Origin of the sequence: Streptomyces sp. NBC_00224, assembly GCF_041435195.1 — a bacterium.
Classification (GTDB): Bacteria; Actinomycetota; Actinomycetes; order Streptomycetales; family Streptomycetaceae; genus Streptomyces.
In genome coordinates, this window is sequence record NZ_CP108106.1 from 5,873,936 (window position 1) to 6,100,155 (window position 226,220).

The following is a 226,220-nucleotide window of genomic DNA, read 5'->3' on the forward strand; positions in this document are numbered from 1 at the left end:
ATGACGCAGCCACAGACACTCACGGCCGGAGCCCGGCTGACCGGTGCCGTCCTGTGCGCCTTCCTCGCGCTGCTCACGGCCGCCTGGATCGCCCGCGACATCCACGCCGCCCGCAGCCTGCCCGACCTCTGGTGGTTCTGGACCGGCGCGCCCAAGCACCGCGGCGGCACCCCGCTGACCACCGGCGTCCTCGACCCCGTCCTGCTCGTCGTCTACGCGGTGGCGGCCGCGGTCGTGCCCCGCTCACCGGCCGCCGCGGCCGTGCTGAGCTGCGTCGGCGCCGTCACCGCGGCGCTGCGGGTGTCCTCCCTGTGGGTGCTCCACGACGACTGGACGGACTCGACCGCCCTGCACGATCTGCACCGGCGGGCGCTGCTCAGCACCTTCGCGGCGCTGGCGGCCGGGCTCGCCCTGGTGATCACGGCCGCCGCCGGACGCAGACCCGACCCCGCCCCCGGCCCGAGGCCGCAGTCCAGGCCCGGCGCGGGCGCCGGGATCACCGCGTTCCTGCTGCTCGGCGCGGCCGGTCTGGTGGCGGTGGCCTGGGAGATCTACTGGGCCGTGGAACTGTCCGGGGAGCAGTACAAGGCGCGGTTCACCGGCAAGCACCTGCCGCTGCTCTGGATGCCCGGCGGCTGGGTGGCCGTCGTCCTCGTGGTGATCGCGCTGACGGCCGCGGGCGGCGGACTGGCACGGGCCGTTCACGTACGGCCGCTCGGTCTGGTGGCGGCCGCCGTCCTCACCGCCTCCGGCGCCATCGGGCTCGGTCTGTCCGTACGGTTCGAACTGCTCGACCACTTCGGGGACCTGGAGACCGGCGCCCAGCTTCAGGTGCTGACGTGGTTCTTCCAACTGGCCGCCGGTATCGCCCTGATCCCGGTGCTCGCCCGGCGCGGCCCCGAGGACCCGGCGGGCGCGCCCGGGGCGCCGTGGGCAGCGCAGTCACCGCCGTACGCGCCCTACTCGCCCCCGGCGCCGCAGGACGGCCACGGCGGCGGCTTCGGCCCGCCGCCCCCGGGCTACGGGCCGCCCCCGCCGCCCTCCTCGCCGCCGCCGGGCTGGTGAGACCGGCGGGCGGCGGGGAGCGGGGGTCAGATCCCCAACGAGCGCTTCAGGAAGTCCACTTGGAGCAGCAGCAGATTCTCCGCCACCTGCTCCTGCGGGGTCATATGGGTCACGCCCGTGAGCGGCAGCACCTCATGGGGGCGGCCGGCGGCCAGCAGGGCCGAGGAGAGCCGCAGGGTGTGTGCGGCCACCACATTGTCGTCCGCCAGACCGTGGATGATCATCAACGGCCGGTGCTGCTCGGCCGGTTGGGACAGACCGGAGTCGGTGACCAGCGAGTTCGCCTCGTACACCGAGGGGCTGCCCTGCGGGTCGCCGAGATAGCGCTCGGTGTAGTGGGTGTCGTAGAGCCGCCAGTCGGTCACCGGCGCGCCCGCGATCCCCGCGTGGAAGACGTCGGGCCGGCGCAGCACCGCGAGCGCCGACAGGTAGCCGCCGAAGGACCAGCCGCGCATCGCCACCCGGCCCAGATCGAGCGGGAAGGTGCCCGCGAGGCCGTGCAGCGCCTCGATCTGGTCGTCCAGGGTGAGCGTGAAGTCGTCCCGGATCGCCTTCTCCCAGCCGGGGGAGCGGCCGGGGGCGCCGCGCCCGTCGGCCACGATCACCGCGAACCCCTGGTCCGCGAACCACTGCGAGGTGAGATGGGCGTTGTGCGCGGCGTGGACGCGCGCGCCGTGGGGGCCGCCGTAGGGGTCCATCAGCACAGGAAGGGGACCGTCCGATTCCGAGTAATCGGCGGGGAGCAGTACGGCGCATGGGATGCGGCGTGCGCCCCCTTCGGTCAGCCGGACCCTGGCCGTGAGCACCGGAGTCTCCGCGTACGAGTCGACCACCGCGACCGTCTTGCCGTCCCGTTCCACCCGGACCGTGGTGCCCGGGCTGTCCGGACGGGCCGAAGTGAGAACCGTCACCGGTCCGCCCCGGACCGCCGAGTGCACCCCGACACCCTCCGAAACCCGCTCGATACCCAACTCGTTGACCCGGTACACATGGATCTCTCCGGTTTCGGGAGCACGGGCCGCCTCGCCGGCCGACGCCGAGACCAGGATGTCGTCGGCTCCGATGTCGAGCACGGCCCGGATCTGCAACTGCCCTCCGGTCAGCGGACGGTCGCCCGCCGCCAGCACGCGCGCCCCGCCCTCGTCCGCGATCCGCACCAGCCGTCCGTCCGGCGCCCAGGCCGGGACGCCGGGGAAAAGATCGAGCCACACCGCGTCCTCGTCCGCGTGGACCGTCCGGGTCTTCCCGGACGCGGTGTCGACCGTCAAATGCAGCTGCACCCGCTGGTCCCGGGCCTGCACCAGGAGCAGCGGGGCGCCCGCCGCCGACCAGTGCACCCGCGCCAGGTACGGGTAGCGCTCCCGGTCCCAGACGACCTCGGTCCGGGAGCCGTCGAGCCCGTACCGGAACAGCCGCACCTCGGCGTTGGGCGTGCCCGCCGCCGGATACGCGACCCGCTGCGGCTCACGGTCGGGGTGGGCGGGGTCGGAGATCCACCAGCGCCGCACGGGGCTCTCGTCCACCCGCGCCACCAGGAGCGCGTCCCCGTCCGGCGACCACCAGTAACCCCGCGGGCGCTCCATCTCCTCGGCCGCGATGAACTCCGCGAGCCCATAGGTGACCTCGGGCGACTCCGGCTCGGCCAGCGCCCGGTCGCCCTCGCCGTCCGCCCCGGTGACCCGCAGGACGCCCCGCGCCACATAGGCGACGAGCCGTCCGTCGGGCGAGGGCCTCGGGTCGATCACCGGGCCGGGAACGGGCAGTTCACGGGTGGTCCCGGCCCGCAGCTCGGCCGTGAACAGCCGGCCCGAGAGGGCGAACGCGGCCAGCTCCACCGCCGCGTCCGTCGCATAGCCGACGATGCCCGCCGCGCCCTCGCGGCTGCGCTCGCGCCGCGCCTTCTCCTGCTCCGACAGCTCCTCACAGGCTCCGCCGAGGAGCGCCCGGGGGTCGGCCGCGAGCCGTTCGCGCGCGCCGTCCTCCAGATCGAGCACCCAGAGGCTGTTGGCCGGATCCGTACCCCCAGGTGCCCTCAGAAAGGCCACCCGGCTGCCGTCGGGGGCCACCGTGAAGGCGCGGGGCGCACCGAGCGTGAAGCGCTGGGTCCTGGCGTACTGACGGGGAAACGAGGTCTTCCCAGGGGCAATTGAGGTCATGGAGGGAACCTAGCGGCACCCGTCCGCACCTGCTCGTACGTGGGGGGTGTGCGCCCCTTGTGCGCCCGTGCACCGATCAATGCGTTCCGTCGGATAGTTATGATCCATAGTGGGGGGTGGGTATGACTCTGCATGCCCCCTGACACGCTGCTCTGCCCCTACCGACTGGCTCTTCCCGACCGACAGATGGAGGTGAACCGCCGTGGCACTCTCGATTTCGGCGGTGGTGCTGCTGGCGATCATCGTCTTCCTGCTGGTCAGGAAGTCCGGGCTGAAGGCCGGACACGCGGTGGTCTGCACTCTGCTCGGGTTCTACCTCGCCAGCTCGTCCATGGCACCCACCATCAACGACCTCACCACCAACGTCGCGGGCATGATCAGCGACATCAAGTTCTGACGCGCCCCGGCACGGCCGGGGGATCCGGGGCATGCCGCCGTGCGGCATGCCTCGTAGGCTGTCCCGTATGACGGATCTCCCCGCCCGGCGGCTGCTCCTGGTGCACGCCCACCCCGACGACGAGTCGATCAACAACGGCGCCACCATGGCCCGCTACGCCGCCGAAGGCGCGCTGGTCACGCTGGTGACCTGCACCCTCGGTGAGGAGGGCGAGGTCATCCCGGCCGAACTGGCGCACCTCGCCGCCGACCGGGACGACCGCCTCGGCGCCCACCGCGTCGGCGAACTCGCCGCCGCGATGAAGGAGCTCGGGGTCACCGACCACCGCTTCCTCGGCGGCCCCGGCCGCTTCCGCGACTCCGGGATGATGGGTGTGGAGCAGAACCGCCGCGAGGGCGCCTTCTGGAACACCGACGTGGACGACGCGGCCCCCCATCTGGTCGAGGTGATCCGTGAAGTCCGCCCGCAGGTCCTGGTGACGTACGACCCCGACGGCGGCTACGGTCACCCCGACCACATCCAGGCCCACCGGGTGGCGATGCGCGCCGCCGAACTGGCCGCCGAACCCGGTCACCGCCCCGACCTCGGCGAGCCGCACACCATCGCCAAGCTCTACTGGAACCGGGTGCCGCGCTCGGTGGCCGAGGAAGGCTTCGCCCGGCTGCGCGCCGCCGGGGTCTCCTTCACCGGGGTCGCCGACGTCGGCGACATCCCGGGCGTCGTCGAGGACGCCCGGATCACGGCCGAGATCGACGGCGCCGCCCACGCCGAGGCCAAGGCCGCCGCGATGCGCGCACACGTCACCCAGATCTCCGTGGACGGCCCGTTCTTCGCGCTCTCCAACGACCTGGGCCAGCCGCTCTTCTCCGTCGAGTACTACGAGTTGGTCGACGGCGAGTCCGGGGCCCCGGCCGGCGAGCGCGAGCACGACCTGTTCGCCGGGCTGGACGCGTGATGAGCACTTCGTCCCGTACGTCCGGTCCGTCCGTCAACTCCCGTACGGCGGGCGCCCGCCCGGGGCGGATCGCCGCCTTCGCGGCCCTCTTCGTTCTCGGCGCGCTCACCGGGGTCGCGGGCGCGCTCGTCCAAGCCGCCTGGTTCCCCGGCGGGTTGCTGCTCTCGCTGGCCGCCGCGGCCGGACTCTTCTGGGCCGGTACGGCCCTGACGGGCAGCCGGGCCGGGGTCGGGGCGCCCGGCGCCGGATGGCTGGTGGCCGTGCTGTTCCTGACCACCACGCGGCCCGAGGGCGACTTCGTCTTCGGCGTGGGGCTGGGCTCGTACGTCTTCCTGCTCGGCGGGATGGTCGCGGCTGTGATCTGTGCCACGATCGGCGGCCTGGTGCAACCACCCCGTGATTCGGTCCGACTTGGCAAGTGACGTGCGCGGTCGCGGCGGCGCAGTACAGGGTGTGGTGCCCTGCTTTCCCGGGCCGTCCCGTGCTTGTCGACGGCGGCCAGTATGGTGGTGCGCGCCGCCGAGCCACCCGCACAGAGGAAAACGAGACAAGAGCGGGTGGTGGAGCCGATCGGGAGAGAACCTGCCTTGAGTCGTGAAACTGACAGTTCGACCTCCGGCCCCCAGGGGCGCGGCGGAGCTGCGTACCCGTCGGGTACCCCGCCGTACGGAACGCCGCACTCTCCGGCGCACGACGCCCCGGAAGCCGCCGTCGCCCAGCCGGACGAGCCCAAGACCGAGACCACGCTGACGACGCGTATCCGGATCAACATCCCCGGGTCCCGGCCCATCCCGCCGGTCGTGATGAGAACGCCTGTGAGCGACGCCGACAAGGCGTCCGCCGCCGCCGAGAGCGAGCGTGCTCAGGCCGCCGAGGCGGAGGAGGCGGCCGCGGCCGCCGCGCCCGCGGCCGAGGAGAAGCCGGCCAGCGACTGGTTCGCGCCCCGCAAGGCGGGCTCCGGTGCGACCCCGCCGTCCGGCACCCCGCGCCAGAACCTCCCGTACTTCTCGGACGGCCCGCAGGGCGCGCCCGCCGACGGCTCGACCACGGGCGCGTTCGCGCGGCCGGGGAGCAACGGCGGCGGCCCCGACAGCAACGGCGCCAACGGCTTCGCAGCCGGTGGACCCGACGCCATGGGCGACAACGGCTTCCGGCCCGGTACGGCCGCGGCCAACGGCTCGGCCCGCTCCGCCCTCGCCGGGAACGGCGGCCCCGCCGGGCCCACCACCGGCCCGGTCACCGGCACCGCCGCGCTGCCCACCCGCCCGGTCGGCAGCCGCAAGGGCCAGCAGCGGCTCGGCGGCGCGCCGGGCGGCCCGCAGGGCACCCCGAGCCACGGGACCCCGGTCCTGGGCGCGCAGGGCGTGCGGCCCGGGCCCGTGGCGCCGCCCGTGCCCCAGATGTCCGACGACACGGCGATCCTGACCCCGCAGGCCCCGGCCCCGGTGCCGGGCGCCGGGGGCGGTGGGGTGAATCCGCCGCCGCCGAGCCATGTCTCCGGGGACACGCTGACCAGCGGGATCCCGGTCGTACCGACGGACAACCGCTCCCCGTTCGCGCCCGGCGGCGCGGGTCCCGACCTCACGCCGCGGCTGCCGGACGGGCCGCGCCCCGCGGAGGAGCCGCCCGCCCCGGCCCGTACGAGCTCGCCCGCGCCCGCCAAGAAGAAGGGCCGCTCCAAGCTGGTCCTGCTCGGCGTCGCGGCCTTCGCCCTGGCCGGTGTCGCTTACGGCGCGGGTCTGCTGCTCAACCACTCCGAGGTCCCCAAGGGCACCACGGTCCTGGGCGTCGACATCGGCGGCGGCACCAAGGAGCAGGCCGTCGCCAAGCTCGACGCCAAGCTCGGCAAGCGCGCGGCCCAGCCGCTGCGGCTCTCCGTCGACGGCAAGAAGGAGACGCTCGCGCCCGACAAGGCGGGCCTCGCCCTGGACAGCCAGGCGACTGTGCGCAACGCGGCGGGCAGCGACTACAACCCGGTCTCCGTCATCTCCTCCCTCTTCGGCGGCAAGCGCGTCGCCGAGCCGGTCATCCCGGTCGACGAGGAGAAGCTGGGCGTGGCGCTGACCGACCTGGCGGGCGCCTCGGGCTCGGCGGTGGAGGGCACGATCAAGTTCGTCCCGGGCAAGGCCGTGGCCGTACCCGGCAAGGCGGGCAAGAGCCTTGACGTCAACCGCTCGACGATCTCGGTCAAGGACGCGTACCGGGCACAGGTAGAGACGGGCAGGCCCAACGAGGTGCGGCTGCCGGTCACCGGGCGCCAGCCGACCATCACCCAGGCCGAGATCGACCGGGCGATGAACGAGTTCGCCAAGCCCGCGATGTCCGGTCTGATCAGCGTCAAGGCGGGCGGCAAGCGCATCGACTTCGGCCCGGTGAAGTCGCTCCCGAAGATCCTTTCCATGAAGCCGATCGAGGGCAAGCTGGTCGAGGTCTACGACAAGAAGGCGATCGAGCAGCTCATGGGCAGCACCTTCAACGGCGTGATGATCATGAAGGGTGACGGCCAGAAGCATCAGCTGACGTCCGACGACGTGGCCAAGGCGATGCAGGGTGCCCTGCGCGGCAAGACCTCGGCGGAGCGCAGCGTGACGATCGATCTGAACCCGAGCTGACCTGCGCTTCTGTTCACGGCCCCCGTACGCCCTACGCGTACGGGGGCCGTGTCATGCCGTCCGCGTGACATCTGTCATCCGACACTCACGACACCCGGCACTGCCCCCGGCCCGGGCCCGCGGGCGAACCTTGGGCCATGACCACAACGACCTCCACCTCCCCCTCCGTGGTGAGCTTCGAGCACGTGAGCAAGAGCTACGGCGACGTCCACGCCGTCGCCGGACTCTCCCTGGAGCTGCACCCCGGCGAGACGGTCGCGCTCCTCGGGCCGAACGGCGCGGGCAAGTCGTCCACGCTCGACCTGCTGCTCGGGCTGCGCAAGGCCGACTCGGGCGCCGTGCGCCTCTTCGGCACCACGCCCGAGCAGGCCATCAAGGACGGCCGGGTCGGCGCGATGCTCCAGAGCGGCGGTCTGATGGAGGAGGTCAAGGTCCGCGAGCTGGTCCGGCTCGCCTGCGATCTGCACCCGCGGCCGCACCCCGTCGAGGAGGTCCTGGACCGCGCGGGCATCGCGCAGATCGCCGACCGGATGGTCAACAAGCTCTCCGGCGGCCAGGAGCAGCGCGTCCGCTTCGCGCTCGCGACCGCCGGCGCCAACGACCTGATCGTCCTGGACGAGCCGACCACCGGTATGGACGTCACCGCCCGCCAGGCGTTCTGGGCGACGATGCGCGAGCAGGCGCAGCAGGGCCGTACGGTCCTGTTCGCCACCCACTACCTGGAGGAGGCGGACGCGATCGCGGACCGCGTCCTGGTCCTGCACAAGGGCCGGCTGCTAGCCGACGGCACCGCCTCCGAGATCAAGGCGAAGGCCGGCGCCCGCCGGATCGCCTTCGACCTGGAGGGCGTGGTCGACGAGGGCGTCCTGCGCGGGCTGCCCTTCCTGACCTCCTTCGACGTCTCGGGCCGCACGGTCCGCATCCAGTCCACCGATGCCGATGCCACCGTCCACGCGCTGTACGGGCTGAGCCTGTACCCCCGCAACCTCGAAGTCGCGGGCCTCGGCCTGGAGCAGGCCTTCGTCGCCATCACCGAGGCCGAGGAGGCCAAGGCAGCATGCTGAATCAATTTTTTTCCGGGGCCTTGATCAAGCTCGAAATCACCCGCACCCTGCGGAACAAGAAGTTCATGTTCTTCTCGGTGATCTACCCGTCGGCGCTCTATCTGCTGATCTCCGGCTCCCAGAACACCACGGACAGGATCGGCGACACCGATCTGACCTTCCCCGCCTTCTTCATGGTCTCGATGGCCTCGTTCGGCGCGATCACCGCCGTTCTGATGGGCAACAGCGAGAAGATCGCCAAGGAGCGCGAGAAGGGCTGGGTGCGCCAGCTGCGGCTGACCGCGCTGCCCGGCCGCGGCTATGTCCTGGCGAAGATCGCGAGCGCCGCCGTGGTCACCCTGCCCTGCATCGTGGTGGTCTTCCTGGTCGCGGCCACGGTCAAGGACGTACGGTTCGACGCCTGGCAGTGGCTGGCGCTGACCGGCTCCATCTGGGCGGGCTCGCTCTGCTTCGCCGCGCTCGGCGTGGCCATCGGCTACCTCGCCAGCGGTGACGCGGTCCGCCCGATCACGATGATCATCTACTTCGGCCTCTCCATCCTGGGCGGCCTGTGGATGCCCACGACGACGTTCGCGCCCTGGCTCCAGTCGCTCGCCGAGTGGCTGCCCACCCACGCGTACGCTGCGCTCGGGCAGGCCATCGAGGCGGGCAACGCCCCGGACACCAAGGACGTGGCCGTCCTCGCCGCCTACTTCCTGCTCTTCGCGGGCGGCGCGGCCTGGCTGTACCGGAAGGACACCCTGAAGGCGTGACGAGCGTGACGGAAGACCACAAGCCGGTGGCCGCCATCGGCCTCCCGCCGCAGAACCGCCAGGAGGCGGTGCGCAAGCTGCTGTGGATCGGCATCTGGCTGGCGTTCCTCGGCGCCCCGGTGTCCGACCTCCTCAAGCGGGAGCACACGACGTGGGCGACCGCGCTCGGCTGGCTCGCCCTGGTGGCGTTCGTCGCGGTCTATCTGGCCCTGGTCTTCCGTCACACCGCCCGCCCCTTCGCCCGCACCACGGTCGCCTCGATACTGGTCTTCCTGGTCGGCATCGCGGTCGTCACCTCGCTGACCCTGGACGCGCCCTGGCTGGTGCTCTTCGTGTACGTGTCGGTCGGCTGCGGGGCGGTGCTGCCGCTGCCCCTGGCGAGATGGGCGATCCCGGGCGCGACGGCCGCGATGGCCCTGATCGGCCTGACCACCCGGGGCGACTGGGGCGACTTCGTACCGGGCCTGGCGATCCCGGCCCTGCTCGGCGGCTTCGCCATGACGGGTGTGCGCCATCTCGTCCGTACGACCGTGGAACTGCGCCAGGCCAGGGCCACCGTGGCCCAACTGGCGGCCAACGAGGAGCGGCTGCGCCTCGCCCGCGACCTGCACGACCTGCTGGGCCACTCGCTCTCCCTGATCACGCTCAAGAGCGAGCTGGCGGGCCGGATGCTCCCCGACCACCCCGATCAGGCGGCCCAGCAGGTCGCCGACATCGAACAGGTCAGCCGCCAGGCCCTGGTGGACGTACGGGAAGCGGTCACCGGCTACCGCAGGGCGACCCTCACCGGGGAACTGGCGGGCGCCCGCACCGCGTTGACGGCCGCCGGAGTGGCCGCGGACCTGCCGGTGGCGGCCGAACTCCCGCCCGGCCTGCCCCCGGGTGCGGGGGAAGCCCTGGCCTGGGTGGTCCGCGAGGCCGTCACCAACGTGGTCCGCCACAGCGGCGCCCGCACCTGTGCGATCACCCTCGGGGAGTGCCAGACCCTGGACGGCCGCTTCCTGGAACTGAAGATCGCGGACGACGGCCGAGGGGCTTCCGCCGTAACGGCGGGCAATGGCTTGACGGGCTTGGCGGAACGCCTGGCAGAGGTACACGGCAAGCTGGAGCCGACAGCCCACAAGGGGAAGGGCTTCACGCTGACGGCGAGGGTGCCACTGGGCGCCCCATAGGGGCGCGGGGAACTGCGCGACCAGCCCACCACCGGCCCGCAGCCGAAAGACCCGCCTAGAATCCCCGCATGATCCGCCTACTCCTGGCCGAAGACCAGTCCATGGTCCGCGAAGCACTCGCAGCCCTGCTCGGCCTGGAGCCGGACTTCGAAGTGGTCGCCCAAGTGGCCAGGGGCGACGAGGTGTTGGGCGCGGCGCGGGCCCATGAGGTCGACGTGGCGCTCCTGGACATCGAGATGCCCGGCATGACCGGCATCGAGGCGGCGGCCGAACTCCACAAAGAGCTCCCCGCCCTCAAAATCGTGATCCTCACGACGTTCGGCCGCCCCGGCTATCTGCGCAGTGCGATGGAGGCGGGCGCCGACGCCTTCCTGGTGAAGGACGCCCCCGCCGCCCAGCTCGCGGCCGCGGTGCGCAAGGTGCTCGCGGGGGAGCGGGTGATCGACCCGACGCTGGCCGCGGCCGCGCTCGCGGAGGGCGCCAACCCGCTGACCGACCGCGAGCGAGACGTCCTGCGCGCGGCGGCGAACGGCGCCACCAACGCGGAACTCGCCCGCGCCCTCTGCCTCTCCCAGGGCACGGTCCGCAACTACCTCTCCATGGCCATCCAGAAACTGGCGGCCCGCAACAGGGCGGAGGCGGTGGGGATCGCACGGGAGAAGGGCTGGCTGTAGGACTCCTGCCGGCCCGGCGTCAGTTCAGCATCGCCCGGGCCGCCCGCGCCCGCCCCCGGATCGTCTCCGCCGTGCGGGGTTCCACCGGCTCCAGGACGTCCGCGTACAGGTCGAGTTCCGCCGCGCCCGCGAGGAAGTCGCCGCGCTGGACCAGGAGTTGGGCGCGGTCGTAGCGCAGCCGGGCCGGGTGGGTGGGCAGGAGCAGGGAGAGGTCCAGGGCCCACAGGGCGACCGCGCTCTGCTCCGGGCGGGCCGCCGCCCAGGCGCGGATGTTGTTGAGGATGCGCAGCACGATCGCCAGCGGGTCGGCCGGGGTGAGCATCGACGGGTCGAGCGGGGCGCCGGTGGCCCCGGCCACCAGGAGCTCCGCGTCCGCGCCCGTCAGCGGCCGGCCCCCGTCGAACGGATCCGCGAGCACCCGCTCCTCCGGGCGGCCGAAGCCCACCACGAAGTGTCCGGGCAGGGCCACCCCGTACACCGGAGCCCCGGCCCTGCGGGCCACCTCCATCCAGACCACCGAGAGCAGGATCGGCAGGCCCCGGCGGCGGCGCAGGACCTCCGGCAGGAGTGAGGACTCCAGGCGCTGGTACTCGACCGGGGTGCCCCGGAACTCGCAGCCGCCGCCGAGCAGTCCGGCCAGGGCCGCCGCCCAGGGGCGGGCCCCGGAGACGCCGTACGGGAGCAGACCGGCGAGACGGTCCAGCTCCATCTGGGCGTCGTCGAGGCCCCGCTGCCCGAGCCCGGGGTCGGCCACCGCACCGATCAGCAGGCACAGCGTCGCGAGGTCCGGCCGCTCGGACCGGGCCTCCTCGGTGAACTGCCGCCGCCAGTCCTCGGCGCCGGGGCTTTCGGGGTCCATAACCGCTTCGTACCCGTTCGTGAAGATCGGAAATTCGGGCCTAGGGCTTGTGCCGGAAGTGGTGGTAGGTGTGGTGGGTGGCGAAGCCCTGGGCGTCGTAGAGGGCTCGGGCCCCTTCATTCTCCGCCTCGACCTGGAGCCACGCCGCCGACGCCCCCTCGGAGAGGGCCTGGCGGGCCAGCGCGGTCATCACGGCCGTCGCGAGCCCCCGGCGCCGGTGCGCCGGGTCCACCTCGACCGCCATGAACCCCGCCCAGCGGCCGTCGACCACGCACCGGCCGATCGCGGCGGGCGCCCCGCCCCCGTCCCCGGCCACCGTCGCGAACCACGTCGAGGGGCCGCTCTCCAGTACCTTCAGCACATGGGGTCCGGGTGTGCCGGTGCGCTGGTAGCGGCCGAGCCAGGCGGAACCGACAGACCGGGACAGCTCGACCTGTGAGACGTCCGCGTCGAGGTCCCCGATCGGGGCAAGTGCGGCGATCCGCAGTTGGGCGCTTACCTCGCGAATCCACCCAAACTTTTCAAGATCGACACAGAGGCCCTCCTGGGTCCCCTCGGCGCCGGTGGACGTTTGTACGTACGTGGGAAGCTCGCGGGCCGTGTACCAGGCGTGCGCGTGCGCGAGGGCGTCCGCGAGCGGTATCCCGGGGTCGCCGAGCGGCAGCACCGAATTGGCTCGGCGAGTGAATCCGCCGGCCGCCCGCAGCGTCCACTCGCCCAGCGCCTCGCTCTCCACGGGCTGCCACGCACGCGCGCTGACCAGCGCCAACTCCCGGAAGGTGGCGGCCGGGCCGCGGCGTCGGGCGGGTTCGGCCGGGATGACCTTGCCCGCGACCATCTCCCGCTCCGGGACGTGGACCGTCTGCCCGTTCCTGCGTACGATCGAGAGCATCCCGGCATCCCACGATGTGAGAACACCGACCGTGTCGGTGAACTTCTCGCCCCGCTCCCCGGACCTGGCCAGGTGTCTGACTGATACGCGTTTGCCCTGATCTTCAGGCGTGATTCTGACGATCAACCGTCCGCCGGTGGTGAACTCCACAGCTCTCTTCGCCCCTCCTGTTCGGATCGCGCCCCGGAACGGAGATACTAGGTGTGGGCATCGACGACGCCGCGCTCCCGCGCGCCACGTGGACGGAGCCGCAGACCGGCCCGCCGCGCCCTATCGAGGAGGAACGACAGCGTGACCTACGTCATTGCGGAGCCTTGTGTCGACCTTAAGGACAAGGCATGCATCGAAGAGTGCCCGGTCGACTGCATCTATGAGGGCAAGCGGTCCCTCTACATCCACCCGGACGAGTGCGTCGACTGTGGTGCCTGTGAGCCGGTCTGCCCGGTCGAGGCCATCTTCTACGAGGACGACACCCCGGAGGAGTGGAAGGACTACTACAAGGCGAACGTCGAGTTCTTCGACGAGCTCGGTTCGCCCGGTGGTGCCTCCAAGCTCGGCCTGATCGAGCGCGACCACCCCTTCATCACCGCGCTGCCCGCCGATATCAACGCCGACAGCGAGCACTGACACTGACACCACGTGTCCCCCCGGTCCCGTACGGCGCCCACCGCCCTACGGGACCGAGGCGTTTCGTCCGTGCGACGCCGAGCACGGAACCGAGTACGAGAAAGTGAGCACCTTCGTGGGCGCAGTCTCCGCACGCCTGCCCGTCTTCCCCTGGGACAAGCTGGAGCCGTACAAGGCGACGGCCGCCGGCCACCCGGACGGGATCGTGGACCTGTCCGTCGGCACCCCGGTCGACCCGGTCCCGGCGCTGATCCAGAAAGCGCTGATCGAGGCCGCGGACTCGCCGGGCTATCCGACGGTGTGGGGGACCACGGAGCTGCGCGACGCGCTCACCGGATGGGTCGGGCGCCGGCTCGGCGCGGTCGGCGTCGGCCACCGCAACGTGCTGCCGGTGGTCGGGTCCAAGGAGCTGGTGGCCTGGCTGCCGACCCAGCTGGGCCTCGGCGCGGGCGACAAGGTCGCCTACCCCCGGCTCGCGTACCCGACGTACGAGGTGGGCGCCCGGCTCTGCGGCGCGACGCCCGTCGTCTACGACGACCCTACCGAGCTCGACCCTGCCGGGCTGAAGCTCCTCTGGCTGAACTCGCCGTCCAACCCGACCGGCCGGGTCCTCGCCAAGGACGAGCTGGTCCGGATCGTCGCCTGGGCGCGCGAGCACGGCGTCCTCGTCTTCTCCGACGAGTGCTACCTGGAGCTGGGCTGGGAGGCCGAGCCGGTCTCGGTGCTGCACCCGGACGTCTGCGGCGGTACGTACGAGGGCATCGTCGCCGTCCACTCGCTCTCCAAGCGGTCCAACCTCGCGGGCTACCGCGCGGCCTTCCTCGCGGGCGACGAGGCCGTGCTCGGCGAGCTGCTCCAGATCCGCAAGCACGGCGGGATGATGACGGCCGCGCCCGTCCAGGCGGCCACGGTGGCGGCGCTCGGCGACGACGTGCACGTCCAGGAGCAGCGGGCGCGTTACGCGGCCCGCCGCGCCGCCCTGCGCGACGCGCTGGTCAAGCACGGCTTCCGGATCGAGCACAGCGAGGCCAGCCTCTACCTGTGGGCGACCCGCGACGAGGGCTGCTGGGAGACCGTGGAGTACCTCGCCGGTCTCGGCATCCTCGTGGCGCCCGGCGACTTCTACGGCGAGGCGGGCGAGCGGTTCGTGCGGGTGGCCTTCACGGCGACGGACGAGCGCGTCGAGGCGGCCGTCAAGCGGCTGGGCTAGGGGCTCCCGCACGAGCCCGTATGTACGGGAAGGGGCCCCGGGGACAGGATCCCGGGGCCCCTTCGGCCGTGTGCCGTGCGGGGCGCGGCCGCGCGGCTCAGCCGACGGGCAGGCCCTTGAGCGGCAGCTGGTCGGTGGAGGGCAGACCGCCGGTGGGCAGCTGGCCGCCGACCGGAAGGCCGTCCAGGCTGGTCGACTTGGCGGTGGAGCCGAGCAGGTCGCCCGCGTTGCCCGCGGCGTCGCCCGCCGTCTTCTGGGCCGCCGGGGTCGCCGTCTTGCCCGCCTTGCCGACGGCCTTGCCCGCGGCCGGGACCGCCTGCTTGACCGCCTTGCTGCCGGCGTCGCCCGCCAGACCGGTGGCCTTCTGCGCGGCGCCGTCGACGGTGTTGCCGAGGTTCGCGCCGTCGAGTGCGGTCAGGCCGCCCAGGTTCGGGGTCTCCGGAAGGGACGCGGCGCTCGCCGCGCCGGCCGCGCCGACCACGGGAACTGCACCCGCCGCGATGAGCAGCGCGGCACGGGCGATCCGACGGGTCAGGGGGAGGGACATGATGCTCCTTGAGACGGGAGGAACGGCGTTCGGACGCTGTGACAACTCCTCGGGGTGCGGCGGAGGTTGCGGAGGCCCCGGGTAAAGAGTTCGCAATGCGTCGCATTATCGGGTTCGGATAAAAACGGGCAAATGAGCCGTCGCGACAATACGCTGAACGCCGCCGATTCCCTTTGTTCCCAAGGGAATTGACGATTCTTCCGGCGGGCGCGGGGGTGGGTGTACGAAACGGTGTACGCGAAAGCCATCTGTGCCCCGCACGAGTGGCCGTCCGAACGGGTGTCGCGCGCTATTCGGCGAGCTGGATCCGGACCTGGCCGAATGCGCCGGAACTCTCCGCGCCGCCCGTGCCGCCGCCCGCGTCCGGGCTGGTGGCGCCGCTCGCGCCGGCCTCGGTGTCGTCCGTGTGCCAGCCCTTGCGGGAGCCGTCCACACGCCAGGTGCGCCCGGCGTACGAGACCTGCTCCACGCGGAACGCGGCGGCGTGCGCGACCGCCCAGTGGGCCAGCTCCCAGCCGCGCTGCTCGGCGCTGCCCCCGGCGTCGGCACCGGTCCGCGCGGGCGCGCGCACCGGGACCGTGACCGCACGCCCCTCCCCCTTGTCGGGGGCCACCCCCGCGCCGAACGCCCGGGCCAGCTCGGTGCGTACCTTCGCCGGGTCGCCCGGGTGGGCGTCCTTGGCGATCGTGCAGGTCAGCGCGGCGGAGGTGCGGCCGGTGAGCACGGCGGTGAGCAGCGCCGCGTCCGGCTCGTGCTTGGCGTAGGCCTGCGGGAAGCCGCTGCGCTGGACCCGCTGCGCGGCGACGGTGAGCGGCAGCCGCGAGTAGCCGGGCACTTCGGCCAGGCGCTGGTAGAACTTCCCGGCCGAGTAGACCGGGTCCATGATCTGCTGCACGGTGCCCCAGCCCTGCGAGGGCCGCTGCTGGAAGAGGCCGACCGAGTCGCGGTCGCCGTGCGTGATGTTGCGCAGCCCCGACTCCTGGAGCGCGGTGGCCAGCGCGATCGTCACCGCCCGCTCGGGCATCCCGCGCGAGGTGCCGACCGCGGAGATGGTCGCCGCGTTCTCGGCCTGCTCGGGGCTGAGCCGGTAGGTGTCGTCCCCGGACCCCACCGTGCATCTCGGCGCCCCCGGCCCCCCGCTCATGTACTGCACCACCAGATATCCGGCGACGGCGAGCAGCACGACGGCCGCGGCCGCGAAACGGAAGAGGCGGCCGCGCCTTACGGGTCGGTTGGGGGTGACGGGCTGGGACACGGGGACCACCGTACTGGAGGGCAGGACGGCTGCCCTCGGTCGTGCCCTTCCGGACACCCGGGCCCAGCTCGGGACGGCCGCGCTAGGGTCGGGACCATGGCAGACAGCGCACTCGACCTGACCCTGGACGGCCCCGCGCTCACCGCGTGGCTCGTCGACTTCCCGTCGGAGAGCGGAACGGAGAAGCCGCTCGCGGACGCGATCGAGGCGGCGCTGCGGACGCTGCCGCACCTGACCGTGGACCGCCACGGCAACAACGTCGTCGCGCGCACCGCCCTGGGCCGGGCCGAGCGGGTCATCCTCGCCGGGCACATCGACACCGTCCCGATCGCCGACAACGTGCCGTCCCGCCTCGACGAGAACGGCATCCTGTGGGGCTGCGGCACCTCGGACATGAAGTCCGGCGTGGCTCTCCAGCTGCGGATCGCCGCGACCGTCCCCGAGCCCAACCGCGACCTCACCTTCGTCTTCTACGACAACGAAGAGGTCGCCGCACACCTCAACGGTCTCGGCCATGTGGCCGACGCACACCCCGACTGGATCGAGGGCGACTTCGCGGTCCTCCTGGAGCCCTCCGACGCCCAGGTCGAGGGCGGCTGCCAGGGCACCCTGCGGGTCATCCTGCACACGGCGGGGGAGCGGGCCCACTCCGCGCGCAGCTGGATGGGGTCCAACGCCATCCACACGGCCGCCCCGATCCTGGCCAGGCTCGCCGCGTACGAGCCGCGCCGGCCGGTGATCGACGGCCTGGAGTACCACGAGGGCCTGAACGCGGTACGGATCGAGGGCGGCGTCGCCAACAACGTCATCCCCGACGCCTGCGCGGTCACCGTCAACTACCGCTACGCCCCGGACCGCACCGCCGAGGAGGCCCTGGCCCACGTCCGCGAGGTCTTCGCGGACTGCGAGATCGCGGAGTTCACCGTCGACGACCACTCGGGCGCGGCCCTGCCGGGGCTCTCGCACCCGGCCGCCGCGGCCTTCATGGCGGCGGTCGGCGGCACCCCGCAGCCCAAGTTCGGCTGGACCGACGTCTCCCGCTTCGGCGCGCTCGGCGTCCCCGCCGTCAACTACGGACCCGGCGACGCCCTGTACGCGCACAAGCGGGACGAGCACGTCGCCGTCGACCGGATCACCCACTGCGAACGGCGACTTCACGCCTGGCTGACCACCTGAATTTCGTCATTCGTCACGTAAGTCGTCCTACGCTGGCCGGACGCGTCATATGACTCAGTCAGCGGAGGGAGCACGCAATGGCCAACCCCGAGGGAGAGTTTCCGGGCGAGCAGCGGCTGGAGCAGCGGCTCGGGCCGGTGCTGCGCCGCCGCGACCAGGTCCAGGCCGGGACCACCGACCAGCGGCTCCTCGACACCGAGGGCGACTCGGAGTGGGTGCACACCGACCCCTGGCGGGTCATGCGCATCCAGTCCGAGTTCGTGGAGGGCTTCGGCGCGCTCGCCGAACTGCCCAGCGCCATCAGCGTCTTCGGCTCGGCCCGCACACCGGTGGGCTCACCGGAGTACGAGGCGGGCGTGGCCATCGGCCGCGCGCTGGTCGAGGCGGGCTTCGCGGTGATCACCGGCGGCGGCCCGGGTGCGATGGAGGCGGCCAACCGGGGCGCGCGCGAGGCGCGGGGCGTCTCGGTCGGCCTCGGCATCGAGCTCCCCTTCGAGCAGGGGCTCAACCCGCACGTCGACATCGGCGTCAACTTCCGCTACTTCTTCGTCCGCAAGACCATGTTCGTGAAGTACGCGCAGGGCTTCGTCGTCCTGCCCGGCGGCCTCGGCACGCTGGACGAGCTCTTCGAGGCGCTCACCCTCGTCCAGACCGGCAAGGTGACCCGCTTCCCGATCGTCCTGTTCGGCTCGCGGTACTGGGCGGGCCTGGTCGACTGGCTCCGCGACACAGTGGTAGGCGGCGGCAAGGCCTCCGCGCACGACCTGCTCCTCTTCCACGTCACGGACAGCGTGGAGGAGGCGGTGGCGATGGTGACGAAGGAAGTGGGGCGGTAGTTCGTCTGCGGACCGTGGTGGGTTGCTCGCGCAGTTCCCCGCGCCCCTAGGGGATGCCGCGTAGCGGCATTCAAGGGGCGCGGGGAACTGCGCGACCAGCCCACCACCGGGCCTGCAGTCAAAAGCGAAGGGGGCGGGGCGCAGCCCCGTTACGCCAGCCCGCGCCGGGCAACGGCAGGCGGACGGTGGCCCGCGATGGACGCCACCATGTCCAGCACCTGACGGGTCTCGGCGACTTCGTGCACCCGGTACACCCGCGCCCCCAGCCACGCCGACACCGCCGTCGTCGCCAGCGTCCCGATCACCCGCTCCTTGACCGGCCGGTCCAGCGTCTCCCCGACGAAGTCCTTGTTGGACAGGGAGACCAGGACCGGCCACCCCGTCGCCGTCATCTCGCCGAGCCGCCGGGTCGCCTCCAGGCTGTGGCGGGTGTTCTTGCCGAAGTCATGACCGGGATCGATCATGATCCCGTCCCGCCGCACCCCGAGCGCGGCCGCCCGCTCGGCGAGCCCCACCGTGACCCGGAGGATGTCCTCCATCACGTCCTCGTACGCGATCCGGTGCGGCCGGGTGCGCGGTTCCACGCCGCCCGCGTGCGTACACACCAGCCCCGCCCCGTACCGCGCCGCGACCTCCGCCAGCTTCGGGTCGACCCCGCCCCACGCGTCGTTGAGCACGTCCGCGCCCGCCTCGCAGACCGCCTCCCCGACGTCATGGCGCCAGGTGTCGACGCTGATCACCACGTCCGGATGCCGCCGCCGCACCTCGGCCACGAAGCCGACCGTGCGCCGCGCCTCCTCCTCGGCCGTCACCTCCTCGCCGGGGCCCGCCTTGACCCCGCCGATGTCGATGATGGCAGCCCCCTCTGACACCGCCTGCTCCACGCGGGCCAGCGCGGGCTCGTCCCGGAACGTCGCACCCTGGTCGTAGAAGGAGTCCGGGGTCCGGTTGACGATCGCCATGATCACCGGCTCGTGCGCGTCGAACTCGCGCCTTCCCAGCCGCAGCATCCGCTGTTTCCTCCTCGGGTAAGACGCCCGTGACCTCAGGTTCCGTGTCCGGCGGGTCCGGCCTGTGCCGCCCGACAGACCCTAACTCCCAGCTCCGCATGGCACGATCGGACCCGACGGTTTCCGGCTGCCGGGGAGAGGCTTCGCGCGTGTTCTGGTTCTTGCTGATCGCCATGGTCGTGGTGGTCGCCGCGGTCACGCTGGCCGTGGTGGGCGGCGGCGACGGTGCCGTATTGCCCGAGACGGGCCCCGAGCGGCTCTCCGACCCGCTGCCCGCGGGCCGCCCCGTCGAGCGCGCGGACATCGACGCGCTGCGGCTTCCGGTGGCCGCGCGCGGCTACCGGATGGCCGACGTCGACGACGTGCTGAGCCGCCTCGCCGCGGAGCTCGCCGAGCGCGACGCCCGGATCACCGATCTGCGGGAGGCGCTCAGCGCCGCCCACGCCCCCCGCGACGAGGAGCCCCGCAAGTGAGCACCGCCATCCCCGGCCCGGACGGCCGGCTGCGCTGCCCGTGGGGGCTGTCCACCGCGGACTACGTGGCGTACCACGACACCGAGTGGGGCCGCCCGGTCCACGGCGACGACGCCCTCTACGAACGGCTGTGCCTGGAGGCCTTCCAGTCGGGCCTCTCCTGGATCACCATCCTGCGCCGCCGGGAGGGGTTCCGCCGCGCCTTCGCGGACTTCCGGATCGCCAAGGTGGCCGCCTTCACCGACGAGGACGCGGCGCGGCTGCTGACCGACGAATCGATCATCCGCAACCGCGCCAAGATCGAGGCGACCCTCTCCAACGCGCGCGTACTGGCCGACTGGGCCCCCGGCGAGCTGGACGAGCTGATCTGGTCGTACGCCCCGGACCCCGCCTCCCGCCCGGCCCCCCGCACGCTGGCGGACGTCCCCCCGGTCACCGACGAGTCGACGGCGCTCTCCAAGGCCCTCAAGAAGCGCGGCCTCCGCTTCATCGGCCCCACGACCGCGTACGCGCTGATGCAGGCGTGCGGTCTGGTGGACGACCACTTGACCGACTGTGTGGCCCGGGGCGGCAGTACCCCTTAAGGGGTACGGGGCTGTGGTCCCCCGGATGGCTCAGCGGCCCACATATTTCGGCTTCTCCTTGGCCAGGAACGCCGCCACCGCGATCCCGTGGTCCTCGGACGCCCCCGCCAGGGTCTGGAGCTCGTCCTCCTTCTCCAGCGCCTCGGTGAGCGTGTGCCCGGCCCCGTACGCCAGGGACTCCTTGAGCGCCGCGTACGCGAGCGTGGGGCCGTCGGCCAGCGCTCGGGCCACGGCCGCCGCCTCGGCCGCCAGCTCGGCCGCCGGGACCAGCTTGTTGACGATGCCGAGCTCGTACGCCTCCTGCGCGGAGATCGAGCGCGGGAAGAGCAGCAGATCGGCGGCGCGCGAGTGGCCGATCAGGCGGGGGAGCGTCCAGGAGACGCCCGAGTCGGCGGTCAGCGCGACCCCCGCGAACGAGGTGTTGAAGGCTGCCGTGTCCGCCACCACGCGGTAGTCGGCCGCCAGCGCGAAGCCGAAGCCCGCGCCCGCCGCGACCCCGTTCACCCCGGCCACGACCGGCTTGGGCATCTCGGTGAGGGCCTTCACGATCGGGTTGTAGTGCTCGCGGACCGTGCTCATCGTGGAGCCGGTGCCCGCCTCGCGGTCCGCCGCGAGCAGGCTCACGTGCTCCTTGAGGTCCTGGCCCACGCAGAACGCCCGGCCCGTCGCCGTGAGCAGGACCGCCCGTACCGCGGCGTCCGCGGCGGCGGCCAGCGCCGCGTCCCGCAGGGCGACCTTGGCCTCGGTGTTCATGGCGTTCATGGCGTCGGGACGGTTGATCGTGATCGTCGCGAGCCCGTCGGTCACCTCGTAGAGCACGGTGTCGGCCATTGGGTTGGATCCCCTCCGTTGCGGTGTCGTGTCCGCCCAGCATGGCGGAGATCATCGGCGCCGCACATGTGACCTGCGTCAAACATTCCCGGCCACGACCCCGACCGAGGGTGGCGAAGTATCGCAGGCGGATCGCCGAATTGGGTGGTTTTGATAGAGCGCGTTGCGCAAGCGATGCCGACCGATGTTGGTCATCGGGTCCTGCGATGCGGGATAATGACCTGGAAGCAATGTGTTCGATGCCGGTAACACGGTGCCTGTCATGGGGCCGCCGGCTGCGATGAGCTGGTTTCAGGAAGGGGAAACAGCATGGCGGCCATGAAGCCGCGGACGGGCGACGGCCCGCTCGAGGTGACCAAGGAGGGGCGGGGCATCGTCATGCGCGTTCCGCTCGAAGGCGGTGGACGGCTTGTGGTCGAGCTGACCCCGGACGAGGCCGAGGCGCTCGGTGACGCTCTTAAGAAGGTCGTCGGCTGATTCAGCGGGCTTGACCCCCAATCTGCCACCGCCCCGGGCCGGTACTCACGTACCGGCCCGGGGCGGAGTAGTTTTCGGACCCGCGTTTCCGGACCCGCGCACGCGGCCGGAAGGAAACTTCGGTGGGCGCCCTCGGTGAGGCGTTACGCCCGCTTCACGGCGCAGAGCAGCCCGTCGCCCACCGGCAGCAGCGACCCGACGAGCTCCTGGCTCTCGCGTACGGTCCGCAGCAGGTCGCGCAGCCGCAGCACCTCGGCGGGCTGGACGCCGGAGTCGACCGTACGGCCGTCGGCGAAGACCCCCTCGAAGCAGACGATTCCGCCGGGCCGCAGCAGGCGCAACGATTCAGCGAGGTAGTCCAGGGACTCCGTCCGGTCGCCGTCGCAGAACACCAGGTCGTATCCGCCGTCGGCCAGCCGCGGCAGTACGTCCAGGGCGCGCCCGGGGATGAAGCGCGCCCGGTTCCCGGCGAAGCCCGCCGCGCGGAACGCCTGCTTGGCGAACTGCTGGCGGTCCGCCTCGGGGTCGACGGTGGTCAGCACGCCGTCCGGCCGCAGGCCCTGCAGCAGATAGATCCCGGAGACGCCGGTTCCGGTGCCGATCTCGGCGACCGCCTTCGCGTCGGCGGTGGCAGCGAGCAGGCGCAGCGCGGCGCCGGTTCCCGGGGACACCGAAGGCAGCCCTGCCTCCCGGGACCGCTCGCGGGCCCAGCGCAGCGCGTCGTCCTCGGCGACAAAGGCGTCGGCGAACGCCCAGCTCGTCTGCCGGTTGGCGGTAATGGCCCTCTCCTGTCCCCGTAGTTGGCGCGCACGGGTGACTGTATCCGCTGCACCCGGGAACCCGCAGATGGGACCGGGCGTTATGAAGGGCGGGGGGATACATGGACGAGACGGCCGAGTACGGAATCCCGGTCCCCGAGCGGTCCGGGAAGCAGCGTGGTTCGAGGGACACGAAGCCAGTCCCAAATGCGCGTAAAGATTCTTATCCGGAGCTAACGGGCGAGGTGGTTATGGTAGGGGCTCCGCTGGACACCACCAGAGCCGACAGGGGAGGTGCGGCTGCGCCTGTGGATCGGGGAGGAGTGCTCCGGCGCTTTCTCAGGTCGGCGGGTGAGCCGAAATCCGTGACCTACACCGCTGACCGTTCCAACGCCGCAGACTCCGCAGCCACCGCGACCTTCGCCGACGCGGATTCCCCGGCGTGGACCCCTCCCACCTGGGAGGAGATCGTCAGCACGCACAGCGGCCGCGTCTACCGCCTCGCCTACCGCCTGACGGGCAACCAGCACGACGCCGAGGACCTCACCCAAGAAGTCTTCGTCCGCGTCTTCCGCTCGCTGTCGACCTACACACCGGGCACGTTCGAGGGCTGGCTGCACCGGATCACCACCAACCTCTTCCTGGACATGGTCCGCCGCCGCCAGCGCATCCGCTTCGACGCCCTGGGCGACGACGCGGCCGAGCGCCTCCCCAGCCGCGACCCGTCCCCCCAGCAGGTCTTCAACGACGCGCACTTCGACGCCGACGTCCAGCAGGCGCTGGACACGCTCGCGCCCGAGTTCCGCGCCGCCGTCGTGCTCTGCGACATCGAGGGACTGTCGTACGAGGAGATCGCCGCCACCCTCGGCGTGAAGCTCGGCACCGTGCGCAGCCGGATCCACCGCGGCCGCTCGCATCTGCGCAAGGCCCTCCAGCACCGCTCGCCCGAAGCTCGCGCCGAGCAGCAGCGTGCCCTCGCGGGGGTGGCGCACGGCGCCCCGGGGGCGGTCGGAGAGGGGACCGCGTGACCGGCACCAGTCCCACCCCCGCCGAGCAGCATCTGGGGGACCGCCTCGCCGCCCTGGTCGACGGCGAGCTCAGCCATGACGCGCGCGAGCGCGTCCTGTCGCATCTGGCCACCTGTCCCAAGTGCAAGGCCGAGGCCGACGCGCAGCGCCGCGTCAAGAGCGTCTTCGCGCAGACGGCACCGCCCGCCCCCTCCGAGGGCCTGCTGGCCCGGCTCCAGGGGCTGCCCGGGGGACCCGGAGGTGACGACGACGGTCGGGGACCATTCGGCGGGGGCCGCCTTGCCGACGGGGTCTTCTCGCCCGGAGCCCTGAGCGATCCGCGCGACCCGGTCGGGGGCTTCGGCTATGTACCCGGCGGGGCCCATGCGGCCGTCCTCGGCGGAGGGCTGCCCGGTCGGGGCTTCCGGATCCACGAAGTGGCCCGCCCCGAGGAGCGTTCGGGCTCGCCGTGGCGCGGGCGCAGGATCGCCTTCGCCGCCGCCAGCGCGGTCTCCCTCGCGGCGATCGCGCTCGGCGGCGCGGTCCCGTCGGACTCGGGGGCGGAAACCTCGGCCCGGGGCGAGGGCTCGGGCAGCAATGTCACCCCGCTGCGGGACCAGCGTCCGTCGGCCGGTCCGTCCTCGGGGACACCCCTGTCCGTGAATTCGGAGCGCAGACGGGGCGGCGCGGCGAGCGCACCGGTGGCCCCCGAGTCCACGGCGCCGGTCCCGATGGGTCTGGCCGGGTTGAACGGAGTCCCGTCCCAGCCGTCCTCTCAGCAGTTCGGCAACTCGTTCCGTGCCGCTCTGCTGAGCAGTTCGTCCTTGCCTCCGCTGATACGTCCGGCGGTCGCCACCCTGGCAGTGCGGCCGGTCTCACCGCTGTCCGCGCTCTCCGGCGCGACCCCGTCCGCTCCGCCGACGCATCTGGCGGCTCCCCGGCACTGACCGTGCCCTGCGCTCCTCCCGGCAAACCTGGTTGAATCCCTGGGAGGGGTGCCCCTGGGGGCACGCAGGACAGTTGCGGGGAGAGCATGAACGACGGGAAACCCACCGGGCCCAAGGCGAGATGGTGGAGCCGTCCCACCCCGCGCGGGGACGGCTCCGCGGCAGAGGAGACATACGACTTGGCTCCGCCGGAGGCGCCTGTGGCTTCGGTCCCGGGTGCGCCGGTGGCGCCGGGTGCGCAGGATGTACCGGTTGCCGGGGTGCCGGAAGGTTCCGGCGACGGGGAGGTGCCGTACTCGCTCGCTCCTGGGGAGCCCGTCGAGGACGAGTCCGCGTATCGGCTCGCGCCGCCCGCGCCGGCCGAGCCCGCCCAAGAGCCCGCTTCGGCCGGTGGGCCCGCCCACGACCCCGCCCGGCCCGAGGGCCCCGTGCCGCCTCGGCAGCCCTTGCACGCTCCCGACCCGTACGGGACGCCGCCGTACGGCGGGCCGGGCCCGTGGGCGCCCGCGCCGCCCGTCCAGCGTCCCGCGCCGGCCGCAGGGGCTGTCCCGCCCCAGGGGGCGTACCCGGCACCGGAGGCCCCGGCCCCGTACCCGGCACCGGAGGCCCCTGCCTCGTACCCCGTACCGGAAAGCGTGCCGCCGGTGCCGCCTTCGTCCCAGTGGGTGCAGTACGACCCCTGGGGCGCGGCCGGGCAGCCGCTGAGCACGGCCGGGGTGCCGGAGAAGCGGAAGCCGCGGCGTGGGGCGCTCGTCCTCGGGGCCGTCGCCCTCGCGCTGGTCGCGGGCGGCATCGGCGGCGGGGTCGGCGCGTACATCGAGCGCACCGGTGCCACGCACGTCGATCTGCCGCAGGCCGGCAAAGGCCCCACCGGGCGGGCGCCCGACAGCGTCGCCGGGATCGCCGCGAGCGCCCTGCCGGGCGTGGTCACGCTGCACGTCAGCGGGGAGAGCGAGTCCGGCACCGGCACCGGCTTCGTGCTGGACAACGCCGGGCACATCCTCACCAACAACCACGTCGTGGAGCCCGCGGGCGCGTCCGGCGACATCAGCGTGACGTTCAGCGGCGGCGAGACCGCCCGCGCCACGGTGGTCGGCCGGGACTCCGGGTACGACCTCGCCGTGGTCCGCGTCACCGGCGTCTCCGGGCTGAAGCCGCTGCCGCTCGGCAACTCCGACAACGTCCAGGTCGGTGACCCGGTGGTGGCCATCGGCGCCCCGTTCGACCTCTCCAACACCGTCACCTCGGGCATCATCAGCGCCAAGGAGCGCCCGATCACCGCGGGCGGCGAGAAGGGCGACGGCAGCGACGTCAGCTATGTCGACGCGCTCCAGACCGACGCCCCGATAAACCCGGGCAACTCGGGCGGCCCCCTGCTCGACTCGCGGGCCCACGTCGTCGGCATCAACAGCGCGATCCGCGCCGCGGGCAAGAGCGACGGCGGCGGCCAGGGCGGCTCCATCGGCCTGGGCTTCGCGATCCCGGTCAACCAGGGCAGGCGGGTCGCCGAGGAGCTGATCAACACCGGCAAGGCCACCCACCCGGTCATCGGCGTGACCCTCGACATGAAGTTCACCGGCGACGGCGCCCGGGTCGGTGCCAAAGCCGCCGACGGCAAGCCGTCCGTGACCCCCGGCGGCCCCGGCGCCACCGCGGGCATCAAGCCCGAGGACGTGATCACCAAGGTCGACGGCCAGCGGGTGCACAGCGCCGAGGAGCTGATCGTCAAGATCCGCTCGCACCGCCCCGGCGACCGCCTGGAGCTGACGCTCAAGCGCGGCGGCGGGGAGCAGCGGCTGACCCTCACGCTCGGCTCCGCCACGTCCTGACCTGCTCCTCCTCTGCGCCTGACGCGCGCCTGGCGTTCCCCTCGGCCGCCCGCCACGGCCCGCCACGGTTCGCCCCTCTGGTCACCTATCGGTCACCAGAGGGGCAAGCGGCGGCCAAAGGTCACCGGGTAGGTACCGTTTCGACAGTTTCGGCGGGTACCGTGGAGCGGTCCATGACTGGACCGGGAGCAGAGCCACGAGGAGCAGCTAGGTGTTCAACGACATAGGGCCCATGGAGCTCGTCACCCTCGTGGTTCTCGCTGTGCTCGTCTTCGGCCCGGACAAGCTGCCCAAGCTGATCCAGGACGTCTCGGGGTTCATCCGCAAGATCCGCAGCTTCTCGGAGAGCGCCAAGGCGGACATCCGTTCCGAACTCGGCCCGGAGTTCAAGGACTTCGAGTTCGAGGACCTGAACCCGAAGACGTTCGTACGCAAGCAGCTCATGGACAACGACGACCTGGGTCTCAAGGAGATCCGCAACAGCTTCGACCTGCGCAAGGACATGGAAGAGGTCGCGGACGCGGTGCACGGCCGCGAGAGCGCGCCCACCGGGTCCGGCACGCCCACGACGGCCGCCAACGGCTCGGCCGCGGGTGTGTCGGGTACGCCCGACCTGCTCAAGAAGCGCGAGAAGCTCGACCCCGGCGAGCGCCCCCCGTACGACGCCGACGCGACCTGACACAACCCCCCGGGTTTCGTACAGGACGTCAATCTGAGCCACGTCCGCACCGTCATTCCCGGTGGGCGGGACCGGGGTGGCTATCCTCCATAGGTCCGGCAGCCAGGACGCCCGAGGGGGGCGGGCCGCTCCGGACACCTACGGATCGAGGAGGCGGCCGGGCAGTGGAGACGACGAGTCGGGTAGCGGCACAGGGGTCCACCGAGGACACCCCGTCCACACCGGAAGGGGTGCCGGCGGCCCGGCGTGCGGTCGACGGCTATCTGCGGGCGCCGTTCGCCTGGTACGGCCTGGACGAGGCCTTCAGCGGGCCGCGCTGGCTGATGCAGGTGGCCACGGCGGCCGACGGCACCGTGCAGCACGGGTCCACCGGCCACGGCGACGAGCCGTCGATACGGCCCGACGCGGCCGACCGCTCCGCCGCCGACCGCGAGCGCTTCGCGGTGGTTGTGAGCGTGCCCGCCAACCCCACGCGCCGCAGCGGCGACGGTACGGGAGTGCTGGAGGCCACCTCGGTCTCCTCCGCGGCCTGGCTGGCCGGGTCCGGGCTGCTCGCCTTCACCTGGCCCGCCCAGATGGACCACGTGCTGCGCGGCGACTGGCTGGACCAGCAGACCGAGGCGGCGTGGGAGCTGGCGGACGATCTGGCCGGGCCGGACTGGACGACGCTGTCGTTGCCGGTCGACGGGGTCGCCACGCCGTTCCACTACCGGGAGTCCGAGTTCGGGTGGGTGCTGGCCGGCTCCGCCGGAGGTGGGGTGCATCTGGGTGCGTACGGGCGTGGGTTGAGCGCGTATGGGCTCGGGTTCGCCGTGGTCAAGGACATCACGTCGTACGCGTAGCGCTCCGCTGGGGTGGCCAGGTGTTCGTCTGCGGACCGTGGTGGGCTGGTCGTGCCCACGCGGCGGAGCCGCAAATGTCACAGCCCCGCGCCCCTTGGTAGTCCGGGCCCAGGCATACGTAAGGGGCGCCCGGCAACTGTGGGCGCCCCTTACGCGTGTCCGCTGCCTAGAACTTATTGCGCGGCGTGATCCCCAGCGACATGCCCGACAGGCCACGCTGGCGGCCGCCGAGCTTGCCCGCGATCGCTCGCAGCGCGGCGCCCGCCGGGGAGTCGGGGTCGGAGAGGACGACCGGCTTGCCGTCGTCGCCGCCCTCGCGCAGGCGGACGTCGATCGGGATCGAGCCGAGCACCGGCACGTTCGTGCCGGTCGTCTTGGTCAGGCCCTCCGCGACCTTCTCGCCGCCGCCCGTACCGAACACGTCGACCATCTCGTCGCAGTGCGGGCAGGGCAGGCCCGCCATGTTCTCGACGACGCCGACGATCTTCTGGTGGGTCTGGACCGCGATCGAGCCTGCCCGCTCGGCCACCTCGGCGGCCGCCTGCTGGGGGGTCGTGACGACCAGGATCTCCGCGTTCGGGACCAGCTGGGCCACCGAGATGGCGATGTCGCCGGTGCCCGGGGGCAGGTCGAGCAGGAGGACGTCCAGGTCGCCCCAGTAGACGTCGGCCAGGAACTGCTGGAGGGCGCGGTGGAGCATCGGTCCGCGCCATACGACCGGGGCGTTGCCGGGGGTGAACATACCGATGGAGATGACCTTCACACCGTTCGCCGACGGCGGCATGATCATGTTCTCGACCTGGGTGGGACGGCCGTCCACGCCCAGCATGCGGGGCACCGAGTGCCCGTAGATGTCGGCGTCGACGACACCGACCTTCAGCCCGTCCGCCGCCATCGCCGCGGCGAGGTTCACCGTCACCGAGGACTTGCCGACGCCGCCCTTGCCGGACGCCACCGCGTAGACCCGGGTCAGCGAGCCGGGCTTGGCGAAGGGCACCTCGCGCTCGGCGGTGCCGCCGCGCAGCGATGTCGCGAGCTCCTTGCGCTGTTCGTCGCTCATCACGTCGAGCGTGACGTCGACGCGCGTGACGCCTTCGACCCGCTCGACTGCCTCGGTCACGTTCTTCGTGATCGTGTCGCGCATCGGGCAGCCGGAGACGGTCAGGTACACCGTGACCGCGACCGCCCCGTCCGTCCCGATCTCGACCGTCTTGACCATGCCGAGCTCAGTGATCGGTCGGTGGATCTCTGGGTCGTTCACTGTCGCCAGTGCCTCGCGCACCGCGTCATCCGTAACCATATGGAGATGGTACGGCGCCGGGTCCCGCCCGCGGAAAGCCCTAACGGCGGTCTGATTCGTCACTTCCGTGAGGGGCCTCCAGCGGGAATACGACCCGCCGGTCCTCCATCTCCTTGATCATGTCCTGCAGTTCCGAGCGGATCCAGTCCCGGGTGGCGACCTCGCCGAGGCCCATCCGCAGGGCCGCGATCTCCCGCGTCAGGTACTCGGTGTCCGCGATGGAGCGCTCGTTGGACTTGCGGTCCTGCTCCAGGTTGACCCGGTCGCGGTCGTCCTGCCGGTTCTGCGCGAGCAGGATCAGCGGGGCCGCGTACGAGGCCTGGAGGGACAGGGCGAGGGTCAGGAAGATGAACGGGTACTCGTCGAAGCGCACCGACGCCGGCGCGAAGATGTTCCAGACCACCCACAGGATGATGACCAGGGTCATCCAGACGATGAACCGCCCGGTCCCCAGGAAGCGGGCGATCTTCTCGGAGAAGCGGCCGAACGCCTCCGGGTCGTACTCGGGCAGCAGCCGCGGCCGCGGGGCGCGCGGCTGGTCGAGGCGGCCGCGCGGGCCACGCGCCACGGCGCTCGCCCCCGCCGCGCGCGTGCGCTCGCGCTCCTCGGTGCGGTCAGCCATGCGAGCCCCCCTCGGCGGCGTGGAACTCCGCCTCGCGCCAGTCCTCGGGCAGCAGGTGGTCCAGGACGTCGTCGACGGTGACCGCGCCGAGCAGCGAGCCGCTGTCGTCGACGACGGGCGCGGCGACCATGTTGTACGCGGCGAGGAACGCGGTCACGGCGGGCAGCGGGGTCTGCGGGGACAGCGGCGGCAGGTCGTTGTCCACGATCGAGGAGACCAGGGTGAACGGCGGGTCCCGCAGCAGCCGCTGGAAGTGCACCGTGCCCAGGTACTTGCCGGTCGGCGTCTCGTCGGGCGGCCGGCACACGTACACCTGCGCGGCCAGCGCGGGCGAGAGGTCCTGCTGGCGTACGCGCGCGAGGGCGTCCGCGACCGTGGCGTCCGGGCGCAGCACGATCGGCTCGGTGGTCATCAGACCGCCCGCGGTGCGCTCCTCGTAACTGAGCAGCCGGCGCACGTCCGCCGCGTCGTCCGGCTGCATCAGGGTCAGCAGCCGCTCCTTGTCCTCCTCGGGCAGCTCGGAGAGGAGGTCGGCGGCGTCGTCCGGGTCCATCGCCTCCAGGACGTCGGCGGCCCGCTCGTCCTTCAGCTTGCCGAGGATCTCCACCTGGTCGTCGTCCGGCAGCTCCTCCATCACGTCCGCGAGCCGGTCGTCGTCGAGGGCCGCGGCCACTTCGCCGCGGCGCTTGGGGGAGAGGTGGTGCAGCACGTTGGCGAGGTCGGCGGGGCGCAGCTGCTCGAAGGTGGCGAGCAGGCTCTCGGCGCCCTGGCCGTGCTCCTCCAGGGAGAAGCCGGTGACCGCGGACCACTCGACGGTCAGGGTCTCGCCCTTGCGCCGCAGGGCGCCGCCCTTGCCGCGCCGCACGAAGACCTTGTCGATCTCCCAGTCGCGGCGGGCGGGCAGCTGCTGGACGGCCACGTCCAGGACCGTCACCTCCTCGCCGCTCTCGACGAGAGTGACCCGGCGGTCCAGGAGCTCGCCCAGGACCAGCCGCTCGGTGGGGCGCTGCTCGAAGCGGCGCAGGTTGACGACGCCGGTGGTGATGACCTGGCCGGACTCGACGCCGGTGACCCGGGTCATCGGCAGGAAGATCAGCCGGCGGCCGGCCACCTCGACGACGACGCCGAGCAGCCGGGGCGGGCGGCGGCCGACCCGGAGTATGGCCACCAGGTCGCGTACCCGGCCCACCTGGTCGCCGTTGGGGTCGAAGACGGCGACGCCGGAGAGGTGCGAAACGAAGATCCGGGGGGCGCCTGCCGCCATGCTGAGCGCCTCCTCTTGGGCGTGATCCGACCTTTTCGTGGCCTGAAATGGCGCTGAATATCTGATTCAGGCTAGCCGGTGACCATCCGGTGCGCCTTTGAGGGGCGTCCGTACGGCTCTCTGCCGGGCAGCGTAGACGGCCCGGGTAGGGTGCGGTCTGCCGACCCCGACTTCGCGCCCCCCACCTCGCGCGCCCCGACGAAAGGCCGTGTGCCGGTGACCACTCGCTCCCTGTCCGTACGGGCCCGCCGGGCCGCGCTCCCCGTCGCGCTCTGCGCGGGGCTCGCCACGGCCGTCACGGCGTGCTCCTCGGACCCGGACGAGGGCACCAACGGCGTCGGCAAGCTCTCCGCCACCGATATCGAGGGCAAGGCGCGCACGGCCGCGGACGGCGCCGACGCGGTGCACCTCAGCGGCACGCTGGTCAGCAAGGGCGGCTCGTACAAGATCGACATGCGGCTGAAGGGGACCGGCGCCACCGGCACGGTCAGCTCGAAGAGCACCACGTTCGCGCTGCTGCGGGTGGGCGACGAGCTCTATCTGAAGGCCGATGCCGGGTTCTGGTCGCACCGGGACGACAAGGGCTCCGACGACTCGGGGAGCGCGGCGGCGGCGGGCAAGCTCGACGACAAGTACGTCAAGGTGCCCTCGGGCGACCCCTCGTACCAGGAACTGCGCGGCTTCACCGACAAGAGCGCGCTCCTGAAGGGCCTGCTCGGGCTCCAGGGCGAGCTCTCCAAGGGCGACCGGTCCAAGGTCGGCGAGGTGGGCACCATCCGCGTCAAGGCGGGCAAGGACGGCGAGGGCGGCACGCTCGACGTCTCGCTCCAAGGCACCCCGTACCCCCTGCGCTTCGAGCGCGCGGGCGGTGCGGGCGTGCTCGAACTCGGCGACTGGAACCAGGACTTCGCCCTCGCGGCCCCGTCGAAGGACGCGACGGTCGACTACGGGAGCCGGCTCCCGAAGAGGTAGGGCCTGTCCGCTCAGCCGCGCTTGCGCTTCCGCTTCAGCAGCAGCCTCGGCAGTGCCGCCGGGATCGGGTGGCGGGTGGTGGCCGGGGTCTCGACGGGGCGGGCCGCCAGCGAGCCTTCGGGCATCTCGGTGTGGACCTCGACCGGCGCCAGGCACAACACCCGACACTCCCGCGCCCAGCGGCCCGTCACCGCCTCGCCGTCCGGCGCGTTCAGCCGCTTGGCCTTCAGCTCGGCGGCCACCGTCTCCCACAGCTCGCCGTGATGGGAGTCCCCCCTGTCCGAGCGCAGTCGAGAACTTGGGGGAGCGACCTCGCTCACCGCGGCCGTCCAGGTCACCAGGCGGCCGCCCTTGTCCTTGCTGCGGACGGTCACCTCGGCGGTGCCGCCGTCGGCCAGGCCCTCCAGTGGCTGTTCGCCCGGCCCGCCGCCCACGACATAGGCGGCGCCGTCGTGCCAGACGTGCCACAGCGCGCGGTCGGCGGTCCCGGTGCCCCGCACCCAGATCAGCCCGGACTTCTTGGTGGCCTCCTCGACGAGGGCCCGGTCGAGCAGCGCAGGTGTCATGGGGCCACTTTATGGGACGGCCGGGACGCGGTCGGCGGTGTTGTCCACAGCATGGACCGACAGTTCCGTAAATATGTTTAGCGCCTTACGCTCTTGCCGTGCCCACCACCACCGCGCCCGCCACCCCGGCCCTGACGACCGCTCCGGCCGTCCCCCGGGTGGACTTCGCGCTGCTCGCCGTCGCCATCGCCAGTGTGTCGCTCTCCGCGCCGCTCATCGCCGCGACGGCGGCCCCCGCGCTTGCCATCGCGTTCTGGCGCAACGCCATGGCCGTCGGGGCGCTCACCCCGCTGGCCGCGCTCAAGTACCGGGCGCAGCTGCGCGGGCTGACCCGGCGCGAGGTGGGCCTCGCGGTCGCCGCCGGGGCGCTGCTCGCGCTGCACTTCGGGCTGTGGCTGCCGAGCCTGCGGATGACGTCGGTGGCGTCCTCGACCGCGCTGTGCACCACCACACCGATCTGGACCACCATCGCGCTGCGCCTGCGCGGCCACCGCCCGCCCGCCATGGTGTGGGCCGGGACGCTGGTCGCCTGCGCGGGCGTGGTGATGCTCACCGGCGTCGACATGACCACCTCGCCGCGCGCCCTCGCCGGTGACGCGCTCGCGCTCGGCGGCGGCATCGCGGCCGCCGGGTACGTGCTGCTCGGCGCCGAGGTCCGGCGGACCGTGGACACGGTCCCGTACACGTACCTCTGTTACGGGACGGCCGCCGCCGGGCTGCTCGCCGCCTGTCTGGCGAGCGGCGCGGACCTCACCTCGTACTCGGGAGTGACCTGGGCCAAGCTGGCCGCGCTCACCGTCGCCGCCCAGCTGCTCGGCCACTCCCTGCTCAACCGGGTGGTGCGGGGCCTGGGGGCGTCCGTGACGTCCACGGCGATCCTCCTGGAGACGCCGGGCGCCGCCCTCATCGCGGCGCTCTGGCTGGGCCAGCAGCCGCCCGCGCTCGCCTGGCCCGCCCTTGTGGTGATCCTCGCCGGGCTCGCGCTCGTCGTCAGAGCCAACCGTTCCGCTTGAGCGTGCGGTGGATGACGAGGCAGCTTCCGGCGATGGCGGCCAGCACGAGCGGGTAGCCGTACTTCCAGTGCAGCTCCGGCATGTGGTCGAAGTTCATGCCGTACACCCCGCACACCATCGTCGGTACGGCGATGATCGCCGCCCATGAGGTGATCTTGCGCATGTCCTCGTTCTGCGCGAACGACGCCTGCGCCAGATTGGCCTGGAGGATCGAGTTCAGGAGCTCGTCGAAGCCGACGACGTGCTCCTGCACGCGCGCGAGGTGGTCGGCGACGTCGCGGAAGTACTTCTGGATGTCCGGGTCGACCAGCCGCATCGGCCGCTCGCTGAGCAGCTGCATCGGCCGCAGCAGCGGCGAGACCGCCCGCTTGAACTCCAGGACCTCGCGCTTGAGTTGGTAGATCCGCCCGGCGTCCGTGCCGCGCGGGCTGCCCTTGGACGGGGCCGAGAAGACATCGATCTCGACCTCGTCGATGTCGTCCTGCATCGCGTCCACGACCGCCAGATACCCGTCGACCACCTGGTCCGCGATGGCGTGCAGCACGGCCGAGGGGCCCTTGGCGAGCAGTTCGGGGTCGTCCTGGAGGCGCTTGCGCAGCGCCCGCAGCGAACCCTGGCCGCCGTGCCGGACGGTGATCACGAAGTCCCGCCCGGTGAAGCACATGACCTCGCCGGTCTCCACGACCTCGCTGGTCGCGGTGAGTTCGGCGTGCTCCACGTAGTGGACCGTCTTGAAGACGGTGAAGAGCGTGTCGTCGTACCGCTCCAGCTTGGGCCGCTGGTGGGCGTGGACCGCGTCCTCCACGGCCAGCGGGTGCAGCCCGAACTCGGCCGCGATACCGGCGAATTCGGCCTCGGTCGGCTCGTGCAGCCCGATCCAGGCGAACCCGCCGTCCTCCCGGACGCGCCGCATCGCCTCGCGCGGCGACAGGCACGAGTCGGCCTGGGTGCGCAGCCCGTCGCGGTAGACCGCGCAGTCGACGACCGCGCTGCTCGCGGAGGGGTCACGGGTGGGGTCGTACGAGTTGTACGGGGCGGTGCTCTTGCGCAGCGACGGACGCAGGGAGGGGCGGACCGCGGCGCGCAGGTCACGAATCATGGACATGGCAGGACTCCTTCACGGAGGGGCCGCCGGGCGGGCGTGGCACTGCCCGGAATGGGGACGTGACGCGACGACTTCGACATCTGCGTACGTCCGCAAAGCGGGCGGCACCGCGAGTGCGGTGACGGCGTTCGCTACTGAAACGGACTGGGCGAGGCGATGTGCTCTTCCGTCGTGCGAAATGCCATGAGACTCAGAGGTTTCCCGGTGAGGCGTCCGGGTAGGGAGGTCTCGATCACAGGGAACAACGAAGGCGCACGGAAGAGCGGTTGGTACTGCCAGGCCGACTTCGATCCATCGCAGCCCCACCTCCTCCGGCCGGTCCCCCGTGAGGGACTTCCTGCTGCCCTGAACAGCGGCCAAGACTATCAGCCGACGCAAGTGTCAAGTCCGTACTTTGCTCGTTCGATACGGCTTCTATGCTCAACTCATGGTTGATGTTCTTGCTCTCGTCGAGGCCAGGCTGCGCACCGCCCTCGGTGAACCGGACGCGCGCGCCGCGGTGACCTTCCTCGGTACGGAACGCATCGAGGTGCTGCGCTTCGCCGACGGGGACATCGTCCGCTACGCCACGCTCGGCATGTCGGCCCAGCCCATGACCGACCCGGCCGCCGCCCTCGCCGACCCGGTCAAGGGCCCGCGCGCCGAGCTGGTCCTGTCCGTACGGGCCGGGCTCGCCGACACCGACCAGGTGCTGCGGCCGCTCGCCGTCCTCGCCTCGACCCCGCAGGTCGAGGGCGTGATCGTGGCCCCCGGCGCCTCGCTCGACATCGGGGAACCGCTGTGGCCCGGGGCGCCGTTCAGCTCGGTCCTGGTCGCGGAGCCGGGCGGGCTCGTCGAGGACCTGGAGCTCGACGACCCGATGGACCCGGTCCGCTTCCTGCCGCTGCTGCCGATGACGACCAACGAGGCCGCCTGGAAGCGGGTGCGCGGGGCGCAGGAGCTGGAGGAGCGCTGGCTGGCGAACGGGACGGACCTGCGGGATCCGCTGCGCGGCTCTGTGCGGCTGGATTGAGCGTTCCGCCGCAGTCGGTCGGCTGCGGGCCGGTGGGGGCCGGTCGCGCAGTTCCCCGCGCCCCTATAAGGGCGCGATCGCCTCGTCGCCACACGCCGGACGGGTGATCGTCCTTGACGCGGCGCGGGACGGGGAGGACCGTGGGCATTTATGAGGGGCGAACCCAGTTGCCCGAAGTGCGGAGGCCGGGTCAGGGCGCCCGGTCTCTTTGCCGACTCCTGGCAGTGCGATGTGCACGGGACGGTGCATCCGCTGCAGCCGGTGGTTCCCCCGAGCGTCGAGGCGCTCGGCGTCGTGGTGCACCGGGCGAAGGTGCCCATCTGGATGCCGTGGCCGCTGCCGATCGGCTGGCTGTTCACGGGCGTGGCGTGCGCGGGCGACGACCGCAGCGGCGGGCGTGCGACCGCCGTGGCCTGCTCCGGCCCCGGCCCGCTGGGCGGCATCGGTGAGCTGCTGCTCGTCGCGGAGGAGCTGGGCGTCGGCCTCGGCGCGCGGTACGCGGGCATCGACGGCCCCGACCCCGGCCCGTACATGAGCGTAGACAAGCCGCCGCAGGCCAAGGTCCTCGCCGCCGGGCGCCCCACCCCCCTGTGGCACGTGACCGGTACGCCCGACGACCGCGCGGTCTTCGCGGGCGAGGCGCGCGGGCTGTGGCTGTGGGCGATCCTCTGGCCCGAGCAGTCGGGTCTGCTGCTCTACGACGAGCTGGTCCTCACCGATCTGCGCGACGCGGGCGCCGAGGTCGAGCTGGTGCCGTGCGGGGCGCTGTCGCCGCGGATCCTGTCGTGACGGGCGCGGGGCGACGCGCCCCGAGTGCGGTGACCGCCACACCCGTTGCGGGCGGGACAGGGGCTACGCGCAGTTATCCTTGATTGTCCCCCCTGCCGGTTCTACGCCCTGGAGTCACGCGTGCGCATCGATCTGCACACCCACTCCACGGCCTCCGACGGTACGGACACCCCGGCCGAGCTGGTCCACCATGCGGCCGCCGCCGGTCTCGACGTCATCGCGCTCACCGACCACGACACCACCCGCGGCCACGCCGAGGCGGCCGTCGCGCTCCCCGCGGGCCTGACCCTGGTGACCGGCGCCGAGCTCTCCTGCCGTGTCGACGGCATCGGGCTGCACATGCTGGCGTACCTCTTCGACCCCGAGGAGCCGGAGCTGGCGCGCGAGCGCGAGCTGGTCCGCGACGACCGGGTGCCGCGCGCCCGGGCGATGGTCGCCAAGCTCCAGGAGCTGGGCGTCCCGGTCACCTGGGAGCAGGTGGCGCGGATCGCGGGCGACGGCTCGGTCGGCCGCCCGCACGTCGCCGAGGCGATGGTCGAACTGGGCGTCGTCGGCTCGGTGTCGGAGGCGTTCGTACCGGAGTGGCTGGCGGACGGCGGACGCGCGTACGCCGGCAAGCACGAGCTCGACCCGTTCGACGCGATCCGGCTGGTCAAGGCCGCCGGCGGGGTCACCGTCTTCGCGCACCCGCTCGCCCTCAAGCGCGGCCGGGTCGTGCCCGAGCCGGTCATAGCCGAGCTCGCCTCGGCCGGCCTCGACGGCATCGAGGTCGACCACACGGACCACGACGCGCCCACGCGCGCGAGGCTGCGGGGACTGGCCGCCGAGCTCGGTCTGCTGACCACCGGCTCCAGCGACTACCACGGCAGCCGCAAGGCCGTGCGGCTCGGGGAGTGCACCACCGACCCCGAGATCTACGGCGAGATCACCCGCCGTGCGACGGGCGCGTTCCCCGTCCCGGGCGCGGGCGGAACCGGCCGCTGAGCGCTCCGCGAGGAGGGCGGTTCATTCGGCTGCGGGTTGTCTGTGGCTGGTCGCGCAGTTCTCCGCGCCCCTTGAGGGGCGCCGGTACCGCACCGGCCTTCCACAAGTCCGCCAAGCCCCGGCCCCTTCGCTTTTCCTCCCCAGAGGACTCCGCCATGCGGGGTCCCCCCTTCCCCGTACACCCCTCCTCCTGCAAGGCACCACCGTGTTCGACGCTGCCGTCTTCGGCTCCCTGTTCCTCACTCTTTTCGTCATCATGGATCCCCCCGGGATCACACCGATCTTCCTCGCGCTCACCTCCGGCCGCCCCGCCAAGGTGCAGCGCAAGATGGCGTGGCAAGCCGCGGCCGTGGCCCTCGGTGTGATCACCGTGTTCGGTCTGGTGGGCCACCAGATCCTGGAGTATCTGCACATCGACGTCCCCGCGCTGATGATCGCGGGTGGTCTGCTGCTCCTGCTCATCGCGCTCGACCTGCTCACCGGCAAGATGGAGGAGCCGAAGCAGACCAAGGACGTCAACGTGGCGCTGGTGCCGCTCGGCATGCCGCTGCTCGCCGGGCCCGGCGCGATCGTCCAGGTGATCCTCGCGGTCCAGAACCACGACACGTTCTCCGGGCAGGTCGCCGTGTGGACCGCGATCCTCGCGATGCACATCGTGCTCTGGCTGGTCATGCGGTACTCGCTGCTGATCATCCGGGTGATCAAGGACGGCGGTGTGGTCCTGGTGACGCGGCTCGCGGGCATGATGCTCTCCGCGCTCGCGGTGCAGCAGATCATCAACGGCATCACCCAGGTGATCCACAGCACCTGACCTGCCTCGGGGCGTGAGCCCGAGCCCGTCCGCCGCAGCAAAAAGCGCCCCCGTGCACCGTCGATCGGTGCGGGGGCGCTTCGGCTTGCCGCGTAGAAGATCCTTACGCGTTACGAAGCCGAGCTTTCGAGCGGGCGGATGTAGATGCGCTGGCCGATTGCGGCGGCCTGCTGCACGATCCGGTTGACGGAGGCGGCGTCCACGACGGTGCTGTCCACGGCGGAGCCGTCGACGTCGTTGAGGCGCATGATTTCGAAGCGCATGGCTTCTCCCTTCGTCTGATCCTCCTGAAGGAGAACTACTGGTGCGGGGTGGCGCGGCTTCAGCCTGCACCCTCACGGAGTCCGGACGGTTGCCCGCCCGTTACGACTGTTCAACGGGTTGCCCTTGGCAAACATTCCCTACGCTAAGGAAATTTTTTCACGAGCTAAATACTGGCAGGTAAGGCACCGGTTGTGTGGGATCGCTCACGCCACGGAGAATGGGGGGCAATGAGCGAAGCAGGCGACATCCCAGGCATCCCCGACGGCCCGAGCGCGGGCAACCCCCGCGACCCGGGCAGGTCCGTCGCGTCCGACATCGGGGCGCAACTGGAGCACACCAACCAGCTGCTGCGGCGGATGCTGGCCGAGGTGGCCAAGACGCCCTCCACGCACGCGATCTTCGTGGACGCGGGCTATGTGTACGCGGCGGCGGGCCTCCTGGTCGCCGGGACGGAGGACCGCCGGTCCTTCGACCTCGACGCCGAGGGGCTGATCGAGGCCTTCATCGACAAGGCGCGCACGATCTTCGCGGACAGCCGGCTGCTCCGCGTGTACTGGTACGACGGCGCACGCCGGCGCATCCACACCTCCGAGCAGCAGTCGATCGCCGAGCTGCCGGACGTGAAGGTCCGCCTCGGCAACCTCAACGCCAACAACCAGCAGAAGGGCGTCGACTCACTGATCCGCTCCGACCTGGAGTCCCTCGCCCGGCACCGCGCCATCAGCGACGCGGCGCTCATCGGCGGCGACGAGGACCTGGTCTCGGCGGTCGAGGCGGCGCAGGGGTACGGCGCCCGGGTCCACCTCTGGGGCATCGAGGCGGCGGAGGGGCGCAACCAGGCGGAGCCGCTGCTGTGGGAGGTCGACAGCCAGCGCACCTTCGACCTGGACTTCTGCAAGCCGTACGTCACACGGCGGCCGGTGACGATGTACGAGGACAGCGGGCCGACGCCGACGCGGGACGACGTGCGGTTCGTGGGCGCGCAGATCGCCGCGACCTGGCTCTCCGAGCGAGGCAGGGCGGCCCTGGCGCAGCTGCTGCCGGGCCACCCGTATCTGCCCGGCCCGGTCGACCAGGACCTCCTGGTCGAGGCGGAACGGCTGCTCCAGCGGTCGCTGCGCGGGCACGCGGATCTGCGGCGGGCGCTGCGGGACGGGTTCTGGCAGCACTTGCAGTCGCAGTACTAGGCGCTCCGCGAGGAGGGCGGTCCATCCGTCTGCGGGCAGCCCCCACCGGGCCGCAGCCGAACAATCAACGCCGCCAGAACTCCGTCAGGGCCGTCGCCAGCTCCTCGGGGTGCGTGACATTGGGGGAGTGGTCCGCGCCCGCGATCACCGTGTGGCGGGCGTCGGTGTCGCGGGCCAGTGCCGCCAGTTCCTCGACCGTCCACACCGACTCCCCGTCCCCGTACGCGATGTGCAGCGGCAGGGGGAGCGCGGCGATGTTCTCGGTCCGGTCCGGTTCCGTCCTCAACTGCCGCCCGGCGGCGATGAGTTGGCCCGGCCGGGTGTTGAACCACCGCTGCCGCAGGAACGCGGCGATGTCCGGGGTGTCCGGCTCGTACGCGGGATCGCGGCTGTCCAGCCACCGCGTCGCCGCCCACACCGCCGCCGGGGGCAGCACGGGCAGGGCGGCCCGCAGCAGCCGGATCTTGGCCCGCTGCTCCGGACCGACATGGCCCGGCCCCGACGACAGCAGCGTCAGCGACCGGAAGGACCGCGGGGCGACGCGGGCGGCCGAGCGGGCCACCAGACCGCCGAAGGAGTGGCCGACGAGGTGCACGGGCCCGTCGCCGAGCGCCGCCGCCTGCGCGATCACGTCCTCGGCGAGGGTGCGGGGCGTGTACCCGGCCGCGCCGCGCGGCCCGGGGCTCTCGTGCTGGCCCCGCCCGTCGACCGCCACCGCCCGGTACCCGGCCCGGCCGAGCGGCTCCAGGAGCGCGAGGAAGTCCTCCTTGCTCCCGGTGAAGCCGGGCAGCAGCAGCGCGGTGCCGAGCGCGGGCCCGACGGGTTCGGCGTCGAGCACGGCGAAGCTGCCGCGGGGCGTTCGCAGCGGGTACGCGCGCGTGCCCGAAGGCAGGACCAGGGAGCGGGGCTTGCTCATATGCCGAGCGTAACGGGGGTGTGCGGGGTCCGGAGCGCCGGGCCGCACGGGGCGGCCCGGACGCACTTCGGCCCGGCACCCCCGTAGGGATGCCGGGCCGAAGTGCGGTGTGCTTACGCCTCGGGCGCCGCGACCTTGCGGGCGCGCGTGCGGCGGGGCTTAGGCTCGGCCTCGGCCTCGGTCGCCTCGGGGGCGGCCTCCGCCGTCTTCTTGGCGCGCGTACGACGCGGCTTGGGCTCGGCGGGGACCGACGCGTCGGCCTCGACGGCGACTGCCTTCTTGCGCGTACGAGCCGGCTTCGTGGCGGCCTCCGCCGCCTTCGCCGCGGCGATCTCCAGCGCGGCCGACTCCGGGGTCATAAAGCCGACCTCGGCCGACTCGGCCACCTTGCGGGTGCGCCGACGCGGCTTCGCGGGCGCCTCGACGACGGCCTCGACGACCGGCGCCGCGACCTTGCGGGTGCGGCGACGCGGGGCCGCCACCGGCTCGGCGACGGGCTCGGCCACCGCGACCGGCTCGGCCGGGGCCGGGACGACGGGCGCCTCGACGACGGCCGCGACGGCCTTGCGGGCCCGGGTGCGGCGCGGCTTGGGCTCGGCCTCCACCACGGTCTCCACCACGGCCTCGGCGACCGGCACGGCGACCGGCTCGGCCACGGCCACCGCGGCGGCGACGGTCTCGGTGGCCGGGGCCGCCTCCACCGGGGCCACCCGGGTGCGGCGGCGACGGCGCGGGGTGCGCGGCTCGGTGTCCGCGGCGGCCGGCTCGGCCGGCTCCGTGGCCACCGGCGCCGGAGCGTCCGCCTCGACCGTCGAGCCGTTACGGGTGCGGCGGCGCTGGCGGGGGGTGCGGGTGCGCTCGGGGCGCTCCTCGGTCACGACCGGGGCCGCGGACTTGCGGCCGCGGCCGCCCGTCTCGCCCAGGTCTTCGAGCTGCTCGGCCGCGAGACCGGCGCGGGTGCGCTCGCCACGCGGCAGGACACCCTTGGTGCCCGCCGGGATGTTCAGCTCCTCGAACAGGTGCGGGGACGTGGAGTACGTCTCGACCGGGTCGGGGAACTTCAGGTCCAGCGCCTTGTTGATCAGCTGCCAGCGCGGGATGTCGTCCCAGTCGACCAGCGTGATCGCGATGCCCTTCTTGCCCGCGCGGCCGGTGCGGCCGATGCGGTGGAGGTAGGTCTTCTCTTCCTCCGGCGACTGGTAGTTGATGACGTGCGTCACGCCCTCGACGTCGATGCCGCGGGCGGCGACGTCGGTGCAGACCAGCACGTCGACCTTGCCGTTGCGGAAGGCGCGCAGCGCCTGCTCACGGGCGCCCTGGCCGAGGTCGCCGTGGACCGCGCCGGAGGCGAAGCCGCGCTTGGCGAGCTGCTCGGCGATGTCGGCGGCCGTCCGCTTCGTACGGCAGAAGATCATCGCGAGTCCGCGGCCCTCGGCCTGCAGGATGCGCGCGACCATCTCCGGCTTGTCCATGGAGTGGGCGCGGTAGACGAACTGCGCCGTGTTGGCGACGGTCGTGCCCTCGTCGTCCGGCGAGGTGGCGCTGATGTGCGTGGGCTGCGACATATAGCGACGGGCGAGACCGATGACGGCGCCCGGCATGGTCGCCGAGAACAGCATGGTCTGGCGCTTCGCCGGAAGCATGTTGATGATCTTCTCGACGTCGGGCAGGAAGCCCAGGTCGAGCATCTCGTCGGCCTCGTCGAGCACCAGCACGCGCACGTGGGAGAGGTCCAGCTTGCGCTGGCCCGCCAGGTCGAGCAGTCGGCCCGGGGTGCCGACGATGACGTCGACGCCCTTCTTGAGCGCCTCGACCTGCGGCTCGTACGCCCGGCCGCCGTAGATGGCGAGCACGCGGACGTTACGGACCTTGCCGGCGGTGAGCAGGTCGTTGGTGACCTGGGTGCACAGCTCGCGGGTGGGGACGACGACGAGCGCCTGCGGGGCGTCGGTGAGCTGCTCGGGCTTGGCCCGGCCCGCCTCGACGTCCGCGGGGACGGTGACGCGCTCCAGGATCGGCAGACCGAAGCCGAGCGTCTTGCCGGTGCCGGTCTTGGCCTGGCCGATCACGTCGGATCCGGAGAGCGCGACGGGGAGCGTCATCTCCTGGATGGGGAAGGGGGACACGATGCCGACGGCTTCGAGGGCCTCGGCGGTCTCGGGAAGGATCCCGAGCTCTCGGAACGTAGTCAGGGTGCTGCCTCTTCTGTGAGACGCGGTACGCAGGCGAACGCGGCGGGTCGTACCGTGCCGGGTACATCCGGCCGGAGTCGGGATATCGACCGGGTCGGGTGGCGCGGGACCACTGCCGTCGCTCAAGCGCTCGTGCCGCTGAGGGTCCCTCATCTGCGGTTACGCACTGTCACGTGCCGCACTGGAGGGCTGTCGGGTCGGAGCCGACCGGGCGACCGACCGGGCATCCTCATTCATCAAGCCGCCCGCCGAATACATGATCCTCGGCAGGCTCATTACCACTGTACCCCGGATTCGCGCATGTGTGTTGGGCGAATTCCCGGGAACCGGTCGGACGCTCTGGCTGACCAGGCCCTTCCCCCTTGCCGTGAGCGGGCTATTGTGCGCTCCATGGAGACGCCTGACAACGCCAACGCGGCCGGAACCGAAGCCGACGCGCCCACCGCCGAAAACGCCGAGAACGCCGAAAACACAGTGGAACCCACCGGGATCGCCGCCCAGGACTGGGCGACGGCCTCCGCCGAGCCGCAGTACCGGGCCGCCGTGGTGGATCTGCTCGGCGCGCTCGCGTACGGCGAGCTGGCGGCCTTCGAGCGCCTCGCCGACGACGCCAAGCTGGCGCCCTCGCTCGCCGACAAGGCGGAGCTGGCGAAGATGGCCTCGGCCGAGTTCCACCATTTCGAGCGGCTGCGCGACCGCCTCGCGGAGATCGACGCGGAGCCGACGGCCGCGATGGAGCCGTTCGCCAAGGCGCTGGACGACTTCCACCACCAGACCGCGCCGTCGGACTGGCTGGAGGGCCTGGTCAAGGCGTACGTGGGCGACTCGATCGCCAGTGACTTCTACCGCGAGGTGGCGGCCCGGCTCGACTCGGACACGCGCGGCCTGGTGCTCGCGGTCCTCGACGACACCGGGCACGGCAACTTCGCGGTGGAGAAGGTGCGCGCCGCGATCGAGGCCGACCCGCGGGTGGGCGGCCGCCTCGCGCTGTGGGCGCGCCGGCTGATGGGCGAGGCGCTCTCGCAGGCCCAGCGCGTGGTCGCGGAGCGTGACGCGTTGTCGACGATGCTGGTCGGCGGCATGGCGGACGGCTTCGACCTGGCCGCGGTCGGCGAGATGTTCACCCGGATCACCAAGGCCCACACCAAGCGCATGGCCGCGCTGGGCCTGGCGGCCTAGGGCTTCTGTCCGGCGGGGTGCCGCCTACGCCGCTGAGCGGCGCAGGCGGCCCGCCGGGCGCAACAGCAGGGACAGTGCGACCACCGCGATGAATGTGGCGCCCACGACCGTCGTCACCGCGTGGCCCGGGCCGACCGCCGAGTGGGTCAGGAAGGCACCGAACAGGGCGCCGAGCGTGCCCACCGCGAAAACGGTCCGGCGCTCGGGCAGGCGGTGTGGCAGACGGGACGCGGCAGTCCAGGCGAGGGCGATTCCGAGAGTTACGGAGCCGAGCGCTTCCAGGAGCATGTGCGTCCCTCCCGCGGTGTGACCGGGCGATTCAAGGTCACAGCCGTCCTACCCGACGCTCGCGGAGCGCAACCCTCCCCTCACCGTGTGGAGCACAGCGAAGGCACAGCCCGGACACAGCGGAGCGGCCCGGCGGTCGATGACCGCCGGGCCGCTCCCCTGCCACGTGCTCTACGGGCTACAGCTGGCCGAAGCCCACCCGGCGAACCGTCGGCTCGCCGATCTCCACGTACGCGATCTTGTCGGCCGGCACCAGGACCTTGCGGCCCTTGTCGTCCTGGAGGCTGAGCAGCTGCGCCTTGCCGGCGAGGGCGTCGGCTACCGCGCTCTCGACCTCCTCGGCGGACTGCCCGCTCTCCAGAACGATCTCCCGGGGCGCGTGCTGCACGCCGATCTTGACCTCCACGGCTATGTCCCTCCGACGGTCTGCGGTGCGCGGTCAGCCGCGCCGTACCCCGCACACATTAGCCCGGAGAGGGGACCCGGACGGGCGCGGCGCCGCACGCTACGAGCGAACACCCGCACCCCGCAAGCGCTGTTCAGTGGCCCTCGGAGCCGTGCAGCGGGAAGCCCGCGATGCCGCGCCAGGCCAGCGAGGTGAGCAGCTGCACCGCCTTCTCGCGGGGGATCGTCGACTCGCTGGAGAGCCAGTAGCGGGCGACCACCTGGGAGACCCCGCCGAGGCCGACGGCCAGCAGCATCGACTCGTCCTTGGAGAGGCCGGTGTCCCCGGCGATCACGGCCGAGATGGCCTCGGCGCACTGGAGGCTGACCCGCTCGACGCGCTCGCGCACGGCGGGCTCGTTGGTCAGGTCGGACTCGAAGACGAGGCGGAACGCGCCGCCCTCGTCCTCCACGTACGCGAAGTAGGCGTCCATCGTCGCGGCGACGCGCAGCTTGTTGTCGCTGGTGGAGGCGAGCGCCGTGCGCACCGCCAGGAGCAGTGCCTCGCAGTGCTGGTCGAGCAGCGCGAGGTACAGGTCCAGCTTTCCGGGGAAGTGCTGGTAGAGGACCGGCTTGGAGACGCCGGCCCGCTCCGCGATGTCGTCCATCGCGGCCGAGTGGTACCCCTGTGCGACGAAGACTTCCTGGGCCGCGCCCAGAAGCTGATTGCGGCGGGCCCGGCGGGGCAGGCGCGTGCCTCGCGGGCGCGCTGCCTCGGTCTGCTCGATGGCTGTCACGCCGCCTCCCAAAAATTGATGCTCGTGCGCGATGTACGCGCGCCGCCATCGTACTTTTGGGTAACCCGGCTGTGCGCGGTGCGCACGCAGAATTTCACGGACCGGACGCACTGGGTAGCCGGAGATACGCCTGGTTATCCGAACAAATCAGCGGTAGTCGTCCTCGTCGATGGTGACCACGCGGGCCTGCTCGGCCACGTCGGCCACGTTTGCCGCGTCCGTGTCGGCATCGGCGAACGTGTCGTCGTGCTCCTGCCGTACATCGGTGCGCTGCTCGGCCGCGTCCGCTTCGGGTGTCTCCTCGGCGAGCTCCACGGCGTCGTCTTCTTCCTCGAACACTTCGGGATCACTGGGGTCGACGGGCATGATTGCTCCCTTTTGGAGGGCTTGATTACGAGCCTATGGGCTAGCTCTGCGCACCGCTATGCGGTCTGTGACGGCGAACACATGAACCACGGTGTGATCGTCTCGTAACATTGCCCGCATGTCTTCGACCGAGCTGCCGGAAACCCTCGCCGCCGCTGTCGCTCCGGTTCCCCGGGTGGGCGCGGTCCGGGTGGCGCCCGGTGAGGAGCTGCGCTCGGTGAGTCTGCCCGGGCTGACGCTGAACATCCGCGCCCGTCCGAGTGCGAGATCCGGTCTCGACCCCGCCCTGTTCGTGCACGGGCTCGGCGGCTCCTCGCAGAACTGGTCCGCCCTGATGCCGCTGCTGGCCGACACGGTGGACTGCGAGGCCGTGGACCTGCCCGGCTTCGGGGACTCCGCGCCGCCGGACGACGGCGACTACTCGGTCACCGGCCACGCGCGCGCGGTGATCCGGCTGCTCGACTCGGCCGGGCGCGGCCCCGTCCACCTCTTCGGGAACTCGCTGGGCGGCGCCGTCACCACCCGGGTCGCCGCGGTCCGCCCGGACCTCGTCCGCACCCTCACCCTGATCTCGCCCGCGCTCCCCGAGCTCCGCGCCCAGCGCACCGCCTGGCCGACGGCCCTGCTCGCGGTACCGGGCGTTGCCTCGCTGTTCACGCGGATGACCAGGGACTGGACGGCCGAGGACCGTACGCGTGGGGTGATGGCCCTCTGCTACGGCGACCCGGGCCGGGTGAGCCCCGAAGCGTTCCGGGCGGCGGTCGAGGAGATGGAGCGCCGCCTTGAGCTGCCGTACTTCTGGGACGCGATGGTCCGCTCGGCGCGGGGCGTCGTCGACGCGTACACCCTGAGCGGGCAGCACGGGCTCTGGCGGCAGGCCGAGCGGGTGCTCGCCCCGACGCTGCTGGTCTACGGCGGCCGGGACCAGCTGGTCGGCTTCCGGATGGCCCGCAGAGCTGCCGCGGCGTTCCGCGGGTCGAGACTGCTGACCCTGCCCGATGCCGGGCACGTGGCGATGATGGAGTACCCGGAGGTGGTCGCGCAGGCCTTCCGGGACCTGGTCGACGACTGCGGAAACAGGAGCTGATCCGGGGCGTGGGACGACACAGCCGACCCAAGGGCGCCACGGGCACTCCCGAGCCCACCCGTACCGCCGACACCACCGGGCCCGTGCCGGTCGTGGAGGAGGTGCGGACGGCGGGCGGACGACGCCGCGCCGACGGCCCGCCGACCGGCCCGATGCCGCGGATCCGCCCGGTTCAGGGCGACCCCGTCTCCCAGCACCAGGGCGTCGGCACCCCGGCGCACGGCGTGCCCCAGGTGCGCGGCGGCCACCCCGAGCACCACGAGGGCGGGGGCGGCTGGGGCGAGCCCGCCGCGCCGCGCCCCGGCGACTGGCACGGCGCTCCGGCCCAGGCCGGTTCCGGGCCGGGTGTCCGAATACCGGGACCCCGACGCGAGTACATGGACGCCTTCGACGGCGCCGAGTGGACGGACACGGGCTCCCACCGCCGGATGGTCGTGGCCGACACGGGTGCGCAGCGCAGGATCGTTCCCGCGCCCGCCGTGTCGCGGCCGGTGCCCGTGCCCGTGCCCGAGCGGGCCGAACCGGAACCCGAGCAGAAGACCGCCAAGAAGGGGAAGTCCGCCAAGGGCCGCACCCTCACCGGGATCGCGGCGGCCGCCGTCACCACCGTGCTCGCGGTCGTGGTGGCCGGTCAGGTCACCTCCGACGGCGGCCACGAGACCGGCGCCCGGTCGGCCGACGACAACGGCCGCGCCGGCGACGGGCCCGCCTCCCGCTCCAAGGACCGGGCGACGCCCGAGCAGGCGGCCCCGGCCAAGCCCGTCTCGTACGAGCAGAAGATGGCCCTGCGGTACCCGATCGACCCGAAGCTGAAAGGTTCCGGCGCGTTCGAGGTGGTGCCCGGGTCCGCGGCGGCGCCGGGCAAGGGGCGCAAGTACCGCTACCGGGTGGACATCGAGAAGGGGCTCGACCTGGACGGCGCCCTCTTCGCCGAGGCCGTGCAGAAGACCCTCAACGACGACCGCAGCTGGGCGCACGACGGGGCGAAGACCTTCGAGCGGGTCTCCTCCGGGAAGCCCGACTTCGTCATCACCCTGGCGAGTCCCGGCACCACGGCGGCCTGGTGCGCCAAGTCGGAGCTGGACACCGCCGAGGAGAACGTCTCGTGCGACTCGGCCGCGACCGAGCGCGTGATGATCAACGCGTTCCGCTGGGCGCAGGGCTCCGAGACCTTCGGCGCCCAGGCGATGTACGCGTACCGGCAGATGCTCATCAACCACGAAGTGGGACACCGGCTCGGCCACGGTCATGTGAGCTGTCGCACTCCCGGGGCGCTCGCTCCGGTGATGCAGCAGCAGACCAAGTCCTTGGACATAGACGGGATCAAGTGCCGTCCCAACGCCTGGGTCTACCCGACTGGTTGAGACCAGTCCGGCCCTGCTGTCCACAGTGTGGGACAACTGTCTCAATCTCGGTTGACAGTGGACAGCGGGGCTTTGCATAGTTCTCGGCATGCCGCACCGCCCCTTCACCCCCGCACGCGCCGCCATCGAGCTGGCGCTGATCGGCGTGACCGGGCTCTGCGTAGCCGACATTCACTGTTGCTGACGCCCGCTCGCGCGCAGTTTTCTTTCACTTGCGCCCGGGTACTTCCGTCTTTGCTCATCCGCGCGGGCGCAGCACTCCCTCTTGTTCGAAGACCATGACGTCGTCATGGGCCGAGACGGGCGCCCGTGTCCCCTTTGCCCTGTACGTGCAGTCACCGAGAGGTCTTCATTCCGATGCGTCAGATGTCCGGAAACGTCGCAAGAGCGGCAGCGATAGCCGTGGTTCTCGCCGTGGGCGCCGTCGCCTGCGGCCCCGATGACAGTGGCGCCAAGAACGCCGGCGGCAGCTCGGACGCCAAGCCCCAGAAGGGCGGCACGCTCTCCGTCCTCAACAACGAGCCGCAGACCGACTTCGACCCGGCGCGGCTCTACACCTCCGGCGGCGGAAACGTTCCGTCCCTGGTCTTCCGTACGCTCACCACGCGCAACCGCGAGGCCGGCGCCGAGGGCACCAAGGTCGTCCCCGACCTCGCCACCGACACGGGCAAGCCCAACGCCGACGCCACGGTGTGGACGTACACCCTCAAGGACGGCCTCAAGTACGAGGACGGCACGCCGATCACGACGGCCGACATCAAGTACGGCATCGAGCGGTCCTTCGCGGCCGAGCTCTCCGGCGGCGCGCCCTACCTGCGCGACTGGCTGGTCGGCGGCGCCGACTACCAGGGTCCCTACAAGGACGGCGGCAAGGGCCTCGCCTCGATCGAGACGCCCGACGCCAAGACCATCGTCTTCCACCTGAACAAGCCCGAGGGCGAGTTCCCGTACCTGGCGACCCAGACCCAGTTCGCGCCGGTCCCCAAGGCCAAGGACAAGGGCACCAAGTACGAGGAGCACCCGGTCTCGTCCGGCCCGTACAAGGTCGTCAAGAACGAGAACGACGGCGAGCACCTCGTCCTGGAGCGCAACCCCAACTGGTCCGAGGCCACCGACGCCGAGCGCAAGGCGTACCCGGACAGCATCGACGTGCGCTCCGGCCTCGACGCCTCCGTCATCAACCAGCGGCTCTCCGCCTCCCAGGGGCCGGACTCGGCCGCCGTCACCACCGACACCAACCTCGGCCCGGCCGAGCTCTCCAAGGTCGGCGGTGACAAGGCGCTCGCCGCGCGCGTGGGCACCGGCCACTTCGGCTACACCAACTACATCGGCTTCAACCCCAAGGTGAAGCCGTTCGACGACCCGAAGGTGCGCCAGGCCATCGCGTACGCGGTCGACCGCAGCTCGGCCGTCAACGCGGTCGGCGGCTCCTCGCTCGCCGAGCCCGCCACCACCTTCCTGCCCAACCAGAAGGCGTTCGGCTACACCCAGTTCGACCACTTCCCGGCCGGTGACTCGGGCAACGCCGCCAAGGCCAAGGAGCTCCTGAAGGAGGCGGGCCACGCGGACGGCCTCACCGTCACGCTCACCCACTCCAACGCCAAGGGCGGCCCCAAGGGCCCCGAGGTCGCCACCGCGCTCCAGGACGCCCTGAAGAAGGCCGGGTTCACGGTCAAGCTCCAGGGCCTGGAGGCCAACGACTACAACGACACCATCCAGAGCGTCAGCAAGGAGCCCGGCTTCTTCCTGCGCGGCTGGGGTGCCGACTGGCCGTCCGGCGGCCCGTTCCTCGCGCCGATCTTCGACGGCCGCCAGATCGTCAAGGACGGCGCCAACTTCAACACCGGCTTCCTGGACGACCCGTCGGTCAACAAGGAGGTCGACGAGATCAACAAGCTGACCGACCTGGCGGCGGCCGCGCCGCGCTGGGGCGCCCTCGACAAGAAGATCGGTGAGCAGGCCGTCGTGGTCCCGCTCTTCCACCCGGTCTACAAGCGACTGGTCGGCAAGGACATCAAGAACGTCGTCATCAGCGACTGGACCGGTGTGCTCGACATCTCCCAGGTCGCGGTCAAGTAGCCATGAGTGAGGCCTTGTTGGCCTCGGAGACGGGAGCGGCCCGGGTGGCCGCTCCCGCTTCGGGGGCCCGTCAGTTCTGGCAACGGCTGCGCGCCCAGCGCGCGGTGACCGTCGCCGCCGTCGTCTTCGCGCTGCTCGTGCTCGTCGCGCTCACCGCGCCGCTGCTCACCGCCCTGGAGGGGCAGGACCCCAACACCTTCCACCCGGGCCTGGTGGACTCGGCGGCCGGCGGGGTGCCCAAGGGCTCCTTCGGCGGGATCAGCGGCGACCACTGGCTCGGCGTGGAGCCCCAGACCGGCCGCGACCTGTTCGCACGGCTCGTCTACGGGGCCCGGGTGTCGCTCGGCGTCGCCTTCATCGCCACCCTGGTGCAGGTGTTCATCGGGGTCGCCCTCGGGCTGTCCGCCGCGCTCGGCGGGCGCTGGGCCGACCAGGTCATCAGCCGGTTCACCGATGTGGTGGTGGCGCTGCCGCTGCTCGTCATCAGCCTCGGCCTGATCGCGATCGTGCCCGACTCCGTGCCGCGCCCGGTGCTGATCACCTTCGTCATCGCGGTGGTCGGCTGGTCCGGCACGTCCAAGATCGTGCGGTCCTCCGCGCTCAGCCTCAAGTCCCTCGACTACGTGTCGGCGGCCCGGCTCAGCGGCTGGGGCAGGCTCGCGGTCGCCCGGCGCGAGCTGCTGCCCGCGCTGGCCGCGCCCGTCATCACGTACGGCGTGCTCCTCGTCCCCGCCAACGTCTCCATCGAGGCGGCGCTCTCGTTCCTCGGCGTCGGCATCAAGCCGCCCACCCCGTCGTGGGGGCAGATGCTCACCGAGGCCAACACCTGGTACCAGTCGGCGCCCACCTATCTGCTGCTGCCCGCGGGCTTCCTGTTCGTGACGGTCCTCTCCCTCACCGTCGTCGGCGAGGGAGTGCGCACCGCGCTCGACCCCCGCGCCGCCTCCCGGCTCAAGGTCGGCGTCAAGTCCCGCAAGGACGCCAAGTCCCGTAAGGAGGCCTCGAAGTGACGGGCTTTCTGCTGCGGCGGCTCGGCGGCGCGGTCTTCGTGCTGCTCGCCCTCTCCGTCGTCGTCTACCTCGTCTTCTACGCCGCTCCCGGCAACGTCGCCCAGATCGTCTGCGGCGAGCGCTGCTCCCCGGCCCAGGTGGCCCAGGTGCACGACCGCCTCCAGCTCGGCGACCCGATCCACGTCCAGTACTGGCACTTCCTCCAGGGGCTCTTCGCCGGCCGCGACTTCTCCTCCGGCATCGGCGTCGTCCACTGCGACGCGCCCTGCCTGGGCCTGTCCTACCGCCAGGACTCGCCGGTCACCGACATCCTCCTGAACAAGCTGCCCGTCACCGGCTCGCTGGTGATCGGCGCGTTCGTGCTGTGGATCCTGCTCGGCGTCGGCACCGGGCTGCTCTCCGCGTGGAAGCGCGGCGGCGCGATCGAGCGGACGCTGACCGGGCTCACCCTGATCGGCTTCTCCACCCCGGTCTTCGTGATCGGCCTGGTGCTGATCATCGTCTTCTGCTCGACGCTCGGCTGGCTGCCGTTCCCGCAGTACACGCCGTTCTCGGACAACCCCGAGCAGTGGCTCTGGGGGCTGCTGCTGCCGTGGATCTCGCTGGCGCTGATCGAGAGCGCCAAGTACGCGCGCCTGGTGCGCAGCTCGATGCTGGAGACCCTCGCCGAGGACCATGTGCGCACCTTCCGGGCGTACGGACTCACCGAGCGGGCCATCGTCGGCAAGCACGCCCTGCGCGGCGCGGTCGCCCCGGTCATCGCGCTGAGCGCGCTGGACGCGGGCTCCATGTTCGGCGGCGCCGTGCTCACCGAGTCGCTCTTCGGTATCCAGGGCATCGGCAAGCTCCTGGTGGACTCGGTCCGCCAGGTCGACCTGCCCGTCGTGGTCGGCGTCGTCATGACGACCGGTTTCTTCGTCGTACTGGCCAATGCCCTCGCGGACGCGCTGTACGCGGTGGCGGACCGACGGGTGGTGCTGCAGTGACCGAGGTTACGACTGAGGCTCTGGTGGAGGTCGCCGACCTGGGCATCTCCTTCGGCGAGACCCGGGCCGTGGACGGGCTCTCCTTCACCCTGGCGCCCGGCGCCGCGCTCGGCGTGGTCGGCGAGTCCGGCTCCGGCAAGAGCGCGTCCGCGTACGCCCTGCTCGGCCTGCACCGGGGCACCGGCGCGCTGGTCGAGGGGACCGTCCGGGTCGCGGGCACCGATGTGCAGCAGGCGTCCGACGCCGAACTGCGGCGGCTGCGCGGGGGAGTGGCGGCGATGGTCTTCCAGGACCCGCTCTCCTCCCTCGACCCGTACTACGCCATCGGCGACCAGATCGCCGAGGTCTACCGGGTGCACCGGGGCGGCTCCAAGCGGGCGGCACGCGCGCGTGCCGTCGAGGTGCTCGACCGCGTCGGCATCCCGGACGCGGCCCGCAAGGCGCGCTCGCGCCCGCACGAGTTCTCCGGCGGCATGCGCCAGCGCGCGCTCATCGCGATGGCGCTGGCCTGCGAGCCGAAGCTCCTCATCGCGGACGAGCCGACCACCGCCCTCGACGTCACCGTCCAGGCCCAGATCCTCGACCTGCTGCACGGGCTGCGCCAGGAGACCGGGATGGGGCTGCTGCTCGTCACCCACGACGTGGGCGTCGCGGCGGAGAGCGTCGACGACGTCCTGGTGATGCGCCAGGGGCGCGCGGTGGAGCGCGGGCCCGTACGGGACGTGCTCGGGGCGCCGAAGGCCGCGTACACCAAGGAGCTGCTGTCGGCGGTGCCTCGGCTGGACACGGCGAAGCCGGGCGCCCAGGCCACCGGCGAGCCGCTGCTCGAAGCCCGTGACCTGCGCAAGGTCTTCGGGCGCGGCAAGTCCTCGTTCACCGCCGTGGACGGCGTCTCGCTCACCGTGCGGCGCGGCGAGACGCTCGGCGTCGTCGGCGAGAGCGGCAGCGGCAAGACGACGCTGGGCCGGATGCTGGTGGGCCTGCTCGACACCACGTCCGGCACGATCCGCCGCGACGGCACAGCCGTCCAGATGGTCTTCCAGGACCCGGTCGCCTCCCTCAACCCGAGGCGCTCGATCGGCGAGTCGGTGGCGGACCCGCTGCGGGCCTCCGGCGTACGGGACGAGAAGCGCATCCGCGCGCGCGTGGGTGAACTCCTGGAGCGGGTCGGCCTCGACCCGGACCGCTACGACCGCTACCCGCACGAGTTCAGCGGCGGCCAGCGCCAGCGCGTCGGCATCGCCCGCGCGCTCGCCGCCGAGCCGCAGCTGATCGTCTGCGACGAGCCGGTGTCCGCGCTCGACGTGACCACCCAGGCCCACGTCACCGCACTCCTCGCGGAGCTGCAGCGCGAGCTCGGCCTCGGGCTCGTCTTCATCGCGCACGACCTCGCCGTCGTACGGCAGGTCAGCGACCGGGTCGCGGTGATGCGCCGGGGCCGGATCGTGGAGGAGGGCGCGGTGGACGAGGTGTACGGATCGCCCAAGGACCCGTACACCCGGCAGCTGCTCGCCGCCGTGCCGACCGTGGACCCGGTGCTCGCCGCGGTGCGTCGCGCCGCCCGCAAGGAGCTGCGCGAGCAGCTCCGGGAGCAGGCGCACGGGGCCGACCGTGATGAGGTGGCCGCAGCCTGACGCTCCGTTACTCTCCCGCCCCGTAGCGCGACGGAACGCGACCGGGGAGGGAAAGTTACGTGCATTCACCCCTTCCGGTGGCGCGATGGACAACCGTCCATCGCGCCACCGTCGTATCCGCTTACGTTCATCCCGCTGCGAGTCGCCGTTGCAACGGCGGCCGCCCACCAGGGAGATCGGGGGTGCGTACATGCGGATCGGACTGCTCACCGACGGCGGGTATCCGTACACGACCGGCGAGTCCAGGCTGTGGTGCGACCGGCTCGTGCGCGGGCTCGCGCGGCACGAGTTCGACATATACGCCCTGAGCCGCACAGCGGCCCAGGAAGAGCGCGGCTGGGTGGCCCTGCCGCCGCAGGTCCGCCGGGTGCGCACGGCCCCGCTGTGGGCCCCGCAGGAGTGGGCGCACTCCCGCACGAGCGCGCAGCCGCCCCGCCGTCTCGGCCGCCGCGAGCGGCACCGCTTCGCCACCTGCTTCCGCGAACTGGCCGGAGCGATCTGCATGGCGGGGCCGGGCGGCGCGGACGGCGGGAGCGCGTCTTCGGGACCGGACGCGGTGGGGCGCGCGCGGAACGGGGCGCCCGGCAGGGAAGGGCTGTTGAGAGGGGTGCCCGGGCAGCGGCCGGGCGGGAGCGCAGGCCGCGCCTCGGACCCGGACGGCCTGACCATCACCGACCTGACCGTCTCCTTCGACGCCCTCGCCCTGGGCGCGAAGGTGGTCGTCGGCACGGGTACCATGGGCGGGGCGCCGGTTGTCGGTGCCGCTGCCACCGGCGGGTCGTCGCGGTTCGCGGAGGCGCTGTACGGGCTGGCCGACCTCGCCCACGAGTGCGGCGGGGTGTCCGCCGCGCTGCGCTCCGAGACGGCCGTGCGCGTACTGGAGGCCGCCTGCCGCACCCCCGGCGCGAGCCGCGCGGTGCAGGCCGCGCGCGTCCCCGACTACCTGGCCTTCGCCGACCTGCTGGAGCGCGCCCTGCGCCCCCTCTCGCTCGACTGGTACGACGCGGCGGGCCTCGGCGACGTCGACCTCTGCCATGCGGCCGGAGGCGGCTCCGCCGCCCTCCCGGGACTGCTGGCCAAACGCTTCTTCGGAGTTCCGCTGCTCGTCACCGAGTACGGGGTGCAGCTGCGCGCGCAGTACCTCGCGGCGGGCGGCGCACGCGTCCCGGTGCGGGCGCTGATGGCCGCGTTCCACCGGCGGCTCGCCGCCGAGGTGTACGAGCGGGCCGCGCTCATCACCCCCGGCAACACCCACACCCGCCGCTGGCAGGAGAAGTGCGGCGCCGACCGCGCCAAGCTGCGCACGGTGTACCCGGGCATGGCCGCCGACCGCTTCCAGACGGTCGGCGAGGACACGAGCGCGGGCGACCCCACCACGCTGGTCTGGGTCGGCCGCATCGACCCGACCAAGGACCTCATCGCCCTGCTCCACGCCTTCGCGGAGGTCCGCCGCGCGGAGCCGGACGCCCGGCTGCGGATCTTCTACGCGGGCCAGGCATCCGGGGCCGCACCGGGCACGCAGTCCCACGGGCCGGGACCGGGCCTGTACGGCGACGCGCCGGACGGGGGGCGCGGCGGGGGTGCGGTCGGCGGGTACGGGGCCGGGCGGGCCCGGCGGGCCGGGCGGGACTTCGTGGGTGACGGTGGCGGATCCGGGCACGGCGGTGGCGCTCGCGGGTGCGGCTCGGCGGGGGGCGGCTCGGCCGGGTTCGGTGGGACGGTTTTCGGCGGTGCTTTCGGCGGCGGTGCCTACGGGTTCGGCGCGGCCGGGCGGGGCTCGGCCGGGTATGACGGCGCGGGCCACGGGGTCGGCGCGGGCCGTTCCGGCGGGTCGGGCGGTTCGGACTACGGGTCCGGGTCGGGCCTCGGGGCCGGTTCGGGGTACGGAGAGGGATCGTCCTACGGGGTCGGACCGTCGTACGGCGCCGGATCCGCGTACGGGGTCGACGGCCCGGCATACGGGGTCGGCCAGGGGTATGAGACCGGCCCGGCGTATGGGGCCGGGCCTGGTCACGGGGCCGGCCCGGGATACGCGGGCGGCTCCGGCCACGGGGGCGGGGCCCACGGATTCGGCGCTCCCGCCTCCCCCCTGTCGCCCGAGTCCGCCGCCTACCTCGCCCACTGCCGCGGCCTCGCGGCCCAGCTCTTCCCCGACGAGGCCGTGGACGCGCACGCGGTCGGGGACAACCCGGTCTCCTTCGAGGAGATCGGCGGCCCCGGCGCGCCGGAGCTGGCCGACGCGTACGCCAGCGGCAGCGTCGTCGTGCTCTCCAGCGTCGTCGAGGGCTTCCCGGTCAGCCTCGTCGAGGCGATGTTCTGCGGCCGGGCCACGGTCTCCACGGACGCGGGCGCGGTGGTCGAGGTCATCGGCGGCACGGGGCTCGTGGTGCCGCCGCGCAACCCGCGCGCCCTGGCCGACGCGTGCGTGGCGCTGCTGCGCGACCCCGAACGCCGCGAACGGCTCGGCGCCGCCGCCCGTGCCCGCGCGCTCGAACTCTTCACGGTCGAGCAGAACCTCGCGGCATTTCGCGGCATTTACCTGGAGCTGATGTCCCACTGCCCGGTGCGCCGGGAGACCGTGGACGAGAGCGGCGCCCCGGTGCCGTTCGCCCACCCGGCCGAGGCTCACGTCCCGGGCAGCTGGGCGGCCCTGGCCGCCCCGTCCAAGGCCGCCGGGTACGCCCCGAGCTGGGCGGACGTGGGTGCGCACGGCGGCGGGGCGAGGAGTACGGGGACGGCCCGCGCGACCGGCCGGGCCACGGATCCGGACCCGGTCGGCGCGACAGGGGCCGACCCCGGTGTCGCCGCCGGTTCCGGCCACTCCACAACTGGGCACTCCGGCCCCTCCCGTACCGCGCCCGGACACTCGTCCCCGACCCCCTCGGACCCGAGCGGCCCCGGCCCGACCCCGCCCGACATCGGCCGCTCCGGCTCCGCCCACTCCGAGGAGGCGACACGATGACCCGCCCCCCGACGACCCGGCCGACGGACGGCCCCGCCGACAACGACGTCCCGCGCGCCCCCGAGAGCGCGGGCGCCTGGGACATCCGCTCGGAGGCCCTACTGGCCGACCCGACCCCCAAGCGCCCCACAGGCGTACGAGGCCAGCGCCTCCCGGCCCCGAGGGTCAACTCGACCCCGCTGGGGGGCGGTTCGGCGGGCGCGGCGAGTGCAACGGGCGCGGCGGCCACGACGGGCGCGGCGAGCGCAATGGGAGCGGCGGGCACCGCACGTACGGGGGCCGACGCCGCTAACTCCCCCCGCCCTGCGACCGGTTCGCCCTGGGAGACCCCGGCGTCCGGGGAGGGCCGGGCACGTCAAGGTGGCCCGACCACCCAGGACGACTCGCAGCCCCTCGCGGCCCAAGAGCCCCCCGCGGCCCAAGAGCCCACCGAGGCCGAGGAGTCCGCCGCACCCCGGAGGTCCGCGGCCCCGGACCAACCTCCCGCGTCCGCCCCCCGCCCCCGCCCCCGTCGAGGCCCCGCGGACCCGGTCAAGGCGCTCATGCACCGGCACCGGGAACTGTGCGAGCGGGCCGTCGACCCGCTGGAGATCGCCGCCGGGCTCGAAGCGCACGGGGTGACCGACCGGACCGCCGCCCGCTTCCGGCACCGGGACGTGTTCTCGCTCGCCGAGGAGCTCTACGCGCGCGTGCCGCGTGGCACCGAACCGCCGCGCCACGACCTGGGGCCCGCACCCGAGCCGGCCGGGCGGGTGTTCCGGGTGCTGCGCGCGCTGCTGCCGGGCGCGCTGTGCGCCCTCACCGTGACGGCGAGCCGGCTCACCGTCGGCGGGGCGCGGCTCGCCGTGATCGCCGCCGGGGCCGCCGCCGTCGGCGCCGCCCTCGCGTACGCCGTCCGGCGCGGCCCCCTGCGGACCGGCCGCGGCGCCGGGGTGCCGTGGGCGCTCTGGCTCGCCGCCTACGCCGTGGCGGGCAACGGCCTCCTGGACGCGCTGGTCGCGGGCGGCCCGGACGGCGGCCCCGGTGGCCCCGGCGGCTGGGGCGCCGACCCGGCGGCCGCGGTCGGCCTCACCCTGGCCGTCGCCCCCGCCACCTGGTGCGCCCGCCTCTTCGCCGTACGTGCCCGGCGCGGCCTCGCCACCAGCCGCGGCCTGGAGGAGTTCGCCGGCCGCTCCCGCCCGCTCCTGCTCGGCGCGGTCGCCCTGTTCCTGGCCGTCCTCGCCGCGGTCCTGCTGACCGGCCGACTCGCGTACGGGCACGGCTCGTTCGCGTCCGCCGCCGCACCCGGCGCGCTGCTCTTCCTGGCGCGGCTGCTGGCCCTGCACGGCTTCGCACCGGCCGCCGCCGCCGGGCTGCGAGCGGCGGCCTGCGCCGAGGCGGCCGCCCTCGCCCTGGTGCTCGCCGGCCGCCTGCCGGGCTGCGGCGTCCTCGCCCGCCCGGTGACCACCGTCGTCGAGGCGGGCGGCGCGGGCGCCGTCCCGGCCGCCGTCTGCGGCGCCGTCGCCCTCGCCCTGCTCGCCCGGGCCACCGCGGTCCTTGCCCGCGCCTCGGCCCACTCCGCACGCCCATCGACCCCCGAACAGCACTACACGCATTGACGCGCACTGATGCCCGAAGGAGAACGAGACACATGACCGCCCTGCCCCCGGCCTCCTGCCGACCGCACGGAAAGGCCGTGCGATGAGGGTGCTACTGCTCGGTGCCAACGGATATCTGGGCCGTTTCGTCGCCGACCGCCTGCTCGCCGACCCGGCAGTCCAGCTCACCGCGCTCGGGCGCGGCGACGACGCCGACGTACGGTTCGACCTCGCCTCCGGCAGCCCGGGAGCCCTGACCCGCTTCCTGGACGCCGTCCACCCCGGGGTCGTCATCAACTGCGCCGGCGCCACCCGCGGCGGCGCCCGCGAACTGACCCGGCACAACACGGTCGCCGTCGCCACCGTCTGCGAGGCCCTGCGCCGCAGCGGCTGCGGGGCCCGCCTGGTCCAGCTCGGCTGCGCCTCCGAATACGGGCCCTCCCAGCCGGGGTCCTCCACCGCCGAGGACGCCGTGCCGCGCCCCGGCGGCCCGTACGGCGTGAGCAAGCTCGCCGGGACCGAACTGGTCCTCGGCTCGGGCCTGGACGCCATCGTGCTGCGGGTCTTCTCGCCGGTCGGGCCGGGCACTCCCGCCGGATCCCCGCTCGGCCGTCTCGCCGAGGCGATGCGCCGGGCCATGCAGTCCGGCGACGGCGAACTCAAACTCGCCGGGCTCGGGGTGCAGCGCGACTTCGTGGACGTCCGCGACGTGGCCCGCGCCGTGCACGCCGCCTCCCTCTCGGCCGCCCAGGGCGTCGTCAACATCGGGACGGGCCGCTCGGTGAAGCTGCGTGACGCGGCCGCCGTCCTCGCCCGGGTCGCCGGGTACGGCGGCGCGCTGCACGAACTGGACGCCGGGCCGGGCCTGCGGCCGGGAGTCATCGGCGCCCCCCGCCCGTCCGCCGACGCCGTCCTGGAGCATCTGTCAGCCCCCCAGGCCCCGTACCCCGACGGCTGTGGCAGCTGGCAGCAGGCCGACGTCCGCACCGCGCGCGACCGGCTCGGCTGGCGGCCCCGGATCAACCTGGAGGAGTCCCTGGCCGACATCTGGATGGAGGCGGCGTGCCGCATCTGACCACCACCGGCGCCCCGCGCGCGGCGACCTCGGGACGGCTCGGGTTCGGCGTCCCCGGCTGCGCGCACCCCCTGGTCGCCCCGGTCGAGTGGGCCGAGCTGACCCGCCCCGGCACCCCGCTGCACTGGGCGGTCCTGAACGTCGCCGACGGCCCGGGCACCCGGCCCGACCCGCACTGCCTGGAGGCCGCCGGAAAGCTGCGCAACGCGGGCATCCGCGTCCTGGGCCACCTCGACACCGCGTACGGGACCCGCTCCTTCGGCGAGCAGATCTCCGACGCGCACCGGTTCCTCGACTGGTACCGCGTCGACGGCTTCCTCCTGGACCGATGTCCCACGGACCGGGACGCGCTGCCGGAGGTGCGGCGCACGGTGTCGACCCTGCGGGCCCTGCGCGAGGGCGCCCACCTGGTCCTCGGCCAGGGCGCCCACCCGTACCCGGGCTACGCGGAGGCCGCCGACCAACTGGTCACCTTCACCGGCCCGTGGAGCGAGTACCGGTGGTCGCAAGTGGCCGAGTGGACCGCCGACTACCCGGAGGAGCGCTTCTGCCACTTCGTCCACGGGGTGCCCCGCGCCCACCTCGACGAGGCCCTGCGGATCGCCCGCTGGCAGGGCGCGGGCACGATCTACTTCACCGATCGCGGCGACGACGGGGGACAAATGAACCCATTCGAGACACTGCCCGGCTACTGGGACGAAATCGTCTCGCGTATCGGACCGGGTATCTCGGAATGAGAAGCGGCGTGGCAGTGTTGCGGAGAGAACAACCGTACTGACATACCGACCGACTGCGTAATAGAGGTTCACGTGTCGCTGCCACCCTTGGTAGAGCCGGCTGCCGAGCTCACCGTCGACGAGGTCCGCAGGTACTCGCGCCACCTGATCATTCCCGATGTCGGGATGGACGGGCAGAAGCGGCTGAAGAACGCCAAGGTGCTCTGTGTGGGCGCCGGCGGCCTCGGCTCGCCGGCCCTGATGTACCTGGCCGCCGCCGGTGTCGGCACGCTCGGCATCGTCGAGTTCGACGAGGTCGACGAGTCGAACCTGCAGCGCCAGATCATCCACAGCCAGGCCGACATCGGCCGCTCCAAGGCCGAGTCCGCCAAGGACTCGGTCCTGGGGATCAACCCGTACGTGAACGTGGTCCTGCACGAAGAGCGGCTCGAAGCCGAGAACGTGATGGACATCTTCAGCCAGTACGACCTGATCGTCGACGGCACGGACAACTTCGCCACCCGGTACCTCGTCAACGACGCGTGCGTGCTGCTCGACAAGCCGTACGTGTGGGGCTCGATCTACCGGTTCGACGGCCAGGCCTCGGTCTTCTGGTCCGAGTACGGGCCCTGCTACCGCTGCCTCTACCCGGAGCCCCCGCCGCCGGGCATGGTCCCCTCCTGCGCCGAGGGCGGCGTCCTGGGCGTGCTCTGCGCGTCCATCGGCTCCATCCAGGTCACCGAGGCGATCAAGGTCCTCGCGGGCGTCGGCGAACCGCTGGTCGGCCGTCTGATGATCTACGACGCCCTGGAGATGCAGTACCGCCAGGTGAAGGTCCGCAAGGACCCGAACTGCGCGATCTGCGGCGAGAACCCGACCGTCACCGAGCTCATCGACTACGAGGCCTTCTGCGGCGTCGTGTCCGAGGAGGCCCAGGAGGCGGCGCTCGGCTCGACGATCACTCCCCGCCAGCTCAAGGAGTGGATCGACGCCGACGAGAAGATCGAGATCATCGACGTCCGCGAGCCGAACGAGTACGAGATCGTCTCCATCCCGGGCGCCAAGCTGATCCCGAAGAACGAGTTCCTGATGGGCAACGCCCTCCAGGACCTGCCGCAGGACAAGCGCATCGTGCTGCACTGCAAGACGGGCGTCCGCTCGGCCGAGGTGCTCGCGGTCCTGAAGTCCGCGGGCTTCGCGGACGCGGTCCACGTCGGCGGCGGCGTGATCGGCTGGGTCCACCAGATCGAGCCGGAGAAGCCCGTCTACTGATACCGGTTCCGGGCCGTAGGACATTTGTCCTGCGGGACCCGGGACGGTCATCTCTGCCGTGGTCGGTGCCCCCTGAGCGAAGCTCTCTCTTGTCAGCGAGAGAGCGCACGCGAAGGGGGCACTGTGATGAGCACGGTGGCAATCGAGAACCAGGTCCGCACCGCCGCAACCGGGACCACGGCGCAGGACGGAGCCACGGCGCAGGACGGGACCACGGCGCAGCCGGAGATCAAGGGCCTGCCCAACTGGTACTTCCCGCTGGTCGGTTGCTTCGCCGGGGTCTTCGACATCGCCCGCGCGTACCCGGTGGTCTACTGGCTGATCCCGGTCGTGGCCGCGCTGAACATCGCCCTCACGCTCACCGTCCTCCGCGCCCGGATGCGCTACATGAGGGCGCTCTGGAAGAACAAGCGCACCCGGCTGCTCGCCCTCGGCCTGCTCGGCATCCGCTTCGCGGTCCGCTTCGGCCTGAGCTTCGCGGGTCTCGCGATGGGCGCGGCGGGCGGCAGCCTCGTCGTCGGAATCGTGATGGCGGTCCTTGCCACGGCGATGGCCTGGGGCGACCAGTGGCTGATCCTGCGCACCCTCAAGCGCGCCCACGCCTGACGGCCGCCCGGCCGGACCGCGGCCCGGCCGCGCCCGGTCCGCTAGGACGAGCAGACGGTCCCGTTCGCCGGGACCTTGCCCTCCAGCAGATACGCGTCGACGGTCCGCATCACACAGGTGTTGCCCTTGGTGTACGCGCCGTGTCCCTCGCCCTTGTTGGTCAGCAGCACCCCCACTCCCGCGCCCAGCTTGTCCGCCATCCTCCTCGCGCCCTCGTACGGGGTCGCCGGGTCGCCGGTGGTGCCCACCACCAGCACCGGGCCCGCCCCCGGGGCGCTCGCCTCCGGCACGTCCCGCTCGCCCGGCACCGGCCAGTTCGCACACCAGCCGGCCGTGTCCCAGGCCAGGAACTCCCCGAAGACCGGCGATATCTTCCGGAACTCCGGCAGCAGCGCCTTCGCCTGTGCGGCGGTCGGCCGGGCCTTGCTGTCGTCGCAGGAGATCGCCCGCTGAGAGTGGCTCTGCGTCCCGTAACGGCCGCTCTTGGAGCGGTCGTTGTAGGAGTCGGCCATCGCGAGCAGCAGATTGCCGGTGCCGCGCTCCTGAGCCTCCGTGAGCGCCTGGGTGAGGTAGGGCCAGCTCTCCTTCGAGTACAGCGGCATGACGATGCCGGTCAGTGCGAGGCTCTGGTTGAGCCCCCGCCCGCCCGCCGTGGGCAGCGGCCGCTCGTCGAGCCGCGACAGGAGTTTCGCGATCCGCTCGGTGCCCGTCTTCGGGTCCTGGCCGGTCGACTTCAAGTAGTCGTCGAGCGCCCGCTGGAAGCCGGTGGCCTGGTTCCGGGCGTGGCCCACCGTGTCGGCGGTCGGGTCGACCACCGCGTCCAGGACGGTCCGCCCCACGTTGTGCGGGAACAAGTGGGCGTAGGTGCCGCCCAGTTCGGTTCCGTACGATATTCCGAAGTAGTTGAGCTTCGCGTCGCCGAGGACCTGGCGGAGCAGGTCCATGTCCCGGGCCGCGTTGCTCGTCCCCACATACGGCAGGACCTTCTTGGAGCGGCGTTCGCAGCCCGCGCCGAAGTCGGCGCCGTCCTTGAGGAAGGCCGCCTCCTCGGCCGGGGTGTCCGGGGTGGCGTCGATCCGCCGCTCGGCGTCCGCCTGTTCCTTGTCGTCGCGGCACACCACGCCGGAGCTCTTGGCGACGCCGCGCGGGTCGAAACCGACGAGGTCGTAGCGGGAGTTGAGGGAGCGGAAGGTGTCCGCGGCCCGCGGCAGGATCTCGACGCCCGAGCCGCCGGGGCCGCCGAAGTTGAAGAGCAGCGAGCCGATCCGCTTGTCCTTGTCGCGTGCCTGCTTGCGCACGAGCGCGACGGAGATGGTGTCACCGGCCGGTTTCGCGTAGTCCAGCGGCACCTTGACCTCGGCGCACTGCCACCCCGAGCTCTGGCACGAACTCCAGCGCGGCCGCTGCCCGGTGAGCGCGTCCGGAAGCGCCCGCGCCTTGTCGTCCGTGCTCCGCGTCGGCGCGGCCGAGGCCGTGCTCTTCGGCGGGGCGGTGGCGCCCGAGGCCTCCCCGCCGGAGTCGCAGCCCGCGAGCAACCCGCCCGCCAGCACGGCGACGACGGCCAGCGCCCCCGCCCGTACACGTACAAGACCGTTCATGGACGCCCCCCGCAGGCCGAGTCAATCAAGTCCAGTCATCGTAGGCGGGCCCACTGACAACGCCCCGCGAGCCCGCCCCGGCACCGGCCCCGAGCCCCGCCCGGCGCGGGTCCGGGAGCTCGCCCGGGCTACTGGCAGACCGTCCCGGCCGCCGGGGCCCTGCCGTCCAGCAGATACGTGTTCACCGCGTCCTGCACGCACTTGCTGCCGCTGTTGTACGCCCCGTGCCCCTGCCCCTTGTACGTCAGCTCCACCCCCACGCCCGGCCCGAGCTTCTCCGCCATGTGCCTGGCGCCCTCGTACGGCGTGGCCGGGTCGCCGGTGTTGCCGACGACCACGATCGGCGCCGCGCCCGGTGCGCTCACGTCGGGGGTGCTCCACTGGCCGGGCACGGACCAGGCGGTGCAGCCCAGCAGACCCCAGCCGAGGAAGTCGCCGAAAACGGGGGACGCCTTGCGGAACTCGGGCAGCTTGGCCTTCGTTTGGTCCAGTGAGTAACGATCCTTGAAATCAGCACAGTTGATGGCGGTGTTGGCCGCCTGGATGTTGCTGTAAGTACCATCCTTGGCCCGGCCGTTCATCGCGTCGGACAGGGCGAGCAGGAGGGCGCCGCTCCCGCCCTCCGCCTCGTCCACGCCCTGCTCAAGGAGCTGCCAGTACTCCTTGGAGTACAGGGCCTGGGCGATGCCGTTGGTCGCCTCGGTCTGCGTCAGCATGCGGGTGCCGCTGCCGGGGATGGGCTGCTTGTCGAGGCCGGTGAGGAGCTTGACGATGCCGGCCTCGACCTCCTTCGGGTTCGATCCGGCCAGCTGGCACCGGTCGCCCCGGTCCACGCAGTCCTGGGCGAAGTTGTCGAGGGCGAGCTGGAAGCCCTTGGCCTGCCCGAGCGCGCCCTGCTCGGCGGTGCTGGTGGGGTCGACGACGGCGTCGAAGACGGCCCGGCCGACGTTCTTGGGGAACAAGTGGGCGTATACCCCGCCCAGTTCGGTCCCGTAGGAGATGCCGAAGTAGTACAGCTTGTCGTCGCCCAGGACCTGGCGCATCAGGTCCATGTCGCGCGCGGCGCTGGTGGTGCCGACATGGGGAAGGACCCGCCCCGAGTTGGACTGGCAGGTCGCGGCGAACGACTTCATGTTGTCGGTGAGGGATTTCTCCTCGGCCGCGCCGTCCGGCGTGAAGTCCTGCGCGAAGTAGCGGTCGAGCTGGCTGTCGCTCTCGCACTCCACGGGTGCGCTGGAGCCGACCCCGCGCGGGTCGAAGCTCACCAGGTCGTAGCGGGCCCTGAGTTTCTCGTAGTCGCCCGCGGCGGCGGGCAGGGTGGTCACTCCGGAGCCGCCCGGGCCGCCGAAGTTGAAGATCAGCGACCCGATGCGCTTGTCCTTCTCGCGGGCCTCGGCCCGGATGAGCGCGAGCTCGACAGACCCGGCGTCGGGCTTGTCGTAGTCGAGGGGCACGCGCATGGTGGCGCACTTCCACTCGCCCCCGCCGGGCGGCGGCGAGGGCGCGTCCCCGCTCCCCTCCGCCGGGGAGGGCGCGCCGCACTTCTTCCAGTTCAGCTTCTGGGAGGCGAGCGCCGACGCCTTGGCCGGGGACGACTCCTTGGTCCCGCTGTCGGAGCACCCAGTGGCGGCGAGCAGTACGGCGGCGGTGACGGTGGCGAGAGAGGCGGCACGCAGGGCGGCGGAGTTCTCCATGCTCCCCATCGTGGGCCCGTCAGCCGGGACCCGCGCGAAACCGCAGGCCATGCGGGTGGCCGGGGCCTCCGCACGGGTCCGTCAGAGCTCGCCCCTGCGGGTCAGGTAGTTGAAGCACAGCCAGCCCGGCAGCACCGGAAGCCAGAAGGTGAGCAGCCGGTAGAGCAGCACGGCGGAGGCCGCCGTCTCGGCGGGCAGGCCCGCGATGGTCAGGGCCGTGGAGAGCGCCAGCTCGACCGCGCCGACACCGCCCGGCGTCGGGGCGGCCGATCCCAGTGCGTTGGCGGTGAGGAAGACCACCGCGACGCTCGCGTAGCTGAGGGTGTTGTCACCGGAGCCGAACGCCCGGATGGACGCGTCCAGACACATCACGAAGGTGCCCGTGATCAGCAGTATTCCGCCGAGGCCGGTGAGCAGCTTCTGGGGCCGCTGGAGCACGTCCAGCATGCGCGGCACCACTCCGGCGAACAGCGACCGGACCCGGGTGACCACGAACTTCCGCAGGAAGGGGATGGCGGTGACCACCAGGATCAGCACCGCCGCCGTGAGCAGACCCGCGATCACGGTCCGGGACGGCGACAGGTCCGGGGTCTTCTCGGTGCCCGTCACATAGCCGAAGACCAGCAGCAGCGAGATGTGCGAGGCGAGTCCGAAGAGCTGTGAGGCGCCCACACTCGCCACCGCGAGGCCGGGGCGGACCCCCGCGCGCTGGAGGAACCGGGTGTTCAGGGCGACACCGCCGACCGCCGCCGGGGCGACCAGCTTCACGAACGAGCCCGCGACCTGCGCGATCACGGCCCGTCCGAACGGCACCTTCTCCGGTACGAAGCCCAGCAGGCTCGCCGCCGCCGCCGGGTAGGAGAGCGCCGAGAAGAGCACGGCCGCCGCCACCCAGCCCCACTGCGCGTTCGCGACGAGATCGCCGAACTTGATGTGGGTGATCTGCACCAGCAGGTAGTACGCGGCGATGGCACCGGCGACGAACGTCAGCAGGGTCTTCACCTTGATGCGTTCCAGGCGCACCGGCTCCACCGGCGCCTGCGGGCGGATCAGCAGCACCTGGGCGCGGATCTGGGTGAGCAGATCGTCCTCGCGCGCGTTCTCCAGGGCCTCGTCGATGGCCTCCTTCTCGGCCTTCTTCTCGGCGCGCACGGCCTTGCTCTCGGCCCGTACGGCCTTGCGCTCCTCCCCGGCGGCAGACGGCTGCTCGGGGGCGCTCAGAACCTGTGTCTCGCGCTGTCTGGCCTCCGCCGCCTCGGCGGCCCGTGCCTCCTTGGCCGCGAGCGACGCCTCGATGACGGCCTCGCGCTCGCGCTGCGCCTGCTCGCGCGCCATGCGGCGCAGCGTCGCGCGCGTGGAGCGGCTCAGCGCGATCGGCTGGAGCAGCGGCAGGCTGTCGGCGACGGTGTCCGGGCCGAGCACGTCCACGGCGGCGGCCACCGCCCGTTCGGCGCCGACCCGCAGCCCCAGGGTGACCAGGAGCTGCGCGATGTCCATACGCAGGACCACATCGCCGGCCGCGATCTCGCCGCCGCGCAGATCCGTGAGGATGACCGTGCCGGAACGATCCACCAGGATCGCGTCCCCCGCGAGCCTGCGGTGGGCGATGCGCCGCGACTGGAGCGCGCGCACCTGCCGCCAGGCGCTGCGCATCAGATCGTCGGTGATCTCCTCGTCGGCCAGCGAGTCCAGGGAGCGCCCGCCGGTGTGCTCGTACACCAGCATCACGGCGTCAGGGCCGAGCTCGGAGGTGGCGATGAGCTTCGGCGCGTGCGCCCCGGCCGCGATCGCCGCGTACGCCAGCAGCGCCTCCTGCTCCAGGGCCTGGCGCAGCGACTGGATGGAGCGGCGGGTGGTGATGGAGCGCAGGGTCAGCCGCCGCCACACCCGGTAGAAGAAGCCCTGGGCCTGCTGTTCGCGGTCGACGACGGTGACGTCGAGCGGCGGCGCGTCCTCCAGGGTCACGAAGTAGCGGCGGCCCCGGTCGCCCTGCTCCATGGAGTCCGGGACGTCCTCGGCGCGCATCGCGGTGAGCGGCCGGAAGCCCACGTTGCGCAGCCCGGCGAGGAGGGTCTGGCCGGTGGGCCGGACGTTGGGCGACCCCACCGCGTACAGCGTCCCGTAGGCGACCGTCCAGCCGATCAGGACCGTGACGAGGATCGAGAAGGCGGTCGTCTGGCCGCCGACGAGCACGGCGAACGAGTTGAGCAGCAGGACCGCCCACAGGGCGACCCGCCAGCGCGGTCTGCGGGCCATGCCGACGGCCGTCATATAGGCGATGACCGGGGCGAGATAGCCGTGTACGGGGTCGGTGAGACCGCCCGTGCCGGACTGCTGGGTGAGCGCGCTGGTGATCGACTCGGGCGCCGACTTGGCCACCCAGAGATCGGTGGCGAGGGCGGCGCCGTGGGCGAGCACGGCCGCGAGCACACCGTCCGCGATGCGCAGCCCGTCGCGTTTGATCAGCCGCTCGATGGCGAAGGCGACCGGCAGGATCAGTACGGCGATGGAGGAGACCAGACCGGCCAGCCGGATCAGTACGTCCGGCGCCTGGTCCGAGCCCTTGCTGATGTCCTGCTCAAGGCCGGACGTGGTGTGGTGGGCGATGGCGGCGATGGTGAGCACGATCGCGATGGCCAGTACGCCGCTGATCAGCCGTACGAGGTCGGAGGGGCGGTGCACGCGCGCGGGGAGCAGCGGTTCGTCCACGGAGACGCGCTCGATGGCCCCCGAACCCTCACAGGCCTCGAAGCCGGACCCGCACTCCTTCTCCGCCGCCCCGCGCAGCGCGGAGGTGGCCGTGGCGCCGGAGGGGGGCACGGAGGAGGCTCTGGCGCCGGGCGCGGGGGAGCCGGACGGGGCCTCGGGCGCGGAGACGGCCTTCGCGCCGGAGGCGGGTACGTCGGACCGCGCCCCCGTCTCCGGGGTGCTGCCGGCCGCCGCTTCGGGTGGCTGCACGCCCCGCTCCTTCGCCGTCTGGTCCGCTGTCTCGCCGGTCTGGTCTTCGGTCTGGTCTTCGTGCTCTCGTATCACCGGTCACCGCCCGCATGATGGTGGCATGACCGGGCTCCGCAAGGGGGCATCAGGGTGTGTCGATACGGCGTACGCCGTGCGGTGCGCGCCCTGTGGCCATGGTGCGCGCGGTCAACGGGAGCCTGCTCCCCGCTCCACTGTCGGTGGCGTACGGCAGGATGGACAGGGTGAGCGATGAGCTTCCGGAACTCCCGGAGTATGCCGAACGGGTGCTGGACGTCGCCGAGCACATCCCGCCGGGCCGGGTGATGACCTACGGGGACGTCGCCGAATGGCTGGGCGAGGGCGGGCCCCGCCAGGTCGGACGCGTCATGGCGCTGTACGGCGCCGCCGCGCCCTGGTGGCGCGTGGTGCGCTCGGACGGGGCGCTGCTGCCGGGCCACGAGCTGCGCGCCCTCGGCCACTACCGGGAGGAGTCCACGCCGCTGCGCGAGGCGAGCCGCGCCGCCGAGGGGCATCTGCCGCGCCTCGACATGCGCCGTGCGCGCTGGGACGGCGGCGCGGAAGGCGCCGATGGTGCGGGGAGCCGTTCCGGGCGCGCCGAGGAGACAACGGTCACCGCGCGGGCGGCGGGCGCGGAGCACGAGGTCGGCGGCGGGGCGGCTCATATCTGACAGCTTCGGCCATCGGGCGTCGCCGGGGGCGGCCGCAGGCCCGTACGGATGACTCGCTGCGTGCCGGCCGCGCTTCGGCGTACCGTCGACAGTCGGCACGGCCCCCGTCCGCACCCTCATCACCAGCACACCCACCAGGACCGGCGATCCACGTGAGCTCCTCCTCCTTCACCGGGCGTACGACGTACCCCCAGGTACGACGGCGGTCCGCCGGCGCGTACCGACTGGTACGTACCCCGCTGAGGCCGGTGGACCCCCCTTTGCTGGACGCACGGCAGCGGGCGGTGGTTGACCACGGCCGTGGGCCGCTGCTCGTCCTCGCCGGACCGGGCACCGGCAAGACCACGACGCTCGTCGAGGCGGTCGCGGCCAGGGTGGCCGCCGGGACCGACCCCGAGCGCATCCTCGTCCTCACCTTCAGCCGCAAGGCGGCGGTGGAGCTCCGCGACCGGATGGCGCTGCGCCTGGGCGGCACCCGGGGCCCGCAGGCCACCACCTTCCACTCCTACTGCTACGCCCTGGTCCGCGCCCACCAGGACGCCGACCTGTTCGCCGAGCCGCTGCGACTGCTGTCCGGCCCCGAGCAGGACGTGGCCGTGCGCGATCTGCTGGCCGGCCAGCTCGGCCTGGAGCGCGAGGGGCTCGCCCCCGTCCGCTGGCCCGACGAACTGCGCGCCTGTCTGACCACGCGCGGCTTCGCCGACGAGGTGCGCGCGGTGCTCGCCCGCAGCCGGGAGCTGGGCCTGGGGCCGGACGCACTGGCCGACTTCGCCCGGCGCACCGGCCGCCCCGACTGGCGTGCGGCGGCCGCGTTCTTGGCCGAATATCTCGACGTCCTCGACCTCCAGGGCGTACTGGACTACGCGGAACTGGTCCACCGGGCGGTGCTGCTCGCCGAGCGCGCCCCGCACTCCGGCACGTCGTCCCACGTCTCCTCCTCCGCCCCGTCGTACGGGCCCGCTCTGGCCGATGCGTACGACGCGGTGTTCGTGGACGAGTACCAGGACACCGACCCGGCTCAGGTCCGCCTGCTGCGGGCCCTCGCGGGCGGGGGGCGCACGCTGGTCGCCTTCGGCGACCCGGACCAGTCGATCTACGCGTTCCGGGGCGCCGACGTCAACGGGATCCTCGACTTTCCGGACACGTTTCCGCGCGCCGACGGCACTCCGGCGCCGGTCGAGGTGCTGACGACGTCGCGCCGCTCGGGCGAGGCGCTCCTCACGGCGACCCGGCTGCTGACCCGGCGGATGCCGATGCCGCGGCTGCCGTCCGAGAAGGTACGGGCGCACCGCGAGCTGGCGGCGGTACGCGCGGGCGGGCGCGTCGAGTCGTACACCTACCCGACGGCCTCCACGGAGCTGGAGAACATCGCGGACATCGTCCGGCGCGCCCATCTGGAAGAGGGCGTTCCGTGGCATGACATGGCGGTCCTGACCCGCGCTGGCACCCGCGCCCTGTCGGCCCTGCGACGCGCCCTGACCTCGGCGGGCGTCCCGGTGGAGGTGGACGGCACGGACATCCCCCTGCGCCACGAGCCCGCGGTGACGCCCCTGCTGACGGCCCTGCGGGCGGTGGCGACCGCGGCGCTGCCGGGTCCGGCGGAGGCGGGCGACGAGAGCGGTGGCGCGGCCGCCGACGGCGAGGCGGCCGATGACACCCCGCCCACCTGGCTCGACCCCGAAACCGCCCTCGACCTGCTCACCTCGCCCCTCGGCGGCATGGACAGCGCCGACATCCGCCGCCTCGGCCGCGCCCTGCGCGACGAGGAGCGGGCGGCGGGCAATCGCGTGCCGCCGCCCTCCGACCTCCTCCTCGCGCGCGTGCTCGCCGAGCCGGAGCGGCTCGTCGCGCACGACCCCGCGTACGCCCGGGGCGCCCAGCGTCTGAGCGCGCTGCTGCGCAAGGCCCGCGAGCTCCTGGAGGGCGGCGGTACCGCGGCCGAGGCCCTGTGGGAGCTGTGGAGCGGCACCCCGTGGCCCCAGCGCCTCGAACGCGCCGCGCTGCGCGGCGGCACGGCCGGACGCAACGCCGACCGCGACCTGGACGCGGTGTGCGCGCTGTTCGACACCGCGGCGCGCGCCGAGGAGCGCACCGGCGGCCGGGGCGCGCTCAACTTCCTTGAGGAGGTCGACGCCCAGGACATCGCCGCCGACACCCTCACCCGCCGCGCCGTGCGCCCCGACGCCGTACGCCTCATGACCGCCCACCGCTCCAAGGGCCTGGAGTGGAGCCTGGTCGTCGTCGCGGGCGTCCAGGAAGGCCTCTGGCCCGATCTGCGCCGCCGAGGCTCGCTCCTGGAGGCCGACCGCATCGGCCGCGACGGCCTCGCCGAACCGCTCACCCCCGGCGCCCTCCTGGCCGAGGAGCGCCGCCTCTTCTACGTCGCCGCCACCCGCGCGCGCGACCGTCTCGTAGTGACGGCGGTCAAGGCCCCGGCCGACGACGGCGATCAGCCCTCCCGCTTCCTCGCCGAGCTCGGCGAGGAGCCGAAGGACGTCACCGGCCGGCCCCGCCGCCCGCTGGCCGTCGCCGCGCTGGTGGCGGAGCTGCGCGCCACCACCGTCGACCCGGAGGCGTCCGAGGCGCTGCGGGACGCCGCCGCCCGCCGCCTCGCCCGCCTCGCGGCCCTCACCGACGACGAGGGCCAGCCGCTCGTCCCCGCGGCCCACCCGGACCGCTGGTGGGGGTTGAACGAGCCGACGCGCTCCGCGGTTCCCCTGCGCGACCGCGATCACCCGGTCGTGCTCTCCGGCAGCGCGCTCGACCAGCTCGCCAACACCTGCGCGCTGCAGTGGTTCCTGGGCCGCGAGGTGAAGGCCGACGCGCCCGCGACCGCCGCGCAGGGCTTCGGCAACGTGGTGCACGTGCTGGCGGACGAGGTCGCCTCCGGGCGTACGCCCGCCGATCTGGCCGTGCTGATGGAACGGCTGGACTCGGTGTGGGACGCGCTGGCCTTCGACGCGCCCTGGAAGTCGGCCCAGGAGAAGAACAACGCGCGCGTGGCGCTGGAGCGGTTCCTGCGCTGGCACACGCTCGACCGGACGGGCCGCACCCCCGTCGCCACCGAGCACGACTTCGACGTGACGCTGGAGGCCGGCGAGTACGAGGTCCGCATCCGCGGCTCCATGGACCGGGTGGAGCAGGACGAGGCGGGCCGCGCCTATGTCGTCGACTTCAAGACCGGCAAGCAGGCACCCACCGCGAACGAGGTGGCCGCGCATCCGCAGCTGGCGGTCTATCAGCTGGCGGTCGAGCGGGGCGCGGTCGACGAGGCGTTCGCGGGCGAGCGCCCCGCGTCCGGCGGCGCCGAGCTGGTCCATCTGCGTCAGCCCGCCCCCAAGAAGGAGGGCGGCGAGGCGTACCCGAAGGTCCAGGCGCAGGAGCCGCTGGCGGGGGAGTGGGTCGGCGACCTCCTGGCCACGGCCGCGGGCCGGGTCCTGGACGAGCACTTCACCCCGAACCCGGGCCAGCACTGCACGAACTGCACTTTCCGTACGTCGTGCTCGGCCCAGCCGGAGGGGCGGCAGGTGCTGGAGTGACGGATGTGGGGGTGGGGGCGCTGTATTGATGGGGCCACGACAGTCGCCCATGTCGCGGGTTCATCAGTCTGTGAGGAGAGACGCATGCGGGTCAGTCGGAAGGTTCTGGTCGTCGCGGTGGTCTGTACGACCGCCGTCGCCGGTCTTGCGGGTTGCGGCAAGGACGGTGACACCAAGGCCAAGGGCGTTTCCGAGGCCAAGAAGCCGTCCGCAACGGCTTCCCCCACGCCCGTGGACCCGTTCGCGGGGATGACAGCCGACGCGATCGCCGAGAAGGCGGTCGGGGTGACGAAGGCGGCGAACACCGTCAAGGTGTCCGGCGCGGGCATCTCCGACGGTGAGCACATGGCCATCGAGGTCACGGTCACCAGCAAGGGCCACTGCTCCGGCAGGGCGACCGTCAAGGGCGGCACGGCCCACATAGTCAAGGCCGACCTCAAGTCCTTCTACATGAAGGGCGACGAGAAGTTCTACCGGGCCGTCGCCAAGGAGGACGGCACCCCCAAGCGGCAGGCCGACGCCATGATCGAGGTGCTCAAGGGCCGCTGGATGAAGATGCCGGCGGACGCTCCGAAGAAGTCCAAGAAGCGCCACGGCAAGGCGTCCGGCGACGGCATGGGCGAGTTCTGCGTGCTCTCCGAGCTCGTCGCGGGCATGGACGACGACAAGAGCGACCGCACCGGGATGACCAAGGGCGCCGACACTGTCGTCGCCGGTGTGCCCGCGGTCACGCTCAGAGGCAAGAAGCAGCGCGACGGATCCGCCGTCACGATGTACGTCGCCAAGCAAGGGCCGGCCCACCTGCTGAAGGTCGTCGAGACGGGCGGCGACGAGCCGGGCACCGTCACCTTCAGTGACTACGACAAGCCGGTGACGATCACTCCGCCGCCCGCCGACCAGATCATGGACCTGGAGAAGCTGGGCATGAAGCCCGGCGGCAGCTCCGGATCCGGCTCCGGCGGGACCGGTGAGCTGAAGGCCTGACGCCCGGGCGCGCCCCGGCGGGAGGTGCGGGGAGCGTCACACCGGCGTCGACGGGGACCACGGTTGTCAGTGAGCCCCGTTAGCCTCTCTGGGGTGCCCATCCTCACCGACCCCGAAGAGCTCAAGGAGCTCCTCGGCATCCCGTTCACCCCGGAGCAGACGGCGTGCATCACGGCCCCGCCCGCCCCGCAGGTCGTCGTGGCCGGCGCCGGGTCCGGGAAGACCACCGTCATGGCGGCCCGGGTGGTCTGGCTGGTCGGCACCGGGCAGGTCGCCCCCGAGCAGGTCCTCGGCCTGACCTTCACCAACAAGGCCGCGGGCGAGCTCGCCGAGCGGGTCCGGACGGCGCTGGTCCGCGCGGGCATCACCGACCCGGACGCGATCGACCCCGACAACCCCCCGGGCGAGCCGCGGATCTCGACGTACCACGCGTTCGCCGGACAGCTCCTGACCGATCACGGTCTGCGGATAGGTCTTGAGCCCACCTCCCGGCTGCTCGCGGACGCCACCCGCTACCAGCTCGCGGCCCGTGTGCTGCGCGAGGCGCCCGGCCCCTACCCCGCGCTGACCAAGTCCTTCGCCTCCCTTGTCAGCGACCTGCTGGCGCTGGATGCGGAGCTCGCCGAGCACCTCGTACGACCGGAGGAGCTGTGGGCGTACGACCAGGAGCTGCTCCGGGCGCTGGAGGGCGCCAGGCTCAGCAACGCGGATCTGCGCAAGGTGCCCGAAGCGGCCGAGGGTCGGCTGGAACTCCTCGACCTCACCGTCCGTTACCGGGATGCCAAGAAGTCCCGTGACCTGCTCGACTTCGGTGACCAGATCGCGCTCTCCGCCGAGCTCGCCCTCACCCGCCCCGAGGTCGGCCGGATCCTGCGCGACGAGTTCCGCGTCGTGCTGCTCGACGAGTACCAGGACACATCGGTCGCCCAGCGCCGGCTGCTCGCGGCCCTGTTCGGCGAGGGGACCGGACACGCCGTGACGGCCGTCGGCGACCCCTGCCAGGCCATCTACGGCTGGCGCGGCGCCTCGGTGGCCAACCTCGACGACTTCCCGCGCCACTTCCCGTACGCGGACGGCCGCCCGGCCACCCGCCACTCGCTGAGCGAGAACCGCCGCAGCGGCGGCCGTCTGCTCGACCTCGCCAACTCGCTGGCCGCGCCGCTGCGCGCGATGCACGCGGGCGTGGAGGCGCTGCGCCCCGCCCCCGGCGCCGAGCGCGACGGCACGGTCCGCATCGCCCTGCTCGACACCCACCAGGAAGAGATCGACTGGCTCGCGGACTCCCTCGCGCACCTCGTCCGCACCGGCAAGGAGCCCGGCGAGATCGCCGTCCTGTGCCGGACGGCGGGCGACTTCCCGCAGATCCAGGGCGCGCTCGTCGCGCGCGACATCCCGGTCGAGGTCGTCGGCCTCTCCGGGCTGCTCCACCTTCCCGAGGTCGCCGACCTCGTGGCGGTCTGCGAAGTCCTCCAGGACCCGGGCGCCAACGCCTCGCTCGTCCGCGTCCTGACCGGCCCGCGCTGGCGCACCGGCCCTCGCGACCTCGCCCTGCTCGGCCGCCGCGCCCGCCATCTCGTACGGCGCGAGAGGGCCGGGTCCGACGACCCGGACCAGCGGCTCGCGGACGCCGTGGAAGGCGTCGACCCGGCCGAGGTGATCTCCCTCGCGGACGCGCTCGACACCTTCCTGGAGTCGGGCGACGGCGAGGACGACGGGCTGCCGTTCTCGGCCGAGGCGCGGGTCCGCTTCGCCCGGCTCGCCGCCGAGCTGCGCGATCTGCGCCGCTCGCTCGCCGACCCGCTCATGGACGTGCTCCACCGCGTGCTCACCACCACCGGCCTGGAGGTCGAGCTCTCGGCCTCGCCGCACGCCCTGGCCGCCCGGCGCCGCGAGACCCTCGGCAACTTCCTGGACATAGCGGCGGGGTTCGCGGCCCTCGACGGCGAGGCCTCGCTGCTGGCCTTCCTCGGCTTCCTGCGCACCGCCGCCCAGTACGAGAAGGGCCTGGACAACGCCCTGCCCGGCGGCGAGAACACGGTGAAGGTGCTCACCGCCCACAAGTCCAAAGGACTTGAGTGGGACGTGGTCGCCGTCCCCGGCCTGGTCAACGGAACCTTCCCCTCCACCCAGTCGCGGGACGCCTGGACGGCCCAGGCCAAGGTCCTCCCGCACGCGCTGCGCGGCGACGCCCCGACCCTCCCGGCCACTCCGGAGTGGGACGCCAAGGGCCTCAAGGCCTTCAAGGAGGAGCTGAAGGAGCACCAGCACACCGAGGAACTGCGCCTGGGCTACGTCACGTTCACGCGCCCCCGCTCGCTGCTCCTCGGCTCGGGCCACTGGTGGGGCCCGAGCCAGAAGAAGCCGCGCGGCCCGTCCGACTTCCTGGAGGCGCTGTACGCCCACTGCGAGGCGGGCCACGGCGAGATCGAGGCCTGGGCCGACGTGCCGGCCGAGGACGCCGAGAACCCGGCCCTGAGCGAGTCGGCCGCCACGCACGCGTGGCCGCTCCCGCTCGACCCCACGTCCCTGGCGCGCCGACGGAAGGCGGCCGAGACGGTCCTGGCGTACCTGGACGCGGAGGGGGCGGCCGGCGTCGAGCCGCACTACGCGCGGGAGGACTCGGTTCACGCGCGCGTGGAGGCCGACTTCCCCTCCGGGGAAGCGTTCTACGAGGACGGCTCCTACGAGGACGACCCGCTGCCGCCCGACGACTTCGACGCCTTCGGTAACGCGGACGACCTGGATGCCCTCTCCGCGCTGGAGGACGGCTGGGAGAGCCTGCCGACTCAGCGTCCGGCACCGACTCAGCGCCCGGCACCGGCGGAGCCCCCGGCACCGGCCGACGGCCACGCGCGCGCCGACGTGCCCGCCCAGCCCTCCCGCCCCCATACCGACTCCGCTCCGCAGCGCGTCCTCACTCCCGAGGAGCGCCGCGCCATGGCCTCCTGGGACCGCGACCTGGAGGCCCTCACCACTGAGCTCCGCCGCGCCCGCGCCACCAGCCGCGAGGTCCAGGTGCCGCCATCGCTCACGGCCTCCGACCTGCTGCGGCTCGCCGCGGACCCGGACGGCTTCGCCCAGGACCTGGCCCGCCCGATGCCGAAGCCGCCGCAGCCCGCAGCCCGCCGCGGCACCCGGTTCCACGCCTGGGTGGAGTCCCGCTTCGAGGAGCTGCCGCTGCCCATGCTCGGCCCCGACGAGCTCCCCGGCGGCGACGAGAGCGACGCCGACATCGCGGACGAGCGCGACCTGGCGGCCCTCAAGGAGGCGTTCGAGCGCTCCCCGTACGCCCGGCGCACCCCGCTCCGCATCGAAGCGCCGGTCCAGGTCACGCTGGCGGGCCGGGTGATCCGCGGCCGTATCGACGCGGTGTACCCGGGCGAGCGGCCGGGCACGTACGAGATCGTCGACTGGAAGACCGGCCGCGGTGCCACCGGCGACCCGCTCCAGCTCGCCGTCTACCGCCTCGCCTGGGCCGAGCAGCACGGCGTCCCGCTGGAATCCGTCACGGCCGCCTTCCTGTACGTACGTACAGGGGACACGGTCCGCCCCGCCCGCCTGCCGGGCCGCGCCGAGCTGGAGCGGATCCTGCTGGGCGGGACGAGCGGCACCGGCGCACCGGGCGGCGAGCACGGGCACGCGCGCGAGGAGGCCGCCCTCGCGCCCTCACCAGGCCCGGCCGGGACACCGGCGGACATGCCACCACCACCAGCCGGATAGGCTCAATGGCATGAGCGAGACCCCGGACAACGCCGTCCAGACCGCAGTCGACGACACCGTGCGCGCGTACATCGAGCAGCACCGCGCCGCCTTCCTCGACGACCTCGCGCAGTGGCTGCGGATCCCGTCCGTGTCGGCCCAGCCCGAGCACGACGGCGACGTACGGCGCAGCGCCGACTGGCTGGCCGCCAAGCTCAAGGAGACCGGCTTCCCGGTCACCGAGGTCCTCCCGACCCCGGGCGCCCCGGCCGTCTACGCGGAGTGGCCCTCCGGCGACCCCGAGGCCCCCACCGTGCTCGTCTACGGCCACCACGACGTGCAGCCCGCCGCACGCGAGGACGGCTGGCACACCGAGCCCTTCGAGCCGGAGCTGCGCGACGGCCGGCTGTACGGGCGGGGCGCGGCCGACGACAAGGGCCAGGTGTTCTTCCACACCCTGGGCGTGCGGGCGCACCTCGCCGCCACCGGCCGCACCGCCCCCGCCGTCAACCTCAAGCTCCTGGTCGAGGGCGAGGAGGAGTCCGGCTCGCCGAACTTCCGCGCTCTCGTCGAGGCGCACGCGGACCGCTTCGCCGCCGACGCCGTGATCGTCTCCGACACCGGCATGTGGTCGGAGAACACACCTACGGTGTGCACGGGCATGCGCGGCCTCGCCGAGTGCGAGATCCGGCTGTACGGACCGGACCAGGACATCCACTCCGGCTCCTTCGGCGGCGCCGTGCCCAACCCGGCCACCGCCGCCGCCCGCCTGGTCGCGGCGCTGCACGATGCCGACGAGCGGGTCGCCGTGCCCGGCTTCTACGACGGCATCGCCGAGCTGACGGACGCCGAGCGCGAGCTCGTCGCCGAGCTGCCCTTCGACGAGGCCGAGTGGCTGCGTACCGCCAAGTCCCGCGCCCCCCACGGCGAAGCCGGCTACTCGACGCTTGAGCGCGTCTGGGCCCGGCCGACCGCCGAGGTCAACGGCATCGGCGGCGGCTACCAGGGCCCCGGCGGCAAGACGATCATCCCCTCGTCGGCGATGGTGAAGCTGTCGTTCCGGCTGGTCGCCGGGCAGGATCCGGAACGGGTCGAGAAGCTGGTCACCGAGTGGGTCGCCGCCCAGGTCCCGGCCGGCATCCGGCACGAGATCGCCTTCAGCGCGGGCACCCGCCCCTGTCTGACGCCGCTGGACCACCCGGCCCTGCAGTCCGTCGTACGGGCCATGGGCCGCGCCTTCGGCCAGAAGATCCGCTTCACGCGCGAGGGCGGCTCCGGCCCGGCCGCCGACCTCCAGGACGTGCTCGGCGCGCCGGTGCTCTTCCTGGGGATCTCCGTCCCGTCCGACGGCTGGCACGCGCCCAACGAGAAGGTCGAGGTCGACCTCCTCCTCAAGGGCGTCGAGACGACCGCCCACCTGTGGGGCGACCTCGCCGCCACACGGCGGTGAAGGGCCGCGGGGCCGCGCGGCCCTGAAGCACCACCGCTGAACGAACACCGCTGAACCCATCCACCCGGGGGAGTTGGAAGCACCTGTGAGCACCACCAGCACCACCAGCAGTGACGCCGCCGCGGACCGGCCGATCGGCCTCGCCGCACCCATCAGCCTCACCGAGGCGAGCGGCATCGACCGAGCGGCCCACCACCGCCTGGACGAGGCCTGGCTGGCGGCCGCCTGGAGCCACCCGACGACCAGGGTCTTCGTGGTCTCCGGCGGACAGGTCCTGATCGACGACACCGCCGACGGCCGTACGGAACTGGTGATGACCCCGGCCTTCGAGGCCCCGGTCACCGAGACCCACCGCTACTTCCTGGGCACCGACGACGACGGCGTCAGCTACTTCGCGCTCCAGAAGGACTCCCTGCCGGGCCGTATGGACCAGTCCGCGCGCGCGGCGGGCCTGCGCGAGGCCGGGCTGCTCCTGTCGCCCCGGGACACGGGCCTGATGGTCCACGCGGTCGCCCTGGAGAACTGGCAGCGGCTGCACCGCTTCTGCTCCCGCTGCGGCGAGCGCACGGTCATCGCGGCCGCCGGCCACATCCGCCGCTGCCAGGCGTGCGGCGCCGAGCACTACCCGCGCACCGACCCGGCCGTGATCATGCTGGTCACGGACGAGGAGGACCGCGCGCTGCTGGGCCGCCAGGTGCACTGGCCGGAGGGCCGCTTCTCGACCCTGGCCGGCTTCGTCGAGCCCGGCGAGTCCATCGAGCAGTCGGTGCGCCGCGAGGTCTTCGAGGAGGCGGGCGTCACGGTCGGCGAGGTCGAGTACGTCGCCAGCCAGCCCTGGCCCTTCCCGTCCAGCCTGATGCTCGGCTTCATGGCGCACGCCACGTCGTCCGAGATCAACGTGGACGGCGAGGAGATCCACGAGGCCCGCTGGTTCTCCCGCGAGGACCTGCGCGCCGCCTTCGAGTCGGGCGAGGTCCTGCCGCCGTACGGCATCTCGATCGCGGCCCGCCTCATCGAGCTCTGGTACGGCAAGCCGCTCCCCAAGCCCACGCACTGAGCCCGGCGGCCACCGGCCCCGGCACACGGAGGGCCCCCACCGACGTGGTGGGGGCCCTCTACGCGCGCGTGGAGCGGAGGCTCAGACGCCTATCTTCTGCTTGACCTGCGCGAGCGACGGGTTCGTCAGCGTCGAGCCGTCGGCGAAGAGCACGGTCGGCACCGTCTGGTTGCCCCCGTTGGCCTTCTCGACGAAGGCCGCCGACTCCGGGTCCTGCTCGATGTTGATCTCGTTGTACGTGATGCCCTCGCGGTCCATCTGGCTCTTCAGCCGACGGCAGTAGCCGCACCACGTGGTGCTGTACATCGTCACAGTGCCCGGCATGCTCTCGCACTCCTCATGTTCGGCTCGGTGGGTGGATCTTGGTGGGTGGAACTCAGCGGGTGAGCGCCAAGGGGAGAACGTACGCGACCGGGCCTCCATTCCCGCATTAGTACGACCAATCCCGCCCCCTGTGGACAACGCGTCCCTTCCGCCTCCGCCGACCTGGCAGCATGGCGGGGTGACATCAGCAACGCACTCCTCGCTCTTCCCACAGGTCCCCGAGTCGGCGGACGCGGTGCTCGACGGCCTCGACCCCGAGCAGCGCGAGGTCGCGACGGCCCTGCACGGACCGGTGTGCGTGCTGGCCGGCGCCGGGACGGGCAAGACCCGCGCGATCACCCACCGGATCGCGTACGGGGTACGGGCCGGGATCCTGCAGCCGAGCAGTGTGCTGGCCGTCACGTTCACCAACCGCGCGGCGGGCGAGATGCGCGGCCGGCTGCGCCAGCTCGGCGCGGGCGGCGTCCAGGCCCGCACCTTCCACTCGGCCGCCCTGCGCCAGCTCCAGTACTTCTGGCCCAAGGCGGTCGGCGGTGAGCTGCCCCGGCTGGTCGAGCGCAAGGTCCAGCTGGTCGCGGAGGCGGGCGCCCGCTGCCGCGTCCGGCTCGACCGGGGCGAGCTGCGGGACGTCACGGGCGAGATCGAGTGGGCGAAGGTCACCCAGACCGTCCCCGCCGACTACCCGGCGGCGGTCGCCAAGTCGCTGCGCGATGCCCCGCGCGACCCCGCCGAGATCTCCCAGATCTACGGGGCGTACGAAGAGCTCAAGCGCGACCGGGGGATGATCGACTTCGAGGACGTGCTCCTGCTCACCGTCGGCGTCCTCCAGGACCGGCACGACATCGCCGAGCAGATCCGCGGCCAGTACCAGCACTTCGTGGTCGACGAGTACCAGGACGTCAGCCCCCTCCAGCAGCGCCTCCTGGAGCTGTGGCTCGGCGAGCGGGACAGCCTGTGCGTCGTCGGCGACGCCAGCCAGACGATCTACTCGTTCACCGGCGCCACCCCCGACCACCTGCTGAACTTCCGCACCCGCCATCCGAACGCGACGGTGGTGAAGCTGGTGCGGGACTACCGCTCGACCCCTCAGGTGGTGCACCTCGCCAACGGCCTGCTCGGCCAGGCGCGCGGCCGCGCCGCCGAGCACCGCCTCGAACTCGTCTCCCAGCGCGAGGCGGGCCCCGAGCCCCTCTACACGGAGTACGGGGACGAGCCCGCCGAGGCCGAGGGCGTCGCCCGGCGCATCCGCGACCTGATCGCCTCCGGGATCTCGGCCGGCGAGATCGCCGTGCTCTACCGGATCAACGCGCAGTCGGAAATCTACGAGCAGGCCCTCGCCGACGCGGGCGTGGCCTACCAGCTGCGCGGCGCCGAGCGGTTCTTCGAGCGGCCCGAGGTCAGGGAAGCGGGCGTCGCCCTGCGCGGCGCGGCCCGGGCGGGGGGCAACGACTCGCTGCTCGACGACGCCGTGGACCTGCCGTCCCAGGTGCGGGCCGTCCTCGGAACCAAGGGCTGGACGTCCGCGCCCCCGGCGGGCTCCGGCGCGGTCCGCGACCGCTGGGAGTCACTGGCCGCGCTGGTCCGGCTGGCGGAGGACTTCGCGCGTGCCAAGGCGGGCGCGACGCTCTCCGACCTGGTGGCCGAGCTCGACGAGCGCGCGGCCGCGCAGCACGCGCCGACGGTCGAGGGCGTCACCCTGGCCTCGCTGCACGCCGCGAAGGGTCTGGAGTGGGACGCGGTCTTCCTGGTCGGTCTCGCCGAGGGCATGATGCCGATCACATATGCGAAGACCGACGAGCAGGTCGAGGAGGAGCGCCGGCTGCTGTACGTGGGGGTCACCCGGGCCCGCGTGCACCTGGCCCTGTCCTGGTCGCTCTCGCGCTCTCCCGGCGGACGGCCGTCGCGGCGCCCCAGCCGCTTCCTGAACGGCCTGCGGCCGGGGTCCGCGGGCCTCGGCGCCCGCTCCTCGTCGGCGGGCTCCACGGGCGGGATCGAGCGCGGCGTCGCCCGCAGACGGACCCGGCGCGGCCCGGTGCTGTGCCGGGTGTGCGGCAAGACGCTCACCGAAGCCGGTGAGATGAAGCTGATGCGCTGCGAGGACTGCCCCTCCGACATGGACGAGGGTCTGTACGAGCGGCTGCGCGACTGGCGGGCGGGGCAGGCGAGCCTGCTGGGGCAGCCGCCGTACTGCGTGTTCACCGACAAGACCCTGATGGCGATCGCGGAGGCCGTGCCGTCCAGCGGCGGGGAGCTCGCGGTGATCTCAGGTGTCGGCGCCCGCAAGCTGGACCGCTTCGGCACCGATGTCCTGGCCATCTGCGCAGGTGAGGAGGTTGGCGGAAGCGACGAGGAGACCTCTTGAAAACTCGTCGCAAAAATAGTTTGCGCCCGCCCCAGGAATCCCCATAGGTTCTTAACCACGGAAACAGCGGCTTCTCAGAGGCCCTGCGGCCGTGCTCTACTTGCTGTACTTATCCGAATACGCATGGGACAAGGCCCCCGGGCCCCAGCTCCCCGAGACGCCGAGAGGAGGCGAGACCAGTGACCAGCTTCATGAACTTCACCAGCATCAGCACCGCCAAACTGACCGATCGCTCGGTCGTCGCCACCTGCCCGCTCGGCTCCTCGCTCCAGGGCACCGGTATGTCCACCGGTGTCTCCGGTCTGCTCGGCCTCTCGGTCGTCATTCCGTCCTCCCTGGCGAGCTTCCCCGTGCGGAACCGCAATGAGCGACCGACCCAGGCACCGGAAGCAGCAGTAGTGAAGGGACAGGCCCAGGCCTATGCCTTTGCGGCCACCGGTGCCGGAGCCGAGAAGCAGACGACGCAGCACCACACGATGTGGGCCTTCCGTGGGCTCGAACCCTGGAGTGATCCAGCCTGATCCAGGATCAGGCAGGCGCCTTCAGGGCCGCGGAACCCCACCAGGGATCCGCGGCCCTTCTGTTTGTCCCCGAACGGGGACGACAGCGCGAAGGGGCCTCGGTACCAGCCGAAACCCGGCCGACCGGCCGGAACGACAACAAGACGAGGAAGAAAAACACCGTGCAACTCGAAGCGCACGCCCCGTCCGTACCGCCCGCCCAGACGATCCCCCCGCCCGGTCTCACGGAGGACCCCGCCTTGACTCCCCTCACCACGCTCACCGCGCTCGACGACGCCATCGAGAACCTCGGCGTACCCGTCCCCTGCCGCTCGTACGACCCGGAGGTCTTCTTCGCCGAGTCCCCGGCAGACGTCGAGTACGCCAAGTCCCTCTGCCGCACCTGCCCGCTGGTCGAGGCCTGCCTCGCCGGGGCCAAGGAGCGGCGCGAGCCCTGGGGTGTCTGGGGCGGCGAGCTCTTTGTCCAGGGCGTGGTCGTTGCCCGCAAGCGGCCGCGTGGCCGCCCGCGCAAGAACCCGGTTGCTGCATGAACCGCCCGGGAACCATCGACCGCCCCCTGACGAACGACCCCCAGAAGCAGGCCCCTATGACGACGTCCGCCAGCGAGCTCATGGGCTCCGCGACCCCAGACTTCACCACCACCGGCGCGAACGCCTCGCGTCAGAACAGGACCCTCGAAATGCAACTCATGCCAGAAGCCCTCGCCCGTGCCCATATGCACGAGCGCATGCGGGAAGCCGAGGCCGAGCGGCAGGCCATGCGCCTGATCGCCGCCCGGCGGATGCAGCGCCGCGCCGAGCGCGTGTCGATGCGTGCCCGCCGCGCCCTGGCCATGGCCGTCATGCAGTAACGGTCGGCACCGCCAGACAGAGCGCGAAGTGACGAATGAGCCCGCGGGGGCCGGTCCGAACGGACCGGCCCCCGCGGTGCGTTGTGCCCGCAACCACCGCGCGCGGCGGTATCGTCACGAAATGGACGACCCGACTCAGCCGGCTGCCGAGACCGTGGTGTGCTCGCGCTGCGGCACCCCCGCCGAGAGCACTCCGCCGACCTGGACCTACTCCGTCGAGAACGGCGAGCGTCTCTACTTCTGCGACGCCTGCGCGCGCGCCAACCTCCGGGCGATCGAGAGCAGACTCGACTCCGTGTGGTGGTGACCCGCGCGGGGCCCCGCCCCGCCGGGCCCGCCGGACCTCACGCCCCGGCGGGCTGCTCGTCCTCCTCGTCGTCCGGCTCCCCGGCCTCAAGGACCGTCAGGTTCTCCAGCTCGGCCGGCTCCTCCACATCCGCGGGCAGGAACCCGGGCACCCACTCCTCCAGCTCGTCCCGCAGCCGGACCGTCGCGTCCAGCTGGCACAGCACCCCGATGGTGGAGAGCGTCACCCGGTGTATCAGCAGATACGCGGGCGGCAGGTTGAGCTGCTTGCCCAACTGGTGCGCGGGGGAGCGCGGGTCGGCGATCCGGGCAGCCTGCCCGCGCATCCAGGCACGGGTGAAGGTGAACTCGTCCGCCTGCGCGGGCTCGATGATGGGCAGCAGATAGTCCAGGACCGCGTCCGGGTCGAGGTCTATGGACTCCTTCACGAAGCCGCCCTCGCACAGCAGCGCGTAGACGCCCTCGGCGTCGCCTTCGAGCGTCATCCGCAGTGAGTCGCCGATCGTCCGGGGCAGCCCGCCCGGTAGCCGGTCCACCGTCCCGAAGTCCAGCACGCCCAGCCGCCACGCGCCGCCCTCCTTCTCCGGCGGCAGCAGCCGGAAGTTGCCCGGATGCGGGTCCGCGTGCAGCAGCCCGGTCCGCGCCGGGCCCGAGAAGAGGAACCTCGCCAGCAGCTGACCCGCCCGGTCGCGCTGCTCCTCCGTACCGTCCGCGATCACTTCGGACAGCGGGGTCCCGTCGATCCACTCGGTCACCAGGACCTGGTCGCGCTGGTGCACCACATCGGGCACCACCACGTCCGGGTCGTCCGCGAACTCCGCCGCGTGCTCCCGCTGAGCCTGTGCCTCCAGCTCGTAGTCAAGCTCCTCCGAGACCCGGTCGCGCAGCTCTGAGATGAGCGGCTTGATGTCCATGCCCGGGATCAGCGGCCCGAGCAGCCGGGCGAACCGGCTCAGCTGCGTCAGGTCCGAGAGCAGCGCCTCACCGGCGCCCGGGTACTGCACCTTGACCGCGACCTCGCGCCCGTCGTGCCAGACCGCCCGGTGCACCTGCCCTATCGAGGCCGCCGCGGCGGGCTTCTCCTCGAACTCCAGGAACAGCTCGCGCCACTCCTGACCGAGCCGCTCCGCGAGCACCGCGTGCACGGTGCGGGTCGGCATGGGCGGCGCCGCCTCCTGCAACTTGGTCAGCGCGGCCCGGTAGGGACCGGCGACCTCCTCGGGCAGCGCCGACTCGAAGACGGACATGGCCTGCCCGAACTTCATCGCCCCGCCCTTGAGTTCGCCCAGGACCTTGAAGAGCTGCTCGGCGGTGCGCTGCTGGAGCTCGCGGCCGACTATCTCCGCGGACTTGCCTCCGATCCGTTTGCCCAGGCCCCAGGTGGCACGCCCGGCGAAACCAAGTGGCAGCGCGGCCAACTTGGCGGTCCGGGTGACCGCCTTCCGGGGAAGATCAGACATGCGCCCCTCCAAATCCCAGCCGGCCGTGCCGCGCGCCTCGCGGCAGTGCGTCGTCTACAGCGGTTACCGGGCCATTGTGTCCTGCGGCCGTACGCCACCCGAGGCGTCCTCCCCTTCACTGTTCCCACCAGCGCCGCAGGGACAGTCGAGCCGGGCCCCGAGGCGCCGCGGCCGCCAGCCGAGCATGGGCAGCGACGCCTCCCACCGCGTGCCCGTACTCGCCGGGAGGTCGCCGTCCAGAAAGGCCAGTGCGTGCGCCGCGGCCAGCCCCGCCACGGCGGTCGCGAGCGCCAGGTCGCAGGCCGGCACGGCTCCCTGGCGACGGCCGGAGCGCCACTGCGCCAGCATCCGGGGCCAGCCGGGATCGCGCTCGGCCCGCTCCAGCGCCAGACAGCCCGCGCACCCGGTGCCACCGGGCAGGACCAGCGGCCCCACGAGCCCGGTCGTCTCCACAACTCCCGCGTACAGATGGGGGATGCCCGCCGCCACCCACTCCGCGCCGGTCACCGGATCCGGTGCGTACACATCAAGACCGTCCCTGGGGGCCACCACGATCAGTGACAGCCCGGTCGGCTCGTCGCCCTCACCGGCCCGGGGCGGACGGCCCGGCGCCGCGCCCCGCACGAGCTGCTGGGCCGCCGGGACCCTGCGCTCGCCGACCGCCTGCTCGGGCAGCCCGCCGGGCGCCACGTCCCACGGCTGCACGGTCCCGCCGTCGAGCACCTCCACCCGCCCCACCCCCGACGCGGCGAGGACCGAGGCGATCGTCGCCCCCACCCGCCCCGCGCCCCGCACCTGCACCTTCAGGGACCGGCGGGCCGCCAACCGCCGCCCCCCGCCGCCCGGTTCGGGATGGACCAGGCAGAGCGAGGCCAGATCGGATCTGGTCCGGTCGAACGCCTCGGCCCGCCCGCGCAGCGCCTCAGCCGCCGGGCCGCCCGCCGTCGGGTCGTCGACCACCCCGGCCTCGGTCAACCGCTCCACCAGCGCGTCCACTTGGCCGGGCGACAGGTCCAGGGCTCTGGCCTCCTCGTACAGCCGCGGCAGGCCGCGGGTGCCGTCCAGGAGCTCCAGGAAGCTCCCCGTCGCCGTGTCCACGGGCGAGACCACCACCGCCCGCGCCGGTGTCACCCCGAATTGCACGGTCTGCCGGTCGCGCCACGCCCGGCGCAGTGCCGGTTTCAGCATCGGATGCATGTCAACCCCCGTTGTTCCGCGCGTCCGCCGCCGGGCGCGAGCCACCGTCCGATCACGAGCAGGTCATGAGCCGTCCGCCATGAGCCGTCCGTCATGAGTCGTCCGGTCACGGTGCGTCCGGTCACGATCCGTCGTGCGATCCGTTGCCAGAATGCCGGGTGCGGCGAACTCGTGCGGAAAGTTGTCCACAGGCGGGGGCATTAGTCATTCAAATGGTGCACGTCCGGAATGGATCATGGGTGAACCCTCCCGGAGGCGGGACTTCCCCCACTGACAGCGGGTAACGTCGGGGCGTGCCCGCCGACCCACTGCAGAGTGCCGGAAGCCCGCCCCGCAGTCCGACAAGTCCGCCGCCCCGCGGTCATGCGACGAGCGCGGTCGAGGTGCGCAGGAGCGCCCGGCGCAACAGGACGGTCTCCGCGTACCGCGAGGGCGACCGCACCATCGTGCTGATCCCGGCCCGGATGTCCGAGGCCGAGGAGCAGCGCTGGGTGAACGTGATGCTCGACAAGCTCGCCGCCCAGGAGAGCAAGCGGATGCTGGGCGACGCGGAACTGACCGAGCGCGCCGAGCGGTTGTCCGACCTGTACTTCGAGGGTCGCGCGCGTCCCGCCTCGGTGCGCTGGGTGACCAACCAGAACACCCGCTGGGGCTCGTGCACCCCGGCGGAGGGCAGCATCCGCCTCTCGCACCGGCTTCAGGGCATGCCCGAGTACGTCGTCGACTATGTCCTCGTCCACGAGCTGGCCCATCTCCTGGTGCCGGGCCACGGGCCGCGCTTCTGGCGGCTGCTCGACGCCTATCCCCGTACGGAACGCGCGCGTGGATACCTCGAAGGGGTGGTGGCGGCCGAGCGGCTGCCCCATCTGCCCGCCGCTCGCGGAGAGTGATCTCGCCGATCGTGTACCGAATGCGTACCGGCGTGCCACCGGCTTGGCCGATTGTCGTGGGCAGCCGTTAGCCTGGCGCGACCAATCACACTCGGGAGTGGGGGACGGTCGTTACGCATGGCCAGGGAATTCCAGCGCGGCCACAAGGCCAAGATCAGTGACCTGACAGCGGGAACGGATCTGTATGTAGGCGTGCAGATCGGCGCCCCCGGGCTGTCCTTCGACATCAGCTGCTTCGGCCTCGACGCGAACGAGCAGCTGTCCGACGACCGGTATTTCATCTTCTTCAACCAGCCCAAGTCGCCCGAGGAGTCCATTCAGCTCCTGGGTGCCCAGGCCGGTGACACCGAGTCGTTCCGCATCACCCTGGACCGCGTCCCGGCCCACGTCCACAAGCTCGCGTTCACCGCGACGCTGGACGGCGCGGGCCAGATGTCGCAGGTCGGCCCCGGGTACATCAGAGTCGTCGCCGGCGGCGAAGAGGTCGTCAGATACGCGTTCACGGGCGCCGAGTTCAGCACCGAGCGCGCGGTGATGCTGGGCGACTTCTACCTCAAGGACGTCTGGCGCTTCGCGGCCGTCGGCCAGGGCTTCGACGGCGGCCTGGAGGCGCTGCTGAAGAACTTCGGCGGCGAGGTCGCCGAGGAGGAGCCCGCGGCGCCGCAGCAGCCGCAGGGCGCCTCGCCGGGCTTCGCCCCGCCCGCCCAGACCGCCCCCGCGCCCCAGTTCGGCGCCCCGGCCGCACCGCAGCAGCCCCAGCCCCCGCAGCCGGCCCCGCAGTTCGGCAGCCCCGCGCCCGCCCCGGCCCCGGCTCCCGCGCAGCACTACGCACCGCCGCCGCCCGGTTCCACGCCGCCCCCGGCGCCCGCGCCCAGCCCGCAGATCCACGCGGCGCCGACCATCGCCGCGCCCATGACCCTGCCGCCGGGCACCGTTCCGCCCCCGGCCGCCCCGGCCCCGTACGGACAGCCGCCCCAGCAGCCTTCGTACGGCCAGGTCCCGGGCCAGTACCCCGGCCAGGCCCCGCCGCTCGGCGCGCCCGCCCCGTACGGTCAGCCCGCGCCCTACGGCCAGCCCGCTCCGTACGGTCAGCAGCCCGGTGTCCCGCAAGGGATGCCGCAGCACGGCGGCGGCCTCGCGGGCGCCATCCAGCAGTACAAGGAGCTGCCCACCGGACAGCGCTGGACCCCGCAGAACAAGCAGCTCGTCCGGGTGGACCTCGGCACCGGCGGCTCCTCGGTGCTCGCCCGCCAGGGCAGCATGGTGATGTACCAGGGCAAGGTCGACTTCGGCTACAAGGGCGCCGGATTCGCCGGCCGGATCGTCGGCAACGCGACCGGCCAGGAGATGCAGCTGATGCGCTGCAGCGGCCGCGGCCAGGTCTTCCTCGCCGAGAACAGCGCCCATCTGCACCCCATCGAACTCCAGGGCGACGGCATCTGCGTCTCCGCCGAGCACGTCCTGGCCTTCGACGAGTCCCTTCAGTACGAGGTCCGCCGTATCGAGGGCCACGGCATCCCTGGCGGCGCGCTGTTCACCATGCAGTTCCAGGGCACCGGCACGCTCGTGGTGATGACCCACGGCACCCCGGTGGTGCTCCCGGTCACCCCGACCACGTTCGCGGACAGCGACGCGATCGTGGCCTGGTCGTCCGCCTCGCAGGTGATCGTCTCCAGCCAGGTCCGGCTGCGCCGCAACGCCTACCCCGGCCACAGCGGCGAGTCCGTCAACCTGCAGTTCCGCGGCGCGCCCGGGAACTTCATCGTCGTCCAGCCGTACGAGGTCTGAGGGAGCCCGGACAATGAACCAGCAGCTCGCGGGCTATGCCCCCACCCCCGTCGCCGCCCGGATGGAGAATCACGGCAGCGCCATGCTCAAGGTGGCCATGGCCACCGGACAGGACCTCTTCGCGCGCGTGGGCTCGATGGTCGCCTACGAAGGCTTCATCCAGTACGAGCCGAACCCGCCGGCCGTGCGCCAGATCGCCCGCGACTGGATCACCGGTGAGGGCGCCCCGCTGATGAAGTGCACCGGCGACGGACTGCTCTACCTCGCCGACTACGGCGCCAATGTGGTCGTCGTCCAGCTCAACAACGACGCGCTGTCCGTCAACGGCACCAATGTGCTCGCCTTCGACGCGAGCCTCCAGTGGGGCGTCGAGCGGGTCAAGGGCCTCGCCAAGTTCGCGGGGCAGGGCCTGTTCAACGTGAAGATCTCCGGCACCGGCTGGGTCGCCCTGACCTCACGCGGCACGCCGGTCGTCGTCGACTGCGGAAGCGGCGAGGACGAGACGTACGTCGACCCGGACGCCCTCGTGGCCTGGTCCCCGAACCTCAAGGTGAAGGGCAAGCGCAGCTTCAAGGCGTCCTCGCTGATCGGCCGGGGCAGCGGAGAGGCGTACCAGATGGCCTTCTCGGGCCAGGGGATCGTCGTCGTACAGCCGAGTGAGGACAGCACCGACCGCCTGCGGGCCCGGGGCTGAGGGGAGCGAGAACACCATGCAGAGCCCGCTTTTCAGCTACACCGAGCAGCAGTCCCAGGAGCGCTACAGCGCGCACCACTCGCAGATGCTGCGGGTGGTGCTCACCGGCCACGACGACATCCTCGCCCGCAAGGGCTCGATGGTCGCCTACCAGGGGCTGATGGAGTTCGACGGCGAGTACCAGTCGAACGGCAACCAGCGCGCCCGCGCCCACACCGGCGAGGGCCTGGACCTGATGCGCGTCTCCGGTCAGGGCACCGTCTACCTCGCCAACCTCGCGCAGTACGTCCACGTAGTGGACGTGGACCGGGACGGGCTGACCGTGGACAGCGGCTACGTCCTGGCCATGGACTCCTCGCTGCACTACGAGGTCATCGCCGTGGACAGCCAGTACGGCATCTCCGGCACCGGCAAGTTCCAGCTCAACATCACCGGCACCGGCAAGGTCGTCCTGATGACCTCGGGCCAGCCGCTGATGCTCCAGGTCACCCCGGACAAGTACGTCAACGCCGACGCCGACGCGATCGTGGCCTGGTCCACCTCGCTGCGGGTGCAGATGCAGGCGCAGACGCACTCCACGGGCGTGTGGCGGCGCCGTGGCAACACGGGGGAGGGCTGGGAGCTCAGCTTCCTCGGACAGGGCTTCGCGCTCGTCCAGCCCAGCGAGGTGCTGCCGCCGCAGAACGCGGTGATCGGCCAGGGCATGCGGGCCCAGTACGGCGTGGGCCAGCAGGGCGCCCACGCCCAGAACCAGGGCAACGCCTGGAGCTGACCGGGCATCGGTAATCGGTAATCGGTAATCGGTAAGGGGCGGTCGCCATGGACGACCGCCCCTTACCCGTTCACCCGTTACTGCCGGTCAATCCGTCAGCCCGTCCGTCCGTCACAGACGGGCCCGCGCGGCCTCCATCAGCCGCACCACCGAGTCGTCGGCGACCCCGGCCACCTCGTCGTAGCCGAACCAGCGCAGGTCCAGCGACTCGTCGCTGATCGCCTCGACCGCGCCGGCCGGGGCCAGCGCCGCGTACTGGACGTCCAGGTGCCAGTTGCAGGGCGAGGGGATCGGGTGCCGGTCGAGCCGGACGGGTCCGCCCGGCAGCAGTGTGAGACCGGACACACCGGACTCCTCGGTCGCCTCGCGCAGGGCGGCGGCCGTCAGCGAGATGTCCTCCGGCTCGCAGTGGCCGCCCATCTGCAGCCACATGTTCAGCTTGCGGTGCAGCGTCAGCAGCACCTGCCCGCGCTCCGGGGCGATCACCAGCGCGCTCGCCGTGAGGTGGCCGGCCGTGCAGGCCTTCCACATCCCGTCCGGGTGCGCCGACAGATGGTCGAGGTACGTCCGGCGCAGCTCGGGCTGGTCCTCGTACTCCTTCAGGACGAGGACCGCGTCTTCGTGCAGGCTCACTTGCCGTCGTCGCCCTTGCTGTCGTCCTTGGCCCCGGGGCCGTCCTTGGGCTCGTCCTTGCGGGAAGCCGCCTCGCCGAGCATCTTGTCGAGCTCCGAGAAGTCCAGCTGCTCGCGGTGGACGAAGCCGTCCGGGTCGTCCAGGTCGGAGGCGGTCGGCAGCATGTCCGGGTGCTCCCACAGGTCGTCGCGACCGTCGACCCCGCGCGCGTCCGTGAGCGAGGCCCACAGGCGCGAGGCGTCCCGCAGACGGCGCGGGCGCAGCTGGAGACCGATCAGGGTGGCGAAGGTCTGCTCGGCGGGACCGCCGGTCGCCCGGCGCCTGCGCAGTGTCTCGCGCAGGGCGTCGGCCGAGGTGAGGCGCGGCTTGGCGGCCTCGTGGACCACCGCGTCCACCCAGCCCTCGACCAGGGCCAGAGCCGTCTCCAGACGGGCCAGGGCGGCCTTCTGCTCCGGGGTGTCCTCCGGCTGGAACATGCCCTGCTGAAGGGCTTCCTGAAGCTGCTCGGGGTTGGACACGTCGAGCTGGCCGACCGCGTCCTCCAGCTTCGCCGTGTCGACCTTGATCCCGCGCGCGTAGCCCTCGACCGCGCCGAACAGGTGCGAGCGCAGCCACGGCACATGGGCGAAGAGGCGCTGGTGAGCCGCCTCGCGCAGGGCGAGGTAGAGCCGGACCTCGTCCTTCGGGACGCCCAGGTCCTTGCCGAACGTCTCGATGTTCAGCGGCAGCAGCGCGGCCTTGCCTGCCGGGCCGAGCGGCAGGCCGATGTCGGTCGAGCCGACGACCTCGCCCGCGAGGACGCCCACGGCCTGCCCGATCTGCTGGCCGAACATGGCGCCGCCCATGGAGCGCATCATGCCGATCAGCGGGCCCGCCATGGCCTGCATCTCCTCGGGCAGCACGCCGCCCATGGCCGCACCGACGCGCTCGGCGACCGGGTCGACGAGCTCCTTCCAGGCCGGCTGGGTCGCCTCGACCCACTCGGCGCGGCTCCACGCCACGGCCGTCGACGCGCCCGAGGGCAGCGAGGTCACCCCGTCCAGCCACAGGTCGGCCAGTCGGACAGCCTCCTCGACGGCGGCGCGCTCGGCCGGGCCGACACTTTCGTCCTTGGTGCCGTCGGCGGTGCCCTGGGCCACCGTCTGGCGCGCGATCTGCTTGGCCATGTCCCAGTTCACGGGACCGCCCTCGTAGCTGAGCATCTGGCCGAGCTGCTGGAAGGCGGCTCCCAGGTCGTTCGGGTTCAGCGAACCGAACATCGCCGCGAACGGATTGTCCGCGCCGCCGGCCCCGGAACCGAACCCGAACGGATTCGCCGGGCCGCCCTGGTTGCCCTTGCCCTTCTCCTTGCCCTCGTCGCCGTTCTCCGGCTCCTCCGGCGGAAGGCCGAATCCGAATGGGTTGTCACTCACGGGTTTCCTCGGCTCCTAGGGCCGCCGGCTCCTGCCGACGGCGACTGCCCACCAACACCACCAGCGTAGACATCCGGGCCGGATAAGGGCTCGGTGCTCCGCCGACTCTTGGCCTGCGGCAGGATGGACGTCACCTGGTCCGTACGCGTCATTCGTGTACGTACTGAAGACAACCGCTGGAGACGCCCGGTGAGTTCCCCAGATCCGCAGGTTCGCGCAGCGCGAAACCCTTCCCCCTCAGCAGCGCGGGGTCCCGTCGTCGCGGTCACCGGTGCCGCGGCCGGAATCGGCGCGCTGCTCACCGCGCGGCTCGCCGCATCCGAGGAGATCAAGCAGGTCATCGCCATCGACGAGCGCCGGGGCGAGGTGACCGAGGCCACCTGGCACATCCTGGACGTGCGCGACCCGGCGATCGCCGAGAAGCTGCGCGGCGCCGATGTCGTCGTCCACCTGGCGCTCGACCTCGACCTGGAGACCGACGCGGCCGCCCGTACGGCGTACAACGTACGCGGTACCCAGACCGTGCTGACCGCGGCCGCGGCGGCCGGGGTCCACCGGGTCGTGCTGTGCACCTCGGCCATGGTCTACGGGGCGCTGCCCGACAACGACATCCCGCTGTCCGAGGACGCCGAGCTGCGGGCCACCGCCGAGGCGACCGGCGTCGGCGACCTGCTGGAGATCGAGCGCCTGGGCCGCCGCGCCCCGCGCGCCCACCCCGGCCTCAACGTCACGGTGGTCCGGCCCGCCGTCCTGGTCGGCGGCACCGACACCGCGCTCACCCGGTACTTCGAGTCGCCGCGCCTCCTGGTGGTCGCCGGATCCCGTCCGACCTGGCAGTTCTGCCACGTCGAGGACCTGTGCAGCGCTCTGGAGTACGCGGCTCTGGAGAAGGTCGACGGGGAGTTCGCGGTCGGCTGCGACGGGTGGCTCGAACAGGAAGAGGTCGAGGAGCTCAGTGGCATCCGGCGGATGGAGCTGCCCTCGGCGGTCGCGCTCGGCGCCGCGGCCCGGCTGCACCGGATCGGGCTCACCCCGTCCCCGGCGGGCGACCTGGCGTACACGATGCACCCCTGGGTGGTGAGCGTCGGGCGGCTGCACGACGCGGGCTGGCGGCCGCAGTGGACCAACGAGGAGGTTCTGGCGGAGCTTCTGGAGGAGGCCGCGGGACGACACACCGTGGCGGGGCGCCGGCTGGGCCGGAAGGACGCCACCGCCGCCGGGGCCGCCGGAGCGACGGTCGCCCTGCTGGGAGCGGCCGCGGTGGTCCGCAGGGCCCGCAAGCGCCGGGGGCTGTAGGACCCTCCTACGGAGGGTGTGGGTGACGGGGTGAAAGAGCTATACCGCGATGTCAGTGCGGTACGGCACGATGGATCCATGGCACAGACGTACTCCGATCACCCCGGCGAGCAGGCGGCGGACGACCCGATCCGGCTGCTTGAGATCCGTGACACCCCGCTCTCCCTGGACGAGGTGTTCCGCGCCGTGGGCGACCCCTCGGCGGGCGGCACGGCGCTGTTCGTCGGCACCGTGCGCGACCACGACGGCGGCGCGGACGTGGCAGCGCTGGGGTACTCGTGCCATCCGACGGCCGAGGCGGAGATGCGCCGAGTGGCCGACAAGGTCGTTGCCGAGTTCCCGGTCCGCGCGCTGGCGGCCGTCCACCGGGTGGGCGAACTGGCCGTGGGTGATCTGGCGGTCGTCGTGGCGGTCTCCTGTCCGCACCGCGGGGAGGCGTTCGCGGCGTGCCGCAAGCTGATCGACGACCTGAAGCACGAGGTCCCGATCTGGAAGAACCAGAAGTTCGCGGATGGAACCGAGGAGTGGGTCGGCGCCTGCTGACCTCCGGGGGTGCCCCCAACGGGTGAACGGGCCGCCCGTTCGGGGTGTCTGAAACCCTGTCGGGGGGATCCGCCCCGATTTGCGTAACCGCACCCCTGCCCCGAGCGTTGATCTCGCAGATGGTTAATCTGCTGATCTGTCAGTTGTGGACGCTCATTTGGGGACGGGAGGACGGAATGGCTGCACTCACCTGGCTGCTGATTCCGCTTTTCGCTGCTGTCGGCGCGGCGATATGGGCGAGCTGGGCCGCCCGCAATCGCACGACCGGCGACATCGCGGAACTCGCCGGCTACAGCCGGTTCCGAGAGGCGATGGAGAAATCCCACGCCGGAACCGAGCCCGCCTGACCCCCTTCTGCGCGCTCCTCGCGCCCCGGCCAGTACGCGGATGCCGACCCTCCCCGTACGGACCGGCCCCGGCGGTGCACTGACAGGCACGTCCCGTACTGTCGTTCCATGCCACGCCGCACCGCGACGATGCTCGCCTCCACCTTGATCCTGATCGCGCTGCTCTGCGCAGGCGTCCTCATCAAAGTGCCGTACTCGGAGATGTCGCCCGGCCCCACGGTGAACACTCTCGGCGAGGCGCGTGGCGAGCCCGTGCTGCAGATCTCCGGGCACAAGACCTACCCGACGACCGGCCACCTCAACATGACGACGGTCAGGGTCACCGGTGCGGACTACAACATGAACCTGGTCGAGGCCGTCTACGGCTGGCTGGCCCATGACAACAAGGTCGTGCCGCACGACACGCTCTACCCCGACGGCAAGACCGAGGAGCAGTCCTCGCAGGAGAACGCCGAGGAGTTCAGTCAGTCCCAGGAGAGCGCCAAGGTAGCCGCGCTCAACGAGCTGAAGATCCCGGTGAAGTCCTGGGTCATCGTGGCGTCCGTGGTCAAGGGCAGCCCGGCCGAGAACAAGCTGCACGCGGGCGATGTGATCAAGTCCGTCGACGGCTCGCCCGTCAAGGAGCCGGCCGACGTGGCGAAGCTGGTCACCAAGCACCGCCCGGGCCAGAACGTGGTCTTCGCGGTCGTCCCGGCCAAGGAGGCGGCCGCGGCGGAGAAGGCGGGCAAGGAGCCCGAGGGCACCGAGAACGTCACGATCACCACGGAGAAGGCCAAGGAAGGCGACCGGGCGATCGTGGGGATCCAGGCCGGGACCGACCACACCTTCCCGTTCAACATCGACATCAAGCTCGCGGACGTCGGCGGCCCGAGCGCGGGGCTGATGTTCGCCCTCGGCATCGTCGACAAGCTGACGCCCGGCGATCTGACCGGCGGCAAGTTCATCGCCGGTACGGGGACGATCGACGACGCGGGCAAGGTCGGCCCGATCGGCGGCATCGAGATGAAGCTGATCGGCGCGCGCGGCGCGGGCGCCCGCTACTTCCTGACGCCCGCCGAGAACTGCGCGGCGGCCGCCTCGGACACGCCCAGTGGGCTGACCCTGGTGAAGGTCTCCACCATCGACGACGCGACCAAGGCGCTGGAGAAGCTCCGCAAGGGCGACACGGCCGGTCTGCCGAGCTGCTCGGCGAAGTGACCGGCCGCGCCCACGCGCGCGTGGAGGTGTCGCGAGAGTGCGTCCCGCACCACGCGCGCGCAGGCGCACCCGTCTCGTAGCGTCAGTACCGCGTGTTACTCGGCGAAGGTCGCGACCAGCGCCTCGGCGAGGCCCGGGACCAGACCGGCGCCGGTGAGCACCTCGGTCGGCGAGTCCTTCTCGCGCAGCCGTACGGCCGACTCGCGGGCGCCGTCGCGCAGCACCGCCACGGTCATCCGGACCTCCTGGCGGTCCGGGTGCTTGGCCACCCACTTCGCCAGCTGCTTGTCGTTCATGCCCTCGGGCACGGACGTCTCGGCCGACGGCGGAAGCATCAGGCGCTCCACGGTCAGCGCGCAGCCGACCACCGCGGCCGGCCAGGCGATGGTGCCGAGGAAGTCGTCGAGGGCCCGGCCGGCCGGGATCTCGTCCTGCTCGATCGGGGTCAGCGGGGCGGCGGCGTCGCCCTGGTCGAGGCCGAGCTGGGAGGCGAGTCCCGGCTCCTGGGTACGGAGCTTGGCCGTGTCGACGAGGGCGAACAGGCGGGCCGGCTGGTCCCAGCCGAGACCGGACGCGTACTCGTCGATTTCCAGCACTGCGCGGGTGAGGGGGCTCGCGGCCATCGGGGGGCCGGAGGGGGAAACGTTGGACATGAGCAACATCCTGCCCTCTTTCACCCCGGGATCGGGAACTGAGTAAAGCCTCAGTAAGTTGCATGAGTGGGCTCTACGATCGCGGGGCCTGCTCAATCGACAGCTAACTTCGAGGTGCGCACCTTGGCTTTCCAGATGCCGGACCGCGGCGGAGGCCCGTCCGGGCCACGGATCAGAGTCGGCCGGCCGTCCCGCCGGGTCCGGACCCTGCTCATGACACTGGGCATCCTGGCCGTGCTGGCCATGGTGTTCGTCATGTTCGCCGGGTTCTGGACGGACTGGCTCTGGTACCGATCGGTGCACTATTCGTCCGTATTCACCACCACCCTGTGGACCAAGATCGGCCTGTTCTCGGTCTTCGGCCTCCTGATGGCCGTGGCCGTCGGCCTCAATATCTGGCTGGCGCACCGGCTGCGTCCGCCGCTCAGCGCGATGTCGCTGGAGCAGCAGAGCCTGGACCGCTACCGGATGGGCATCGCCCCGTTCAAGAAGTGGCTGCTCCTGGGCATCACCGCGCTCGTCGGCCTGATCGCCGGAGCCTCCGCCTCCGGGCAGTGGCGCACCTGGCTGCTGTGGGTCAACGGGGTGCCGTTCGGGCAGAAGGACCCCCAGTTCCACCTGGACGTGTCCTTCTACGCCTTCGACCTGCCCTGGTACCGGTTCCTGGTCGGCTTCGGCTTCGCGGCCACCGTGCTGTCCCTGATCGCCGCCGCCCTCACGCACTACCTGTACGGCGGGCTGCGGATCACCAGCCCCGGCGCACGCGCCACCGGCGCGGCCACCGGGCACCTGTCGGTGCTGCTCGGCGTCTTCGTCGCCCTGAAGGCCGTGGCGTACTGGCTCGACCGGTACGGGCTGGCGGTGAAGTCCAGCGACTTCAAGGCCAGCAGCAACTGGACCGGCCTGCGGTACGTGGACGCCAACGCCTATCTGCCGGCGAAGACGATCCTCTTCTGCATCGCCGTCATCTGCGCGCTGCTCTTCTTCGCGACGCTGTGGCGCCGCACCTGGCAGCTTCCGGTGATCGGCTTCGGCCTGATGGTCCTCTCGGCGATCCTGATCGGCGGGCTCTACCCGGCGATCGTCCAGAAGTTCCAGGTCCAGCCGAACGAGCAGGCCAAGGAAGCGCCGTACATCCAGAAGAACATCGACGCCACGCGCAAGGCGTACGGCATCGATGCCACCGAGGTGAAGGACTACAAGGGGACGACCGCGGCGGAGGACAACGCCAAGCTGCGCGCGGACGCCGACACGGCCGCCAGCTACCGGCTGATCGACCCCAATGTCGTCACCCCGGCCTTCCAACAGCTCCAGCAGGAGCGCAAGTACTACCAGTTCGCCGTACCGCTGGACGTGGACCGCTACACGGACAAGGACGGCAAGGAGCAGGACACGGTCGTCGGTCTGCGTGAGCTGAACCTCAACGGCATCGACAAGCGCAACTGGATCAACGACCACTTCACCTACACCCACGGCTACGGCGTGATCGCGGCCAAGGGCACCAGCGTGGACTCCACGGGCTCCCCGGACTTCACCCAGTCCGGACTGCCCACCACCGGCCAGCTCGGCGACTACGAGCAGCGGATCTACTACGGCGAGAAGACCGAGCAGTACTCGATCGTCGGCGGTCCGCAGAAGGAGCTCGACTACGAGGCCGAGGGCAAGGGCCAGGAGACGACGAGCTTCAAGGGCAAGGGCGGGGTCAACCTCTCCAACCCCTTCAACCGCGCCGCGTACGCGGTGGCCTTCAGCGAGCCGCAGATCCTGTACTCGGGAGCCATAGGAGAAGGCTCGAAGATCCTCTACAACCGCACCCCGAAGCAGCGCGTGGAGGCGGTCGCCCCGTGGCTGACCATCGACGGCGACCCCTACCCGGCCAAGATCGGCAAGCGGATCCAGTGGGTCGTCGACGCGTACACCACGACCAACGGCTATCCCTACGCTTCGCGTACGACGCTCGGTGAGACGACGGCGGATTCGCTGACCACCCGCCAGCGCGCGGTGGTGGCCCAGCAGAACCAGGTCAACTACATCCGCAACTCGGTGAAGGCCACCGTCGACGCGTACGACGGCACGGTCACGCTGTACCAGTGGGACACCAAGGACCCGGTCCTGAAGACCTGGATGAAGGCGTTCCCGGGCACGGTGAAGCCGAAGACCGACATCTCTCCGGAGCTGCTGGCCCATCTGCGGTACCCGCAGGACATGTTCAAGGTCCAGCGCGAGCTGCTCACCCGCTATCACGTCACCAACCCCGCGCAGTTCTACAGCGGCAGTGACGCCTGGCAGGTGCCGGACGACCCGACCAACAAGGACGGCGTCGCGGTTCCGCCGTACTACCTGTCGATGAAGATGCCGGGCGCCGAGGCGCAGGGGAAGAAGTTCTCCCTGACCACGACGTTCACGCCGAACGGACGGCCCAACCTGGGCGGGTTCATGGCGATCGACGCGGACGCGGCGAGCAAGGACTTCGGCACGATCAGACTGCTCAGAGTCACGGACAACGTCCAGGGCCCGCAACAGGTGCAGAGCAAGCTGAACGGTCTGCCGGAGGTCGCCGAGTTCGTACGGAACCTGCGCGGCAGCGACTCCGAGATCGACTACGGCAATCTGCTGACCGTGCCACTGGGCGGCGGGTTCCTGTACATCGAGCCGGTGTACGCGCGCGGTGGCTCCGCCAACTACCCGCTCCTGAAGAAGGTCGGCGTCTCCTACGGGGACAAGACCGTCTTCAAGGACACCCTGGCGCAGGCGCTGAACGCGGTGTTCGGCGTGGACGGCTCCGAGCCGCCCGCGACCAAGCCGCCGACGGACACCACCAAGCCACCGTCCACCGGGACGAACGCCACGGTGGAGCAGGCCATCAAGGACGCCCAGAAGGCATGGGACGACGGCCAGAAGGCGCTGCAGAAGGGCGACTTCGCGGCGTACGGCAAGGCTCAGCAGGAGCTCCAGGCGGCGCTGCAGCGGGCCGCCGAAGCCGAGTCCAAGGCCAAGGGGTCCACCGGCGGAACCACCGGCGGCGGGTAAACCGGTCAAGGCTCCGTTCCGCGTCGTGATACGTTGTATTCACCGACGCGGGGTGGAGCAGCTCGGTAGCTCGCTGGGCTCATAACCCAGAGGTCGCAGGTTCAAATCCTGTCCCCGCTACTCACGGACGAGGGCCCGGATCCATCAGGATCCGGGCCCTCGTCGATTTGTGCGTCCGGATGTGCCTCTGCTGCGTTTGGCTTATCTCTCTGTGGGCATGTCGACAAAACGCTGAAGTGACCTCACTGGCTGCGGTATACCAGGTGTACGGCGGTTGCGGGTGGTGCGACGATGGTATTTATGGGGGACAGGGCAACTCTGTTGGAGACAGGGCGGTTTGCGCGGATGCGCTCCGATGACGCCGCCGATGCCGAGACCGAGGCACGGCACCGGCGTGCTGCCGACAGCGGCGACGCCGCGTCCATGAGCGTTCTCGGATCCCTGCTGCTGCGCCGCGGCGACCTCGACAGCGCCGAGCCCTATCTGCGCGGCGCCACCGCCGAGGGAGACCGCGCCGCGGCCAACAACCTGGGCGTGCTGCTGCACCAGCGCGGATACGCCGACGAGGCGGCCGGATGGTGGCGCATCGCCGCCGTCGCGGGCTCCGCCGCCGCGGCGCACGCGCTGGGCCGGCACTACCGCGAGCGCGGTGACGAGCCGGCGGCCGAGTACTGGCTGCGCCAGTCCGCCGAGCAGGGCCATGCGCTGGGGGCGTACGCCCTCGCGGACCTGCTGGAACACCGCAGTGACGTGGGCGCCGAGCGCTGGCTGCGCGCCGCCGCCGAGCAGGGCCACCGGGAGGCCGCGTACCGCCTCGCCCGGCTCATCGACCAGCGGGCCGAGCACGACGGCGGCGAGCCTGACATCGCTGTCGAGGCGGAGCCGGATGCCGAGGGCAGGGCGGCCGAGGCCGAGCAGTGGTACCGCCAGGCGGCCGCGCGCGGCCACCGGCGGGCCGCGCTGCACCTCGGCGCGATCCTGGAGAAGCGCGGCGAGCTGAAGGAGGCCGGGCGCTGGTATCTGACCTCGGCCAAGGATGGCGAGGCCAAGGCGGCCTGCGCGCTCGGGTTCCTGCTGCGGGACGCGGGCGACGAGGAGAGCGCGGCCGTGTGGTGGCTGCGGGCCGCCCAGGACGGCGACGGCAACGCCGCCAACGCGCTGGGCGCGCTGCACGCCGCCCGGGGCGAGCCGCAGACCGCCGAGCGCTGGTACCGGGCGGCGATGGACGCCGGGGACGACAACGGGGCGTACAACCTGGCGCTGCTCTGCGCCGCCCAGGAGCGGACCGCGCAGGCCGAGCAGTGGTACCGGCGGGCCGCGTACGCGGGGCACCGCGAGGCGGCCAACGCGCTCGCCGTACTGCTGCTCCAGGCCGGCGACGCGACCGGCGCCGAGCCGTGGTTCTCCAAGGCGGCCGAGGCGGGCAGCGTGGATGCGGCCTTCAACCTGGGCATCCTCTTCGCCAGCCGCGACGACGACCACGCCGCCCTCAAGTGGTACGAGCGGGCGGCGGCGGCCGGGCACACCGAGGCGGCCCTCCAGGTCGGTATGGCGCTGCTCAGGGACGGCGAGGAGGCGGCAGCCGAGCGGCATCTGCGGTGCGCCGCCGGCGGCGGCAGTGCGGAGGCGGCGTTCCGGCTCGCCACCGTGCTCGACGCGCGCCAGCCGCCGCCGGGCGCGCCGGTGCTCGGCGAGCCGGTGGCCGAGAAGACGGAGTGCGAGGAGTGGTACGAGCGGGCGGCCGGGCAGGGGCACCGGCGTGCCCAGGTCCGCGTCGGCATGCTCGCGGCGGCCCGGGGCGACCAGGACGGCGCCGCGCGCTGGTACCGGGAGGCGGCCGAGGCGGGCAGCCGCAACGGCGCCTTCAACCTCGGACTGCTGCTCGCCCGCGAGGGGCGGGAGCGGGAGGCCGCGCTGTGGTGGACCCGGGCCGCCAACGCGGGGCACGGGCGCGCGGCGCTGCGCCTCGCGCTGCTCGCCGCGCGGTGCGGGGAGCTGGCCGAGGGGCAGCGGTGGTGCGCCCGAGCCGTGGAGCTGGGGCCTGCGGAGGTGGCGGAGCGGGCGGCGCGGCTGCGGGAGGCGCTGCACCAGGAGCTGACGGCGTAGGCGCCCGACGGCTCGGGCGCCGCGCAAGCGGGGTTGCGCCAATCGGGTTTGCGCTGGTCGGCGGGGTGACGTACTGTTGGGTTCACCGACGCGGGGTGGAGCAGCTCGGTAGCTCGCTGGGCTCATAACCCAGAGGTCGCAGGTTCAAATCCTGTCCCCGCTACCAAGTATTCAGGGCCCGGATCCAATGGATCCGGGCCCTGTTTCGTATGTTCCCGCAGGGGGCGCGGTGGCAGGGAAGCGCGGCGCGGAGCGCCGCCCCCCGTCGGCCGCTCTAGGCCGTCGCGCAGTTCGGGCAGATCCCCCGGTAGGTGACCTCTACGTCCGAGATCGTGAAGCCGAAGCGTTCCGTCGCGGGGAGGTCGGAGAGCGGGTTGCCCGTGGGGTGGACGTCGCGGATCGCGCCGCACCGTGCGCAGACCAGGTGCTGGTGGGGCTGGTGCGCGTTCGGGTCGTACCGCTTGGCGCGGCGGTCCGTGGAGACCTCGATGACCTCACCCAGCGTCACCATCTCGCCCAGCGTGTTGTAGACGGTCGCGCGGGAGATCTCGGGGAGCTTGGCCACAGCGCGCGCGTGGACCTCGTCCGCCGTCAGGTGCATGTGATCGCCGTCGAGGACCTCGGCCACGACGCGCCGCTGTGCGGTCATACGCCAGCCGCGTCCGCGAAGTCGTTCCAACAGGTCACTCATAAGGGCCAGCCTAACAGCCGGGGGAGCGGTATCCCGAACGGGTGTGACTTTGGATGGTCACTTGACTTAGACAATGTCCATTGTAGGATCGGAAACGGCAAACGCCAAGGGACAGGACTTGCAGGTAATGACGCAGGAGGCGCACGTGACGCAGGGACCGCTCACCACGGAGGCCGGCGCGCCGGTGGCCGACAACCAGAACAGCGAGACCGCTGGCGTCGGCGGTCCGGTGCTTCTCCAGGACCAGCTGCTCCTGGAGAAGCTCGCGCACTTCAACCGGGAGCGCATCCCGGAGCGCATAGTCCACGCGCGCGGCGCGGGTGCGTACGGCACGTTCACGCTGACCCGTGACGTCTCGCAGTGGACGCGCGCGAAGTTCCTCTCCGAGGTCGGCAAGCAGACCGAGACGTTCCTGCGCTTCTCCACCGTCGCGGGCAACCTCGGCTCGGCCGACGCCGTGCGCGACCCGCGCGGCTTCGCGCTGAAGTTCTACACGGAGGAGGGGAACTACGACCTGGTCGGGAACAACACCCCCGTCTTCTTCATCAAGGACGCCATCAAGTTCCCCGACTTCATCCACACCCAGAAGCGCGACCCGTACACGGGCTCCCAGGAGGCCGACAACGTCTGGGACTTCTGGGGTCTGAGCCCCGAGTCGACGCACCAGGTCACCTGGCTCTTCGGTGACCGCGGCATCCCGGCCACGCTGCGCCACATGAACGGGTACGGCTCGCACACGTACCAGTGGAACAACGAGGCGGGCGAGGTCTTCTGGGTCAAGTACCACTTCAAGACCGACCAGGGCATCAAGAACCTCACCCAGGCCGAGGCCAACAAGCTCGCCGGTGAGGACCCGGACAGCCACCAGCGGGACCTGCGCGAGGCCATCGAGCGCGGCGAGTTCCCGAGCTGGACGGTGCAGGTGCAGATCATGCCCGCCGCCGACGCCGCGGGCTACCGCTTCAACCCGTTCGACCTCACCAAGGTGTGGCCGCACGAGGACTACCCGCCGATCGAGATCGGCAAGCTGGAGCTCAACCGCAACCCGGAGAACATCTTCGCCGAGGTCGAGCAGTCCATCTTCAGCCCGGCGCACTTCGTGCCCGGCATCGGCCCGTCCCCGGACAAGATGCTCCAGGGCCGCCTCTTCGCGTACGGCGACGCGCACCGCTACCGCGTCGGCATCAACGCCGACCACCTGCCGGTGAACCGCCCGCACGCCACCGAGGCGCGCACCAACTCCCGCGACGGCTATCTCTACGACGGCCGCCACAAGGGCGCGAAGAACTACGAGCCGAACAGCTTCGGCGGCCCGCGGCAGACGGACCGTCCGCTGTGGCAGCCGGTTGCGGTCACCGACGCGACGGGCAACCACGCGGCCCCGGTCCACGCCGAGGACGACGACTTCGTCCAGGCGGGCAACCTCTACCGGATGTACTCCGAGGACGAGAAGGCCCGGCTGATCGAGAACCTCTCCGGCTTCATCGCCAAGGTCTCGCGCGACGACATCGCCGAGCGCGCGATCGACAACTTCCGCAAGGCGGACGCAGACTTCGGCAAGCGGCTGGAGGCCGCGGTCCAGGCCCTGCGCGGCTGAACAGCACTGGATCGCTTGTCGTAGGCAGTCAGAGGGCCGGATCCCCGCGGGGGCCCGGCCCTCTGCGCGTGCGCGCTCAGCCGACCAGCTCAGCCGACCAGCTCGGCCGGGTGGCGGCGGCCGGGGGCCCAGCAGCGGATGATGTCCCGGACCGAGACCACGCCGACCGGACCGTCCCCGTCGAGGACGATCAGATGCCGGAAGCCGCCGTGCGACATCGCGTCGGCCGCCTCGTCCAGGGTCCAGCCCGGCGCCGCGAAGACGACGTCGGTGGTGGTGTGCGTGCTCGCGGTCTCGCGGTCCGGGTCCTGGCCCTGGCCCAGGGAGTTGAGGATGTCGCGCTCGGTGAGGATGCCGAGCCCGCTGGTGTCGGTGTCGAGGACGACGGCCGCTCCGACACGGCGCGCGGCCATCAGCCGGGCCGCCTGGCGGAGGGTGTGCGCGGGTCCGATGGTGAGGACCACCGTGCTCATGGCGTCACGGACGAGCATGGATGGAGCCACCTCCTTGGTGAACCCCCGTGCCCCGTACGGAAGTACGGGGTAACGAGAACGGATTCACAAGTTCACAAGTGGGGGGACTCCTAGAGTTGCATCAGGCTTGCGCGTCAACAAGAGGGTGGTAGAGGTCAGTTGAGGGGCGCGTAAAAGTACGACCCACGCCCCTCTCGCGCCTCAGCCGCGCGACCGCGCCGGGGACGCGCCTCAGTCCGCCGTGCCCACGTGGTTCAGCAGCTCGTCGTGGAGCAGGCCGTTGGAGGCCGCCGCGTTGCCGCTGTGCGGGCCCTCCCGGCCGTCCAGACCGGTGAAGACGCCGCCCGCCTCCTGCACCACGATCACGTTCGCCGCCATGTCCCACAGCGACAGCTCCGGCTCGGCGCAGATGTCCAACGACCCCTCGGCGACCATCATGTACGGCCAGAAGTCGCCGTACGCGCGCGTGCGCCAGCACGCCCGGGTCAGATCCAGGAAGTCGTCGAGCTTGCCGCGCTCCTCCCAGCCGCTCAGCGAGGAGTACGCGAACGACGCGTCCGCCAGCCGCGACACGCTGGAGACCCGCAGCCGGGTCGCCTGCGACAGACTGCGGCCGGTGTACGCGCCGTGCCCCTTCGCGGCCCACCAGCGCCGGTTCAGGGCGGGCGCCGACACCACGCCGACCACCGGCCGGTAGCCGCCCTCGCCCGCCTCCATCAGCGAGATCAGCGTCGCCCAGACCGGCACCCCGCGCACGTAGTTCTTGGTGCCGTCGATCGGGTCGATCACCCAGCGGCGCGGACCCGTGCCCTCCAGGCCGTACTCCTCGCCCAGGACCGCGTCCCGTGGCCGTGCCCGCTGGAGATGGCCGCGGATCAGCTCCTCGGCGGCCTTGTCGGCCTCGCTCACCGGCGTCATGTCCGGCTTGGTCTCGACCTTCAGGTCGAGCGCCTTGAACCGGTCCATCGTGGCGGCGTCGGCGGCGTCCGCGAGGACGTGGGCGAGACGCAGATCATCGTGGTAGTCGGGCATGGCCACCACCGTATAGACCAGCACCTCCGGCGACCACATGGCCCGGGATGCGGACACCGGCCGGTGTACCCGTACCGCCCGACCCGGCTATTGACAGTGCCGGGGCACGCGTCAACCCTGAGGACAGCCTCCCCCAAGCTCTCACGGCGCAGGGGGGACCCCCATCGGCCCGGGGAGGCGCGATGCCCACAGCGCGAGAAGCCTTACTGGACGCGACTCTCTCCGCGCTCTCCACACGGCCCTGGTCGGCGGTGCGGATGGTGGACGTGGCCTCCGCCGCGGGGGTGTCCCGGCAGACGCTCTACAACGAGTTCGGCAGCAAGGAGGGCCTCGCCCGCGCCCTGGTGCGGCGCGAGGCCGACGTCTATCTGCGCGGGGTCGACCGCGTCCTCGCCGAACGGGCGGTCCCGGCCGACCGGCTGGTCGCGCTCGCCGAGTGGACCGTGCGCTCGGCCCGCACCAGCGCGCTGATCCGGGCGCTGCTCACCGGCTGCTGGGGCGAGCGGCTGCCCGCCCCGCGCGCACACCGCACATTCGGCGCGCACTCGCCCATGCCGGCGCAACGGCGTGCGGACGCCGGGGTTCCGGGTCCGTCCGAGCTGGTGGCGACGGTACGGGACCGCTCGCTCGCGGCGCTGGAGAAGGAACTGCCCGCGGTGGAGCCGGTGGAGCTGGCGCGCTGCTGCGAGACGGTGGTGCGGCTCGCCCTGTCGTACGTCATGGCGCCGGATCCGGGCCCGCCCGGGGCGCACGGCGGGGGCGGGCACGCGGCCCAGGTCCGCGCGATGCTGGCCCGCACGCCGATGCGGCCGGTGCCGTGAGTCTCCGCTGGAAACGGGTTCGTCGGCCGCGGGCTGTCTGTGGCTGGTCGCGCCCACGCGGCGGAGCCGCACATGTCACAGCCCCGCGCCCCTGAAGGGGCCCGCGGTCCGCTCAGGTACCCGTCAGTGCGCCGAGCCCGAGATCTGGAGGCCGATCACGCCCACGATCACCAGCGAGATCGACACCAGCTTCAGCGTGGAGACCACGTCGTCGAGGAAGACCATGCCGTAGATCGCGGTGCCCGCCGCGCCGATGCCGGTCCACACCGCGTACGCCGGACCCACGTCCAGCTTCTTCAGGGAGAGGGTCAGCAGACCGAACGAGCCGAGCGCGAAGGCCGCGAAGGCGATGGTCGGGCCGAGCCGGGTGAAGCCGTGCGACAGTTTGAGACAGACGGCGAACCCGGTCTCCAGGATTCCGGCGACCACCACCAGCAGCCACGCCATGTCCAGTGCCTCCCGCAACGCATAGGTGACTGCTCGTCAATGCTGGATGCGATTATGCACGGGGCGCCCGTCAGTCGCCCTCGTGGCGCTCCCGGCTGGCGAGCAGCCGGCGCAGCGAGTACAGCCGGGCCGGGTCGGCGTGCCCCTCCGCCACCCAGGCGTCGAGCGCGCACTCCGCCTCGTCGTGGCTGCACGCGCGCGGGCAGTTCTCGGTGCCGGGCACCAGATCCGGGAAGGCGAGGATGACCCGGGACGGGTCGACGTGGTGCAGGCCGAACGACCGTACGCCCGGAGTGTCGATCACCCAGCCGCCGTGCTCGCTGGCCAGCGGCAGCGCGAGCGCGGAGGTGGTGGTGTGGCGGCCGCGGCCGGTGACCGCGTTGACGTGGCCGGTGATCCGGCGGCGGTCCTCCGGGACCAGTGCGTTGACCAACGTCGTCTTGCCGACGCCGGAGTGGCCGACGAAGGCGGTGACCTTGCCGTCGAGCTGCTCGCGCACCCGGCCCGCCGCGTCGCCGTTGTAGAGCTCCTCGCGGGAGGTGACGACATGGGGGACGCCCAGCGTCCCGTACATCTCCAGGAGTTCGTCCGGCGGGGCGAGGTCCGACTTGGTGAGCACGAGCAGCGGTGAGAGACCCGCGTCGTACGCCGCGACCAGACAGCGGTCGATCATGCGCGGGCGCGGCTCGGGGTCGGCGAGCGCGGTGACGATGGCCAGTTGATCGGCGTTGGCGACGATCACCCGCTCGAACGGGTCGTCGTCGTCGGCCGTGCGGCGCAGCACCGAGCTGCGCTCCGAGATGCGCACGATGCGCGCCAGGGTGTCCTTGTCGCCGGACAGATCGCCGACGATCATGACCCGGTCGCCCACCACCGCCGCCTTCCGGCCCAGCTCACGGGCCTTCATGGCGTGGATCGTGCGGTCCCCGACGAGGCAGGTCAGCCGACCCCGGTCGACGGTGAGGACCATGCCCTCCGAGGCGTCCTCGTGCTTGGGGCGGATGTTGGTGCGGGGACGGTTGCCCTTGCGGTTGGGGCGGACCCGGATGTCGTCCTCGTCGGGGTTCTTGCCGTAACGGCGCATCTGCTCAGGCCCCGCTCAGTTTCCGGCCCCGGTCAGCATCCCGGTCCACATCCGCGGGAAGTCCGGCAGGGTCTTCGCGGTCGTCGCCACGTTCTCGATCTGGACGCCCTCGACGGCGAGGCCGATGATCGACCCGGCCGTGGCCATCCGGTGGTCGTCGTACGTGTGGAAGATGCCGCCGTGCAGCCGGCGCGGGCGGATGTGCAGACCGTCGGCGGTCTCGGTGACGTCGCCGCCGAGCTCGTTGATCTCCTTGGTGAGGGCCGCCAGGCGGTCCGTCTCGTGCAGCCGCAGATGGGCCACGCCGCGCAGCGTCGAGGGCGAGTCGGCGAGCGCCGCGACGGCCGCGATGCCCGGGGTGAGCTCGCCGACCTCGCTCAGGTCCACGTCGATGCCGTGGATCGAGCCGGAGCCGCTGAACACCAGGCCCCGGTCGGTGAGCTCGCAGGAACCGCCCATCTCGGTGAAGATCCGGCGCAGCTGGTCGCCCGGCTGGGTGGTGCGCTCCGGCCAGTCCGGAATGGTCACCTTGCCGCCGGTGATCAGGGCGGCCGCCAGGAACGGCTGGGCGTTGGAGAGGTCCGGCTCGACGGTGAGATCGCGGCCGAGCAGCGCGGACGGCGAGACCCGCCACACGTTCGGCTCGCCGCCGGTCTCCGGCTCGTCCACCTGCGCGCCGACCGAGCGCAGCATGTCGACGGTCATCCGGATGTGCGGCATGGACGGCAGCGAGGCGCCGGTGTGCCGCACCTCCACGCCCTGGTTGAAGCGGGGCGCGGAGAGCAGCAGGGCGGAGACGAACTGGGACGAGGAGGACGCGTCGATCCGGACCCGGCCGCCGTCGAGGGCGCCGCCGCCGTGCACGGTCAGCGGGAGCGCGCCCCTGCCGTCGTCGTCGATGCGGGCGCCGAGCGCGCGCAGCGCGTCGATCACACCGTTGAGGGGGCGTTCGTACGAGCGGGGGTCGCCGTCGAAGCGGATGGGGCCGTCGGCGAGGGCGGCGACGGGGGGCAGGAAGCGCATGACGGTACCGGCGTTGCCGACGTCGATCGTGGCGGGGCCGTGCAGACCGGCCGGGATCACGCGCCAGGCCTCGCCGGAGCCGTCGGGGCCGACGCCTTCCTCGATGCCGACGCCGAGGGCGCGCAGCGCCTCGGCCATCAGCAGGGTGTCGCGGGATCGCAGGGGGCGGCGCAGCCAGCCGGGCTCGGCGGCCAGCGAAGCCAGCACCAGGGCACGGTTGGTGACCGATTTCGATCCGGGCACGGTGACCGTCGCGTCGACGGCTCCGCTAGCGACGGGGGCGGGCCAGAGGGCGGGGTGCACGGGCGTTTCGGTCATGGCCCTCACTTTAGTGGGGGGAGAACCTAGAGTCCGAGCAGCCACCGTCCACCGCCGATGAGCGAGCAGATCGATACGGCGTGGAAGAGGAACAGCCAGAGCGCCGGTGGTACGTGGGTGAGCCGCCCGAGCTGGTCCGCGTCCGACTCGCCGCTGTTGTGCCGGCGCCGCTTGGCCTGGAGCTCGAAGGCCGGCCGTACGCCTCCGAGCAGCAGGAACCACACCACCGCGTACGCGAAGGCCGACTGCACATCGGGCGAGGTCAGCCAGGACACCAGCAGGAAGGCGGCGCCGCTGAGGACAACGGTGAGCACGCCGTACGCGTTGCGGATCATGACCAGCATCACCAGCAGCAGGGCGGTGGCGAGCCAGAGCAGCAGGGTGACGTGGTGGGCGGCGAGCAGCCAGGCGCCGCCGAGGCCGAGCAGCGGGGGAGCGGTGTAGCCGGCGGCGGCGGTCAGGATCATGCCGAGGCCGGTCGGGCGGCCCCGGCTCACCGTGAGGCCGCTGGTGTCGGAGTGCAGCCGGATGCCGTCCAGGCGGCGGCCCGTGAGCAGCGCGACCAGGCCGTGGCCGCCCTCGTGGGCGATGGTGATCGCGTTGCGCGAGACCCGCCAGACGCCGTGCGGGAGGACGACGGCGAGGGCGGCTATCCCGGTGACGATTACCAGCCAGTGGGCGGGTGCGGCCTGGGTGCCGAAGATGTGCAGGTCGGGCATTTCGTCGGCCATTTCCGGGACGGCTCCTCTTGATCGGCTGCCGCGTGGCAGTGTGACTGTCATGTGTGGGAGGTATGCAGCGAGTCGTGGTCCCGAGGATCTCGCGGAAATCTTTGAAATAGAGAAGTGGGACCCGGATCCGCAGGAGACGCTGGCGCCCGACTGGAACGTGGCCCCGACCAAAGAGGTCTACGCGGTCCTTGAGCGTCCACTGAAAGACGCGGACGACCGCCGTCCGGTTCGTCAGCTGCGCAAGCTGAAGTGGGGGCTCGTGCCGTCCTGGGCGAGCTCGCCCGAGGGGGCGGCGCGGATGATCAACGCGCGGGCGGAGACGGTGCACGAGAAGCCGTCGTACCGCCGGCCCTTCGCGGCCCGCCGCTGCATCATCCCGGCGGACGGCTACTACGAGTGGGTCACCGGGGCGGACGAGCGGGAGCTGGAGGTCGAGGGCAAGAAGAAGCGGGCGCGCAAGCAGCCGTACTTCATCTCGCCCGCGGACGGGTCGGTGCTCGCCATGGCCGGGCTGTACGAGTTCTGGCGCGACCGTTCGCTGCCGGACGACCATCCCGGGGCCTGGTGGGCGACGTGCTCGGTGATCACGACCGAGGCGGAGACGGGGCCGCTGGGTGTCGCTCCGTCCCCGGGGCCGTCGTCGCTGGCGGCGATCCATCCCCGGATGCCGCTGATGCTGCCGTCGGCGCGGTGGTCGGCTTGGCTGGATCCGTCCCTTACGGGTGTGGAGGAGCTTCGGGGGCTGCTTTCGGCGCCGCCGGAGGGGTTGATGCGGGCGTACGCGGTTTCGACGGCGGTCAGCAATGTGCGGAACAACGGGCCGGAGCTGGTGGAGGAACGGGAGGCTCCGGAGGAGCCGACGCTGTTCTAGGAGGTGGTTCTCCCGGGGGCTGCGCCCCGGACCCCCTGTTCGTCTGCGGGTCGGCTTGGGCTGGTCGCGCAGTTCCCCGCGCCCCTGAAGGGCGGGGCCTGCGGCCCCTGCCCCGCTCCCGGAGGGGCTGCGACGTGGCCGGACCCCTTCTGCCTTCAGGGGCGCGGGGAACTGCGCGACCAGCCCCCACCGGCCCGCGGAGAAGGAACACGCCCCCGGACGGGCAGCCCCGTAGACGCGGCTCCGCCCGGCAGGATGGGAGCCGTGACCCAGACCCAGCTCATCGAGACGCCCGCCGGGGACGCCCGGATCACCTGGTATCGCGGCGCGGGCGCCCGGCTCGTTCTCGCTCTTGGGCACGGCGCCGGTGGAGGCGTCGAAGCGCGGGATCTTCAAGCCATCGCCGCCGCGCTGCCCGCGCACCGCGTCAGCGTCGCCCTCGTCGAGCAGCCCTGGCGCGTCGCCGGGAAGAAAGTGGCGCCCGCGCCCAAGACGCTCGACGTGGGGTGGCGGGGCGTGTGGCCCGCCCTCGCGGCGCCGGGGCTGCCCGTCGTCGCCGGGGGGCGCAGCGCCGGGGCCCGGGTCGCCTGCCGGACCGCCGGTGAGCTCGGCGCGCACGCCGTGCTCGCGCTGAGCTTCCCGCTGCACCCGCCCGGCCGCCCCGAGAAGTCCCGCGCGGACGAGCTGCTCGGCGCCGGGGTGCCCACCCTCGTCGTACAGGGCGGGAACGATCCGTTCGGGCGGCCCGAGGAGTTTCCGGAGGGGGAGGAGCACACGTACGAGCTCGTGGAAGTGCCTTTTGGGGACCATGGGTTCGCCGTCCCCAAGCGCGCCTCCCTCGGCCAGGACGAGGCCTTGGGGATCATCACCGACGCGGTGGGGCGGTGGGCCGCCGCGCTTCCGGGAATGCCGGGTACCGGACCGCTGTTGTGACGGACGTAAACAACGGACGTAAACATCCGTAGGCCTGGTATTTCGTGGAGAGGGAGTCCGTCGCATGGGTTCGACCATCTGCCCCAGCCGCTCGCGCGCCTCCGACCTGGAGTGGACGGTGCTGTCGGCGGCGAAGACCGCTCCTATTCGAGCGGCGGGCGGACCGGATCGTCGTCTATCCTCCGATTCGAGTGGGTCCAGCTTCGGACTCGCCACACCGTTCGAGGAGGTGGGTCCGGTCACAGGGACCGACGACGACCACGCGGAAGAGTCGACCGCCCAGCGAAACGCGCGCTTCGAGCGGGATGCCCTCGGCTACCTCGACCAGATGTACTCGGCCGCGCTGCGCATGACGCGCAACCCCGCCGATGCCGAGGACCTGGTGCAGGAGACCTACGCGAAGGCGTACGGATCCTTCCACCAGTTCCGGGAGGGCACCAACCTCAAGGCTTGGCTCTACCGGATTCTCACCAACACCTTCATCAACTCGTACCGGAAGAAGCAGCGCGAACCCCAGCGCAGCGCCGCCGAGGAGATCGAGGACTGGCAGCTCGCGCGCGCGGAGTCGCACATGTCGACCGGACTGCGGTCGGCCGAGTCGCAGGCGCTGGACCACCTGCCCGACTCCGATGTGAAGGAAGCGCTCCAGGCGATCCCCGAGGAGTTCCGTATCGCCGTGTATCTGGCGGACGTAGAGGGCTTTGCGTACAAGGAGATCGCGGACATCATGGGTACACCCATCGGTACGGTGATGTCCCGGCTGCACCGGGGCCGCCGCCAACTGCGCGGAATGCTGGAGGACTACGCCCGTGACCGCGGGCTCGTCCCGGCCGGCGCCGGCGAGTCGGACGAAGCGAAAGGCTCGGGCTCATGAGCTGCGGAGAGCCGCACGAGACGGACTGCTCTGAGGTCCTGGACCATCTCTACGAGTTCCTCGACCACGAGATGCCCGACAGCGACTGCAACAAGTTCGAGGTGCACTTCGAGGAATGCTCGCCGTGCTTGGAGAAGTACGGGCTTGAGCAGGCCGTGAAGAAGCTGGTCAAGCGGTGCTGCGGGTCGGACGACGTCCCCGCCGATCTGCGGTCCAAGGTCATGGGCCGGATCGACCTGATCAGGTCCGGGCAGGCCGTGCCGGACCAGGACATCGTCACCGAGAGCTGACGCGGGGACAGAGCCACGCACGGAAGGGCCGCGACCGAGGTCGCGGTCCTTTTTCCGTTCCCCGGGCGTCACTCGAAGGTGCTAATCCGGCGGGACCGAAACGGTTCAATCCGACAATGCGCCTACTTGCCGTCCCGCGCGGGCCTATCCTCCCGATCCGGAGCAGGAGGGAGGCGTGCCATGGACGGACCGCAGCGGCGGACCCTGCCCTGGGGGGCGCGTGCCGTTCTGCTGGGCGCCGTGGTGGCCGCCGGGGCGTGCGCGTTACCCGTGGCGCGTGGAAGCGTCCCCTGGGGCGCGTTCGGGCTGCTCGCCGGTCTGTACGCGCTCTGCGAATGGCCCGCGCGCTGCCCCTTCCTTGTCGGCCGGGTCACCGTCCCGACCGGCTCCGGCTCCTTCTTCCCTGTCCTGCTCGCCGCCGCGTTCCTGCTGCCGCCCGCCGCCGCCGCGCTGGCCGCCGTCCCCGGCGCGCTCCTCGGCCGGGTCGAGCAGCCGCCCCGGGCCCCACGCCGCGTCTGGCGCGCCGCCCAGCTGGCGCTCGCCGTGGGCGCCGCCGCCGAGGTGCACGAACGGCTCGGCGGACGCGCGTCGCTCGGCGGCACCCCGGCGGCCCTCGCCCCCGACTTCCCGTACGTCCTGCTGCCCGCCGGGGCCGCCGCGCTGGTCTTCTGCGCGGTCCTGGCCGCGCTGGACGGGCTGATCCTGTGGACCGCCGAGCGGCTGCCCGCCCGCACCGCCTGGCGCGGGCTGCTGCTGCGCTCGCTGGCCCCGTACTGCGTCCACGGGCTCGCCGGGCTGATGATGGCCGTGCTCTGGCGCAGCCCGTACGGCCCGCCCGCCGCCCTCCTGGTGCTGCTGCCGATGTACATCTCGTGCTGGGTCTTCGCCCAGTACCACCGCGAGCACGCCGCCCACCAGGCCACCATCCGGGCCCTGGTGCAGGCCGTCGACATCAAGGACACCTACACGCGCGGCCACAGCGAGCGCGTCGGCCTCGCCTCCGTGCTGATCGCCCGCGAACTCGGCATGGAGGAGGGCCGGTTGGAGGTGCTGCGGTTCGCCGGGATCCTGCACGACGTGGGCAAGCTGGGGGTGCCGACCCGGCTGCTGCGCAAGGACGGGCCGCTCACCCCGCAGGAGCGCGCGGTGATCGAGCTGCACCCCGAGTACGGCCACGAGATGGTGCGCGGGATCGGTTTCCTCGGCGAGGCGCGCGCCGCGATCCTGCACCACCACGAGCGGCTCGACGGCAGCGGCTATCCGTACGGCCTGGCAGGTCCGCAGATCCCCGAGTTCGCCCGGGTGGTCGCCGTCGCCGACGCCTTCGACGCGATGACCTCGACCCGCTCGTACAGCCGCGCCCGGCCGGTCGGGGCGGCGGTCGAGGAACTGGAGCGGTGCGCGGGCCGCCAGTTCGACCCCGCGATCGTGCGGGCGCTGGTGCGCGCGCTCGACCGGCACGGCTGGCACCCCGCGGTGACGGCGGACGAGCCGGACCGGGGCGGGGGCACCGGACGAGGAAACGTCCCGGCCTGCGACGCCGCCCCGGCCGGGCACGCATGAGCCCCGCCGAGGCGCGTCCGCTGCCGGTCACCGTCGCCGGGGTGTACGGGGCCGCCGCCGCGCTCACCGTCTGGGCGCTGGCCTGGACCCTCTGGTACGGGGTCGTCGAGCCCGGGGTCGCGCTCGCCTTCGGGGGCCTCGTCGCCGTCGGGGAGCTGGCCCGCTGGGGGGACCGGGCCGGCGAGGGCACGGCGCGGGAGTCCGCGCCGCTCGGCTCGGCGGGCGCCCTCGCGTACGCCCTGCTCGGCCAGAACGCCGGGCACGCCACCCACCACGGCGTCCTCCAGGCCGTCGCCGTCGTCCTCGCCGCCGCCCTGGTCGGCGCCGTCCCGCACGTGGCCCTCGGCCGGGGCCCGACCCTGGACCAGGTGGCCCGGCGGGTGCTGACCGTCGCCTTCGCCGCCGCCTGCTTCCAGCCGCTCTACAACTCCGGCACGCTGGAGCTGTGGGTCGGGCACGGCCCGTACTACGCGCTCTTCCTGCTCCTCGTCCTCGTGCTCACCGCGCTGTGCGACGCGGTCGTCGCCGCCGCGCTGCTGCGCGCCCGCACCTCCTTCCCGTACGGCCCGCTGCTCCGCGACGAGCTGCGCGCGCTGCTCGGCGTCGGCTCGGCGGTCTGCGCAACCGGGGCCGTCATCGCGCTCGCGGTCGCCGTGGCGGGGCTGTGGGCGCTGCCGCTGTTCTGTGTGCCGCTGCTCCTCACCCAGCTGGCCTTCCGGCGGTACGCGGCGGTGCGCACCACCTATCGGCAGACCATCACCTCGCTCGCCCGGGCCACCGAGATCGCCGGGTACACCCAGCCGGGCCACGCCCGCCGGGTCGCGGTGCTCAGCCGGGCCGTGGGGCGCGAGCTGGGGCTCTCCGAGCCCGAGCTGACCGTCCTTGAGTACGCGGCCCTGATGCACGACATCGGGCAGCTCTCGCTGGTGGACCCGGTGCCCGCCGGGGCCACCGCGCCGCTGCCCGCCGCCGAGCAGCGCCGGATAGCCCTGCTCGGCGGGGCCGTGGTGCGCCAGACCGGGGTGCCCGCCGAGGTCGCGGTGATCGTGGAGCGGCAGGCCGACCCGTACCGCGAGCAGCCGCTGCCCGCCCGGATCGTGCGAACCGTCAACGCCTACGACGATCTGGCGGGCTCCCCGGGCGGCCCAGGGAGCTCCCTGAGCGCCCTGGAACAGCTGCGGCTCGGCACCGGCCGGGACTACCAGCCCGAGGTCGTCGAATCACTCGCACGCGTCCTGGCCAGGGGCTGTCTGACCCTGGTGTCACCTGGGTAACCCAGGAGTAATGAGCGGCCTTCCGGCCGGGCATGGTTGGATGCGAAAGAACCCAGAAAACTGGGAGACCGTAAGACCGGCTCGGAGGCAGGTCGGTCTGGGCAGGCGGGAATCGTGAGGATCTTCGGCAAGGGACGGCACCGGCCCTCCGCCTCGTGGCGGCAGGCCACGGACCGTGCGTTCACGCTGATCGGCGACGGCAGGTACGAGGACGCCGGCGCGCTGCTGACGCGCGCCGCGGACCTGGAACCGTGGCTCTCCGAGTCCTGGTTCAACCTGGCGCTGCTCCACAAGTTCCGGCACGACTGGGAACAGGCGCGGGCCGCGGGCCTGCGGGCCGTAGCGCTGCTCGACAAGGAGACCGGGGCCCCCGACTGGTGGAACGTGGGGATCGCCGCCACCGCGCTCCAGGACTGGCCGCTGGCCCGCCGCGCCTGGCAGGCGTACGGCCTCAAGGTGCGCGGCTACCAGGAGACCGCCACCGGCACCGCCGAGCCGTCCGGGATGGAGCTGGGCAGCGCGGCCGTGCGGCTCTCGCCCGAGGGCGAGGCCGAGGTGGTGTGGGGCCGCAGGCTGGACCCGGCGCGGATCGAGGTCCTGTCGATCCCGCTGCCGTCCTCCGGGCGGCGCTGGGGCGAGGTGGTCCTGCACGACGGGGTGCCGCACGGCGAGCGGACGGTCGCGGCCGGGCCCTCCTTCCCGGTCTTCGACGAGATCGAGCTCTGGGCGCCCTCGCCGGTGCCCACCTGGGTGGTGCTCCTGGAGGCCGCCACCGAGGCCGACCGGGACGCCCTTGAGCGGCTCGCGGCCGACGCGGGCTTCGCCGCCGAGGACTGGTCCTCGTCGGTGCGGCTGCTGTGCCGGGCCTGCTCGGAGTCGCGGATGCCCAGCGACGAGGGCGACGGCGAGCACCTGGACCCGCACGACCACAGCGAGCCGGGCCACCCGGGCCCGCTGGGCCACCGCACGGCCGGGGACCTGTGGGTGCCGGAGCGCGAATGCGGCATCGCGGCGCCGCCCGGCCTGGTGCGCGGACTGCTCGACGGCTGGGTCGCGGACAGCCCGGACAGCCGCGAGTGGCGGGATCTCGAAGAAGTCTGCTGACCGTGCCCTCAGGGCCTGTCCGGCGGATCTGGTCGGCACGCGGGGGTCTGGCACGCCCATCTGCGGCGTTGTCGTCGGTTGCCGACGCTCCGCGTCGACGCCCTCCTCCGCCTTGCAGCTGGACGCGCCAGACCCCCGCTCACCAGCACCGAAAGCCCACCCAGGGCCGAAGCCGACCAGATCCGCCGGACAGGCCCTAGGCTGTACGGGTTCGGAATCGGGTTTTCAGGAAGGCGTACGGCGGACATGTCGCAGCAGGAGACGGACCAGCAGGTCGCGAACGACGGGTTCGTCGTCGACACGGAGGACTGCGAGGAGCGCGAGGAGGCGTACCGCGCGCGTGGCACCGCCCGGCCGATCACGGTCGTCGGCAACCCGGTGCTCCACAAGGAGTGCAAGGACGTCACCGCGTTCGACGGCGAGCTCGCGCAGCTGATCGACGACATGTTCGCCAGCCAGCGCGCCGCCGAGGGCGTGGGCCTGGCCGCCAACCAGATCGGCGTCGACCTCAAGGTCTTCGTCTACGACTGCATGGACGACGAGGGCGTGCGCCACGTCGGCGTCGTGTGCAACCCGGTCCTTCAGGAGCTGCCGGCCGACCGCCGGGTCCTGGACGAGTCCAACGAGGGCTGCCTGTCCGTCCCGACGGCCTACGCCGAGCTGGCCCGCCCCGACTACGCCGAGGTCAGCGGCCAGGACGCCGAGGGCAACCCGATCAAGGTGCGCGGCACCGGCTACTTCGCCCGCTGCCTCCAGCACGAGACGGACCACCTGTACGGGTACCTGTACATCGACCGCCTCTCCAAGCGCGACCGCAAGGACGCGCTGAAGCAGATGGCCGAGGGCACCCCGCGCTACGAGGTCGTCCCGAACGCCTGACGCTCACCCCGACGTACGCGAAGGGGCCCCGCACCACACCGGTGCGGGGCCCCTTCGCGTACGTACGGCTTAGAACTCCTCGTCGAAGCCCACCGAGCCCTCGACCGCGACCTGGTACGCGGACGGGCGGCGCTCGAAGAAGTTCGTGAGCTCCTGGACGCCCTGGAGCTCCATGAACGAGAACGGGTTCGACGAGCCGTACACCGGGGCGAAGCCGAGGCGCTGGAGGCGCTGGTCGGCGACGCACTGGAGGTACTCGCGCATCGACTCGGTGTTCATGCCCGGCAGGCCCTCGCCGCACAGGTCGCGGCCGAACTGGAGCTCGGCCTCCACCGCTTCCCTCATCATGTCGGCGACCTGCTGCTGGAGCTGGTCGTCGAAGAGCTCCGGCTCCTCCTTGCGGACGGTGTCCACGACCTCGAAGGCGAAGTTCATGTGCATCGTCTCGTCGCGGAACACCCAGTTGGTGCCGGTGGCGAGGCCGTGCAGCAGACCGCGGCTGCGGAACCAGTACACGTACGCGAAGGCGCCGTAGAAGAACAGGCCCTCGATGCACGCGGCGAAGCAGATCAGGTTGAGCAGGAAGCGGCGGCGGTCGGCCTTCGTCTCCAGGCGCTCCAGCTTCTCGACCTCGTTGATCCACTTGAAGCAGAACTGCGCCTTCTCGCGGATGGAGGGGATCTCCTCGACCGCGTCGAACGCCGCGGCGCGGTCGTCCGGGTCGGGCAGATACGTGTCGAGCAGCGTCAGATAGAACTGGACGTGCACGGCCTCCTCGAAGAGCTGACGGCTCAGGTAGAGCCGCGCCTCGGGGGAGTTGATGTGCTTGTAGAGCGTCAGGACGAGGTTGTTCGACACGATCGAGTCGCCCGTCGCGAAGAACGCGACCAGACGGCCGATCATGTGCTGCTCGCCCGGCGTGAGCTTGGCGAGGTCGGCGACGTCGGAGTGGAGGTCGACCTCCTCCACCGTCCAGGTGTTCTTGATGGCGTCCCGGTAGCGCTCGTAGAAGTCCGGGTAGCGCATCGGGCGCAGGGTCAGCTCGAAGCCCGGGTCGAGAAGGTTCTTCTCGGAGTTGGTGGTCATTACTGGCAGGCCTCGCAGGACTCGGGGTTCTCAAGGGAGCAGGCGATCGCGTCGGCGTCGGGGGCCGCCTGCTGGACGGGGATCGGGGCGGCGGCCTGGGCGGCGCGGGCGATCCGGGTCGCCGGGCGCGAGCGCAGGTAGTACGTGGTCTTCAGACCCTGCTTCCAGGCGTACGCGTACATCGACGACAGCTTGCCGATGGTGGGCGTCTCCAGGAACAGGTTCAGCGACTGCGACTGGTCCAGGAACGGGGTGCGGGCCGCCGCCATGTCGATCAGGCCGCGCTGCGGGAGCTCCCACGCCGTGCGGTAGAGCGCGCGCACATCGGCGGGGATCCAGCTGAAGTCCTGGACCGAGCCGCTGGCGTCGCGCAGCGCCTCGCGGGACTGCGCGTCCCACACACCGAGCTTCTTCAGGTCCTCCACCAGGTAGCCGTTGACCTGGAGGAACTCACCCGAGAGCGTCTCGCGCTTGAACAGGTTGGAGACCTGCGGCTCGATGCACTCGTAGACACCGGCGATGGACGCGATGGTCGCGGTCGGGGCGATCGCGAGCAGCAGCGAGTTGCGCATGCCGACCGAGGCGATCCGCTCGCGCAGCGCCGTCCAGCGCTCCGGCCAATTCAGCTCGACGTCGTAGTGGTCGGGGTGCAGCACGCCGCGCGCCGTACGGGTCTTGTCCCACGCGGGCAGCGGGCCCGAGCGCTCGGCGAGGTCGCAGGACGCCTCGTACGCCGTGAGCATGATGCGCTCGGCCAGCTTGGTGGAGAGCGCCTTCGCCTCGGGGGAGTCGAACGGCAGGCGCAGCTTGAAGAAGACGTCCTGGAGGCCCATCGCGCCCAGGCCCACCGGACGCCACTTGGCGTTGGAGCGGCCGGCCTGCTCGGTCGGGTAGAAGTTGATGTCGACGACCCGGTCCAGGAAGGTCACGGCCGTACGGACGGTCTCGTCCAGGCGCTTCCAGTCGATCTCGCCGGAAGCGAGCACGAAGGAGCCGAGGTTGACCGAGCCGAGGTTGCAGACGGCCGTCTCGCCGTCGTCCGTGACCTCCAGGATCTCGGTGCAGAGGTTGGAGGAGTGGACCGTGTGGCCGGGCTCCGCCGTCTGGTTGGCGGTGCGGTTGGAGGCGTCCTTGAAGGTCATCCAGCCGTTGCCGGTCTGCGCCAGGGTGCGCATCATCCGGCCGTACAGGTCCCGGGCCGGCATCGTCTTCTGGGCGAGACCGGCCGCCTCGGCCTTGCGGTAGGCGGCGTCGAACTCGTCGCCCCACAGGTCGACCAGCTCCGGCACGTCGGCGGGGGAGAACAGCGACCAGGTGCCGTCCGCGTCCACCCGGCGCATGAACTCGTCCGGGATCCAGTGCGCCAGGTTCAGGTTGTGCGTGCGCCGGGCGTCCTCACCCGTGTTGTCGCGCAGCTCCAGGAACTCCTCGATGTCGGAGTGCCAGGTCTCCAGGTAGACCGCGGCCGCGCCCTTGCGCCGCCCGCCCTGGTTGACGGCCGCGACCGAGGCGTCCAGCGTCTTCAGGAACGGGACGATGCCGTTGGAGTGGCCGTTGGTGCCCCGGATGAGCGAGCCGCGCGAGCGGATGCGGGAGTACGAGAGGCCGATGCCGCCCGCGTGCTTCGACAGGCGTGCCACCTGGTGGTAGCGGTCGTAGATCGAGTCCAACTCGTCCTGCGGGGAGTCCAGCAGGTAGCAGCTGGACATCTGGGGGTGGCGGGTGCCGGAGTTGAAGAGCGTCGGCGAGGACGGCAGGTAGTCGAGCCGGCTCATGAGGCCGTACAGCGAGGCGACCTCGTCGAGCGCGCGCACCGAGTCGTCCTCGGCCAGGCCCGCCGCGACCCGGAGCATGAAGTGCTGCGGGGTCTCGATGACCTGGCGGGTGATCGGGTGCCGCAGCAGGTAGCGGGAGTAGAGCGTGCGCAGGCCGAAGTAGCCGAAGCGGTCGTCGGCGCCGTCCGCGAGGGAGGCGGTGACCAGCGCGTCCAGACGGTCCGCGTGCAGCCGTACGAAGTCGGCGGTGCGGTCCGCGATCAGGCCCTCGCGGTGGCCGACCTCGACCGAGTCGGAGAACGAGACCGAGCCCTGGGTCGCGGCCTCGTCGGCGATCGTGAGCGTCAGCAGCCGGGCGGCGAGGCGGGAGTACGCCGGGTCCTCGGAGATCAGACCGGCGGCGGCCTCGGTGGCGAGCCCACGCAGCTCCGCCTCGTCCGAGCGCGCGTTGCGGCCGCGCAGCGCGGCGGCGGCGACACGGCCGGGGTCGGTGTCCGGCAGATCGGCGGTGAGGTCGGTCAGGGTCCGCAGCAGGGCGGTCCCGGGGGCATCGGCCGGCTCTTCGGCGATCGCTGAGGCGGGATCCGCAGGGGCGATGGTCACGTGGGGGCACTCCTCGCTCGGCACGGGGCCTTGGGGAAGTGCGCGGGCACACGGACACACCCCCTCGGGGGTACGCCGCGTCCACATGCCCATTCCGCGAGGCCCGGACGTCTGGCACCCGGACCGGACGGCCAGGGCGCGCTGTCGGCAGGTCCTCGGACTGAACAGGTACGCAAATGCATACGAGTACACCGTTGCGGGACAGTTCCGGATTTGCACCGGATTCCCCTGCGGCGACAGCGAGCACGAGCATACATCTTGTGCCGCGCTGTGTTGGCACCCCCACATGTTGTGTCGCATCCGTACCGGAGCGTGTTTGTTGGGTAGTTGCTCGACTGCGGGCCGTCTTGGGCTGGTCGCGCAGTTCCCCGCGCCCCTAGACGCTTGCCGTACGCCGCAACCTGCGGGCGGTACGGGGCATTCCCCGGGCACGAAAACGGGCCGCCGGGGTTTCCCGGCGGCCCGATTTCCTGTTGCTCGTGTCAGTGCGTCGCGGCCGGGAGTTCCGTCTTGACGCCCGGGTCGCCCGCGTCCGCCGTGTAGTCCTCCGGGGACGTCTCGTCGACGCCGTCGGGGGCCTTCAGGGCTCGCAGGACCACCGTGAGGACGACGGTGACGGCGACGTTCAGGAGGAACGCGGTGAGGCCGATGTAGCCGATCTCACCGATGCCGGGGATGTTCTTGGAGCTGCCGCCGAAGTGCTTCTGGGTGGGCGAGGCGACCCCGTACGCGGCGAGCGTGCCGTACGCCATGCCCACCGCCCAGCCCGCCAGCAGCGCCCAGCGGTGGAACCAGCGGGTGAACAGACCGCCCACCAGGGCCGGGAAGGTCTGCAGGATCCAGATGCCGCCGAGCAGCTGGAAGTTGATCGCGACCGTCTTGTCCATGGTGAGGACGAAGACCAGCGCGCCGACCTTCACCAGGAGCGAGACCAGCTTGGAGACCTTGGTCTCCTGCGCCGGCGTGGCGTCCGGCTTGAGGAAGTCCTTGTAGATGTTGCGGGTGAAGAGGTTCGCGGCCGCGATCGACATGATCGCCGCCGGGACGAGCGCGCCGATGCCGATGGCCGCGAAGGCCACGCCCGCGAACCAGTCGGGGAACATGTCCTCGAAGAGCTGCGGGATCGCCAGCTGGCCGTTCTTGACCTTGACCCCGGCCGCGATCGCCATGAAGCCGAGCAGCGCGAGCAGGCCCAGCATCAGCGAGTACAGGGGCAGGATCGTGGTGTTGCGGCGGATGACGTTGCGGCTGCGGGAGGAGAGGGTCGCCGTGATCGAGTGCGGGTACATGAAGAGCGCCAGCGCCGAGCCGAGGGCGAGTGTGGCGTAGGTCCACTGCCCGGCCTCGGGGGGCACCAGGGCGCCCGTGGGCTTCCCGGCCGCGTTGGGCGTCTCGAACTTGTGCCGGGCCGCCGCGAAGATGTCGTCGAAGCCGCCGAGCTTGATCGGGATGTAGATGATCGCCACCAGGATGACGAGGTAGATCAGGCCGTCCTTCACGAACGCGATCAGCGCGGGCGCGCGCAGGCCCGAGGAGTAGGTGTACGCGGCGAGCACCGCGAACGCGATCAGCAGCGGCAGGTCCTTGAGGAACCAGTTGCCGGACCCGCCGATGCCCATCACGTCGAGCACCGCCTGGATGCCGACCAGCTGGAGCGCGATGTACGGCATCGTGGCGAGGATGCCGGTGACCGCGACCGCCAGCGAGAGGCCCTTGGAGCCGAACCGGCCGCGTACGAAGTCCGATGTGGTCACGTAGCCGTGCTTGTGCGAGACCGACCAGAGCCGGGGCAGGAACGTGAAGATCAGCGGATAGACGAGGATCGTGTACGGCACCGCGAAGAACCCGGCCGCGCCCGCCGCGTACACCGCCGCCGGAACCGCGACGAACGTGTACGCCGTGTAGAGGTCGCCGCCGAGCAGGAACCAGGTGACCCAGGTGCCGAACGAGCGGCCGCCGAGCCCCCATTCGTCGAGGCTCTGCTCGTTCTCGGCGCGGCGCCAGCGGGCGGCCATGAAGCCGATGACCGTGACGGCCAGGAAGAAGAAGATGAAGACGCCGAGCGCGACGCCGTTCACACCGTCGTTGGCTGCGAGAGTCACTTGCCCTCACCCGCCTTGCGGCCCTGCTGGTCGCGCTGCCACAGCTTGTACGCGAGCATCGTGAGCGCGGTCGAGATGACCACCCACAGCATCTGGTACCAGTAGAAGAACGGGATCCCGGCGAGCGCCGGGTCGGCCTTCGCGTACGAACCGACCCAGAGCATCGCCACGAAGGGCGCGATCAGGCAGAAGGCGATGACCACGCGCGCGGGCGTGATCACCGGTCTCCGCTCTTGCGTTGATTCCGGCATACGTTGGCTCCGTCCCCTCACTTCACCTGTGTAATGCGCAGGAAATCTAGGGGACGGATAACCGTCGCGAAAGCCCCGTCCGGATAGCGGACGTGGTGAAAGAGTGCGGAGTCGGTGCAGGCCGGAGGCTATTTCCGGCTATGTCAGTCGGTGGGTCGCTTCAGCCTCGCCACGAACTTGTACCGGTCGCCCCGGTAGACCGAGCGCACCCACTCCACCGGCTCGCCGTCGCCGTCCAGGGAGTGGCGGGAGAGCATCAGCATCGGCAGGCCCACGTCCGTGCCGAGCAGCCCGGCCTCGCGCGGGGTGGCCAGGGACGTCTCGATCGTCTCCTCGGCCTCGGCGAGCCGTACCCCGTAGACCTCCGCGAGGGCGGTGTAGAGAGAGGTGTACTTGACCAGGGAGCGGCGCAGCGCGGGGAAGCGCTTGGCGGACAGATGGGTCGTCTCGATCGCCATCGGCTCGCCGCTGGCGAGCCGCAGCCGCTCGATGCGCAGCACCCTGCCGCCCGCCGCGATGTCGAGCAGTCCCGCCAGCGTGTCGTCGGCGGTGACATAGCCGATGTCCAGGAGCTGAGAGGTCGGCTCCAGGCCCTGGGCGCGCATGTCCTCGGTGTACGAGGTGAGTTGCAGCGCCTGGGAGACCTTGGGCTTGGCGACGAAGGTGCCCTTGCCCTGGATGCGCTCAAGGCGCCCCTCGACCACCAGCTCCTGGAGGGCTTGGCGCACGGTGGTGCGGGAGGTGTCGAACTCGGCGGCCAGGGTGCGCTCGGGCGGCACCGGGGTGCCCGGCGGAAGGGTCTCCGTCATGTCGAGGAGATGCTTCTTGAGGCGGTAGTACTTGGGCACGCGAGCGGTACGGGCGCCGGCGCCCGCCTCTGTCTCCGTACCGCTCCCGTCGGTGGCCATGGCCCGCCTTCCCGAGTGCTGCGCTGCTGCCGTCACCGGCTCCTCCGTCTGTCGCGGCTCACATGGTGGCACGGACCGGTCACGGGTCGTCGCCCTCCCTCAGGTGTCGGTCCGATAACGGACGCGACAGCCCTTCTTATACACCCTTGACACCCCTAAAGGTCTAGGCCAAGCTCCCGGTACTGGTCTAAACCATTAAAGACCAGGTCCCAGCCCCACAGGCAGTACACGTCGTATGTCTTCGCGGTGGGTGGGGGGTTGCAGCATCCCTGAGGAGGGTGGCGTGAAGCGCAAGCTCATCGCGGCGATCGGCGTCGCGGGCATGTTGGTCAGCATCGCGGCGTGCGGCGACGACGACAAGAAGGACGACGGCGCCAAGGGCGGCGACGCCAAGTCGCTCACGGTCTGGCTGACCGTCGACGCCCAGAAGAACTGGCCGGACCTGGTCAAGGCCGCGGACGACGCGATCGTCGCCAAGCACCCGGGCCTGAAGATCAGCCACGAGTACTACGGCTGGCCGGACAAGAACGCCAAGCTCGACGCGGTGCTCGCCACCGACAAGGCCCCCGACGTGGTCGAGATGGGCAACACCGAGATGCTCGCCTACTCGGTCAAGGGCGCCTTCGCCGAGATCGACCCGTCGAAGTTCGACAACTCCTCCGCGTGGCTCGACGGCCTCAAGGCCTCGGTCTCGTACGGCGGCAAGACCTACGGCGTCCCCTACTACGCCGGTGGCCGCGTGGCGACCTGGCGCAAGGACATCGCCGCCGACGCGGGCGTGAGCGCCGCCCCGAAGACGTACACCGAGCTGACCGCCGACCTGGACAAGATCCAGGAGAAGAAGGGCGACAAGTTCAGCGCCTGGTACCAGCCGTCCCGCGACTGGTACGCGGCCATGTCGTACGTGTACGACGCCAGCGGCTCCATCGCCAAGGAGGACGGCGGCAAGTTCAAGGCGAACCTGTCCTCGCCGGAGTCCCTCAAGGGCCTGAACGAGTACAAGAACATCCTCGGCAAGTACATGCACGGCGACAAGACCAAGGACGAGGCCGACCGTCCGATCGTCTACGGCCAGGGCAAGTCCGCGCTGATCTTCGGTGCGGGCTGGGAGGGCGGCACCGCCGCCACCCCGGAGAACGACAAGGTCGGCAAGCTCGCCGACAAGCTGGAGAACTTCGTGATGCCCGGCCCGTCGGGCAAGGCCATGCCGGTCTTCCTCGGCGGCTCCGACCTGGCCGTGCCGGTCAAGTCCAAGGCGCAGGCGCTCGCCGCCGAGTGGATCAACGCGTTCACCGGCACCCAGGGCCAGAAGGGCCTGATCGCCAAGCAGAACCTGCCCAACAACAAGACGGACCTCGCTCCGCTGAAGGCGGACCCGAAGACGGCCGTCCCGGCCACCGCGGCCGAGTCCAGCTGGTTCGTGCCCATGGCCCCGGGCTGGGGCCAGGTCGAGAAGGCCAAGGTCCTCCAGGACATGCTGCAGGCCATCGGCACCGGCAAGAAGTCGGTCGAGCAGGCCGCGAAGGACGCGGACACCGCGATCGACAAGGTCATCAACACCAAGTGACCTGTGGGCGAGGGCCCCGTCGGAGAGCGACGGGGCCCTCGCCCGGCCAGTACCGGAGAGGGACCGCTAGGAGCGCGCGATGAGTGCCGCAGAGACAACCACCGCCAAGGTGCCGCCGGCGCGGCGCGACCCACTACCGGGTGGGGGATCCGGGAAGCCCCCCAAGGGGCCGGGCAGAAAGCGCAGTGCGGGACAGGCGGCGGTGCCCTGGGCGCTGCTCGCCCCCTGCCTCCTGGCGCTCGCCCTCGTACTGGGCTATCCGCTGGTACGCCTGGTCACCCTGTCCTTCCAGAAGTTCGGCCAGCCGGAGCTGTGGGGTTTCAAGGACCCCGAGTCGGTCGGCTTCGACAACTTCACCAACGTCCTGAGCGACAGCGAGTTCTGGACCGTCGTCGTCCGTACGGTCCTGTTCGCCTTCACCGCGGTCGTGCTGACCATGGTGCTCGGCATGCTGATCGCCCTGCTGCTCCAGCGGGTCTCCGGCTGGGTGAAGACCCTGGTCAACATCGCCCTGGTGGCGAGCTGGGGCATGCCGATCGTCGTCGCCATCACCATCTTCAAGTGGATGTTCGACAGTGACTTCGGCGTACTGAACTGGCTGCTCAGCCAGTTGCCGGGGGTCGACATGATCGGCCACAACTGGTTCGCCAGCGGCACCCAGGGCCTCGCCGTCATCATGCTGCTCGTGGTCTGGGGCGCGGTGCCGTTCGTCGTCATCACGCTCAGCGCGGGCCTCACCCAGGTCCCCAAGGAGCTCGAAGAGGCCGCCCGGCTCGACGGCGCCGGCTCCTGGGGCGTCTTCCGGCACGTCACCATGCCGATCCTCAAGCCCATCGTCGTGATGCTGGCGACCCTCTCGGTCATCTGGGACATGGGCGTCTTCCCGCAGGTCTTCGTGATGCGCGGCAACCACCCCGAGCCCGAGTTCCAGCTCCTCACCACGTACTCGTACGACAAGGCGTTCGTGGTCAACGACTACTCGCAGGGCTCCGCGATCGCGCTGCTCACCGTGCTTCTGCTGCTCGGTGTGATCGCCGTGTACATGCGCCAGATGCTGAAGATCGGGGACGTCGAGTGAGCGTGGCGAACGGAAAAGAGGGCGTAGCGATGGCTACCTCGAACCCGGCGCTCGCGCGCCCCCGCAAGAAGAAGTCCAAGCTCGGCTGGAACCTGCTCGGCCTGCTGGTCTTCGCCACCGCGGGCTTCCCGGTCTACTGGATGCTCAACACGGCGCTCAAGCCCGCCAAGGACGCGATCGACCCGAGCCCGCACTTCTTCCCCCGGTCCCTGACCCTGGAGAACTTCCGCCGGGCGCTGGACATCGGCGACTTCTGGGGTGCGATCGGCCGCTCGCTGATCGTCTCCGTCGTCGTCGTGGCGATCGGCATCGCGGTCGGCCTGCTCGCGGCGCTCGCCATCTCGCGGTTCGCCTTCCGCGGCCGCAAGATCGTGATCGTCGGCATCCTGGCGGTCCAGATGGTCCCGCTGGTCGCGATGATCATTCCGGTCTTCCTGCTCCTCAACGACCTCGGCCAGTACGACAAGCTGGCCGGTCTGGTCCTCACCTACCTCACCTTCATCCTCCCCTTCACGGTCTGGACGCTGCGCGGCTTCATCGTCAACGTCCCCAAGGAGTTGGAGGAGGCGGCGATGGTCGACGGGTGCAGCCGCACCGGCGCCTTCATCCGCGTGGTCTTCCCGCTGCTGGCCCCGGGCATGGTGGCCACCTCGGTTTACGGCTTCATCCAGGCGTGGAACGAATACCTCTACGCGCTCATGCTGATGAGCCAGAACCACCAGACCGCCACCGTCTGGCTGTCCAACTTCACCACCCAGCACGGCACCGAGTTCGCCCCCATGATGGCCGGCTCCACCATGATGGCCGTCCCCATCGTGGCTCTGTTCCTCCTCGTCCAGCGCAAGATGGCCGCGGGTCTGACGGCCGGCGCAGTGAAGGGATGACGCCGCCCATGACGACGATCGCACGCAGCACAGACACACTCACGCGCGACGCCCTGACCGTCCTGCAGCCCGGTTTCGTCGGCACCACCGCCCCCGACTGGCTGCTGCGCCGGATCGGCGAAGGCCTCACCTCGGTGGGCCTGTTCGGCCGCAACATCGCCACGGCCGCCCAACTGGCCGCCCTGACCGCCCAGTTGCGGTCCGAGCGGGACGACGTCCTGGTGGCCATCGACGAGGAGGGCGGGGACGTCACCCGCCTGGAGGTCCGTACGGGCTCGTCGTTCCCCGGCAACCTGGCGCTGGGCTCGGTGGACGACACGGACCTGACCCGCGCGGTGGCCCACGAGCTGGGCCGCCGCCTGGCGGCCTGCGGGGTCGACCTGAACTGGGCCCCGTCGGCGGACGTGAATTCGAATCCCGACAACCCGGTCATCGGAGTACGGTCCTTCGGCGCCGACCCGTACCTCGTGGCGCGGCACACCGCCGCGTACATCGAGGGGCTGCAGTCCGCCGGAGTCGCCGCCTGTACCAAGCACTTCCCGGGCCACGGCGACACGGCGGTCGACTCGCACCACGCGCTCCCGCGCATCGACGTGGACCTCGACACGCTCCACGCCCGTGAACTGGTGCCCTTCCGCGCCGCGATCGCCGCGGGCTCCAAGTCCGTCATGAGCGCGCACATCCTTCTCCCCGCGCTCGACCCGACCAGCCCGGCGACGCTGAGCCCGCGTGTCCTGACCGGACTGCTCCGCGAGGAACTCGGCTACGACGGGCTGATCGTCACCGACGCCGTGGAGATGCAGGCCATCGCCTCGACGTACGGGATCGAGCGCGGCTCGGTCCTCGCGATCGCGGCCGGGGCCGACGCGCTGTGCGTCGGCGGCGGCCTGGCGGACGAGGACACCGTGCTGCGGCTGCGGAACGCGCTGGTCGCGGCGGTACGGGCGGGTGAACTGCCCGAGTCGCGCCTCGCCGACGCGGCGGCCCGGGTACGCGCCCTCGCGTCCTGGACCCGGCAGGCCAGGGGGAACGTGGCGGGGCCGGGTGCGGAGAAGCAGGAGGGGACCGCGCCCGGCACCGACATCGGCCTGGTGGCGGCGCGACGCGCCCTGCGGGTGACGGGGACCGTGGACCCCCTGTCGTCACCGCCCTACGTGGCGGCGTTCACCCCCGTCGCGAACATCGCGGTCGGGGACGAGACGCCGTGGGGGGTTGCGGCGGAGCTGGCGGCGCTGCTGCCGGGGACGACGACGGGGACGTACGGGCCGTCCGCGGACCCGGCGTCGGTGCTGGCCGCGGCTGGGGACCGCCGGATCGTCGCGGTGGTCCGCGACGAGCACCGCCACCCGTGGATGTCCTCGGCCCTGGACGCGCTGCTGTCGGCGCGCCCCGACACGGCGGTGATCGAGATGGGGGTGCCGCAGGCTGTGGCGCGGGGTGCGGTGCATGTCGCCACGCATGGGGCGGCGAGGGTGTGCGGCCGTGCGGCAGCAGAACTCCTGTCCCCCACCCCACCCGCTTCCTGAAGCCCTGGGCGGGCGGCCGGGTGGGGGTTGAGCGGTGTTGTTGCCGGGGGCTGCGCCCCCGCACCCCCGAACGGGGCTTCGCCCCGGGCCCCGTGTTTGTCTGCGGGTTCGGTGGGGGCTGGTCGCGCAGTTCCCCGCGCCCCTAAAGGGGCACGGCAAAATTCAGCCCCTCCGGCGTTGAGGAGTGGGGTGCCCTAAGGGGCGCGGGGAACTGCGCGACCAGCCACGGACAGCCCGCAGACGAACGAGGTCCGGGGCGCAGCCCCAGCGGGGGTACCGGGGGCGAAGCCCCCGTGAGCGGGGTCCGGGGGCGTAGCCCCCGGGAAACCCACCTCACCCCCCACCCACCCCCGGAGGGTTTAGGGAACGGGCGGGGTGGGGTGCCCTACAAGCCCTGCCACGTCGGCTTGTTCGTGTATGTGTGGCGGAAATAGTGCGCGAGCTTCAGCTTCGACGCCGCCGCCTCATCCACGACCACCGTCGCATGCGCATGCAACTGCAGCGCGGACGCGGGGACGACGGACGCCACCGGCCCCTCCACGGTCTGGGCGACCGCCTCCGCCTTGCCCTCGCCCGTCGCGAGCAGCACCAGATGCCGCGCTTCCAGGATCGTGCCGATCCCCTGCGTGATCACGTGGTGCGGCACCTGCTCGATGTCGTCGTCGAAGAAGCGCGCGTTGTCGACCCGCGTCTGCTCCGTCAGCGTCTTGATCCGGGTGCGGGACGCGAGCGACGAGCACGGCTCGTTGAAGCCGATGTGCCCGTCGGTGCCGATCCCCAGGATCTGGAGGTCCACACCTCCGGCCGAGGCCAGCGCCAGGTCGTACGCCTCGCACGCCGCCTGGACGTCCGCCGCCGACCCGTCCGGCCCGATGAACGAGTCCGCGCCGAGCCCGAGCGGCTCGACGACCTGGCGGATCACCGTCGCGCGGTAGGACTCGGGGTGCCCCACCGGCAGTCCGACGTATTCGTCGAGCTGGCAGACCCGGGCCCGCGACACGTCCACCGCACCCGCCGCGACCTTGGCCGTCAGCGCGTCGTAGATGGGCAGCGGGGTCGAGCCGGTGGCCACGCCGAGAAGGGCGTCGGGCTTGCGGCGCCACAGTGCCGCGATGGACTCCGCGATGAGCTCGCCGCCCGCCTTGGCGTCCGGGACGATGACAACTTCCACGTGGGCCTGCCGATCTGGAGACGTAAAACTAACCAGGGTGGTATAGACCAATCTAGCAGAGCGGGCGGCCCTCCCGCTGGCGGTCGCGCCTTCTCCCATGGTCGACTGGAGGGGTTTCGGCAACGCGTACGGAGACCGCCATTTGGAGGCATTGCGCATGTCGTCGACGCAGAGCGAGAGACACAGCGAGCAGCCCGGCCGGATCATGCGCGGCGAGATGGCGGAGCAGCCCGCCGTACTGCGGCGGATCCTCGCCGACGGCGCGCCCCGCATCCGCGAGGTCGCGGCCGCGATCGCGGCGCGCAGGCCCCGCTTCGTCCTGCTGACCGCACGCGGCACCTCCGACAACGCCGCTCTGTACGCGAAGTACCTGATGGAGATCCGGCTCGGGATGCCGTGCGGGCTCACCTCGATGTCGACGATCACCGCGTACGGCGCCCGGCCCGACCTCAGCGACGTACTCGTCATCACCGTCAGTCAGTCCGGCGGCTCGCCCGACCTCGTCGACTCCGCCCGGGCGGCGCGCGGCGCGGGCGCGATCACGCTGGCCGTCACCAACAACGCCGACTCGCCGCTCGCGGCCGTCTCCGAGCACCACATCGACATCCTGGCCGGGCCGGAGAAGGCGCTGCCCGCGACCAAGACGTACACCGCCTCGCTGCTCGCCCTCTATCTCTTCGTCGAGGGCCTGCGCGGCGGCGACGTCTCGGCCGCCGAGGCGCTGCCCGAGCTCGCGGACCGGATCCTGGCCCGGCAGGACGAGGTGAGACAGCTGGCCTCCCGCTACCGGTTCGCCGAACGGATGGTCATCACCTCGCGGGGGTACGGCTATCCCACGGCCAAGGAAGCCGCCCTCAAGCTGATGGAGACGAGCTACATCCCCGCCCTCTCCTACTCCGGCGCCGACCTGCTGCACGGCCCGCTGGCCATGGTCGACAACATCTCGCCGGTGATCGCGGTGGTCACCGACGGCCGCGGCGGCCAGGCGCTCCAGCCGGTGCTCGACCGGCTGCGCGGCCGGGGCGCCGACCTCTTCGTCGTCGGGCCCAAGCCGCAGGTGGACGCGGCCTCGGCGGGATTCGTCCTGCCGGTCGAGGGCGTCCCCGAGGAGCTCCAGCCGATCCTGGAGATCCTCCCGCTCCAACTCCTCGCGTACGAGGTGACCATCGCGCGCGGCCAGGACCCCGACGCGCCCCGCGCCCTGGCGAAGGTGACCGAGACGCACTGATCGGGGCAGCGGCCGGCCCCCGGTACCCCCTACGGCAGCGACCCGCCCGTCGCGTCCACCCACTGCCCCGTCACCCAGCGCCCGTCCTCGGAGGCCAGGAACGCCACCACGTCCGCGATGTCGGCGGGGGTGCCGACGCGGCCCAGTGCCGACATCGCCGCCGCGCCCGCCCACGCCTCGTCGCTCGCGCGCAGCCACTCCGCGTTGACGTCGGTGTCGACGATGCCCGGGGCCACAGAGTTCACCGTGATGCCCCGGCTGCCCACGACCCTGGCCAGATCGCGGGTGAACACGTCAAGCGCGGCCTTGGTCATGGCGTACGCCATCAGGTCCGGCAGCAGCGCGGACCGCGAGGCGCCCGAGGAGATGCTGACGATCCGGCCGCCGTCCCGCATCCGCTCCAGGCCGAACCGGGCCAGGAAGAACGGGGCCTTGGTGTTCACCGCGAACAGCCGCTCGTACTCCGCCTCCTCGATCTCCCCGAACGCGCGGGCCGTGCCGATGCCCGCGTTGTTGACCAGGATGTCCACCCCGTCGGCGTGCCGGTCGAAGGCCGCCCACAGCGCCTCGGCGTCGCCGGGGACGCCGAGTTCCTGGCCGAGGGCGAAGGCCGAGCCGCCGGCCGCCTCGATCGCGGCGACCGTCTCCTTGGCGGCCGCCTCGTTGCTGCCGTAGTGGACGGCGACCCGCGCCCCGTCCCGGCCGAGCCGCTCCGCGATGCCCCGGCCGATGCCCCGGCTGCCGCCCGTGACCAGCGCCGTCCTGCCCGTGAGTGCGCCCATTGCGTACGTCCTCCCCGTGAATACAATTCTGTAGCGGTCGCTACAAAAAGAGAACGTAGCACATTATTTAGCGGTCGTTATAGAATTCGTCCATGACCACCGGACAGCGCGGCCGCCCCCGCTCCTTCGACCGGACCCGTGCGCTCGAACAGGCCACCCTCGCCTTCTGGGAACACGGCTACGAGGCGACGTCCGTCGCCGACCTGACCCGGGCCATGGGGATCGGCGCGCCCAGCCTGTACGCGGCCTTCGGCGACAAGAAGGCCCTCTTCGACGAGGTCGTACGGAGCTATGGGCAGACGTACGGGGCCTACATGGTCCGCGCGCTCGCCGAGGAGCCGACCGCGCGTGGGGCCATCGGGCGGATCCTGCGCGAGGCGGCGACCGAGTTCACCCGCCCCGGTCGGCCGCACGGGTGTCTGGCCGTCAGCGCCGCCGTCAACTGCAGCACCCGCGAGGTCGAAGAGGGCCTGCGCGAGCGGCGCGAAGCCAACATCGCGGAGTTCGAGCGCCGGATCGCCGCCGATGTCGCGGCCGGGAAGCTGCCCTCGGGGACCGACGCCCGCGCGCTCGCCCGATACACCGCCGCCGTGTTCCAGGGCATGTCCGCGCAGGCCAGGGACGGGGTGGGCGAGGCGGATCTGAGGGCGGTCGCCGAGTGCGCCATGCGCGGCTGGCCGGGCGGAGAGCCCTAGCCCCGAAGCCCCGCTCGTGGCAGGCTCGGCACTGGCCGGAGCAGGGCCCGTAAACGGATGGACATGAGGAATGGTCTAGTCCACAATGGCCCGAGCAGGCCTCCGGCCTCCCCGCACAGGAGGCCGGACCGAGGTACGCGGCGCTCTCTGCCCTGACAGCGCCGGGGACCTCCCGTAAGGCCGAGGGGCACCGCACACCCGTCGGCCGGCAGTTCCGGGCTGCGGTGCCGGACGGGCCGAGGGTCCCGACCCGGCGCCGTAGCCCGCGCGGGTACCCTCGCTGACGTGCCCTCCATGAACGATCTCGTACGTCAGCACACCGCTCTCAGTGAATCCGACCTGGAGTGGCTCCATCTGCTGGTCTCGGAGTGGCAGCTGCTCTCCGACCTCTCGTTCGCCGACCTCGTGCTGTGGGTGCCCACCCTGGACGGCAGCCGGTACGTCTCCGTCGCGCAGATGCGGCCCAACACCGGCCCCACCTCCTACCAGGACGACATGGTCGGCCACCTCGTCCCGCGCGGCCGCCGCCCGCTGCTCGACGCCGCGCTCGACGAGGGCCGCATCGTGCGCGAGGGCGACCCGGAGTGGCGCGAGGAGGTGCCGGTGCGGGTCGAGTCCATCCCCGTGCGCAGGGAGGGCCGCGTCCTCGGCGTGATCGCGCGCAACACCAATCTGCTCACTGTGCGTACGCCCTCCCGGCTGGAGCTCACCTATCTCCAGTCCGCCTCCGACCTGGCGCAGATGATCGCCGCCGGGTCCTTCCCCTTCCCGGGGCAGCAGGTCGACATGGACGCGTCGCCGCGCGCCGGCGACGGGCTGATCAGGCTGGACGCGGACGGCATCGTCCAGTACGCCTCGCCCAACGCCCTCTCCGCGTACCACCACCTGGGGCTCGCCTCCGACCTGGTCGGCCAGCACCTCGGTGAGCTCACCGCCCAACTCGCGCCCTCGCGCGGCCCGGTGGACGAGGCCATCGCCAAGCTGGCCAGTGGCTACGCCCCGCGCGAGACCGAGGTCGAGGGCAGCGGCGGGGTGATCCAGCTGCGGGCCATCCCGCTCAAGCCCAAGGGCACCCGCATCGGTTCGCTGGTCCTGCTGCGGGACGTCACCGAACTGCGCCGCCGCGAGCGCGAGTTGATCACCAAGGACGCCACCATCCGGGAGATCCACCACCGGGTGAAGAACAACCTCCAGACGGTCGCGGCCCTGCTGCGCCTGCAGGCCCGGCGGATCGACTCCGAGGAGGGGCGCGAGGCGCTGAACGAGGCGGTGCGGCGGGTCGGCTCGATCGCGATCGTGCACGAGACGCTCTCGCAGAACCTGGACGAGCGCGTCGAGTTCGACGAGATCGCGGACCGGGTGCTCGCGATGGTGGCGGAGATCTCCCCGGGCAAGGTCAGCTGCCGCCGTACGGGCCGGTTCGGCATCCTGGACGCCGAGGTCGCCACCCCGCTGGCGATGGTGCTGACCGAGGTGCTGCAGAACGCCCTCGAACACGCCTTCGTCCAGGGGGAGCAGGGCACGGTGGAGGTCTCGGCGGTGCGCGGCGGCACTCGCGACGACGCCCGGCTGCTGATCACCGTGCGCGACGACGGCCGGGGGCTGCCCGAGGGGTTCGACCCGCAGAAGGCCGGGAACCTCGGCCTCCAGATCGTCCGCACCCTGGTCGAGGGCGAGCTGGGCGGCGCCTTCGACATGGTGGCGGCTCCGGAGCGGGGCACCCAGGTGATGCTCGACGTGCCGGTGCGGGCGGACAAGTAACCCGTACGCCTACAGAACAGGCACAAACAGCAGCGAGCCCCGGACCGTTCACGGTCCGGGGCTCGAATGCTGTGGGTTACTACTGCGCGCTGCGGCTCGGGGGCGGTGAGTGCGTACTCGCTGTACGCGCCGCGCGGGCCTAGGCAGGAGGGGGGATCAGGCGGTCGCGTTGCGCGCCCGGTTGCGAGCGGCACGGCGCTTCATCGCGCGGCGCTCGTCCTCGCTGAGGCCACCCCAGACGCCGGAGTCCTGGCCGGACTCAAGCGCCCACTGCAGGCACTGCTCCATGACGGGGCAGCGGCGGCAGACGGCCTTGGCTTCCTCGATCTGCAGCAGCGCAGGACCGGTGTTGCCGATGGGGAAGAACAGCTCGGGGTCTTCCTCACGACAAACGGCGTTGTGACGCCAGTCCATGGCTGCTACCTCTCTTGGTGATGCGTATGGGTGCTTGTGAATGTGAACGCTTTCACGAATCCCCCCGCAAGGGAAGGGCCGACTTCCAGTTGGACTGGTTGTGGTCCTGAGTTGAGGAGGGGTTCTGGCTCTCACGGAGGCCGGTGTTGCGGGCCGTCCCGATCGCCATGTAGAGATTCGCAAACCTCGGCGGCGGATACAACCCCTTCAGGAAAGTTTTTTTTGATTCCTCGGTGTCGACTGGGTCACAGTCGTACTTCTATGGGGTGGGGCCTGGCCCAAACGTTCGAGTTAAAGGACTTTCGGCCCTTCCACTCACACAATCACACGCAGTGCACGGCGTACGCCTGTGAACGTCACGCTGGTACGCAGACCCAGGTGGTCGCCGTCCATCTGGAAGGGCAGCGGGGCCTTGGAATGCAAGGTGAAGTCCGTGAGGTCATGCAGTGAAACCGCGTGCTTGCCGTGTGGACCCTTCTCGGGGGTCGAGGTCAGCAGCTGGGTCGCATAACGGGCCGCCGCCGGGGTCGAGAGCCTGGAGAGCGAGAGCACGTCCAGGGCCGTCTCGAAGGATGCCTCCGGGGCCGCGTACACCGGGCGATTGCCCAGGTAGGTCCACGGGGAGGTGTTGCAGACTATCGACATCACCTGGTCCTCGACCGGGTCATGGCCGGGCCGCTCCAGGGTGATCGTGCCGTGCCGCCGGTGCTGCTCGGCGAAGAACTGGCGGGCCACCTGGCGGATGTAGAGGCTGTGTGTGGAGCGTCTGCCGCGTTCCCGCTGCTGTTCGACCCGGCCGACGACCCCGGCGTCGAACCCGAGTCCGGCGCAGAACGTGAACCAGCGGTCCGGGACGCCCTCGTCCTCGCTGCCCGGGGTGCCGGCCGCCAGGCCCAGGCTCACCGTGCGGCCGCGGCCCTCGCGCAGGGCGTCGAGCAGTATGCCGGTCGCCTCGACGGGCTCGTTGGGCAGTCCGACCGCGCGTGCGAAGACATTGGTGGAGCCGCCGGGGACCACCGCGAAGCTCGGCAGGTTCTCCGGGTCGGGGCCGTTGTGCAGCAGACCGTTGACGACCTCGTTGACCGTGCCGTCACCGCCGAGCGCCACGACCAGGTCGATGTCGCTGCTCTCCGCCGCCCGCCGCCCGAGGTCGCGGGCGTGCCCCCGGTACTCCGTGGTCACGGCCTCCAGCTTCATCTCGCTGGCCAGCGCATGGATGAGGACATCACGGGTGCGGGCACTGGTGGTGGTAGCCGCCGGGTTGACCACGAGAAGTGCACGCATGGGCGCCAGAGTACCTACCGGGCGGTACCGGGCACAGTCCAGCCCCCTCTCCCCGCTCCCGGAAGGGGCCCCGCCGAGGGCTACCCTGCTGGGGTGAGTACTGAGCAGCACCCTGACAGCGAGAGCGGCGCCGGCACCCTTGAGGGGCCGCGCCCCGTCCGGCTGACCCAGGCCGCCGCGATCGCCGCGATCGAGGGCCTCGCCCTGGTCGGCGGCGGCCTCTTCATGCTCGTGATGGGCCTGATGGGCAAGCCCGACCAGCCGCGGCAGGCCGAGACGGGCGGCGTGACGCTGATCGTCCTCGGCATCATCCCGCTGGTCGCGGCGCGCGGCCTGCTGCTGCGGCGCCGCTGGAGCCGGGGGCCCGCGCTGATCACCCAGATCCTGGCGCTGCCGGTCGCCTGGATGTTCCTGCACGCGGACGGGCCGGCGATGCCGGTGGGCATCGCCACGGCCGTGGTCGCGGTGACCGGCCTGGTCCTGCTGGTCAACCCGGCCACCGCGGAGGCGCTCGACGTACACGGTGCCCGCGGGACGCGTACGCCGTAGTCCGGCGGGGCACCCGGCGCCCGTGGGCTTGTGGCCCGGGCGCCCGCCCTCGGAGCATGTGGCGCGTCCTACTCCTCCACCAGCAGCTTCTCCCGCAGCTGGGCCAGGGTCCTGGCCAGCAGACGGGAGACGTGCATCTGGGAGATGCCGACCTCCTGCGCGATCTGCGACTGGGTCATGTTCCCGAAGAAGCGCAGCAGCAGGATCCGCTTCTCGCGCGGCGGCAGGTCCTCCAGGAGCGGCTTGAGCGACTCCCGGTACTCGACGCCCTCCAGCGCCTCGTCCTCCGCGCCGAGGGTGTCGGCGACCGCCGGGGACTCGTCGTCGGTGTCCGGGACGTCCAGCGACAGCGTGGAGTACGCGTTCGCCGACTCCAGGCCCTCCAGGACCTCCTCCTCGGAGATGCCCAGGCGCTCCGCCAGCTCGTGCACCGTCGGCGAGCGGCCGTGCTGCTGGGAGAGCTCCGCCGTGGCCGTGGTGAGGGCCAGGCGCAGCTCCTGGAGGCGGCGCGGCACCCGGACCGCCCAGCCCTTGTCGCGGAAGTGCCGCTTGATCTCGCCGACGACCGTCGGGGTCGCGTACGTCGAGAACTCGACGCCGCGCTCCGGGTCGAACCGGTCCACCGACTTGATCAGGCCGATGGTGGCGACCTGGGTCAGGTCGTCCAGCGGCTCGCCGCGGTTGCGGAACCGCCGGGCCAGATGCTCCACCAGCGGCAGGTGCATCCGGACCAGCTTGTTGCGCAGCTCGGCCTTCTCCGGCGAGCCGTCCGGAAGTTTGCGCAGCTCGATGAACATCGCCCGCGCCCCGCTGCGGTCCTGCGGATGGTGCTGCTGCGTGTGCTCGATGTGCTCGCTCATGTGGGCCGCCCGCTCTGCCTGCCGCGTCTGCTCCGCCACGGCCTCTAGGCCGTCAAGTCCGTCCACCGGGTGCGGCCGGGCCTGCTGCTCCGGAATACCGACGGAGCGCGGCACCTCCGGGTGCGTCTCGGGGATGCGCCTGTCGTCCCGCACCGGACCGTCCCCGCTCACGCCGGTCCGGGTCCCGCGCCGCGCTGTTTGTACAGGCTGATGGAGACCGTACGGTCGTCGGCGACGGTGGAGTCGACCTTGCCGGCGAGCGCGGAGAGCACCGTCCAGGCGAAGGTGTCGCGCTCGGGCGCCCGGCCGTCCGTGGTCGGGGCCGAGACCGTGACCTCCAGGGAGTCGTCGACGAGACGGAAGACGCAGCTCAGTACGGAGCCGGGAACGGCCTGCTGAAGCAGGATCGCGCAGGCCTCGTCGACCGCGATGCGCAGATCCTCGATCTCGTCGAGAGTGAAGTCCAAACGTGCCGCGAGACCGGCCGTGGCCGTACGCAGCACTGACAGGTAGGCACCCGCGGCCGGCAGCCGGACTTCCACGAAGTCCTGATTCCCGGGCTCGCCTGCGATCTGGGACACCCTCACCTCCAAGGTGGCACAAGCTCTCTCGGGCCCCGGCGGAGGGGACGCCTCCGGGGCCATGCGGTACGTAATGCGGTGATCGTCCGTCGTCCACGCGATCGTGGTGCTCGGGAGGGCGACGCTATCGCGATCCATGGTGCCGTGTCGCCGGGACCCCTCCCGGCAGCTGTCACTCATGGTAAGCATATGAGCACGGACAGTGGCTAGAGGTGTGCGGTGCCCAATTGCTGTGAACCGACGTCGGGTTGACGTACCCAGGCCGGAGACCGTCGAACCGTCCGGATCCTCCCGACCTCCCGCGTCACACCAGTACGTTGTCCACAAAGCACCAGCGCCAGTCCTCGCCCGCCTCCAGGGTGCGCATCACCGGGTGCCCGGTCTCCTGGTGGTGGGCGGTCGCGTGCCGCATCGGCGAGGAGTCGCAGCAGCCCACATAGCCGCAGACCAGGCACTGCCGTAGCTGTACGTAATGGGTCCCGGCGGCCAGGCACTGCGGGCAGGTCTCCGTCAGCGGCGCGGGCTCGGGGCGCGGCAGATCGGCAACGTGCGGGCACTCGCTCATGATTGCCAGGTTACGACGGTCCGGGTGTGAGGTGGCTGGGATGGACGCGTTGCCGCTGGTGGCACTGGTCGCGGCGAGCGCGGTGGTGGCCGGTGCCGCCCGCCGCACCCCGGTCCCGGCCCCGCTGCTCCTGGTCGCGGCGGGCCTCGCCGCCGCCTATGTGCCGGGCGTCCCGGACTACACGCTCGACCCGCACATCGTGCTGCCCCTGTTGCTGCCGCCGCTGCTGTACACGGCCGCCGTCGACAGCTCGTACCTCGATCTGCGGGCCAATCTGCGGCCCGTCGCGCTGCTCTCGGTCGGTTACGTTCTGTTCGCGACCGTGGCCGTGGGCTGGCTCGCCTATCTCGTGGTGCCCGATCTGCCGCTCACCGCCGCGCTGGTGCTCGGCGCGGTGGTCGCGCCGCCGGACGCGGTCGCGGCCACCGCCATCGCCCGCCGCCTCGGACTGCCGAGCCGGATCACCACGATCCTCCAGGGCGAGTCGCTGGTGAACGACGCGACCGCGATCACCGCGTACAAGGTGGCGCTGGCGGCCGCGGTCGGGGAGGGGGCCACCTGGGCGGGCGGGGCCGGGGAGTTCGCCCTCGCCTCCGTCGGCGGGATCGGGGTCGGGCTCGTCCTGATGGTGCCGATCCAGTGGCTGCGCACGCATCTGACGGAGGCGCTGCTCCAGAACACCCTCTCGCTGCTCATCCCGTTCGTGGCGTACGCGGCGGCCGAGCAGGTGGGGGCGTCCGGGGTGCTCGCGGTGGTGGTCGTCGCGCTGCATCTGGGCCACCGCTCCTGGCAGGTGGACTTCGCGACCCGGCTCCAGGAGGCGGCGGTCTGGAAGATGGTCGCCTTCGTCCTGGAGTCGTCGGTGTTCGCGCTGATCGGGCTCCAGCTGCCGGTGGTCCTCAAGGGGCTCGGCGAGTACCGGGTGGCGGAGGCGGTGCTGTACGCGACCGGGGTCTTCGCCGCGGTCGTCGCGATGCGGTTCGTCTGGGTCTTCCCCGCGACCTATCTGCCGAGGGCGCTCTCGGAGCGGATCCGCACGCGCGAGCCGGACACCGACTGGACGGCGCCGGTGATCGTGGGGTGGGCGGGGATGCGCGGGGTGGTCTCGCTCGCCATCGCCTTCTCGATCCCGCTGACCATGCACGACGGCAGCCCCTTCCCGGCCCGGAACCTGGTGCTCTTCCTGACCTTCACCACGGTCATCGCCACCCTGGTGGTGCAGGGGCTGACGCTGCCGCCGCTGATCCGGGCGCTCAAGCTGCCCGGGCGGGACGCGCGGGCCGAGACGCTGGCCGAGGCGCAGGCCCAGAACGAGGCCTCGCTGGCCGCCGAACGCCGTCTGGACGAGCTTCTGGCGGACGAGGCCAACGCGCTGCCGCCGCCACTGGCCGACCGGCTCCGCACGGTCCTGGAGCGGCGCCGCAACTCCGTGTGGGAGCGGCTCGGCGGGGTGAACGCGGTGACCGGCGAGTCGGCCGACACCACTTACCGCAGGCTGTCGCGGGAGATGATCGGCGCCGAGCGCGAGGTGTTCGTACAGCTGCGGGACGCACGCCGGATCGACGACGAGATGCTGCGGACGCTGCTGCGCAGGCTCGACCTGGAGGAGGCGGCGGCGTACCGGGAGAGCGAGTCGTGAGGACAGGCCCTAGAGCGGCTGCCCGGTGACGACGGCCGCGACCGCCGCCCCCTCGGGGAACGCGCCCTCCTCGGTGAGGGTCAGCAGTCCGTACAGCATTTTGGCGACATAGAGACGTTCCACGGGCAGCCGGTGGCGGGACTCGAAGTCGTCCGCGAAGGCGTCGAGTTCGGGGGTCGTACGGGCGTATCCGCCGCAGTGGAAGCGCTCGTCCAGCGACCAGTTGTCCCCGGCCGCCCCGAAGGTCTCGTGCTGCAACTCCCGTATCTCGCGCGCGAGGAACCCGCCCCGCAGCACCGGGAACCCGAGGGCCCGCTGCCCCGGGGCGAGCCCGGCGGCGAGGCCGGCGAGGGTGCCGCCGGTGCCGCAGGCCACCGCCACCATGTCGGCGAGGCCGTGCAGTTCGCGCCCGAGGTCCGTGCACCCGCGCACGGCGAGGGAGTTGCTGCCGCCCTCCGGGACGACGTACGCGGCCCGGCCGAACCGCTCGCGCAGCGCGGCCAGCACCTCCGGCTCGGCCTTGCGCCGATAGGTCGCGCGGTCCACGAAGTGCAGCCGCATGCCATCCGCAGCGCACCGGGCGAGCGACGGGTTGAGGGGCCGGTCGGCGAGCTCGTCGCCCCGGACCACGCCGACGGTGGGGAAGCCGAGGAGGCGGCCCGCGGCGGCGGTGGCGCGCAGATGGTTGGAGTAGGCGCCGCCGAAGGTCAGCACCGGCCGCCCGGCCGCCTCGCGCAGGTTCAGGGCGAGCTTGCGCCACTTGTTGCCGGGCAGGGCCGGGTGGATGAGATCGTCGCGCTTGAGCAGCAGACGGACGCCGTGGCGGGTGAAGCGCTCGTCCTCGACCGGTTGCAGAGGCGAAGGGATGCGCGGCTGCAAGGCGGCGGTGAGGTCGAGCGCTTCTTCGGTCATCTGCCCATTGTGACCGGCGCCCTCACTTCAGGCGCTCCTGGACCCGCTCGCGCAGCCAGTCCATGCCGAAGCCGCGCGGGTCGACCTTGCCGGGCTGCCACTCCTTGTGGCCGATCACCGACCGCTCGCTCCAGCCGTAGTGGCGGCAGACGGCCGCCGCGGCCTTCTCGATCGCCTGGAGCTGGGCCTCCGGCCAGGGGTCTTCGCCGTCGCCGAGGTTCTCGCACTCGAATCCGTAGAAGCGCGCGTTGCCGTCGGTGTCGGCCTGGTCGCAGGCCGGCGTGCGTTTCTCGGCGATCACCGCGCGCAGCACGTCGCCGTCACCCGCGCCGGCGTGGTTGGCGCGGCCGTTGCCGACCAGGTGGACCGTGCCGTCCTTGGTGATCACGCCGTGGCAGAGCGGGCCGGGCAGACTGTCGTAGCCGTCGTAGCAGATGCGAACGGTGGCGGCGGATCCCTGGGTGACGGTGTGGTGGATCATCACGCCGTTGAGCGGCCCCCAGGCGCCGTGCCCGGCCCGGTTGTGGGTGCGCCAGCCGTCGACCTCGACGACCCGGAGGCCTTCGGCGCGCAGGGCGGAGAGGAACTGGTCAGCCGACATGGGTGGGGCCATGGTCGACTCCTTCGGTGAGCGGTACCCCGGATTGCGGTACCTGGTGCGGTTCGGGCGGAATATCCCGTACCGCTTGTACCGGAACTTCCGTACCGGGGCGATCTGTTCGGACGGCGTGCGAGTCGATCCGGACAGATCGCCCGATTACGGTCAGTTGTGTGCGAGCCAGAGGTCGGGGCCGAACACTTCGTAGTGGATGTCGGCGGCCGCGACCCCTTTGTCGAGGAGCTGGGTGCGCACCGCCCGCATGAAGGGCAGCGGACCGCACAGGTACGCGCGCGTGCCGGACGGCACCGCGACCGAGGAGAGGTCCACCAGGCCCGTACGGTCGGCGGGGTGGTCGGATCCGGGCCGCTCGTACCAGAAGTGCGCCGCGGAGTTCGGGAGTTTGGCCGTCAGCGCCGCGTGGTCCTCGCGCAGGGCGTGGTCGGCGGGGGAGCGGTCGCCGTGCACCACGGTCACCGGGGCGCGGTGACCGGCGTCGGCCAGGTGCTCCAGCATCGACAGCATCGGGGTGCAGCCGATCCCCGCCGAGGCGAGCAGCAGCGGCGCCCCGCCGTCGTCGAGGACGAGATCGCCGTACGGGGCCGAGACGCGCAGCCGGTCGCCCACCTGCACGCGCGCGTGCAGGTGGCGGGAGACCTCTCCGTCCGGGGCCCGGTCCTCGCCCCGGACCCGCTTGACCGTGATCGAGCGGGTGGCGGAGCCGGGGGCGGAGCTGAGGCTGTACTGGCGTATCTGGCGGGCGCCGTCGGGGAGTTCGACCTGGACGGAGACGTACTGGCCGGGGCGGAAGCCGGGCGCCGGCGTGCCGTCGGCGGGGCGCAGCAGGAACGTGGCCACGTCGGCCGTCTCCTCGACGCGGCCCTCGACGGCCCACTCGCGCCACACGTCCCCGGCGGCCACGCCCCGCGCGGCGTAGAGCCGGGCCTCGATGGCGATCAGGGCGTTCGCCATCAGCCAGTACACCTCGTCCCAGGCGGCGGCGACCTCGGGCGTCACGGCCTCGCCGAGCACCTCGGCGATGGCGGCGAAGAGGTGCTCGTGGACCACGTCGTACTGCTCGGCCGTGATGCCCAGCGAGGCGTGCTTGTGGGCGATGCGGCCCAGCATCACGTCGGGGCGCTCGTCCGGGTGGTCCAGGAGGTGGACCGCGAAGGCCGCGATGGATCCGGCGAGCGCCTGCCGCTGGACTCCGGCGGCCTGGTTGCCCCGGTTGAACAGGTCGCGGAGCAGCTCGGGATGGGCCGCGAACAGCCGTGCGTAGAACCGCTCGGTGATGGCGGGGAGGGCCGCGCCGACGGCGGGCAGGGTGGCGCGTACGGTCGCGGCCGACTTCTCGGACAGCAAGGGGACTCCTCTTTAATTGGAATCTAATACTCGTATTTTTGCTGTGGAGCGGGACCCGGGACGGGACCCGGGACGGGACCCGGGACGGGACCCGGGACGGGACCCGGGGGCGGGGCGACGGTGCCTCAGTCGTCCGTCCGGCGCCCGCCCGTGAGCCCGATGAGCAGCGGGCCGGTGGGCGAGGTGACGAGGTCGGCGACGGTGATCGGGTCCAGGGAGGCGCAGAACGCCTCCTGGGCGCGGCGCAGCGCCCCGCGCAGCCGGCACGCCGAGTTGAGCGGGCACGGGACGGCCCCCTCGCACTCGACCACGTCCCCGGGTCCCTCCAGTTCGCGGACCAGGCCGCCGACCGACGCCCGGCGGCCCGCCGGGGTGAGTGCGAGCCCGCCGCCGCGGCCGCGCCGTGCCTCGATCAGGCCGAGGTGCTGGAGCCTGGCGACCACCTTCGCGGTGTGCGTATAGGGCACCCGCATGGTCTCGGCCACCTCGCGGGTGGTGGGCGGGGTCTCCCGGTCGCCCTCGTCGGCGACGGCCAGCCGCATCAATACGCGAAGCGCCAGGTCCGTGAATCTCGTCAGCCGCATGGCAGCAGCGTAGATAACTTGCATATGCCGTGCAAATTTGTGGCCGGAACCGCGGGGGTGCCCCGCCGGGAGAGCGCAACCTGCCCCGCCGAACACCGTTCTAGTCCCACTCATTTGTGTAATGGCGCCCGCACGGTCCGTGCTGGAAGGCTTCTCGCGCAGGTCAGCTCATGATCGGAAGATCGAGAGGGAAACACATGTCGGTCGAGGCAGGGCCCGAGAACCGCGCGCAGCAGAGTCTTGGTACCGCAGCCGCGCGGAATCTGGCGACCACCACCAAGTCCGCCCCACAGATGCAGGAGATCACCTCCCGGTGGCTGCTGCGGATGCTGCCATGGGTGCAGGTCCAGGGCGGTACGTACCGGGTCAACCGGCGACTGAGCTACTCGGTGGGTGACGGGAAGATCACCTTTGTGCAGACCGGCGAACGGGTGGCCGTCATCCCGGCCGAGCTGGGCGAACTGCCCGCGCTGCGCGGGTTCGAGGACGAGTCCGTGCTGTCCGAGCTGGCGAACCGGTGCGTGCAGCGCGACTTCGCCGCCGGGGAGGTCCTGGCCACCGAGGGCGACCCGGTGGACACCGTCTACCTGCTGGCCCACGGCCGCGTGGAGCAGATCGGCACGGGGCCGTACGGGGACGAGGCGGTGCTCGGGGTCCTGGCGGACGGGGCGCACCTGGGCGAGCAGGCCCTGATCTCCGGCGAGGCGACCTGGGACGCCACGGCCCGCGCCGCCACGGCGTGTACGGTCCTGGCGCTGAGCCGGTCGGACGTGCTCAACCTCGCGGAGCGGGCGAGCTCGCTCGGCGAGCACCTCGCGGCGCTCGCGCTCGTGCCCCGCCAGCACACCAACAAGTACGGCGAGGCGGCGATCGACCTGGCGTCCGGCCACGTCGGCGAGCCGGTCATCCCGCACACGTACGTGGACTACGAGGGCGCGCCCCGTGAGTACGAACTGTCCGTCGCGCAGACGGTCCTGAAGGTCCACAGCAGGGTCGCGGACCTCTACAACCAGCCGATGAACCAGACCGAGCAGCAGTTGCGGCTCACCGTGGAGGCGCTGCGCGAGCGCCAGGAGGACGAACTCATCAACAACCGTGAGTTCGGCCTGCTCAGCAACTGCGACTACGGGCAGCGGCTCCAGCCGCACGACGGCGTGCCCGGCCCCGACGACATGGACGAGCTCCTCTCCCGGCGGCGCGGCAACAAGTTGTTCCTCGCCCACCCGCGCGCCATCGCCGCGTTCGGGCGCGAGTGCAACAAGCGCGGCCTGGTCCCGGAGAGCGTGGAGATCAGCGGCAACCGCATCCCGACCTGGCGCGGTGTGCCGATCTTCCCGTGCAACAAGATCCCGGTCAGCGACGCCCGTACGACCTCGATCATCTGCATGCGTACCGGCGAGGCCGAGCAGGGAGTCATCGGGCTCCAGCAGAGCGGCATCCCGGACGAGATCGAGCCGAGCCTGTCGGTGCGGTTCATGGGCATCGACGAGCAGGCGATCATCTCGTACCTCGTCACCGCCTACTACTCGGCCGCGATCCTGGTGCCGGACGCCCTCGGCGTCCTGGAGAACGTGGAAGTGAGCCGCTGGCGCTGATCCGCAGGACCCCGCGCGGGCGGCCGGCGGCACGGGAGGTCCGCCGGCCGTCCGCCCGGAGACCGCGTACCGCACGCGGCGCGTGAACGCGCGTACCGGCCACGGCGTAGGAACACCACGTATCGAACACGGCGAGAGGAATGTCGAGTTGGTCATGGGGGAAGCCGTCGAGGGGCGCGAGGCCGTGGACCTGCTGGAGCGGACCCGGGTGGTGGTCAATCCACGGCTGCGGGACACCGTGGAGTCGCTGCCCGGCTCGATACGGCGGGTGGCGATGTACCACTTCGGATGGGAGCACGCGGACGGCACGCCGGCCGCCGGGCAGGCGGGCAAGGCGATCCGGCCCGCGCTCGTGCTCGCGGCCACCGGGGCGCTCGGCGGCGACCCCGAGGACGCGCTGCGGGCGGCGGCCGCCGTGGAGCTCGTCCACAACTTCACGCTGCTGCACGACGACGTGATCGACGAGGACGCCACCCGGCGCCACCGGCCCACCGCCTGGACCGTGTTCGGCACCCCCGACGCGATCATCGTCGGGGACGCGATGCTGGCGCTGGCACTGCGGCTGCTCGCCGAGGACGGCCACCCGGCGGCCCCGGCCGCCTCGGCCCGGCTCGCCGCCTGTGTGATCGAGCTCTGTGCCGGGCAGCAGGCCGACTGCGCCTTCGAGCAGCGCGGCCCCCAGGAGGTGTCCCTGGACGAGTGCCTGGACATGGCGATGGCCAAGACCGGGGCGCTGCTCGGGTGCGCCTGCTCGCTGGGGGCGCTGTACGCGGGGGCGGGGCCCGAGGAGGTGGCCGCGCTCGACGCGTTCGGCCGCGAGGCCGGGCTCGCCTTCCAGCTCATCGACGATCTGATCGGCATCTGGGGCGACCCCGGCCGTACCGGCAAACCCGCCGGCGCCGATCTCGCCTCGCACAAGAAGTCGCTGCCGGTGGTGGCCGCCCTGACATCGGGCACCCCGGCGGCGGCCGAACTCGCCGAGCTGTACCGGGGCCCGATGGGGGCGGCCGCGGTGCGGAGGGCGGCGGGGGCGGTGGACCGGGCGGGCGGCCGCGACTGGGCGCAGATCCACGCGGCCGACCGGATGGCCCGGGCGGTGGACCAGCTGTCCCGGGCGGTCCCGGACCTCGCGGCGGCGGGCGACCTGCTGGCCCTGGCGGAGTTCGTGACCCGGCGCTCCCGCTGACGGGGCCCGAGGGGGGTCCGCCCGAGGGGGGGACGGGCCGAGGAGCCCCGGGGCTGCCTCCGGGGCCCTCGTGCCCTGACTCGGGGAGAGCCAACTCTAGGATCGTTCCGATCAGTTGAGGATGAACGGAACGCGACAAGGGCGGCCGACATGGGTCAGGGACCGGGCACGGGCATACGGCGGGTCGAGCGGGACGACGAGAAGGCCGTGGAGACGGCGGTGCGCCTCCTCGACCAGGCGTTCCAGAACGACCCGGTGAGCAGTTGGGTCTTCCCGGACCCGGCGCACCGCCGTGAGGTGCACCGCCACCTCATGCGCGCCTTCCTGGAGATCTCGCTCGCCGAGGGCCACGCCGACCTCGCCGAGGACGGCACGGCGACGGCGCTGTGGATCGACGTCCCGGCCGAGCCGGAGGAGGGCGGCGAGGACGGGGAGGAGGACGGCCCGGCGCAGCTGCGGGCCGCCGTCGACCCGGAGAACGAGCGCGTCGAGCTGATCGGACGGCTCACCGGGTCCGTCCATCCGCACGGCCGGGCGCACGCGTATCTGCTGCTGATCGCGGTCGCCCCGGACCGCCAGGGCCAGGGGGCGGGGGAAGCGCTGATCGCGCCCGTCCTGGAGCGGTGCGACCGGGAGGGCCTGCCCGCCTATCTGGAGGCGAGCAGCGCACGCAGCTCGCGGCTGTACGAGCGGCTCGGCTTCGCGCACCTCGGTGAGCCGCTGCGGCTGCCGGACGGGCCGCTGATGTACCCGATGTGGCGCGAGCCGGGAGCTTGAGCGCTCGGCAGGACAGTTCATTCGGCCTTCGTGTTCGGCTGCGGACCGCCTGTGGCTGGTCGCGCAGTTCCCCGCGCCCCTCAAGGGGCCACCACCCTGGCCACGATCATCTCCACCAGGCGGTCCGTCTGGTCCGGACCCAGTACGTCCGGCAGGGTGAGGGTGTCGATCAGCAGACCGGTCATGGCGAAGTAGAGCAGCCGTACCGTGTCCGCGTCGCCCGGCAGCCCGGCGTCCAGATGGAACGCGATGTTCGCGTCCAGGTCGGCGTGGATGGCCCCGGTCAGCGCCTCCCGGAGCTCCGGCCTGCGAGTGGCCTCAAGGCGGAGCTCCAGCATCGCGAGATAGCTGGTGCGCTCCTTGACGATCCGCCGCAGCAGCCAGTGCATCAGCGAGGCGACCAGCTCCCGCGACGGCTCGGGCCGCATCGCCTCGCTCACCTCGGCCGGATCCGGTGTCATCCGTACGTGGATGTGCCGCCCGGCCTGGGTGAACAGGTCGTCCCTGCTGGTGAAGTAGTTGGAGGCGGTGCCGGGCGGCACCTTGGCCTCGGCGTCGACGGCGCGAAAGGTCAGCCCGCGCGCTCCCTCGCGCGCCAGCACCTCGATCGCCGCGTCCACGAGAGCGGTTCTGCGTTCCGGGTTCCTGACCATGTCTTCGAGCTCCTCACATCCGCTGCCGAAAGGGCCTTGCGCAACCACTACACACGAAGTACTTTACGTGAAGTGGTTGATCGACCGACCACCCCCCGAGTCAAAGAGGCCAGCTTGCGCAAGCTTTCGTACTACATCGCCCTCACCATCGACGGCTTCATCGCCGCCCCGGACGGGTCGTACGACTTCTATCCCCTGAGTGACGAGCTCTTCGGCTTCATGGGCACCGACTTCCCCGAGGCCCTGCCGACCCCCGCCCGCCGGGCCCTGGGCGTCGACGAGGCGCCCAACCGGCGGTACGACACGGTGCTGATGGGCCGGGGGACGTACGAACCCGGCCTCAAGGAGGGCTTCGCCAGCCCCTACGCGCATCTGCGCCAGATCGTCTTCTCGCGCAGCCTCGGCGAGTCCCCGGACCCGGCCGTCGAGGTCGTCAGCGGCGACCCGGTGCCGTTCGTCCGTGCGCTCAAGCAGGAGGAGGGCGCCGACATCTATCTGTGCGGCGGTGCCGACCTCGCCGGGCAGCTCGTCGACGAGATCGACGAGCTCGTGATCAAGAGCTATCCGGTCGTCGCGGGCTCCGGAATCCCCTTGTTCCGGGCGGAGTTCGCCCCCCGCTCCTTCGTGCCGACGGACAGCCGTTCCTTCGAAAACGGTACAGTCGTGACCACTTACACAAGGAAGCGCTAACTCCCATTTCGGTCACGCCCTGTGACGAACGGCAGGTTGCGCCGCTAATCTCCCGCCCATGACCACACAGTCCTGGGCGGGCTGGTACCGAGACCGCCATGGATCCGAAGCGCTGACGATCACCGCCGACGGGACCCAACTGCACACCCGTATCAGGGGGGTCGACTTCGCCGGGGCCGGGTTCGACTCGCTCGGCCCGGTGCCCGGCATACCGCCGGAGGGCTCGTTCGCGCTCGACGGCGGCACCCTGCGCGACTTCGTCCTGGAATGGGACATGCCGGTACCGGTCGCCTCCGACGACGGCGCGGTCCACCACGCCACCCTGAGCTGCCTGCTCTCCCTCAAGCCGCCCGAGCCCGATCTGGGGCTCGCACTGCACCTGGGGGGAGCGGTGTACGCGTCGGGGCGCGCCGAGGTCGACTTCGGGTCGGTCCTCGACGACATCCGCCGCCAACTCCCGTACGGGGCACACCTCCAGCCGTCCGTCCTCGAAAGCATCTGACCCGGGCGCGGCCGTCCGTACCGAGACCAGGTACGGGCGGCCGCCTTCTTTTTCGTGTTTCCGTCAGAAAGACGTCAAGGAACGGAAGTTGGAGTCTCTCGGCCTCATTGTTCTACTACTGTGCGAACAATGAAGGTTTCGATGAACCGTGCCCGGTACCGCCTGGTGGCCGTCGCCGTGCTGCCGTTCCTGCTGGCGCTCGCCGTCGACCTGCTCCTCTTCGCCGCCCTGCGCGACCGGCTGCCGACGCGCCTGGCCACCCACTTCAGCGGCGGCGGCACCGCCGACGGCTATGCGGACCGGGGCGCGTACGTGGTGGTGAACATCGGCCTCGCGGGCGGGCTCGCCGCCGTCTGGGCGGTCCTCGCGGCCACCGCCGACTTCGCGCCGCGCGGGGCGCGCCGGCTGATCGGCGCCGGGTACGCGACCGCGGGCCTGACCGGCTATCTGATGGCGGCCGCGCTGTACGCGAACCTCGACGCCGCCGACGGCAGCGAGGTCCGGCTGCCGCTGTGGCAGCTCGCGGCGGGCCTCGCGGTGGCCGCGCTCGCCGGGGCGGCCGGGGCGCAGCTGCTGCGACTCCTCGCCCTCCCCGAGGTCGTGCCGCCCCCCGGCCCCGGCGCGGTCGAGCGGCTCGACCTCGCGGAGGGCGAGGTGGCGGGCTGGGCCAGACGCGCCCCGTCGCGGACGCTGTGCGCGGTCGGCGTGGCGCTGCTCGTCGTCGGCGGTGCGCTGACATACGTGTACGGCTGGGGGCGCGCCGCCGCGCCGCTGGCGTGCGGGCTGCTCATCCTCGCCTGCTCCTGCCCGTACGTGACGGTCGACCGGCACGGACTGACCACCCGCCCGACGGTGCTGCCCTGGCCCCGGGTGCGGATACCGCTGGCGGACGTGGACCGGGCGGTCAGCCGAGAGGTGAAGGCGCTCTCGGAGTACGGCGGTTGGGGCTACCGGGTGCGCCCCGGGCGCTCGGGCCTGATCCTGCGCTCGGGCGAGGCGATCGTGGTGCGGCGCGCGGGCGGGCGGGAGTTCGCCGTGACGGTGGCCGACTCCGCGACCGCCGCGGCCCTGCTCAACACACTGGCCGAGCGGGCGGCGGTGCGCTGATGCTGTTCCGGGTGGACCCGGCGTCCGCGGTGGCGCTGGGCGACCAGATCGCCGCGTCGGTGCGCCGCGCCATCGCCGAGGGCAAGGTGGAGCCGGGCGAGCGCCTGCCCGCCGCCCGCGTCCTTGCCGACTCGCTGGGCGTCAACGTCCACACGGTCCTGCGCGGCTACCAGCGCCTGCGCGAGGAGGGCTTGATCGAACTGCGGCGGGGCCGGGGCGCGGTGGTGGTCGAGGCGACCTCGTCCCGCGCCCGGGCCGGACTGCTTGTGCGGGTACGCGAACTGGTGGAGGAGGCGAGGCGGTTGGGCCTGACGGAGGACGAGCTGGTCGACCTGGTCCGCACGGGCCTCCACTGACGCGTCTCAGTACGTCTGGAGCTCCACCAGATTGCCGTCGGGGTCGTGCAGATGGGCGGCCCGCATGGTCGGCCCCCACTGCGGCCGGTCCTGCGCCGGGGCGACCACGGTGGCGCCGGCCGAGGTGCAGAGCTCGACCCCGGCGTCCAGCGCCCCGGGCCCGTCCACGCGAATGACGACGGACGCCCCGACGGGCACGTTCTCCTCCCCGACGGCCGCGGCCATCGCGGCCCGGGAGAACAGCGCGAACGTCGTACGACCCTCGCAGTCGTCCCAACTCGCATACCCCGACCCCTCGGTACCGCGCGCCAGCGAGCACCCGCTCAGCTTGGGCAACACGGCGGCGTAGAAGCGGAAAGTGGGCTCGTAGTGCTCCACGAGGAGCCGGGTGTACGGAGGTTCAAGAGGTGCCATGGCCCGAATTTACCCCGTCCGGCGGACCGAGGCGCCGGTGATCTCGCCGCCCCGCACGGTGTACGTACCCGTGTAGGTGCGCGTACTGCCGTCCCGCTGACGGGCGTTGATGTCGACGTAGACGGTGTCGTCCTGGACGGACAGGACGGTGACGTCGGCCCGCCGGGTGTCGGCGAAGCCCGCCGTGTAGTCGGAGTAGTCGGTGGTGAGGTTCCTGCCGCCGAGGCTCCACGCGGTCTCGTAGTCACCGCTGTTGAGAGCGTCGTAGTAGGCCGTGATCGTGCGCTGGGGGCCCGGGGTGGTGGGCGGGTCGGTGGTGGCGGTGGTCGGCTCGGCGGCCGTGGTGGGTTCGTCCGTGGTCGTCGGGAACACGTCCGCGTACCCGGGGGTCGCCGTCGCCGTGTCCGTCGCGATGCCCGGGGCCGGGAGGTAGCGCGGCGACGCGGGGCCGGCGCCTGAGGTGTCGCGCGCCAGCGCCCAGATGCCGGTGCCCGCCGCCGCGCACAGCAGCACCGCCACGAACACCACGATCAGCATGCGCCGCAGACCGTCGTCCGGGGGCGGCTGCCCGGGCCCCCCGTCGCCCGCGGTGGCCGTCGGGCCCTGTATCCAGCGCTGTGCGTCCGCGTCCCAGTAGCTCATGTCACCCGCACTTCTCAGCCAGTCAGTTGGACGATGGTCTCGACGACGGCCGCGGCCGAGGCGAGCCCCGCGGCGGTCGTCGCGCCGAGGGTCAGCCGGTCGCGCAGCCACTGGAGCCGGTCGCGCCGCACCTGGCCGGTACCGGCCATCGCCTCGTCCAGCTCGCTCAGCCCGGCGTCCAGCTCGGCGATCTCCGGTGTCCGCCCGAGCATGCCGAGGTGCTCGCGCAACGTCCGTACGGCAAGGGCCAGTTCGGGAGGCGCGTCGAGGAGCGGGGCCGAGGCGTCCACGGCCCGGGCACCCTCGCCCGCCGCGGCCGCGCCGCCCGTCATCACCCCGATGCCGATGCCGCCGGGGCCGCCGGTGGGCGGGGCCGCACCCGCGTACGGGGGCGGCGTCGTCGCCGCCCGCCGCGAGCGGTCCTCGGCGGACGCGCGGTGCCCGGCCGCCGCCGCGCCGCCGGTCATCACCCCGATGGAGATGCCGCCGGGGGCCGAACCCCCGCCGTCCCTCTGTGCGTCCGGCGTGTCCTGGTCTTCTTCCTCCACCGCCATCACTTCCCGCCTTCCGTGTGCGACGCCGACGACCGTTCCCCCGTCGCGACGGCGCCCCCGCTCATCGCCCCGATGAACACCCCGCCCCCGCTCACGGTGACGATCTGCTGCTCGAAGTCGCCCGTCTCGTAGTCCTTCGCCCGCAAGGCCTCGCGCACCCCGCCGGCGATCCGGTCCTGCACCGTCCGTACGTACCGCTTGACGTCCATGTCCTGGAACACCGACAGGTCGTCCGTGCTCCCCAACTCCCGCACCGAAGTGGCCGGTCCGTCCGGCAGGGCGTGCCGGGGGTTCGCCAGCCAGGTGCGGAACTCGGCGACGGCCGTGCTGATCAGGGACGTCGCCGCGGCGAAGTTCGCGGTCGGCGCCGCGAGCAGACCGCGGACCGTGTCCCGCAGGACATCGCCCTCGCCGCGCGCCTCGATCACGTCGACGGCCCGGAACTCCAGCCGTACGGGGCTGAGGACGTGCGGCACCACCTCCAGGACCAGCATCCCGCCCTGGGTGTGGACGCGCACCAGCACCGAGACCACGACCTGCTCGTCCCACGTCCCGATCCGGATGCGCAGGAAGTGCCGGCGCGCCTCGCCGCCCTCGCCCACGGCCTCGTCCAGGTGCCGCCGGACCGTCGACCGGTCGTAGGCGACCTTCCAGCGGGCCACCCCGGTCGGCAGATAGACGAACTCGTCCACTTCGAGCGCGCGCAGCCGGTCGCGGCTGGTGGCCGCGGCCGAGGTGCGCAGGGACTCCAGCTGCGGCTTGATGAGGTCGATGACCTCGCGCCCGGTGAGCGGCCCGGCCTCGGGCGCCGCGCCCCTGCGCCGCTTCAGCTCCATCACCAGCGACCACTGCTCGTCGTACGGCCGTCCGGCGCCGATGAACGGCCGGAACGGGTCGTAGATCGTGAGCGAGGCGTGCTGCTCGCGGTCGATGGCCTCGCCGATCCGCCGATAGCGGTACGGCAGCGCGGGGCGGGGGGACCGGGCGAACGACTGGGCGCCCAGCTCCTTGCGCATGACGGTGGTGACATCGGCGCGGTACGCCCACACCGGAAGCACGAGCAGCAGCGGGAACACCACACCCGTCCAGCCGTCGGCGCCGCTGAAGAGCGTGTACAGCGCGCCCGCCCAGTAGAGGGCCGCCACCACGAACGGCACCAGCGGCAGCAGCATCCGCAGCCGTCCGCGGGTGGCCTGCTTGACCATGGTGCGGTCGAGGGTGAACACCGCGAGGCCGAGCCCGGACCCGGCGCGCACGCTCCCGAAGACGAAGCAGACGACGGCGTACGCCAGCCAGCCGGGGACGGGAAACACCGTCTCCGAACCGACCCCGGCCACCCCGAGCCCGATGAACACGCCCCACAGGCCCAGCAGTGCGAGCGCGGTCTCGGCCTCCCGACGGCGTGCGCGCAGCGCGTGCGCGAGTACGGGCAGCGCGTCGATGCCGAGCGAGAGGGCGATCGGGCGCTCCTCGTGCTGGACGAGCTCCTCGATCACCCGGCGCCGGAAGTCGCTGTCGAAGTAGACGCCCGCGCACAGCAGCCGGGTGGCCTCCCCGTCGCCGTGCTCCGGTCCCGTCGCTGTCATAGGGGCCCCCTGCCCGAGTCGACATCAGCGAGCGTGGACCATACAGGCGGCGGCCGCCGCCTGCCTTGGACAAAATTCACCCTGCCCTTACGGGGCTTACAGGCCTTGCAGGACTCCGAGGGCTCCGAGGGCTTCTGGGGCTCACAGGGTGAGGGCCCCTTCCACCCGGCGGGCCGACAGCATCCGGCCGGGTGTGGTGTCGGCCAGGGCGCGGAACTCGCGGTTGAGGTGGGCCTGGTCGTAGAAGCCGCAGACGGCGGAGGTCTCGGCCAGCGTGGCATCGCCGCGGGCGAGCATCCGTACGGCGCGGTCGAAGCGCAGCACCCGGCCGTACGTCTTCGGGGTGAGCCCGATCTGCTCGGTGAACCGGCGGATCAAGTACCCCTTGCTCCAGCCGACTTCGTCGCCCAGCCGGGCGACCGGGATCGTCCCGGCGGTACGGGCGAGCAGCCGGTAGGCGTGGCCGACCTCCGGCGCGGGGTCCGGGCCGCGGCCGAGCCGGTCCAGCAGTACGCCGTCCAGCAGGTCGAACCGTTCGGCCCAGTCGTGGGTGGTCGCCAGCCGCTCCACCAGCAACTCGGCCCCCGGGCCCAGGATGTGATGCAGCTCGACCACATGCTGGGCCAACTTGCCCATGGGCAAGGCGAACAGCCGATAGGCACCCAGCGGCGTCAACTCCAGCCGAATGGCCTCCTGCCCTCCGCGGTGTGCGCACAGCGTGGGACTGTCCTCAAGCCCCACGACCATCGACCCGATCCGCCCGCTGCCCGTGCCCGGCGCCCCGATCCGGCGCACCTGGGCGAACGGCTCGGCGAGGTTGATCACGAGGACGGCCCGCCCGGTCGGGACGACCCGCACCTCGTACGGCGAGAGCCCCGAGTCCCAGTACCCGGCGTAACTGCGCAGAAAGGGCCGCAACCCCGGATGCCAGGGGCGGGTGACCCGCCACAGCCCTCCGGCCCGGGCGATGTCGACCTCGGCCCGGGCAACGGTCCCCCCACGTACGACGCGGAGCCCCAAGAGTCCTCCCCCTGTCCGGCCCGTACCTCCCATACCTCCCGTGGTTCCCTGGGAGCGGGGCCGTCGGATTCTGCATGGCCACTCCTTCATACCCGGCAGCTGACGCGCACTACCGACGCCGCCCTGCGCTAGCCGCGTGCCTCGGCCTCGTCCAGCAGGAGGTAGAGCAGGCCGACCAGGCTGCCGCTGCTGACGATCTCCCGGCGGTCGATCATTCCCCGGATCCGCGAGATCGGGATCCACTCGATCCGGTCCGATTCGTTCACCTCTGTCGGCGGGCCCGCGTACGTGGCGCCGTCGGCGCGGAAGACGTGGTGCTCGGAGTCGGTGATGCCGTTCGCGGGCTGCGCGTACACCAGCGGCTTCATGGCCTCGACCCGCCAGCCGGTCTCCTCTTCGACCTCTCGGGCCGCGGCCTGCTCCGGAGTCTCGTCGGACTCGATGAGCCCCATGGGCAGTTCCCAGCCCCAGGTGTCCGTGATGAACCGGTGCCGCCACATCATCAGTACGCGCTTGCCGTCATCGACCACAGCAGCCACCGCAAGGTGCCGCATGCGTACGACGTGGTGCTCCCAGCGGCGCCCGTCGGGCTGCTGGACGTCCACGAGCCACAGGTTGACCCACGGGTTGCTGTAGATCTGCCGCTCACCATGGACGGTCCACCGCATGGGCCCAACTCCCTCTCACCGACGCGGCTTCCAGCATGTCAGTCGCACGAGAAAAGGTCGGCAGCACGCGGCTCCGGGCGGATGCCGGGTGCTGTTGTGTGTTGCTGCCGGAAGAGCGAAGGGGGCGTTACGCCTTGTGGCGGTGGTCCTCCCCCTGGGGCGGGGCGCTGGTCCAGAAGGAGTGGGCCTTCCTCAGAAGTTCCTCGGCGGCGTCGCCGTACGATGCCGCGCTGCTCAGGGCGGCGAAGGCTTTGCCGTAGAGGTCGAGCTCACTCTGTTCCGTGACGTCCACAGAGGATGAGACGAGCTCGACGTGGACCCGGTCGCCCTCGCCGTAGACGCTGAACCCGTGAACGGGGAACAAGTCCACCCGCGCGGTGGTGGGAAGGATCCCGAGCGTCAGCGAGTCCAGACCGAGCTCGCGCAGAAGGCGCTCGATCTGTGGCCGCATGACGTCGGCCCCGCCGATGTTCGTGTAGAGAGCCTGCTCCCCGAGGACGACGTCGTAGTGGTGCTCTCCGTCGTACAGGACTTGCTGTCGCTGCATGCGCTTGGCGACGCCGGCCGGCACGTCGTTCGGGACCCCCAGGAAGTCGACGACCTGGCCGAGGATCACGGTGGCGTATGCCTCGGTCTGAAGGGTGCCCCAGATCATCGTGGGCACGTAGGCCTTACCCTCTCGCGTGTTCTGGTACCAGCGGACCACGTCGTCCTGGATCGCTTCCGTACCGGTGGACAGGCGCTCCGTCCAGGGAACTGAACTGGTCACCGCATTCCCTCCTGAAGCGTGCCGCCGGGGCGGCTTCGATGGGCATTGCCGTCCCGGTCGAGGATGGCGTCAACCGGCCGATCTTGTAAGGCCGGGAATCGGTCAGGCCGCACGCTCGATCTTGATGTGTCGGCCCTCGCTCGGCGCGCGGCCGACGCACTGTCCGAGGAGATGGGGCCCCGACGTGATCGAAGCCTGATGAGGACTCGCTATCCCCAGCCGTCGAGGGATACCTGGGGCCCTCCGGCAAGGTACCGATGCAGCGCGCTGGCTGTGGTGTCCACGAACTCTTCGGGGATGACATCGACGTCGACCCAGCGGACCTGGGTGTGCTTGCGCGGTTCGCGGTTTTCGGGCTCGCCGGCCCACTCATGGGCGGCAAAGACGACGGTGAGGAAGCCGTTGGGCGCTTCGACACCCCAGGCGCCGTGGATTACGTGGGCAACCTTCAGGGACTCCGGCTTCACTGTCAGGCCGGTCTCTTCGTACAACTCGCGGACGGCTGTCTCGGTGATGGGCTCGCCGGGTTCGCTCTTGCCGACCGGCAGGTCCCACATGCCCTGGGCGAACTTGGCGTTCTGGCTGCGCTGGAGAAGGACGACTCGGTTCGAGGCCTTGTCGTGAACGATGACAGCGGCGACCAGGAGGGTCTTGGATTCGAGGGCGGGCTTGAGGGCTTTGGGCTGGGCGTCGGTTGTCCGCTGAGCCACGGTTGGTGTCCCTTCGTCGGCCGGTTGGTGGGCAGCTTGGGCCAGTGTTTCGCCTGCACGGCGGGCGAGCGGAACGGGCATGGGGCGTGCCCTGGACGCCTTCAGGCGTGGAATGCGGTGCGGTCGCTCTACTCGGTGACCGCGCTGTCCCACGAGCCCACCCGCGCTGCCGTTGAGGAACTCGTAGAGGCCGGAGCCGACATACGGTGGGCGGTTCATCGGGATGCGGGCTCCTTGTACAGCGGGTTGCCCGGGGCGGGGGTGACCCGGGCGAACGAGGTCATCAGTGCCCGGAAGCCGCCGTGGTCGTGATGCCGGGTGGTGTGTTTGATCGCCCAGTCCTCCGGTTCCGCCTTTTCGCCGGAGGGCGGGGAGGCGTCGAGGCACTTCGTGCACTCCATCACGTAGACCGGCCCGGACGCTCCCGGGGCGGTGTCCGCGCCGAGGATCCAGTCCGCGTACCGGATCACTGAGTGGAGGCTCACAGCGTCCGCTCCGGCGTCGGCGCCTGTCGCAGCCTGGCCTGCCCGAGCGCCACCAGGTCGGCCACGGCCCGCGTCGCGCACACGGAGCCCACCGCGCTCGGCGGCAGGGTCCAGTACGGGCCGGGCCGTGCGGTCAGGTCGATGCGGGGCATGCCCAGCCAGGTTCCCGGGCGTAGGCACTCGACGCGCGGCACTCGCCAGGCAGCGTGCGTGCCCGGTGGAACGAGTGCGTAGTACCAGACGCCGACGCCGTACGCGTCATGGATGACCGCTCCGTCCTCCAGGGCCTCAGCGAGGAACGAGGCGACGGTGTCCGGGTCCTCGCCGCCCGCCGCCGCGTGGACGATGTCGGCGGGCAGACGGATTGCGTCGAACTTCTCGCCGGTCGGCACGAGTGCGACACCCACGGCGAACTCCCGGCGGGCCTGCGCCGGCACGTCGTGGGCCGAGGCGAGCCAGTCGGTGATGGCTTTGCTGGCTTGGTTCATCACGGCGCGCTCACTTCGTTGGGCTGGACGTAGCTGATGAATGAACCGGCGGCGAGCTCCCGGAACGGGGCGGCGACGGCCAGATGCGCCGCCGTGAGCGTCACGAGGCCCTGGATCCGCCCGTCCTCCAGCAATCGCAGCGCGCGGGTGAGGCCCGGCCGTTTGTCCTTCGGGCGGTCCAGCGGCCCGACGTCATACAGCGCCGCCGTCACGATCCAGCCCTGGGCCGAGGCGTAGGTGCGGAGTGCGTCGAGCATCGTGTCCGGGTCGCGGCTGTCGGAGATGCAGGCGTACAGGCCGACGCAGCAGCCGCCCGTGGCCGGGCCGGCGGGGGCGAGCTGCCCCGGCTCCCAGGTCTGGCCCTCCAGGACCACAGCGGTCCCGGCCGCCTCGGCGCAGCCACGGTGCGCATAGCTCGTGTGGTCGCCACCGAAGTCGGCGATGAGCATGCGGGTGATGACGTCGGCGCCCGACTCCTTGCATACCTCACAGCGCCGGTAGTGCGCCGGGTTGCTGGTCTGTGTGTCGTTGGCGTCCGCGTGCTGGGGGTTGCGCGTCTTGGGGGCCATGACGAGCACCGTAGGGACGCTTGTTTCAGCAGTGCGCGCGGATTGCACGTGATTGTGTGCAACGCCCGATCGAGTGGCAGGGATTGCTTACGGGAGTCCCAGGGAAGTGCGCGCGCGTCCGATCAGCAGCCGCGCTTGAGGGCCGTACGCTGCGGCTTCGTTGAGGCGATCCCATACCCGCCCGTACAGAGCCAGGTCGTCGGGAGAGTCGAACTGCAACTCAGTGTTGATCGTCTCCACGATGACCCGCTCTTCATCGAAGATCCAGAACCCGTGCTTCGGGGTCAGCTTCAGGCGGGCGCCGAACGGGATGATCCCGAGTTCCACCGTGCTCATACCGATCAGCCCCACCAGCCGGTCGAGCTGCCCGGCCATCACCTCGCGAGGGCAGATCAGCGCGTGCAGCGCGCCCTCCCACACGAGCACCCGGAACAGCTTTCCCGCCTGGTACAGCACCTCTTGGCGCCGCATGCGAGCGTGTACAGCGTCGTCCGTGTCGCGCGGGGTCTGCATTACGTCAGCGTTGTGGACCATGAGCGCCCGAGCGTAGTCAGGGGTCTGGAACAGGCCGGGAATCACGGTGGCTTCGTAACCGCGCATCGTGGCCGTGCGCTGGTACTCCACGACGTAGCGGTCCTGAACGGGGCGCTGGCCCGCCGCCACTTGGCGGCGCCACGAGCGTTGCTGCGACTCCAGCCCGCGCAGCCGGCTCTTGAGGTCCGCGTTCTGGTCTGATGCGTCGGCTGCGGCCGCCCAGGCGGCGAGGTCGTCGGCGGTCGCGGTCTGCTTGCCGTTCTCCAGCCGTGACACCTTCGAGCGCTGCCAGCCCAGTCGGGCCGCGAAGTCCTTGCCGTTCAGGCCGGTCTCGGCACGCAGTTCCCGTAGCCGCGCGCCGAGAGCGACCCGTGCGCTCTGGAAGTCCGTCACACAGAGGAACGTACCCTCGGCCAGACCACGGCGGCAGGCACCGCGAGCGGCCAAGCGGCATCCCGCACGCGACTGGCCTCCAGCACCTGAGCAGGGTCGGAGCTGACCTCAACGCCAATGGTCGTGTCGGACTCGTCGATGTGCATCAGCACCAGAGTGCTGGAGTCGAAGAGCCAGAAGTCGTAGCCCGGGAGTTCCAGTTGCCCGGCCAGCGACCGAGACAACACGCGGACGTCCTCACCCGCCGTGTTCGCCGCTGCTGAGGCCATGAGGAACCGCTGCCCGTCCGTCGGCGGCTCGTCGACGATACGGATCCGCGAGAAGCGCGCGCCCTGCGCGGTCATCGCCCTCACGTTGACGTTCCATGGGTGATCGGGTTCGGGCTGCGGCTCCACGCCTTGCATGAACGCCTGGAAGCGGGCGCCCTGTCGATCGGAGGCGTAGGAGCGGCGGGTCTCCAGCCGGAATGCGGTGTGCTGGAACTCCGAGAACAGGTGAGTGATCTCCTCGAACGGGATCAGCGACGGCAACGTCACTCCTTCGGCGCGAAGCGGGTCAGCAGCTCGCGGGGGATGATGACGGCGGTCTCGTCAGCACCGAGGTCTCGGAGTGCGGCGATGTCTGCCGGATCAGTCATCTTGGCGCCCTGGACGACGATGTCTCCGGTCTCGGTGATCTCGTACAGGGTGGGGCAGTTGCCGTACTCGGACGTGGTGCCGATGAACCGGAGCGTCATGGTGCCCTCCATCTGCGCTGGGTGGAGGACCAGGATGCGATGGATGGCCAGAGAGCGGGTGGGGATTGCCGCAGATTGCGAATCTCGGCCGAGATGACTGTGTCGCACGCAACGACGGAAGCGCCCCTGTCCCGTCCTCACGCAGAGTGGCGCGCCGCATCGTCGGCAGGAGTGAACTCGAACATGGCGACCAGGCCGGTTCCGGCACCGGCCGGCCCGGCCCGGGAGACAGCGAAGAGGTTCGGCCGGAAACCCGGTCGAACCTCTTCCCCATAGGTGCTGAGCTGCGAGTTTCCGCTCGCGGTGATCGGCACCAACCAGGCCCGGATCAGGCCTTCTTCGTCTCCCAGAAGATGCGGTCGATCTCAGCGATGAGTTCGAGCGCCTTCTCGCCGGTCTTCGGGTCCGTCGACGCCTTGGCGGCCGAGAGGGCCTTCAGGGTGTCGTTGACCAGCTGGTGGAGCTGCGGGTACTTCTCGAAGTGCGGGGGCTTGAAGTAGTCGCTCCAGAGCACCGAGACGTGGTGCTTGGCGAGCTCCGCGCGCTGCTCCTTGATGACCACGGCACGCGCACGGAAGTGCGGGTCCTCGTTGGCCTGGAACTTCTCCTGGACGGCCTTGACCGACTCGGCCTCGATACGGGCCTGGGCCGGGTCGTACACGCCGCAGGGCAGGTCGCAGTGGGCGCTGACCTTCACCTTGGGGGCAAACAGGCGGGAAAGCATTGAGCTGTCCTTCCTCGTGATCGTCTTCTCAGGTGGGACATTACTCGGTGAGAGACCCCTTTTCGCGAGTGCCCCCGGGGGCTTAGGACAAAAGTCCAGGGTCACCATGGGACTCGTGGCGGAACGTACCGTGGGTGTGGACCGGGTACCGGGAGGTGGGTGGCGATGACGGATCAGGGGCGGGAGCCGAAGGTGCCGTTGGGGATCGCGGAGGTGACGGGGACCTCCATGGTGCCGACGCTGCTCCACGGCGATCAGCTGCTGGTGCACTACGGGACCGAGCTCCGGGCGGGTGACGTCGCGGTGCTGCGGCATCCGCTCCAGCAGGATCTGCTCATCGTCAAGCGGCTGATCGAGCTGAGGGAGGGGGGGTGGTGGGTGCTGGGGGACAACCCGGACGACGAGGTCGTCGACAGCCGGGCCTTCGGGACCGTGCCGTGCGAGCTGGTGCTCGGGCGGGTGCGCGGCCGCTACCGGCCGCTGACCCGCGGGCGTCAGCGCTCGGTGGGGGTGCTGCTGTCCTGGCTGGTCTCGGCGGTCAGGCCCGTGTTCGCCGACCGGTCGGTCTCCAGGCGCTTGCGCGCCCGGTAGGCGGCCACGTTCGCCCGGGTCGCGCAGCGGTCCGAGCAGTAGCGCCGGGAGCGGTTGGTGGAGGTGTCGAGGTACGCGTTGCGGCACGGCGCCGCCTGGCAGAGGCCGAGGCGGTCGACGCCGTACTCGGTGAGATGGAAGGCCAGGCCCATCGAGGCGAGCGCCGCGTAGCCCGCGGTCGCGTTCGAGGTGTGGTCGGCCAGGTGCATGTGCCACAGCGGGCTGTCGTCCTCGTCCCGGTGGTCGTGCCCGGAGATCTGCGGGCTGACCGGGAACTCCAGGAGAAGGGAATTCAGCAGGTCCACCGCCTGGACCTGCTCGCCCTCGTCCGCCGCCTCGAACACCGCCCGCAGCCGCGCCCGGACCGCCCGCAGGCGCGGTACGTCCGCCTCCGTCGCCCGGCGGGCCGTGGTCGACTCGGAGCCGAAGAGCTCCCGGATCACCTCGACCGTCGTGAGGGCATCCTTGTTACGGGCCGGCTCCTCGGTGTTGACCAGGCGCACGGCATAGTCCGAGTAATAGGCCAGTTCCACGTGTGATCCTTACGGCGGCGGTAGCGGCGTCAGTAACGGCTGTATGCCATCCGAGGGTATTACGTGAGCGCCCTCGACGGGGACGGAACCCCGGTACGCCGAAAGGGGCGGTACGGGCTCCTCGGCCCGTACCGCCCCTGTCCGTACTCCTGCCGCCGCGGCGCCTACAGCACCTTCGACAGGAACGACTTCGTCCGGTCGTGCTGCGGGTTGGTCAGGACGTCGCGCGGGTGGCCGGACTCGACCACCACACCGCCGTCCATGAAGACCAGCGAGTCGCCGACCTCGCGCGCGAAGCCCATCTCGTGGGTGACCACGATCATGGTCATGCCGTCCTCGGCGAGGCCGCGCATGACGTCCAGGACGTCACCGACCAGCTCCGGGTCGAGCGCCGACGTCGGCTCGTCGAAGAGCATCAGCTTCGGCTCCATGGCCAGCGCGCGGGCGATCGCCACACGCTGCTGCTGGCCGCCGGAGAGCTGCGAGGGGTAGTTCTTCGCCTTGTCGGCCAGGCCGACCCGGTCGAGCAGCTTCTGCGCGCGCTCGCGCACCACCGCCTTGGACTCGCCCCTGACCTGGATCGGCGCCTCCATGACGTTCTCTATGGCCGTCATGTGCGGGAACAGGTTGAAGCGCTGGAAGACCATGCCGATGTCGCGGCGCTTGACCGCGACCTCGCTGTCCTTCAGCTCGTAGAGCTTGTCGCCCTTCTGGCGGTAGCCGACGAGCTCGCCGTCCACGTACAGCCGGCCGGCGTTGATCTTCTCCAGGTGGTTGATGCACCGCAGGAAGGTCGACTTGCCGGAGCCGGACGGGCCGATCAGGCAGAACACCTCGCCCTCGGCCACCTCCAGGTCGATGCCCTTGAGGACCTCGGTCGCGCCGAAGGACTTGTGCACGCCTTCGGACTTCACCATGGCGGTCATCGGGTCACCACCTTGGGGGTACGACGGAGCAGGGCCAGATTGGCCTTGATCCGCTGGAACGGGGTGGGCGGGAGCGCACGGCTGGAGCCGCGGGCGTAGTAGCGCTCCAGGTAGTACTGGCCGATCGAGAAGATCGTCGTCAGGATCAGGTACCAGGTGGCCGCGAGGAACAGCATCTCCACCGAGGCACCGGACGTCTGGCCGATGTCCTGGGCCTCGCGCAGCAGCTCGTAGAACTGCACCGCCGAGACCAGCGAGGTGGTCTTCAGCATGTTGATGACCTCGTTGCCCGTGGGCGGCACGATCACGCGCATCGCCTGCGGGATCACGATCCGGCGCAGCGTCTTGGCGTGGCTCATGCCGAGCGCGTGGGACGCCTCGGTCTGGCCCTCGTCGACCGCCAGCAGACCGGCCCGGCAGATCTCCGCCATGTACGCGGCCTCGTTGAGGCCGAGCCCGAGCAGCGCCGTGAGCAGCGGCGTCATGAACGAGGACCAGTAGTCCTTGTAGATCGGGCCGAGGTTGATGTACTCGAAGACCAGGCCCAGGTTGAACCAGACCATCAGCTGGACCAGGACCGGGGTGCCCCGGAAGAACCAGATGTAGAACCAGGCGATGGACGAGGTCACCGGGTTCTTCGACAGCCGCATCACGGCGAGCATGATGCCGCCCGCGATGCCGATCGCCATGGAAAGGACGGTCAGCAGCAGGGTCTGGCCGACGCCGTGGATGATCCGGTCGTCGAAGAAGTAGTCGGGGATCGCACCCCAGTTGATCTTGCCCTGGCTGAACGCGTAGATGATCGCGACGAGCAGGCCGATCGCGATCACGGCGGAGACGTACCGGCCGTAGTGGCGGACCGGGATCGCTTTGATGCTCTCCGGAGCGGCGGGGGGCGGGGTGTCCGCCGGCTCCGTCTTGTTGACGTCAACAGTCACGGGTGTTGCCTTTCAGAAGCCTTCAGGCCCTCCGCCCGGGGACGGGGCGGAGGGAGCCTGGAGCGGGGAGGATCAGACGCCGCCGTTGACCTTGGCTTCCTTCACGGCGCCGGCCTCGACGCCCCACTTCGCGATGATCTTGTCGTAGTCACCGCTCTTGATGATCGCGTCGAGCGCCTCCTTGAGGGCGTCGCGCAGCCGGGTGTTGTCCTTGGAGACCGCGATGCCGTACGGAGCGGCCTCGACCTGCTCGCCGACGATCTGGAAGTCCTTGCCGCCGCCCGAGGTCTTCACCGCGTACGCGGCGACCGGGAAGTCCGAGGAGCCGGCGTCGGCGCCGCCGGAGCGCAGTCGGGTCTGGGCCTGCTGGTCGGTGTCGAAGGCCTCGATCGAGATCTTGCCCTTGTCACCGCACTTCTCGGACTGCTTCTTGGCGAGGTCCTCGGAGACCGTGCCGCGCTGCACCACGATCTTCTTGCCGCAGAGGTCGTCCCAGGTCTTGATGCCCTGGTCCTTGCCCTTGGCGGTGTAGATCGAGACACCGGCGGTGAAGTAGTCCACGAAGTCGGCGCCCTCGCCGACCTTCTTCTTGGTCTCCGAGTCGATGCCGTTCTGGCGGTCCTTGGTGTCCGTCATGGCCGACATGGCCATGTCGTAGCGCTTGGCGCGGAGGCCGGTGACCAGGGTGTCGAAGGTGCCGTTCTCGAACTGGAACTTCACGCCCAGCTGCTTGCCCAGGGCATCGGCCAGATCCGGGTCGATACCGGCGGTCTTGCCGTCCTTGTCCTTGAATTCGACCGGGGCGTACGCGATGTCCGAGCCGACCTTGATGACGCCCTTGTCCTGGATGTTCTTGGGCAGCTTCGAGAAGAGCGGGGCGTTGCTGGTGCCGGCCGAGCTGGCACCGCTGTCCTTGTCCTTGCTCTTCGTCTGGTCTCCGCAGCCGGTCAGCAGGAGGGCACCGGCGACCGCGATCGCGCCGACCGCGGCAATCCGGGACGAGGCGGCGGTCGTACGACGGGTGGTGCTTGCGGTCATGGTCGGGTTCCTCCGGCGGGTGATGGAGTGGCCAGTGAGTGAACAGTGGGTCGTGGTGCCCATGCTTGGGCGACACGACCGTGTTGTGTCGGCATCTTGCCATTCGGACCTGCGGAATCAGGGGGGCACGCATGTCAAAATCGGATAACGGGTCACCCCCCAACCCCAACGGGCCGGTACATCAAGGCCGGACCATGTGCGGGTTTTACCTTTTCCGGCGGGAAAATCTGCGGTTCATCTCGCGTTGTGGACGCGTTTCGCGCCGCATAGCTCACTTGTCCCGACATGCCGCTATGAGTCGTGTCACCACGGCGTTCCGCAGTCGAAATGGACTACTCGGCGCACCCCTCCGTCCGGTAAGAAGGATCCTTACACCCCTCATCCGGGGCTCAGGGCGCGTTGTGCGGCGTGCCCGCGCGTACGTACCTCCTCCTCGCGGGGCGGGCCAACCGCTCCTCGCGGGGAACGTGCGTGGTGCCCACCCACCCCTCCTCAACAAGGAGTGGCCACCCTCAACTGATGAAGACTTAAGGGGTCAAATCAAATGGCAGCGGAGATCGTCAATCCTCGCAGCGACAGCAGTACTGACCAAGGCTCCCCGGAGGAGCCCTTCGATCCGGCCTTCGCCCTGCACCGGGGCGGCAAGATGGCCGTGCAGGCCACCGTGCCCATCCGGGACCGGGACGACCTGTCCCTGGCCTACACGCCGGGTGTGGCGAAGGTGTGCACCGCGATCGCGGAGAACCCCGACCTGGTCCACGACTACACCTGGAAGTCCCAGGTCGTCGCCGTGGTCACGGACGGTACGGCCGTGCTCGGGCTGGGTGACATCGGCCCCGAGGCGTCCCTTCCCGTGATGGAGGGGAAGGCCATCCTCTTCAAGCAGTTCGGCGGGGTCGACGCGGTGCCCATCGCGCTCGCGACCACCGACACGGACGAGATCATCGAGACCGTGGTGCGCCTGGCGCCGTCCTTCGGCGGAGTGAACCTGGAAGACATCTCCGCGCCGCGCTGCTTCGAGATCGAGCGGCGTCTGCAGGAGGCCCTGGACATTCCGGTCTTCCACGACGACCAGCACGGCACCGCCGTGGTCACCCTCGCGGCGCTGCGCAACGCGGCGAAGCTCACCGGGCGCACGCTCGGCGACCTGCGGGCCGTGATCTCCGGTGCGGGCGCGGCCGGCGTGGCCATCGCCAAGTTCCTCCTGGAGGCGGGCCTGGGCGACGTGGCGGTCGCCGACCGCAAGGGCATCGTCAGCCGGGACCGCCAGGACCTGACCGACGTCAAGCGCGAGCTGGCGGAGATCACCAACAAGGCGGGCCTCTCCGGCTCCCTGGAGACCGCCCTGGCCGGCGCGGACGTCTTCATCGGCGTCTCCGGCGGTACGGTCCCGGAGCCCGCGGTGGCCTCGATGGCGCCCGGCGCGTTCGTGTTCGCCATGGCCAACCCGAACCCGGAGGTCCACCCGGACATCGCGCACAAGTACGCGTCGGTGGTCGCCACGGGCCGTTCGGACTACCCGAACCAGATCAACAACGTGCTGGCGTTCCCGGGCATCTTCGCGGGCGCCCTCCAGGTCCGGGCCTCCCGGATCACCGAGGGCATGAAGATCGCCGCGGCGAACGCGTTGGCCGACGTGGTCGGCGATGACCTGGCCGCGGAGTATGTGATCCCGTCCCCGTTCGACGAGCGGGTCGCCCCTGCGGTGACTGCGGCGGTTGCCGCTGCGGCGCGGGCGGAGGGCGTGGCGCGCCGGTAACGCCTGCGGTCACGACGTTCCGTACGGGACGCGGCTCACACCTCGATGAGGTTCCGCCGCGTCCCGTACGCGTTCTAGGGTCAGGGCCATGTTCGCCGCCTATGCCGCACGCATCGACCGTGACCAGCCGCTCTCCGGTCTGGAGTTGGGGGAGCGGCCCGCCCCCGAGGTACGCCCGGGCTGGTCCCTCATCGACGTCCGGGCGGCCTCGCTCAACCACCACGACCTGTGGTCGCTGCGCGGGGTCGGCCTCGGCGAGGACAAGCTGCCGATGATCCTGGGCTGCGACGCGGCCGGGGTCGACCAGGACGGCAACGAGGTCGTCCTGCACTCCGTGATCGGCCAGACGGGCCACGGGGTGGGCCCGGGCGAGGGCCGCTCCATCCTCACCGAGAAGTACCAGGGCACCTTCGCCGAGCAGGTCGCCGTGCCGACCTGGAACGTGCTGCCCAAGCCCAAGGAGCTCAGCTTCGCCGAGGCCGCCTGTCTGCCGACCGCCTGGCTCACCGCGTACCGGATGCTCTTCACCAACGCGGGTGTGCGGCCCGGCGACTCCGTCCTCGTGCAGGGCGCGGGCGGCGGGGTCGCGACCGCGGCCATCGTGCTGGGCAGGGCGGCCGGGCTGCGGGTCTTCGCCACCAGCCGCGACGAGGCCAAGCGGAAGCGGGCGGTCGAGCTGGGCGCCCTGGAGGCGTACGAGCCGGGCGCGCGGCTGCCGCGGCGGGTGGACGCGGTGATCGAGACGGTCGGCGCGGCCACCTGGTCGCACTCGGTCAAGTCGCTCAAGCCCGGCGGCACGCTGGTCATCTCGGGCGCCACCAGCGGCGACCGGCCCGCGCACGCCGAGCTCACCCGGATCTTCTTCCTGGAGCTGAAGGTGGTCGGCTCGACCATGGGCACCAAGGAGGAGCTGGAGGACCTGCTGGCGTTCTGCGCGGCGGCGGGGGTGCGGCCGGTCATCGACGAGGTGCTGCCGCTGGAGCGGGCCCGCGAGGGGTTCGAGAAGATCGAGTCGGGCGACGTCTTCGGGAAGATCGTGCTGACGACCTCTTGATGGTTCGTCAGAATCCCTGATCTGATCTCCGGCACGCACACCTGTCGACGTGCCGGAGGTGTCTTGTGCGTATGAACAAGTTCCTTGCAGCTGTGGGTTGTTGTGCGGTCCTCGCGGCGGGCATGGCGGCTCCTGCCGCCCACGCCCGGGAGGCGGGCGTCGTCCCCCGGCTCACCGACGAGCGGGGGCGCGTGCTCACGCTCCGGGGCTGGAACGTGGAGGACAAGAACCACCGGGGCGATCAGGCGCTCTCCGCGATCACCGAGCGGACCTTCCGCGACCTGCGGGCGAACGGCTTCGGCCTCGCCCGGCTGCTGGTCTTCTGGGACGACCTGGAGCCGGTGCGGGGTCAGTACAGCCAGGCGTACCTCCGCAAGATCGAACGGGTCCTGGACTGGGCGCACCGCTATGGCATCCGGGTGCTGATCGACGCCCACCAGGACGTCTTCGGCCCGGCGTTCGGGCACCGGGGCATTCCGGAGTGGGCGACGCGGACGGACGGGCTGCCGTTCACCCCGCACCCGGACGACTGGTTCTCCGAGTACTACGAGCCCGCCGTGCAGCGGGCGTTCACGCATCTGTACGGGGACGAGGACCTGCGGCGGGCGCAGGCGGACATGTGGCGGGTGCTCGCCGGGCGGTTCGCGCACCACCCGGCGGTTTTCGGCTACGACCTGATCAACGAGCCGATGGGGGAGTTCCGGGCGGGCGAGGACCCGGCGACGGCGGCGCGCCGGATCGAGGCCGAGCAGCTCACCCCGATGTACAACCGCCTGGCGCGGGCGGTGCGTTCGGCGGACCGGCGGCACTGGGTCTTCGTGGAGCCCACCCCCGCGGTGGGGGAGGGCGTGCCGACGGGCCTGGGCAGGATCAAGGACCCGAAGGCGGTGTACGCGCCGCACTTCTACAACACCGCGATGGAGGCGGGCGCGGACTACGACCCGTCGGCGGGGTGGATCGAGTCGTACGAGTCGGCGGTCACGGCCTATCCGAAGAAGTACGGGGTGCCGGTGGTGGTGGGCGAGTGGGGCCCGCTCAACAGCGAACTCCCGCACATGGCCCGCTTCTACACCGAAGCGCTCGCCTCACTGGCGCGCTACACCTCCGGGTGGGCGGGCTATGTGTGGTGCTACGGGGGCGGCTACTGCGCGGCCGACGCGGGGGGTGCGCTGCGGCCCAACAAGGCGCTGACCGCGACGCCGTACGCGCGGGCGGTCGCGGGGCGGGTGCGGTCGGAGGCGTACGACCCGTCGACGCGGACGTACCGCCTGGTGTACGTGGCGGGGCGCGGCGCCACGGAGCTGTCCGTGCCGTCGGCCCTGCGGGGGTGGCGGGTCCGGGTCGCCGGGCCGGGGTCGGTCCGGGGCCTGGACGTGCGGGCGGTGGCGGGGGCGACGGTGACCGTGACGGTCACGCCCCGCGCCTGACCTCGTTTCCCTCAGCCCCGGTGCACGAGGATGAAGTCCCCGTACGGGTGGGAGCCCGGGCGGCCGTCGGTCTCGGCGAGCGCGCGGCGCAGGGTGTCCAGGTGCGCGGCGGTGAGCTCCAGCGGCGGCTCGTCCGGCTGGTAGGTGGTGCCCCGGGGGTAGTCCTCGTCCGGGGTGGTGGTCATCTCGATGTGGCAGCCCAGGACGTGGGTGACGGGCCGGGTGGCGCAGAAGTCGACGAGCCGGTCGGCGGTCTCGGCGTACGCGGCGGCGTCGTCGACGTACAGCCGCCCCGGGTACAGCGAGTCGCCGGTCAGCAGGGCCCGGGTGTGCCGGTCGTAGAAGACGACGGCGGCGGGGTGGTGGCCGGGGCCGGGGATCAGGTCGAGCACGCGGCCGCCGAGGTCGAGCTCGACGGCCTTGTGCGGCCAGTCGGTGAACCCGAAGTGACCGACCACGTCGTCGAGTCCGGGCGCCACGACGGTGGTGCGGGGGCGGTCCGCGAACTGCGCGTCGGCGGCGATGTGGTCGCCGTGGCCGTGGGTGTGGGCGACGAGCAGCTCGTACCCGGTGCGGGGGTGGCGGGTCAGCCACTCGTCGATCAGGGCGTCGACGGTGGCGCGCAGCGGGAAGTGGGCGGGGTCGGCGCTGGCGCCGGTGTCCAGCAGGAGGGCGCGCTCATTGCCGAAGAGGAGGAAGAGGAAGGGCGCCTCGAAGTGGACGGACTTGTTCTGGCGGAGGAGGACGGTGTGTTCGGTGTACCGGTGGATCTGGATCTCGGGGGCGGGGTCGTGCTTGGGGGAGGGGTGGCCCGCGTGCCAGGTGGTGGGGAGGGTGATGGGGGTGGGGCCTTGGCCCAGGAAATCGATCACGTGATCAGTTTGACGGGTGCGGCGCGGGGTGGTGGCGTTTTTCCGGCCCCACCCCGCCCCTTCCCGCAAGCCCTGGGCGGGCGGCCTGGTGGTTCGTCCGCAGACCGTCTGTGGCTGGTCGCGCAGTTCCCCGCGCCCCTGACCACCTAGGGGCGCGGGGAACTGCGCGACCAGCCCACCACCCACCCGCAGACGAACACCGGGCCCCTCAGCCCCCGCCCCGCAGGATCGCCCCGATGTGGGCCGCCGCCGTCGACAAGTGGTGGCGGGTTTCGCGGAGTTGGGGTTCCGTCACGCCGTGGTCGCGGGCCGCGTCGCGGATGTCGTCGCGGAAGCGGTCCAGGAGGCGGTCCAGGTCCCGGGCCGGGTTGCCGGTGGCCGGGTCGTCGGCCCAGGTGGGGGGTGCGGGCTCGGTCACCGGGGGGCGGGTGAAGCGGCCGAGTTCCTTGGTGATCTCGGCCAGGCCCTCCCGTACGCCCGTCGGCCAGTCGCCCCGCGCGAAGTGGTCCTGCACCTGCTCCGCCACCCGCTGCATCTGCTCGCGCGCGGTGTCCTGGGCCTCCTTCGCCTGGCGGCGGGCCTGCTGGGCGTCCTCGCGGGCCCGGCGCGACTCGTCCTTCGCGCGGCGTGCCTGCTCCTTCCACTCCTGCTTGGCGCGCTTGAACTCCTCCTTGGCCTGCTGCCAGGACTCGCCGTCCGCCGTGCCGGACGCCCGCGCCTCGCGCGCCTGGCGGCGCACGTCGTCGCGCAGGTCGCCCGCCGCGCCCCGGACGTCCGCGCGGATCTCGGCGGCGAGCTCGGAGACCGACTCGCGGATCTCCAGCTCCAGGTCGGCCAACTCGCCGCTGCGGCCCGCGAGTTCGGCGCGGCCCGCGTCGGTGATCGAGTACACTTTGCGGCCGCCCTCGGTGGTGTGGGTGACCAGGCCCTCCGTCTCCAGCTTGGCCAGGCGGGGGTAGACCGTGCCGGCGCTCGGCGCGTACAGGCCCTGGAACCGCTCCTCCAGGAGGCGGATCACCTCGTACCCGTGGCGCGGGGCCTCTTCGAGCAGCTTGAGGAGGTAGAGGCGCAGACGGCCGTGGGCGAAGACGGGGGCCATGTCAGAGCACCTTCTTTGTCGTGGCGGCGGCCGGGTCCGCCGTGTCGTGCGGCTCGGGGCGGCGCAGCAGGGCGATCGAGCCCGAGACGGTGTTCGCCCGCAGCGTGCCCGTGCCCGCCCCGAGCGTCCCGGTGATCCTCTTTGCCCCCCACTGCCCGCTGACCCGCAGGTCGTCGAAGGCGTTGGAGACCGCGCCGCTGGTGGTGTTCGCCTCGACCTTCGCGTCCGCGGCCGGGTGCTCCAGGCGGATGGCGATCTCGCCGGACACCGTGGTCAGCTTGACGTCGGCGGGCTTGCCCGACGGGTCCAGGTCGAGCACCATGTCGCCGCTGACCGACTCCGCCCGTACGGACGTGGCCGCGCCCTCGATCACCGTCAGATCGCCGGAGACCGACTGGAAGCGGAGGTCGCCGGTGACGGCCTGGGCCTCCACGTTCCCGGAGACGGTGTCGGCGCGGACCGAGCCGGACAGGCCCACGAGCGTGGTGTCGCCGGTGACGCCGCGTACGTCCGTACGCCCCCGGATCCCGGAGACCACGGCGCCCGCGCCGACCACGCCCACCTCGACCCCGCACCCGGACGGCACCGTGAGCGAGACGACCGCGCTGCGCCGCCAGCCCTTGCGGTCGAACCACTTCAGGAAGCCCTTCCAGGGCAGGTCCTCGTAGGCGACGGTGAGCGTCGGGCCCTCCTGGGTGACGATCAGCGGCGGTCCGTCGAGGGCGGACACCTCCAGGCGCGCGGAACCTTCCTCGGTCCCCACGACGTTCACCGTTCCGTTGACGATCCGCACGTTGAGCGCGGTCACCGGAGCGTCGAAGGTGAGTGTGCGCGGCTCCGAAACGGTCCACGTCGACTCGGCCATGGCTCTGCCCTCCCTGGGCGGGTCATACGCAACATATCGCGTCTGCTTGATAGACACGATATATCGCGGATACGGGAAGTCAAGCAGGGGAGCGGGGCGAAAAGGGCCGTTAGTGGGTGGGAAGTAGGGAATTGCCCTAGCGTATGGATCATGTCCAGCGTCTCGGGCGCCGCCCCCGCTCCCGCCCCCGGAGCCCTGCTCCTCTGCCGCGCCGAGCCCGCGGCGGTCCGCCCGGCCGCGCATCTGCTGCGCGAGCGGATGCTGCTCGCCCCGGCCGGGGACGGCTGGAGCGTGCTGGTCCCGCAGACCAAGCCGTGGCAGGGCGGCGACGACCCGGTCGACCAGGTGCTCGGCGGCTGGGCGGCCGCGCTCGCCGTCGGCGCGAGCTGGCCCGTGGTCGCGCTGTGGTGGGACGAGGGCCGGGCCGGGTACACGCTGGCCGCCGGGTTCCGCCGCACGGTCGGCTATGTGTGGCTGGCCGACGGGACGGCGGCGGGGGAGGACGAGGCGATGCGTACGTTCGCGGCGCGGCTCGGCCTCGACCCCGTGCTCGACCTGGAGGAGCTCGACCGGCTCACCCGGCCCGACTCGGCGGCGGACGCACGGGCCCGGCTGCTCGGGCTCACCGCCGTGCTCGCCCGCGCGGGCGTCGAGCTGCCCGCCGGACTCTCCCCGGGCGAGCCCGCCGACCGGCTGCGGTCGGTCGCGGCGGCGACCGGAGCGGAGGCGGTGGAGTGGTCGGGCTGGCGGGACGCGGTCCGCGCGGAGCTCGACGTGGTCGAGGGCGGACGGCTGGGGCCGTGGCTGGTCGGGCCCCGCGCCCGGATCCTCGGCGCGGCCCAGCTGGCGGCGGGGCTGCCGCTGACCGCCTGGGGCCTGGCCCGCCGCAACGGGGGGTGGACGGTCGCGGGCGTGGTCCTGCTCGCCAACGGGGCGCTGGGGCTGGCGTACGACCGGGTGCGCGGTCAGGCCTGACCGCGCGGCTCAGGACCTGCTCGTCACCTACTCGTCGTCGTCGTCCTCGTCGTCCAGGCGTGCCAGCCACGTGGCGAGGCGTTCGACCGGGACCTCGAAGTCCGGGTTCAGGTCGACGAACGTGCGCAGCTGGTCGGCAAGCCACTCGAAGGTGACCTCCTCCTCGCCGCGCCGCTTCGCCAGCTCCTCGATACCGCGGTCGGTGAAGTACACAACGTGCTCCTGAAGTGCTCCGGGATGTTCCCCTCCAGGGTATCCGGCGCTGTGAAGGGGTCCCGTGCAACCGTTCGGCCGATTACCCTCGTCATCTCAAGTCAGGTGAATATGCGACTGGTTGGGGGGCGGCCATGGCGCACGTACGGGAGATCGAGCTGCCGGGTGGGGCCGTGGTGCTCGCCCGGGTGTCCACCGCCGGGGGGTACGCGGCGGACGACGACGACGTCGGGGTGATCGAGAACGCCGTCGCCAAGGTGGAGCGGCTGGGGGAGCTGATCGCCGGGGTCGGGCGGTCCGTGCTCGACGCGGCCGCCGCCGTACGGCCCGACGAGGCGAGCATCAGCTTCGGCATCGAGCTGTCCGCCAAGGCCGGGGCGGCCGTCGCCATCCTCGCCGACGGGGAGGCCAAGTCGTCCATCCAGGTCACGCTGACCTGGCGGCTGGAGGACCAGCCCGCGCCCCCGGTGCCCCCGCCGCCGCCGAACCCGCCGATCGCGCCCCCGGCCCCCGGCGGCTCGCCCGATGCCTGAGCACGCCCACGATCCCTTCATCGACGACCTGGCGCGCTCGGCCACCGTCCACCTGCTCCCGGCCGGTGGCGGCACGATGTGGGGCAGCGGCTTCTTCGTCGCCCCCGGCTGGCTGCTGACCTGCGCGCACGTCCTGCGGCCGCATCTGGGCCGGGACCGGGAGCAGGTCTTCCACGTCGGCAGCGACCGGCTCGGCGGCGACCCGCTGCCCGCCCGGCTCGCGGCGTGGCTGGTCGACGACGACCTGCGCGGCGACGACGTGCCCGTCGAACAGGACCTGGCGCTCGTCCGGCTCCTCGACGAGGACGTGGAGCACGAGTGCGTCTGGCTCAGCGACTGCGCCGAGCCGCCCGGCGCGAGCGGCGCGGTGGTCTACGGATTCCGGCCCGAGGGGCGCCCGCTGAGCTGGCACAGCACCGTCGACATCCGTACGTACGACGGGAGTTACGGGCTCCGGTTCAGCGAGGTCGAGTTCCCCAAAGGGGTTTCCGGCGGGCCGGTGCTCGATCCGCAGACCGGCGCCGTGGTCGCCGTGATGAAGTCGCGCCGGGTCGAGCGCGACGGCGGCCGGGCCATCGCGCTCCCGGCGCTGCGCCGGTTCGGCGACCTCTACCGGACCGTGCTCGCCGAGCACGACCGGTGGCACGGCGGCGGGCCCAGGCTCAACGGCTACAACACCTGGGTCGACCGGCAGCAGAAGTTACCCGCCGCCGGGCTGCACCACACGCCCGAGCAGTGGAGCCCGTACGACCGGCGGGCCGCTCTGCACCTGCTCGCCTCCGTCCCCGGGCCCGGCGGGGTGCCGCCGGTCGCGAAGCTGGCGCGCAAGGCGCGCGGCGGGATCGCGCCGCCGGGCAGCCTCCCCGACCCGCGCACCTGGCGCGACGGCCACGGCCTGCTCTACGAGGCGCACCGGCCGATGCCCGCCATCGCCTTCCTGCACTACCTCAAGCTCGTCGTGGAGTACGAGCGCGGGCGCGGCGGCGACCCGGCGCGGCTGGACACCTGGGTGAGCGAGCGGCTGCGCGGGGTCCCGCCGGTGGTGCACACCGTGGTCACCGAGGCACGGCTGCCCGAGGGGCTGCTGCCGGTGCTCGGGCCCGGCGCGCCCGAGGAGATCCTGGCCGTACTGCCCTATCCCACCGTCGAGCGCGGCGGCGCCGTCGTCACCGTCGAGCTGGAGCCGCTCTCCGACGCGCCCGACCGGTTCTACTGGCGCATCCGGGTGCACGACGGCGACCGGGAGGGCTCCAGACCGGTGGCCGAGGAGTGCAGCGGCGACGGGGTGGCCCCCGGCGAGCTGATCCGGCGGCTGCGCCGGCCCCTGGTCACCGCGTTCCAGAGCGTCGACACCGACGACTGCCCCGCACCCCTCGAAGTCGCCCTGCCCGCCGACCAGTTCGACACCGCGGTGCACCGCTGGCAGCTCACCGAGATCGGGCGCCTCTACCGGCCGCCCTACCTCGGGGTGCAGCGCCGTGTGGTGCTGCGCGACCTCGACCGGCGCGGCGAGGTGGACCCCGAGTGGCGCGAGCGCTGGGACGGCCTGATGGCCGCCGAGGAGCTCGCCGCGGTGCCGGCGCCGCTCCCGGGCAAGGCGCCCCGGCTGCGCCACTTCACCGAGCTGGAGCCGGGCGCGGTGCCCGTGCTGTGCCGGCCCGCCGGGCGCGGGGTGGGCGGCGCGGCCATGCGGATGGCCCTGGACGCCGGCCACCCAGTGGCGCTCTGGCACACCGACGGCCACCCCGAACAGGGCTGCCACGACCTCTGCGTGGCGCTGCGCGCCGGGGCGGCCGATCTGCTCGGGCAGGCGAAGGACCCCACTGAACTCCCGGACCGGCTGCGCCGTATCAGGGAGGAGATCAGCGATTCCAAGGATGCCCAGCACTGGGCGGAGGGTGTGGCGATGCTCTACGACGACCCGGGACGGCCGCTGCCGGACTTCCAGCGGCTGGACGCGCCGTGACCCGCCCCCGCGCGGGCACGCCGTGCGCCGCCGTGCGCCCGGACAAGCGCCGCTGTGACCTCCTGTGCGTCCGCTCGCCCAGGTCCTGTCCGGAAAACGCATTTCGGCGGCCCGGGAGTGGGTACCTTCCGACTGGACCTCGACTCGCAACGAGACTCGCAACGACACGTGGCGCAACGACACGTGGTCAACAAGTGGTGCCCCGCCGACCGTCGACGAGGAGCGAGCGATGGACGACTGGCTGATCTACCGAGGCTTCGGGGCACCGGATCCGGAGCGGATCCGTGCGCTGCCCCCGCCGCCCCGCTGGCGCACCTTCGGCGGCGAGCCGCGCCCGTACACGGTGCCGGACATCGACATCGCGTCCAAGCGCAGGCTCGGTGACCGCGTCTCCGAGCTGTCCGCGCACGACGCCGAGACCCTCCAGCTGATCAACGCCGCGCTGTATCTGCGCCGCCCGCTGCTGATCACCGGCGAGCCGGGTTCCGGCAAGTCGACCCTGGCGCACTCCATCGCGTACGAACTCGGTCTCGGCCGGGTCCTTCAGTGGCCCATCATCAGCCGCACCGAGCTCAAGGACGGGCTCTACACCTACGACGCCATCGGGCGGCTGCACGACGCACAGCTCGCGGACGGCCAGGCCGACGACATCGGCCGCTACATCCGGCTCGGCCCGCTCGGCACCGCGCTGCTGCCCGCCACACGGCCGCGCGTACTGCTCATCGACGAGCTCGACAAGAGCGACATCGACCTGCCCAACGACCTGCTGAACGTGCTGGAGGAGGGCGAGTTCCCGCTCCCCGAGCTGGAGCGGATCGCCGACCGGCCGGGCCGCGACGTGGTCGAGGTCCTCACCGACGACGGCCACCGGGTCGCGGTGCCGAACGGCAGGATCAGCTGCCAGGCCTTCCCCGTCACCGTCCTGACCAGCAACGGAGAGCGCGACTTCCCGGCGCCGCTGCTGCGCCGCTGTATCCATCTGCACCTGGAGCCGCCGCGCGAGGAACGCCTCGCGGCCTTCGTCCAGGCCCACTTCGGACCCGGCGCCGACGAGCGCAACGTCGATCTGCTCAACCGCTTCACCCGCGACGACGGCGACGGCGAACTGCGCCCCACCGACCAGCTCCTGAACGCCATCTTCCTCACCCAGCAGGTGAGCGAGGAGGGGCCGGAGCGGCGCGAGGAGATAGCCGAGCTGCTGCTGCGGCCGCTGGACACCAGGCAGCGGTGACCCCGATGACCGCCGCCCGGGACCCGCGCCCCGCCGAGAGCGCCGTGAGCACCACCCTCACGGCACTGGTGGCGCGCCTTCGGGAGGCGGAGATCCAGCCGACCGCCCAGGAGCTGGCGGACGCGCTGTGGCTGGCGGGCTTCGCCGGGCCGCTCGCCCGGCCCCGGCCCCAGGGCCCGGACGCGGTGCGGCCCGTCACCGGCGGCCCCGGCGTCAAGCCGCCGGACCCCGTCGACGGCGCGGGCCCCGCCCCCGCCGAGCGCGTGCGCGAACACACCCCCGGCGGGCCCGTGGTCCGTACGTACCAGGGCCAGGCCGATCTGTTCACCCCCGGACCCGGCACCGGACCCGGCCCGGGCGGCGGCGCCGGGGGCGCGCCCGGCGGCTCCGACGGGGTGCGGGTGGCCGCGCCCGCCGCCGCGACCCTGCCCGAACCCCTCGCCCTGCAAAGGGCGTTGCGCCCCCTCCAGCACTACCGCCCGCCCGCCCGCACCGCTGCCCGCCGCCTCGACGAGCAGGCCACCGCCGACCGGGCCGCCGACACCGGTCTGATCCTGCCGGTGCTGCGGCCCGACCGCCGCCGCCAGGCCAGGCTCGCCCTGCTGATGGACGTGTCCTCCTCGACCGTGGTGTGGGAGCAGACCCTCGACGAGCTGCGCCAGGTCTGCGAGCGGGCCGGGGCCTTCCGCGAGGTGCAGCTGCACTATCTGCACGAGGGCACGGACGGCCGGCCGCGCGTCGCCGCCGGCGTCGCCGCGGGCGGGCACCTCGCCGACCCGTCCCAGTTCTGGGACCCGGCCGGACGACAGCTGACCCTGCTGCTCAGCGACTGCGCGGGCCCCATGTGGCGCAGCGGGCAGCTGCACCGGCTGCTGTACGGCTGGGCGCGGACCGCCCCGCTCGCCGTGGTCCAGCCGCTGCCCCAGCGGATGTGGCGCTCCACCCATCTGCCCACCCGGCAAGGGGTGCTGCGGCGCCGCGAAGGCCCGGCCGGGCGCCTGGAGTTCCGGCCGCGCAGGCCGGAGCGGGGGCGCGAGGCCCGGGGGATACCGGTGCCGGTGCTCGCCCTGCGCCAGTCCTCGTTCGGCGCCTGGGCGCGGCTGGTGAGCGGCTCCACCGAGCAGACCATGGAGGCGGCCGTCGGCCGGGTCCGCGCCGACCACGGCCCGGCCGCCGGAAGCACCCGCGCCGAGCAGGCGCTCGCGCCCGCCGAGCGGGTCGCCGCGTTCCGCGCCACCGCCTCGCCCGACGCGGCCCAGCTCGCCGCCTGTCTGTCGGCGGCGCCGCTGGTGCTGCCCGTGATGCAGCTGGTCCAGCGGGCGATGCTGGTCGACAGCGGGCCCGAGGTGCTGGCCGAGGTGCTGCTCAGCGGGCTGCTGCGGGTCTGCGACGAGGAGAGCGGCGGCGGGCTGCCCGGCTATGTCTTCCTGGACGGGGTGCGCGAGGAACTGCTCGAACACCTCGGCGCCGGAAGCGCGATCCTCGTCCTCAAGCACTGCTCGGAGTACGTGGAGCGGCGCTACGGGCGGACCGTGCGCAACTTTCCCGCGCTCGCCGCGGCCGTCCTGGCCGGGTCGGTCGACCCCGGGGGCAGCGCGCCCGCCGGTCCGTCCGACGACTCCCGGCTGCGGATCTTCGCCCGGGTCTCGGCGCAGGTGCTGCGGCGCTTCGGCCGGCCCGACCAGTTCGTCCGGCCGGGCGGCGCCGACGGCGCGGGCCCGCGCGAGCTGTCCGACCGGGCACGCGACTGCCTCGACCGGTTCCGCTCGTACGGCACGGTCCGCGACCTCGACATGGGCGTCCAACTGCTCAGCGCCGCCGTGCGGGGCGAGCGCCGGGTCGCCGAACGGGCATACCTGTACGGCGAGTTGGCGCAGGCGCTGCTGCTTCGCTGGGAGCTGCGCCGCCTCGGCGAGGACCTGGGCGAGGCCCTGTCCGCCGTGGAGAACGCGCTGCCGCACGAGCGCCGGGCCCATCTGACCCTCGCCCGGATCCTGGAGGCGATGGCGGACGAGGCGGAGTCGGGCCGGGCGGGCGCGGACGAGGCGTGGTGGCTGAGGGCGCTGACGGGGGCGGCGCGCGAGTCCGGCTTTGGGGGGCCGGCCAGGGCCGAGCTCGGAGAGGCCTTCCTCAGCGCGTCGGGAGCCGCTTCCAACTGGCTCCACGGCATCCCCGGCCGGGCTCGCGCCGCCGAGGTGCGCACCACCCGCCAGGTCGCCGTGTACCTCCTGAACCGCGCCCACAGCAGCCTCGCGCTGATCGGCGGAATCCCCCCGGCCTCCGCCACCCAGCGCGCCGACTGGCGGGCCGCCTCGCTGGCCCGGGTCCGGGTGCTGCGGCGGCTCGCGGAGCTGGAGCCGAAGTGGGCGGGCGGCTGCCTGGACAGCGCGGTCCAGGTGGCCGACGCGCTCCTGAAGGAGGACCGCACCGCCGACGTCCTGCTGCTGCGCGGCGCGCTGCTGCTCGCCCTCGCCCGCCACGCGGCCGCGGGTCCCGGCGAGGAGGCGCCGCTCACCGCCCGCGCCTACGCCGAGCGCGCCGCCAGGGACCTCTACGCCGGGTTCGAGACGCCCGCGCCTGGCTCGCTGAGCGACGACGAGGTCAGCCGGGCCTGGCTCGACGTCGCCGACGCCGTGGAGCTCTCCCAGGCCGAGACCGACGACTCCACCCGGCTGACCGTGCTGCAGGCCCTCGACCAGGCCCGCCGGTACGCGGGCGCCGACCGCGAGGCCCAGGCCGTGTGCCTGCTGCGGATGGCGAAGGTGCTGCGCGAGCGGTACGAGTCGACCCGCAGCCGCACCCACCTCGACTCGGCGGTGGTGGCCTGGTCGGAGGCGCTGGAGCTGATGGGCCCCGACGACCCGCGCCGCGCCGCCGCCTTCACCGAGCTCGGCGACGCGCTCACCGCGCGGGCCCTGGCCAAGGAGTCCGTCGACGACGCCCGGGGCGCGGTGCGCGCGCTGCGCCGGGCACTGGACGAGACCTCCGAGTCCGACCCCGAACTCGCCCGCCGGCGCTATCTGCTGGGCGCCGCGCACGTACGGCGCTTCCACGCCGAGGAGGTCCTCTCCGACCTGCACGAGGCCCACTGGATACTCGGCGCGGCCGCCCGGGCCACCGACCGCAGCACGGTCCTCGCCCGGATCTGGCTGCTGCGCGCCGAGGTGCTGCGGCTCCTGTCGGAGCGCACCGGCTCGCCGTCCCGGCTGGGCGAGGCGGCCGACCACGCGCTGCGGGCCGCCGAGGAGAGCAGAGCGGCCGGGGAGCCGCTGACGGAGGCCCGGGCGCGCCAGCTGAGGGCGCTGCTGATGGAACGGACGGCGGGCCCGGCACGGGCACGGGAGGAGCACCTTGAGGTACTGCGCATCCTTTCGGCCGCGGCGGCGGCGGGACAGCCGGACGCCGAGGCGGAGGCCCTGAGCCGGGCGGAGACCGACCGGCTCGACGGCGAGCTGGGAGCGTCGTGACGGCGACCGCGACCGACGGGGGAAGGGCGCTGCCGGACCCCGCGGCGTTACCGGACCTGCGCCCCCTGGCGGCCCGCTCCCCGCACGAGTGCGCCCACCCCGTACTGGCCGCGGTCCTCGCGGACCTGTGCCACCGGCCCGCGTCCGAGGGGCGCGCCGGGGCGTACTTCAGCGACGCGCCCGCGGCGGCGCCGACGGATACAGCGGGGGCGTACTTCGCGGACACGCCGTCGGCCCGTCCCGGCGACGCGAGCCACGAGGACGTGCCGTGACCACCGCCGAGGAGCCCCGCTGGCCGCACCGCGAACTCGATCCGGGCGCCGTGCGGCCCGTACCGCTGCGGCAGTTCGTCCTGAAGGTGCACAGCCGGTGCAACCTCGCCTGCGACTACTGCTACATCTACCGCGGCCAGGACGCGAGTTGGCGCGAGCGCCCGGCCCGGGTCCCCGAGGCGACCGTGCGCCGCACCGCCCGGCGCATCGCCGAGCACGCCGCCGCCCACCGGCTCACCGCGCTCCGCATCGACCTGCACGGCGGCGAGCCGCTGCTCGGCGGGGCCGGGCCCGTCGTGGCGTACGCGGCCGAGGTGCGGCGCGCGGTGCGCGAGGCGGTCCGGGGTGTGGTGCCCGGCGGCTGCGAGGTCACCGCGACCGTGCAGACCAACGGCACCCTGCTGACCCCGCGCACCCTCGACCGGCTCGCCGCCGCCCGCGTCCGCGTCGGGCTCAGCCTGGACGGGGGCGCGGCCCGGCTCAACACCCGCCGCACCGACCGCCGGGGCCGCTCCTCCTGGCCCGCCGTCGCCGCGGCCGCGCGGCTGCTCGCCCGGCGCCCCGCCGCGTACGCGGGCATCCTGTGCACCGTCGACCTCGCCGCCGACCCCGAGGACGTCTACCGCTCGCTGCTCGCGCTCGGCCCGCCCGGCATCGACCTGCTCCTGCCGCACGGCAGCTGGGCCGCGCCGCCGCCCGGGATCGCCCCGGCCCCGGTGCCGGGGCGGCGCGCGCGCCCCACCCCGTACGGGGACTGGCTGGTGCGGGTCTTCGACCTGTGGTGGGACGCCGACCGGATGCGGACCGGGGTGCGGCTCTTCCAGGAGATCGTGGCGCTGCTCCTCGGCGTGCCGAGCTCGGTCGAGTCCGTGGGGCTCTCCCCGATGGTGGCCGTCGTGGTGGACACGGACGGCGCGATCGAGCAGACGGGCGCGCTGCGCTCGGCGTACGAGGGCGCCTCCGCGACCGGGCTCGACGTCTTCCGCCACTCCTTCGATCGGGCGCTGCGCCATCCCGGCGTCGCCGCCCGCCAGTTGGGCGCGGCGGGCCTGTCGCGGGACTGCGTGGAGTGCCCGGTACGGGAGGTGTGCGGGGGCGGCAACTACGCGCACCGGTACGCTCCGTACAGCGGATTCCTCCACCCCAGCGTGTACTGCGCCGACCTGGAGCGGCTCATCCGCCACATCGCGGCCCGGCTGGCCGCCGCCGACGGGCCGCAGCGGGGCGGCCCGTGACACCCAACTCCTCTTCACTGCCAGCCTTGTGACGCACAATGGAAAGCCGTGCGCACATCCAGCAGCTTCCGGCCCGAGCCGAGGGAGTCCGCCGCATGTCCGACCACGAGGGCGCCGTGGAGCCCACGCCGCCCGAGTCCGCCGAGGATTCCCCCCGCGTCACCGTGCTCTTCGCCGGGCAGAGCCAGGCCTGGGCCGACTGGATCGGGCAGCAGCTGGAGCGGGCGGGCCACCCCGCCGTCCTCATAAGGTGGGACCCGCTGCACCTCAAGCCCGCCGACTCGGCCCTCGCCGACCTGCTGGAGCCGCCCGGGCACATCCTGGTGGTCCTGGACGACTGGTATCTGCGCTTCGACTCGGAGAAGTACCAGGGCTGGGCCCGGCTGCTGCGCGACACGCTGCCGCAGCACCGCGACCGCGTCGCCGCCGTCAGCGTCACCGCCAAACCGCTGCCGCCCGCCGCGGCCACCCTGCGCCCCATCGGGCTGCGCGGGGTCGGCCCCGACGAGGCACGCCGCCGGGTCCTGGAGTGCGCCGGGTCGCCGGGGCGCCCCGGCGGGGTCGTCCTGGAGCGGCCCATCCGCTTCCCCGACGACCGTCCAGGGGTCTGGAACGCACCGCGCCGCAACCGCCAGTTCACCGGCCGCGAGGACGCCTTCGAGCGGGTCCACGACATCCTGGCCGCCTCCGGCGAGGAGGGCGGCCGGGTGGTGGTGCACGGTCTGAGCGGCGTCGGAAAGACACAGGCCGCGATGGAGTACGTGCACCGGTTCGCGGGTGAGTACGACATCGTCTGGTGGGTCGGCGCCTCCGCCAAGGCCAGCGCCCGCGAGGGGTTCGCGGCGCTCGCCCCGGCCCTGGGCCTGCCGCAGGGCAGTCGGCTCGGCGAGGTCATCACGGCCGTGCGCGGCGCCCTGGAGACGACCGGCCGGCGCTGGTTGGTCGTCTTCGACGGCGCGGAGAGCCCGGAGGCGGTCGGCGAGCTGATCCCGGAGGGCCCCGGGCACGTCCTGGTCACCGCCAACTCGCCCGAGTGGCCCGGCCTCGGCGCCCAGCTGGTGCAGCTGCCGCCGTTCGACCGGGAGGAGAGCGTCGCCTTCGCCCGGCGCCGCGCCGAGCGGCTCGGCGAGCACGACGCGGACCGGCTCGCCGAGGCCGTCCAGGACCTGCCGCTGCTGCTCGACCAGACCGCCACCTGGATCGCCAACAACCCGGCCGCCTCCATCGCCGACTATGTGCGCGGCATCAGCCAGGGCGACCCGCACACCGTCTCCACCATGCCGTCCCGCGAGTACCCGGCCAGCTTCCAGGCCGCCTGGTCCAAGACGCTCAACAGCCTGCACGAGACCTCCGCCGAGGCCTGGGAGCTGCTGAAGCTCCTCGCCCACTTCTCGCCGGACTCCGTGCCGCTGCGGCTCCTCCAGAACGCCCGGGTCAGCGATCTGCCGCCGCATCTCGCCGCCCTGGTCACCGACCCCAGCAGCTGGAACTCGGCGCTGCGCACGCTCTCCCGGGTGACCTCGACGCCGCTGGAGTACGACGACCCCGGCCGGCTCGGCACCCGTACCGTCGGCTCCCTGCGCATCCACCGGCTGCTGCACCGCTTCGTCCGCGGCAGCCTGCCCGAGCAGGAGCACGAGCGGGCCACCGCCACCGCCTGCCGGGTGCTGGTCGCCGCCGATCCGCGCGACCCGTCGGGCTCGCACAACTGGCCGCGCTACGCGGAGCTCATCCCGCACCTGGAGCCGTCCGGCGCGCTCACCTCCACCGACCCGGACGTGCGCCGCCTCGTCCTCAACTGCATCGAGTACCTGCGGGTGCGCGGCGAGTTCCGCGAGGGGCGCCGGCTCAGCGGCCTCGCCGTGGAGTCCTGGCGGCCCCTGTCGGGCCCCACCGACGGCCTCGTCCTGGTCGCCACCCACCAACTCGCGCACATGCTCCGTCAGTTGGGTGAGTACGGACGCGCCGAGGAGCTGGGCCGCGGCACCCTGCGGCGGCTGATGGCCGAGGGCCGCGGCGGCATCGAGGTGGTCCGCGCCAAGAACGGCCTGGGCGGCACGCTGATGGTGCTCGGCAAGTACGCCGAGGCGCGCGCCCTGTTCGAGGAGGCGGCGGGCGAGACCGCGGCCCTGCTCGGCGACTGGAAGGTGCCCCGGCTGCTCGGGATCCGCCACAACCTGGCGGTCACCCTCGCCCTCCAGGGCCACTACGCCAAGTCGCTCTCGCGCCACGACGAGGTCCTGGAGGAGTGCATCTCCGTCCTGGGCGGCAAGGACCACCTGACCCTCCAGGCCGGGCTCTACAAGGCCCAGATGCTGCGCCTGATGGGCCGGTACGGGGAGGCGCTGACCATCCAGGAGTACAACCACCGCCTGCACCGTCAGATCCTGGGCGACGACCACCCCCAGACGCTCACCGCCCAGCACAACCTGGCCCTGTGCCTGCGCCGCGACGGCGAGCCCGAGCGGGCCAGAGGGCTGCTGCACGAAGCCCGCGAGGCGATGCTGCGGCGCGCCGACGCGACCGCGTTCACCTGCGACTACGCCATGCTGCTGCGGGAGTTGGGCCGCCACGACGAGGCGCACGAGCTGGCCTCCGAGGCGGCCGCCGGATACGCGGAGCTGCTCGGCGCGGAACACCCGTACACGATCGGCGCGTACGACAACGTGGCCCTGGTGCTGCGCGAGACGGGCGAGCACCGCGCCGCCCGCGACCTCTCCGAGCGCAACCTCAGGGCCTTCACCCGGGTCCTCGGCCACGTCCACCCCTGGACGCTGGGGAGTGCCATGAACACCGCCTCGGCCCGGGCGGCCGACGGCGATCTGCCGGGTGCGGCGGAGCTCGGCCGCTCCGCGCTGGTGCGGTCGGTCACCTCGGTCGGCCAGGCGCACGTCCTCTCGGTCAACCTCCAGGCGGGCCTGGCCCAGGACCTGCGGGCGCTCGGCCGCCGGGCCCAGGCCGCCGAGCTGCTCCGGGACGCGGTGACGACCCTGACCGTCGCCCTCGGCGAGAACCACCGCCAGACCGCGTACATGAGGAGCGGGGCGCGGCCGTACTGGGACTTCGAGCCGATGCCGGTGTGAGGCGGCTGTGAGCAACGCCACGTATGGCTGGAATTTGACACTTCTCTGACGTTCTTCTGACCTGGAGCTGTCAATTCCCGTATGTGGATGTGCTGTTCCTGTGGTTCGTGGCCGAACTCCGCGCAGTCCTGAATCCCTCCGTCTTGAAGCGGAGCGCGATCTTCAAGATCCTTGGTGGGACCCGGGGCACCGCTCAAGGGCCGCTCCCTTGCGGTGGGCGACGATGACGTGCCGAGAACCTCTCTCCCCTCGCGGTGAGAGGCCAACTCCCCATGTTTTCAGGAGGGTTAGCCATGACTCAAGGCGACACGATCGGCGCCGGGCCGCCGACCGCGGCGGCCGATTCGTCGCGCGGGCCACGGTCCGCGCGACTGGGGAAGGTGACCGGGTTACGCACGGTCGCCACCCGGGACGGCTGGCTGCGCCCGGAGGCCACCCGGCTGCCGTCGCTGACGGGACTGCGTTTCCCCGCGGCCCTCCTGGTCTTCCTCAACCACACCGGACTGCCGTTCCCGTTCCTGCGCCTGGTCAAGGACGACGACGCGGCGATGGACTGGTTCGACGTCACCCGGAACGCGGGCGCCCTCGGCGTCACGTTCTTCTTCGTCCTCAGCGGATTCGTGCTCACCTGGGCCGTCCGCGAAACGGACACCGTACGCGCCTTCTGGCGCCGCAGGATCGTGAAGATCTACCCGAACTACGCGATCACCTGGGGCCTGGCGATGGTCCTCTTCGCCTCCGCCTATACGCCGACCAGGACCGCCATACTGAACCTGCTCATGGTGCACGTATGGGTTCCGAAGTTCGACGTGTTCTCCAGCGTGAACCAGCCCAGCTGGTCGCTGGGCTGCGAATTGCTTTTCTATCTTTCCTTCCCGCTGCTGCACAAGGTATTCCGCCGCATCAAGGCCGGGCACCTCAAGTACTGGATATCCGGTGTGACGGCGGCCATCATCGCGACGCCGTTCTTCACCTACCTGCTGCTGCCGGACGACCCCAACTTCCCCGGCGGCCTCGCACTCGGCGCCCGCGCCTCCACGAACCAGTACTGGTTCGCGTACAACTTCCCGCCGATGCGGCTGCTCGACTTCGCGCTCGGCATGCTGGTCGCTCAGGCGGTGCTCAACGGCCGCTGGTGGAACATCGGCATGATCTGGTCGAGCGTCATGCTGGCCGGCACCTATGTGTGGGCCTCCCACGTGCCGTTCCTCTACTCGCAGCGGTCCATGACCATCGTCCCGATCATCTTCCTGATCGCGGCCGCCGCCACCGCCGACGCGAGGAACCAGTTCACGCTCTTCCGCAATCGCGCGATGATCTGGCTCGGCGAAGTCTCCTTCGCCTTCTACCTCGTCCACTTCGTCGTGCTCGCCTATGGGCGCAAGTGGCTCGGCCACACCATGTACTCGGTGCCGCAGACCATCGGCATCGTGCTGGTGGAATTCACCATCGCCCTGCTCGTCTCCTGGGCGCTGTACGCACTGATCGAGCGCCCCATCACGCGCAACTGGTCAAAGCCCCGGCGCCCCCGAGCCGCGGCGAGCTGATCCGCACCGAACCACTTGCATTCAAGTGGAGTTCAAGATTCGACTGTAAGGATTCCCCCCATGAAGACCATCGCCCTCATTACAGGTGCCAACAAAGGAATCGGTTTCGAGATCGCGCGCCAGCTCGGCGAGCTGGGTATCACCGCGATAGTGGGCGCGCGCGACGAGGAGCTCGGCAAAGCCGCCGCCGAGAAGCTCGGCCAGCCCTTCGTGCAGATCGACGTGACGGACCCGGAGAGCATCAAGAAGGCCGCCACCTACATCGACCTCGCCTACGGCAAGCTCGACATCCTGGTGAACAACGCCGGTATCACCGTCTCGCACGAGGACGGCAAGCCCAGCGCCACCTCGCTGGAGACCCTCCGCTCGCTCTACGAGACCAATGTGTTCGGTGTGGTCGCGGTGACCAACGCGTTCCTGCCGCTGCTGCGCAAGTCGCCGGCGGGCCGGATCGTCAACCAGTCCAGCGAGATGGGCTCGCTCACCAACGTGCTCAACCAGGACCACCCGATCTGGCACGTGAACAACCTGCCGTACAACTCCTCCAAGACCGCGCTCAACATGGTCACGGTGTCCTACGCCAAGGAGCTGTGGGACACCCCGATCAAGGTCAACGCGGTCGACCCGGGCTGGTGCCGCACCGACATCACCGGGGGCGAGGGCTACAAGTCGGCCGAGCAGGGCGCCGCGATCGCCGTGAAGCTCGCCACCCTGGACGCGGACGGCCCCACCGCCACGTTCGTGCAGGACCAGGGCGCACTGCCCTGGTAGCGACATCTCTTATCCGCAACGCCCGTTCCACTGAAGGAAGATGAAGGAAGTCATGTCCACTCCCCGGATGAACAACCCGGCGCAGGTGCTGCCCGACTCCATGACGGCCATCCTCGGCCTGATCAAGTCGATCCGTAAGGCCGGTGTCGAGGACGCCACCCTCGAACTGGTCCACCTGCGGGCCAGCCAGATCAACGGCTGCGGCCCCTGCCTCGACGCGTCGGCCAAGGCCGCGCAGAAGGCGGGCGTCTCCGAGGAGCGCATCTTCTCGGTGGGCGCCTGGCGCGAGACGCCGTTCTACAGCGACGCCGAGCGCGCGGCGCTGGCGCTCGCCGAGCACGTCACCCGGCTCGCGGACCGCGAGGACGCCGTGCCGGACGCCGTGTGGAACGAGGCCGCCAAGCACTACGACGAGCAGCAGCTGGCCGCCCTGGTCCTCCAGATCGGCGTGGTCAACCTGTTCAACCGCCTCAACGCCGCCACCAAGCAGCAGGCCGGCCAGGCCTGGTAGCCGCGGCCGCACACCGCCGGGGACCCGGGTCGGGTCCCCGGCGGTGTGCGACAGTTGGCCGGCCGGGGGACCGGCGAACGAGCCCACCGTCGGCGGACGTTGTCACATTTGCCGGGGCCGGTTCGTCATGGGATTGACGGAACGCGAACCAAAAGGGATGTGACCGATGGACGAGCGCGAGTGGCTGGCGCAGCGATTCGAGGAGAACCGGAGCCATCTGAGAGCGGTGGCCTACCGGATGCTCGGCTCGCTGAGCGAGGCCGACGACGCCGTTCAGGAGTCCTGGCTGAGGCTCAGCCGCTCCGACACGGACGACATCGAGAACCTGGTCGGCTGGCTGACGACGATCGTGGGCCGGGTCTGTCTGGACATGCTGCGCTCCCGCCGGGCCCGCCGTGAGGACCCGCTGGAGGCCCAGGTCACCGAGCCCGCCCTGGAGCCGGAGGACGGCGCCGACCCCGAACACCAGGCGCTCCTCGCCGACTCGGTGGGCCTCGCCCTGCTGGTCGTCCTGGAGACGCTCGACCCCGCCGAGCGGCTGGCGTTCGTGCTGCACGACATGTTCGCGGTGCCCTTCGAGGAGATCGCGCCCATCGTGGACCGCAGCCCCGCGGCCGCCCGGCAGTTGGCCAGCCGCGCCCGCCGCCGCGTCCAGGGTGTGAACACCCCGCCCGCCCCCGACCTCACCCGCCAGCGCGAGGTCGTCGAGGCGTTCCTCAGCGCGGCCCGCGGCGGCGACTTCGACGCCCTGGTCGCCGTGCTCGACCCCGACGTCGTGGCCCGCTCGTACGCGGGCGACCGCCCCGGGGCCTCCACCGTGCTGCGCGGTGCCGCGGCCGTGGCCCGGCAGGCGCTCACCTTCGCCCAGTTCGCCAAGTCCGCCGAGCCCGCGCTGGTGGACGGCTCGCCGGGTGTGGTGGCGGACCGCGGCAAGCCGGGCTACCGCGTGATGAGCTTCGGCTTCTCCGACCACGTGATCACCGAGATCGAGGTCATCACCGACCCGGCGCGCCTGGGCGCGCTCGAACTGGTGCTGCTCGAAGCGTGAAAGAGGCTTGAGGTTGGCCCCGAGAGTGGGCCGCACAAGGGTGGAAAACGGCCCGGGATCGCTTCGGCGGTCCCGGGCCGTCGCGCGTTTCGGGTGCATCGCCGCAGGTCAGATGCCGTTCTAAAACTATTTTTCGTCCAGCGGTCACATTCGCCGTGCGGGATCCGTCATATCAGTGACGGACGAGTCCGGGCCGGCGAGCCGAAGGGGGCAGCGCCGGTGGAGCGTCCGTCGCCCTCGTTCGGGGGCGCCCGCTCGACAAGCCCCCGATGGAGAGCAGCCTTTGACACGTTCGTCCCGCGTCCGGAACAGAACTCTCGGGCGGCGTTCCGTACCGACCGCGGTTGTGTCCGGCAGCCACCCGGCATCGCCGGGGGCGCTCTCACCTACTCGATCCTGCATACTTTAGGAGTCTCGTAATGGCTGCCGCCGACTCACTCGCGCGGTCGGGACCCGGGGCTGGTTTCAAGCCCGGTGCGATCCTGGCGTTTGTCTGCCTGGGCCAGTTCATGGTCTTCATCGACGTGTCGATCGTGAACCTCGCCCTGCCGTCCATTCAGGACGGCCTCGACATGTCCGATGTCAGTCTGAACTACATCGTCACCGCCTACTCGACCGTGCTCGGCGGCTTCCTGCTGCTCGGCGGACGGCTCGCCGACACCTTCGGTCGGCGGAAGTTCCTGATGGGCGGCTTCCTGGTCTTCGCCCTCGCCTCGCTCACCTCGGGTCTGGCGCAGAACGCCGCCATGCTGATCACCTCCCGCGGCTTCCAGGGCCTCGGCGCCTCGATGATCGCCCCCGCGGCGCTCTCGATCCTGACCAACACCTTCCCGGAGGGCCCGGAGCGCAACAAGGCCCTCGGTGTGTGGGGTTCGCTCGCCGGTATCGCCTCCATCCTCGGTGTGATCCTCGGCGGTGTCCTCGCCGACGGCCCCGGCTGGGAGTGGATCTTCTGGATCAACGTGCCGATCGGCATCGTGCTGGCCGTGCTCGCGCCGAAGATCGTCCCCGAGTCGAAGTCCGACGCCCCGCGCCAGCGCTTCGACTTCGCCGGCGCCGGGACCCTCACCGCCGGTCTGCTGCTCCTCATCTTCACCCTCGGTGAAGCCATCAACGTCGGCTGGGGCACCGCGCGTACGATCGGCAGCCTCATCGGTGTCGTCGTCCTGCTGACCGCCTTCCTCGTCATCGAGACCAAGGTCGAGGCGCCGATGATGCCGCTGCGCATCTTCCGCCTCAAGACGATGCGCGTCGCCAACATCTCCGCGATCCTCGTCTTCGGTACGTTCGGCGCGCTGTTCTTCTTCGCCAGCCTCTTCATGCAGCAGGCGTTCGGTTACTCCCCGATGAAGGCCGGCTTCGCCTATGTGCCGCTCGCCCTCTCGGTGGCCATCGGCGCCGGTGCCGCCTCCGGCATCATCGCCAAGGTGGCGGCCCGCCCGGTGCTCGCCGTCGGTCTGACCCTCACCACCAGCGGCCTGCTGCTCCTGTGGCGCGCCCCGGCCGACGGCTCGTACGTGGTCGACCTGCTCCCCGCGTTCATCCTGCTCGGCCTCGGCTGCGGCATGGTCTTCGTGACCCTGCAGATCGCCGCGTTCATCGGTATCTCGGACGAGGAGGCGGGCGTCGGCGCCGGTCTCATCAACACCAGCCAGGAGGCCGGTGGCGCCCTCGGTCTCGCCGTGATCGCGACCATCGCGTACAACGGCCTGGAGGACAAGCTCGCCAAGACCGGTGGCAACCCCACCAAGATCCACGACATCCAGGCGACGGCCAACCACCACGCCTTCCTCGCCGCCGCGATCCTCAGCTTCGGCGCTCTCCTGGTGGCCCTGTTCTTCATGCCGAAGGGCGCGCAGTCGATGAGCTCGGCGCACGCGCACGGCACCGGGGAAGCGGAGGCCGCGGGCACGCCCGAGGCCGCCGGCGTCGAGAAGTGACCTCTGTGAACCGCCCGCTCGCCGCATAGGGCTGGGCAGGCCGTGGCGCTCCTCCGACACCTGGCGGAGGAGCGCCACCGGCCGTTGGACGGGGGCCGGGCCGTCGTGGCCGCGGCCCCCTGGGAACGCCTGGAAGGACGTATCCGCATGTCACTGCCCCGAGGGCGGACGAGCGCTCCGGAGGTCTCCGCCTCGGTGGAGGCGTTCCTCACCGAACCGCTCGTCGCCACGCTGACCACCCTGCGGCCCGACGGCTCGCCCCATGTGGCGCCCGTACGGTTCACCTGGGACGCGGCGTCGGGGCTCGCCCGGGTCATGACGGTCGCCACCTCGCGCAAGGCGCGCAACGTGCTGGCGAACCCGGGTAGCCGGGCCGTCCTGTGTCAGGTGGAGGGCTTCGCCTGGGTCACCCTGGAAGGCACCGGCACGGTGTCGGACGACCCGGCGCGGGTGGCCGAGGGCGCGCGGCGCTATGCCAAGCGCTATTGGTCGGCGCCGCCGAATCCGCCGGGCCGGGTGGTTCTGGAGATCGCGGTCGACCGGGTGATGAACCTCAATACGTAATTCACCCTCAGTCCGCCGCAGGACTTAATCGGCGCGGCACCACCGGATGCATGGACATTCGGCGGTGCCGCGCCTTTTTGTATTCCATACACACAACTTCCGTACACGATCGATGACTTGAGTCGTACTCAGGCGCCCGCTGCAACGATCGGCCATATCGGCTGATCCATGTCATCCATCTGCACGAGGAGTGCGAATATGACCCAGGGCGCAATTGTTGTCGGGGCGGGTCCGGTCGGACTCATGCTCGCCGGTGAACTCCGCCTTGCCGGTGTGGAGGTCGCCCTCTACGACAAGCTTCCGGCTCCCAGCGGAGAATCGCGCGGTCTCGGATTCACCGGCCGTACGGCCGAAGTCCTCGACCAGCGTGGCCTGTTGTCGAAGCTCGGTGAGTTCCGCTGGGGCAAGCAGGGCCACTTCGGCGGCGTCCGCATCAATTTCGACGAGCTCGACGAGAGCCACTACGGCATCATGGGCCTGGCCCAGTCCCGCACCGAGGAGACCCTCGGCAAGTGGGTCGAGGAGCTCGGCGTCACCGTGCGCCGCGGATACGAGGTCACCGGCTACCGCGAGACCGAGAGCGGCGTCGTCGTCGAGTACGAGGGCCCCGACGGCCGCGGCGAGGAGGAGGCCCAGTACCTCGTCGGCACCGACGGCGGCCGCTCCACCATCCGCCGCCTCGCCGGCATCGACTTCCCGGGCGAGCCCGCCACCCGCGGCATGTACCTGGCCGACGTGGTCGGCGCCGGACTGCGGATGCGCCCCATCGGCGAGCGCATCGAGGGCGGCGGCATGGTCCTCTCCGTCACCCTGGAGCCGGGCATCGACCGCATCGTCATCCACGAGCCGGGTGTGCGCCCGCACCACGGCGAGGGCGAGCTGAAGTTCTCCGAGCTCGCGGACGCCTGGGAGCGCATGACCGGCGAGGACATCCACGGCGCGAGCGCCCGCTGGATGTGCGCGCTGACCAACTACACCGGCCAGGCCACCGACTACCGCAAGGGCCGGGTCTTCCTCGCCGGCGACTCCGCCCACGACCACGCCCCGCTCGGCGCGCAGGGCGTCAGCGTCGGCCTCCAGGACGCCGTCAACCTCGGCTGGAAGCTGGCCGCCGCCATCAAGGGGCAGGCCCCCGACGGGCTGCTCGACACCTACCACTCCGAACGGCACCCGATCGGCGAGCAGTTGCTGCGCAACACGCTCGCCCAGTCGCTGATCTACCTCAGCGGCGAGGAGATGGAGCCGCTGCGCGCCGTGCTGCGCGAGCTCGTGCAGATCCCGGACGCCGCCCGCCACCTCGCGGGCCTGGTCAGCGGTCTCGACGTACGGTACGACGTCGACACCGACGAGAGCGGCCACCCGCTGCTCGGACTGCGCCTGGCCCCGGGCCGCGAGGTCGCGCTCACCGACGGCGGGCAGAAGCGCGTCGCCGAGCTGCTGCACTCCGCGCGCGGCGTGCTGATCACCACCGGCGACTCGCACGAGGCCGCCGAGCTCGCCGAGGGCTGGGCGGACCGCGTCGACGTGGTCGCCGGCAGCTGGGTCCCCTCGGACACCGCCGCCGGCGAGGACCCGGAGGCCGTGCTCGTACGCCCCGACGGACACGTCGTGTGGGTCTCGCCCGACGGCGGCAAGCTCCGTGACGCGCTTGAGCGGTGGTTCGGCGCGGCTCAAGTGGCCGGTTAGAAGCTGAATCCGCAGTACCAGCCGCCACCCTGCCCAGGGGCCTGTCCGGCGCCTACCCGCCGGACAGGCCCCGGCCGTACCCCCCACACAGCCACATCCGAAAGGGAATCCACCATGACCGTCCTCGTCACCGGCAGCAGCGGCAAAGTCGGCTCGCACCTCGTGCGTCTCCTGCACGCGAGGGGCGTCACCTTACGCGCCGGCTCGCGCAGCCCCGAGAAGCTGACGCTGCCCGAGGGCGTCGAGTCCGTGAAGCTGGCGCTCGACGAGCCCGCCGACTTCCCGGCCGCGCTCGCCGGGGTGACCTCGGTCTTCCTGTACTGCGAGGCCGCAGCCGTAGGCGAGTTCGTCGAGCGGGCCGAGGAGGCCGGTGTCGAGCACGTCGTCGTCATGTCGGCCGACGCGGTGCTGCGCCCCGACGCCGCCGTCAACCCGATCGCCGCGCCCCACCTCGCGGTGGAGCAGGCGCTCGCCGCCTCCTCGATCACCTCGACCGCGCTGAACTGCGGCGCCCTCGCCAGCAACGCCATGCCGTGGGCCTGGCAGCTCAAGGCGCGCGGCACGGTCGGCCTGCCGTACCCGAACAGCTACGCCGACCCGGTCAACGAGCGGGACGTCGCCGAGGCCGCGCTCGCGGTGCTCACCGACCCGTCCCTGCGCGGCCGTTCGTACCACCTCACCGGCCCCGAGGCGCTCACCTTCACCCAGCACATCGCGGCCATCGAGGCCGCCGCGGGCCGGTCCATCCCGGTCATCGAGGTCCCCCCGGCCGTGTGGCGGGCGAACAAGCCCGACTTCATGCCGGGCGACATCGCGGACGCGCTGCTCGACCTCTGGGCGGCCAGCTCCTCCCCGGTCCCGCTCACCGGCGACGTCGAGCAGCTGACCGGCCACCCCGCCCGGCCCTTCTCCGAGTGGGCCCAGGAGTACGCGGGCCCGTTCCGCGGCTGACGCCCGCCCCGATACCGCCACCCCCCACAGGCATTGGTAAGTCCCCCCATGTAGGCACACGTATGACAGGTAGGACTGAGCATGTTGCTGGACCGCAGAAAGATGATCAGCCTGGGCGCTGGATCGACCGCCCTGGCGATGGCCGGCGGTGTCGCCTTGGCCGAGCCCGCCTCGGCAACCCCGCGGCGCCGCGTCCCGAGCGACGCCGCGCTGGCCAGGTCCCTCTCCGGCGGTTTCCGCAGCCGCTACGCGCACGCCAACGGCGTACGGCTGCACTACGTCACCGGTGGCTCCGGTGAACCGGTGGTCCTGCTCGCGGGCTGGCCGCAGACCTGGTGGGCCTGGCGCCACGTCATGCCGGAGCTGGCCCGGCGCCATCACGTCATCGCGGTCGACATCCGGGGCATGGGCGGCTCGGACAAGCCGCAGGGCGGCTACGACAAGAAGAACATGGCCCGCGACGTGCACGAGCTGGTGCGCTCGCTCGGCTACAGCCGGGTCAACATCGTCGGCCACGACATGGGCGCGATGGTGGCGTTCAGCTTCGCCGCCAACCACCCGGCGGCCACCCGCAGGCTCAGCGTCGTCGACACCCTGCACGTCGACGAGACCCAGTACGACCTTCCGCTGCTGCCCCGGCCCGGCAAGGGCTTCAACCTCTGGTGGTGGGCGTTCAACCAGGTGCAGGGCCTGCCCGCGGAGCTGGCGGCCGGCCGGATGCGGCACATCGTCGACTGGCTCTTCGCCAACTCCCTGCCCGACCAGAGCCTCGTCCCCGACTTCGACCGCGAGGTGTACGCGCACGCGTACGACTCGCCCGACGCCGTCCGGGCGGGCACCGCCTGGTACCAGGCCGCCCACCAGGACATCGCGGACCTGAAGACCTACGGCAAGGTGACCGCGCCCGTGCTCGGCGTCGGCTCCCAGCTCACGTACGACCAGTTCCGGCAGGTGCTGCCGACGCTGGCGACGGACGTCCGCGTGGTGCACGCGGACCGGTCGATCCACTACATCCCCGAGGAGCAGCCCGAGCTGCTCAGCCGCGAACTGCTGAAGTTCCTCGCCTGACCGGCCCGACCCGGGGCGGGCCCGTCAACGGCACTTATCCCATGGCCTGTTCAACATCTGCACGAGGAGAGTGACATGACCCAGGGCGCAATCATCGTCGGGGCCGGTCCGGTTGGGTTGATGCTCGCCGGTGAGCTGAAGCTGGGTGGTGTGGAGGTGGCGGTCTATGACCGGTTGCCCGCGCCGAGTGGTGAGTCGCGTGGTGTGGGTTTCACCCGGCGTGCCGCGGAGGTTTTCGATCAGCGGGGGCTGCTGGCCCGGTTCGGTGACGTCGAGTGGGCGCAGGGCCACTTCGGCGGGGTGCGGATCGACTTCTCCAAGCTGGAGGACAACCACTTCAGTGTGCGGGGTGTGCCCCAGTTCCGTACCGAGGAGATCCTGGAGGCCTGGCTGGGCGAGCTCGGTGTGCGGGTCCACCGCAACCACGAGGTGACCGGCTTTACGGAGAGCGAGGACGGTGTCGTCGTCTCCTTTACGGGCCCCGACGGGCCGGGCGAGGCCGAGGCCCGCTACGTGGTGGGCTGTGACGGTGCCCGCTCCATCGTCCGCAAGAGTGCGGGGATCGACTTCCCGGGCTGGGATGCCACCCGGGGTATGTACATGGCCGACCTGGTCGGTGCCGGGGTGCGTCAGCGGCCGATCGGGGAGCAGGTGCCCGGGGGCATGGTGATGGCGTTCAATCTGGAGAACGGTGTCGACCGGATCGTCATCCACGACGAGAAGCTGCGCCCGCATGAGGACAAGAGCCAGCTGACCTTCGAGGTCGTCGCGGATGCCTGGCAGCGGATGACGGGGGAGTCGCTGCATCATGCGGAGGTGCGGTGGATCAGTGCGTTCACCGACACCACCCGCCAGGCCTCCGAGTACCGCAAGGGCCGCGTCTTCCTGGTCGGGGACGCCACGCACATTCATATGCCGGCCGGTGCGCAGGGTATGAGTGTGGGGGTGCAGGACGCGGTGAACCTGGGCTGGAAGCTGGCCGCGGCCATCAACGGCTGGGCGCCCGAGGGCCTGCTGGACACCTTCCAGTCCGAGCGGCACCCGGTCGGCGAGAAGCTGATGCGCAACACCCGCGCCCAGACCCGCCTCTACCTCACCGGTGACGAGATGGAGCCGCTGCGCGCGGTGATGCGCGAGCTCGTCGAGTCCCCCGACGTCGCCCGCCACCTGGCCGGGCAGGTCAGCGGTCTGGATGTGCAGTACGACATGGGCGCCACCGGCCACCCCCTGCTGGGCTTCCGCCTCTCGCCGGACCGCGAGCTGACGCTCGCCGACGGCACCCGCACCCGCATCGCCGAACTCCTCCACACCGCCCGCGGCGTGCTGATCACCACCGGCGACTCACGCGAAGCGGCCGAACTCGCCGAAGGCTGGGCCGACCGCGTCGACGTCGTCAGCGGCAGCTGGGTCCCCGCGGACAACGCGGCGGGCGACGACCCCGAGGCCGTACTGCTGCGCCCCGACGGACACGTCGCCTGGGCCGCACCCGACGGCGGCAAACTCCGCGACGCCCTGGAGCGCTGGTTCGGCACGGAGGGCTAGCCGGGCGCCTGGACAGACGAAGGCGCCCCCTGTCGGCGGGGGGCGTCTTCCGTCCAGTGCGATCAGGTGCGATCAGTCGATCCCCCGGATGATGTTCAGCTCGACGTCGTCCTCCTCCGCCCCGGCGAGCCGGAGCGGAGGAGCGGCGGCGACGAGGTCACCCGGCCGAAGCTCGTGATCTTCCCGGTCTTCCCTCTTCTCGTACATCTGCTCCCCCTTCGCATGGATACGAGCACGGGCTTTTCGAGCATGGCCGTGCGGTGGCGGCACGGCGAGCCGCCGGGTTGCACACGGCTCGGATCAGGCCGCGTACAGATCGAAGGTGGAGGTGCGGCGGGGGCCCGCGACGACGTCGAGCTGGGGGTCGACGGCGAGGATCGCCTGGTGCAGCCGCTGGAGCTGCGGCGAGGGCTCCACACCGAGGTCCTCGATGAGCCGGCCGCGCAGCCTGCGGTACACATCGAGCGCGGTGGCCTGCCGTCCGGAGCGGTAGAGAGCCACCATGGCCTGCGAGTGCAGCCCCTCGTGCTGCGGGTTGCGGGCGATCAGATCGGTGAGCTCGGCGGTGAGTTCGGCGTGCCGGCCCAGGCGTAGGTCGGCGTCGATCCGGCGCTCCTTGACCACCAGCCGGCTCTCCTCCAGGCGCATCACCTCGATGTCGAGGATCGGCCCGACCCGCACGTCCACCAGCGCGGGCCCGTCCCACAGGTCGAGCGCACGCCGGAAGCAGTCCGCCGCCCGCTCGTTGTGGCCCTCGTCGAACGCCAACTGGCCCTCCGCCGCCAGCTGTTCGTACGTGTGGACGTCGACCGCCTCGGACGGGATCTGGAGCAGATAGCCGCCGTAGCGGGTGGCCAGAACATCCTTGGCCGAAACTTGCGCATCGGGACCCATCGCACCGGCGAGCCGGCGCCGCAGCTGAAGGATGTACGTCTGCAGGGTGGTCAGCGCGCTCTGCGGCAGATCGGTGCCCCAGATCTCCTCCATCAGCGTCGGTACGGGGATGACGCGCCCCGGGTACAGGGCGAGCAGCGCGAGGATCTGACGGGGCTTGCCCGCCGTGGGGACGACGGAGACTCTGTTCACTTCGGCACTCAAAGGGCCCAGGACCTGAATTTTCACGGCTTCCTCTCGGATAAAAGGCGGGGGTGCGCCGGGACATCGTTGTCTCCCCCCGGGGCCGAGCCGCCGGGGGATCGTGCGTACGCGTACGGGTCAGCTCGCGCGGGCGACGAACTGCTCGGTGGCGGGAGCGCCGTCGGACACCGGCGAGCCGGGCCGGGCCGCGAGGATGGCCATCTGGAGTCGGCCGAGCGCGGCCGAGGGCTCCAGACCTGCCTGTGCGACGAGGGTCGCGCGCAGCCGCTGGTAGGCGCCGAGCGCCTCGCTGCGCCGCCCGGAGCGGTGCAGCGCCAGCATGAACTGGCCGTGCAGCGCCTCGTGCATGGGGTACCGGCTGACCAGGACGGTCAGCTCGGAGAGCAGTTCGCGGTGGCGGCCGAGGTGCAGATCGGCCTCGATGCGCCGGTCGAGCGCGGCGAGCCGGGCCTCTTCCAGCCGCTCGGCCTCGGGGCGCAGCCGGCTGCCCTGGTGGACGCCGGTGAGCGCGGGCCCGGTCCACAGGGCGAGCGCCTCGCGGAGCAGCCGGGCGGCACCGGTGTGGTCGCCGGCGTCCATGGCCCGGTGGCCGACCGTGGCGCGCCGCTCGAACTCGCGGAAGTCCACGGTCCCTTCGGCGTCCTCGGCGTCGCCGCCCTCGGTCTCCAGGCGGTAGCCGCCGGGCAGGGTGACGAGGACGTCCTTGGCGGTGCGCCGCTCGCCGTCCCGGCGGGCCAGCGCCTCGCCGATGAGCTCGCGGAGCTGCATCACATACGTCTGCACGGTGGTGCGGGCACTGCGCGGCGGGGTGTCGTCCCAGAGTTCTTCTGCCAGCGTCGCCAGCGGCACCACCTGATCGGAGTGGAGCGCGAGGAGTGCCAGCACCTGCCGCGGCTTCGGGGCAGTGGGCGCGATCGATAACCCGTTCTTCCGCACCGACAGTGCACCCAGCACTTCGATGTCCATGTTTCTCCCCAGAGTCGGGAAATACGGGGGGTAAGGGTATTCGGGTCGGAAGTGTCCGCTCGGCTGGCAGGCCCTCGGCGGCAACCCGCTTTGATCATGCGCTCGAACCCACCCGCCGCGGCAACCCCGTCTGTGGCTGATTTGACGTACCTGTCAAAGTCCTGACCGCGTTGTCAAAATCCTGTAGCAGTCGCGAATTCTGCTCGGATTGAAGCCGCTCGACTCTGGGTAAAGAACGGCCGGATGTGGCGGATTTCTCGGGCCGTGCGCCCTGCCCCCGTCCGGATCCCGCTCCCCCTTCGGCCCCGCTCCCGTGGTGCTCGGGGATCCCGATCTTACGCCGTCTTTAGGTAAGCGCCCAGCATACGGACACCCCTCGCGTCCTGATGTGGCGTGGGTCACACCTGACTCCCGTCACATTCACGAGCCACGTTTCGTCATAGGTGTGACGGAGGAAGCCGACCGGTGTGGATGTTCTGGCAGGGCCGGTCGGCATCCGGCGTCGCAGTTCCCGCGTTTTTCTGTGTGAAGTGTTCGGCGTTTACGTGAGATCTTTTGAGGAGAGCAAATCATGACTGCTCGGGCGAAGCACCCTGCTTTTGTCGTTCCCGGTGCCATTGACGCTTTGGTGGCCCTCGGAAAGGCCAGCAAGGAAGTTCCCGGCGTCGATGTGAAGCTGCTTGAGCTGCTGCATCTGCGCGCGAGCCAGATCAACGGCGACGGCGCCAACGCGGACCGTCACCCGCGTCTGGCGAAGGCCGCGGGCGAGACCTCGGACGAGCGCCTGTTCGCCGTGGCCGCCTGGCGCAACACCCCGTACTTCACGGACGCCGAGCGTGCCGCCCTGGCGCTCGCCGAGGCCGTGACCCGCCTCTCGGACCGTGAGGACGCGGTCTCGGACGAGGTGTGGAACGACGCGGCCAAGCACTTCAACGAGCAGCAGCTCGCGGCGATCGTCCTCTCGGTCGCCACCGCGAACCTGTGGAACCGTCTGCACGTGGCCATCGGCCAGGTTGCCGACCCCAACAGCTGATCACCCCCGTACAGCTGCTGGTGCCGGCCGACACCCCCGACGGCCGGCAGGTCGGGCGGACGGCTCGACGGCGGGCGGCCCGGTCATCGCAAGGACGTTGCGGTGACCGGGCCGCTTTTGTACGTGACCTTTTGGACGCGACCTACGTGACCTTTTGTGCGTGACGGGGCGCGGGGGGTGCGGTTCCCCGGGGAACCGCACCCCCCGCACTGTCACCCCTCCCGCTGCTGCTTCCGCGCGGCCTCGATGAACGCCTCGAAGAGGGGGAGCGTGTCGCTGCCCAGTTCGGCGTGCGCCTGGAGGCCGGCGAGGAACGGGGCCGACGGGTCCTCGACCTCGGCGCCCTCGATGACCCCGTCGTCCGACCAGGCGGTGGCCACCAGACCGGCGCCGAGCTTGTCGATGCCCTGGTGGTGGTGGCAGTAGACGGTGGCGGTCGGCCCGAGGGCGCTGCCGAGCAGCGAATCCGGCTTCACCTGGATCTCGCGCGGCTCGTACTTCCCGGGGACGGCGGGGGAGTGCTCGGGAAGGTGCTGGTTGAGGGTGCCACCGCGAATGATGGATATCAGCTGGAGGCCGCGGCAGATGCCGAGCACCGGAATCCGGCGCCGCTCGGCGATCGCGAGGGCGGCGAGCTCGGCGGTGTCCCGGGCCTTGTGCGGGGGAAACGTGAACTTCTCCCGTTCGGCGCCGTAAAGAGCGGGCTCGATATCGGCGCCGCCGCTCATCATCAGCGCGTCGGCCTTCTCCATCACGGCGTCCACCGTCTCGGGAATCGGCGGCACCAGAATCGGCGCTCCACCCGCCTGGTGCACCTTCTCCATGTACTCCCAGGGGAGCATGGCGACCGAAAGGTCTCCCCAAATGTTCCAGTTCACCGTAGTCAGATCGGCGGTCACCGCCACGACGGGGCGAGTCATAGAATGTCGTCCTTCCCAATTCCAGCGAAATCGAGTTTCACTAGAGCGTCACTAGTGCGCTTCTCGGGTGCGCTCCACTTGTCCGCAGCGGGTACGGATGCTTGGATCAAGAATTACATAGAGCACGCCTCTTTGGAAGAAATCCCAATATAGGTATCGTGGAAACATCGCCGCCTTTCAGAAGAAAGCGGCCCGCTACTGCGCGCGTTCAACTGCGAGGCGATCGCAGTCGAACACCTCTATGGGGCGTGCGGAGGCTCTGCGTACCCTCACGACAGTGATCGTTCCATCGATCCATCGGTCCAATAAAAGGGGGAGACAAGCATGACGGCCGCGACAGAGAACCCCGGCGCCCGTATGTACCAGGAGTTTCTCGGCGTCCACGCGATCCTTCGCCGGGGCACGGAACTGGTGGTGAAAGCATTCGAGCGACTCGGCGAGGGCGACGAGGTCAGCGTCAAGGAACTCATCGACACCACGCAGTGGCTCATCGACTTCACGCACCACCACCACGAGTCGGAGGACGAGCTCTTCTGGCCCGTACTGCACGGGCTCTTCCCCGAGTCGGTGGCGTCCTTCGACACCCTCAACGAGGAGCACGCGGAGCTGGACCGGGAACTGGGCGGTCTGAGCCGGGCGGTGGAGCTCCTGACGGCGGCCAACGAGGCCGGCGAGCAGATCGGCGACGCCGCGGTGACCGAGGCGGCCCAGGTCGGCACGGCGGCGGCCCGCAAGGTCCGCGACATCCTGGCGAGCCACCTCGACACGGAGGAGCCGGTCGTACGCGACCTCTTCCCCGGCGTCCCCGGCGCGGAGATCGACCGCCTCCGCACCGCGATCACCGCGGGCAACCCCAAGTCCGGCGGCCACCTGGTCTACGGCCTCCTGGAGGACCCGGACCTGGCCGAGGGCTACGACGAACTCACCGCCAGCTTCCCCCCGCCCTTCCGCGCCCACCGCCTCCAGCTGCTCCAGATGTACGTGGACAGCAAGAAGGCCCTGGGCCTGGCCGCGCGCTGACACCCCAATCCCCATGATCGGGATCGCACAGCGCCCCCTCAGCGTTGTACGGGCAGGAGACCCCACGCGGAGGTGACCGCTCGTGTTCGGTAGTGCGCTCAATGAGCTGTTCGCGCCTGGAAGGCGGCATGCCGAGGAGGAGAAGCGGCGGCTGGAGATCACCCTGGACGAGGTGGGCGACGCCGATCCCGGGCGGGGGCCGATAGACCTGGGGAGCGGGACCGTCGTCATACGGGTTCCGCCGCCCGCGGGGGACGACGACAACGACGACCAGTAGCGCTTACGCCCAAGGGCCCGGCACCCCGTCCGAAAACGGGGTGCCGGGCCCTTGGGCGTACAGCCGACCGCTACGCGTCGAAGACCTCCGACACCAGCTGCTCCTGCTCCTGCTCGTGCCGCTTCTTCGAGCCCACCGCCGGGGACGAGCCATGCGGGCGCGAGATACGGCGCAGGCGCTCGCCGTGCGGGATGTCCGCGCCGACCGCCAGGTCCAGGTGGTCGATCAGGTTGAGCGCGATGAACGGCCAGGCACCCTGGTTCGCCGGCTCCTCCTGGGCCCACAGGTACTTCTCGGCGTTCGGGAACTTGGCGATCTCGGCCTGGAGCTCGGCACCCGGCAGGGGGTACAGACGCTCCAGACGGATCAGCGCCGTGTCCGTCGCGCCGCGCTTGTCGCGCTCCGCCTTCAGGTCGTAGTAGACCTTGCCGGCGCAGAAGACGACCTTGCGGACCGCGTTCGGGTCGACGAACTCGTCACCGATCACCGGGCGGAAGCCGCCGGTGGTGAACTCCTCCGCCTTCGACGCCGCGGCCTTCAGACGCAGCATCGACTTCGGGGTGAAGACGATGAGCGGCTTGTGGTGCGGGTTGTGCACCTGCCAGCGCAGGAGGTGGAAGTAGTTCGACGGGAGCGTCGGCATGGCGACCGTCATGTTGTTCTGCGCGCACATCTGGAGGAAGCGCTCGGGGCGCGCGGACGAGTGGTCCGGGCCCTGGCCCTCGTAGCCGTGCGGGAGGAGCAGCGTGACGCCGGACGTCTGCGACCACTTCTGCTCCGCCGACGAGATGAACTCGTCCACGACCGTCTGCGCGCCGTTGACGAAGTCGCCGAACTGCGCTTCCCACATGACGAGGGATTCCGGGCGGGCCAGCGAGTACCCGTACTCGAAGCCCATCGCCGCGTACTCGGAGAGCAGCGAGTCGTAGACGTTGTACCGCGCCTGCTCCTCGGTGAGGTACATCAGCGGGGTGTAGTCCTCGCCCGTCTCTTGGTCGACCAGGACCGCGTGGCGCTGGCCGAAGGTGCCGCGGCGGGTGTCCTGGCCGGAGAGGCGGACCGGGGTGCCCTCCATCAGCAGCGAGCCGATGGCCAGGGTCTCGCCCATGCCCCAGTCGATCGTGCCGTCCTCGACCGAGGCGGCGCGGCGCTGGAGCTGCGGCATCAGCCGCGGGTGGACCTTGATCCGGTCGGGGATGTTCACCTGCGACTCGGCGATGCGCTTCACGACCTCCTGGGAGACCGCGGTGGTCAGCGCCGCCGGGAACTCGGCCTGCGGCTCCGGGGACTGGATCTCGCCCGGGTGCGAGGTGGCCTCGCGGACCTCGGCGAAGACCTTCTCCAGCTGGCCCTGGAAGTCCTGGAGCGCCTGCTCCGCCTCTTCCAGGGTGATGTCGCCGCGACCGATCAGCGACTCGGTGTACAGCTTGCGCACCGAGCGCTTCTTGTCGATCAGGTTGTACATCTGCGGGTTGGTGAACTGCGGGTTGTCGCCCTCGTTGTGACCGCGGCGGCGGTAGCAGATGAGGTCGATCACGACGTCCTTGTTGAACGTCTGGCGGAACTCGAAGGCCAGCCGGGCCACGCGGACCACGGCCTCCGGGTCGTCGCCGTTCACGTGGATGATCGGCGCCTCGATCATGCGGGCCACGTCGGTCGCGTACATCGAGGACCGGGAGGACTCCGGCGCCGCCGTGAAGCCGACCTGGTTGTTGATGACGATGTGGACCGTGCCGCCGGTGCGGTAGCCGCGCAGCTGCGACATGTTCAGGGTCTCGGCGACGACACCCTGGCCCGCGAAGGCCGCGTCACCGTGCAGGGCGACCGGCAGGACCGTGAAGTCCGTGCCGCCCTTGTTGATGACGTCCTGCTTGGCGCGGACGACGCCCTCCAGGACCGGGTCCACCGCCTCCAGGTGCGAGGGGTTGGCGACGAGCGAGACCTTGATCTGCTCGCCGTCCAGGCCCGTGAAGGTGCCCTCGGCGCCCAGGTGGTACTTGACGTCGCCGGAGCCGTGCATCGACTTCGGGTCGAGGTTGCCCTCGAACTCGCGGAAGATCTGCGCGTACGACTTGCCGACGATGTTGGCGAGCACGTTCAGGCGGCCGCGGTGGGCCATGCCGATGACGACCTCGTCCAGCCGCGACTCGGCGGCGCTGTCGATGACCGCGTCGAGCAGCGGGATGACCGACTCGCCGCCTTCGAGGGAGAAGCGCTTCTGGCCGACGTACTTGGTCTGCAGGAACGTCTCGAACGCCTCCGCCGCGTTCAGACGGCGCAGGATCCGCAGCTGCTCCTCGCGCTCCGGCTTGGAGTGCGGGCGCTCCACGCGGTCCTGGATCCACTTGCGCTGCTTGGGGTCCTGGATGTGCATGAACTCGATGCCGGTGGTGCGGCAGTACGAGTCGCGCAGGACGCCGAGGACGTCGCGCAGCTTCATCAGGGACTTGCCCGCGAAGCCGCCGACCGCGAACTCGCGCTCCAGGTCCCACAGCGTGAGCCCGTGCTCGGTGATGTCCAGGTCGGGGTGCTTGCGCTGGCGGTACTCCAGCGGGTCGGTGTCGGCCATGACGTGGCCGCGGACCCGGTAGGAGTGGATCAGCTCGAAGACGCGCGCGGCCTTGGTGACGTCGTCGTCGTGCGAGGCGTCGATGTCCTTGAGCCAGCGGACCGGCTCGTACGGGATGCGCAGCGACTCGAAGATGCCGTCGTAGAAGCCCTCGTCGCCGAGGAGGAGGTTGGCGACGATCCGCAGGAACTCGCCGGAGGCGGCGCCCTGGATGACACGGTGGTCGTACGTCGAGGTGAGGGTCATCACCTTGGAGATGCCCAGCTTGTTCAGGGTGTCCTGGGAGGTGCCCTGGAACTCGGCCGGGTAGTCCATCGAGCCGACGCCCATGATGACCGACTGTCCGGGCATCAGACGCGGCACGGAGTGGACGGTGCCGAGGCCGCCCGGGTTGGTGAGGGAGACCGTCACACCCGAGAAGTCGTCCATCGTCAGCTTGCCCTGGCGGGCCCGCTTGACGATGTCCTCGTACGCCTGCCAGAACTCGAAGAAGTTGAGCGTCTCGGCCTTCTTGATGCCCGCGACGACCAGCTGGCGGTCGCCGTTGGGCTTCACCAGGTCGATGGCGAGACCGAAGTTGATGTGCTCCGGCTTGACCAGGGTGGGCTTGCCGTCCTTCTCCGTGAAGGAGTAGTTCATCGACGGCATGGCCTTGATGGCCTGCACCATCGCGTACCCGATGAGGTGGGTGAAGGAGATCTTCCCGCCCCGGGCGCGCTTCAGGTGGTTGTTGATGACGATCCGGTTGTCGAACAGCAGCTTCACCGGGACCGCGCGGACGGACGTGGCCGTCGGGACCTCGATGGAGGCGTGCATGTTCTTCGCCACGGCGGCGGCGGGACCGCGCAGCGTGACGTACTCCGGACCGGCCGGGGCCTCGGTCGCCGGGGCCGCCTTGGCCGCCGGCTTCGCCACGGCGGGAGCCGGGGCGGCAGCGGCCGGCTTCGCCGGAGCGACGGGGGCCTGGGCGGCCGGCGCGGGCACGGCCGGAGCCGGGGCCTGGACGGCGGGCGCCGGGGTGGCGGGCGCGGCGGCCGGGGCGGTTGCGGCGGGGGCGGCTACCGCAGCCCCCGCGGCTGCGGCGGGAGCACCCCCCGGTGCAAGCGCCGACTCCACGCGAACCTCTGGCGCCGCGCCGGTCGAACCCGGCTTGTAGTCGGCGAAGAAGTCCCACCAGGCACGGTCGACCGAATTGGGGTCCTGGAGGTACTGCTGGTAGATCTCGTCGACGAGCCACTCATTGGCACCGAAGCCGGCTGCAGGGTTCTTGCCCTGCCCGTCTTGGTCGGTCGAGACGCTCGAATTACTGGGGGACTGAGACGACACGGCGGCAACCGCCCTCTTCCGCTTCACAAGGTGATGGACAGCGGAAATAAAGGCTACGCCTCCCTGGCCTGGAGGTGCAGACCGGGCGTGCCACAGTCGCGTAAGTCACACCGGAAAGCGTGTTTCAGGGCAGGTTTTGGCGGGAAACAGATCAGGTTCTGCTAGTGAGTGGGTACGACTCGCAGCGGCCACGGCCCCCTGTGGAGCGTGACCCTGACCACGTACACGCAGAACGTGCGCTTCCGGTTCGAACCCTACGTCAATTCGTCGTTCGGGGTGCGCCCGGAAGAGTGACCTGGATGCGGCATCCGCGCGACGATTCGGCCACGCCGATGTGGCCGCCGTGCAGATCCACCGCCCATCGGGCGATCGCCAGGCCCAGGCCCGTGCCGCCGTCGCTGCCCGGCCCGTGCGGCGCCGAGGCGTCGCCCCGGTTGAACCGCTCGAAGACCCGGTGCCACTCGGACTTCGGGATGCCCGGGCCCTCGTCCAGGACCTCCAGGTCCAGCGACTCGGGCTGCGGGCCGCGCCGGGCCCGTACGGTGACCCGGCCGTGCGCCGGAGAGTGCTTGACCGCGTTGTCGATGAGGTTGGCCACCACCTGGTGCAGCCGCTCCCGGTCCGCGTGCGCGGTCAGCTCCGGCGGCGAGACGTCCAGGTGCAGATGGACGTCGGTACGGGTGTGGTTGCCGGAGCCGGAGGAGAGCCCGCGCCGGGAGGCCGCCAGATTGGCCTCCTTGAGCACCCCGGAGAGGTACGGCCAGACCTCGAAGCGGTGCGCCCGCAGCGGTACGACGCCGTTGTCCAGGCGGGACAGGTCCAGCAGGGTCTCCACCAGGCGCCCCAGCCGTTCCGTCTGCTTCAGGGCCGTGCGCATCGTCTCGGGGTCGGCGGCCGAGACGCCGTCCACCACGTTCTCCAGGACCGCCCGCAGCGCCGCGATCGGCGTGCGCAGCTCGTGCGAGACATTCGCCACCAGCTCCTTGCGGTGGCGGTCCACGGCCTCCAGGTCGTCCGCCATGCGGTTGATGGTGGAGGCGAGGTCGCCGAGCTCGTCGCGGCGGCCGTCGCCGCGCACCCGGCGGGTGTAGTCGCCGTGCGAGATCGCCCGGGCGACGGTGTTCATCTCGTCCAGCGGCGCGGTCAGGCCGTGCGCCACGAACTGGGTGATCAGCAGGGTGGCTATCACCGAGAAGACGGTGATGAACCGAAGCTCGGTGCGGGTCTGCACGGCCACCATCAGCAGCCCGGTGGTGATGAAGACCGAGACCACGACGAGCGTGCCCAGTTTCGTCTTGATGGAGATCGAGACCTCCAGCAGACCGCCCCTGAGCCGGTCGCGCACCCGGGCGCGCGACCCGCCGCGCCGGGCCCGCCCGTTCACCGACCCGGCCGCCGCCCGGCTCATGGCGCCGGGGTCTCCAGCGCGTAGCCCACGCCGTGGACGGTGCGGATGCGCTCGGCCCCGATCTTCCGGCGCAGCGCCTTGATGTGGCTGTCCACGGTCCGGGTGCCCGAGGCGTCCGCCCAGTCCCAGACCTCCGCGAGCAGCTGCTCGCGGGAGAGCACCGCGCGCGGGGTGTTGGCCAGACAGCTCAGCAGGTCGAACTCGGTCGGGGTGAGGTGGACGTCCTCGCCGCGCACCCGGACCCGGCGCTGTGCGTGGTCGATCTCCAGCTCGCCCAGGCGCAGGATCCCGGTGCGCGGGGTGGCCGCCGCGAGCGTGGCCCGCTCGACCCGGCGCAGCAGGACGTGCACCCGGGCCGCCAGCTCCCGCATGGAGAACGGCTTGGTCATGTAGTCGTCCGCGCCGACGCCGAGACCGACCAGCATGTCCGTCTCGTCGTCGCGGGCCGTCAGCATCAGCACCGGGACCGGCCGGCGGGCCTGGACCCGGCGGCAGACCTCCAGGCCGTCGAAGCCCGGCAGCATGATGTCCAGGACCATCAGGTCCGGCTGCCACGCCTCGGCCGTGTCCACGGCCGCGGGGCCGTCGAGGGCGGTCTGGACCTGGAAGCCCTCGGCCCTCAGCCGTGCCGCGATGGCGTCGACGATCGTCGTGTCGTCCTCGACGACCAGCACCCGGCGCTGGGCGCCGGGGGTCGCCGCGACGCCGTTGTGGGTGGTGTGTGCCTGCTCCATCGCCCCGCCCTGATATTGCTTCCGGGGATCCGTGGGGTGATCCCCTGTGTCCGTCAGAGACTAGAGGCACCGGCCGCGTCCCGGCTACGCAGGGCGAACGGCGAGATGGACCACGTCCGGGACGCCCCGGGCAACTGTGATCTCTTCGGTCCTAACCCCGGAGAATCCGGCATTCCGGAGAGCCTCCTCGAAGGCGGGGGACGGCCGCGCGGACCACACCGCCAGCACTCCGCCGGGGGTGAGCCGGTCCCGGCAGGCCGCGAGACCGGTGGGGGAGTAGAGGCTGTCGTTGCTCTGGGTGACGGTCCAGTCGGGCCCGTTGTCGATGTCCAGGCAGAGCGCGTCGAAGGTGTCCGGGGCGCTGGTCACGTAGGCGACCAGATCGGTGTGCAGGACCTCGGTGCGGGGGTCGGCCAGGGCGGCCCGGGAGAGCGGTGCCAGGGGGCCCGAGCGGTGCCAGTCGATGACGGCCAACTCGCGTTCCACCACGGCGATCCGGCCCCACCGGGAGTCGGCGGCCGCGTGCGCCAGCGAGAAGGCGACGCCGAGCCCGCCGATGAGTACCGAGGGCCGCTCGCGGCCGCCCGGCAGCGCCTCGTACGCGGCGTCCACGAGCAGCCTCTCCGAGCGTCCGTCGGAGGTGTCCATCAGGAAGGTGCCGTTGGCGATGATCTCGAAGTGCGGGCCGCGCTGCCGGAGCACGACCTCTCCGTACGGGCCCTCGCGCCGGTCGAGTACGACCGGCGCGGCGATCGGGTCGGCGATGGGCATCGAAGGACCTCCTCGTGAGCGGAGCGAACAGCTCGGGGACTGACGCGTGGTCTGCGTCAAAGGTTGTCCAATGTGGCACAAGTCATAGACGTGGTGGGGAGCGTTCGCAGAGGGTGAGCGTTGTAGAAACGTAAGCAGCAGGGCCGGACGATCACCGGCGCGGCTTGTGGTTCCGGGTGCGAGCGTGCGGCGCCCGGTGGAAGGGGCCTCACCGGTGCACCCTGGAAGAACGCGGGACCATGCTGGGCTGCTCGACGGCATCCCGCGGCAGCGGCCGACGGCTCAAGAGAAGGCTCAAGAGGCGGCTCAAGAGACGGCAGACGAGGCGCCGGAGGGCGGGGACATCGCGAAGCCCCCTGTGACGGCCGGGCCGCCTGTGGTGTCCGCCGGGCCGCGGGCGCGTGCCTGTCTGCGCCGCGCCGTCCGGCTGGTGCCGACCCCGACGGGCACGCCCTTCACCTTCGCGTACACACTGCTGCTGTTCACCACGTCGCTGTACATGGAGTTCGGCGACCCGGACACGGTCCGCACGCTGATCGAAGGCTCCAGCACCGATGTGCAGCACCTCAGCCGCACCCCGGTGCTCGTACTGGTCGCCAGCGCGCTCTGGATCGCGGGCGGCATCTCCTCGCCGTGGGCCGTCGGCTTCGTCTTCATCCTCACCGCCCTTGAGCGCCGCGTCGGCGGGCTGCGCACGGCCGGGGTGTTCCTGCTCGGGCACGTGGTGGCGACGCTGGTCACCGAGGTGCCGGTGGGCGTCTCCGTCATGGCGGGGCAGCTGCCGGACTCGTCGCTGCACCGCCTCGACTACGGCATCAGCTTCGGCCTGATGGCGAGCGTCGGCGCGCTCGCGGGGCTGCTGCCCCCGCTGCTGCGGTGGCCGCTGCTCGGCGTGATGGCCGTGCTCCTCACCCAGGACCTGCTGGACATGGCGGATCCGCTGGCCAGCTGGGGCCATCCGACCGCCCTGCTCGTCGGCGTCGTCTGCTGGCCGGTGCTGCGCCGGGCGGACGGGCGCCGGGCCGCCCGGCGCGATGACGCGCCGTCAGCGGTAGCCGACGGGCAGATTGGCTCGTACGTCCCGTAGCGCCGGGCTCTGATGGATGTCGTCGGTGAGGACGACGTGTCCCTCGTACGTGAACTGGTACATCAGCGCGTCGGCGATCGGGCGTCCGGTCGGGCGCGGCGGCAGATGCGCGAAGTCGGCGTCCTTGAGGGACTCGCGGAGCTTCGCCAGGGCGTCGGGCGACAGCTTGCCGGTGGTGGTCTGCCCGTCCCGGCGCGTCGAGGTGTACGAGCCGTCGGCCTTGACCACCAGCTCGTTGTGCAGCCCCGCGAACCCGCCGCTCACCACCATCTTGAGCAGCTGCCCGTGCTGGGCGGGCGGCGTGGGCGGCGTGGGCGGCGTGGGCGTGGCGCTGTCCGGTGAGGCGGGCGGCGGGGTCTGCGCGCTCAGGGTCGTGCTCGGTGCCGGGGTGGGCGACTTGGACGCGCCGTCCGCCGTGGAGCTCGTGGAGTCGCAGGCCGTCGCCGCGAGCAAAGTGACGAGCAGCAGCGCTCCGGCCGTCGTCCTGGTCCTGCCGGTGAGGCTCATGCAGCCGAGGATGCCGGATCGGAGGGAGCGAAGTACAGGCTGGCCATGGGTGAGCGCGTCGTCCAGCCGAGCGATTCGTACAGGGCCTGCCCCTCGGGGGTGCCGACCAGGACGCCGGTGGTGGCCCCCGACGCGTGCGCGCCGTGCTGGAGCGCGCGCATGACCAGGCTGCCGAGCCCCCGGCGCCGGTGCTCGGGAGACGTCTCGATCTGGTCGGCCACGGCGGTCGCGCCGGTGGGGGCGATCTGGCCGCGCGCGGCGAAGTGGCCCGCCTCGGTGCGCACCAGGACGCGCAGCACCCCGCCGGTGGTCCAGCGGGTGAGCGTGTAACCGGCCGGGACCACGGCAGGGGCCGGGGCCAGCGGCACCGTCATCAGGAAGCCGGGCTGGTCGTCCTGCCAGCCGGGGCCGAGCCACGGCCGGACCGTCTCGTCGTCCGCGAAGAGCTTCAGCCAGGTGCCGGGCGCGGTGGTCGCCTCGACCAGCTTGCGCACCGAGGCCTCGTCGGGCTCGGGCAGGACGTGCCGGGAGACCTGCTTGACCTGGCCGACGTCGACGGTCCAGCCCCAGGGTTCGGCGACCGGCGCCGCCGCACCGCGCGACACGACCCACCCCTTGGTCCAGGCCTCGACGAGCTCCGGTACGGATTCCATGGCTGTCCCTCCCGTAGTAAGCAATACGAGTAATGGTCTGTTGTCGCCTGTGACTCTTACAAGAGGTGATCGCTCAGAGCGAACACCTGTGGGGGAACATTCCTCAGCTCACATGCATTGAGTCGGCATAGCTCAACTTGACTGCCGAAGGGGAGATCATGGCTCACTCGTCCGCACCGCTCACCCTGCCTGTGCTGCCGCTCGACGACGAGGTCGTGCTGCCCGGGATGGTCGTGCCACTGGATCTGTCCGACACCGAGGTGCGGGCGGCCGTGGAAGCCGCCCAGGCGGCCGTCCGGGCCGACGGCCCCTCCGCGGGCAAGCCCAGGGTGCTGCTCGTCCCGCGCATCGACGGGGCCTACGCCGCGACCGGCGTGCTCGGCACCGTGGAGCAGGTCGGCCGGCTCTCCGACGGCGACCCGGGCGCGCTCATCCGCGGTGTGTCCCGGGTGCGCATCGGCGCCGGGACCACCGGCCCGGGCGGAGCCCTGTGGGTGGAGGGCGCCACCGTCGAGGAGGCCGTCCCCGAACCCCTGCCCGGCCAGGTCACCGAACTGGTCAAGGAGTACAAGGCGCTCGCCACCGAGTGGCTGAAGAAGCGCGGTGCCTGGCAGGTCGTCGACCGCGTCCAGCAGATCGAGGGCGTCTCGGCCCTCGCCGACAACTCCGGCTACTCGCCGTTCCTCACCACCGCCCAGAAGGTCGAGCTCCTGGAGACGGCCGACCCGGTCGCCCGCCTCAAGCTCGCCACCGAGCACCTGCGCGAGCACCTCGCCGAGCAGGACGTGGCCGAGTCCATCGCCAAGGACGTACAGGAGGGCGTGGACAAGCAGCAGCGCGAGTTCCTGCTGCGCCGGCAGCTCGACGCGGTACGCAAGGAGCTGCGCGGGCTCAACGGCGAGTCGGAGGGCGACGAGTCCGACGACTACCGGGCCCGCGTGGAGGCCGCCGACCTGCCCGAGAAGGTCCGCGAGGCCGCTCTCAAGGAGGTCGAGAAGCTGGAGCGCTCCAGCGACCAGTCCCCCGAGGGCTCCTGGATCCGCACCTGGCTGGACACCGTCCTCGAACTGCCGTGGCAGGAGCGGACGGAGGACGTGTACGACATCAAGGGCGCCCGCGAGGTCCTGGACGCCGAGCACGCGGGCCTGGAGGACGTGAAGGAGCGCATCACCGAGTACCTGGCGGTCCGCAAGCGGCGCGCCGACCGGGGCCTCGGTGTGGTCGGCGGGCGGCGCGGGGGAGCGGTGCTCGCGCTCGTCGGCCCGCCCGGCGTGGGCAAGACCAGCGTCGCGGAGAGCGTGGCCCACGCCATGGGCCGCAAGTTCGTCCGCGTCGCCCTCGGCGGCGTCCGCGACGAGGCCGAGATCCGCGGCCACCGGCGTACGTACGTGGGCGCGCTGCCCGGCCGGATCGTCCGGGCCGTCAAGGAGGCCGGGTCGATGAACCCGGTGGTGCTGCTCGACGAGATCGACAAGATCGGCTCCGACTTCCGCGGCGACCCGGCCGCCGCCCTGCTCGAAGTCCTCGACCCGGCGCAGAACCACACGTTCCGCGACCACTACCTGGAGGTCGAGCTCGATCTGAGCGACGTCGTCTTCCTGGCCACGGCCAACGTCCTGGAGGCCATCCCGGAGGCGCTGCTCGACCGTATGGAGCTCGTCCGCCTCGACGGCTACACCGAGGACGAGAAGGTCGTCATCGCCCGCGACCACCTGCTCCCGCGCCAGCTGGAGCGGGCCGGGCTCGACGCCGGTGAGGTGGTCCTGGAGGAGGGCGCGCTGCGCAGGCTCGCCGGGGAGTACACCCGCGAGGCGGGCGTGCGGAACCTGGAGCGCTCGCTCGCCCGGCTGCTGCGCAAGGCCGCCGCCCAGCACGAGACCGGCGAGCGCGAACTGCCGTTCACGGTCACGCCCGACGATCTGCGCGCGCTCATCGGCCGCCCGCACCACGTCCCCGAGTCCGCCCAGGACCCGGCGGAGCGGCGCACCTCGGTGCCCGGCGTGGCCACCGGCCTCGCGGTGACCGGGGCCGGCGGCGACGTCCTGTTCGTCGAGGCGTCCCTGGCCGACCCGGAGACGGGCGCGGCGGGCCTGACCCTCACCGGCCAGCTGGGCGACGTGATGAAGGAGTCGGCGCAGATCGCGCTGAGCTTCCTGCGCTCGCACGGCGCCGAGCTGGAGCTGCCGGTGGCCGACCTCAAGGACCGGGGCGTGCACGTCCACTTCCCGGCGGGCGCGGTCCCCAAGGACGGCCCGAGCGCGGGCATCACCCTGGTGACCGCCCTGTCCTCGCTGCTCAGCGGGCGGCTGGTGCGCACCGACGTGGCGATGACCGGTGAGGTGTCGCTGACCGGCCGGGTGCTGCCGATCGGCGGGCTGAAGCAGAAGCTGCTCGCCGCGCACCGGGCGGGCATCACCACGGTGGTGATCCCCAAGCGCAACGAGCCGGATCTGGACGACGTGCCGGCGGAGGTGCTGGAGAAGCTGGACGTCCACCCGGTCAGCGACGTCCGCCAGGTCCTGGAGATCGCCCTGGCCCCGGCGGAGGTGCGGGTGCCGCTGGCGGCGTAGCCGCCTGGGAGTGCGGTGACTTTCGCCTGCGCGACTAGCCACGGACAACCCGCAGCCGAAGTGCCTACCCCCGCGCGGCCTTCTCGTACAGCCGCCGTGCCCGCGCGTCGAAGAGCACGGCCGTGGAGGCCACATCGGTGTCGCCGCCGCTCAGCACGCCGATGAGCCGGCCGAGGTGGTCGGGGCCGCGGTAGTCCGCCAGCCACGGGCTGCCGCTGGTGCCGGTCCAGAACCCGGCGCAGTCGATCCGTACGTCGCTGGACAGCTCGGTGTCCGGGCGGGTGTCGGTGGTGCAGGCGATGGGCCGGTTCTCCGGGTTGTGGTCCTCGTCCGGATAGCCGAAGACGGTGACCCGGCGGCGCGGCCCCGAGCTCCAGTCGGGCTGGGCCGCGCCCACCACGCTCTGCACACTGCGGCCCCTGGCGTCCGGCTCCAGGGTCAGGAAGGCGTAGTCGAAGGAGTCGTCGCCGTCCCCGGACCACCGCTCGTCGGTCTGTACGGCCCTGACCTTCCAGGTCCCGTACGGGTACGAGCCCTTGACCGCGCCGGAGAAGCCGGGCGCGAACGCCATCGAGCCCGCCGACCCGGCGTCCGCGCAGTGCGCGGCGGTGGCGACGACGTTGCCCTTGGGGCTGGCGACGACGCTGGCCGTGCACCAGTGCTTGTCGCCGTCGACCAGGACGCCCACGGACGGCAGTCCGGCGGTCCCGGCGGCGGACGACTGCGGGGCGGGCGCGGGCGGCACCTCGTCGGGCAGGTCCTGCTGGGGCGCCGAGGCGGCCGACCAGCCGCACCCCGTGACCAGGGCCAGCATCCCGGCGGCGGACACCCGCCCCACTGTTCGCAGCACGCGCATGACGACCATCCTGTCGTATGACGGGACGCGAAGCGGTGAGGCCCCCGGCGCGCGTCGGCGCACCGGGGGCCTCACGGACAAGCGCGCGTACTACCCGTTGGCCAGTGCCTGCAGCCGGTCGTAGGCGCCATTGAACTTCGAGTGGTCGCCGACCGTCGGGCCGGACGAGGTGTACTGCCACATCGTGTAGTAGCCCCAGCCGGCCGGGAGGGTGCCCGGGTCGGTGTTGTAGCGGGCGATCCACAGCGGGTTGGTGGAGCCGAAGGCGGCGGAGTTGCCGGTGCACTGGGTCCACCAGCTGGTGGCGGTGTAGATGACCGCGTCACGGCCGGTGCGGGCCTTGTACTGGTTCACGAAGTCGCGGATCCAGCTGACCATCCCGGCGGCGGACTTGCCGTAGCAGGCGGCGCCGTACGGGTTCCACTCGATGTCGAGCGCGCCCGGCAGCGTACGGCCGTCGCGCGACCAGCCGCCGCCGTGGTCCACGAAGTAGTTGGCCTGGGTCGCGCCGCTCGTGGTGTCCGGCGTCGCGAAGTGGTACGCGCCGCGGATCATGCCGACGTTGTAGGAGCCGTTGTACTGCTGCGCGAAGTACGGGTTGGTGTAGTACGTGCCCTCGGTGGCCTTGACGTAGGCCCACTTCACCCCGCTGTTCCACAGGGTGGTCCAGGCGACGTTGCCGTTGTGGCTGCTGGTGTCGACGCCCTCGGTCTGGACGGCGCGGGTATCGCGCGGCGGACCGCCGCTGCCGTCGTGCGCGGCGACCCCCATGCCCATGGTGGCGGAGCCGCGGGCGGGGGTCTGGGCCGCGCCGGACGTGCCGGGGGCGGTGAGCAGGAGGGCGAGGGCCGAGAGGAGGATTCCGGCCGCGGCGAGGGGACCGCGACGGGCCGTTCCGGGTCTGTGCACGGGCATTGCGTGCCTCCGAAAGGCGTGGGTGGGGGGAGGTGTCGGGGAATCGACATGTCGTTGTGGACATGTCATACGGGAAAAGCTACGCACGTAGACCGTGACGCGAAAGAGGTTCTGGAACTGTCATTGGCCCAGGCCTCTGACGGGACGTCGGACGCCGGTGCGAGCTGCGCCGACCGCGAGCCGCTGCAAATAACTTTCAGCCGTGGGCGGTTGGCGCCCGATCGGCCGGTCCGGCCGCGCCGCCCGCCTCTGAGCCCGGTCCCTCCGATCGCATTCGCGCCAAAGTCCTCATCTCAACTCACATGCCCCATTGAGGAGTTCAGTCCCCACAGGCTTGCATGGCCATGACCAGTCGGCGCCCACCGGCGCCACCGGCCTCCCCGCGCGGCCGACGCCGTTCGCGGGAGGCACCCGCATCGGCCCGTGGAGGAAAGACCTTGCACAAGCCCAGAGCAGGCAGAGCCGGAGCAGGCGGCACCCGGGGGAACAGGACGGCCGGCTCACCGGCCCGGGGCGCGGGCGTCGCCGCGCTCCTCGGCGCGGCGGCCCTCCTCGCCACCGCGGTACCGGCGGCCCACGCCGCGCCCCCGGCGCAGGCGCCGGCCGCCGACGTCGTGCCCGGCACCGGCACCGAGACGCCCGCCCTCGTGGACGGCCTCCACGAGAGCGCCGACGCCAAGGCGGCGCCCGCCGACGCGGCCCGCGGCCACCTCGCCGCCAAGGAGAGCCGCTACCGCATAGCCGACCCCGGCCGCGACCTCACCCCCGTCCAGACCCTCAAGCAGGGCGAGGACGAGACCGTACGGCTCCAGCAGAAGCACCACGGCGTCGAGGTGCTCGGCGGCCAGTACGTGGTGCGGATGGAGAAGAAGGACGGCGAGCGCGTCGTCACCGGCACCTCCGGCAAGTACTTCACCGGTCTGACCACCGGCACCAAGGCGACCGTCGCCGAGGACATCGCCGTGCGCCGGGCCGTCTCCTCGGTCGCCGCCCGCATCGGCGGCGCCACCCTCGGCAAGAAGGACGTCCAGCCCGCCGAGGGCGCGAAGACGAAGGCGGCGGCCGCCCTCACCGGGCGGGCGGGCGGCCTGGTCGTCATCCCCAAGGGCGCGGGCATCCTCACCTACCGCGTCACCGTGCGCGGCACCGACACCGCCACCGGCAGGCCGGTCCTGCAGGACGTGTACGTCGACGCCCACGCGGGCTTCCCGGTGCTCCAGTACAGCCTGGTCAAGACGATCACCGCGGCGAAGCCCGCGGGCGACGCGGCGCACCCGGCCGGGAAGGCGGCCGCGAAACCCGCCGCCGGGCGGCAGGCGCCCGGCGCCACCACCAACCCCGGCACCAGCGGCACCGGCGTCAGGTCCAACGGCGACCAGGTCCCGCTGGACATCTACTTCGACGACGCGGCCAAGCAGTACAGCCTCGTCGACTACGCGCGGATGGCGGGCACCAGCAAGAACACCCTGCACACCTGGGACGCCCGCGCGGTCGACGTCAACGACGCCTCGGGCCGCTGGCCGGACGGGCTCAAGGAGTTCACCAACCCGTCCCCCGACTACAGCGGCGACGCCACCGAGTCCGGCGCGGTCGACGCCCACTGGGCGGCCGGGCGGGTCTACGACTACTACAAGAACGTGCACGGCCGCGACAGCCTGGACGGGCGCGGCATGACCATCAACTCGCTGGTCGGCGTGACGTTCGCGGGCGGCCCGTTCGTCAACGCCTTCTGGGACGGCCAGAAGATGGTCTACGGGGCCGGGGACGAGCAGTACAAGACGCTCTCCGCCGACCTCGACGTCGTCGGCCACGAGATGACCCACGGCGTGGTCGAGAACACCGCGAACCTCGTCTACGCGGGCCAGTCCGGCGCCCTCAACGAGGCGCTCGCGGACTACTTCGGCAACGCCATCGACGTCACCGCGAGCGGCGCGAAGATGGACGACCCGGACGCCGGGCTCATCGGCGAGGACCTGTGCCGCACCACCAGGCCGCGCGAGTGCGCCTTCCGCGACCTCAACGACGGCCGCACCACGGCCAAGGACTACCTCGGCGTCACCTTCGGCACCGACAACGGCGGAGTCCACCTCAACTCCACGATCTTCTCCGGCGCCCTGTGGGACATCCGCCAGGACCTCGACCCGAAGGATCCCTTCCTCGCGGACCGGCTGGTCTACAAGGCGCTCTCCACGTACATGACCCCGCTGGACGGCTACACCGAGGCCCGCAACGCGGTCGTCGCGGCCGCCAAGGACCTGGGGCTCTCCGCGAAGCAGCAGAACATCGTCAAGCGGTCGTTCAACGCCCACGGCATCGTGTCCGGCTGGGAGAACGCCATCGGCGTCGACTCCGACCGCCTCTTCGGCAAGCTGAACATCGCCGGTACGGGCACGGCCGCGGGCGGCGGCTGGTGGGCCACGTCCAAGTCCAACGACGACGGCAGCGAGGCCTACTCGGTCTACGCCGGGCGGGTCGACGGCACGGGCACGCCCAAGCTGATCAGCCCCAACGACGGGCGCTACCACGTGTATCCGGCCACCGACGGCAAGACGGTGGTGTGGGCCGCGTTCGGCACGTCCAGCCTCGACATCCTGTCCCGGCCGATCGCGGGCGGCCCCATCAAGACGCTGTACACCTCGTACACCAACGTCCAGAACCTGCACATCGAGAACGGCACCGTGGTCTTCGAGTCCTTCGACCCGTTCGGCGGGCGGCACGTCGGCTTCCTCAAGCCCGGCGACCGCGAGCCCACCTGGGTGGACGGCGGCAAGTTCGAGCTCGGCACCGCGCTGCCCTCGCTGAAGAACGGGAAGATCGCGTACGCCAAGCTCTACCCGGGCGAGAGCGACTACAGGATCGGCGTCGAGACGTACGACATCGCCACCGGCAAGACCCAGCTCGCCCAGCAGCTCGGTGAGCCGCAGGCGATCGGCCAGACCGGCATCACCGGCAAGAACGTGTTCTGGCTCGTCGACGAGAACCTGGCCGACCAGGGACAGCTCGCGGTGCGCCGGTCCACCCTGGAGGGCACCGGCACGACGGACATCAGCGCCGAATCCGGCCCCGGCGCGCTGATCCCGTTCGACCTGACGGCATCGGACGACGCGGTCACGGTGAACACCCTGCTGCCGGACACCCAGTACCGCAATGAGACCCTGCCCAAGCTGTGGCAGCTCAGCGCCGACGGCACTCGCAAGGAGCGCCTCTCCTGCAACCGCGGCGAACAGCTGTACCCGTCCGCCGCGGGCGGGCGGCAGGTCGTCTGGCTGGACGGCACCACCGGCTGGACGGACCTGGTCACCCGGGAGCGGCCGGCCGGCACCTGCTGAATGCGCTCCCCGCGTGACTCGTAATTGAGCCAAAGGGCCCCCGGTGCGCGGCACCGGGGGCCCCTGTCCACAGGGGACTGGGAAATACTGTCCCGTCGGGACAGCGTGGGATGGGAGCTGATGTGCACGGTCCGGACCAGGAGTTTCTCGCACTCGAACGCGAGCTGGCGGTGTTCCTGCGGCGTGCCCGGGCATCCTCCGGCGAGATGGCCCGCGCGGTCCATCCCGAGCTGGAGGCCGCGGCCTACGGGCTCTTCGTGCGCCTGGAGGAGGGCGGCCCGCAGCGGGCCACCGAGCTCGCCGCGTACTTCGGCGTGGGCAAGGCGACCATGAGCCGCCAGCTGCGCGCCCTGGAGGACCTGGGCCTGGTGGCGCGCGAGCCGGACCCGGCCGACGGCCGCGCCTCGCTGGTACGCCTCACCGAGGAGGGCCTGGCCCGCTTCCGCCGCGTCCGCGACGCCCGCCGCGCCCAGTACGTCACCAAGCTGGCGGACTGGGACCGCAAGGAGATCGCGGAACTGGCGAGGCTGCTGCACCAGCTGAACGAGCGGGCGGACATGCAGGAGCCGGGGGCACAGCTGCGCCCCTAGGGGCGCAGCCCTTCAGGGGCGCGGGGAACTGCGCGCCCAGCCCCCACCGGCTCGCAGGCGAGCTCAAAGCTCCACGTACACCGCAGTCGCGTCGTCGTGCGTCTTGCTGCGCCCCAGATACGTACGGTCGATGTCGGCGTCTTCCAGCTCCCGCACCCGGTCGATGACACCCTGCGGCCCGGCCTTGCGCAGCAGGGCCAGACACCCCGCCCAGTCGCCCTCGCGAAACGTCTCGACCCACCGCGACGCACCGTCCGACAGGGCGGCCAGCGCCCGCACGTCCCGCAAAGGGGTGCGGCCCGTGACCGCCCGCGAGGCCACGGCCGGATCCGCCGCGGCCGTGAAGAACCCCCCCTCCCGGTTACGGGCAACCGCGTCGGCCACTTCATCCGACACGAGCACATCCCGCGGCACCCGGTCGAGCCGGTCGTCGAGGACGGCCCGCACCACGCCCTCGGGGGACTCCAGGAGCAGCGCGGAGTCGGAGAGCACCAGATGCTCCACGGCCTCCTCGTCCCAACGCGCCACGACCACGGTCGCCTGAGGTGTACGTGGGTGAGAAAGGTCACACGTGTCGCGGTGGGCGTCGGCGGTGCGCCTGATGGACTCGGCGAGGATCTCGGTCAGCGGTATATCGCGCCGTGAACCGGACAGTTCGGTCAGCGCGCCGCCGAGCCGCGCGGTGAACCAGGGCACGTCGTGCACACAGTCGCCGTTGCCGGGCGGTGGGGTCACCCCGTCGAGCACCACCAGCACGCCGCCCCGTCCGGCGGCGGGCAGTGCGGTGGCGACCCAGTCCTCGTTGGGGCGTGCGGGGTCACCGGGGGCCGTGGCGAGTTCGATGCGCATACGGCCAGTCTGCACGACGCCTCCACCTGGCCTTCATGGCGGTCAATTGGCCTGGACCACTGGGCCGGAGTGCGGCTCCGGCCGGGTCTGACGGTCCGCCGGGGAGCTGTGCGCGGGCATCCTGCCAAAGGCCGCGCCGAAGTTCCAACCGGCCTTCCACATGAGCGGGGGCGGCCATTCCGCGGGAGTTGATGGCCAACTCCCGAGTGTTGTTCACTCGTTCGGGTGGCGGAGTGGATGTTGCATGCCTCCTTCCCAAAACCACTGGAATGGTCGGAAGCCGTCAGGGGTGGGAACGCGTCGCACACGACGCAAGAGACGCATGACCGGTCGTCACCCCGGCTTCATGGGTGGACGAATCAAGATTGAGAGCACCGGTGCAGAACAAGCGGCCTCGGGGCAAGGGCGGCGAGAGCGTCAAGGGCGCCGCGGACACCGCGGGCGCCGCGCGCACCGTGCGCGTACGGACCCGGCTGGTCACCTCGGTCGCCGTGGTCTCGCTCACCGTCCTGGGGGCGGGCGCCCCCGCGCTGCTCACCGCCTCCTCGGACCTCAACGAGTCCCAGAGCCTGGTCACCCTGGCCGAGCTGAACCAGCAGGCCGTCACCCTGGCCCACGCCCTCGCCGACGAACGCGACGACGTCACCGCGTACATCGCGGGCGGCCGCGACCCGCGCAAGGACGCCGGGCTCAAGGACCGCGCCACCCGCGTCGACCGGCGCATCGACGAGATCCGAGCCACCGCGCCCGCGGCCCTCGGCCGCGACCTGGCCACCGTCCCCTCGCTGCGCCGCACCGCCCTCACCGGCAAGGGCACCGCCCTGGAGGCGCACCGCACGTACTCCGACGTGATCACCAAGCTGCTCGGCCTCGCCGACGAACTGGCCGACAGGACGCCCCCGCGCGCCGCCGAGGCCACCCGCGCCCCGGGCGACCTCGGCCGCGCCGTCGAACAGGCCTCCGCCACCCGGGGCCTGCTGGTCGCCGCGCTCTCGGTGCCGCAGAAGCCCGCCACCACGGTCTACGACCCGATCACCGGCCGGTACGTACAGAAGGACGCGGGCGACGGCGAAGAGGGGCGCACCCGGGACGCGTTGAGCGCCGCCGGGCAGCAGACGCGGGTGCGCGAGCAGTCCGCGCTCGCCGACTTCGACCAGGAGGCCTCCGCCGCCGCGCGCGAGAAGCTCTCCACCAACGTGACCGGCCCGGACGTGGCCGCCGCCGAGCGCTATCTCACCCGCCTCACCGACCAGCCCCAACTCAGTGCGGCCGACCGCAAGTTGGGCGCGGACAAGGTCGCCGCCGCGCTCACCGCGCGGATCGACCGGATGCGCGGCACCGAGTCGGCGCTCGCCACGGCCGAGGTGAAGCGGTTCGAGGCACTGCGCGACGACGACGTGACCGGACTTGAGCTGCGGGTCGCACTCGTCGGCGCGCTGCTGCTGCTCGCCGTCGGTGTCTCGTCCGCCAGCGCCCGCAGTCTGACCCGGCCGCTCGCCGTGCTGCGGCGCGGCGCGGCCCGGCTCGCGACGGCCCCCGAGACGGAGGAGCCGGTCCGCTTCACCGGCCGCAACGACGAGTTCGCCCAGGCCGTACGGTCGCTCAACGCGCTCCACGACCGGCTGCGCGAACACGCGGCCCGCGCCGACGCCCTCGGCGCGGAGCTCGACGAGGCCCGCGAGGGCCAGACCGCTCTCGCCGTCGAACGGGCCGAACTGGCCGACTCCGTACGGGAGTTGACCGCCCAGTTGGAGCGGGCGCGCGGCACCGTGCAGCACACCTTCGTCAACCTCGGGCTGCGCAGCCTCGGCCTGGTCGAGCGCCAGCTCGGCATCATCGAGGGCCTGGAGGAGCGCGAGCAGGACCCGGACCAGCTCGCCACGCTCTTCAAGCTCGACCACATGGCCACGGTCATCCGCCGCCACGGCGAGAACCTGCTGGTCCTCGCGGGCGCCGAGCACCACCACAACCACCCCGGCCCGGTCCCGCTCGTCGATGTGCTGCGGGCCGCCGTCAGCGAGATCGAGCGGTACGAGCGGGTCGTCATCCAGGCCCTCCCGCCGCACGCCCAGGTGGCCGGGTTCGCCGCCGACGACCTCAGCCACCTGGTCGCCGAGCTGCTGGAGAACGCCACCTCGTTCTCGCCGCCGGACGCCCAGGTCCAGCTCTCCGGCTGGCAGCTGGAGAGCGGCGAGGTCATGCTCTCGGTCGAGGACGAGGGCATCGGCGTGGCCCCGGCCCGCCGCACCGAGCTCAACATGCGACTGGCGGACCCGTCCACGTACGAGCCGGGGGAGCCCGGCACCGAGACCGGGGGGCTCGGGCTGCACGTCGCCGCGCTGCTCGCCCGCCGTCACGGGGTGCGGATCGAACTGCGCGAGCAGAAGCAGGGCGGTCTCGCGGCCGTGGTCGTACTGCCCGAGCCGATCCTGCCGAAGACGCCCCCGGCCGACCCGCCGCACGTGGTCCCGATGCAGGGCGACGCGCCGCGCTTCACGCTGCCGGGCGCGCTGGCGGAGGCCAACTCCAACGTGCTGCCCGAGCGGGCGGAGCGCACGGCGGAGATCCCGCTCCCGATTCCGGCCCAGACCCAGACCCCTGCCCCGGCTCCTGCCCCGGCTCCGACTCCTGTCCCGGCCGAGGCGGACACGCACGAGCGGGTCGACGAGCCGACGTTCGAGATGCGGCTCCCGACGCCGGAGACGGCCGTCGAGGCGGCGGAACCCGAGCCGCGCCCCACCGTCCCCGCGCAGCGCGTCACCGACAAGGGGCTGCCCAAGCGCACCCCGAAGGTGGTCAAGGCGGGCTCCACCGCCCCCGCCGCACACAAGGGCGGCGCGGAGGTCGCCGACGCGCTCCGGCGGCGGCTCGGCGGGTTCCAGCAGGGCGCCCTGGAAGGCCGCAGGCACGCCGAGACCGAGATCCAGGACGCACAGAGCGAAGTACAGAACGACACGCACGGCGAAGAGAAGAAGGCACAGAGGCCACAGACGGGGGAGACAGTCGAGGAGGCACGCAGTTGACTGCGACCGGCACCGGCACGTTCGGACTGAGCAGCGAAGCCCGCAATCTGCACTGGCTGTTGCGGAACCTGGTCGAGGAGGTGCCGGGGCTGCGGTCGGTCGCGGTCGTCTCCTCGGACGGTCTGCTGCTGCTCTCGTCCGACCCGGACCAGCGGCAGACCCGTACGGCGCCCCGCCCCGAGGGGCCGCGCGGCTCCAGCGCCGACCTCGCCACCATCGTCTCCGGCATCGCCAGCCTCACCCACGGCGCCGCGCGGCTCATGGACGGCGGCGGCGTCAAGCAGACCGTGGTCGCGATGGAGGAGGGCAGCGTCTTCGTCATGGCGATCAGCGACGGCTCGCTGCTCGGCGTGCACGCGACCCCGGACTGCGACGTGAGCGTCGTCGCGTACCACATGGCCCTCTTCGTCGGCCGGGCCGGACACGTGCTCACCCCCGAACTCCGCAGCGAGCTGCGCCAGTCGATGGAGGCCGTCCAGTGACCTCGTCCGCCCCCAAGCTGCCGATACGCGGTGCCGGCGGCAAACCCGCGCGGGTCCGCCCGTACTCGCTCACGGGCGGTCGCACCCGCTTCGGCCACGTCCTCCTCGTGGAGACGTTCGTGGCGGCCATCGAGGCGCCCGAGGAGCGCAAGGCGCTGGGCGGATCGCCGCTGCGGATGATGCCGGAGATGCGGGCGATCGTGGAGATCTGCCGGGCGATGCGTACGGTCGCGGAGATCTCGGCGCTGCTGAGAATGCCGCTGGGGGTCGTCCGGGTGCTGCTCAGCGACCTGGCCGACCAGGGAAGGATCCGTGTGTACGGGACCGGGCACGGCCCCGGGCGGCCCGACCGCGCGCTGCTCGAAAGGGTCATGAGTGGACTCCGCCGCCTCTGAACTCCTGGCGCCCGAAGCCGTCGAGGCCGTCGAGGAGGAGCTGCGGCCCTGGCAGCAGGACCGCACGAGGGCCCCCATCGCGACGAAGGTGGTGGTGGCGGGCGGCTTCGGCGTAGGAAAAACGACGTTCGTGTCCTCCGTCTCGGAGATCACCCCGCTCCAGACGGAGGCGGTGATGACCCAGGCGAGCGAGGGCACGGACGATCTCTCGTCGACCCCGGAGAAGACCACCACGACGGTGGCCATGGACTTCGGCCGCATCACGCTCGACGACGACCTCGTCCTGTATGTGTTCGGCACGCCCGGACAGCAGCGGTTCTGGTTCATGTGGGACGACATCGTGCGCGGGGCGATCGGCGCGGTGGTGCTCGCCGACACCAGGCGGCTGTCCGACTGCTTCCCGGCGCTCGACTACTTCGAGAGCTGCGGCCTGCCGTACATCGTGGCGGTCAACCACTTCGAGGGCACCGAGTCGTTCGAGCCCGAGGACGTCCGGGAGGCGCTGACGGTGCCGCCGCACATCCCTGTGGTGATCATGGACGCGCGCGACAAGATCACGGTGATCGAGTCGCTGCTCGCCCTGGTGGCGCACGCGCTGGAAGAGCTGCCGGAGTAGCGCGGTACTCGCTCGTTTTGTTTGCTCACGTATCTGCTGACGTATCGGAGAACACTCGCATGCGGAGAATCCTGATAGTCGGGGCCGGTCAGTCCGGGCTCCAGCTGGCCCTCGGACTCCAGTCGAAGGGGTACGAGGTCACCCTGATGTCCAACCGCACGGCCGACGAGATCCGCTCCGGGCGGGTCATGTCGACGCAGTGCATGTTCCACACGGCGCTCCAGCACGAACGGGACCTGGGCCTGAACTTCTGGGAGTCCCAGGCCCCGCGCATCGAGGGCGTGGGCGTCTCGGTGGCAGGCCCCGACGCGTCCCGCCCGGTCGACTGGGTCGGCCGCCTGGACGGCTACGCGCAGTCGGTCGACCAGCGGGTCAAGATGGCGGGCTGGATGGAGACGTTCGCCCAGCGCGGCGGCCAGCTGGTCATCCACGGGGCGGCGGTCTCGGACCTGGACTTCTTCGCGCGGACGTACGAC

212 protein-coding genes, 2 tRNA genes and 1 riboswitch (1 of these 215 cut by a window edge) are annotated in these 226,220 nt (G+C 71.8%); of the genes, 125 read left to right on the plus strand and 89 right to left on the minus strand.

Annotation, left to right across the window (positions count from 1 at the left end; translation table 11 throughout):
• Positions 1-1,065 (plus strand): hypothetical protein, encoded by a 1,065-nt coding sequence (locus OG965_RS26300; protein ID WP_371654522.1) that lies wholly within the window; start codon positions 1-3, stop codon positions 1,063-1,065.
• Positions 1,066-1,091: 26 nt separating this feature from the next.
• Here OG965_RS26300 and OG965_RS26305 read toward each other — a convergent pair whose 3' ends face one another.
• On the minus strand, positions 1,092-3,221 hold the full coding sequence (locus OG965_RS26305; protein WP_371654523.1) for a prolyl oligopeptidase family serine peptidase: 2,130 nt from the start codon (positions 3,219-3,221) through the stop codon (positions 1,092-1,094).
• 202 nt (positions 3,222-3,423) lie between these two features.
• Here OG965_RS26305 and OG965_RS26310 point away from each other — a divergent pair, with 202 nt between their 5' ends.
• From OG965_RS26310 to OG965_RS26345, 8 genes are all read left to right on the plus strand, one after another.
• Complete coding sequence (locus OG965_RS26310; protein WP_371654524.1) at positions 3,424-3,618, plus strand: hypothetical protein; 195 nt, start codon at positions 3,424-3,426, stop codon at positions 3,616-3,618.
• Between the two features lie 67 nt (positions 3,619-3,685).
• Entirely contained in the window at positions 3,686-4,573 is an 888-nt protein-coding gene (gene mshB, locus OG965_RS26315; protein ID WP_371654525.1) for an N-acetyl-1-D-myo-inositol-2-amino-2-deoxy-alpha-D-glucopyranoside deacetylase, read from the plus strand.
• Complete coding sequence (locus OG965_RS26320) at positions 4,573-4,995, plus strand: DUF6113 family protein (protein ID WP_371654526.1); 423 nt, start codon at positions 4,573-4,575, stop codon at positions 4,993-4,995. Before mshB ends, OG965_RS26320 begins: the two co-directional genes overlap by 1 nt.
• 165 nt (positions 4,996-5,160) lie before the next feature.
• On the plus strand, positions 5,161-7,185 hold the full coding sequence (locus OG965_RS26325) for a hypothetical protein (protein WP_371654527.1): 2,025 nt from the start codon (positions 5,161-5,163) through the stop codon (positions 7,183-7,185).
• A 137-nt stretch (positions 7,186-7,322) separates the two neighbouring features.
• Positions 7,323-8,249 carry an ABC transporter ATP-binding protein gene (locus tag OG965_RS26330; protein WP_371654528.1) on the plus strand — a complete coding sequence of 309 codons (927 nt, stop codon included), beginning with the start codon at positions 7,323-7,325 and terminating at the stop codon, positions 8,247-8,249.
• Entirely contained in the window at positions 8,243-9,001 is a 759-nt protein-coding gene (locus OG965_RS26335; RefSeq protein ID WP_371654529.1) for an ABC transporter permease, read from the plus strand. Before OG965_RS26330 ends, OG965_RS26335 begins: the two co-directional genes overlap by 7 nt.
• 5 nt (positions 9,002-9,006) lie before the next feature.
• A complete protein-coding gene (locus OG965_RS26340; RefSeq protein ID WP_371657064.1) occupies positions 9,007-10,173 on the plus strand; it encodes a sensor histidine kinase in 1,167 nt (388 codons plus the stop codon).
• Positions 10,174-10,241: 68 nt separating this feature from the next.
• A complete protein-coding gene (locus tag OG965_RS26345; RefSeq protein ID WP_371654530.1) occupies positions 10,242-10,847 on the plus strand; it encodes a response regulator in 606 nt (201 codons plus the stop codon).
• Between the two features lie 19 nt (positions 10,848-10,866).
• Here OG965_RS26345 and OG965_RS26350 read toward each other — a convergent pair whose 3' ends face one another.
• Positions 10,867-11,706 carry a transglutaminase-like domain-containing protein gene (locus OG965_RS26350; protein ID WP_371654531.1) on the minus strand — a complete coding sequence of 280 codons (840 nt, stop codon included), beginning with the start codon at positions 11,704-11,706 and terminating at the stop codon, positions 10,867-10,869.
• A gap of 40 nt (positions 11,707-11,746) precedes the next feature.
• Complete coding sequence (locus OG965_RS26355; protein ID WP_371654532.1) at positions 11,747-12,748, minus strand: GNAT family N-acetyltransferase; 1,002 nt, start codon at positions 12,746-12,748, stop codon at positions 11,747-11,749.
• A gap of 141 nt (positions 12,749-12,889) precedes the next feature.
• Between OG965_RS26355 and fdxA the strand changes: the two genes are divergently transcribed.
• A complete protein-coding gene (fdxA, locus tag OG965_RS26360; protein ID WP_190089991.1) occupies positions 12,890-13,225 on the plus strand; it encodes a ferredoxin in 336 nt (111 codons plus the stop codon).
• A 115-nt stretch (positions 13,226-13,340) separates the two neighbouring features.
• Positions 13,341-14,435, plus strand: a complete 1,095-nt coding sequence (locus tag OG965_RS26365) for a bifunctional succinyldiaminopimelate transaminase/glutamate-prephenate aminotransferase (protein WP_371654533.1) — start codon at positions 13,341-13,343, stop codon at positions 14,433-14,435.
• Positions 14,436-14,532: 97 nt separating this feature from the next.
• Here the strand turns inward: OG965_RS26365 and OG965_RS26370 are convergent, their stop codons facing one another.
• Positions 14,533-14,982 carry an ATP-binding protein gene (locus OG965_RS26370; protein WP_371654534.1) on the minus strand — a complete coding sequence of 150 codons (450 nt, stop codon included), beginning with the start codon at positions 14,980-14,982 and terminating at the stop codon, positions 14,533-14,535.
• 289 nt (positions 14,983-15,271) lie between these two features.
• Entirely contained in the window at positions 15,272-16,237 is a 966-nt protein-coding gene (locus OG965_RS26375; protein ID WP_371654535.1) for a hypothetical protein, read from the minus strand.
• 96 nt (positions 16,238-16,333) lie between these two features.
• Between OG965_RS26375 and dapE the strand changes: the two genes are divergently transcribed.
• Both dapE and OG965_RS26385 read left to right on the plus strand, forming a co-directional pair.
• Entirely contained in the window at positions 16,334-17,413 is a 1,080-nt protein-coding gene (dapE, locus tag OG965_RS26380) for a succinyl-diaminopimelate desuccinylase (RefSeq protein ID WP_371654536.1), read from the plus strand.
• Positions 17,414-17,490: 77 nt separating this feature from the next.
• Complete coding sequence (locus tag OG965_RS26385) at positions 17,491-18,249, plus strand: TIGR00730 family Rossman fold protein (protein ID WP_371654537.1); 759 nt, start codon at positions 17,491-17,493, stop codon at positions 18,247-18,249.
• A gap of 149 nt (positions 18,250-18,398) precedes the next feature.
• Here the strand turns inward: OG965_RS26385 and folP are convergent, their stop codons facing one another.
• Positions 18,399-19,259 (minus strand): dihydropteroate synthase, encoded by an 861-nt coding sequence (gene folP, locus OG965_RS26390; RefSeq protein WP_371654538.1) that lies wholly within the window; start codon positions 19,257-19,259, stop codon positions 18,399-18,401.
• Positions 19,260-19,408: 149 nt separating this feature from the next.
• On the opposite strand from folP, the gene OG965_RS26395 reads away from it, so the two are divergent.
• Together OG965_RS26395 and OG965_RS26400 are read left to right on the plus strand one after the other, a co-directional pair.
• Positions 19,409-19,732, plus strand: a complete 324-nt coding sequence (locus tag OG965_RS26395) for a DivIVA domain-containing protein (RefSeq protein ID WP_371654539.1) — start codon at positions 19,409-19,411, stop codon at positions 19,730-19,732.
• A complete protein-coding gene (locus tag OG965_RS26400; protein ID WP_371654540.1) occupies positions 19,729-20,316 on the plus strand; it encodes a DNA-3-methyladenine glycosylase I in 588 nt (195 codons plus the stop codon). The genes OG965_RS26395 and OG965_RS26400 overlap by 4 nt, the downstream gene beginning before the upstream one ends.
• Positions 20,317-20,346: 30 nt before the next feature.
• Here the strand turns inward: OG965_RS26400 and OG965_RS26405 are convergent, their stop codons facing one another.
• Positions 20,347-21,147: an enoyl-CoA hydratase/isomerase family protein gene (locus OG965_RS26405; RefSeq protein ID WP_371654541.1), complete on the minus strand. Its 801-nt coding sequence runs from the start codon at positions 21,145-21,147 to the stop codon at positions 20,347-20,349.
• 309 nt (positions 21,148-21,456) lie between these two features.
• Between OG965_RS26405 and OG965_RS26410 the strand changes: the two genes are divergently transcribed.
• Positions 21,457-21,624 (plus strand): DUF3117 domain-containing protein, encoded by a 168-nt coding sequence (locus tag OG965_RS26410; protein ID WP_009997451.1) that lies wholly within the window; start codon positions 21,457-21,459, stop codon positions 21,622-21,624.
• Between the two features lie 143 nt (positions 21,625-21,767).
• Here the strand turns inward: OG965_RS26410 and OG965_RS26415 are convergent, their stop codons facing one another.
• Positions 21,768-22,472, minus strand: coding sequence for an O-methyltransferase (locus tag OG965_RS26415; protein ID WP_371657065.1), 705 nt, complete (start codon positions 22,470-22,472; stop codon positions 21,768-21,770).
• Positions 22,473-22,633: 161 nt separating this feature from the next.
• Between OG965_RS26415 and sigE the strand changes: the two genes are divergently transcribed.
• The 5 genes from sigE (at position 22,634) to OG965_RS26440 (ending at position 27,686) form a co-directional block, all read left to right on the plus strand.
• A complete protein-coding gene (sigE, locus tag OG965_RS26420) occupies positions 22,634-23,410 on the plus strand; it encodes an RNA polymerase sigma factor SigE (RefSeq protein WP_371654542.1) in 777 nt (258 codons plus the stop codon).
• Entirely contained in the window at positions 23,407-24,336 is a 930-nt protein-coding gene (locus tag OG965_RS26425; RefSeq protein ID WP_371654543.1) for a zf-HC2 domain-containing protein, read from the plus strand. Before sigE ends, OG965_RS26425 begins: the two co-directional genes overlap by 4 nt.
• An 86-nt stretch (positions 24,337-24,422) precedes the next feature.
• Positions 24,423-26,165, plus strand: coding sequence for a S1C family serine protease (locus OG965_RS26430; protein WP_371654544.1), 1,743 nt, complete (start codon positions 24,423-24,425; stop codon positions 26,163-26,165).
• Positions 26,166-26,376: 211 nt separating this feature from the next.
• Positions 26,377-26,844 (plus strand): sec-independent translocase, encoded by a 468-nt coding sequence (locus tag OG965_RS26435; RefSeq protein WP_371654545.1) that lies wholly within the window; start codon positions 26,377-26,379, stop codon positions 26,842-26,844.
• 164 nt (positions 26,845-27,008) lie between these two features.
• Entirely contained in the window at positions 27,009-27,686 is a 678-nt protein-coding gene (locus OG965_RS26440) for a hypothetical protein (RefSeq protein ID WP_371654546.1), read from the plus strand.
• 166 nt (positions 27,687-27,852) lie between these two features.
• Here the strand turns inward: OG965_RS26440 and OG965_RS26445 are convergent, their stop codons facing one another.
• The 3 genes from OG965_RS26445 to OG965_RS26455 are packed head-to-tail and all read right to left on the minus strand — an operon-like array spanning position 27,853 to position 30,872.
• Positions 27,853-28,986, minus strand: a complete 1,134-nt coding sequence (locus tag OG965_RS26445) for an Mrp/NBP35 family ATP-binding protein (RefSeq protein ID WP_371654547.1) — start codon at positions 28,984-28,986, stop codon at positions 27,853-27,855.
• 40 nt (positions 28,987-29,026) lie between these two features.
• Positions 29,027-29,608 (minus strand): DUF1003 domain-containing protein, encoded by a 582-nt coding sequence (locus tag OG965_RS26450; protein WP_371654548.1) that lies wholly within the window; start codon positions 29,606-29,608, stop codon positions 29,027-29,029.
• Positions 29,601-30,872, minus strand: coding sequence for a magnesium transporter MgtE N-terminal domain-containing protein (locus OG965_RS26455; protein ID WP_371654549.1), 1,272 nt, complete (start codon positions 30,870-30,872; stop codon positions 29,601-29,603). The genes OG965_RS26450 and OG965_RS26455 overlap by 8 nt, the downstream gene beginning before the upstream one ends.
• Before the next feature lie 216 nt (positions 30,873-31,088).
• Between OG965_RS26455 and OG965_RS26460 the strand changes: the two genes are divergently transcribed.
• On the plus strand, positions 31,089-31,844 hold the full coding sequence (locus OG965_RS26460; RefSeq protein ID WP_371654550.1) for a hypothetical protein: 756 nt from the start codon (positions 31,089-31,091) through the stop codon (positions 31,842-31,844).
• Between the two features lie 11 nt (positions 31,845-31,855).
• On the opposite strand, the gene OG965_RS26465 is transcribed toward OG965_RS26460, so the two are convergent.
• The gene (locus OG965_RS26465; RefSeq protein WP_371654551.1) at positions 31,856-32,410 is read right to left on the minus strand and encodes a hypothetical protein; all 555 of its coding nucleotides are present in this window, start codon (positions 32,408-32,410) and stop codon (positions 31,856-31,858) included.
• A gap of 98 nt (positions 32,411-32,508) precedes the next feature.
• Between OG965_RS26465 and OG965_RS26470 the strand changes: the two genes are divergently transcribed.
• Positions 32,509-33,423, plus strand: a complete 915-nt coding sequence (locus OG965_RS26470) for a DMT family transporter (protein ID WP_371654552.1) — start codon at positions 32,509-32,511, stop codon at positions 33,421-33,423.
• Here the strand turns inward: OG965_RS26470 and OG965_RS26475 are convergent.
• Positions 33,401-34,528, minus strand: a complete 1,128-nt coding sequence (locus tag OG965_RS26475; protein WP_266983330.1) for a magnesium and cobalt transport protein CorA — start codon at positions 34,526-34,528, stop codon at positions 33,401-33,403. The two genes, OG965_RS26470 and OG965_RS26475, sit on opposite strands and share 23 nt — an antisense overlap.
• Positions 34,529-34,955: 427 nt before the next feature.
• Between OG965_RS26475 and OG965_RS26480 the strand changes: the two genes are divergently transcribed.
• The 4 genes from OG965_RS26480 (at position 34,956) to OG965_RS26495 (ending at position 38,124) form a co-directional block, all read left to right on the plus strand.
• A complete protein-coding gene (locus tag OG965_RS26480) occupies positions 34,956-35,540 on the plus strand; it encodes a suppressor of fused domain protein (protein WP_371654553.1) in 585 nt (194 codons plus the stop codon).
• A gap of 150 nt (positions 35,541-35,690) precedes the next feature.
• A complete protein-coding gene (locus OG965_RS26485; RefSeq protein WP_371654554.1) occupies positions 35,691-36,329 on the plus strand; it encodes a DUF6758 family protein in 639 nt (212 codons plus the stop codon).
• A 120-nt stretch (positions 36,330-36,449) separates the two neighbouring features.
• Positions 36,450-37,313 (plus strand): PHP domain-containing protein, encoded by an 864-nt coding sequence (locus OG965_RS26490; RefSeq protein WP_371654555.1) that lies wholly within the window; start codon positions 36,450-36,452, stop codon positions 37,311-37,313.
• 205 nt (positions 37,314-37,518) lie between these two features.
• Positions 37,519-38,124, plus strand: coding sequence for a MarC family protein (locus OG965_RS26495; RefSeq protein ID WP_371654556.1), 606 nt, complete (start codon positions 37,519-37,521; stop codon positions 38,122-38,124).
• A 110-nt stretch (positions 38,125-38,234) separates the two neighbouring features.
• On the opposite strand, the gene OG965_RS26500 is transcribed toward OG965_RS26495, so the two are convergent.
• Complete coding sequence (locus OG965_RS26500) at positions 38,235-38,387, minus strand: hypothetical protein (protein ID WP_361388447.1); 153 nt, start codon at positions 38,385-38,387, stop codon at positions 38,235-38,237.
• A gap of 228 nt (positions 38,388-38,615) precedes the next feature.
• On the opposite strand from OG965_RS26500, the gene OG965_RS26505 reads away from it, so the two are divergent.
• Positions 38,616-39,575 carry an NYN domain-containing protein gene (locus OG965_RS26505; protein ID WP_371654557.1) on the plus strand — a complete coding sequence of 320 codons (960 nt, stop codon included), beginning with the start codon at positions 38,616-38,618 and terminating at the stop codon, positions 39,573-39,575.
• Positions 39,576-39,639: 64 nt separating this feature from the next.
• Here OG965_RS26505 and OG965_RS26510 read toward each other — a convergent pair whose 3' ends face one another.
• Positions 39,640-40,491: an alpha/beta fold hydrolase gene (locus OG965_RS26510; RefSeq protein WP_371654558.1), complete on the minus strand. Its 852-nt coding sequence runs from the start codon at positions 40,489-40,491 to the stop codon at positions 39,640-39,642.
• A 113-nt stretch (positions 40,492-40,604) separates the two neighbouring features.
• Positions 40,605-42,593, minus strand: coding sequence for a DEAD/DEAH box helicase (locus OG965_RS26515; RefSeq protein ID WP_371654559.1), 1,989 nt, complete (start codon positions 42,591-42,593; stop codon positions 40,605-40,607).
• Positions 42,594-43,064: 471 nt separating this feature from the next.
• On the opposite strand from OG965_RS26515, the gene OG965_RS26520 reads away from it, so the two are divergent.
• Positions 43,065-43,862: a ferritin-like fold-containing protein gene (locus OG965_RS26520; protein WP_371654560.1), complete on the plus strand. Its 798-nt coding sequence runs from the start codon at positions 43,065-43,067 to the stop codon at positions 43,860-43,862.
• A gap of 24 nt (positions 43,863-43,886) precedes the next feature.
• On the opposite strand, the gene OG965_RS26525 is transcribed toward OG965_RS26520, so the two are convergent.
• From OG965_RS26525 to OG965_RS26540, 4 genes are all read right to left on the minus strand, one after another.
• Positions 43,887-44,150: a hypothetical protein gene (locus OG965_RS26525; RefSeq protein WP_371654561.1), complete on the minus strand. Its 264-nt coding sequence runs from the start codon at positions 44,148-44,150 to the stop codon at positions 43,887-43,889.
• Positions 44,151-44,328: 178 nt separating this feature from the next.
• Positions 44,329-44,556 (minus strand): DUF3107 domain-containing protein, encoded by a 228-nt coding sequence (locus tag OG965_RS26530; protein WP_101389947.1) that lies wholly within the window; start codon positions 44,554-44,556, stop codon positions 44,329-44,331.
• Positions 44,557-44,689: 133 nt separating this feature from the next.
• Entirely contained in the window at positions 44,690-45,331 is a 642-nt protein-coding gene (locus tag OG965_RS26535; RefSeq protein ID WP_371654562.1) for a TetR/AcrR family transcriptional regulator, read from the minus strand.
• 147 nt (positions 45,332-45,478) lie between these two features.
• On the minus strand, positions 45,479-45,697 hold the full coding sequence (locus OG965_RS26540; protein ID WP_371654563.1) for a hypothetical protein: 219 nt from the start codon (positions 45,695-45,697) through the stop codon (positions 45,479-45,481).
• A gap of 118 nt (positions 45,698-45,815) precedes the next feature.
• On the opposite strand from OG965_RS26540, the gene OG965_RS26545 reads away from it, so the two are divergent.
• The 13 genes from OG965_RS26545 to OG965_RS26605 all read left to right on the plus strand — a co-directional run bounded on the left by OG965_RS26545 (position 45,816) and on the right by OG965_RS26605 (position 62,065).
• Positions 45,816-46,784 (plus strand): alpha/beta fold hydrolase, encoded by a 969-nt coding sequence (locus OG965_RS26545; RefSeq protein WP_371654564.1) that lies wholly within the window; start codon positions 45,816-45,818, stop codon positions 46,782-46,784.
• Positions 46,785-46,792: 8 nt separating this feature from the next.
• Positions 46,793-48,148, plus strand: coding sequence for a DUF3152 domain-containing protein (locus OG965_RS26550; RefSeq protein WP_371654565.1), 1,356 nt, complete (start codon positions 46,793-46,795; stop codon positions 48,146-48,148).
• Between the two features lie 88 nt (positions 48,149-48,236).
• Complete coding sequence (locus OG965_RS26555) at positions 48,237-48,332, plus strand: Ms4533A family Cys-rich leader peptide (RefSeq protein ID WP_324616262.1); 96 nt, start codon at positions 48,237-48,239, stop codon at positions 48,330-48,332.
• A 173-nt stretch (positions 48,333-48,505) separates the two neighbouring features.
• Positions 48,506-50,227 (plus strand): ABC transporter substrate-binding protein, encoded by a 1,722-nt coding sequence (locus OG965_RS26560; RefSeq protein ID WP_371654566.1) that lies wholly within the window; start codon positions 48,506-48,508, stop codon positions 50,225-50,227.
• A gap of 2 nt (positions 50,228-50,229) precedes the next feature.
• Entirely contained in the window at positions 50,230-51,237 is a 1,008-nt protein-coding gene (locus tag OG965_RS26565; protein WP_371654567.1) for an ABC transporter permease, read from the plus strand.
• Positions 51,234-52,223 carry an ABC transporter permease gene (locus OG965_RS26570; protein ID WP_371654568.1) on the plus strand — a complete coding sequence of 330 codons (990 nt, stop codon included), beginning with the start codon at positions 51,234-51,236 and terminating at the stop codon, positions 52,221-52,223. The genes OG965_RS26565 and OG965_RS26570 overlap by 4 nt, the downstream gene beginning before the upstream one ends.
• Positions 52,220-53,857, plus strand: a complete 1,638-nt coding sequence (locus OG965_RS26575) for a dipeptide ABC transporter ATP-binding protein (protein WP_371654569.1) — start codon at positions 52,220-52,222, stop codon at positions 53,855-53,857. The genes OG965_RS26570 and OG965_RS26575 overlap by 4 nt, the downstream gene beginning before the upstream one ends.
• Positions 53,858-54,047: 190 nt before the next feature.
• Complete coding sequence (locus tag OG965_RS26580) at positions 54,048-56,819, plus strand: DUF3492 domain-containing protein (RefSeq protein ID WP_371654570.1); 2,772 nt, start codon at positions 54,048-54,050, stop codon at positions 56,817-56,819.
• Positions 56,816-58,417, plus strand: a complete 1,602-nt coding sequence (locus OG965_RS26585) for a hypothetical protein (RefSeq protein WP_371654571.1) — start codon at positions 56,816-56,818, stop codon at positions 58,415-58,417. The genes OG965_RS26580 and OG965_RS26585 overlap by 4 nt, the downstream gene beginning before the upstream one ends.
• 82 nt (positions 58,418-58,499) lie before the next feature.
• Entirely contained in the window at positions 58,500-59,471 is a 972-nt protein-coding gene (locus OG965_RS26590; RefSeq protein ID WP_371654572.1) for an NAD-dependent epimerase/dehydratase family protein, read from the plus strand.
• On the plus strand, positions 59,459-60,208 hold the full coding sequence (locus tag OG965_RS26595; RefSeq protein ID WP_371654573.1) for a spherulation-specific family 4 protein: 750 nt from the start codon (positions 59,459-59,461) through the stop codon (positions 60,206-60,208). Before OG965_RS26590 ends, OG965_RS26595 begins: the two co-directional genes overlap by 13 nt.
• 72 nt (positions 60,209-60,280) lie before the next feature.
• Positions 60,281-61,459, plus strand: a complete 1,179-nt coding sequence (gene moeZ, locus OG965_RS26600) for an adenylyltransferase/sulfurtransferase MoeZ (protein ID WP_371654574.1) — start codon at positions 60,281-60,283, stop codon at positions 61,457-61,459.
• 126 nt (positions 61,460-61,585) lie between these two features.
• On the plus strand, positions 61,586-62,065 hold the full coding sequence (locus OG965_RS26605) for a hypothetical protein (protein WP_371654575.1): 480 nt from the start codon (positions 61,586-61,588) through the stop codon (positions 62,063-62,065).
• A 41-nt stretch (positions 62,066-62,106) separates the two neighbouring features.
• On the opposite strand, the gene OG965_RS26610 is transcribed toward OG965_RS26605, so the two are convergent.
• From OG965_RS26610 to OG965_RS26620, 3 genes are all read right to left on the minus strand, one after another.
• On the minus strand, positions 62,107-63,663 hold the full coding sequence (locus tag OG965_RS26610) for an alpha/beta hydrolase (RefSeq protein WP_371654576.1): 1,557 nt from the start codon (positions 63,661-63,663) through the stop codon (positions 62,107-62,109).
• A gap of 128 nt (positions 63,664-63,791) precedes the next feature.
• Positions 63,792-65,357, minus strand: coding sequence for an alpha/beta hydrolase (locus OG965_RS26615; protein ID WP_371654577.1), 1,566 nt, complete (start codon positions 65,355-65,357; stop codon positions 63,792-63,794).
• 81 nt (positions 65,358-65,438) lie between these two features.
• Positions 65,439-68,315: a lysylphosphatidylglycerol synthase domain-containing protein gene (locus OG965_RS26620; protein ID WP_371654578.1), complete on the minus strand. Its 2,877-nt coding sequence runs from the start codon at positions 68,313-68,315 to the stop codon at positions 65,439-65,441.
• 233 nt (positions 68,316-68,548) lie between these two features.
• On the opposite strand from OG965_RS26620, the gene OG965_RS26625 reads away from it, so the two are divergent.
• From OG965_RS26625 to nudC, 6 genes are all read left to right on the plus strand, one after another.
• On the plus strand, positions 68,549-69,004 hold the full coding sequence (locus OG965_RS26625) for an MGMT family protein (protein WP_371657066.1): 456 nt from the start codon (positions 68,549-68,551) through the stop codon (positions 69,002-69,004).
• Between the two features lie 152 nt (positions 69,005-69,156).
• Complete coding sequence (locus tag OG965_RS26630) at positions 69,157-72,543, plus strand: ATP-dependent helicase (protein ID WP_371654579.1); 3,387 nt, start codon at positions 69,157-69,159, stop codon at positions 72,541-72,543.
• 84 nt (positions 72,544-72,627) lie between these two features.
• Positions 72,628-73,527, plus strand: a complete 900-nt coding sequence (locus tag OG965_RS26635; RefSeq protein ID WP_371654580.1) for a hypothetical protein — start codon at positions 72,628-72,630, stop codon at positions 73,525-73,527.
• Positions 73,528-73,620: 93 nt separating this feature from the next.
• On the plus strand, positions 73,621-77,247 hold the full coding sequence (locus tag OG965_RS26640; RefSeq protein ID WP_371654581.1) for a UvrD-helicase domain-containing protein: 3,627 nt from the start codon (positions 73,621-73,623) through the stop codon (positions 77,245-77,247).
• A gap of 10 nt (positions 77,248-77,257) precedes the next feature.
• On the plus strand, positions 77,258-78,676 hold the full coding sequence (locus OG965_RS26645; RefSeq protein ID WP_371654582.1) for a dipeptidase: 1,419 nt from the start codon (positions 77,258-77,260) through the stop codon (positions 78,674-78,676).
• Positions 78,677-78,761: 85 nt separating this feature from the next.
• Positions 78,762-79,733, plus strand: a complete 972-nt coding sequence (nudC, locus tag OG965_RS26650) for an NAD(+) diphosphatase (RefSeq protein WP_371654583.1) — start codon at positions 78,762-78,764, stop codon at positions 79,731-79,733.
• 81 nt (positions 79,734-79,814) lie between these two features.
• Here the strand turns inward: nudC and OG965_RS26655 are convergent, their stop codons facing one another.
• Positions 79,815-80,057 (minus strand): mycoredoxin, encoded by a 243-nt coding sequence (locus OG965_RS26655; RefSeq protein WP_360839817.1) that lies wholly within the window; start codon positions 80,055-80,057, stop codon positions 79,815-79,817.
• Positions 80,058-80,187: 130 nt separating this feature from the next.
• Between OG965_RS26655 and OG965_RS26660 the strand changes: the two genes are divergently transcribed.
• The 5 genes from OG965_RS26660 to OG965_RS26680 all read left to right on the plus strand — a co-directional run bounded on the left by OG965_RS26660 (position 80,188) and on the right by OG965_RS26680 (position 84,097).
• Positions 80,188-82,419: an ATP-dependent DNA helicase UvrD2 gene (locus tag OG965_RS26660; RefSeq protein WP_371654584.1), complete on the plus strand. Its 2,232-nt coding sequence runs from the start codon at positions 80,188-80,190 to the stop codon at positions 82,417-82,419.
• A 191-nt stretch (positions 82,420-82,610) separates the two neighbouring features.
• Positions 82,611-82,940, plus strand: a complete 330-nt coding sequence (locus OG965_RS26665; RefSeq protein WP_371657067.1) for a hypothetical protein — start codon at positions 82,611-82,613, stop codon at positions 82,938-82,940.
• Between the two features lie 161 nt (positions 82,941-83,101).
• Positions 83,102-83,470 carry a WhiB family transcriptional regulator gene (locus OG965_RS26670; RefSeq protein WP_371654585.1) on the plus strand — a complete coding sequence of 123 codons (369 nt, stop codon included), beginning with the start codon at positions 83,102-83,104 and terminating at the stop codon, positions 83,468-83,470.
• Complete coding sequence (locus tag OG965_RS26675; protein ID WP_067163770.1) at positions 83,467-83,790, plus strand: hypothetical protein; 324 nt, start codon at positions 83,467-83,469, stop codon at positions 83,788-83,790. The genes OG965_RS26670 and OG965_RS26675 overlap by 4 nt, the downstream gene beginning before the upstream one ends.
• Positions 83,791-83,911: 121 nt before the next feature.
• A complete protein-coding gene (locus tag OG965_RS26680; RefSeq protein WP_361387142.1) occupies positions 83,912-84,097 on the plus strand; it encodes a hypothetical protein in 186 nt (61 codons plus the stop codon).
• A gap of 37 nt (positions 84,098-84,134) precedes the next feature.
• Here the strand turns inward: OG965_RS26680 and OG965_RS26685 are convergent, their stop codons facing one another.
• Complete coding sequence (locus OG965_RS26685; protein ID WP_371654586.1) at positions 84,135-85,556, minus strand: ABC1 kinase family protein; 1,422 nt, start codon at positions 85,554-85,556, stop codon at positions 84,135-84,137.
• Positions 85,557-85,619: 63 nt separating this feature from the next.
• Positions 85,620-86,753 (minus strand): ThiF family adenylyltransferase, encoded by a 1,134-nt coding sequence (locus tag OG965_RS26690; protein WP_371654587.1) that lies wholly within the window; start codon positions 86,751-86,753, stop codon positions 85,620-85,622.
• 293 nt (positions 86,754-87,046) lie between these two features.
• On the opposite strand from OG965_RS26690, the gene OG965_RS26695 reads away from it, so the two are divergent.
• The 4 genes from OG965_RS26695 (at position 87,047) to OG965_RS26710 (ending at position 90,897) form a co-directional block, all read left to right on the plus strand.
• Entirely contained in the window at positions 87,047-87,643 is a 597-nt protein-coding gene (locus tag OG965_RS26695; RefSeq protein WP_371654588.1) for a M48 family metallopeptidase, read from the plus strand.
• A gap of 117 nt (positions 87,644-87,760) precedes the next feature.
• On the plus strand, positions 87,761-89,431 hold the full coding sequence (locus OG965_RS26700; protein WP_371654589.1) for a TerD family protein: 1,671 nt from the start codon (positions 87,761-87,763) through the stop codon (positions 89,429-89,431).
• Between the two features lie 13 nt (positions 89,432-89,444).
• On the plus strand, positions 89,445-90,125 hold the full coding sequence (locus OG965_RS26705) for an AIM24 family protein (RefSeq protein ID WP_067163775.1): 681 nt from the start codon (positions 89,445-89,447) through the stop codon (positions 90,123-90,125).
• 16 nt (positions 90,126-90,141) lie between these two features.
• Positions 90,142-90,897: an AIM24 family protein gene (locus OG965_RS26710; RefSeq protein WP_371654590.1), complete on the plus strand. Its 756-nt coding sequence runs from the start codon at positions 90,142-90,144 to the stop codon at positions 90,895-90,897.
• A gap of 111 nt (positions 90,898-91,008) precedes the next feature.
• Here the strand turns inward: OG965_RS26710 and OG965_RS26715 are convergent, their stop codons facing one another.
• The gene (locus OG965_RS26715) at positions 91,009-91,530 is read right to left on the minus strand and encodes an NUDIX hydrolase (protein ID WP_371654591.1); all 522 of its coding nucleotides are present in this window, start codon (positions 91,528-91,530) and stop codon (positions 91,009-91,011) included.
• Complete coding sequence (locus tag OG965_RS26720) at positions 91,527-92,942, minus strand: zinc-dependent metalloprotease (RefSeq protein WP_371654592.1); 1,416 nt, start codon at positions 92,940-92,942, stop codon at positions 91,527-91,529. Before OG965_RS26720 ends, OG965_RS26715 begins: the two co-directional genes overlap by 4 nt.
• Positions 92,943-93,131: 189 nt before the next feature.
• On the opposite strand from OG965_RS26720, the gene OG965_RS26725 reads away from it, so the two are divergent.
• The 4 genes from OG965_RS26725 to OG965_RS26740 all read left to right on the plus strand — a co-directional run bounded on the left by OG965_RS26725 (position 93,132) and on the right by OG965_RS26740 (position 96,325).
• On the plus strand, positions 93,132-94,238 hold the full coding sequence (locus OG965_RS26725) for an SDR family oxidoreductase (RefSeq protein ID WP_371654593.1): 1,107 nt from the start codon (positions 93,132-93,134) through the stop codon (positions 94,236-94,238).
• Between the two features lie 78 nt (positions 94,239-94,316).
• Positions 94,317-94,781, plus strand: a complete 465-nt coding sequence (locus OG965_RS26730) for a molybdenum cofactor biosynthesis protein MoaE (RefSeq protein WP_371654594.1) — start codon at positions 94,317-94,319, stop codon at positions 94,779-94,781.
• Positions 94,782-94,957: 176 nt separating this feature from the next.
• Positions 94,958-95,128, plus strand: coding sequence for a hypothetical protein (locus tag OG965_RS26735; protein WP_371654595.1), 171 nt, complete (start codon positions 94,958-94,960; stop codon positions 95,126-95,128).
• A 108-nt stretch (positions 95,129-95,236) separates the two neighbouring features.
• Positions 95,237-96,325 (plus strand): PDZ domain-containing protein, encoded by a 1,089-nt coding sequence (locus tag OG965_RS26740; protein ID WP_371654596.1) that lies wholly within the window; start codon positions 95,237-95,239, stop codon positions 96,323-96,325.
• A gap of 95 nt (positions 96,326-96,420) precedes the next feature.
• Here OG965_RS26740 and OG965_RS26745 read toward each other — a convergent pair whose 3' ends face one another.
• Complete coding sequence (locus tag OG965_RS26745) at positions 96,421-96,987, minus strand: PPA1309 family protein (RefSeq protein ID WP_371654597.1); 567 nt, start codon at positions 96,985-96,987, stop codon at positions 96,421-96,423.
• Positions 96,988-97,113: 126 nt separating this feature from the next.
• On the opposite strand from OG965_RS26745, the gene OG965_RS26750 reads away from it, so the two are divergent.
• The 4 genes from OG965_RS26750 (at position 97,114) to OG965_RS26765 (ending at position 102,280) form a co-directional block, all read left to right on the plus strand.
• Positions 97,114-100,008 carry a UPF0182 family protein gene (locus OG965_RS26750; RefSeq protein WP_371657068.1) on the plus strand — a complete coding sequence of 965 codons (2,895 nt, stop codon included), beginning with the start codon at positions 97,114-97,116 and terminating at the stop codon, positions 100,006-100,008.
• A 46-nt stretch (positions 100,009-100,054) separates the two neighbouring features.
• Positions 100,055-100,128 (plus strand) — tRNA-Met (locus tag OG965_RS26755).
• A gap of 225 nt (positions 100,129-100,353) precedes the next feature.
• The gene (locus tag OG965_RS26760; RefSeq protein ID WP_371654598.1) at positions 100,354-102,114 is read left to right on the plus strand and encodes a sel1 repeat family protein; all 1,761 of its coding nucleotides are present in this window, start codon (positions 100,354-100,356) and stop codon (positions 102,112-102,114) included.
• A gap of 89 nt (positions 102,115-102,203) precedes the next feature.
• Positions 102,204-102,280, plus strand: a tRNA-Met gene (locus OG965_RS26765).
• Positions 102,281-102,388: 108 nt separating this feature from the next.
• Here OG965_RS26765 and OG965_RS26770 read toward each other — a convergent pair.
• Positions 102,389-102,805, minus strand: coding sequence for a Fur family transcriptional regulator (locus OG965_RS26770; protein WP_371654599.1), 417 nt, complete (start codon positions 102,803-102,805; stop codon positions 102,389-102,391).
• Between the two features lie 127 nt (positions 102,806-102,932).
• Here OG965_RS26770 and OG965_RS26775 point away from each other — a divergent pair, with 127 nt between their 5' ends.
• Complete coding sequence (locus OG965_RS26775) at positions 102,933-104,402, plus strand: catalase (RefSeq protein ID WP_371657069.1); 1,470 nt, start codon at positions 102,933-102,935, stop codon at positions 104,400-104,402.
• Positions 104,403-104,491: 89 nt separating this feature from the next.
• Here the strand turns inward: OG965_RS26775 and OG965_RS26780 are convergent, their stop codons facing one another.
• Entirely contained in the window at positions 104,492-104,893 is a 402-nt protein-coding gene (locus tag OG965_RS26780) for a cyclic nucleotide-binding/CBS domain-containing protein (protein ID WP_371654600.1), read from the minus strand.
• Between the two features lie 213 nt (positions 104,894-105,106).
• Positions 105,107-105,907, minus strand: a complete 801-nt coding sequence (gene hisN / locus OG965_RS26785) for a histidinol-phosphatase (protein WP_371657070.1) — start codon at positions 105,905-105,907, stop codon at positions 105,107-105,109.
• A gap of 182 nt (positions 105,908-106,089) precedes the next feature.
• Here hisN and OG965_RS26790 point away from each other — a divergent pair, with 182 nt between their 5' ends.
• Entirely contained in the window at positions 106,090-106,728 is a 639-nt protein-coding gene (locus OG965_RS26790; RefSeq protein ID WP_371654601.1) for a TetR/AcrR family transcriptional regulator, read from the plus strand.
• A gap of 123 nt (positions 106,729-106,851) precedes the next feature.
• Here the strand turns inward: OG965_RS26790 and OG965_RS26795 are convergent, their stop codons facing one another.
• The 4 genes from OG965_RS26795 to OG965_RS26810 form a co-directional block, all read right to left on the minus strand.
• Positions 106,852-107,175 (minus strand): multidrug efflux SMR transporter, encoded by a 324-nt coding sequence (locus tag OG965_RS26795; RefSeq protein ID WP_329401624.1) that lies wholly within the window; start codon positions 107,173-107,175, stop codon positions 106,852-106,854.
• Positions 107,176-107,245: 70 nt separating this feature from the next.
• Positions 107,246-108,259, minus strand: a complete 1,014-nt coding sequence (gene rsgA / locus OG965_RS26800; protein WP_371654602.1) for a ribosome small subunit-dependent GTPase A — start codon at positions 108,257-108,259, stop codon at positions 107,246-107,248.
• Positions 108,260-108,274: 15 nt separating this feature from the next.
• Positions 108,275-109,600: a 3-phosphoshikimate 1-carboxyvinyltransferase gene (gene aroA / locus OG965_RS26805; protein WP_371654603.1), complete on the minus strand. Its 1,326-nt coding sequence runs from the start codon at positions 109,598-109,600 to the stop codon at positions 108,275-108,277.
• A 26-nt stretch (positions 109,601-109,626) separates the two neighbouring features.
• Entirely contained in the window at positions 109,627-110,331 is a 705-nt protein-coding gene (locus OG965_RS26810) for a M50 family metallopeptidase (protein WP_371654604.1), read from the minus strand.
• A gap of 49 nt (positions 110,332-110,380) precedes the next feature.
• Here OG965_RS26810 and OG965_RS26815 point away from each other — a divergent pair, with 49 nt between their 5' ends.
• The 8 genes from OG965_RS26815 to def all read left to right on the plus strand — a co-directional run bounded on the left by OG965_RS26815 (position 110,381) and on the right by def (position 118,119).
• On the plus strand, positions 110,381-111,202 hold the full coding sequence (locus OG965_RS26815) for an SOS response-associated peptidase (RefSeq protein ID WP_371654605.1): 822 nt from the start codon (positions 110,381-110,383) through the stop codon (positions 111,200-111,202).
• Positions 111,203-111,457: 255 nt separating this feature from the next.
• Positions 111,458-112,135 carry an alpha/beta family hydrolase gene (locus tag OG965_RS26820; protein ID WP_371654606.1) on the plus strand — a complete coding sequence of 226 codons (678 nt, stop codon included), beginning with the start codon at positions 111,458-111,460 and terminating at the stop codon, positions 112,133-112,135.
• A gap of 229 nt (positions 112,136-112,364) precedes the next feature.
• Positions 112,365-113,009 carry a sigma-70 family RNA polymerase sigma factor gene (locus OG965_RS26825; protein WP_371657071.1) on the plus strand — a complete coding sequence of 215 codons (645 nt, stop codon included), beginning with the start codon at positions 112,365-112,367 and terminating at the stop codon, positions 113,007-113,009.
• Positions 113,006-113,299, plus strand: a complete 294-nt coding sequence (gene rsrA / locus OG965_RS26830) for a mycothiol system anti-sigma-R factor (RefSeq protein WP_371654607.1) — start codon at positions 113,006-113,008, stop codon at positions 113,297-113,299. Before OG965_RS26825 ends, rsrA begins: the two co-directional genes overlap by 4 nt.
• Positions 113,300-113,479: 180 nt before the next feature.
• Positions 113,480-114,862 (plus strand): HD-GYP domain-containing protein, encoded by a 1,383-nt coding sequence (locus tag OG965_RS26835; RefSeq protein ID WP_371654608.1) that lies wholly within the window; start codon positions 113,480-113,482, stop codon positions 114,860-114,862.
• Positions 114,859-116,136 carry an HD-GYP domain-containing protein gene (locus OG965_RS26840; RefSeq protein ID WP_371654609.1) on the plus strand — a complete coding sequence of 426 codons (1,278 nt, stop codon included), beginning with the start codon at positions 114,859-114,861 and terminating at the stop codon, positions 116,134-116,136. The genes OG965_RS26835 and OG965_RS26840 overlap by 4 nt, the downstream gene beginning before the upstream one ends.
• Before the next feature lie 114 nt (positions 116,137-116,250).
• Complete coding sequence (locus tag OG965_RS26845; protein ID WP_371654610.1) at positions 116,251-117,240, plus strand: tetratricopeptide repeat protein; 990 nt, start codon at positions 116,251-116,253, stop codon at positions 117,238-117,240.
• A gap of 246 nt (positions 117,241-117,486) precedes the next feature.
• Positions 117,487-118,119 (plus strand): peptide deformylase, encoded by a 633-nt coding sequence (def, locus tag OG965_RS26850; protein ID WP_371654611.1) that lies wholly within the window; start codon positions 117,487-117,489, stop codon positions 118,117-118,119.
• 69 nt (positions 118,120-118,188) lie between these two features.
• On the opposite strand, the gene OG965_RS26855 is transcribed toward def, so the two are convergent.
• The 5 genes from OG965_RS26855 to OG965_RS26875 form a co-directional block, all read right to left on the minus strand.
• Positions 118,189-119,205: a ribonucleotide-diphosphate reductase subunit beta gene (locus tag OG965_RS26855; protein WP_371654612.1), complete on the minus strand. Its 1,017-nt coding sequence runs from the start codon at positions 119,203-119,205 to the stop codon at positions 118,189-118,191.
• A complete protein-coding gene (locus tag OG965_RS26860) occupies positions 119,205-121,583 on the minus strand; it encodes a ribonucleoside-diphosphate reductase subunit alpha (RefSeq protein ID WP_371654613.1) in 2,379 nt (792 codons plus the stop codon). The genes OG965_RS26855 and OG965_RS26860 overlap by 1 nt, the downstream gene beginning before the upstream one ends.
• A 128-nt stretch (positions 121,584-121,711) precedes the next feature.
• Positions 121,712-121,853: riboswitch (cobalamin riboswitch) on the minus strand.
• A gap of 212 nt (positions 121,854-122,065) precedes the next feature.
• Entirely contained in the window at positions 122,066-123,685 is a 1,620-nt protein-coding gene (gene mctP / locus OG965_RS26865) for a monocarboxylate uptake permease MctP (RefSeq protein ID WP_371654614.1), read from the minus strand.
• Complete coding sequence (locus OG965_RS26870; RefSeq protein WP_371654615.1) at positions 123,682-123,936, minus strand: DUF3311 domain-containing protein; 255 nt, start codon at positions 123,934-123,936, stop codon at positions 123,682-123,684. The genes mctP and OG965_RS26870 overlap by 4 nt, the downstream gene beginning before the upstream one ends.
• 143 nt (positions 123,937-124,079) lie before the next feature.
• A complete protein-coding gene (locus OG965_RS26875) occupies positions 124,080-124,844 on the minus strand; it encodes a GntR family transcriptional regulator (protein ID WP_371657072.1) in 765 nt (254 codons plus the stop codon).
• A gap of 283 nt (positions 124,845-125,127) precedes the next feature.
• On the opposite strand from OG965_RS26875, the gene OG965_RS26880 reads away from it, so the two are divergent.
• From OG965_RS26880 to OG965_RS26895, 4 genes are all read left to right on the plus strand, one after another.
• Positions 125,128-126,411 (plus strand): extracellular solute-binding protein, encoded by a 1,284-nt coding sequence (locus OG965_RS26880; protein ID WP_371654616.1) that lies wholly within the window; start codon positions 125,128-125,130, stop codon positions 126,409-126,411.
• Positions 126,412-126,490: 79 nt separating this feature from the next.
• Positions 126,491-127,489: a carbohydrate ABC transporter permease gene (locus tag OG965_RS26885; RefSeq protein WP_371654617.1), complete on the plus strand. Its 999-nt coding sequence runs from the start codon at positions 126,491-126,493 to the stop codon at positions 127,487-127,489.
• Between the two features lie 29 nt (positions 127,490-127,518).
• Complete coding sequence (locus tag OG965_RS26890; RefSeq protein ID WP_371654618.1) at positions 127,519-128,373, plus strand: carbohydrate ABC transporter permease; 855 nt, start codon at positions 127,519-127,521, stop codon at positions 128,371-128,373.
• 8 nt (positions 128,374-128,381) lie between these two features.
• The gene (locus tag OG965_RS26895; RefSeq protein ID WP_371654619.1) at positions 128,382-129,899 is read left to right on the plus strand and encodes a glycoside hydrolase family 3 protein; all 1,518 of its coding nucleotides are present in this window, start codon (positions 128,382-128,384) and stop codon (positions 129,897-129,899) included.
• A 385-nt stretch (positions 129,900-130,284) separates the two neighbouring features.
• On the opposite strand, the gene nagB is transcribed toward OG965_RS26895, so the two are convergent.
• Positions 130,285-131,070, minus strand: coding sequence for a glucosamine-6-phosphate deaminase (nagB, locus tag OG965_RS26900; protein WP_371654620.1), 786 nt, complete (start codon positions 131,068-131,070; stop codon positions 130,285-130,287).
• A gap of 157 nt (positions 131,071-131,227) precedes the next feature.
• Between nagB and OG965_RS26905 the strand changes: the two genes are divergently transcribed.
• Positions 131,228-132,298 carry an SIS domain-containing protein gene (locus OG965_RS26905; RefSeq protein ID WP_371654621.1) on the plus strand — a complete coding sequence of 357 codons (1,071 nt, stop codon included), beginning with the start codon at positions 131,228-131,230 and terminating at the stop codon, positions 132,296-132,298.
• A 29-nt stretch (positions 132,299-132,327) separates the two neighbouring features.
• Here the strand turns inward: OG965_RS26905 and OG965_RS26910 are convergent, their stop codons facing one another.
• Positions 132,328-133,080, minus strand: a complete 753-nt coding sequence (locus OG965_RS26910) for an SDR family oxidoreductase (protein ID WP_371654622.1) — start codon at positions 133,078-133,080, stop codon at positions 132,328-132,330.
• 92 nt (positions 133,081-133,172) lie between these two features.
• On the opposite strand from OG965_RS26910, the gene OG965_RS26915 reads away from it, so the two are divergent.
• Entirely contained in the window at positions 133,173-133,775 is a 603-nt protein-coding gene (locus tag OG965_RS26915; protein WP_371654623.1) for a TetR/AcrR family transcriptional regulator, read from the plus strand.
• A gap of 294 nt (positions 133,776-134,069) precedes the next feature.
• Positions 134,070-135,536, plus strand: a complete 1,467-nt coding sequence (locus OG965_RS26920) for a sensor histidine kinase (protein WP_371657073.1) — start codon at positions 134,070-134,072, stop codon at positions 135,534-135,536.
• Positions 135,537-135,692: 156 nt separating this feature from the next.
• Here OG965_RS26920 and OG965_RS26925 read toward each other — a convergent pair whose 3' ends face one another.
• Positions 135,693-135,950, minus strand: a complete 258-nt coding sequence (locus tag OG965_RS26925) for a WhiB family transcriptional regulator (RefSeq protein ID WP_004937597.1) — start codon at positions 135,948-135,950, stop codon at positions 135,693-135,695.
• Between the two features lie 315 nt (positions 135,951-136,265).
• Positions 136,266-137,234: a diacylglycerol kinase family protein gene (locus OG965_RS26930; RefSeq protein ID WP_371654624.1), complete on the minus strand. Its 969-nt coding sequence runs from the start codon at positions 137,232-137,234 to the stop codon at positions 136,266-136,268.
• Between the two features lie 93 nt (positions 137,235-137,327).
• Here OG965_RS26930 and OG965_RS26935 point away from each other — a divergent pair, with 93 nt between their 5' ends.
• The gene (locus OG965_RS26935) at positions 137,328-137,783 is read left to right on the plus strand and encodes a hypothetical protein (protein WP_371654625.1); all 456 of its coding nucleotides are present in this window, start codon (positions 137,328-137,330) and stop codon (positions 137,781-137,783) included.
• Between the two features lie 68 nt (positions 137,784-137,851).
• On the opposite strand, the gene OG965_RS26940 is transcribed toward OG965_RS26935, so the two are convergent.
• The 3 genes from OG965_RS26940 to OG965_RS26950 all read right to left on the minus strand — a co-directional run bounded on the left by OG965_RS26940 (position 137,852) and on the right by OG965_RS26950 (position 139,789).
• Complete coding sequence (locus OG965_RS26940) at positions 137,852-138,796, minus strand: RNA polymerase sigma factor SigF (RefSeq protein ID WP_329401644.1); 945 nt, start codon at positions 138,794-138,796, stop codon at positions 137,852-137,854.
• A gap of 14 nt (positions 138,797-138,810) precedes the next feature.
• Positions 138,811-139,224 (minus strand): anti-sigma regulatory factor, encoded by a 414-nt coding sequence (locus OG965_RS26945; RefSeq protein ID WP_003966375.1) that lies wholly within the window; start codon positions 139,222-139,224, stop codon positions 138,811-138,813.
• Positions 139,225-139,528: 304 nt separating this feature from the next.
• Positions 139,529-139,789: a UBP-type zinc finger domain-containing protein gene (locus OG965_RS26950; RefSeq protein WP_371654626.1), complete on the minus strand. Its 261-nt coding sequence runs from the start codon at positions 139,787-139,789 to the stop codon at positions 139,529-139,531.
• Between the two features lie 40 nt (positions 139,790-139,829).
• Between OG965_RS26950 and OG965_RS26955 the strand changes: the two genes are divergently transcribed.
• Positions 139,830-141,428 carry a Na+/H+ antiporter gene (locus OG965_RS26955; protein ID WP_371654627.1) on the plus strand — a complete coding sequence of 533 codons (1,599 nt, stop codon included), beginning with the start codon at positions 139,830-139,832 and terminating at the stop codon, positions 141,426-141,428.
• A 9-nt stretch (positions 141,429-141,437) separates the two neighbouring features.
• Here the strand turns inward: OG965_RS26955 and OG965_RS26960 are convergent, their stop codons facing one another.
• The 4 genes from OG965_RS26960 to OG965_RS26975 all read right to left on the minus strand — a co-directional run bounded on the left by OG965_RS26960 (position 141,438) and on the right by OG965_RS26975 (position 144,887).
• Positions 141,438-142,340, minus strand: coding sequence for a 1-aminocyclopropane-1-carboxylate deaminase/D-cysteine desulfhydrase (locus OG965_RS26960; protein WP_371654628.1), 903 nt, complete (start codon positions 142,338-142,340; stop codon positions 141,438-141,440).
• 22 nt (positions 142,341-142,362) lie between these two features.
• Entirely contained in the window at positions 142,363-142,953 is a 591-nt protein-coding gene (locus tag OG965_RS26965; RefSeq protein ID WP_371654629.1) for an N-acetylmuramoyl-L-alanine amidase, read from the minus strand.
• A gap of 150 nt (positions 142,954-143,103) precedes the next feature.
• Entirely contained in the window at positions 143,104-144,303 is a 1,200-nt protein-coding gene (locus OG965_RS26970) for a globin domain-containing protein (RefSeq protein ID WP_371654630.1), read from the minus strand.
• Positions 144,304-144,428: 125 nt separating this feature from the next.
• Entirely contained in the window at positions 144,429-144,887 is a 459-nt protein-coding gene (locus tag OG965_RS26975) for an Rrf2 family transcriptional regulator (protein WP_371654631.1), read from the minus strand.
• A gap of 197 nt (positions 144,888-145,084) precedes the next feature.
• Here OG965_RS26975 and OG965_RS26980 point away from each other — a divergent pair, with 197 nt between their 5' ends.
• From OG965_RS26980 to OG965_RS26990, 3 genes are all read left to right on the plus strand, one after another.
• Positions 145,085-146,482: a family 2B encapsulin nanocompartment shell protein gene (locus OG965_RS26980; protein WP_371654632.1), complete on the plus strand. Its 1,398-nt coding sequence runs from the start codon at positions 145,085-145,087 to the stop codon at positions 146,480-146,482.
• A 154-nt stretch (positions 146,483-146,636) separates the two neighbouring features.
• Entirely contained in the window at positions 146,637-147,668 is a 1,032-nt protein-coding gene (locus tag OG965_RS26985) for a family 2 encapsulin nanocompartment cargo protein polyprenyl transferase (protein ID WP_371654633.1), read from the plus strand.
• Positions 147,669-147,818: 150 nt separating this feature from the next.
• A complete protein-coding gene (locus OG965_RS26990) occupies positions 147,819-148,445 on the plus strand; it encodes a GNAT family N-acetyltransferase (protein WP_371654634.1) in 627 nt (208 codons plus the stop codon).
• An 80-nt stretch (positions 148,446-148,525) separates the two neighbouring features.
• On the opposite strand, the gene OG965_RS26995 is transcribed toward OG965_RS26990, so the two are convergent.
• Positions 148,526-149,098, minus strand: a complete 573-nt coding sequence (locus tag OG965_RS26995) for a TetR/AcrR family transcriptional regulator (protein ID WP_371654635.1) — start codon at positions 149,096-149,098, stop codon at positions 148,526-148,528.
• A 114-nt stretch (positions 149,099-149,212) separates the two neighbouring features.
• Here OG965_RS26995 and OG965_RS27000 point away from each other — a divergent pair, with 114 nt between their 5' ends.
• The 4 genes from OG965_RS27000 to OG965_RS27015 all read left to right on the plus strand — a co-directional run bounded on the left by OG965_RS27000 (position 149,213) and on the right by OG965_RS27015 (position 151,753).
• Positions 149,213-149,788, plus strand: a complete 576-nt coding sequence (locus tag OG965_RS27000) for a dihydrofolate reductase family protein (protein ID WP_371654636.1) — start codon at positions 149,213-149,215, stop codon at positions 149,786-149,788.
• A 58-nt stretch (positions 149,789-149,846) separates the two neighbouring features.
• Complete coding sequence (locus tag OG965_RS27005) at positions 149,847-150,290, plus strand: DUF6304 family protein (protein WP_371654637.1); 444 nt, start codon at positions 149,847-149,849, stop codon at positions 150,288-150,290.
• A gap of 141 nt (positions 150,291-150,431) precedes the next feature.
• Positions 150,432-151,397: a DUF1648 domain-containing protein gene (locus tag OG965_RS27010; protein ID WP_371654638.1), complete on the plus strand. Its 966-nt coding sequence runs from the start codon at positions 150,432-150,434 to the stop codon at positions 151,395-151,397.
• The gene (locus OG965_RS27015; protein WP_371654639.1) at positions 151,397-151,753 is read left to right on the plus strand and encodes a GntR family transcriptional regulator; all 357 of its coding nucleotides are present in this window, start codon (positions 151,397-151,399) and stop codon (positions 151,751-151,753) included. The genes OG965_RS27010 and OG965_RS27015 overlap by 1 nt, the downstream gene beginning before the upstream one ends.
• Positions 151,754-151,759: 6 nt before the next feature.
• On the opposite strand, the gene OG965_RS27020 is transcribed toward OG965_RS27015, so the two are convergent.
• The 15 genes from OG965_RS27020 to sodN all read right to left on the minus strand — a co-directional run bounded on the left by OG965_RS27020 (position 151,760) and on the right by sodN (position 162,045).
• Entirely contained in the window at positions 151,760-152,167 is a 408-nt protein-coding gene (locus tag OG965_RS27020) for a VOC family protein (RefSeq protein WP_371654640.1), read from the minus strand.
• A 9-nt stretch (positions 152,168-152,176) separates the two neighbouring features.
• Complete coding sequence (locus OG965_RS27025; protein WP_371654641.1) at positions 152,177-152,809, minus strand: hypothetical protein; 633 nt, start codon at positions 152,807-152,809, stop codon at positions 152,177-152,179.
• Between the two features lie 14 nt (positions 152,810-152,823).
• Positions 152,824-153,363: a hypothetical protein gene (locus OG965_RS27030; RefSeq protein WP_371654642.1), complete on the minus strand. Its 540-nt coding sequence runs from the start codon at positions 153,361-153,363 to the stop codon at positions 152,824-152,826.
• Positions 153,363-154,949: a hypothetical protein gene (locus OG965_RS27035; protein WP_371654643.1), complete on the minus strand. Its 1,587-nt coding sequence runs from the start codon at positions 154,947-154,949 to the stop codon at positions 153,363-153,365. The genes OG965_RS27030 and OG965_RS27035 overlap by 1 nt, the downstream gene beginning before the upstream one ends.
• Positions 154,950-155,090: 141 nt before the next feature.
• Positions 155,091-155,969 carry a helix-turn-helix domain-containing protein gene (locus tag OG965_RS27040; protein WP_371654644.1) on the minus strand — a complete coding sequence of 293 codons (879 nt, stop codon included), beginning with the start codon at positions 155,967-155,969 and terminating at the stop codon, positions 155,091-155,093.
• A 128-nt stretch (positions 155,970-156,097) separates the two neighbouring features.
• Entirely contained in the window at positions 156,098-156,637 is a 540-nt protein-coding gene (locus OG965_RS27045; RefSeq protein ID WP_371654645.1) for an NUDIX hydrolase, read from the minus strand.
• 127 nt (positions 156,638-156,764) lie between these two features.
• Positions 156,765-157,406 carry a DUF5753 domain-containing protein gene (locus OG965_RS27050; protein WP_371654646.1) on the minus strand — a complete coding sequence of 214 codons (642 nt, stop codon included), beginning with the start codon at positions 157,404-157,406 and terminating at the stop codon, positions 156,765-156,767.
• A gap of 209 nt (positions 157,407-157,615) precedes the next feature.
• Complete coding sequence (locus OG965_RS27055) at positions 157,616-158,116, minus strand: NUDIX domain-containing protein (protein ID WP_371657074.1); 501 nt, start codon at positions 158,114-158,116, stop codon at positions 157,616-157,618.
• Positions 158,117-158,331: 215 nt separating this feature from the next.
• Positions 158,332-158,601 (minus strand): hypothetical protein, encoded by a 270-nt coding sequence (locus OG965_RS27060; protein WP_371654647.1) that lies wholly within the window; start codon positions 158,599-158,601, stop codon positions 158,332-158,334.
• Entirely contained in the window at positions 158,598-159,089 is a 492-nt protein-coding gene (locus tag OG965_RS27065; RefSeq protein ID WP_371654648.1) for a hypothetical protein, read from the minus strand. Before OG965_RS27065 ends, OG965_RS27060 begins: the two co-directional genes overlap by 4 nt.
• A complete protein-coding gene (locus OG965_RS27070) occupies positions 159,089-159,658 on the minus strand; it encodes a hypothetical protein (protein WP_371654649.1) in 570 nt (189 codons plus the stop codon). Before OG965_RS27070 ends, OG965_RS27065 begins: the two co-directional genes overlap by 1 nt.
• A gap of 87 nt (positions 159,659-159,745) precedes the next feature.
• A complete protein-coding gene (locus tag OG965_RS27075) occupies positions 159,746-160,585 on the minus strand; it encodes a helix-turn-helix domain-containing protein (protein WP_371654650.1) in 840 nt (279 codons plus the stop codon).
• Positions 160,582-161,115, minus strand: a complete 534-nt coding sequence (locus tag OG965_RS27080; protein WP_371654651.1) for a DUF6879 family protein — start codon at positions 161,113-161,115, stop codon at positions 160,582-160,584. The genes OG965_RS27075 and OG965_RS27080 overlap by 4 nt, the downstream gene beginning before the upstream one ends.
• 2 nt (positions 161,116-161,117) lie before the next feature.
• A complete protein-coding gene (locus tag OG965_RS27085) occupies positions 161,118-161,321 on the minus strand; it encodes a hypothetical protein (RefSeq protein WP_371654652.1) in 204 nt (67 codons plus the stop codon).
• Between the two features lie 328 nt (positions 161,322-161,649).
• A complete protein-coding gene (sodN, locus tag OG965_RS27090; RefSeq protein ID WP_067163856.1) occupies positions 161,650-162,045 on the minus strand; it encodes a superoxide dismutase, Ni in 396 nt (131 codons plus the stop codon).
• Between the two features lie 165 nt (positions 162,046-162,210).
• On the opposite strand from sodN, the gene sodX reads away from it, so the two are divergent.
• The gene (gene sodX, locus OG965_RS27095; RefSeq protein ID WP_371654653.1) at positions 162,211-162,636 is read left to right on the plus strand and encodes a nickel-type superoxide dismutase maturation protease; all 426 of its coding nucleotides are present in this window, start codon (positions 162,211-162,213) and stop codon (positions 162,634-162,636) included.
• On the opposite strand, the gene OG965_RS27100 is transcribed toward sodX, so the two are convergent.
• From OG965_RS27100 to OG965_RS27115, 4 genes are all read right to left on the minus strand, one after another.
• Positions 162,540-163,169 carry an ABATE domain-containing protein gene (locus OG965_RS27100; protein WP_371654654.1) on the minus strand — a complete coding sequence of 210 codons (630 nt, stop codon included), beginning with the start codon at positions 163,167-163,169 and terminating at the stop codon, positions 162,540-162,542. The two genes, sodX and OG965_RS27100, sit on opposite strands and share 97 nt — an antisense overlap.
• Before the next feature lie 164 nt (positions 163,170-163,333).
• Positions 163,334-164,095, minus strand: coding sequence for an amino acid ABC transporter ATP-binding protein (locus OG965_RS27105; RefSeq protein WP_371654655.1), 762 nt, complete (start codon positions 164,093-164,095; stop codon positions 163,334-163,336).
• Entirely contained in the window at positions 164,092-165,033 is a 942-nt protein-coding gene (locus OG965_RS27110) for an amino acid ABC transporter permease (protein ID WP_371654656.1), read from the minus strand. The genes OG965_RS27105 and OG965_RS27110 overlap by 4 nt, the downstream gene beginning before the upstream one ends.
• A gap of 72 nt (positions 165,034-165,105) precedes the next feature.
• Positions 165,106-166,071: an ABC transporter substrate-binding protein gene (locus OG965_RS27115; RefSeq protein WP_371654657.1), complete on the minus strand. Its 966-nt coding sequence runs from the start codon at positions 166,069-166,071 to the stop codon at positions 165,106-165,108.
• A gap of 544 nt (positions 166,072-166,615) precedes the next feature.
• Between OG965_RS27115 and OG965_RS27120 the strand changes: the two genes are divergently transcribed.
• The 3 genes from OG965_RS27120 (at position 166,616) to OG965_RS27130 (ending at position 170,311) form a co-directional block, all read left to right on the plus strand.
• Entirely contained in the window at positions 166,616-167,830 is a 1,215-nt protein-coding gene (locus OG965_RS27120; RefSeq protein WP_371654658.1) for an NADP-dependent malic enzyme, read from the plus strand.
• Between the two features lie 88 nt (positions 167,831-167,918).
• On the plus strand, positions 167,919-168,884 hold the full coding sequence (locus OG965_RS27125) for a zinc-binding dehydrogenase (protein ID WP_371654659.1): 966 nt from the start codon (positions 167,919-167,921) through the stop codon (positions 168,882-168,884).
• Positions 168,885-168,955: 71 nt separating this feature from the next.
• Positions 168,956-170,311, plus strand: coding sequence for a cellulase family glycosylhydrolase (locus tag OG965_RS27130; protein ID WP_371654660.1), 1,356 nt, complete (start codon positions 168,956-168,958; stop codon positions 170,309-170,311).
• An 11-nt stretch (positions 170,312-170,322) separates the two neighbouring features.
• Here the strand turns inward: OG965_RS27130 and OG965_RS27135 are convergent, their stop codons facing one another.
• From OG965_RS27135 to OG965_RS27145, 3 genes are all read right to left on the minus strand, one after another.
• Positions 170,323-171,183 carry an MBL fold metallo-hydrolase gene (locus OG965_RS27135; protein WP_371654661.1) on the minus strand — a complete coding sequence of 287 codons (861 nt, stop codon included), beginning with the start codon at positions 171,181-171,183 and terminating at the stop codon, positions 170,323-170,325.
• 208 nt (positions 171,184-171,391) lie between these two features.
• Positions 171,392-172,282, minus strand: a complete 891-nt coding sequence (locus tag OG965_RS27140; protein WP_371654662.1) for a helix-turn-helix transcriptional regulator — start codon at positions 172,280-172,282, stop codon at positions 171,392-171,394.
• 1 nt (position 172,283) lies between these two features.
• Positions 172,284-173,147 (minus strand): DUF4097 domain-containing protein, encoded by an 864-nt coding sequence (locus OG965_RS27145; RefSeq protein WP_371654663.1) that lies wholly within the window; start codon positions 173,145-173,147, stop codon positions 172,284-172,286.
• 150 nt (positions 173,148-173,297) lie between these two features.
• Between OG965_RS27145 and OG965_RS27150 the strand changes: the two genes are divergently transcribed.
• The gene (locus OG965_RS27150) at positions 173,298-174,122 is read left to right on the plus strand and encodes a hypothetical protein (protein ID WP_371654664.1); all 825 of its coding nucleotides are present in this window, start codon (positions 173,298-173,300) and stop codon (positions 174,120-174,122) included.
• Positions 174,123-174,149: 27 nt separating this feature from the next.
• On the opposite strand, the gene OG965_RS27155 is transcribed toward OG965_RS27150, so the two are convergent.
• Positions 174,150-174,335 carry a DUF6104 family protein gene (locus tag OG965_RS27155; RefSeq protein ID WP_371654665.1) on the minus strand — a complete coding sequence of 62 codons (186 nt, stop codon included), beginning with the start codon at positions 174,333-174,335 and terminating at the stop codon, positions 174,150-174,152.
• 134 nt (positions 174,336-174,469) lie between these two features.
• Between OG965_RS27155 and OG965_RS27160 the strand changes: the two genes are divergently transcribed.
• The 17 genes from OG965_RS27160 to OG965_RS27240 all read left to right on the plus strand — a co-directional run bounded on the left by OG965_RS27160 (position 174,470) and on the right by OG965_RS27240 (position 197,750).
• The gene (locus tag OG965_RS27160) at positions 174,470-174,868 is read left to right on the plus strand and encodes a CU044_2847 family protein (protein WP_371654666.1); all 399 of its coding nucleotides are present in this window, start codon (positions 174,470-174,472) and stop codon (positions 174,866-174,868) included.
• On the plus strand, positions 174,861-176,834 hold the full coding sequence (locus OG965_RS27165) for a trypsin-like peptidase domain-containing protein (RefSeq protein ID WP_371654667.1): 1,974 nt from the start codon (positions 174,861-174,863) through the stop codon (positions 176,832-176,834). Before OG965_RS27160 ends, OG965_RS27165 begins: the two co-directional genes overlap by 8 nt.
• Before the next feature lie 229 nt (positions 176,835-177,063).
• A complete protein-coding gene (locus OG965_RS27170) occupies positions 177,064-178,065 on the plus strand; it encodes an AAA family ATPase (RefSeq protein ID WP_371654668.1) in 1,002 nt (333 codons plus the stop codon).
• 5 nt (positions 178,066-178,070) lie between these two features.
• Positions 178,071-181,532: an SAV_2336 N-terminal domain-related protein gene (locus tag OG965_RS27175; RefSeq protein WP_371654669.1), complete on the plus strand. Its 3,462-nt coding sequence runs from the start codon at positions 178,071-178,073 to the stop codon at positions 181,530-181,532.
• Positions 181,529-181,804 carry a hypothetical protein gene (locus tag OG965_RS27180; protein ID WP_371654670.1) on the plus strand — a complete coding sequence of 92 codons (276 nt, stop codon included), beginning with the start codon at positions 181,529-181,531 and terminating at the stop codon, positions 181,802-181,804. The genes OG965_RS27175 and OG965_RS27180 overlap by 4 nt, the downstream gene beginning before the upstream one ends.
• Complete coding sequence (locus tag OG965_RS27185; RefSeq protein ID WP_371654671.1) at positions 181,801-183,039, plus strand: FxsB family cyclophane-forming radical SAM/SPASM peptide maturase; 1,239 nt, start codon at positions 181,801-181,803, stop codon at positions 183,037-183,039. Before OG965_RS27180 ends, OG965_RS27185 begins: the two co-directional genes overlap by 4 nt.
• 95 nt (positions 183,040-183,134) lie before the next feature.
• On the plus strand, positions 183,135-186,122 hold the full coding sequence (gene fxsT, locus OG965_RS27190) for an FxSxx-COOH system tetratricopeptide repeat protein (protein WP_371654672.1): 2,988 nt from the start codon (positions 183,135-183,137) through the stop codon (positions 186,120-186,122).
• Between the two features lie 293 nt (positions 186,123-186,415).
• Positions 186,416-187,669, plus strand: coding sequence for an acyltransferase family protein (locus OG965_RS27195; protein WP_371654673.1), 1,254 nt, complete (start codon positions 186,416-186,418; stop codon positions 187,667-187,669).
• A 60-nt stretch (positions 187,670-187,729) separates the two neighbouring features.
• Complete coding sequence (locus OG965_RS27200; RefSeq protein WP_371654674.1) at positions 187,730-188,440, plus strand: SDR family oxidoreductase; 711 nt, start codon at positions 187,730-187,732, stop codon at positions 188,438-188,440.
• 52 nt (positions 188,441-188,492) lie between these two features.
• Positions 188,493-188,951: a carboxymuconolactone decarboxylase family protein gene (locus OG965_RS27205; RefSeq protein WP_371654675.1), complete on the plus strand. Its 459-nt coding sequence runs from the start codon at positions 188,493-188,495 to the stop codon at positions 188,949-188,951.
• A 166-nt stretch (positions 188,952-189,117) separates the two neighbouring features.
• A complete protein-coding gene (locus OG965_RS27210) occupies positions 189,118-189,999 on the plus strand; it encodes a sigma-70 family RNA polymerase sigma factor (protein WP_371654676.1) in 882 nt (293 codons plus the stop codon).
• Positions 190,000-190,418: 419 nt separating this feature from the next.
• On the plus strand, positions 190,419-191,939 hold the full coding sequence (locus OG965_RS27215) for an MFS transporter (protein WP_371654677.1): 1,521 nt from the start codon (positions 190,419-190,421) through the stop codon (positions 191,937-191,939).
• Between the two features lie 147 nt (positions 191,940-192,086).
• Positions 192,087-192,503 (plus strand): pyridoxamine 5'-phosphate oxidase family protein, encoded by a 417-nt coding sequence (locus OG965_RS27220; RefSeq protein ID WP_371654678.1) that lies wholly within the window; start codon positions 192,087-192,089, stop codon positions 192,501-192,503.
• A gap of 198 nt (positions 192,504-192,701) precedes the next feature.
• Positions 192,702-194,189, plus strand: coding sequence for an FAD-dependent monooxygenase (locus tag OG965_RS27225; RefSeq protein ID WP_371654679.1), 1,488 nt, complete (start codon positions 192,702-192,704; stop codon positions 194,187-194,189).
• 114 nt (positions 194,190-194,303) lie between these two features.
• A complete protein-coding gene (locus OG965_RS27230; RefSeq protein WP_371654680.1) occupies positions 194,304-195,140 on the plus strand; it encodes an NAD(P)H-binding protein in 837 nt (278 codons plus the stop codon).
• Between the two features lie 81 nt (positions 195,141-195,221).
• Entirely contained in the window at positions 195,222-196,208 is a 987-nt protein-coding gene (locus OG965_RS27235; protein ID WP_371654681.1) for an alpha/beta fold hydrolase, read from the plus strand.
• A gap of 75 nt (positions 196,209-196,283) precedes the next feature.
• Positions 196,284-197,750 carry an FAD-dependent monooxygenase gene (locus OG965_RS27240; protein WP_371654682.1) on the plus strand — a complete coding sequence of 489 codons (1,467 nt, stop codon included), beginning with the start codon at positions 196,284-196,286 and terminating at the stop codon, positions 197,748-197,750.
• 72 nt (positions 197,751-197,822) lie between these two features.
• Here the strand turns inward: OG965_RS27240 and OG965_RS27245 are convergent, their stop codons facing one another.
• The 3 genes from OG965_RS27245 to OG965_RS27255 form a co-directional block, all read right to left on the minus strand.
• A complete protein-coding gene (locus OG965_RS27245; protein WP_371654683.1) occupies positions 197,823-197,957 on the minus strand; it encodes a hypothetical protein in 135 nt (44 codons plus the stop codon).
• Between the two features lie 93 nt (positions 197,958-198,050).
• Positions 198,051-198,872, minus strand: coding sequence for a BTAD domain-containing putative transcriptional regulator (locus OG965_RS27250; protein ID WP_371654684.1), 822 nt, complete (start codon positions 198,870-198,872; stop codon positions 198,051-198,053).
• Positions 198,873-198,965: 93 nt separating this feature from the next.
• Positions 198,966-199,814, minus strand: a complete 849-nt coding sequence (locus OG965_RS27255) for a BTAD domain-containing putative transcriptional regulator (RefSeq protein ID WP_371654685.1) — start codon at positions 199,812-199,814, stop codon at positions 198,966-198,968.
• A gap of 628 nt (positions 199,815-200,442) precedes the next feature.
• Between OG965_RS27255 and OG965_RS27260 the strand changes: the two genes are divergently transcribed.
• Complete coding sequence (locus OG965_RS27260; protein WP_329401702.1) at positions 200,443-200,847, plus strand: carboxymuconolactone decarboxylase family protein; 405 nt, start codon at positions 200,443-200,445, stop codon at positions 200,845-200,847.
• Positions 200,848-201,059: 212 nt separating this feature from the next.
• Here OG965_RS27260 and OG965_RS27265 read toward each other — a convergent pair whose 3' ends face one another.
• Positions 201,060-201,767 carry a gamma-glutamyl-gamma-aminobutyrate hydrolase family protein gene (locus OG965_RS27265; RefSeq protein WP_371654686.1) on the minus strand — a complete coding sequence of 236 codons (708 nt, stop codon included), beginning with the start codon at positions 201,765-201,767 and terminating at the stop codon, positions 201,060-201,062.
• Positions 201,768-202,091: 324 nt separating this feature from the next.
• Here OG965_RS27265 and OG965_RS27270 point away from each other — a divergent pair, with 324 nt between their 5' ends.
• Entirely contained in the window at positions 202,092-202,787 is a 696-nt protein-coding gene (locus tag OG965_RS27270; RefSeq protein WP_371654687.1) for a hemerythrin domain-containing protein, read from the plus strand.
• Between the two features lie 82 nt (positions 202,788-202,869).
• Positions 202,870-203,064, plus strand: a complete 195-nt coding sequence (locus tag OG965_RS27275) for a DUF6191 domain-containing protein (RefSeq protein ID WP_371654688.1) — start codon at positions 202,870-202,872, stop codon at positions 203,062-203,064.
• Between the two features lie 70 nt (positions 203,065-203,134).
• Here OG965_RS27275 and OG965_RS27280 read toward each other — a convergent pair whose 3' ends face one another.
• The 4 genes from OG965_RS27280 to OG965_RS27295 form a co-directional block, all read right to left on the minus strand.
• Positions 203,135-206,959, minus strand: a complete 3,825-nt coding sequence (locus tag OG965_RS27280) for a multifunctional oxoglutarate decarboxylase/oxoglutarate dehydrogenase thiamine pyrophosphate-binding subunit/dihydrolipoyllysine-residue succinyltransferase subunit (RefSeq protein WP_371654689.1) — start codon at positions 206,957-206,959, stop codon at positions 203,135-203,137.
• Positions 206,960-207,218: 259 nt separating this feature from the next.
• A complete protein-coding gene (locus OG965_RS27285; RefSeq protein ID WP_371654690.1) occupies positions 207,219-208,367 on the minus strand; it encodes an ATP-binding protein in 1,149 nt (382 codons plus the stop codon).
• The gene (locus OG965_RS27290) at positions 208,364-209,101 is read right to left on the minus strand and encodes a response regulator transcription factor (protein ID WP_067163879.1); all 738 of its coding nucleotides are present in this window, start codon (positions 209,099-209,101) and stop codon (positions 208,364-208,366) included. The genes OG965_RS27285 and OG965_RS27290 overlap by 4 nt, the downstream gene beginning before the upstream one ends.
• A gap of 84 nt (positions 209,102-209,185) precedes the next feature.
• Entirely contained in the window at positions 209,186-209,872 is a 687-nt protein-coding gene (locus tag OG965_RS27295; protein WP_371654691.1) for a spermidine synthase, read from the minus strand.
• Positions 209,873-210,086: 214 nt separating this feature from the next.
• Between OG965_RS27295 and OG965_RS27300 the strand changes: the two genes are divergently transcribed.
• Complete coding sequence (locus OG965_RS27300; protein WP_371654692.1) at positions 210,087-210,959, plus strand: rhomboid-like protein; 873 nt, start codon at positions 210,087-210,089, stop codon at positions 210,957-210,959.
• Here OG965_RS27300 and OG965_RS27305 read toward each other — a convergent pair.
• Together OG965_RS27305 and OG965_RS27310 are read right to left on the minus strand one after the other, a co-directional pair.
• Positions 210,918-211,466 carry a hypothetical protein gene (locus OG965_RS27305; protein WP_371654693.1) on the minus strand — a complete coding sequence of 183 codons (549 nt, stop codon included), beginning with the start codon at positions 211,464-211,466 and terminating at the stop codon, positions 210,918-210,920. The two genes, OG965_RS27300 and OG965_RS27305, sit on opposite strands and share 42 nt — an antisense overlap.
• Entirely contained in the window at positions 211,463-212,119 is a 657-nt protein-coding gene (locus OG965_RS27310; RefSeq protein WP_371654694.1) for a GNAT family N-acetyltransferase, read from the minus strand. Before OG965_RS27310 ends, OG965_RS27305 begins: the two co-directional genes overlap by 4 nt.
• Before the next feature lie 158 nt (positions 212,120-212,277).
• Between OG965_RS27310 and lon the strand changes: the two genes are divergently transcribed.
• Positions 212,278-214,689 carry an endopeptidase La gene (gene lon / locus OG965_RS27315; protein WP_371654695.1) on the plus strand — a complete coding sequence of 804 codons (2,412 nt, stop codon included), beginning with the start codon at positions 212,278-212,280 and terminating at the stop codon, positions 214,687-214,689.
• A gap of 64 nt (positions 214,690-214,753) precedes the next feature.
• On the opposite strand, the gene OG965_RS27320 is transcribed toward lon, so the two are convergent.
• Together OG965_RS27320 and OG965_RS27325 are read right to left on the minus strand one after the other, a co-directional pair.
• Complete coding sequence (locus OG965_RS27320; RefSeq protein WP_371654696.1) at positions 214,754-215,545, minus strand: serine protease; 792 nt, start codon at positions 215,543-215,545, stop codon at positions 214,754-214,756.
• A 90-nt stretch (positions 215,546-215,635) separates the two neighbouring features.
• Positions 215,636-216,460, minus strand: a complete 825-nt coding sequence (locus tag OG965_RS27325) for a lysozyme (protein ID WP_371654697.1) — start codon at positions 216,458-216,460, stop codon at positions 215,636-215,638.
• 437 nt (positions 216,461-216,897) lie between these two features.
• On the opposite strand from OG965_RS27325, the gene OG965_RS27330 reads away from it, so the two are divergent.
• A complete protein-coding gene (locus tag OG965_RS27330) occupies positions 216,898-219,789 on the plus strand; it encodes a M4 family metallopeptidase (RefSeq protein WP_371654698.1) in 2,892 nt (963 codons plus the stop codon).
• A gap of 110 nt (positions 219,790-219,899) precedes the next feature.
• A complete protein-coding gene (locus OG965_RS27335; RefSeq protein ID WP_371654699.1) occupies positions 219,900-220,379 on the plus strand; it encodes a MarR family winged helix-turn-helix transcriptional regulator in 480 nt (159 codons plus the stop codon).
• 63 nt (positions 220,380-220,442) lie between these two features.
• Here OG965_RS27335 and OG965_RS27340 read toward each other — a convergent pair whose 3' ends face one another.
• Positions 220,443-221,228, minus strand: a complete 786-nt coding sequence (locus tag OG965_RS27340; RefSeq protein WP_371654700.1) for a hypothetical protein — start codon at positions 221,226-221,228, stop codon at positions 220,443-220,445.
• Positions 221,229-221,605: 377 nt separating this feature from the next.
• Here OG965_RS27340 and OG965_RS27345 point away from each other — a divergent pair, with 377 nt between their 5' ends.
• The 5 genes in view from OG965_RS27345 to OG965_RS27365 are tightly spaced (at most 59 nt apart) and all read left to right on the plus strand, a layout consistent with a single transcriptional unit that may run on beyond the window.
• Entirely contained in the window at positions 221,606-224,251 is a 2,646-nt protein-coding gene (locus tag OG965_RS27345) for a nitrate- and nitrite sensing domain-containing protein (RefSeq protein ID WP_371654701.1), read from the plus strand.
• Positions 224,248-224,733: a roadblock/LC7 domain-containing protein gene (locus OG965_RS27350; RefSeq protein ID WP_371654702.1), complete on the plus strand. Its 486-nt coding sequence runs from the start codon at positions 224,248-224,250 to the stop codon at positions 224,731-224,733. The genes OG965_RS27345 and OG965_RS27350 overlap by 4 nt, the downstream gene beginning before the upstream one ends.
• Positions 224,730-225,128 carry a DUF742 domain-containing protein gene (locus OG965_RS27355; RefSeq protein WP_371654703.1) on the plus strand — a complete coding sequence of 133 codons (399 nt, stop codon included), beginning with the start codon at positions 224,730-224,732 and terminating at the stop codon, positions 225,126-225,128. Before OG965_RS27350 ends, OG965_RS27355 begins: the two co-directional genes overlap by 4 nt.
• Positions 225,109-225,744, plus strand: a complete 636-nt coding sequence (locus OG965_RS27360; protein ID WP_371654704.1) for an ATP/GTP-binding protein — start codon at positions 225,109-225,111, stop codon at positions 225,742-225,744. The genes OG965_RS27355 and OG965_RS27360 overlap by 20 nt, the downstream gene beginning before the upstream one ends.
• Positions 225,745-225,803: 59 nt before the next feature.
• Positions 225,804-226,220, plus strand: the 5' portion of a protein-coding gene (locus OG965_RS27365) for a styrene monooxygenase/indole monooxygenase family protein (RefSeq protein ID WP_371654705.1). It continues 828 nt past the right edge of the window; 417 of the gene's 1,245 nt are visible here — the first part of the coding sequence; its start codon is at positions 225,804-225,806; the stop codon falls past the right edge of the window.

Excerpts from the sequence above, each read along its gene's own strand:
- OG965_RS26685 (WP_371654586.1), bottom strand. The coding sequence starts at position 85,556 with ATGTCTGATCTTCCCCGGAAGGCGGTCACCCGGACCGCCAAGTTGGCC.
- OG965_RS26930 (WP_371654624.1), bottom strand. The coding sequence starts at position 137,234 with ATGCGTGCACTTCTCGTGGTCAACCCGGCGGCTACCACCACCAGTGCC.
- OG965_RS26645 (WP_371654582.1), top strand. The coding sequence starts at position 77,258 with ATGAGCGAGACCCCGGACAACGCCGTCCAGACCGCAGTCGACGACACC.
- OG965_RS26300 (WP_371654522.1), top strand. The coding sequence starts at position 1 with ATGACGCAGCCACAGACACTCACGGCCGGAGCCCGGCTGACCGGTGCC.
- OG965_RS26955 (WP_371654627.1), top strand. The coding sequence starts at position 139,830 with ATGGACGCGTTGCCGCTGGTGGCACTGGTCGCGGCGAGCGCGGTGGTG.
- dapE (WP_371654536.1), top strand. The coding sequence starts at position 16,334 with ATGGCAGACAGCGCACTCGACCTGACCCTGGACGGCCCCGCGCTCACC.
- OG965_RS26540 (WP_371654563.1), bottom strand. The coding sequence starts at position 45,697 with ATGCCCGTCGACCCCAGTGATCCCGAAGTGTTCGAGGAAGAAGACGAC.
- OG965_RS27195 (WP_371654673.1), top strand. The coding sequence starts at position 186,416 with ATGACTCAAGGCGACACGATCGGCGCCGGGCCGCCGACCGCGGCGGCC.
- OG965_RS27160 (WP_371654666.1), top strand. The coding sequence starts at position 174,470 with ATGGCGCACGTACGGGAGATCGAGCTGCCGGGTGGGGCCGTGGTGCTC.
- OG965_RS27150 (WP_371654664.1), top strand. The coding sequence starts at position 173,298 with ATGTCCAGCGTCTCGGGCGCCGCCCCCGCTCCCGCCCCCGGAGCCCTG.
- OG965_RS26585 (WP_371654571.1), top strand. The coding sequence starts at position 56,816 with ATGACCCGCCCCCCGACGACCCGGCCGACGGACGGCCCCGCCGACAAC.
- OG965_RS26385 (WP_371654537.1), top strand. The coding sequence starts at position 17,491 with ATGGCCAACCCCGAGGGAGAGTTTCCGGGCGAGCAGCGGCTGGAGCAG.
- OG965_RS26610 (WP_371654576.1), bottom strand. The coding sequence starts at position 63,663 with ATGAACGGTCTTGTACGTGTACGGGCGGGGGCGCTGGCCGTCGTCGCC.
- OG965_RS26975 (WP_371654631.1), bottom strand. The coding sequence starts at position 144,887 with ATGCGGCTGACGAGATTCACGGACCTGGCGCTTCGCGTATTGATGCGG.
- OG965_RS27340 (WP_371654700.1), bottom strand. The coding sequence starts at position 221,228 with ATGCGCATCGAACTCGCCACGGCCCCCGGTGACCCCGCACGCCCCAAC.
- OG965_RS27005 (WP_371654637.1), top strand. The coding sequence starts at position 149,847 with ATGACCACACAGTCCTGGGCGGGCTGGTACCGAGACCGCCATGGATCC.
- OG965_RS26690 (WP_371654587.1), bottom strand. The coding sequence starts at position 86,753 with ATGCATCCGATGCTGAAACCGGCACTGCGCCGGGCGTGGCGCGACCGG.
- OG965_RS26590 (WP_371654572.1), top strand. The coding sequence starts at position 58,500 with ATGAGGGTGCTACTGCTCGGTGCCAACGGATATCTGGGCCGTTTCGTC.
- OG965_RS27020 (WP_371654640.1), bottom strand. The coding sequence starts at position 152,167 with ATGGCACCTCTTGAACCTCCGTACACCCGGCTCCTCGTGGAGCACTAC.
- OG965_RS27320 (WP_371654696.1), bottom strand. The coding sequence starts at position 215,545 with ATGCGCGTGCTGCGAACAGTGGGGCGGGTGTCCGCCGCCGGGATGCTG.
- OG965_RS27335 (WP_371654699.1), top strand. The coding sequence starts at position 219,900 with ATGGGAGCTGATGTGCACGGTCCGGACCAGGAGTTTCTCGCACTCGAA.
- OG965_RS27265 (WP_371654686.1), bottom strand. The coding sequence starts at position 201,767 with ATGACTCGCCCCGTCGTGGCGGTGACCGCCGATCTGACTACGGTGAAC.
- OG965_RS27295 (WP_371654691.1), bottom strand. The coding sequence starts at position 209,872 with ATGCCCATCGCCGACCCGATCGCCGCGCCGGTCGTACTCGACCGGCGC.
- OG965_RS26605 (WP_371654575.1), top strand. The coding sequence starts at position 61,586 with ATGAGCACGGTGGCAATCGAGAACCAGGTCCGCACCGCCGCAACCGGG.
- OG965_RS27085 (WP_371654652.1), bottom strand. The coding sequence starts at position 161,321 with ATGACGCTCCGGTTCATCGGCACCACGTCCGAGTACGGCAACTGCCCC.
- OG965_RS26735 (WP_371654595.1), top strand. The coding sequence starts at position 94,958 with ATGGCTGCACTCACCTGGCTGCTGATTCCGCTTTTCGCTGCTGTCGGC.
- OG965_RS26565 (WP_371654567.1), top strand. The coding sequence starts at position 50,230 with ATGAGTGAGGCCTTGTTGGCCTCGGAGACGGGAGCGGCCCGGGTGGCC.
- OG965_RS27140 (WP_371654662.1), bottom strand. The coding sequence starts at position 172,282 with ATGGCCCCCGTCTTCGCCCACGGCCGTCTGCGCCTCTACCTCCTCAAG.
- OG965_RS26485 (WP_371654554.1), top strand. The coding sequence starts at position 35,691 with ATGAGGGGCGAACCCAGTTGCCCGAAGTGCGGAGGCCGGGTCAGGGCG.
- OG965_RS27170 (WP_371654668.1), top strand. The coding sequence starts at position 177,064 with ATGGACGACTGGCTGATCTACCGAGGCTTCGGGGCACCGGATCCGGAG.
- OG965_RS26505 (WP_371654557.1), top strand. The coding sequence starts at position 38,616 with ATGAGCGAAGCAGGCGACATCCCAGGCATCCCCGACGGCCCGAGCGCG.
- OG965_RS26615 (WP_371654577.1), bottom strand. The coding sequence starts at position 65,357 with ATGGAGAACTCCGCCGCCCTGCGTGCCGCCTCTCTCGCCACCGTCACC.
- OG965_RS26480 (WP_371654553.1), top strand. The coding sequence starts at position 34,956 with ATGGTTGATGTTCTTGCTCTCGTCGAGGCCAGGCTGCGCACCGCCCTC.
- OG965_RS27240 (WP_371654682.1), top strand. The coding sequence starts at position 196,284 with ATGACCCAGGGCGCAATCATCGTCGGGGCCGGTCCGGTTGGGTTGATG.
- OG965_RS26990 (WP_371654634.1), top strand. The coding sequence starts at position 147,819 with ATGGGTCAGGGACCGGGCACGGGCATACGGCGGGTCGAGCGGGACGAC.
- OG965_RS27175 (WP_371654669.1), top strand. The coding sequence starts at position 178,071 with ATGACCGCCGCCCGGGACCCGCGCCCCGCCGAGAGCGCCGTGAGCACC.
- OG965_RS27030 (WP_371654642.1), bottom strand. The coding sequence starts at position 153,363 with ATGGCGGTGGAGGAAGAAGACCAGGACACGCCGGACGCACAGAGGGAC.
- OG965_RS26870 (WP_371654615.1), bottom strand. The coding sequence starts at position 123,936 with ATGCCGGAATCAACGCAAGAGCGGAGACCGGTGATCACGCCCGCGCGC.
- OG965_RS27130 (WP_371654660.1), top strand. The coding sequence starts at position 168,956 with ATGAACAAGTTCCTTGCAGCTGTGGGTTGTTGTGCGGTCCTCGCGGCG.
- OG965_RS27025 (WP_371654641.1), bottom strand. The coding sequence starts at position 152,809 with ATGAGCTACTGGGACGCGGACGCACAGCGCTGGATACAGGGCCCGACG.
- OG965_RS26560 (WP_371654566.1), top strand. The coding sequence starts at position 48,506 with ATGCGTCAGATGTCCGGAAACGTCGCAAGAGCGGCAGCGATAGCCGTG.
- OG965_RS26835 (WP_371654608.1), top strand. The coding sequence starts at position 113,480 with ATGGACGGACCGCAGCGGCGGACCCTGCCCTGGGGGGCGCGTGCCGTT.
- OG965_RS26815 (WP_371654605.1), top strand. The coding sequence starts at position 110,381 with ATGTGTGGGAGGTATGCAGCGAGTCGTGGTCCCGAGGATCTCGCGGAA.
- OG965_RS26820 (WP_371654606.1), top strand. The coding sequence starts at position 111,458 with ATGGGAGCCGTGACCCAGACCCAGCTCATCGAGACGCCCGCCGGGGAC.
- OG965_RS27200 (WP_371654674.1), top strand. The coding sequence starts at position 187,730 with ATGAAGACCATCGCCCTCATTACAGGTGCCAACAAAGGAATCGGTTTC.
- OG965_RS26895 (WP_371654619.1), top strand. The coding sequence starts at position 128,382 with ATGACGACGATCGCACGCAGCACAGACACACTCACGCGCGACGCCCTG.
- OG965_RS26500 (WP_361388447.1), bottom strand. The coding sequence starts at position 38,387 with ATGCGCTTCGAAATCATGCGCCTCAACGACGTCGACGGCTCCGCCGTG.
- OG965_RS26430 (WP_371654544.1), top strand. The coding sequence starts at position 24,423 with ATGAACGACGGGAAACCCACCGGGCCCAAGGCGAGATGGTGGAGCCGT.
- aroA (WP_371654603.1), bottom strand. The coding sequence starts at position 109,600 with ATGACCGAAACGCCCGTGCACCCCGCCCTCTGGCCCGCCCCCGTCGCT.
- OG965_RS27310 (WP_371654694.1), bottom strand. The coding sequence starts at position 212,119 with ATGGAATCCGTACCGGAGCTCGTCGAGGCCTGGACCAAGGGGTGGGTC.
- OG965_RS26350 (WP_371654531.1), bottom strand. The coding sequence starts at position 11,706 with ATGGACCCCGAAAGCCCCGGCGCCGAGGACTGGCGGCGGCAGTTCACC.
- OG965_RS26370 (WP_371654534.1), bottom strand. The coding sequence starts at position 14,982 with ATGTCCCTCCCCCTGACCCGTCGGATCGCCCGTGCCGCGCTGCTCATC.
- OG965_RS26405 (WP_371654541.1), bottom strand. The coding sequence starts at position 21,147 with ATGGCCGACACCGTGCTCTACGAGGTGACCGACGGGCTCGCGACGATC.
- OG965_RS26745 (WP_371654597.1), bottom strand. The coding sequence starts at position 96,987 with ATGTTGCTCATGTCCAACGTTTCCCCCTCCGGCCCCCCGATGGCCGCG.
- OG965_RS26790 (WP_371654601.1), top strand. The coding sequence starts at position 106,090 with ATGCCCACAGCGCGAGAAGCCTTACTGGACGCGACTCTCTCCGCGCTC.
- OG965_RS27210 (WP_371654676.1), top strand. The coding sequence starts at position 189,118 with ATGGACGAGCGCGAGTGGCTGGCGCAGCGATTCGAGGAGAACCGGAGC.
- OG965_RS26775 (WP_371657069.1), top strand. The coding sequence starts at position 102,933 with ATGACGCAGGAGGCGCACGTGACGCAGGGACCGCTCACCACGGAGGCC.
- OG965_RS27145 (WP_371654663.1), bottom strand. The coding sequence starts at position 173,147 with ATGGCCGAGTCGACGTGGACCGTTTCGGAGCCGCGCACACTCACCTTC.
- OG965_RS26890 (WP_371654618.1), top strand. The coding sequence starts at position 127,519 with ATGGCTACCTCGAACCCGGCGCTCGCGCGCCCCCGCAAGAAGAAGTCC.
- OG965_RS26875 (WP_371657072.1), bottom strand. The coding sequence starts at position 124,844 with ATGGCCACCGACGGGAGCGGTACGGAGACAGAGGCGGGCGCCGGCGCC.
- rsgA (WP_371654602.1), bottom strand. The coding sequence starts at position 108,259 with ATGCGCCGTTACGGCAAGAACCCCGACGAGGACGACATCCGGGTCCGC.
- rsrA (WP_371654607.1), top strand. The coding sequence starts at position 113,006 with ATGAGCTGCGGAGAGCCGCACGAGACGGACTGCTCTGAGGTCCTGGAC.
- OG965_RS26925 (WP_004937597.1), bottom strand. The coding sequence starts at position 135,950 with ATGGACTGGCGTCACAACGCCGTTTGTCGTGAGGAAGACCCCGAGCTG.
- OG965_RS27125 (WP_371654659.1), top strand. The coding sequence starts at position 167,919 with ATGTTCGCCGCCTATGCCGCACGCATCGACCGTGACCAGCCGCTCTCC.
- OG965_RS26545 (WP_371654564.1), top strand. The coding sequence starts at position 45,816 with ATGTCTTCGACCGAGCTGCCGGAAACCCTCGCCGCCGCTGTCGCTCCG.
- sigE (WP_371654542.1), top strand. The coding sequence starts at position 22,634 with ATGGTAGGGGCTCCGCTGGACACCACCAGAGCCGACAGGGGAGGTGCG.
- OG965_RS26555 (WP_324616262.1), top strand. The coding sequence starts at position 48,237 with ATGCCGCACCGCCCCTTCACCCCCGCACGCGCCGCCATCGAGCTGGCG.
- OG965_RS26525 (WP_371654561.1), bottom strand. The coding sequence starts at position 44,150 with ATGCTCCTGGAAGCGCTCGGCTCCGTAACTCTCGGAATCGCCCTCGCC.
- OG965_RS26965 (WP_371654629.1), bottom strand. The coding sequence starts at position 142,953 with ATGGCCCCACCCATGTCGGCTGACCAGTTCCTCTCCGCCCTGCGCGCC.
- OG965_RS26920 (WP_371657073.1), top strand. The coding sequence starts at position 134,070 with ATGAACGATCTCGTACGTCAGCACACCGCTCTCAGTGAATCCGACCTG.
- OG965_RS27290 (WP_067163879.1), bottom strand. The coding sequence starts at position 209,101 with ATGGAGCAGGCACACACCACCCACAACGGCGTCGCGGCGACCCCCGGC.
- fxsT (WP_371654672.1), top strand. The coding sequence starts at position 183,135 with ATGTCCGACCACGAGGGCGCCGTGGAGCCCACGCCGCCCGAGTCCGCC.
- OG965_RS26770 (WP_371654599.1), bottom strand. The coding sequence starts at position 102,805 with ATGAGTGACCTGTTGGAACGACTTCGCGGACGCGGCTGGCGTATGACC.
- OG965_RS27035 (WP_371654643.1), bottom strand. The coding sequence starts at position 154,949 with ATGACAGCGACGGGACCGGAGCACGGCGACGGGGAGGCCACCCGGCTG.
- OG965_RS26450 (WP_371654548.1), bottom strand. The coding sequence starts at position 29,608 with ATGGCTGACCGCACCGAGGAGCGCGAGCGCACGCGCGCGGCGGGGGCG.
- sodN (WP_067163856.1), bottom strand. The coding sequence starts at position 162,045 with ATGCTTTCCCGCCTGTTTGCCCCCAAGGTGAAGGTCAGCGCCCACTGC.
- OG965_RS27015 (WP_371654639.1), top strand. The coding sequence starts at position 151,397 with ATGCTGTTCCGGGTGGACCCGGCGTCCGCGGTGGCGCTGGGCGACCAG.
- OG965_RS27065 (WP_371654648.1), bottom strand. The coding sequence starts at position 159,089 with ATGAACCAAGCCAGCAAAGCCATCACCGACTGGCTCGCCTCGGCCCAC.
- OG965_RS27165 (WP_371654667.1), top strand. The coding sequence starts at position 174,861 with ATGCCTGAGCACGCCCACGATCCCTTCATCGACGACCTGGCGCGCTCG.
- OG965_RS26840 (WP_371654609.1), top strand. The coding sequence starts at position 114,859 with ATGAGCCCCGCCGAGGCGCGTCCGCTGCCGGTCACCGTCGCCGGGGTG.
- OG965_RS26705 (WP_067163775.1), top strand. The coding sequence starts at position 89,445 with ATGAACCAGCAGCTCGCGGGCTATGCCCCCACCCCCGTCGCCGCCCGG.
- OG965_RS26795 (WP_329401624.1), bottom strand. The coding sequence starts at position 107,175 with ATGGCGTGGCTGCTGGTGGTGGTCGCCGGAATCCTGGAGACCGGGTTC.
- OG965_RS27285 (WP_371654690.1), bottom strand. The coding sequence starts at position 208,367 with ATGAGCCGGGCGGCGGCCGGGTCGGTGAACGGGCGGGCCCGGCGCGGC.
- OG965_RS27205 (WP_371654675.1), top strand. The coding sequence starts at position 188,493 with ATGTCCACTCCCCGGATGAACAACCCGGCGCAGGTGCTGCCCGACTCC.
- OG965_RS26455 (WP_371654549.1), bottom strand. The coding sequence starts at position 30,872 with ATGGCGGCAGGCGCCCCCCGGATCTTCGTTTCGCACCTCTCCGGCGTC.
- OG965_RS26915 (WP_371654623.1), top strand. The coding sequence starts at position 133,173 with ATGACCACCGGACAGCGCGGCCGCCCCCGCTCCTTCGACCGGACCCGT.
- OG965_RS26655 (WP_360839817.1), bottom strand. The coding sequence starts at position 80,057 with ATGCCGGGCACTGTGACGATGTACAGCACCACGTGGTGCGGCTACTGC.
- OG965_RS27235 (WP_371654681.1), top strand. The coding sequence starts at position 195,222 with ATGTTGCTGGACCGCAGAAAGATGATCAGCCTGGGCGCTGGATCGACC.
- OG965_RS26960 (WP_371654628.1), bottom strand. The coding sequence starts at position 142,340 with ATGACCGAAGAAGCGCTCGACCTCACCGCCGCCTTGCAGCCGCGCATC.
- OG965_RS26580 (WP_371654570.1), top strand. The coding sequence starts at position 54,048 with ATGCGGATCGGACTGCTCACCGACGGCGGGTATCCGTACACGACCGGC.
- OG965_RS26980 (WP_371654632.1), top strand. The coding sequence starts at position 145,085 with ATGTCGGTCGAGGCAGGGCCCGAGAACCGCGCGCAGCAGAGTCTTGGT.
- OG965_RS27325 (WP_371654697.1), bottom strand. The coding sequence starts at position 216,460 with ATGCCCGTGCACAGACCCGGAACGGCCCGTCGCGGTCCCCTCGCCGCG.
- OG965_RS26810 (WP_371654604.1), bottom strand. The coding sequence starts at position 110,331 with ATGGCCGACGAAATGCCCGACCTGCACATCTTCGGCACCCAGGCCGCA.
- OG965_RS26855 (WP_371654612.1), bottom strand. The coding sequence starts at position 119,205 with ATGACCACCAACTCCGAGAAGAACCTTCTCGACCCGGGCTTCGAGCTG.
- def (WP_371654611.1), top strand. The coding sequence starts at position 117,487 with ATGTCGCAGCAGGAGACGGACCAGCAGGTCGCGAACGACGGGTTCGTC.
- OG965_RS26750 (WP_371657068.1), top strand. The coding sequence starts at position 97,114 with ATGCCGGACCGCGGCGGAGGCCCGTCCGGGCCACGGATCAGAGTCGGC.
- OG965_RS26910 (WP_371654622.1), bottom strand. The coding sequence starts at position 133,080 with ATGGGCGCACTCACGGGCAGGACGGCGCTGGTCACGGGCGGCAGCCGG.
- OG965_RS26475 (WP_266983330.1), bottom strand. The coding sequence starts at position 34,528 with ATGTCCATGATTCGTGACCTGCGCGCCGCGGTCCGCCCCTCCCTGCGT.
- OG965_RS26730 (WP_371654594.1), top strand. The coding sequence starts at position 94,317 with ATGGCACAGACGTACTCCGATCACCCCGGCGAGCAGGCGGCGGACGAC.
- OG965_RS27255 (WP_371654685.1), bottom strand. The coding sequence starts at position 199,814 with ATGGACATCGAAGTGCTGGGTGCACTGTCGGTGCGGAAGAACGGGTTA.
- OG965_RS27070 (WP_371654649.1), bottom strand. The coding sequence starts at position 159,658 with ATGGCCCCCAAGACGCGCAACCCCCAGCACGCGGACGCCAACGACACA.
- OG965_RS26305 (WP_371654523.1), bottom strand. The coding sequence starts at position 3,221 with ATGACCTCAATTGCCCCTGGGAAGACCTCGTTTCCCCGTCAGTACGCC.
- OG965_RS26700 (WP_371654589.1), top strand. The coding sequence starts at position 87,761 with ATGGCCAGGGAATTCCAGCGCGGCCACAAGGCCAAGATCAGTGACCTG.
- OG965_RS27105 (WP_371654655.1), bottom strand. The coding sequence starts at position 164,095 with ATGACCGCCATGGTGAAGTCCGAAGGCGTGCACAAGTCCTTCGGCGCG.
- OG965_RS27225 (WP_371654679.1), top strand. The coding sequence starts at position 192,702 with ATGACCCAGGGCGCAATTGTTGTCGGGGCGGGTCCGGTCGGACTCATG.
- OG965_RS27270 (WP_371654687.1), top strand. The coding sequence starts at position 202,092 with ATGACGGCCGCGACAGAGAACCCCGGCGCCCGTATGTACCAGGAGTTT.
- OG965_RS26515 (WP_371654559.1), bottom strand. The coding sequence starts at position 42,593 with ATGACGCTCCCCGTCGCGCTCTCCGGATCCGACGTGATCGGCCAGGCC.
- OG965_RS26330 (WP_371654528.1), top strand. The coding sequence starts at position 7,323 with ATGACCACAACGACCTCCACCTCCCCCTCCGTGGTGAGCTTCGAGCAC.
- OG965_RS26885 (WP_371654617.1), top strand. The coding sequence starts at position 126,491 with ATGAGTGCCGCAGAGACAACCACCGCCAAGGTGCCGCCGGCGCGGCGC.
- OG965_RS27215 (WP_371654677.1), top strand. The coding sequence starts at position 190,419 with ATGGCTGCCGCCGACTCACTCGCGCGGTCGGGACCCGGGGCTGGTTTC.
- OG965_RS26410 (WP_009997451.1), top strand. The coding sequence starts at position 21,457 with ATGGCGGCCATGAAGCCGCGGACGGGCGACGGCCCGCTCGAGGTGACC.
- OG965_RS26905 (WP_371654621.1), top strand. The coding sequence starts at position 131,228 with ATGTCGTCGACGCAGAGCGAGAGACACAGCGAGCAGCCCGGCCGGATC.
- OG965_RS27115 (WP_371654657.1), bottom strand. The coding sequence starts at position 166,071 with ATGACCGCAAGCACCACCCGTCGTACGACCGCCGCCTCGTCCCGGATT.
- OG965_RS26320 (WP_371654526.1), top strand. The coding sequence starts at position 4,573 with ATGAGCACTTCGTCCCGTACGTCCGGTCCGTCCGTCAACTCCCGTACG.
- OG965_RS27230 (WP_371654680.1), top strand. The coding sequence starts at position 194,304 with ATGACCGTCCTCGTCACCGGCAGCAGCGGCAAAGTCGGCTCGCACCTC.
- OG965_RS27245 (WP_371654683.1), bottom strand. The coding sequence starts at position 197,957 with ATGTACGAGAAGAGGGAAGACCGGGAAGATCACGAGCTTCGGCCGGGT.
- OG965_RS26740 (WP_371654596.1), top strand. The coding sequence starts at position 95,237 with ATGCCACGCCGCACCGCGACGATGCTCGCCTCCACCTTGATCCTGATC.
- OG965_RS26625 (WP_371657066.1), top strand. The coding sequence starts at position 68,549 with ATGGACAGGGTGAGCGATGAGCTTCCGGAACTCCCGGAGTATGCCGAA.
- OG965_RS26675 (WP_067163770.1), top strand. The coding sequence starts at position 83,467 with ATGAACCGCCCGGGAACCATCGACCGCCCCCTGACGAACGACCCCCAG.
- OG965_RS26950 (WP_371654626.1), bottom strand. The coding sequence starts at position 139,789 with ATGAGCGAGTGCCCGCACGTTGCCGATCTGCCGCGCCCCGAGCCCGCG.
- lon (WP_371654695.1), top strand. The coding sequence starts at position 212,278 with ATGGCTCACTCGTCCGCACCGCTCACCCTGCCTGTGCTGCCGCTCGAC.
- OG965_RS27305 (WP_371654693.1), bottom strand. The coding sequence starts at position 211,466 with ATGAGCCTCACCGGCAGGACCAGGACGACGGCCGGAGCGCTGCTGCTC.
- OG965_RS26985 (WP_371654633.1), top strand. The coding sequence starts at position 146,637 with ATGGGGGAAGCCGTCGAGGGGCGCGAGGCCGTGGACCTGCTGGAGCGG.
- OG965_RS26345 (WP_371654530.1), top strand. The coding sequence starts at position 10,242 with ATGATCCGCCTACTCCTGGCCGAAGACCAGTCCATGGTCCGCGAAGCA.
- OG965_RS26680 (WP_361387142.1), top strand. The coding sequence starts at position 83,912 with ATGGACGACCCGACTCAGCCGGCTGCCGAGACCGTGGTGTGCTCGCGC.
- mshB (WP_371654525.1), top strand. The coding sequence starts at position 3,686 with ATGACGGATCTCCCCGCCCGGCGGCTGCTCCTGGTGCACGCCCACCCC.
- OG965_RS26635 (WP_371654580.1), top strand. The coding sequence starts at position 72,628 with ATGCGGGTCAGTCGGAAGGTTCTGGTCGTCGCGGTGGTCTGTACGACC.
- OG965_RS26445 (WP_371654547.1), bottom strand. The coding sequence starts at position 28,986 with ATGGTTACGGATGACGCGGTGCGCGAGGCACTGGCGACAGTGAACGAC.
- OG965_RS26465 (WP_371654551.1), bottom strand. The coding sequence starts at position 32,410 with ATGACACCTGCGCTGCTCGACCGGGCCCTCGTCGAGGAGGCCACCAAG.
- OG965_RS26995 (WP_371654635.1), bottom strand. The coding sequence starts at position 149,098 with ATGGTCAGGAACCCGGAACGCAGAACCGCTCTCGTGGACGCGGCGATC.
- OG965_RS27010 (WP_371654638.1), top strand. The coding sequence starts at position 150,432 with ATGAACCGTGCCCGGTACCGCCTGGTGGCCGTCGCCGTGCTGCCGTTC.
- OG965_RS26780 (WP_371654600.1), bottom strand. The coding sequence starts at position 104,893 with ATGCTCGTCCGTGACGCCATGAGCACGGTGGTCCTCACCATCGGACCC.
- OG965_RS27045 (WP_371654645.1), bottom strand. The coding sequence starts at position 156,637 with ATGCGGTGGACCGTCCATGGTGAGCGGCAGATCTACAGCAACCCGTGG.
- folP (WP_371654538.1), bottom strand. The coding sequence starts at position 19,259 with ATGCTGCGGCTGGGAAGGCGCGAGTTCGACGCGCACGAGCCGGTGATC.
- OG965_RS26710 (WP_371654590.1), top strand. The coding sequence starts at position 90,142 with ATGCAGAGCCCGCTTTTCAGCTACACCGAGCAGCAGTCCCAGGAGCGC.
- OG965_RS26665 (WP_371657067.1), top strand. The coding sequence starts at position 82,611 with ATGAACTTCACCAGCATCAGCACCGCCAAACTGACCGATCGCTCGGTC.
- OG965_RS26335 (WP_371654529.1), top strand. The coding sequence starts at position 8,243 with ATGCTGAATCAATTTTTTTCCGGGGCCTTGATCAAGCTCGAAATCACC.
- hisN (WP_371657070.1), bottom strand. The coding sequence starts at position 105,907 with ATGCCCGACTACCACGATGATCTGCGTCTCGCCCACGTCCTCGCGGAC.
- OG965_RS26760 (WP_371654598.1), top strand. The coding sequence starts at position 100,354 with ATGCGCTCCGATGACGCCGCCGATGCCGAGACCGAGGCACGGCACCGG.
- sodX (WP_371654653.1), top strand. The coding sequence starts at position 162,211 with ATGACGGATCAGGGGCGGGAGCCGAAGGTGCCGTTGGGGATCGCGGAG.
- OG965_RS27120 (WP_371654658.1), top strand. The coding sequence starts at position 166,616 with ATGGCAGCGGAGATCGTCAATCCTCGCAGCGACAGCAGTACTGACCAA.
- OG965_RS27220 (WP_371654678.1), top strand. The coding sequence starts at position 192,087 with ATGTCACTGCCCCGAGGGCGGACGAGCGCTCCGGAGGTCTCCGCCTCG.
- OG965_RS26510 (WP_371654558.1), bottom strand. The coding sequence starts at position 40,491 with ATGAGCAAGCCCCGCTCCCTGGTCCTGCCTTCGGGCACGCGCGCGTAC.